189 protein-coding genes, 2 tRNA genes and 1 pseudogene (2 of these 192 running past the window's edge) are annotated in these 230686 nt (G+C 64.1%); 73 read left to right on the top strand and 119 right to left on the bottom strand.

The annotated features are described in order from the left end of the window. From FHW83_RS11880 to FHW83_RS11860, 5 genes are all read left to right on the top strand, one after another. Positions 1 to 312, top strand: partial view of a carbohydrate ABC transporter permease gene (locus tag FHW83_RS11880; protein WP_176646550.1) — the final stretch only. 492 nt of this gene lie to the left of the window's left edge; only the last 312 of its 804 coding nucleotides appear in the window; the start codon falls outside the window, past its left edge; its stop codon occupies positions 310 to 312. After that, complete coding sequence (gene nagZ, locus FHW83_RS11875; protein ID WP_176646549.1) at positions 309 to 1799, top strand: beta-N-acetylhexosaminidase; 1491 nt, start codon at positions 309 to 311, stop codon at positions 1797 to 1799. The genes FHW83_RS11880 and nagZ overlap by 4 nt, the downstream gene beginning before the upstream one ends. A 96-nt stretch (positions 1800 to 1895) precedes the next feature. Further along, positions 1896 to 3200, top strand: a complete 1305-nt coding sequence (locus FHW83_RS11870) for an MFS transporter (protein WP_176646548.1) — start codon at positions 1896 to 1898, stop codon at positions 3198 to 3200. A gap of 2 nt (positions 3201 to 3202) precedes the next feature. Beyond that, positions 3203 to 4300, top strand: a complete 1098-nt coding sequence (locus FHW83_RS11865) for an ABC transporter ATP-binding protein (RefSeq protein ID WP_176646547.1) — start codon at positions 3203 to 3205, stop codon at positions 4298 to 4300. 74 nt (positions 4301 to 4374) lie between these two features. After that, a complete protein-coding gene (locus tag FHW83_RS11860; RefSeq protein WP_176646546.1) occupies positions 4375 to 5682 on the top strand; it encodes a M48 family metallopeptidase in 1308 nt (435 codons plus the stop codon). Between the two features lie 38 nt (positions 5683 to 5720). On the opposite strand, the gene FHW83_RS11855 is transcribed toward FHW83_RS11860, so the two are convergent. The 3 genes from FHW83_RS11855 to FHW83_RS11845 all read right to left on the bottom strand — a co-directional run bounded on the left by FHW83_RS11855 (position 5721) and on the right by FHW83_RS11845 (position 10546). Further along, the gene (locus FHW83_RS11855; RefSeq protein ID WP_176646545.1) at positions 5721 to 6833 is read right to left on the bottom strand and encodes an acyltransferase family protein; all 1113 of its coding nucleotides are present in this window, start codon (positions 6831 to 6833) and stop codon (positions 5721 to 5723) included. Continuing rightward, entirely contained in the window at positions 6830 to 7783 is a 954-nt protein-coding gene (locus FHW83_RS11850) for a glycosyl hydrolase (protein ID WP_176646544.1), read from the bottom strand. The genes FHW83_RS11855 and FHW83_RS11850 overlap by 4 nt, the downstream gene beginning before the upstream one ends. 75 nt (positions 7784 to 7858) lie before the next feature. Further along, on the bottom strand, positions 7859 to 10546 hold the full coding sequence (locus FHW83_RS11845; protein ID WP_176646543.1) for a TonB-dependent receptor: 2688 nt from the start codon (positions 10544 to 10546) through the stop codon (positions 7859 to 7861). A 334-nt stretch (positions 10547 to 10880) separates the two neighbouring features. Between FHW83_RS11845 and FHW83_RS11840 the strand changes: the two genes are divergently transcribed. Next, entirely contained in the window at positions 10881 to 11618 is a 738-nt protein-coding gene (locus tag FHW83_RS11840) for a GntR family transcriptional regulator (protein WP_176646542.1), read from the top strand. On the opposite strand, the gene FHW83_RS11835 is transcribed toward FHW83_RS11840, so the two are convergent. Together FHW83_RS11835 and FHW83_RS11830 are read right to left on the bottom strand one after the other, a co-directional pair. Then, entirely contained in the window at positions 11615 to 12511 is an 897-nt protein-coding gene (locus FHW83_RS11835) for an NAD(P)/FAD-dependent oxidoreductase (protein WP_176646541.1), read from the bottom strand. The two genes, FHW83_RS11840 and FHW83_RS11835, sit on opposite strands and share 4 nt — an antisense overlap. Next, on the bottom strand, positions 12498 to 12941 hold the full coding sequence (locus FHW83_RS11830) for an Rrf2 family transcriptional regulator (protein WP_176646540.1): 444 nt from the start codon (positions 12939 to 12941) through the stop codon (positions 12498 to 12500). Before FHW83_RS11830 ends, FHW83_RS11835 begins: the two co-directional genes overlap by 14 nt. 108 nt (positions 12942 to 13049) lie before the next feature. Here FHW83_RS11830 and FHW83_RS11825 point away from each other — a divergent pair, with 108 nt between their 5' ends. Then, positions 13050 to 13970, top strand: coding sequence for a glycosyl hydrolase (locus FHW83_RS11825; RefSeq protein WP_229224134.1), 921 nt, complete (start codon positions 13050 to 13052; stop codon positions 13968 to 13970). On the opposite strand, the gene FHW83_RS11820 is transcribed toward FHW83_RS11825, so the two are convergent. The 8 genes from FHW83_RS11820 to rpsP all read right to left on the bottom strand — a co-directional run bounded on the left by FHW83_RS11820 (position 13967) and on the right by rpsP (position 21153). Beyond that, positions 13967 to 16735 (bottom strand): pitrilysin family protein, encoded by a 2769-nt coding sequence (locus tag FHW83_RS11820; RefSeq protein ID WP_176646538.1) that lies wholly within the window; start codon positions 16733 to 16735, stop codon positions 13967 to 13969. The two genes, FHW83_RS11825 and FHW83_RS11820, sit on opposite strands and share 4 nt — an antisense overlap. Before the next feature lie 74 nt (positions 16736 to 16809). Beyond that, complete coding sequence (locus tag FHW83_RS11815) at positions 16810 to 17139, bottom strand: DUF3579 domain-containing protein (RefSeq protein ID WP_155463641.1); 330 nt, start codon at positions 17137 to 17139, stop codon at positions 16810 to 16812. A gap of 167 nt (positions 17140 to 17306) precedes the next feature. Further along, positions 17307 to 18272 carry a CobD/CbiB family protein gene (locus FHW83_RS11810; RefSeq protein ID WP_176646537.1) on the bottom strand — a complete coding sequence of 322 codons (966 nt, stop codon included), beginning with the start codon at positions 18270 to 18272 and terminating at the stop codon, positions 17307 to 17309. Between the two features lie 52 nt (positions 18273 to 18324). Beyond that, complete coding sequence (locus FHW83_RS11805) at positions 18325 to 18996, bottom strand: CoA pyrophosphatase (RefSeq protein ID WP_176646536.1); 672 nt, start codon at positions 18994 to 18996, stop codon at positions 18325 to 18327. 84 nt (positions 18997 to 19080) lie between these two features. Continuing rightward, the gene (gene rplS, locus FHW83_RS11800) at positions 19081 to 19464 is read right to left on the bottom strand and encodes a 50S ribosomal protein L19 (protein ID WP_155463638.1); all 384 of its coding nucleotides are present in this window, start codon (positions 19462 to 19464) and stop codon (positions 19081 to 19083) included. Positions 19465 to 19548: 84 nt separating this feature from the next. Beyond that, positions 19549 to 20295, bottom strand: coding sequence for a tRNA (guanosine(37)-N1)-methyltransferase TrmD (gene trmD, locus FHW83_RS11795; protein WP_176646535.1), 747 nt, complete (start codon positions 20293 to 20295; stop codon positions 19549 to 19551). A gap of 27 nt (positions 20296 to 20322) precedes the next feature. Continuing rightward, positions 20323 to 20886 (bottom strand): ribosome maturation factor RimM, encoded by a 564-nt coding sequence (gene rimM, locus FHW83_RS11790; RefSeq protein ID WP_218106250.1) that lies wholly within the window; start codon positions 20884 to 20886, stop codon positions 20323 to 20325. A gap of 18 nt (positions 20887 to 20904) precedes the next feature. Beyond that, positions 20905 to 21153, bottom strand: coding sequence for a 30S ribosomal protein S16 (gene rpsP / locus FHW83_RS11785; protein WP_176646534.1), 249 nt, complete (start codon positions 21151 to 21153; stop codon positions 20905 to 20907). 220 nt (positions 21154 to 21373) lie between these two features. Between rpsP and FHW83_RS11780 the strand changes: the two genes are divergently transcribed. The 3 genes from FHW83_RS11780 to FHW83_RS11770 are packed head-to-tail and all read left to right on the top strand — an operon-like array spanning position 21374 to position 23371. After that, positions 21374 to 21802 (top strand): NINE protein, encoded by a 429-nt coding sequence (locus FHW83_RS11780; protein WP_176646533.1) that lies wholly within the window; start codon positions 21374 to 21376, stop codon positions 21800 to 21802. Between the two features lie 16 nt (positions 21803 to 21818). Further along, positions 21819 to 22409: a glycine zipper 2TM domain-containing protein gene (locus tag FHW83_RS11775; RefSeq protein ID WP_176646532.1), complete on the top strand. Its 591-nt coding sequence runs from the start codon at positions 21819 to 21821 to the stop codon at positions 22407 to 22409. Continuing rightward, entirely contained in the window at positions 22406 to 23371 is a 966-nt protein-coding gene (locus FHW83_RS11770) for a proline dehydrogenase family protein (RefSeq protein WP_176646531.1), read from the top strand. The genes FHW83_RS11775 and FHW83_RS11770 overlap by 4 nt, the downstream gene beginning before the upstream one ends. Here the strand turns inward: FHW83_RS11770 and FHW83_RS11765 are convergent. The 9 genes from FHW83_RS11765 to ugpQ form a co-directional block, all read right to left on the bottom strand. Continuing rightward, positions 23352 to 24095, bottom strand: coding sequence for a metallophosphoesterase (locus tag FHW83_RS11765; protein ID WP_176646530.1), 744 nt, complete (start codon positions 24093 to 24095; stop codon positions 23352 to 23354). The genes FHW83_RS11770 and FHW83_RS11765 overlap by 20 nt on opposite strands. 118 nt (positions 24096 to 24213) lie before the next feature. After that, entirely contained in the window at positions 24214 to 26004 is a 1791-nt protein-coding gene (locus FHW83_RS11760) for an acyl-CoA dehydrogenase (RefSeq protein ID WP_176646529.1), read from the bottom strand. A gap of 149 nt (positions 26005 to 26153) precedes the next feature. After that, positions 26154 to 27086: an electron transfer flavoprotein subunit alpha/FixB family protein gene (locus FHW83_RS11755; RefSeq protein ID WP_176646528.1), complete on the bottom strand. Its 933-nt coding sequence runs from the start codon at positions 27084 to 27086 to the stop codon at positions 26154 to 26156. 12 nt (positions 27087 to 27098) lie between these two features. Then, entirely contained in the window at positions 27099 to 27848 is a 750-nt protein-coding gene (locus tag FHW83_RS11750; RefSeq protein ID WP_176646527.1) for an electron transfer flavoprotein subunit beta/FixA family protein, read from the bottom strand. A 175-nt stretch (positions 27849 to 28023) separates the two neighbouring features. After that, positions 28024 to 28251, bottom strand: coding sequence for a sulfurtransferase TusA family protein (locus tag FHW83_RS11745; protein ID WP_092279519.1), 228 nt, complete (start codon positions 28249 to 28251; stop codon positions 28024 to 28026). A gap of 243 nt (positions 28252 to 28494) precedes the next feature. Beyond that, positions 28495 to 31104 carry an alanine--tRNA ligase gene (gene alaS, locus FHW83_RS11740; RefSeq protein ID WP_176646526.1) on the bottom strand — a complete coding sequence of 870 codons (2610 nt, stop codon included), beginning with the start codon at positions 31102 to 31104 and terminating at the stop codon, positions 28495 to 28497. 69 nt (positions 31105 to 31173) lie between these two features. Next, a complete protein-coding gene (locus FHW83_RS11735; RefSeq protein ID WP_176646525.1) occupies positions 31174 to 31608 on the bottom strand; it encodes a hypothetical protein in 435 nt (144 codons plus the stop codon). An 85-nt stretch (positions 31609 to 31693) separates the two neighbouring features. Continuing rightward, on the bottom strand, positions 31694 to 32335 hold the full coding sequence (locus tag FHW83_RS11730; protein WP_176646524.1) for a helix-turn-helix transcriptional regulator: 642 nt from the start codon (positions 32333 to 32335) through the stop codon (positions 31694 to 31696). 83 nt (positions 32336 to 32418) lie between these two features. Beyond that, the gene (ugpQ, locus tag FHW83_RS11725) at positions 32419 to 33168 is read right to left on the bottom strand and encodes a glycerophosphodiester phosphodiesterase (RefSeq protein ID WP_176646523.1); all 750 of its coding nucleotides are present in this window, start codon (positions 33166 to 33168) and stop codon (positions 32419 to 32421) included. A gap of 20 nt (positions 33169 to 33188) precedes the next feature. Between ugpQ and FHW83_RS11720 the strand changes: the two genes are divergently transcribed. Further along, positions 33189 to 33908, top strand: a complete 720-nt coding sequence (locus FHW83_RS11720; RefSeq protein ID WP_176646522.1) for a M48 family metalloprotease — start codon at positions 33189 to 33191, stop codon at positions 33906 to 33908. Positions 33909 to 33954: 46 nt separating this feature from the next. Then, positions 33955 to 35184: a CaiB/BaiF CoA-transferase family protein gene (locus FHW83_RS11715; RefSeq protein WP_176646521.1), complete on the top strand. Its 1230-nt coding sequence runs from the start codon at positions 33955 to 33957 to the stop codon at positions 35182 to 35184. A gap of 84 nt (positions 35185 to 35268) precedes the next feature. Here FHW83_RS11715 and FHW83_RS11710 read toward each other — a convergent pair whose 3' ends face one another. Both FHW83_RS11710 and FHW83_RS11705 read right to left on the bottom strand, forming a co-directional pair. Then, positions 35269 to 35598, bottom strand: coding sequence for a hypothetical protein (locus FHW83_RS11710; protein ID WP_176646520.1), 330 nt, complete (start codon positions 35596 to 35598; stop codon positions 35269 to 35271). 180 nt (positions 35599 to 35778) lie between these two features. Then, positions 35779 to 36666 carry a LysR family transcriptional regulator gene (locus FHW83_RS11705; RefSeq protein WP_176646519.1) on the bottom strand — a complete coding sequence of 296 codons (888 nt, stop codon included), beginning with the start codon at positions 36664 to 36666 and terminating at the stop codon, positions 35779 to 35781. Positions 36667 to 36766: 100 nt separating this feature from the next. Here FHW83_RS11705 and FHW83_RS11700 point away from each other — a divergent pair, with 100 nt between their 5' ends. Further along, positions 36767 to 37825 carry an NAD(P)-dependent alcohol dehydrogenase gene (locus tag FHW83_RS11700; RefSeq protein ID WP_176646518.1) on the top strand — a complete coding sequence of 353 codons (1059 nt, stop codon included), beginning with the start codon at positions 36767 to 36769 and terminating at the stop codon, positions 37823 to 37825. Positions 37826 to 37933: 108 nt separating this feature from the next. Beyond that, positions 37934 to 40420: an EAL domain-containing protein gene (locus tag FHW83_RS11695; protein WP_229224133.1), complete on the top strand. Its 2487-nt coding sequence runs from the start codon at positions 37934 to 37936 to the stop codon at positions 40418 to 40420. Here the strand turns inward: FHW83_RS11695 and FHW83_RS11690 are convergent. Next, entirely contained in the window at positions 40371 to 41585 is a 1215-nt protein-coding gene (locus tag FHW83_RS11690) for an MFS transporter (protein WP_176646517.1), read from the bottom strand. The genes FHW83_RS11695 and FHW83_RS11690 overlap by 50 nt on opposite strands. Before the next feature lie 97 nt (positions 41586 to 41682). On the opposite strand from FHW83_RS11690, the gene FHW83_RS11685 reads away from it, so the two are divergent. Continuing rightward, positions 41683 to 42603 carry a LysR substrate-binding domain-containing protein gene (locus FHW83_RS11685; RefSeq protein ID WP_176646516.1) on the top strand — a complete coding sequence of 307 codons (921 nt, stop codon included), beginning with the start codon at positions 41683 to 41685 and terminating at the stop codon, positions 42601 to 42603. Between the two features lie 43 nt (positions 42604 to 42646). Here FHW83_RS11685 and FHW83_RS11680 read toward each other — a convergent pair whose 3' ends face one another. Genes FHW83_RS11680 through FHW83_RS11665 form a run of 4 tightly spaced genes read right to left on the bottom strand, consistent with a single transcriptional unit; the run spans position 42647 to position 45141 of the window. Then, on the bottom strand, positions 42647 to 43519 hold the full coding sequence (locus FHW83_RS11680; protein ID WP_176646515.1) for a hypothetical protein: 873 nt from the start codon (positions 43517 to 43519) through the stop codon (positions 42647 to 42649). 14 nt (positions 43520 to 43533) lie between these two features. After that, a complete protein-coding gene (locus FHW83_RS11675; protein ID WP_176646514.1) occupies positions 43534 to 44304 on the bottom strand; it encodes a hypothetical protein in 771 nt (256 codons plus the stop codon). Positions 44305 to 44306: 2 nt separating this feature from the next. Further along, positions 44307 to 44807, bottom strand: a complete 501-nt coding sequence (locus FHW83_RS11670; protein WP_176646513.1) for a hypothetical protein — start codon at positions 44805 to 44807, stop codon at positions 44307 to 44309. Positions 44808 to 44847: 40 nt separating this feature from the next. Continuing rightward, positions 44848 to 45141: a DnaJ domain-containing protein gene (locus FHW83_RS11665; protein ID WP_176646512.1), complete on the bottom strand. Its 294-nt coding sequence runs from the start codon at positions 45139 to 45141 to the stop codon at positions 44848 to 44850. A gap of 126 nt (positions 45142 to 45267) precedes the next feature. On the opposite strand from FHW83_RS11665, the gene FHW83_RS11660 reads away from it, so the two are divergent. From FHW83_RS11660 to FHW83_RS11650, 3 genes are all read left to right on the top strand, one after another. After that, entirely contained in the window at positions 45268 to 47037 is a 1770-nt protein-coding gene (locus FHW83_RS11660; RefSeq protein ID WP_176646511.1) for a glutamine--tRNA ligase/YqeY domain fusion protein, read from the top strand. Between the two features lie 151 nt (positions 47038 to 47188). After that, positions 47189 to 49003, top strand: coding sequence for a CHASE domain-containing protein (locus FHW83_RS11655; protein WP_373997195.1), 1815 nt, complete (start codon positions 47189 to 47191; stop codon positions 49001 to 49003). Positions 49004 to 49113: 110 nt separating this feature from the next. Next, positions 49114 to 49833 (top strand): hypothetical protein, encoded by a 720-nt coding sequence (locus FHW83_RS11650; protein WP_176646510.1) that lies wholly within the window; start codon positions 49114 to 49116, stop codon positions 49831 to 49833. A gap of 55 nt (positions 49834 to 49888) precedes the next feature. Here FHW83_RS11650 and FHW83_RS11645 read toward each other — a convergent pair whose 3' ends face one another. From FHW83_RS11645 to FHW83_RS11635, 3 genes are all read right to left on the bottom strand, one after another. Continuing rightward, the gene (locus FHW83_RS11645; protein WP_092278423.1) at positions 49889 to 50128 is read right to left on the bottom strand and encodes a hypothetical protein; all 240 of its coding nucleotides are present in this window, start codon (positions 50126 to 50128) and stop codon (positions 49889 to 49891) included. A gap of 140 nt (positions 50129 to 50268) precedes the next feature. Further along, the gene (locus FHW83_RS11640) at positions 50269 to 50520 is read right to left on the bottom strand and encodes a hypothetical protein (RefSeq protein WP_176646509.1); all 252 of its coding nucleotides are present in this window, start codon (positions 50518 to 50520) and stop codon (positions 50269 to 50271) included. Positions 50521 to 50669: 149 nt separating this feature from the next. Beyond that, positions 50670 to 51551, bottom strand: coding sequence for an SDR family oxidoreductase (locus FHW83_RS11635; protein ID WP_176646508.1), 882 nt, complete (start codon positions 51549 to 51551; stop codon positions 50670 to 50672). Positions 51552 to 51563: 12 nt separating this feature from the next. Between FHW83_RS11635 and FHW83_RS11630 the strand changes: the two genes are divergently transcribed. The 3 genes from FHW83_RS11630 (at position 51564) to FHW83_RS11620 (ending at position 54544) form a co-directional block, all read left to right on the top strand. Continuing rightward, positions 51564 to 52589: a CDP-6-deoxy-delta-3,4-glucoseen reductase gene (locus FHW83_RS11630; RefSeq protein ID WP_176646507.1), complete on the top strand. Its 1026-nt coding sequence runs from the start codon at positions 51564 to 51566 to the stop codon at positions 52587 to 52589. Positions 52590 to 52652: 63 nt separating this feature from the next. After that, positions 52653 to 53891 carry an MFS transporter gene (locus FHW83_RS11625; RefSeq protein WP_176646506.1) on the top strand — a complete coding sequence of 413 codons (1239 nt, stop codon included), beginning with the start codon at positions 52653 to 52655 and terminating at the stop codon, positions 53889 to 53891. Then, positions 53888 to 54544, top strand: a complete 657-nt coding sequence (locus tag FHW83_RS11620; RefSeq protein WP_176646505.1) for a DUF1345 domain-containing protein — start codon at positions 53888 to 53890, stop codon at positions 54542 to 54544. The genes FHW83_RS11625 and FHW83_RS11620 overlap by 4 nt, the downstream gene beginning before the upstream one ends. A gap of 17 nt (positions 54545 to 54561) precedes the next feature. Here FHW83_RS11620 and FHW83_RS11615 read toward each other — a convergent pair whose 3' ends face one another. Genes FHW83_RS11615 through FHW83_RS11585 form a run of 7 tightly spaced genes read right to left on the bottom strand, consistent with a single transcriptional unit; the run spans position 54562 to position 61981 of the window. After that, the gene (locus FHW83_RS11615; protein ID WP_176646504.1) at positions 54562 to 55596 is read right to left on the bottom strand and encodes a Rieske 2Fe-2S domain-containing protein; all 1035 of its coding nucleotides are present in this window, start codon (positions 55594 to 55596) and stop codon (positions 54562 to 54564) included. Continuing rightward, positions 55593 to 56681 (bottom strand): GNAT family N-acetyltransferase, encoded by a 1089-nt coding sequence (locus tag FHW83_RS11610; protein WP_176646503.1) that lies wholly within the window; start codon positions 56679 to 56681, stop codon positions 55593 to 55595. The genes FHW83_RS11615 and FHW83_RS11610 overlap by 4 nt, the downstream gene beginning before the upstream one ends. Next, positions 56678 to 57817: an ATP-grasp domain-containing protein gene (locus tag FHW83_RS11605; protein ID WP_176646502.1), complete on the bottom strand. Its 1140-nt coding sequence runs from the start codon at positions 57815 to 57817 to the stop codon at positions 56678 to 56680. Before FHW83_RS11605 ends, FHW83_RS11610 begins: the two co-directional genes overlap by 4 nt. Beyond that, positions 57810 to 59138 (bottom strand): F390 synthetase-related protein, encoded by a 1329-nt coding sequence (locus tag FHW83_RS11600; RefSeq protein WP_176646501.1) that lies wholly within the window; start codon positions 59136 to 59138, stop codon positions 57810 to 57812. Before FHW83_RS11600 ends, FHW83_RS11605 begins: the two co-directional genes overlap by 8 nt. Further along, a complete protein-coding gene (locus tag FHW83_RS11595; protein ID WP_176646500.1) occupies positions 59119 to 59961 on the bottom strand; it encodes an MBL fold metallo-hydrolase in 843 nt (280 codons plus the stop codon). The genes FHW83_RS11600 and FHW83_RS11595 overlap by 20 nt, the downstream gene beginning before the upstream one ends. Further along, positions 59958 to 60974, bottom strand: coding sequence for an NAD(P)-dependent oxidoreductase (locus FHW83_RS11590; RefSeq protein WP_176646499.1), 1017 nt, complete (start codon positions 60972 to 60974; stop codon positions 59958 to 59960). The genes FHW83_RS11595 and FHW83_RS11590 overlap by 4 nt, the downstream gene beginning before the upstream one ends. Before the next feature lie 8 nt (positions 60975 to 60982). Continuing rightward, the gene (locus FHW83_RS11585) at positions 60983 to 61981 is read right to left on the bottom strand and encodes a 3-oxoacyl-[acyl-carrier-protein] synthase III C-terminal domain-containing protein (RefSeq protein ID WP_373997194.1); all 999 of its coding nucleotides are present in this window, start codon (positions 61979 to 61981) and stop codon (positions 60983 to 60985) included. A gap of 126 nt (positions 61982 to 62107) precedes the next feature. On the opposite strand from FHW83_RS11585, the gene FHW83_RS11580 reads away from it, so the two are divergent. Then, positions 62108 to 62845, top strand: coding sequence for a helix-turn-helix domain-containing protein (locus FHW83_RS11580; RefSeq protein WP_176646498.1), 738 nt, complete (start codon positions 62108 to 62110; stop codon positions 62843 to 62845). A gap of 68 nt (positions 62846 to 62913) precedes the next feature. Continuing rightward, a complete protein-coding gene (locus FHW83_RS11575; RefSeq protein ID WP_176646497.1) occupies positions 62914 to 63285 on the top strand; it encodes an HPF/RaiA family ribosome-associated protein in 372 nt (123 codons plus the stop codon). Positions 63286 to 63298: 13 nt separating this feature from the next. Here the strand turns inward: FHW83_RS11575 and FHW83_RS11570 are convergent, their stop codons facing one another. After that, entirely contained in the window at positions 63299 to 64078 is a 780-nt protein-coding gene (locus FHW83_RS11570; RefSeq protein ID WP_176646496.1) for a helical backbone metal receptor, read from the bottom strand. 96 nt (positions 64079 to 64174) lie between these two features. Between FHW83_RS11570 and FHW83_RS11565 the strand changes: the two genes are divergently transcribed. Then, positions 64175 to 65143, top strand: coding sequence for a GGDEF domain-containing protein (locus tag FHW83_RS11565; RefSeq protein ID WP_176646495.1), 969 nt, complete (start codon positions 64175 to 64177; stop codon positions 65141 to 65143). On the opposite strand, the gene FHW83_RS11560 is transcribed toward FHW83_RS11565, so the two are convergent. Further along, positions 65128 to 65691 (bottom strand): DUF5610 domain-containing protein, encoded by a 564-nt coding sequence (locus tag FHW83_RS11560; protein ID WP_176646494.1) that lies wholly within the window; start codon positions 65689 to 65691, stop codon positions 65128 to 65130. The two genes, FHW83_RS11565 and FHW83_RS11560, sit on opposite strands and share 16 nt — an antisense overlap. Positions 65692 to 65753: 62 nt before the next feature. On the opposite strand from FHW83_RS11560, the gene sbcB reads away from it, so the two are divergent. After that, on the top strand, positions 65754 to 67196 hold the full coding sequence (gene sbcB / locus FHW83_RS11555; protein ID WP_176646493.1) for an exodeoxyribonuclease I: 1443 nt from the start codon (positions 65754 to 65756) through the stop codon (positions 67194 to 67196). A 156-nt stretch (positions 67197 to 67352) separates the two neighbouring features. Here sbcB and pyrF read toward each other — a convergent pair whose 3' ends face one another. Then, positions 67353 to 68174 (bottom strand): orotidine-5'-phosphate decarboxylase, encoded by an 822-nt coding sequence (pyrF, locus tag FHW83_RS11550; RefSeq protein WP_176646492.1) that lies wholly within the window; start codon positions 68172 to 68174, stop codon positions 67353 to 67355. A gap of 94 nt (positions 68175 to 68268) precedes the next feature. On the opposite strand from pyrF, the gene FHW83_RS11545 reads away from it, so the two are divergent. From FHW83_RS11545 to FHW83_RS11535, 3 genes are all read left to right on the top strand, one after another. Continuing rightward, complete coding sequence (locus FHW83_RS11545; RefSeq protein ID WP_176646491.1) at positions 68269 to 69030, top strand: SDR family NAD(P)-dependent oxidoreductase; 762 nt, start codon at positions 68269 to 68271, stop codon at positions 69028 to 69030. 216 nt (positions 69031 to 69246) lie between these two features. Then, on the top strand, positions 69247 to 69717 hold the full coding sequence (locus tag FHW83_RS11540) for a VanZ family protein (protein WP_308936748.1): 471 nt from the start codon (positions 69247 to 69249) through the stop codon (positions 69715 to 69717). 307 nt (positions 69718 to 70024) lie between these two features. Then, on the top strand, positions 70025 to 70462 hold the full coding sequence (locus FHW83_RS11535; protein WP_176646490.1) for a hypothetical protein: 438 nt from the start codon (positions 70025 to 70027) through the stop codon (positions 70460 to 70462). Here the strand turns inward: FHW83_RS11535 and FHW83_RS11530 are convergent. Continuing rightward, positions 70459 to 71331: a TraB/GumN family protein gene (locus tag FHW83_RS11530; RefSeq protein WP_176646489.1), complete on the bottom strand. Its 873-nt coding sequence runs from the start codon at positions 71329 to 71331 to the stop codon at positions 70459 to 70461. The two genes, FHW83_RS11535 and FHW83_RS11530, sit on opposite strands and share 4 nt — an antisense overlap. A gap of 316 nt (positions 71332 to 71647) precedes the next feature. Here FHW83_RS11530 and FHW83_RS11525 point away from each other — a divergent pair, with 316 nt between their 5' ends. Together FHW83_RS11525 and FHW83_RS11520 are read left to right on the top strand one after the other, a co-directional pair. Then, a complete protein-coding gene (locus FHW83_RS11525) occupies positions 71648 to 72655 on the top strand; it encodes an LLM class flavin-dependent oxidoreductase (RefSeq protein WP_176646488.1) in 1008 nt (335 codons plus the stop codon). Positions 72656 to 72691: 36 nt separating this feature from the next. Then, positions 72692 to 73852, top strand: coding sequence for an MFS transporter (locus FHW83_RS11520; protein ID WP_176646607.1), 1161 nt, complete (start codon positions 72692 to 72694; stop codon positions 73850 to 73852). 36 nt (positions 73853 to 73888) lie between these two features. Here the strand turns inward: FHW83_RS11520 and FHW83_RS11515 are convergent, their stop codons facing one another. The 5 genes from FHW83_RS11515 to FHW83_RS11495 form a co-directional block, all read right to left on the bottom strand. Further along, positions 73889 to 74350 carry a hypothetical protein gene (locus FHW83_RS11515; protein ID WP_229224132.1) on the bottom strand — a complete coding sequence of 154 codons (462 nt, stop codon included), beginning with the start codon at positions 74348 to 74350 and terminating at the stop codon, positions 73889 to 73891. Beyond that, positions 74347 to 75171 carry a hypothetical protein gene (locus FHW83_RS11510; RefSeq protein WP_229224131.1) on the bottom strand — a complete coding sequence of 275 codons (825 nt, stop codon included), beginning with the start codon at positions 75169 to 75171 and terminating at the stop codon, positions 74347 to 74349. The genes FHW83_RS11515 and FHW83_RS11510 overlap by 4 nt, the downstream gene beginning before the upstream one ends. After that, on the bottom strand, positions 75171 to 75962 hold the full coding sequence (locus FHW83_RS11505) for a hypothetical protein (RefSeq protein ID WP_176646487.1): 792 nt from the start codon (positions 75960 to 75962) through the stop codon (positions 75171 to 75173). Before FHW83_RS11505 ends, FHW83_RS11510 begins: the two co-directional genes overlap by 1 nt. 47 nt (positions 75963 to 76009) lie before the next feature. Beyond that, positions 76010 to 76519 (bottom strand): DUF6160 family protein, encoded by a 510-nt coding sequence (locus FHW83_RS11500; protein ID WP_176646486.1) that lies wholly within the window; start codon positions 76517 to 76519, stop codon positions 76010 to 76012. A 130-nt stretch (positions 76520 to 76649) separates the two neighbouring features. Beyond that, a complete protein-coding gene (locus tag FHW83_RS11495; protein WP_176646485.1) occupies positions 76650 to 77159 on the bottom strand; it encodes a DUF6160 family protein in 510 nt (169 codons plus the stop codon). 496 nt (positions 77160 to 77655) lie between these two features. Between FHW83_RS11495 and FHW83_RS11490 the strand changes: the two genes are divergently transcribed. Genes FHW83_RS11490 through FHW83_RS11465 form a run of 6 tightly spaced genes read left to right on the top strand, consistent with a single transcriptional unit; the run spans position 77656 to position 83305 of the window. Beyond that, on the top strand, positions 77656 to 78423 hold the full coding sequence (locus FHW83_RS11490; RefSeq protein WP_176646484.1) for a C39 family peptidase: 768 nt from the start codon (positions 77656 to 77658) through the stop codon (positions 78421 to 78423). A 23-nt stretch (positions 78424 to 78446) separates the two neighbouring features. Next, a complete protein-coding gene (locus FHW83_RS11485) occupies positions 78447 to 79454 on the top strand; it encodes a transporter (protein ID WP_176646483.1) in 1008 nt (335 codons plus the stop codon). Position 79455: 1 nt separating this feature from the next. Then, positions 79456 to 81057 carry an OmpP1/FadL family transporter gene (locus FHW83_RS11480; RefSeq protein ID WP_176646482.1) on the top strand — a complete coding sequence of 534 codons (1602 nt, stop codon included), beginning with the start codon at positions 79456 to 79458 and terminating at the stop codon, positions 81055 to 81057. A 22-nt stretch (positions 81058 to 81079) separates the two neighbouring features. Next, on the top strand, positions 81080 to 81622 hold the full coding sequence (locus FHW83_RS11475) for a DUF2059 domain-containing protein (RefSeq protein ID WP_176646481.1): 543 nt from the start codon (positions 81080 to 81082) through the stop codon (positions 81620 to 81622). Next, entirely contained in the window at positions 81619 to 82614 is a 996-nt protein-coding gene (locus tag FHW83_RS11470; RefSeq protein ID WP_176646480.1) for an AraC family transcriptional regulator, read from the top strand. Before FHW83_RS11475 ends, FHW83_RS11470 begins: the two co-directional genes overlap by 4 nt. Before the next feature lie 10 nt (positions 82615 to 82624). Beyond that, a complete protein-coding gene (locus FHW83_RS11465) occupies positions 82625 to 83305 on the top strand; it encodes a hypothetical protein (protein WP_176646479.1) in 681 nt (226 codons plus the stop codon). Between the two features lie 91 nt (positions 83306 to 83396). Here the strand turns inward: FHW83_RS11465 and FHW83_RS11460 are convergent, their stop codons facing one another. Then, positions 83397 to 85019 carry a M28 family peptidase gene (locus FHW83_RS11460; RefSeq protein WP_176646478.1) on the bottom strand — a complete coding sequence of 541 codons (1623 nt, stop codon included), beginning with the start codon at positions 85017 to 85019 and terminating at the stop codon, positions 83397 to 83399. Between the two features lie 67 nt (positions 85020 to 85086). Between FHW83_RS11460 and gluQRS the strand changes: the two genes are divergently transcribed. Both gluQRS and FHW83_RS11450 read left to right on the top strand, forming a co-directional pair. Then, positions 85087 to 85998, top strand: coding sequence for a tRNA glutamyl-Q(34) synthetase GluQRS (gluQRS, locus tag FHW83_RS11455; RefSeq protein ID WP_176646477.1), 912 nt, complete (start codon positions 85087 to 85089; stop codon positions 85996 to 85998). Between the two features lie 42 nt (positions 85999 to 86040). Next, positions 86041 to 87519, top strand: coding sequence for a CYTH and CHAD domain-containing protein (locus FHW83_RS11450; protein WP_176646476.1), 1479 nt, complete (start codon positions 86041 to 86043; stop codon positions 87517 to 87519). Here the strand turns inward: FHW83_RS11450 and FHW83_RS11445 are convergent, their stop codons facing one another. The 3 genes from FHW83_RS11445 to FHW83_RS11435 form a co-directional block, all read right to left on the bottom strand. After that, positions 87520 to 87903, bottom strand: coding sequence for a hypothetical protein (locus FHW83_RS11445; protein WP_176646475.1), 384 nt, complete (start codon positions 87901 to 87903; stop codon positions 87520 to 87522). A gap of 37 nt (positions 87904 to 87940) precedes the next feature. Then, on the bottom strand, positions 87941 to 88537 hold the full coding sequence (locus FHW83_RS11440; protein ID WP_176646474.1) for a LysE family translocator: 597 nt from the start codon (positions 88535 to 88537) through the stop codon (positions 87941 to 87943). A gap of 101 nt (positions 88538 to 88638) precedes the next feature. After that, entirely contained in the window at positions 88639 to 89574 is a 936-nt protein-coding gene (locus FHW83_RS11435) for a LysR family transcriptional regulator (protein WP_176646473.1), read from the bottom strand. A 96-nt stretch (positions 89575 to 89670) separates the two neighbouring features. Between FHW83_RS11435 and FHW83_RS11430 the strand changes: the two genes are divergently transcribed. The 6 genes from FHW83_RS11430 (at position 89671) to FHW83_RS11405 (ending at position 96203) form a co-directional block, all read left to right on the top strand. Next, positions 89671 to 90381: an HAD family hydrolase gene (locus FHW83_RS11430; protein WP_176646472.1), complete on the top strand. Its 711-nt coding sequence runs from the start codon at positions 89671 to 89673 to the stop codon at positions 90379 to 90381. A 27-nt stretch (positions 90382 to 90408) separates the two neighbouring features. Then, the gene (locus tag FHW83_RS11425; RefSeq protein ID WP_176646471.1) at positions 90409 to 91680 is read left to right on the top strand and encodes an NAD(P)/FAD-dependent oxidoreductase; all 1272 of its coding nucleotides are present in this window, start codon (positions 90409 to 90411) and stop codon (positions 91678 to 91680) included. 128 nt (positions 91681 to 91808) lie between these two features. Continuing rightward, the gene (locus tag FHW83_RS11420) at positions 91809 to 93341 is read left to right on the top strand and encodes a hypothetical protein (RefSeq protein WP_176646470.1); all 1533 of its coding nucleotides are present in this window, start codon (positions 91809 to 91811) and stop codon (positions 93339 to 93341) included. Further along, on the top strand, positions 93334 to 93864 hold the full coding sequence (locus FHW83_RS11415) for a DinB family protein (protein WP_176646469.1): 531 nt from the start codon (positions 93334 to 93336) through the stop codon (positions 93862 to 93864). The genes FHW83_RS11420 and FHW83_RS11415 overlap by 8 nt, the downstream gene beginning before the upstream one ends. After that, a complete protein-coding gene (locus tag FHW83_RS11410) occupies positions 93861 to 94850 on the top strand; it encodes a 2-hydroxyacid dehydrogenase (RefSeq protein WP_176646468.1) in 990 nt (329 codons plus the stop codon). The genes FHW83_RS11415 and FHW83_RS11410 overlap by 4 nt, the downstream gene beginning before the upstream one ends. A 15-nt stretch (positions 94851 to 94865) precedes the next feature. Next, positions 94866 to 96203: a DUF3422 family protein gene (locus FHW83_RS11405; protein WP_176646467.1), complete on the top strand. Its 1338-nt coding sequence runs from the start codon at positions 94866 to 94868 to the stop codon at positions 96201 to 96203. Here FHW83_RS11405 and FHW83_RS11400 read toward each other — a convergent pair. Then, positions 96187 to 97026 (bottom strand): alpha/beta hydrolase, encoded by an 840-nt coding sequence (locus tag FHW83_RS11400; RefSeq protein ID WP_176646466.1) that lies wholly within the window; start codon positions 97024 to 97026, stop codon positions 96187 to 96189. The genes FHW83_RS11405 and FHW83_RS11400 overlap by 17 nt on opposite strands. A 99-nt stretch (positions 97027 to 97125) precedes the next feature. Between FHW83_RS11400 and FHW83_RS11395 the strand changes: the two genes are divergently transcribed. Both FHW83_RS11395 and FHW83_RS11390 read left to right on the top strand, forming a co-directional pair. Further along, entirely contained in the window at positions 97126 to 97899 is a 774-nt protein-coding gene (locus tag FHW83_RS11395; RefSeq protein ID WP_176646465.1) for an alpha/beta fold hydrolase, read from the top strand. Between the two features lie 80 nt (positions 97900 to 97979). After that, complete coding sequence (locus tag FHW83_RS11390; RefSeq protein WP_176646464.1) at positions 97980 to 99119, top strand: M23 family metallopeptidase; 1140 nt, start codon at positions 97980 to 97982, stop codon at positions 99117 to 99119. Positions 99120 to 99122: 3 nt separating this feature from the next. On the opposite strand, the gene FHW83_RS11385 is transcribed toward FHW83_RS11390, so the two are convergent. The 13 genes from FHW83_RS11385 to FHW83_RS30675 form a co-directional block, all read right to left on the bottom strand. Continuing rightward, on the bottom strand, positions 99123 to 101357 hold the full coding sequence (locus FHW83_RS11385) for a carbohydrate-binding protein (RefSeq protein ID WP_176646463.1): 2235 nt from the start codon (positions 101355 to 101357) through the stop codon (positions 99123 to 99125). A 369-nt stretch (positions 101358 to 101726) separates the two neighbouring features. Further along, positions 101727 to 104507 carry a glycoside hydrolase family 2 TIM barrel-domain containing protein gene (locus FHW83_RS11380; RefSeq protein WP_176646462.1) on the bottom strand — a complete coding sequence of 927 codons (2781 nt, stop codon included), beginning with the start codon at positions 104505 to 104507 and terminating at the stop codon, positions 101727 to 101729. Continuing rightward, positions 104507 to 106807: a glycoside hydrolase N-terminal domain-containing protein gene (locus tag FHW83_RS11375; protein WP_176646461.1), complete on the bottom strand. Its 2301-nt coding sequence runs from the start codon at positions 106805 to 106807 to the stop codon at positions 104507 to 104509. Before FHW83_RS11375 ends, FHW83_RS11380 begins: the two co-directional genes overlap by 1 nt. Beyond that, positions 106804 to 108354, bottom strand: a complete 1551-nt coding sequence (locus FHW83_RS11370) for a beta-xylosidase (protein WP_176646460.1) — start codon at positions 108352 to 108354, stop codon at positions 106804 to 106806. The genes FHW83_RS11375 and FHW83_RS11370 overlap by 4 nt, the downstream gene beginning before the upstream one ends. Continuing rightward, on the bottom strand, positions 108351 to 111224 hold the full coding sequence (locus FHW83_RS11365; RefSeq protein WP_176646459.1) for a TIM-barrel domain-containing protein: 2874 nt from the start codon (positions 111222 to 111224) through the stop codon (positions 108351 to 108353). Before FHW83_RS11365 ends, FHW83_RS11370 begins: the two co-directional genes overlap by 4 nt. 12 nt (positions 111225 to 111236) lie before the next feature. Continuing rightward, a complete protein-coding gene (locus tag FHW83_RS11360; RefSeq protein WP_176646458.1) occupies positions 111237 to 112883 on the bottom strand; it encodes a DUF5597 domain-containing protein in 1647 nt (548 codons plus the stop codon). A 22-nt stretch (positions 112884 to 112905) separates the two neighbouring features. Further along, entirely contained in the window at positions 112906 to 115890 is a 2985-nt protein-coding gene (locus FHW83_RS11355; protein WP_176646457.1) for a TonB-dependent receptor, read from the bottom strand. 343 nt (positions 115891 to 116233) lie between these two features. Beyond that, the gene (gene xylF / locus FHW83_RS11350; protein ID WP_373997197.1) at positions 116234 to 117202 is read right to left on the bottom strand and encodes a D-xylose ABC transporter substrate-binding protein; all 969 of its coding nucleotides are present in this window, start codon (positions 117200 to 117202) and stop codon (positions 116234 to 116236) included. A gap of 57 nt (positions 117203 to 117259) precedes the next feature. Continuing rightward, positions 117260 to 119038 carry an IlvD/Edd family dehydratase gene (locus tag FHW83_RS11345; RefSeq protein ID WP_176646455.1) on the bottom strand — a complete coding sequence of 593 codons (1779 nt, stop codon included), beginning with the start codon at positions 119036 to 119038 and terminating at the stop codon, positions 117260 to 117262. Further along, entirely contained in the window at positions 119028 to 120995 is a 1968-nt protein-coding gene (locus FHW83_RS31220) for an SDR family oxidoreductase (RefSeq protein WP_308936747.1), read from the bottom strand. The genes FHW83_RS11345 and FHW83_RS31220 overlap by 11 nt, the downstream gene beginning before the upstream one ends. Positions 120996 to 121088: 93 nt before the next feature. After that, positions 121089 to 122303 (bottom strand): XylR family transcriptional regulator, encoded by a 1215-nt coding sequence (locus FHW83_RS11335; protein WP_176646453.1) that lies wholly within the window; start codon positions 122301 to 122303, stop codon positions 121089 to 121091. 125 nt (positions 122304 to 122428) lie between these two features. Beyond that, positions 122429 to 124309 (bottom strand): exo-alpha-sialidase, encoded by a 1881-nt coding sequence (locus FHW83_RS30680; protein WP_229224127.1) that lies wholly within the window; start codon positions 124307 to 124309, stop codon positions 122429 to 122431. Continuing rightward, positions 124309 to 125745 (bottom strand): GDSL-type esterase/lipase family protein, encoded by a 1437-nt coding sequence (locus FHW83_RS30675; RefSeq protein ID WP_229224126.1) that lies wholly within the window; start codon positions 125743 to 125745, stop codon positions 124309 to 124311. The genes FHW83_RS30680 and FHW83_RS30675 overlap by 1 nt, the downstream gene beginning before the upstream one ends. Positions 125746 to 125880: 135 nt before the next feature. Between FHW83_RS30675 and FHW83_RS11325 the strand changes: the two genes are divergently transcribed. Continuing rightward, positions 125881 to 126276 carry a hypothetical protein gene (locus tag FHW83_RS11325; RefSeq protein WP_176646452.1) on the top strand — a complete coding sequence of 132 codons (396 nt, stop codon included), beginning with the start codon at positions 125881 to 125883 and terminating at the stop codon, positions 126274 to 126276. A 3-nt stretch (positions 126277 to 126279) separates the two neighbouring features. Then, positions 126280 to 126933 (top strand): annotated as a pseudogene (locus FHW83_RS30670) (hypothetical protein); the annotation flags it as partial. Here FHW83_RS30670 and FHW83_RS11315 read toward each other — a convergent pair. Both FHW83_RS11315 and FHW83_RS11310 read right to left on the bottom strand, forming a co-directional pair. Next, the gene (locus tag FHW83_RS11315) at positions 126855 to 128582 is read right to left on the bottom strand and encodes a glycoside hydrolase family 43 protein (protein ID WP_218106249.1); all 1728 of its coding nucleotides are present in this window, start codon (positions 128580 to 128582) and stop codon (positions 126855 to 126857) included. The pseudogene FHW83_RS30670 and the gene FHW83_RS11315 sit on opposite strands and share 79 nt — an antisense overlap. Then, entirely contained in the window at positions 128579 to 129793 is a 1215-nt protein-coding gene (locus tag FHW83_RS11310) for an MFS transporter (RefSeq protein ID WP_229224125.1), read from the bottom strand. Before FHW83_RS11310 ends, FHW83_RS11315 begins: the two co-directional genes overlap by 4 nt. 222 nt (positions 129794 to 130015) lie before the next feature. On the opposite strand from FHW83_RS11310, the gene udk (FHW83_RS11305) reads away from it, so the two are divergent. The 6 genes from udk (FHW83_RS11305) (at position 130016) to FHW83_RS11280 (ending at position 137117) form a co-directional block, all read left to right on the top strand. Continuing rightward, on the top strand, positions 130016 to 130657 hold the full coding sequence (gene udk / locus FHW83_RS11305; RefSeq protein ID WP_176646449.1) for a uridine kinase: 642 nt from the start codon (positions 130016 to 130018) through the stop codon (positions 130655 to 130657). A 38-nt stretch (positions 130658 to 130695) separates the two neighbouring features. Continuing rightward, positions 130696 to 131337 (top strand): uridine kinase, encoded by a 642-nt coding sequence (udk, locus tag FHW83_RS11300; protein WP_176646448.1) that lies wholly within the window; start codon positions 130696 to 130698, stop codon positions 131335 to 131337. Between the two features lie 145 nt (positions 131338 to 131482). Beyond that, positions 131483 to 132631, top strand: coding sequence for an ABC transporter substrate-binding protein (locus tag FHW83_RS11295; RefSeq protein ID WP_218106248.1), 1149 nt, complete (start codon positions 131483 to 131485; stop codon positions 132629 to 132631). A gap of 489 nt (positions 132632 to 133120) precedes the next feature. Continuing rightward, positions 133121 to 133780 carry a DUF4145 domain-containing protein gene (locus FHW83_RS11290; RefSeq protein ID WP_176646447.1) on the top strand — a complete coding sequence of 220 codons (660 nt, stop codon included), beginning with the start codon at positions 133121 to 133123 and terminating at the stop codon, positions 133778 to 133780. A 195-nt stretch (positions 133781 to 133975) separates the two neighbouring features. After that, on the top strand, positions 133976 to 135688 hold the full coding sequence (locus FHW83_RS11285; protein WP_176646446.1) for an ATP-dependent endonuclease: 1713 nt from the start codon (positions 133976 to 133978) through the stop codon (positions 135686 to 135688). Beyond that, positions 135681 to 137117 (top strand): UvrD-helicase domain-containing protein, encoded by a 1437-nt coding sequence (locus tag FHW83_RS11280; protein ID WP_176646445.1) that lies wholly within the window; start codon positions 135681 to 135683, stop codon positions 137115 to 137117. The genes FHW83_RS11285 and FHW83_RS11280 overlap by 8 nt, the downstream gene beginning before the upstream one ends. Before the next feature lie 115 nt (positions 137118 to 137232). Here FHW83_RS11280 and FHW83_RS11275 read toward each other — a convergent pair whose 3' ends face one another. From FHW83_RS11275 to acs, 4 genes are all read right to left on the bottom strand, one after another. Then, complete coding sequence (locus FHW83_RS11275; RefSeq protein WP_176646444.1) at positions 137233 to 138054, bottom strand: IS3 family transposase; 822 nt, start codon at positions 138052 to 138054, stop codon at positions 137233 to 137235. Then, positions 138051 to 138365, bottom strand: a complete 315-nt coding sequence (locus tag FHW83_RS11270) for a transposase (RefSeq protein WP_028103033.1) — start codon at positions 138363 to 138365, stop codon at positions 138051 to 138053. The genes FHW83_RS11275 and FHW83_RS11270 overlap by 4 nt, the downstream gene beginning before the upstream one ends. A gap of 313 nt (positions 138366 to 138678) precedes the next feature. Beyond that, positions 138679 to 138769, bottom strand: a tRNA-Ser gene (locus tag FHW83_RS11265). Positions 138770 to 138888: 119 nt separating this feature from the next. Beyond that, complete coding sequence (gene acs / locus FHW83_RS11260) at positions 138889 to 140874, bottom strand: acetate--CoA ligase (RefSeq protein ID WP_176646443.1); 1986 nt, start codon at positions 140872 to 140874, stop codon at positions 138889 to 138891. 207 nt (positions 140875 to 141081) lie between these two features. Here acs and FHW83_RS11255 point away from each other — a divergent pair, with 207 nt between their 5' ends. The 5 genes from FHW83_RS11255 to FHW83_RS11235 all read left to right on the top strand — a co-directional run bounded on the left by FHW83_RS11255 (position 141082) and on the right by FHW83_RS11235 (position 144728). Further along, positions 141082 to 141675, top strand: a complete 594-nt coding sequence (locus FHW83_RS11255; protein ID WP_176646442.1) for a YqhA family protein — start codon at positions 141082 to 141084, stop codon at positions 141673 to 141675. Positions 141676 to 141691: 16 nt separating this feature from the next. Next, the gene (locus FHW83_RS11250) at positions 141692 to 143221 is read left to right on the top strand and encodes a fumarate hydratase (RefSeq protein WP_155463529.1); all 1530 of its coding nucleotides are present in this window, start codon (positions 141692 to 141694) and stop codon (positions 143219 to 143221) included. Continuing rightward, positions 143221 to 144051, top strand: a complete 831-nt coding sequence (gene murI, locus FHW83_RS11245; protein WP_176646441.1) for a glutamate racemase — start codon at positions 143221 to 143223, stop codon at positions 144049 to 144051. Before FHW83_RS11250 ends, murI begins: the two co-directional genes overlap by 1 nt. 108 nt (positions 144052 to 144159) lie before the next feature. Then, positions 144160 to 144235, top strand: a tRNA-His gene (locus tag FHW83_RS11240). A gap of 127 nt (positions 144236 to 144362) precedes the next feature. Continuing rightward, positions 144363 to 144728 carry a hypothetical protein gene (locus FHW83_RS11235; RefSeq protein ID WP_176646440.1) on the top strand — a complete coding sequence of 122 codons (366 nt, stop codon included), beginning with the start codon at positions 144363 to 144365 and terminating at the stop codon, positions 144726 to 144728. Here the strand turns inward: FHW83_RS11235 and FHW83_RS11230 are convergent. Then, on the bottom strand, positions 144725 to 145132 hold the full coding sequence (locus FHW83_RS11230) for a response regulator (protein ID WP_176646439.1): 408 nt from the start codon (positions 145130 to 145132) through the stop codon (positions 144725 to 144727). The genes FHW83_RS11235 and FHW83_RS11230 overlap by 4 nt on opposite strands. A gap of 180 nt (positions 145133 to 145312) precedes the next feature. Between FHW83_RS11230 and FHW83_RS11225 the strand changes: the two genes are divergently transcribed. Beyond that, positions 145313 to 145759, top strand: coding sequence for a hypothetical protein (locus FHW83_RS11225; RefSeq protein WP_176646438.1), 447 nt, complete (start codon positions 145313 to 145315; stop codon positions 145757 to 145759). 312 nt (positions 145760 to 146071) lie between these two features. Here FHW83_RS11225 and FHW83_RS11220 read toward each other — a convergent pair whose 3' ends face one another. The 6 genes from FHW83_RS11220 to FHW83_RS11195 form a co-directional block, all read right to left on the bottom strand. Beyond that, on the bottom strand, positions 146072 to 146455 hold the full coding sequence (locus FHW83_RS11220) for a hypothetical protein (protein WP_176646437.1): 384 nt from the start codon (positions 146453 to 146455) through the stop codon (positions 146072 to 146074). Between the two features lie 140 nt (positions 146456 to 146595). After that, entirely contained in the window at positions 146596 to 146943 is a 348-nt protein-coding gene (locus FHW83_RS11215) for an energy transducer TonB (protein ID WP_176646436.1), read from the bottom strand. A 69-nt stretch (positions 146944 to 147012) separates the two neighbouring features. Next, complete coding sequence (locus FHW83_RS11210) at positions 147013 to 147342, bottom strand: energy transducer TonB (protein ID WP_176646435.1); 330 nt, start codon at positions 147340 to 147342, stop codon at positions 147013 to 147015. Between the two features lie 108 nt (positions 147343 to 147450). Next, the gene (locus tag FHW83_RS11205) at positions 147451 to 149199 is read right to left on the bottom strand and encodes a methyl-accepting chemotaxis protein (protein WP_218106247.1); all 1749 of its coding nucleotides are present in this window, start codon (positions 149197 to 149199) and stop codon (positions 147451 to 147453) included. Between the two features lie 337 nt (positions 149200 to 149536). Next, positions 149537 to 150562, bottom strand: a complete 1026-nt coding sequence (gene dusA, locus FHW83_RS11200) for a tRNA dihydrouridine(20/20a) synthase DusA (RefSeq protein WP_176646434.1) — start codon at positions 150560 to 150562, stop codon at positions 149537 to 149539. 28 nt (positions 150563 to 150590) lie between these two features. Then, a complete protein-coding gene (locus FHW83_RS11195) occupies positions 150591 to 151157 on the bottom strand; it encodes a helix-turn-helix domain-containing protein (protein WP_176646433.1) in 567 nt (188 codons plus the stop codon). 44 nt (positions 151158 to 151201) lie between these two features. Here FHW83_RS11195 and FHW83_RS11190 point away from each other — a divergent pair, with 44 nt between their 5' ends. Continuing rightward, positions 151202 to 151654, top strand: a complete 453-nt coding sequence (locus FHW83_RS11190) for a GNAT family N-acetyltransferase (RefSeq protein WP_176646432.1) — start codon at positions 151202 to 151204, stop codon at positions 151652 to 151654. On the opposite strand, the gene FHW83_RS11185 is transcribed toward FHW83_RS11190, so the two are convergent. The 14 genes from FHW83_RS11185 to FHW83_RS11120 all read right to left on the bottom strand — a co-directional run bounded on the left by FHW83_RS11185 (position 151651) and on the right by FHW83_RS11120 (position 171499). After that, the gene (locus FHW83_RS11185; RefSeq protein WP_176646431.1) at positions 151651 to 153870 is read right to left on the bottom strand and encodes a DUF3141 domain-containing protein; all 2220 of its coding nucleotides are present in this window, start codon (positions 153868 to 153870) and stop codon (positions 151651 to 151653) included. The genes FHW83_RS11190 and FHW83_RS11185 overlap by 4 nt on opposite strands. Positions 153871 to 153982: 112 nt before the next feature. After that, the gene (gene typA / locus FHW83_RS11180) at positions 153983 to 155818 is read right to left on the bottom strand and encodes a translational GTPase TypA (RefSeq protein ID WP_176646430.1); all 1836 of its coding nucleotides are present in this window, start codon (positions 155816 to 155818) and stop codon (positions 153983 to 153985) included. Positions 155819 to 155908: 90 nt separating this feature from the next. Then, positions 155909 to 156835, bottom strand: coding sequence for a tRNA pseudouridine(55) synthase TruB (gene truB, locus FHW83_RS11175; RefSeq protein ID WP_176646429.1), 927 nt, complete (start codon positions 156833 to 156835; stop codon positions 155909 to 155911). 77 nt (positions 156836 to 156912) lie between these two features. Continuing rightward, the gene (gene rbfA / locus FHW83_RS11170) at positions 156913 to 157302 is read right to left on the bottom strand and encodes a 30S ribosome-binding factor RbfA (RefSeq protein WP_176646428.1); all 390 of its coding nucleotides are present in this window, start codon (positions 157300 to 157302) and stop codon (positions 156913 to 156915) included. Positions 157303 to 157374: 72 nt separating this feature from the next. Further along, positions 157375 to 160245, bottom strand: coding sequence for a translation initiation factor IF-2 (infB, locus tag FHW83_RS11165; protein WP_176646427.1), 2871 nt, complete (start codon positions 160243 to 160245; stop codon positions 157375 to 157377). Between the two features lie 46 nt (positions 160246 to 160291). Continuing rightward, positions 160292 to 161857, bottom strand: coding sequence for a transcription termination factor NusA (gene nusA, locus FHW83_RS11160; RefSeq protein WP_176646426.1), 1566 nt, complete (start codon positions 161855 to 161857; stop codon positions 160292 to 160294). Next, positions 161854 to 162342 carry a ribosome maturation factor RimP gene (gene rimP / locus FHW83_RS11155; RefSeq protein WP_176646425.1) on the bottom strand — a complete coding sequence of 163 codons (489 nt, stop codon included), beginning with the start codon at positions 162340 to 162342 and terminating at the stop codon, positions 161854 to 161856. The genes nusA and rimP overlap by 4 nt, the downstream gene beginning before the upstream one ends. Before the next feature lie 238 nt (positions 162343 to 162580). After that, positions 162581 to 164737 carry a pseudouridine synthase gene (locus FHW83_RS11150; protein ID WP_176646424.1) on the bottom strand — a complete coding sequence of 719 codons (2157 nt, stop codon included), beginning with the start codon at positions 164735 to 164737 and terminating at the stop codon, positions 162581 to 162583. Continuing rightward, positions 164724 to 165437, bottom strand: coding sequence for an SMC-Scp complex subunit ScpB (scpB, locus tag FHW83_RS11145; RefSeq protein WP_176646423.1), 714 nt, complete (start codon positions 165435 to 165437; stop codon positions 164724 to 164726). Before scpB ends, FHW83_RS11150 begins: the two co-directional genes overlap by 14 nt. A 244-nt stretch (positions 165438 to 165681) precedes the next feature. Next, positions 165682 to 166707, bottom strand: a complete 1026-nt coding sequence (locus tag FHW83_RS11140; RefSeq protein ID WP_176646422.1) for a glucokinase — start codon at positions 166705 to 166707, stop codon at positions 165682 to 165684. Positions 166708 to 166922: 215 nt separating this feature from the next. Beyond that, a complete protein-coding gene (locus FHW83_RS11135; RefSeq protein WP_176646421.1) occupies positions 166923 to 167882 on the bottom strand; it encodes a VTT domain-containing protein in 960 nt (319 codons plus the stop codon). Between the two features lie 25 nt (positions 167883 to 167907). After that, positions 167908 to 169581, bottom strand: a complete 1674-nt coding sequence (locus FHW83_RS11130; RefSeq protein WP_176646420.1) for an ABC transporter ATP-binding protein — start codon at positions 169579 to 169581, stop codon at positions 167908 to 167910. Next, the gene (locus tag FHW83_RS11125) at positions 169578 to 170582 is read right to left on the bottom strand and encodes an ABC transporter permease (protein WP_176646419.1); all 1005 of its coding nucleotides are present in this window, start codon (positions 170580 to 170582) and stop codon (positions 169578 to 169580) included. The genes FHW83_RS11130 and FHW83_RS11125 overlap by 4 nt, the downstream gene beginning before the upstream one ends. Continuing rightward, on the bottom strand, positions 170579 to 171499 hold the full coding sequence (locus tag FHW83_RS11120; RefSeq protein WP_176646418.1) for an ABC transporter permease: 921 nt from the start codon (positions 171497 to 171499) through the stop codon (positions 170579 to 170581). The genes FHW83_RS11125 and FHW83_RS11120 overlap by 4 nt, the downstream gene beginning before the upstream one ends. A 454-nt stretch (positions 171500 to 171953) precedes the next feature. On the opposite strand from FHW83_RS11120, the gene FHW83_RS11115 reads away from it, so the two are divergent. Continuing rightward, positions 171954 to 174806 carry a TonB-dependent receptor domain-containing protein gene (locus FHW83_RS11115; RefSeq protein ID WP_229224124.1) on the top strand — a complete coding sequence of 951 codons (2853 nt, stop codon included), beginning with the start codon at positions 171954 to 171956 and terminating at the stop codon, positions 174804 to 174806. A gap of 114 nt (positions 174807 to 174920) precedes the next feature. Here the strand turns inward: FHW83_RS11115 and FHW83_RS11110 are convergent, their stop codons facing one another. Beyond that, positions 174921 to 177809, bottom strand: coding sequence for a TonB-dependent receptor domain-containing protein (locus tag FHW83_RS11110; RefSeq protein ID WP_176646416.1), 2889 nt, complete (start codon positions 177807 to 177809; stop codon positions 174921 to 174923). 267 nt (positions 177810 to 178076) lie between these two features. After that, complete coding sequence (aroG, locus tag FHW83_RS11105) at positions 178077 to 179156, bottom strand: 3-deoxy-7-phosphoheptulonate synthase AroG (protein WP_176646415.1); 1080 nt, start codon at positions 179154 to 179156, stop codon at positions 178077 to 178079. A gap of 486 nt (positions 179157 to 179642) precedes the next feature. Between aroG and FHW83_RS11100 the strand changes: the two genes are divergently transcribed. Then, positions 179643 to 182282 carry a TonB-dependent receptor gene (locus FHW83_RS11100; protein ID WP_176646414.1) on the top strand — a complete coding sequence of 880 codons (2640 nt, stop codon included), beginning with the start codon at positions 179643 to 179645 and terminating at the stop codon, positions 182280 to 182282. 96 nt (positions 182283 to 182378) lie between these two features. Here the strand turns inward: FHW83_RS11100 and tldD are convergent, their stop codons facing one another. From tldD to FHW83_RS11085, 3 genes are read right to left on the bottom strand one after another with little or no spacing between them, the layout of a single operon-like run. Continuing rightward, positions 182379 to 183839, bottom strand: coding sequence for a metalloprotease TldD (tldD, locus tag FHW83_RS11095; protein WP_176646413.1), 1461 nt, complete (start codon positions 183837 to 183839; stop codon positions 182379 to 182381). A gap of 42 nt (positions 183840 to 183881) precedes the next feature. Then, on the bottom strand, positions 183882 to 184682 hold the full coding sequence (locus tag FHW83_RS11090; RefSeq protein ID WP_176646412.1) for a carbon-nitrogen hydrolase family protein: 801 nt from the start codon (positions 184680 to 184682) through the stop codon (positions 183882 to 183884). Further along, positions 184679 to 188857 (bottom strand): YhdP family protein, encoded by a 4179-nt coding sequence (locus tag FHW83_RS11085; RefSeq protein WP_176646411.1) that lies wholly within the window; start codon positions 188855 to 188857, stop codon positions 184679 to 184681. The genes FHW83_RS11090 and FHW83_RS11085 overlap by 4 nt, the downstream gene beginning before the upstream one ends. A 78-nt stretch (positions 188858 to 188935) precedes the next feature. Between FHW83_RS11085 and glnE the strand changes: the two genes are divergently transcribed. From glnE to FHW83_RS11070, 3 genes are all read left to right on the top strand, one after another. Beyond that, positions 188936 to 191665, top strand: coding sequence for a bifunctional [glutamate--ammonia ligase]-adenylyl-L-tyrosine phosphorylase/[glutamate--ammonia-ligase] adenylyltransferase (gene glnE / locus FHW83_RS11080; RefSeq protein WP_176646410.1), 2730 nt, complete (start codon positions 188936 to 188938; stop codon positions 191663 to 191665). Positions 191666 to 191740: 75 nt separating this feature from the next. Further along, positions 191741 to 192202 (top strand): cache domain-containing protein, encoded by a 462-nt coding sequence (locus tag FHW83_RS11075; protein WP_176646409.1) that lies wholly within the window; start codon positions 191741 to 191743, stop codon positions 192200 to 192202. 538 nt (positions 192203 to 192740) lie between these two features. Further along, positions 192741 to 195659 (top strand): TonB-dependent receptor domain-containing protein, encoded by a 2919-nt coding sequence (locus FHW83_RS11070; protein ID WP_229224123.1) that lies wholly within the window; start codon positions 192741 to 192743, stop codon positions 195657 to 195659. Between the two features lie 68 nt (positions 195660 to 195727). On the opposite strand, the gene FHW83_RS11065 is transcribed toward FHW83_RS11070, so the two are convergent. From FHW83_RS11065 to tkt, 4 genes are all read right to left on the bottom strand, one after another. Continuing rightward, positions 195728 to 196111, bottom strand: coding sequence for a type II toxin-antitoxin system VapC family toxin (locus FHW83_RS11065; RefSeq protein ID WP_176646407.1), 384 nt, complete (start codon positions 196109 to 196111; stop codon positions 195728 to 195730). Then, positions 196108 to 196311 (bottom strand): type II toxin-antitoxin system VapB family antitoxin, encoded by a 204-nt coding sequence (locus tag FHW83_RS11060; protein WP_176646602.1) that lies wholly within the window; start codon positions 196309 to 196311, stop codon positions 196108 to 196110. Before FHW83_RS11060 ends, FHW83_RS11065 begins: the two co-directional genes overlap by 4 nt. A gap of 116 nt (positions 196312 to 196427) precedes the next feature. Further along, the gene (gap, locus tag FHW83_RS11055; RefSeq protein WP_176646406.1) at positions 196428 to 197438 is read right to left on the bottom strand and encodes a type I glyceraldehyde-3-phosphate dehydrogenase; all 1011 of its coding nucleotides are present in this window, start codon (positions 197436 to 197438) and stop codon (positions 196428 to 196430) included. A gap of 48 nt (positions 197439 to 197486) precedes the next feature. Further along, a complete protein-coding gene (gene tkt / locus FHW83_RS11050) occupies positions 197487 to 199481 on the bottom strand; it encodes a transketolase (protein WP_176646405.1) in 1995 nt (664 codons plus the stop codon). 121 nt (positions 199482 to 199602) lie between these two features. Between tkt and FHW83_RS11045 the strand changes: the two genes are divergently transcribed. Further along, the gene (locus FHW83_RS11045) at positions 199603 to 200328 is read left to right on the top strand and encodes a 16S rRNA (uracil(1498)-N(3))-methyltransferase (protein WP_176646404.1); all 726 of its coding nucleotides are present in this window, start codon (positions 199603 to 199605) and stop codon (positions 200326 to 200328) included. 48 nt (positions 200329 to 200376) lie between these two features. Here FHW83_RS11045 and FHW83_RS11040 read toward each other — a convergent pair whose 3' ends face one another. Continuing rightward, complete coding sequence (locus FHW83_RS11040) at positions 200377 to 203307, bottom strand: TonB-dependent receptor domain-containing protein (RefSeq protein WP_176646403.1); 2931 nt, start codon at positions 203305 to 203307, stop codon at positions 200377 to 200379. A gap of 851 nt (positions 203308 to 204158) precedes the next feature. On the opposite strand from FHW83_RS11040, the gene FHW83_RS11035 reads away from it, so the two are divergent. Beyond that, positions 204159 to 205802 carry an NAD(P)/FAD-dependent oxidoreductase gene (locus FHW83_RS11035; protein WP_176646402.1) on the top strand — a complete coding sequence of 548 codons (1644 nt, stop codon included), beginning with the start codon at positions 204159 to 204161 and terminating at the stop codon, positions 205800 to 205802. On the opposite strand, the gene FHW83_RS11030 is transcribed toward FHW83_RS11035, so the two are convergent. Then, entirely contained in the window at positions 205799 to 207166 is a 1368-nt protein-coding gene (locus FHW83_RS11030) for a sensor histidine kinase (protein ID WP_176646401.1), read from the bottom strand. The genes FHW83_RS11035 and FHW83_RS11030 overlap by 4 nt on opposite strands. 316 nt (positions 207167 to 207482) lie before the next feature. On the opposite strand from FHW83_RS11030, the gene FHW83_RS11025 reads away from it, so the two are divergent. Continuing rightward, on the top strand, positions 207483 to 210161 hold the full coding sequence (locus FHW83_RS11025) for a TonB-dependent receptor (RefSeq protein ID WP_176646400.1): 2679 nt from the start codon (positions 207483 to 207485) through the stop codon (positions 210159 to 210161). A 52-nt stretch (positions 210162 to 210213) separates the two neighbouring features. Here FHW83_RS11025 and corA read toward each other — a convergent pair whose 3' ends face one another. Further along, positions 210214 to 211182, bottom strand: coding sequence for a magnesium/cobalt transporter CorA (gene corA / locus FHW83_RS11020; protein WP_176646399.1), 969 nt, complete (start codon positions 211180 to 211182; stop codon positions 210214 to 210216). Positions 211183 to 211255: 73 nt separating this feature from the next. Then, the gene (locus tag FHW83_RS11015; RefSeq protein WP_176646398.1) at positions 211256 to 212041 is read right to left on the bottom strand and encodes an SDR family oxidoreductase; all 786 of its coding nucleotides are present in this window, start codon (positions 212039 to 212041) and stop codon (positions 211256 to 211258) included. Positions 212042 to 212131: 90 nt separating this feature from the next. Here FHW83_RS11015 and FHW83_RS11010 point away from each other — a divergent pair, with 90 nt between their 5' ends. Beyond that, a complete protein-coding gene (locus FHW83_RS11010; RefSeq protein ID WP_176646397.1) occupies positions 212132 to 213079 on the top strand; it encodes a GlxA family transcriptional regulator in 948 nt (315 codons plus the stop codon). On the opposite strand, the gene FHW83_RS11005 is transcribed toward FHW83_RS11010, so the two are convergent. Continuing rightward, the gene (locus FHW83_RS11005) at positions 213045 to 213962 is read right to left on the bottom strand and encodes an AraC family transcriptional regulator (RefSeq protein WP_176646396.1); all 918 of its coding nucleotides are present in this window, start codon (positions 213960 to 213962) and stop codon (positions 213045 to 213047) included. The two genes, FHW83_RS11010 and FHW83_RS11005, sit on opposite strands and share 35 nt — an antisense overlap. A 96-nt stretch (positions 213963 to 214058) precedes the next feature. On the opposite strand from FHW83_RS11005, the gene FHW83_RS11000 reads away from it, so the two are divergent. After that, positions 214059 to 214790 (top strand): SDR family oxidoreductase, encoded by a 732-nt coding sequence (locus FHW83_RS11000; protein WP_176646395.1) that lies wholly within the window; start codon positions 214059 to 214061, stop codon positions 214788 to 214790. A 34-nt stretch (positions 214791 to 214824) separates the two neighbouring features. Here the strand turns inward: FHW83_RS11000 and ntrC are convergent, their stop codons facing one another. From ntrC to glnA, 4 genes are all read right to left on the bottom strand, one after another. After that, the gene (gene ntrC / locus FHW83_RS10995; protein WP_176646394.1) at positions 214825 to 216345 is read right to left on the bottom strand and encodes a nitrogen regulation protein NR(I); all 1521 of its coding nucleotides are present in this window, start codon (positions 216343 to 216345) and stop codon (positions 214825 to 214827) included. Positions 216346 to 216360: 15 nt separating this feature from the next. Further along, complete coding sequence (gene glnL / locus FHW83_RS10990; RefSeq protein WP_176646393.1) at positions 216361 to 217473, bottom strand: nitrogen regulation protein NR(II); 1113 nt, start codon at positions 217471 to 217473, stop codon at positions 216361 to 216363. Next, positions 217470 to 217961: a DUF4124 domain-containing protein gene (locus FHW83_RS10985; RefSeq protein WP_176646392.1), complete on the bottom strand. Its 492-nt coding sequence runs from the start codon at positions 217959 to 217961 to the stop codon at positions 217470 to 217472. The genes glnL and FHW83_RS10985 overlap by 4 nt, the downstream gene beginning before the upstream one ends. A 106-nt stretch (positions 217962 to 218067) precedes the next feature. Next, on the bottom strand, positions 218068 to 219483 hold the full coding sequence (gene glnA, locus FHW83_RS10980; protein ID WP_176646391.1) for a type I glutamate--ammonia ligase: 1416 nt from the start codon (positions 219481 to 219483) through the stop codon (positions 218068 to 218070). 317 nt (positions 219484 to 219800) lie between these two features. On the opposite strand from glnA, the gene FHW83_RS10975 reads away from it, so the two are divergent. After that, a complete protein-coding gene (locus FHW83_RS10975) occupies positions 219801 to 220259 on the top strand; it encodes a rhodanese-like domain-containing protein (RefSeq protein WP_176646390.1) in 459 nt (152 codons plus the stop codon). Between the two features lie 156 nt (positions 220260 to 220415). On the opposite strand, the gene FHW83_RS10970 is transcribed toward FHW83_RS10975, so the two are convergent. The 7 genes from FHW83_RS10970 to FHW83_RS10940 form a co-directional block, all read right to left on the bottom strand. Further along, complete coding sequence (locus FHW83_RS10970) at positions 220416 to 221774, bottom strand: TAXI family TRAP transporter solute-binding subunit (RefSeq protein ID WP_176646389.1); 1359 nt, start codon at positions 221772 to 221774, stop codon at positions 220416 to 220418. 138 nt (positions 221775 to 221912) lie between these two features. Then, positions 221913 to 225044, bottom strand: a complete 3132-nt coding sequence (locus FHW83_RS10965; RefSeq protein ID WP_176646601.1) for a transglycosylase domain-containing protein — start codon at positions 225042 to 225044, stop codon at positions 221913 to 221915. A gap of 341 nt (positions 225045 to 225385) precedes the next feature. Further along, positions 225386 to 226171 (bottom strand): molybdopterin-binding protein, encoded by a 786-nt coding sequence (locus FHW83_RS10960; RefSeq protein ID WP_176646388.1) that lies wholly within the window; start codon positions 226169 to 226171, stop codon positions 225386 to 225388. Between the two features lie 2 nt (positions 226172 to 226173). Beyond that, entirely contained in the window at positions 226174 to 226986 is an 813-nt protein-coding gene (locus FHW83_RS10955; protein ID WP_176646387.1) for an EI24 domain-containing protein, read from the bottom strand. Then, positions 226986 to 227966: a sterol desaturase family protein gene (locus FHW83_RS10950; RefSeq protein ID WP_176646386.1), complete on the bottom strand. Its 981-nt coding sequence runs from the start codon at positions 227964 to 227966 to the stop codon at positions 226986 to 226988. The genes FHW83_RS10955 and FHW83_RS10950 overlap by 1 nt, the downstream gene beginning before the upstream one ends. Further along, a complete protein-coding gene (locus FHW83_RS10945) occupies positions 227963 to 228727 on the bottom strand; it encodes a polysaccharide deacetylase family protein (RefSeq protein WP_176646385.1) in 765 nt (254 codons plus the stop codon). Before FHW83_RS10945 ends, FHW83_RS10950 begins: the two co-directional genes overlap by 4 nt. Beyond that, positions 228727 to 229689, bottom strand: coding sequence for a cytochrome D1 domain-containing protein (locus tag FHW83_RS10940; protein WP_176646384.1), 963 nt, complete (start codon positions 229687 to 229689; stop codon positions 228727 to 228729). The genes FHW83_RS10945 and FHW83_RS10940 overlap by 1 nt, the downstream gene beginning before the upstream one ends. Before the next feature lie 96 nt (positions 229690 to 229785). Between FHW83_RS10940 and FHW83_RS10935 the strand changes: the two genes are divergently transcribed. Next, a complete protein-coding gene (locus tag FHW83_RS10935) occupies positions 229786 to 230142 on the top strand; it encodes an FKBP-type peptidyl-prolyl cis-trans isomerase (protein ID WP_176646383.1) in 357 nt (118 codons plus the stop codon). A gap of 101 nt (positions 230143 to 230243) precedes the next feature. Here the strand turns inward: FHW83_RS10935 and FHW83_RS10930 are convergent, their stop codons facing one another. Further along, positions 230244 to 230686: the 3' portion of an anti-sigma factor gene (locus tag FHW83_RS10930; RefSeq protein WP_176646382.1), read on the bottom strand. Its footprint extends 322 nt past the window's final position; the window shows 443 of its 765 coding nt (coding positions 323–765); its start codon lies off the right edge, out of view — the gene reads right to left on this strand; it ends in the stop codon at positions 230244 to 230246.

Here is a 230686-nt window from a genome sequence, read left to right as displayed (position 1 = left end):
GCCCGCGTCGACGGCGCCTCCGAATGGATCATCTTCAGCCGCATCATGCTGCCGCTGATCGCGCCTTGGCTGGCGACGGTCGGCATCCTGACGGCGGTGGAAGCATGGAACGAATACATCTGGCCCTCGATCGTGATGAGCAAGCCGGACGAATTCCCGCTGTCGGTGGGCGTGCTGTATTTGCGCGGCACCTTCGGCAGCAGCACGCGCGTGATCGCCGCCGGGACCGTGCTGACCATTCTGCCCACGCTGGCAGCCTTCTTGTTTACCCAACGATTCTTCATGCGCGGCATGGACGGAGCAGTGAAATGACAACCCAAAACGAACTGAGAAAATTAGCCGGCCAACTGATTATGATCCGCTTCCCCGGCACCGTGCTGGACGCGGCCACCGCCGAATTCCTGCAAGCGAACAGCATCCGCGCCGTCTGCCTGTTCCGCGGGAACATGACCGACTCCGAACAGCTGGCCAGGCTGACCGCCGACCTGCGCGCCGTCATGGGTCCGGAATCGCTGATCGCCATCGACCAGGAAGGCGGCGCCGTGGTGCGTTCGACTTGGGTACCGGCGCCGCCGGCCGCGATGGGCCTGGGCGCCGCCGACGACACCGACCTGGCCTACCGCACCGGCGCCGCCGTGGCGCGCGCGGTGAAGGCGCTGGGCTTCAACTGGAACTTCGCGCCGGTGCTGGACCTGAACAACAATCCGCACAACCCGGTGATCGCCGAGCGTTCCTTCGGCGCCGAGCCGCAGCGCGCCGCCGAACTGGCCATGTCGTGGATGGCAGGCAGCCACGCGGAAGGCGTGGCCTGCTGCGTAAAGCACTTCCCCGGCCACGGCGATACCAACGTCGACTCGCACCGCGACCTGCCGACCGTGAACAAGCCGGTGGAGGAACTGGATCGCCTGGAGCTGGCGCCATTCCGCATCGCCTCGGGCGCGGCGCCGGCCATGATGACCGCGCACATCGTCTACCCGACGCTGGACCCTGAAAATCCGGCCACCATGTCGCGCCGCATCCTCAACGACCTGCTGCGCGAGGAGTGGCAATACAAAGGCATCATCATCACCGACGGCATGGACATGCACGCCATCGCCGGCCGCTACGGCGTCGGCAACGCCGCAGTGCGCGCGCTGACCGCCGGCGCCGACATGGTGATGGCGCTGGGCACCACCGAGACCCAGAACGAAACGCTCGACGCCATCGCCGCCGCCATCGCCTCGGGCGAACTGTCGCAGGCCGCCATCGATACGCGCCTGGCGCGTCTCTCGTCGCTGGCCAAGGCCTACCCATGCAAGCCGCGCTCCTACAAGGAAGACGCAGCGGACCGCGAGATCATGGCCGAGGGCTGGCGCCGCGGCCTGACCGCGTTCGGCCAGCCGCAACGCCCCGCGCCGGGCGCCAAGGTGCGCCTGGTGGCGCGCGCGGACGTGGTGAGCGACGGCGTCTCGGAAGCCGGCGTGCCGGCCGGCGTGGTGGCCGACTCGCTGCGCCAGCTGTACGACGTGGAACTGGTCACCTTCGCCAACGCCGACACCTTCGACTGGAACGCGCTGCCGCAAGACGGCCGCTTCACCATGCTGGCTTCCACCTCGCGCCTGCGCTACGGCCAGCGCGCGCGCGACACCTGGCGTCCGGACCTGCACCTGGCGCTGTGGAATCCGTACCAGGCGCTGGATATCGACGCACCCGCCTTGATGACCTACGGATTCGCCCAGCCGGCGCTGGACGCCATCAACGGCTGGTTGTCAGGCCAGCTGCAAGCCACCGGCAGCGCCCCGGTACCCGGGTTCGCATAACTAAAACGATATCGTCGTTCCCGCGCAGGCGGGAACCCATACTCAGCATGGATTCCCGCCTGCGCGGGAATGACGAGCTGGTGGAGATAACACAGCATGGACAACAACCAAATCCGCAATCCCAAGCTCTGGGTGCCCAGCCTGTACCTCGCGCAAGGCCTGCCCTACTTTGCCGTCGCCATCGTCGCCAGCCAGATGTTGAAAAGCATGGGCGTACCCAACGACGAGTTGAATCACTGGATCGCCTTGATTGGCTTGCCGTGGGCGCTCAAGCCGTTGTGGAGTCCCTTCCTCGAACTGGCGCCAAGCAAAAAGCTGGTGGTCACCTTCTTGCAGGTGTTCGGCGGCTTGTGCCTCGGCGGCGTTGCGCTGGCGCTGCAGGCGCCGTTCTGGTTCGCCGCCAGCCTGGCGATGCTGGCACTGGTCGGCATCGCCTCCGCCACCCACGACATCTCCTGCGACGGCTTGTACATCACCAGCCTCGATGAAAAAGGACAGGCGCAATACGCCGGCTGGACCGGCACATTCTTCAACGCCGCCAAATTCTTCACCACCGGCGGCCTGCTGCTGCTGGCCGGCCACTTCGAAAAAACCCTGGGCGTGGTGCCGGCATGGACCATCTGCTTCTGCATCCTCGGCGCCATGATGATCGCTCTTGGCCTGTACAACCGCTGGGCACTGCCGCTGGCGCAAAATAAAGCCAGCGAGGACACCAACGCTAAAGCCATCGCCCGCACGCTGTGGGAAGTGATTGTGGAATTCTTCAAGAAACCAGGCATCTGGGTCTCGATCGTCTTTATCATCCTGTTCCGTGCCGGCGAGGCGCAAGTGCAGTCCATCGGCCCGCTGTTCCTGCGCGAGGCGCGCCAACTCGGCGGGCTTGGCCTGAGTACCGCCGAGGTGGGCGCCGTGTACGGCACCGTCGGCACCGTGGCCTTCCTGGTCGGCTCCATCGCCGGCGGCTACTTCACCTCGTGGCTGAGCCTCAAGCGCGCCATCCTGTGGCTGATCCTCGCGGTCAACCTGCCGAACGTCGCCTTCTACCTGCTGTCCACCTTCCAGCCGACCGACCTGTCCATCATCGGCGCGGCGCTCAGCGTGGAAATGTTCGGCTATGGCTTCGGCTTCGTCGGCCTGATCCTGTACATGATGCAGGTGGTCGCGCCGGGCAAGTTCCAGACCGCGCACTACGCGTTCGCCACTGGCATCATGCAATTGGGTTCTGTGCTGTTCAAGCTGTTCAGCGGCGATATCCAGATCGCGCTGGGATATCAGCACTTCTTCATCTGGGTGATGCTGTCGGCGATACCGGTGGCGGTGCTGTCGCAGATCATTCCGATGACGGCGCGCCCGCAGCCGCAGGAAGAAACGGCGGCGCCGCAGGCCGCCCACGCGGGATAAGCATGGCCAGCGTCAGTCTCCACAACATCGTCAAGCATTACGACAAGACGCCCGTCATCCACGGCATCGACCTCGATATCGCGGATGGCGAGTTCATGGTGTTCGTCGGCCCCTCAGGCTGCGGCAAGTCCACCCTGCTGCGCATGATCGCCGGCCTGGAAACCATCAGCGGCGGCACCCTGCGCATCGGCGGCGTGCTGGCCAACGACGTCGCGCCGGCACAGCGCAAGCTGGCCATGGTGTTCCAGTCCTATGCGCTCTACCCGCACATGACGGTGTACGAGAACATGGCGTTCGCCCTCAAGCTGGCCGGCCACAAGGCGGCCGAGGTGCGGGCCGCCGTGGAGCGCGCGGCGGACATCCTGCAAATCGCCCCGCTGCTCAGGCGCAAACCGAAGGAGCTGTCCGGCGGCCAACGCCAGCGTGTGGCGATCGGCCGCGCCATCGTGCGCAAGCCGGAGGTGTTTTTGTTCGACGAGCCGCTCTCCAACCTCGACGCCAGCCTGCGCGTGCAGATGCGGGTGGAACTGAGCCGTCTGCACGGCGAACTGAAAACCACCATGATCTACGTGACGCACGACCAGGTGGAGGCGATGACGCTGGGCCAGCGCATCGTGGTCTTCAACGGCGGCCGCATCGAGCAGGTGGGTACGCCGCACCAGCTGTACAACGCGCCGGCCAACCTGTTCGTGGCCGGCTTCCTCGGCACGCCGAAGATGAATTTCATCCCCGCCGAAGTCGTCGCGACGGGCGCGGCGCGGGTGTCGGTGCGGCTGCCCGACGGCGCCATCGTGCACGTCGACGGCGTGACCGGCGCCGCTCCCGGCGAGCAGGTCACGCTGGGCGTCCGCGCCGAGCATCTTTTCGTCGCTGCACCGCAGCATGAGGAGAATGTCATCCAAGTGGCGGTCGGCCACGTTGAGTACCTGGGCGACCAATCCATCGTGTACACCACGCTGGCCGGCCTGCCCGGCATGATCGCCGTGAAGCAAGGCGCCGAGGCGGCGTCGCTGCACACGGGCGGCCAGACGCGCGTCCATCTGCCGCCGTCGCGCTGCCTGCTGTTTAACGCCGAAGGCCATGCACTGCAACACGGTTGAATTCGGAGTTCCAACCGGTTTTGTGTAACAATACGCGGGTTTACATCCCTAATATGTTTGATAGAAGGATAACCATGTCCCATACTCGTCTTGCTCGTATCAGCCTGCTGTTGGCCGCCATTGGCCTGAACGCCGCCCCGGCCATCATGGGCATGGCCCCGGTCCACGCCGCGGAAGAAAAGAAAGCACCGGAAGCGCCGAAAGACACCGTGCGCCCGGAAATCTACAAGCTGATCGACCCGGCACAGACCAAACCTCTGCTGGACGCCAAGAACTACACTGAATTCCAGAGCCGTATCGACCAGGCTGCGGCCATGCCCAACCTGACCCCGTACGAAGACTTCGTGCTGAACCAGATGCGCGTGCAACTGGGCCAGGCCTCGGGCAACAACGAACTGACCATCAAGGGCCTGACCGCGATGATCGAATCGGGCCGTCTGCCGCAGGAAAACAAGCTGCGCTTCATCGACGCCATCGGCACCATCTACTACAGCGGCCTGAAAGACTTCGACAACGCCATCAAGTGGTTCGAGCGTTATGGCGCCGAGTCGGGCGACACCAAGAAGCAGCGCCAGTTCATCATCCGTTCCTATTTCCTGAAGAACGACTTCGCCACCACCAAGACCGAAGTGCTGAAGGACATCGCCGAAGCCAAGCAGGCCGGCACCGTGCCGCCGAAGGATACCCTGAACCTGCTGGGTAACGTCGGCATCAAGACCAAGGACAACGAGCTGTATCTGCAAGCCGTGGAAGAGCTGGCGCGCTACTATCCGACCGAGGACTACTGGAACGACCTGCTGAACCGCACCCGCGGCAAGAAGACCTACAACAACCGTCTGGACCTGGACCTGGTGCGCCTGAAAGCGGTGACCGTGCCGTCGAAGATGGAGCCTGAGGACTACGCCGAACAAGCCGAACTGGCCAACCTGGGCGGCTTCTTCACCGAAGCCAAGATCGCCATGGACAAGGGCTACCCAAGCGGCATCCCGGCCGGCAAGGACAAGGCCGCGCTGGAAAAAATCAAGGCCACCGCCAACAAGGGCGCGGCGGACGACGCCAAGAACATCGACAGCGGCATCCCGGCCGCGCAAAAGTCGAAGGACGGCGTCGGCCTGGTCAACCTGGGCTACAACTATGTGACCCTGGGCCAGTACGACAAAGGGATCGACCTGATGAAGCAAGGTATCGCCAAGGGCGTGTCCAAGAATCCTGAAGACGCCAAGCTGCGCCTGGGCTACGCCCTGGCCATGGCCGGCAAGAAGGATGAATCGCTGGAGGTGCTGAAACCTCTGGCGGCCGGCACCGACCCGCGCGCCGACCTGGCCCGCTACTGGATCATGTACCAGACCGGCCCGAAAATCGGCGCCGCCGAAGCCAAGTAATGCAAAAAGCCAGCTTCCCAGCTGGCTTTTTTTTCACCTCACACCTTCACGTAGATGCCGCGCCGGTCCATGATCCAGCCCACCGTCCAGCACATCAGCATGAACGCCACCGCGAACAGCAGCGAGCTGGCTTGCGGCGGCGCCCATCCCTGGAACAGCGTGGCGTACAGCCAGCTGTAGCCATCCCTGCCGCCTATCGTGAGCCGCTGCAGCACCACCACCGCCACTTCCGACAGCAGGTAGATAAACAGCGTGTTCTTGCCCAGCACCTCAAAGAAATAGGTGCCGCGCCGCGCACCGCGCACTTCGATAAGCCACACCAGCAATGGCAGCAGCCACAAATCCAGCCCAACCGTCAGCAGCACATAGGAACTGGTCCACAGCTTTTTGTTGATCGGGAAGACGCTGTTCCAGCACAGCGCCAGCACCACGCAGGCGCCGCCCGCCAGCGCCAGCCTGGCCAGGGTATCGCGGCCATGGCCGCGCGTGATCAGCAGATGGCCGGCGAAGTACCCGGCAATCACATTGACCGTGGCCGGCAAGGTGCCCAGCACGCCCTCCGGATCGAAGGCGATGCCCTCGCCGTGGTACAGGTGATGTTTGCCCAGCAGCCACAGGTCCAGCTGGCGGCCGGCGTTGCCCGCCAGCGTGTAGTCGCCAAACGCGGCCATCAGCACCCAGTAGGCCGGCAAGGCGGCAAGGCAGAACCACCAGCCGCCACGCTGTCCCCAGAAGTACAGCACCAGCGAGGCGAGGCCGAAGCACAAGCCTATTCTTTGCAGCACGCCGGGAATGCGCGTATGGTCCAGCGGCGACAGCATCCAGCCGCCGGCGCTGTCGCTGGTGAAGAACGGGAACCAGTACAGCAGGAAGCCAAGCAGGAAGATCAGCGCGCTGCGTTTGGCGATGCGCGACAGGACCACGGCGCGCCCCTGTGCGGCGTAGCCGGGCAGCACGAAGGCCAGCGCGTTGCCGACCGCGAACAGGAAGGTGGGAAACACCCAGTCGGTCAGCGTGAAGCCGTGCCATGCCGCGTGCAGCAACGGAGCGTAGGCCTGGCTGCCGTCGCCCGGCGTGTTCACCACGATCATCAGCGCCACCGTCAGGCCGCGCAGCACGTCCAGCGACAGGTAACGACGCCGCCCGGTCATCGCCCCTCTCCGGACAAGGCCCGCAGATAGGCGCCAGCCGGCACCTGCTTCATGCCGTTGCAGCGCGCATCGGCGGTGCCGGTGGCGCCGCTGGCCGCGCTGCAAGGCTGGTCACGGTCCAGCGACCAGAAATGCAAGCCCGCCAGCTTCATGCGGCGCACCGCCGCCGTCACCGTGCGCGCGTCGTCCAGTGTGAAGACGTTTTCCAGCACGTCGTTCACGCCGATCATCACCGTCAGCTCGATCTGCTCCAGCGGCACGCCGTATTTGGCATGCACATTGCGCGCGGCCTGGATCGCCGAGCGTCCCATGTCACAGCGGCCCTTGCGCACCACGCAGTTGGCACGGGTGGCGGGGCCGTAATCCATCACCATCAGGTTGAGCGCATAGTCGCGCAAGCCGCTGCCGCGCGCCGCCTTCAGCACCATCTCGCCGGTGGCGTTGAGGCTCAACTGGCTGCCGTCGGAGGCCGCGTGGGTGGCGATGGTAAAGCTGAAGCGCAGACCCGGATGGCGCTGTTGAGCCGCCGCCGCGCGCTCGGCCAGGGAGTTGATCTGCTGCTCGTTCTGCCCCTCCTCGATGTCGAAGTCGATGCCAATCAGCCGTGGCGACTGGTAGCGGGCGATGAAGCGCTCCATGCCCTCATCGCTGGCGCAGGTGAACACCGCGCCCTGGCCGCCGGTGGAAACCACATAATCGACGCCGGCCTGCACAAACGCGGCGACATGGCTGTCGGCCACCTGCTGCGCGCTTTGTCGGCCCCACACCTCGCTGCCGCATTCGCCGCTGGCAAAGGCCCAGGTCAGCGCCCCGCCCTTCACGTACGGCGCCGGCACGCCGCTGTCGATCGCCAGATGTTTGTAGGGACTGTACAGCACCGACGGCGCGGCCAGCGCGCCGGCGCACAGGCAGGCCAGCAGCGCCGGCAGGAATTTCAGAAAACGGTGCACTGCGATGCTCCTCTCGTTCACATAAAAAAAAGGCCGCCGTTGCCGGCGGCCCGAAGACCAGCTACACAATGAAGATTAGTACTTGAGACGCAGGCCGCCGTAGATGGTCTTGCCGTTCTTGTACACGCCGGCGATCTGCGTGGTGTCGGTCTTGTACACGGTCAGCAGCGGGTCGTTCAGGTTCTGCGCCTCGACCGTCAACGTGATGTTCTTGTTCACGTTGTAGTTCAAGGACAGGTTCAGCGAACCGTTGGCGCTCTGGAAGTAGTCGGCGCCGCCGCGGTTGCCCAGCTTGTAGGTCGAACGGCGGCTGTAGCTGACGCGCGCGCTGAAACGCTCGTCCTCATAGTAGGCGCCGGTGTTGTACGAGTTCTTCGAGGTGCCGTACAGCGTGCAGTCCTCGCCCGCCTTGCCGTTGCAGGTGCCGCTCGCCAGCTTGCTGGTTTGCTTGCCGTCGGCGTAGGTGTAGTTGGCCGACAGACCGAAGCCACCCCAGATGTTCTGCTCATACGCCGCCGCGAGGCCATTCAGGCGGCCGTCGGTGTTGATCGGCGCCGAGATGTCATAGTTGGCGATCACGCCGGCCTTGGAGGCATCGGCGTACGGCAGGATGCTGTGGCCGTAGGCGATGATGCCATCCAGCTTGCTGTGGAAGATGCCCAGCGACAGCAAGGCCTTCGGCGCGAAGTACCATTCCACGCTCAGGTCCAGGTTGTTGCTGCGGATCGGCTTCAGGTAGGGGTTGCTGCCCACGCCGGTGTGCTGCAGGTCCTGCAGGTCGTTGCCGGCCAGCTGGCCGAACTCCGGACGCGACATGCCGCGGTTGACGGCGAAGCGGGCGATCAGGTCCTTGCTGAAGTCGGCGCGCAGGTTCAGGCTGGGCAACACGTCGGTGAAGCTTTGCGAGTAGCTTGGCGCGCCGCCCGGCAGGTAGGCTTCGATATCCATCTTGGTGCGCACCACGCGCACGCCGGCGTTGCCGCTGACCATCTCGCTCGGCTGCAGGTTGGCCATCAGGTAGGCCGCCGTGGCGTCTTCCTTGATGTCGAATTCCTGCTGGTAGGCGTGGGTGTTGAAGTTGGCGTACTTGGCCACCCAGGAAGCGACGTAGTCGTTGCTGATCTTGAATGGACGGAAGCCCGGGGTCGGGTTCACCGGCAAGTTGCCGTACCAGTTGGCGTCGTAGTTGCCGATCGCGCTGTCCGGAATCTGCCCCTCGTCCGCGGCGCCGGCGCCCAGCGTCATCGCCAGCTTGGTCAGCTGGCGTTCGTGCTTGGCGAAGCGCGCGCCGAATTTCAGCGACGGCACCAGGCTCGACTCGAGTTTCAGGTCGGCGTCCACCTGGCCGTAGGTTTCCTTGTCGGTGGACTCGCTGTAGCTGCCCCAGCCGCCGATGCCGCCGCCGGCCTTCACAAACTTGTCGCCGCCCGGCACGTTCAGCACGAAGATGCCGTCCGAGGTCAGCGAGTAGCCCGCCCCCTGGTTCCAGCCGCTCAGCACCTCAAAGCCGACGTCCTTGGTCTTGCCCGAGCCGGTGGTGTGACCCAGCTTGCCGTTCACGGTCAGGTCGGGATTGACCACCCACTTGGCGTCCAGGTTGACGAACTTGGAGTCGGTCTTGGCGTCCGGGCGCGCGGCCACGTCCTCCACCACCGAGAAGGCGCCGGCCGAGCTGGCGCCGAACGCGTTCTTGTCAAAGAAGATCGAGGTGATGGTGTTGCCCGACACGGTGGCCGCGCCGGTCGGCCGCACGGCCACGCCGTTCCAGCCCGGGCCATTGACGGCGTTGATGGTGTCGGCCATGTAGTTGGTGTTGTAGTTCTTGGCGTCGACGGTCGACAGGAAGGCCGACAGGTCCAGCGTGACATTGCTTTGCGGTTTCCACTGCGCTTCCACATAGCCGCCCTGGCGCTTGCGCTCCTGCTCGAACAGCACCGCGCCGCTCAGCAGGCTGATGTTCTTGTTGGCCAGCGCGGGATCCGGATAGGTGGCGCCGGTCTTGTCCCACCACACGCCTTCCGAACCGGCGCGCTGCAGCTTGCGGGTTTGCGAGAACACCTGGGCCAGGATGCCGAAGGTGTTGTCGTCATTCTTCCAGTTGACCAGCGCCGACACCGACGGGTCGGTCGACTTGGCGGCGCTGGAGTAGGCCGCTTCCAGCGAGGCCGAGGTGGTCAGGCGCTCCTTGAATTCGAGCGGACGACGGGTCTGGATATCCACGGTGCCGGCGGCGCCGCCTTCGGTCAGGTCGGCCTGCGACGATTTGTGCACCACGATGCGGCCCACCAGGTCCGAAGGCAGCAAGGTGTACGACACGCTGCGGCCGCCGGCGGCGATGTTCGGACCGTACCAGTCGCCGCTCGACACGGTGTGGCCGTTGAGCGTGGTCAGGGTCAGTTGCGACAGCATGCCGCGCAGCTGCACGTGCTCGTTCTCGCCGAACGAACCCTCGGCCGAGCCGGCGCTGGTGGTGGTCACGCCGGCCACCCGCGACAGCGAGTCGGCCACGTTCTTGTCCGGCATCTTGCCGATGTCTTCGGCGGTGATCACCTCCACCAGCGACTCGGCGTTGCGCTTCTGGTTCAACGACTGCTGCAGGGATGCGCGCATACCCGTCACCGTCACCACGTTCTCTGGACTCGCGGCCTCCTGCGCCTGCGCCGACATGGCCATGCCCATGGCCAGTACCGCGACCGCCGCGGCGATAGGCGTCATGCGGCCAGTCGCGCTGGCGTGGACCGCTACCGTGGAATTCCCCTTCATATGCTCTCCCTTGATTTGCTGGCTTCTCAGCCTTCAGTTTTAACGTGGACCTTCACGCGGGCGTTGCCGCCGCAACCTCCCACAGATCCCTTTTTTTGCAACCACTTCAAAACCACTTACTCAAATATACTCCAGTCCAATACCAGAACACTACCAATTTGAATATTTTTTTCATATGTTGTGAGCCGAACACATACCACTTTGCATTAACGTGGCATAGCAGCCACACTAATCCCATGGGGCAACAAAGGGACCAGCAGAATACCAGTGCAATACCAACGCCATGGCTCTTTTTGGTATTATCAAAGCGACATACACATTTACGGGACGGCGCATGAGCTCGTTGGCACAGATCATGGAAACCCTGGGGCGAGGCAGCAACCTGCCCCTGTATCAGCAGTTGCAGCGGGCGCTGCGTGCAGCGATCGACAAGGGGGTGTACGGAACGGAGGCGGCGCTGCCGGCCGAGCGCCTGCTGGCGGCGGAGCTGGATTTGTCGCGCATCACGGTGCGCAAGGCCATCGACGGCCTGGTGTCGGAGGGCTTGCTGGTGCGCCGGCCCGGCTCGGGGAACTTCATCAATACCCGCATTGAGAAAAACTTCGCCAAGCTGACCTCCTTTTCGGAGGACATGCGGGCGCGCGGGCGCACGCCGCGCAGCGTGTGGCTCAAACGCTCCACCGGCACGGTGACGCCGGAGGAAGCGCTGCGCCTGCGGCTCAGCCCCGGTTCGCCGGTGTACCGCTTCAACCGCATCCGCTACGCCGACGAGATCCCGATGTGCATCGAGTACGCCACCATCGCGGCGGCGTTCCTGCCGTCCATCGACGCGGTGGAGATGTCCATGTATGAAGCGCTGGAGGCGGCCGGCAACCGCCCGGTGCGCGCCCTGCAACGCCTGAGCGCCCTGCTGCTCAACGGCGAACAGGCGGCGCTGCTGCAGGCCGAGGATGGGGCGGCGGGGCTGGCGGTGGAACGCCTGGGCTTCCACCGCGATGGCCGCGCGGTGGAGTTCTGCCGCTCCTACTTCCGCGGCGACATGTACGATTTCGTGGCGGAACTGAACGCCTAGGCCGGCGCGCCGAACATCAGCGACTGGTGCGCGGCCGCGCCAGCCATGGCGCCATCGGCCACCGCCATCGCCACGTTGCCGGTCATGCGCGCGAGGTCCCCGCAGGCATAGACGCCGGCGACGCTGGTCGCCTTCATCATATCGGTGCGCACGTACTTGCCAAGCGCGCCCTCCTCCATGTCGCAGCCCAGCAACTCGGCCAGCGGGCTGGCGCCGCGCAGGCGGCTCACGACAAACAGGCCGTCCATCGCCATTTCCCGGCCGTCCCGCAACGCCACGGTGGCGCGGCCGGCGATGGCCCGCACCGGCGTGCGCTCCAGCGTCACGCCGCGCGCCGCGAGCTTGGCCAGCTGTTCGGCGTCCGGCTCGAACGCGGCGTTGAGGAAGAAGGTCACCTGCCCCCAGTCCGGCAGCATCAGCGCGTGATGCAGCGAATGCGCGCCGGTCGCCAGTACGCCGATGCGGCCCTGCTCCAGCTCATAGCCGTGGCAATACGGGCAATGGAACACGCTGGCGCCCCAGCGCTCGGCCAGCCCCGGAATGGCTGGCAGTTCATCCACCACGCCGGTGGCCAGCACCAGCCGCTGGCCGTGAGCCGCTTCGCCATCGGCCAGCGACACGCGGAAGCCGCCATCCCGCGGCACCGCCAGCGTGGCCGTGCCGTCATGCCACCGCACGGTGCCATACTTCATCAGTTGGGCGCGGGCGTCGGCCACGATGGCGGCGGCCTCGCGTCCGTCCTGGCCGAGGAAGCCATGCGAGTGCCTGGCGTAGCGGTTGCGCCGCCGCCCGGCATCGACGACCAGCACGCGGCGGCGCGCCCGCGCCAATTGCATGGCGGCCGAAATGCCGGCGTAGCTGCCGCCGACCACGATAACGTCATATGTGTCCATGGTGCGCTCCCTTGTGATGCTGGTTGAACCGCTTGGACAGGTCAGCCAGCGTGACGTCCTTGAAACGGGACAGCAGCAGCGCCTCCGCCTCATCGAAGGCGCTGCCCAGCGCTTGGTTGACGGCGCGCTCCACCAGGCATTGCGGATGCTCGTCGCGGTGCCCCATCGCGAATACGGCCGGCGCGCCGACCGCCTCGTAGATGTCGTGCAGCGTCACCGCGCGCAGGTCGCAGGTGATGCGCCAGCCGCCGCCATGTCCCTTGTCAGCCCCCACGTACCCGCGCTCGCGCAACCCGGCCAGCACGCGCCGCACCAGCACCGGGTTGGTGCCGAGGTAGCCGGCCAGCTCTTCGGAAGTCAACGGCCTGTCGCCGTGCGCCATGTGCAGCAGCACGTGCAGGATGGAGGAAAGTTTGCTGTCTCGTCTCATGTAACTAATGATAGTACATAATCGCAAAACGTGCACGCAACGCGCTAAACACGGGGCTGAAACAGCAAAATGATTGTGGGGCGCGCGTTCCGGCGCTACATTGGCGACATGAGATACCTTCCCCTGCTCCTTGCCTTCGCGCTGGCCTCGGCCGGCGCCGCGCCGCGTGACGATAAAACGCAGGCTGTCTACAACTACCTGCTCGGCATCTGGGGCAAGCAAACCCTCGCCGGCCAGGCCGACCTGACCTGGCGCGACAGCGTCGACATGGCCGAACGCGTGTACCACGACACCGGCAAGTATCCGGCGCTGATGGGCTATGACTTCATGAACTACTACGACACCACCGAGGGCGACGGCCACCATCAGACCGAGGAAGCCATCGCCTGGGCCGCGCGCGGCGGCCTGGTGTCCTTCCACTGGCACTGGCGCATGGAGAACGGCAAGTTCTACACCAAGGAGACGCCCTACCGCCTGCCGGTGGCCGACTACCGCAAGATCGACGAGGCCATCGACCGCATCGCCGTTGAGCTCAAGCGCCTGCAGGCCGCCAACGTCCCGGTGTTATGGCGTCCGCTGCACGAGGCGGCCGGCGGCTGGTTCTGGTGGGGCACCTCGCGCGAGGGCCACATCGCGCTGTGGCGCCACATGCACGAGCGCCTGACGCAAACGCACCAGCTGCGTAACCTGATCTGGGTGTGGAATGGACAGGATCCGTCCTGGTATCCGGGCGACGACGTGGTGGATCTCACCGGCTACGACGTCTACGAGAACAATTACGCCGAGGCGTGGCGCAAGACGGCGCAACACGGCAAGCCGGTGGCGCTGTCCGAAACCAGCCATATTCCCGACCTGGTGGACGGCCAGCGCTGGCTGTGGTTCATGGTATGGAACGACGGCGCCGGTCCTGAAGGCGTCACCAGTCCGGATAATTTCTGGACCGGTGAATACCACAACACCAACGCCCACAAGCGCAAGATCTACGGCGATCCAAACGTGATCACGCTGGACCGCCTGCCGAAGTTTTAAGGCTTCTTGGGCGCCGCTGCGGCGGCATCGGCCTTGGCCTGGTCGCCCGCCACCGCCACCGACAGCTTGCCCGGATCGATGTATTTGCGGAAGGCCGCGTTCACCTGCGCCAGCGTGGCCGCTTTCAGCTTGGTCTCGTAATCCTTGCTCCAGCTGTAGGTGCGGCCCAGATACAGGTTGCGCGTCCAGCCCGAAGCGACCACGTTGTCCTTGGCGCGATTCTGCAGACGCTGTTGCAGCAGGCCCGATTTGGCGCCATCCAGCTCCGCCTGCGTGAAGCCTTCCTTCAGCGCGCGCTCCAGTTCCTCGCGGATCGCCGCCTCCAGCTTCTTCAGGTTCTGCGGCGCGGCGATGGCGCCCATGCCGAAGGCGCCGGCGCGGTCCTCGTCACCGGCGTGCACGCCGCTGCCGCCGCCGTAGGACAGGCCGTCCTTCTGGCGGATGCGGTCCATCATGCGCGATTTCAGCGCGCCGCCGCCGAAGATGTAGTTGGCCAGGTCCAGCAGCGGATAGTCAGGATCGTTGACGTTCAGGTCCAGCGCCTGGCGCGCGGTGTAGGAACCATTCTCCTTGTCCGGCGCATTCAGCGACACACGCAACGGCGCCTTGTCCACATTGGTGGTCAGGACGGGCGCATACGAGGCCTTGCTGTTCCAGCCGGTGAAGCTTTCATCGATGGTCTTGCTGATGGCGGCCTTGTCGAAGTCGCCGACGATCGCCAGCTCGCCGTGGTTGGCGCCGTAGAAATCGCGGTGATATGCGATCACGTCCTCCAGCTTCAGGGCCTTCACCGCCTCCAGCTTCTCGGCGGTGGTCAGCGCGCGGCGGATGTCGCCTTGCGGATAGTGGTTGAAGTGCTGCTCGATGGCTTCGTTGGCCAGCACCTGCGGCTCGCTGCGCGAGTATTCCAGGCCGACGATCCACTGCTGGCGCAGCTGCTCGAACTCGGCCTGCGGGAAGCTGGCGTCCTTCAGCACGTGCGCCACCAGGCGCAGCGCCGCGTCCAGATTCGGACCGGTGGTCTCGAAGTTGTACGGCGTGCCGGTGATCTTCAGCTTGGAGAAGGCGTCGGCCAGCTGTTCGCGCGTGTACTTGCTGGTGCCGCGCATCAGCATCTCGTTGGCGATGGCGCCCGTGATCGAGGTGTTGGCCAGGTTCTTCTCGTCGCCCCAATGCAGGGCCAGATTCACGGCCACGGTTTCGCCGCGATTCTTCTTCGGCAGCAGCGCCACTTTCAGGCCGCCGATGGCCTTGATCTCGGTGCGGGCGTTGATGTTGTCCTGGCTCGGATCGAACACCTCCGAGGTCAGCACGCTGTCCTTGCCCTTGAAGTCCTTCATCACCTCGGCCACCGGCGGCGCGGCCGGAATGTCGGCGCGCTGCGGATTGTCTTCCGGGATGAACTCGCCCACCACGCGGTTATCGCGCTTGAGGTAACGCGCCGCCACCTCGGCCACCTGCTGCGAGGTGATCTCCGGCAGCTTGTCGCGGCCGAGGAACAGCAGGCGCCAGTCGCCCAACGCCACCTCTTCCGACAGGGTCACGCCCACGCGCTGCGGATCGTTGAGCGACTTCTCGATGTAGTTGGCGAAGTTGCGGCGGGTGCGCTCCATCTCCTCCGCGGTCGGCGGCGTCTTGGCGAAGCTCTCCACCGCCTCGGTCAGGGCCTGGCGCACCGGCTCCAGCGGCTCGCCCGACTTGACCACGGCGCCGATGATCTGCAGGCCCGGCGCGTAGCCGGTCATGCCGAAGCTGAACACCTGCGCGGCCTTGCCGCTTTCCACCAGCTGCTTGTGCAGGCGGCCGGTCGGCTCGTCGCCGAGGATCTGCGACATGAAGCTGATGGCATCGCTGTCGGGCTGCAGCGCGCTTGGGATCTTGTAGCCCAGCGCGACGATCTGCACGTCGCCCTTGCGGCGCACGGTGAAGCTGCGCTCACCGTCCTGGGTCGGCTCGACGGTCCAGAATGGCGGCAGGGCGCGCTTCGGTTTCGGGATCTTGCCGAACGACTTGGTGATCCACGACAGCGTCTGCGCCGGATCGAATTTGCCGGCCACCAGCAGCACCGCGTTGTCCGGCTGGTAGTAGGTCTTGTAGAACGCCTGCAGGTTCTCGATCTTGACGTTCTCGATGTCGCTGCGGTTGCCGATGGTCGAACGGCCGTAGGAATGCCAGTCGTAGGCGATGCTCTGCATGCGCTTCAGCAGCACGCCGAACGGGCTGTTCTCGCCGGCCTCGTACTCGTTGCGCACCACGGTCATCTCCGAGTCCAGGTCCTTGCGCGCGACGAAGGAGTTGACCATGCGGTCGGCCTCCATCTCCAGCGCCCACTTCAGGTTCTCGGTGCTAGCCTGGAACACCTCGTAGTAATTGGTGCGGTCATTCGAGGTGGTGCCGTTGAACTCCATGCCGCGCTCAGCGAACTCCTTCGGAATCGCCTTGTTCTTGGGCGAGCCCTTGAACAGCATGTGCTCCAGCAGGTGCGCCATGCCGGTCTCGCCATAGTTCTCGTGGCGCGAGCCGACCAGGTAGGTGACGTTGACGGTGACGGTGGGCTTGGAGGCGTCCGGGAACAGCAGCACTTTCAGGCCGTTCGGCAACCGGTATTCGGTGATGCCTTCGACCGACGGCCCTTTCACCACGCCGGCGGGCAGCGCGGGCGCCGCCGGGGCGGCGGCGGCCCAGGCGCTTCCGGTGGCGACAAAGGACATCCCGCACAGCAGGAGGCTGGCGGCGGCGGCGTGTTTCAGACGGCTGTTGTTCATAGTCTCTCGCAAAAAAGATAAGAACAAGCAGCATACGCCCACCGCGCCACGGTGGAAAGATACTTAAGGAAAAATTAATTCTTTTCAGGGACGAGGCAGGCGTCCACCACCTGCAGGTCGTTGTCCTTGGCGAACGACAGCACGAAGTGGTAGGCCATCGGCTCCAGCGCGCGCAGCTTGCCGTTCACCACCACCGACTTGACGCCGTTGACCACGGTCGGCGTCACGTAGGGCGAGAACTGCAGGTGGGAGTCGCGGCCGCCGCCGGAGCCTTCCGGCTTGAAGCAGGCCATCACCCCGCACAGGCGCTCCGCCCAGTCGCTCGGACGGAACTGCCTGCCATTGCTGGTTTGGCCAAGGATGAAGAACGAATCTTGCTGTTCTGCCGGTTTTTGAACTGACATAGGCGCGGCTGCTTCTGCGTAGAGGGGGAAGGAATCTTACGTATTATATCTTATAGAAGACCTAAATAAGTAAGCCCTTGATAAGGAACATCTTTTTCAAGGAATATCCTATTTTGGTGCGGAAAATGCGCGCTCCGCACCAAGGCGATACCGCTATTGTACCCTGCTTAAGGCGATCCCCCGAGCCAAACCGCGCTCGACAGCAGCAACAACAGCATCATCCACAACAACAGCGCGCGCCACACCAGGCCGACCGTGCTTTGCAGCGCGCGGATATTCGGTTCGTCGCCCGGCATCACGTCCGGCTCGACCTCGACGTCGACCGTGGTGGCGTCAACGAACTGCGCCTTGACGGCGTTTTCCGCCGGCGTGCCCAGGCGCACGCCCATGGCGCCGCCGCCGGCCGACAGGATGATGCCGATCGCCTCGTTCGACCAGCGGTGCGCGAAGTTGCGCCAGGCGTAGATCGCATCCTCGAAGTTGCCGACCACGGCGAAGGCCACGGCGGTCAGGCGCACCGGCACCCAGTCGATCCAGTAGAACGCGCGCGCGGCGAACTGGCCGAACGCCTCGTTGCGCATGTGCTCGGGCTCGTTCCAGGCGCGCGCCAAGTGCTCGGCCACGCGGTACATCACGGCGCCGGCCGGGCCGAGCGGCATCAGGAACCAGAAGAACACGCCGAACACATTGCGGTGCGTGGTGATGAGCGATTTCTCGACCGCGATGCGGGTGATCTCGGACGCTTCCATGCCGACCGTATCGAGCCTGGTCCACTCGGCCAGCAAGGCGCGCGCGCCGGCCTCGTCGCCGGCATTCAGGGCCAGCTGGATCGAGGTGAAATAGTGGCTGTAATGGCGGAAGCCCAGCGTCAGGTAGACGATCAGCACATTCCAGGCGAAAGCGGCCAGGAACCAGTTGTAGTGGCGCAGGGTCCAATAGATGGCGGCGGTCGGCACCATCAGGATGGTCATCATCAGGAACCAGCCCAGGCGGCCATGGGTCGAGTGGCCGGCGTTAAACCAGGTCTCCATCCGCAACGCCAGGCTCTTGATCTCGGCGTAAATCGGATTGTCTGCGCGCAGCGGCTTCATCTGCTCGATCAGCAGCGCGCATAAGATGGAAAGAAAAGTCATGTATGTCCTTAGTGTCGTCCTGCCCTTAATGGACGTTACGATAGCCTAGTTCTCACTCTGCGCGCAAGAAATGGAACAGATTGCGCAGCATGCCGGCGGTGGCGCCCCAGATGTAATAACCCTCGTAGGGCATGGCGTAGAAGCTGCGGCGTCCGCCCGGCAGCTCGACCGACAGGCGCTGGTGGTTGGCGCCATCCATCAGGAAGGCCAGCGGCACCTCGAAGATGGCCGCCACCTCGTCCGGATCGGCGGTGACCTCAAACGGCGGCCGCAGCAGCCCCACCACGGGCGTGACGCAATAACCGGTGCCGGTGAGATAGTCCGGCAAGGCGCCCAGCACCTCCACGTGGGCGCGCGCCAGGCCGATCTCCTCCTGCGATTCGCGCAGCGCGGTGTCGACGGCGTCGCGGTCGTAATCCTCGGCGCGGCCGCCGGGAAAGCTGATCTGGCCGGCGTGGTCGGTCAGGTGGGCGGTGCGCTGGGTCAGCAGCACGGTCAGGCCGTTGGGGCGCAGCACCAGCGGGATCAGCACCGAGGCCGGGGTCGGCGCGCGCGCGTCGCGGCCCGGCATCACGCGCTCGCGGTCCTCCGGCGTCCAGGCGGCGGGCGGCGCGGCGAAGCGGGCGCGCAGCCAGTCGGGTGTCAGGCGCTGCGCCGCCACGGCGGGCTCGCCGGCGATGGCTTCGATGGGCAGTTGCTGGGGATCGAACGGTGGCTTGGCCATGCTGGCTCCTTTTTGAAAACAAAAAGGCGCCAGCGGCGCCTTTCGTGGGCGCCTGCGAAGCGCCCTTTCCAAACACAACCGATATTACTCGGCTGCTTTCGCCGCTGGGCGACGGTTTGGCAGTTTTTCCTTGATACGTGCCGATTTGCCGGAACGATCACGCAGGTAGTACAGCTTAGCGCGACGTACGTCACCGCGGCGTTTCACTTCGATCGAAGCGATCAGCGGCGAGTACAGCTGGAAGGTACGCTCGACGCCTTCGCCGGACGAGATCTTGCGAACGATGAAGTTCGAGTTCAGGCCACGGTTGCGACGGGAGATGACCACGCCTTCGTAAGCCTGGGCGCGCTTGCGGGTGCCTTCGACTACGTTCACGTTGACCACCACGGTATCGCCAGGAGCAAACTCAGGGATGTTTTTGCCCAGGCGAGCGATTTCTTCTTGCTCGAGTTGTTGAATCAGGTTCATTTTTAATGACTCCAAAAACCATCGTGCTGGCGCGCTGTGAGTAAAAACTCTGCCCAGTAGAGGATGGGGTTATAACAGACGGGCCTACAGGCCCGCCAAAAATTGCTCGTCGCGCTTGGTGAGCAGTCCTGCCTCACGCGCTTTGATGAGCAAATCCGGTCGCTTGCGCGCGGTCGCCTCCAGCATGCGCTGGCGGCGCCATTTTTCAATCTCGGCGTGGTTGCCGCCCATCAGCACCGGCGGCACGCCCACACCTTCATACGTTTCCGGCCGCGTGTAGTGCGGCGAATCGAGCAGGCCATTGAAGAAGCTGTCCTCGATGGCCGAGGCGTCGGTGTTCAGCACGCCGGGAAGCAGGCGGATCACCGCGTCCATCAAGGCCATCGCCGGCAGCTCGCCGCCGGACAGCACGAAATCGCCAAGGCTGATTTCCTCATCGACCACGCGGTCCAGCAAACGCTGGTCCACCGCCTCGTAACGGCCGCACAGGATCACCACGCCGGGCTCCTGCTTCAGCGCCATCACGCGCTCATGCGTCAACTGCTTGCCCTGGGGCGACATGAACAGCACGCGCGGCGGCGGCAGACCGGCGTCGGTCTGGCGCTGCCTGGCTGCGTTGATGGTCAGCTCCAGCGGCTTGGCCAGCATCACCATGCCGGGGCCGCCGCCATAGGGGCGGTCATCCACGGTGCGGTGATTGTCGGTGGTGAAATCACGCGGATTCCACAGCGACAGGCCACATTTATTCTGTTCAAACGCGCGCCGGGTCACACCCGACTGCGTAATCGCGGCAAACATTTCCGGGAACAGGGTTACGACATCAAATTGCATGGCGAACCGCCCTTCAATGTTGCGTGCTTAGTAATCAAGGCCCCAGTCGACGATGATCTTCTTTGCTTCCTTGTCCACCTTGCTGATGTACGCGTCCACAAACGGGATCAGGCGCTCCTGCGCCTCAACTTCCTCGGGGTCGGCATCAGCGGCCGCGACCGGGTTGACGCGCAAGATCGACTGCGGACCATTGCTCATCATGTCGGTCACCTTGCCGAGGTGCTCGCCTTGCAGATTCTCTACATCCAGACCGATCAGCTCGGCCCAGTAAAACTCATCGTCGGACAAGACCGGGAAGCGGCTTTGCGGAATGTAGACAGCGGCGCCCTTGAGCGCTTCGGCCACGTTCCGGTCAGTCACGCCAACCAGGCGCGCCACGACATCGCCGCCATGCAGTTTGACCTGCTGGACGTCCACGTCGCGCAACGCCGGCTTATCCAACCACCAGGTTTTAACCTTGATGAGCGCATCCGCATCTTCCGAGAAAGGACGTATCCTCACCCAGCCTGCGACGCCGTAAGCACCGAAGACAAAGCCTACCTGTGCCAGATCGTCGGGGATTTTCACCCCGGATGCAGTCTTATCGGTCAAACCGGTTACCAGCTTGGCTTAGGCTGCTTTTTTGTTTTGAGCAACCAGACGAGCCACGGTAGGCGACAGTTGCGCGCCAACCGACTGCCAGTGCGCCAGGCGGTCTTCGGTGATGCGCAGGCCGACTTCGCCACCTGCTGCCATTGGGTTGTAGAAACCAATGCGCTCGATGAAACGGCCATCGCGACGATTACGCGAATCGGTTGCAACGATGTTGAAGAAAGGGCGCTTCTTGGCACCACCACGAGCTAAACGAATAACGACCATAATATTTCCAAAAATTGTGCTAGGACGGAAAAAGCCGCAAATTATAGCGCGCTTTGCCGCGTGGCAGCAAGCGTTAATGAAATAATTGGGCATGTTGGGGCAATCGAAGATTATCCCTTGTTCCGGCGTCCGGGGCAATAGCTTTGCCCGCAAAAAAGGCGTGCCGGGGGCCGTATTATGCCTGATACTGCTGGTTTACCGACTATTTTGCCAAACAACCATGACTGTTTCGCATCACCCGCGCCACAAAAACAAGACCATCGCCGCCCTGCTGGCCTTCCTGCTGGGCGGCATCGGCCTGCACCGGCTGTATCTGGGCGGCTGGCGCGACCGCTGGCTGTGGCTGCACCTGGCCAGCCTGCCGCTGGCGCTGCTGGTGGCGCTGATGGCGCCCGAGGCCAACGGCTTCTACAAGCTGTTGCCGATCACGCTGTCGGGCCTGGCCGGCTTCCTGCAGGCGCTGCTGCTGGGACTGACGCCGGACGAGAAATGGGACGCCCGCCACAACCCCCACTCCGGCCGGCGGTCGGACACGCGCTGGCCGGTGGCGGTGGTGCTGGTGGCCAGCATGATGGTCGGCTGCGGCGCGTTGATCGCCACCATCTCGCGCCTGTTTGACTTGCTGTACACTGGTGGCGCCTACGGCTAACAACAAGGAGAACAACATGTCCAACCGTTCCATCATGGCCGCCGTGCTGCTGGCCAGCCTGGCCTCCGCGGCGCAGGCGCAAAGCCCGAAAGAACAATACAACGCCGAAACCAAGCGCCTGGCCACCCGCTACGCCGAGGATAAAAAGCTGTGCGCCGACGAGCAGGATTCCGGCCAGCGCATGCAATGCCTGCGCGACGCCAAGTCCGAGTACGACAAGTCGCTGGCGCTGGCCAAGGCCCAGTACAAGGCCAGCCCGGCCAAGCCGGGCGAGTGCCGCGACTGCGGCAAGGTCACCTCGGTGGTGCTCGGTGAAAAAGCCGGCGAAGGCAGCGCGCTGGGCGTGATCGCCGGCGGCGTGGCCGGCGCCCTGCTCGGCAACCAGGTCGGCAGCGGCCACGGCCGCCAGCTGGCCACCGTGGCCGGCGCGGCCGGCGGCGCCTACGCCGGCAAGAAGATCGAGGAGAAAGCCAAGTCCACCAAGCAGTGGACCGTGCACGTGCAGTACGACAACGGCCGCCAGGCCAGCTTCCACTTCGATCACGACCCGCAAATGCTGACCGGCGACCGCGTGCAAAACGCCAACGGCAGCATCATCCGCCGATGAACTTCCCCGCCGAATGGCAGCCGCTGGTGGATCAGGCCGCCGGCGCGCTGCGTGCCCTCGCGCTGGACGAGGCGGCCAAGGAAAGGTTCTGCAACGATCCGCTGCTGCGGCCGTATATGCACAAGGTGTCGCAGCGCTACGTGGCCGGGCACACTGTCGATGAGGCCTTGCGGCGCGTCGAGCAAATCATCGCGCGCGGCCATGCGGCGTCGGCCGAATACATGGGCGAAAGCGTGCGCGACGAGGCGTTCGCCATGGCCGAGACGGAAGTCTTCATGGAACTGGTGCGCGCCATCGGCCAGCGCAACCTGAACTGCTCGATCTCGTTCGACCTGTCGCACGTGGGTTCGCTGGTGGACAGCGAGCTGGGCTACCGCAACGCGCGCCGCATCGCGCTGGCCGCCGCCGAGATCAACCGCGAGGTGATGATCTCGATGGAAGGCATCGACCGCGCCGACGACATCTACGCCATCTACACGCGGCTGCATGTCGAGGATGATTTGCGCAACGTCGGCATCACGGTGCCGGCCAAGCGCCACCGCACGGCGCGGGACCTGCCGGCGCTGATGAAACTGCCGGGCCGCATCCGGCTGGTGAAAGGCGCCTTCCTGGAGCCGGAGGGGGTGGCGCACGCGCGCAACAGCCCCGAGCTGGCCACCGCCTACCGCCGTTACGCGCAGGAACTGCTGCTGAGCGGCCACAAATGCTCGATCGCCACGCATGACCGCGGCATCCAGGCCAATATCAGCGACCTGGTCCTGCAGGAGCGCATCGACCCGCGCTGGTTTGAATTCGAATCGCTGATCGGGCTGGGCACCGAGCAAATCGACGCCCTGCAGGCGCGCGGCTTCCCGACCCGCGAGTACGCCGTGTTCGGGCAGGAACACTTCCTCTACGTGCTCAACCGCATAGCCGAGGAGCCGGTGCGCGTGTACCAGGCGATTATTGATGTGATGGCTTAGCGTAGCCGGTGGCGATGGCGTGCGCCCAGTCCGGGCGGCCATTGCGTTCGGCCAGCGCGGCCATGGGGCGCCAATCGTAAGGGACGGCAATCAGCGCGGCCGACCAGCCGTGCGCGCCGCGTTCGACGATGGCGTAGCGCGCATCGGGGGCGCCGTTCTGCATGACGTGATAGTGAAGATGATCGTCATCGTAAGCCTGCAGGCCGACGCTGCCGGGATTGACGATCAGACCGCCCGACGCCGAGCGCAGCGCGCGCGGCACATGGGTATGGCCGCAGGCAATCAAGGCCGCCTCGGCGCCGGCCCTGCGCATTTCGATTTCCGCCGGCGTGGCAAGACGCACGCCGTCCGGCTCCACCGTTTCCAGAAAATACTCGTGATCGCTGCGCGGGGTGCCGTGGCAGAGCAGCACCTCGGGATTCAGCCGCAGGCTGGGCTGCAAGGTCGCCAGCCAGGCCAGTTCGGCCTCGCCCAGTTGCGCATGGGCGTGGACATCGGACGCGGTGCGCTGATGCGGCCGCAAAATCTGCCGCTCATGATTGCCGGCCAAATGGACCCAATCGCGCGCCATCAGAAAGCGCGCGGTCTCCAGCGCCAGCAGCGGCCCGGACAGACTGTCGCCAAGATTGACGACCCTGTCCACGCCGCGCCGCGCGATATCGGCCGCCACCGCCTCCAGCGCCGGCAAATTACCATGAACATCAGAAACGACAGCGATCCGCATAAAAACCCTCCGAGGCCATAAAAAACTCCGGGGTCAGGTCTTCCATTTCGTCACACGGGAACTAAAAAAGGCGGCGAAAGTTCCTGAATGACGAAATGACGGACCTGACCCCGGATTTTTAGAACTGATCGAGGTCGAGCGCCAGCACGCCCGAACTGCCGTCGACGATCGAGGTGCGGATGCCCGACGATTGGCTCAGGAAGTGGTCGGCGAAGAAGCGCGTGGTGCCGATCTTGGCTTTGTAGAAGCTGGCGTCGCCTTCGCCGGCAGCCAGCTTCCGCTGCGCGATCACGGCCGCGCGCGCCATCTGCCAGCCGCCCAGCACGATGCCGGCCAGCTTCAGGTACGGCACGCTGCCTGCGAACACGCCCTTGATGTCGGCCTTGATGTTGGCCACCACGTAATCCACCACCGCCTCCAGGTCGGCCGCGCCCTGCGCCAGGTGCTTGCGGATGGCGGCGAAGTCGGCCCCTTCCAGCTTGGCCAACTCGGCTTCGGTCGCGCGCACTTGCGCGATCAGGCCCTTGGCCACCTTGCCGGCGTCGCGCACGGTCTTGCGGCCGATCAGGTCGTTGGCCTGGATGGCGGTCGTGCCTTCGTAGATGGTCAGGATCTTGGCGTCGCGGTAGTGCTGCGCCGCGCCGGTCTCCTCGATGAAGCCCATGCCGCCGTGGATCTGCACGCCGTCGCGCGTGACGTCCTGCGACAGTTCGGTCGACCAGCCCTTGATGATCGGCACCAGGTATTCGTACACGGCCTGGCTTTGCGCGCGCTCGTCGGCGTCGGCGCTGTGGTGCGCCCGGTCGTACAGCGAGGCGCCGACGTAGGCCAGCGCGCGCGCCGCCTCGGTCTGGGAACGCATGTTCATCAGCAGGCGGCGCACGTCCGGATGGTTGATGATGGCCACACCGGCCGGCGAGCCGTTCAGGTCGCGCGACTGCACGCGGTCCTTGGCGTAGGCCAGCGCGTGCTGGTAGGCGTGCTCCGACAGGCCGATGCCCTGCATGCCGACGCCAAAGCGCGCCGCGTTCATCATGATGAACATGTATTCGAGGCCGCGGTTCTCTTCTCCCACCAGGGTGCCGATGGCGCCGCCATTGTCGCCGAATTGCAGCACGGCGGTCGGCGAGGCCTTGATGCCCAGCTTGTGCTCGATCGACACGCAGTGCGCGTCGTTGCGCGCGCCCAGCGAGCCGTCCTTGTTCACCAGGAACTTCGGCACGATGAACAGCGAGATGCCCTTCACGCCCGGCGGCGCGTCCGGCGTGCGCGCCAGCACCAGGTGGACGATGTTTTCGGTCATGTCGTGGTCACCGTAGGTGATGAAGATCTTGGTGCCGAAAATCTTGTACCTGCCGTCGGCCTGCGGTTCGGCGCGGGTGCGCACGGCGGCCAGGTCGGAGCCGGCCTGCGGCTCGGTCAGGTTCATGGTGCCGGTCCACTTGCCGGTCACCAGCGGCTCCAGGTAGGTGGCTTTCTGCTCGTCGCTGCCGGCCATCAGCAGCGCTTCGATGGCGCCGTCCGACAGCAGCGGGCACAGCGCGAACGACAGGTTGGCGCCGTGCAGCATCTCCACGCACGGGGTGCCGATCAGCTTCGGCAAGCCTTGGCCGCCGAAGTCGGTCGGGTGCTGCAGGCCCTGCCAGCCGGCGTCGGCGAACTGGCGGAACGCTTCCTTGAAACCCTTGGAGGTGATCACCCCGTCCTTGGTCCAGTAGCTGGGCTCCTTGTCGCCCGCGTGGTTCAGCGGGGCGATTTCGCCGGCGACGAATTTCGCGCTTTCCTCCAGCACGGCTTCGGCGGTTTCCGGGGTGGCGTCCTCGCAGCCCGGCAGCTGGCTCACGGCGTGCAGGTCGGCCAGTTCGTTCATCACGAACAGCATGTCTTTGATCGGTGCTTGATATGGCATCTTATGTCTCCTTCGCTGTCGCGCCCGCGCAGGCGGGAGCCCATGCTCAGCATGGATTCCCGCCTGCGCGGGAATGACGCGGTTAAAAATAAGGCCACGGGATCCGGCGTTCCGGATCAGCGTGGCCTGAGTGTGCTTTACGCGGTTTTTTAGCCCAGTTCAGCAACCAGTTGTGGCACGACTTCGAACAGGTCGCCTACGATGCCGTAGTCGGCAACGGAGAAGATCGGCGCTTCCGGATCTTTGTTGATGGCGACGATGGTTTTCGAGTCCTTCATGCCGGCCAGGTGCTGGATCGCGCCGGAGATGCCGACCGCGATGTACAGGTTGGGCGCGACGATCTTGCCGGTCTGGCCAACCTGCCAGTCGTTCGGCACGTAGCCGGCGTCCACGGCGGCGCGCGAGGCGCCCATGGCGGCGTTCAGCTTGTCGGCCAGCGGTTCCAGGATCTTGAACGCTTCGCCCGAGCCCATGCCGCGCCCGCCCGAGACGATGATCTTGGCGGCGGTCAGTTCCGGACGGTCCGACTTGGCCACTTCGCGGCCGACGAAGGCCGACTTGCCGATGTCCGCGACGGCGGCCACGGTTTCCACGGCGGCCGAACCACCGCTGGCGGCGGCGGCGTCGAAGCCGGTCGAACGCACGGTGATGACTTTGACCTTGTCGCCCGATTGCACGGTGGCGATGGCGTTGCCGGCGTAGATGGGACGCTCGAAGGTGTCCGGCGAATCGACCTTGGTGATCTCCGAAATCTGCGCGACGTCCAGCTTGGCGGCCACGCGCGGCAGGATGTTCTTGCCGTAGGCGGTGGCCGGGGCCAGGATGTGGCTGTAGGAGCCAGCCACGGCCAGCGCCTGCTCGGCGACGTTTTCGGCCAGGCCGTCAGCGAAGTGGGCGGCGTCGGCGTGGAGCACTTTCGAGACGCCGGCGATAGCGGCGGCGGCGGCGGCGGCGGCGCCCGCGTTGGAGCCGGCCACCAGCACGTGCACCTCGCCGCCCGCTTGCGCGGCGGCGGTGACGGTGTGCAGGGTGCTGGCCTTCAGGCTGGCGTTGTCGTGTTCTGCGATAACTAATGCGACCATGTTGGATTTCCTTTAGATGACTTTAGCTTCGGTGCGCAGCTTGGCGACCAGGGTGGCGGCGTCCGGCACGATGATGCCGGCCGAGCGCTTGGCAGGCTCGGCGACCTTGACGGTCTTCAGGCGCGGGGTGACGTCCACGCCCAGCTCTTCCGGCTTGGTCACGTCCAGCGGCTTTTTCTTGGCCTTCATGATGTTCGGCAGGGTCACGTAGCGCGGCTCGTTCAGGCGCAGGTCGGTGGTGACGATGGCCGGCAGGGTCAGCGCCAGGGTTTCCAGGCCGCCGTCCACCTCGCGGGTGACGGTGGCCTTGCCGTCTTCCAGCACCACTTTCGAGGCGAAGGTCGCTTGCGGCCAGCCCAGCAGCGCGGCCAGCATCTGGCCGGTCTGGTTGGAGTCGTCGTCGATGGCTTGCTTGCCCAGGATGATCAGTTGCGGCTGTTCCTTGTCGGCCAGCGCCTTCAGCAGCTTGGCCACGGCCAGCGGCTCCAGCTCGGTGGCGGTCTCCACCAGGATGCCGCGGTCGGCGCCGATCGCCATGGCGGTGCGCAGGGTTTCCTGGCACTGGGTCACGCCAGCGGACACGGCTACCACTTCGGTTACTTTGCCAGCTTCTTTCAGGCGGGTGGCTTCCTCCACCGCGATCTCGTCGAACGGGTTCATCGACATTTTGACGTTGGCGATATCGACGCCGGTGCCGTCGGACTTCACACGCACCTTGACGTTGTAGTCGACCACACGTTTGACGGGTACCAAGACTTTCATAGCTGTGCCTTTGTGGGAAAAATAAGAATTCGGGACGAACAATGTGGGCTAGATTATATGAGAAATCAGCCTCACACAAGAAATTTAAGCACGATCGTGCGTTTTTTAGCTAGTGGAAATCGTCTAAAAAATAAATCTTTCAGACGACGTTCTTGAAGGAAAAATACAGCGGCTGTTATTTGCGCTGCATCAAAAAGACAAACTCACGGCCGATCTGGACGTGCGACAACAGGGCGTTGCCGGTTTGTTTGCAGAAAGCCTGGAAATCGCGCACGGAACCCGGGTCGGTCGCCATGATGCGCAGTACTTCGCCGCTTTGCAGCTCGGCCAGCGCTTTCTTGGCCTTAAGGATAGGCAATGGGCAGTTCAGGCCACGTGCATCCAATTCCTTCTGGAATTCGATGGTGTCGTTTTCAAGTATCGTTTCGCTCATCAAGAAACCCGCTCGTTTGTGGGGAGGTGTCGTCATACTACTCCTTTTCCGGGCTGATGACGCGCCGCACCAAAATAGTTCGTTGTACGTTGCAAGTTTGCAACGGGAACTGGAAAGTATACAACAGGACTCGTCATACGACAACGGCCCGCGCACGCCCCGCGGGACGTGCGCAGGCCGCATGGGCACTGCGTTGCGGCGGATCAGGCGGCGTTATGCGCGCTCGCCCACCCACGCCGGAACACCGGCCAGCGCGCCGGCCAGGCCGCTCGGATCGGTGCCGCCGGCTTGCGCCATATCGGGGCGGCCGCCGCCTTTGCCGCCCACTTGTTGTGCGACAAAGTTGACCAGCTCGCCGGCCTTGACCTTGGAGATGGTGTCGGCGGTGACGCCGGCGATCAGGCTGACCTTGCCGTCGTTGACCGAGGCCAGCACGATGGCGGCGGTCTTCAGCTTGTCCTTCAGCTTGTCCATGGTTTCGCGCAGGCCGGCCACGTCGGCGCCGTCCAGCGTGGCCGCCAGCACCTTGACGCCCTTGACGTCGACCGCTTGCGCGGCCAGCTCGTCGCCCTGCCCGGCCGCCAGCTTGGATTTCAGCGCCGCCAGCTCCTTCTCCAGCGACTTGACCTGGTCCTGCACCGCGCCGATCTTGACGGTCAGCTCGTCCGGGTTGGATTTGAGCGCGGCGGCCGCCTCGTTCAGCTTGCGCGCCATGCCCTGCACCAGCGCCAGCGCGCCTTCGCCGGTCACGGCCTCCACGCGGCGGATGCCGGCCGCGACGCCGCCTTCCGAGACGATCTTGAACAGGCCGATGTCGCCGGTGCGGTTGACGTGCACGCCGCCGCACAGCTCTTTCGACGAGCCGATGTCCATCACGCGCACCTCGTCGCCGTACTTCTCGCCGAACAGCGCCATCGCGCCATGCTTCACGGCGTCGTCAAACGACATGTGGTGCGACTGGGTGGCGTGGTTCTCCAGGATTTCCCGGTTGACGATGGTTTCCACCTGGGCGATCTCGGCGGCGGTCATCGGCGCGTTGTGGCTGAAGTCGAAACGGGCCTTGTCCGGGTCGACCAGCGAACCCTTCTGTGCCACGTGCGAGCCCAGCACTTCGCGCAGGGCCTTGTGCATCAGGTGGGTGGCCGAGTGGTTGCGGATGGTGCGCGCGCGCTTGCCCTGGTCGACGGCGGCGTTGACGGTGTCGCCCACTTTCAGCGAACCGGTGGCCAGCACGCCGTGGTGGCCGTACACGTCGGCCTGGATCTTCAGCGTGTCGCTGACGTCGAACTGCGCGCCGGCGGCGGCGATCACGCCCTGGTCGCCCACCTGGCCGCCCGACTCGGCGTAGAACGGCGTGGTGTCCAGCACCACGATGCCCGACTGGCCGGCCTGCAGTTCCTGTACCGGCGTACCGGCCGCGTACAGCGCGATGACCTTGCTGCTGTGCTGCAGGCTGTCGTAGCCGACGAACTTGTTCTTCTCGCCCGAGTACTCGACCTTGGCGTCCTTGACCGACTTGCCGCCCTTGCGCGACAGTTCCTGGCTTTCCTTCAGGGCGGCGTCATAGCCCTCCTGGTCGAACTTGATATTGCGCTCGCGGCAGATGTCGGCGGTCAGGTCCGGCGGAAAGCCGTAGGTTTCGTACAGGGTGAAGGCGGTGGCGCCGTCGATGCCGGTGGCGTCCTTGGCCAGCTGGGCTTCCAGCACCTTCATGCCGGTCTCCAGCGTCTCGCCGAAGCGCTCCTCCTCGGCCTTCAGCATCTTGGCGACGCTGTCCTTGGCCTCCTCCAGCTCGGGATAGGCGGCGCCCATCTCGATCGCCAGGTCGGCCACCAGCTTGTAGAAGAATGGCTTGGTCTGGCCCAGCTTGTGGCCGTGACGCAGCGCGCGGCGGATGATACGGCGCAGCACGTAGGCGCGGCCCTCGCTGCCCGGAATCACGCCGTCGACGATCATGAAGGCGGCCGAGCGGATGTGGTCGGCGATCACGCGCAGCGACTTGTTTTCCAGGTCGGTGGCGCCGGTTTCGCGCGCGGCGGCCTTGATCAGGTTCTGGAACAGGTCGATCTCGTAGTTCGAGTGCACGTGCTGCAGCACGGCGGCCAGGCGTTCCATGCCCATGCCGGTGTCGACCGACTGCTTGGGCAGCTTGTGCAGCACGCCCTGCTCGTCGCGGTTGAACTGCATGAACACCAGGTTCCAGATCTCGATGAAGCGGTCGCCGTCCTCCTCGGGCGAGCCCGGCGGGCCGCCCCAGATGTCCGGGCCGTGGTCGTAGAAGATCTCGGTGCAGGGGCCGCACGGGCCGGTGTCGGCCATCTGCCAGAAGTTGTCCGAGGCGTAGCGCGCGCCCTTGTTGTCGCCGATGCGGATGATGCGCTCTTTCGGCACGCCCACTTCGTTGGCCCAGATATCGTAGGCCTCGTCATCCTCCTGGTACACGGTGACGGTCAGCTTCTCGGCCGGCAGCAGGTAGACCTTGGTCAGCAGTTCCCAGGCGAAGTTGATGGCGTCGCGCTTGAAATAGTCGCCGAAGCTGAAGTTGCCCAGCATTTCGAAGAAGGTGTGGTGACGCGCGGTGTAGCCGACGTTTTCCAGGTCGTTGTGCTTGCCGCCGGCGCGCACGCAGCGCTGCACCGAGGTGGCGCGGCTGTACGGGCGGCTGTCGGTGCCGGTGAATACGTCCTTGAACTGCACCATGCCGCTATTGGTCAGCAGCAGGGTCGGGTCGTTGCCAGGTACCAGCGAGCTGGAACGAACAATCGTGTGACCCTTCGATTCGAAAAATTTGAGGAACTTCTCGCGGATTTCAGATGATTTCATGTCGTATGGGGGTAAAAGCTGGCCGGTGCAAAAGATGGATTATGCCACAGCCAGCGCCCGGTTTCCCCACTAACGCGCCGCCAACCTCACCACATGCTCGCCGATTTCCCCGGTTTCGGCGCTCCGCACCGGCACCGCCATCAGCACTTCGCCGCCCGGCTCGCCATATTGCTCGCGGTCGATGCGCACCTGCAGCTTGCGGTCCAGCGCGACGAAGGTGTTGCGGCTGGCGGCGACCATGCGGTGTTCGCCCTGGTCGTCGATCTCGCCATACAGCACGGTGCCGATGCCGCGCAGCCGCAGGATCTGTCCATTGGACAGCTGGTACGCGCCGCGGAACTCGTTGAGATCCGCCACCGTCATATGGTATTGCTTTGCCGGCAACTCGATTTTCAGGCGCGGCGCCGGAATGGTCACGCTGTCGTCGCCCTGCTGCGCCTGCGCTCCCAGCGCGGCGGCGCACAGGGCCGCGCCCGCCAGCCACTTGCTGTACTTGTCGTTCATGATGAATGCTCCTGGTCTTGTTGTGATGTGGCGCCATGCGACAGTGGCGCTTCCACAAGTCTAGGCAAGCGCCGGCGGCATGGCATCACTCGAACGACTGAGCCTGCACACAGGCGGCCGGCATGCCGTGCAGGATCGAGACCAGCTCGCCCTGGCGCCGCGTGCCGGTTTTGCGGAACAGCTTTTGCAGATGGGTCTTCACGGTGTGCATGCTGATGTCCAGCGCCGCCGCGATGTCCTCCAGCGCCTCGCCATGCGCCAGCGCCTGCGCCACGCCGGCCTCGGCCGGGGTCAGGTCGAACAGCTCCATCAGCAGCTGGCGCGGCAGGCGGTGGGTCTCGGGATCGCTGGCCATCACGATCGCGCATGGCGGCAGCGATGGCAGTCCCGGCGTCGGCACATAGGGTACATAAGGCACCACGGTCAGCAGCAAGGGCTGGCGCTGCTGGCGCGGCAGGCTGAGCGCGTGCGGAACATCGATGTCGGATGGCGCATTCAGCACCGTGGCCACCAGCTGGGCCAGCGTACGTTCGCCACCCAGCGCGTCCTGCAACAGTTTGTCGCCATGGCGCCGCAAAGCCGTATCACGTTCCAGCAGGGCCGCCGCTGCGGCGTTGGCGTGCAGCAGGCGCAGCTCGGCATCGACCAGGAACACCGCGATATCCATGCGATTCAAGGCGGCGTCCAGATAGGTGGCGACCGCGTACGACGTCAGCGCCGGCTGCATGCTCTCCCCTTTCTTCTTTTTTCCAGAATATATACCCGGAACGGCGCGCGGGGAGCGAAAAGATTTTTATGAAAAGCGCCGCCTCAGAAGGCAGGGCCGATCAGGTCGATGCGGTCGGTGCAAAAACCATCCACACCCCAGGCCAGGATCTCGCGTCCACGCGCCGGCTCGTTGACGGTGTAGCAGAACAGGCCGTAGCCGGCGGCCTTGACGCGCGCCGCCAGTTCCGGCGTCAGGTGCTTGTGGTTGGTGTGGATGGCCACCGCGCCCAGCGTCTCGGCCTGCGCTTGCCAGTCGGCCGTGATCTGGTCGAGCAGGTAGCCGCGCGGCAGCTCGGGGGCGGCGTCGCGGGCCGCCGCCAGCGCCGCGAAGCTGAACGAGGACAGCAAGGGATAGCCGGCCGGATCGCCGGCGGCCAGTTCGGCGGCGTAGCGTTCGCGTGTCGTTTTCGCCACCCAGGCGCCGGTTTGCGCCTCGAAACCGTCGGCCGGCTTGATCTCCACGTTCATCCAGATGCGCTGCGCCTTGCAATAATCGATGAACTGGGTGTAGAACGGAACTGGCTCGCCGCGAAATTCGGCGCCGAACCAGGCGCCGGCGTCCATTCCGGCCAGCACGGCGGCATCGGTGCCGGCCACGCTGCCCCGCCCGGCCACGGTGCGGCCGAATTCGGGGTCGTGCACCACCATGCCGATGCCGTCGCGCGACAGCATGACGTCGAACTCGACGGCGCGGAAGCCGTAGGCCAGGCCGGCGCGCAGGCCGGCCACCGTGTTTTCCGGCGCCAGCGTGCCGCCGCCGCGGTGTGCAACGATTTTAGGATAAGGCCACATGTCGAGAGTCGGAGGTTGTAATGGCAATGCGAGCAACGTTATCACGAATCGCGGCCCTGCTGCTAGCCGTGCCCTGGGCCCACGCCGCCGCGCCCACGCAGGACGAGGTGATGGCGCGCGCCGCCATCCTGTACGCCGGCCGGCTTTCCGAACACGTGCTCGATCACAACGCCCAGTTCACCGCGCGCGTGCGCGCCATCGCCGGCGTGCTGATCGCGCAGGCGCGGCGCGACTATCCGGAGACGGCCGGGTGGGCGTGGGAAGTCCACACCACCGACGACGCCGACCAGAGCGCGGACTGCATGGCCGGCGGCAAAATCCTGGTCAGCAAGCCATATGTCGACCGCCTCGGCCTGAACGACGCCGAGCTGGCGATGCTGCTGGCGCACGAAATCGAGCACGCGGCGCTGCACCACAACCTGAAGGAATACGAGGCGGCGCTGCGGCTGGAGCCGGCCTGGGCGGGGCGTCCCTTCATCGAGCTGGAGCACGCGGTCGATCACGACCGCGACCTCATCGCCAAGCTGGCCGCCACCAACTACGCCCAGGAAGAGGAGGCCGACCGCGAAGGCCTGCGGCTGGCGTGGCGCGCCGGCTGGCCGGCCGAGCGCCTGGCCGGCTACTTCCGCAAGATGATGCGCGCCAGCGACTGGCCGCGCCTGAGCAAGGCCGACTATCCCTCGCCGTCGCTGCGCTGGCGGGCCGCACAGGCGGTGGCGGCCGACTTGCAAAAAAAATGACGCGCCGCCACACTAGCGGCCTGATTGCTCAAAAGGTAAAACATCGATGACAGCTCAAAAAGCGTTGGGTCATATCCGCGTGCTCGACCTGAGCCGCGTACTGGCGGGACCGTGGTGCTCGCAGAACCTGGCCGATCTCGGCGCGGACGTGATCAAGATCGAACGTCCCGGCAGCGGCGACGACACGCGCGCCTGGGGCCCGCCGTACGCGCGCGACGCCGACGGCAACGACACCACCGAGGCGGCCTACTACCTGTCCGCCAACCGCGGCAAGCGCTCGGTCACGGTCGACATCGCCAGCGCCGAAGGCCAGCAGCTGCTGCGCGAGCTGGTGAAGCACAGCGACGTCGTGCTGGAGAACTACAAGGTCGGCCAGCTCAAGCGCTACGGCCTGGACTATGCATCGTTGAAGGCCATCAAGCCGGAACTGGTCTACTGCTCGGTCACCGGCTTCGGGCAGGATGGGCCGTACGCGCACCGCGCCGGCTACGACTTCCTGATCCAGGGCATGGGCGGGCTGATGTCGGTCACCGGCGAGCGCGACGACCTGCCCGGCGGCGGTCCGCAAAAAGCCGGCGTGGCGCTGACCGACCTGATGACCGGCATGTACGCCACCATCGCCATCCTGGCGGCGCTGACGCACCGCGACCGCAGCGGCGAGGGCCAGTACATCGACATGGCGCTGCTGGACGTGCAGGTGGCCATGCTGGCCAACGCCGGCAGCAACTACCTGAACAGCGGCAAGCCGCCCAAGCGCTGGGGCAACGCGCATCCCAACATCGTGCCGTACCAGACCTTCCAGTGTTCGGACGGCTACATCATCGTCGCCACCGGCAACGACGGGCAATACCAGAAGTTCGTCGAGGCCGGCGGCCGTCCCGACCTCGCGTGCCACGAGCGCTACGCCACCAACCCGCTGCGCGTCAAGCACCGCGACGAGCTGGTGCCGATCCTGGCCGAGATGGTGCTGCGCCAGCCGCGCGATTTCTGGATCGGCAAGCTGGAGGAAGTGGGCGTGCCGTGCGGGCCGATCAACAACCTCGACGAGGTGTATGCCAATCCGCAGGTGCGGGCGCGCGGCGTCGTGATGGAAGTGCCGCATCCGACCGCCGGCACCACCAGGCTGGTGCGCAGCCCGATGCGCATGTCCGCCACGCCGACCGACAACGCGGTCGCGCCGCCGCTGCTGGGCCAGCACACCGACAGCGTGCTGCGCGAACTGCTGGGCCGCAGCGACGACGACATCGCCGCCCTGCGCGCGAAGGGAGCTATCTAGTGATCACAACGTTGGCGAATACGGCATATGCCGCTTCATGGTCGACCACCCGCAACAAGGCGAAGGCACAGGCCCCGTGCACGTTCAGACGCTCATGTCGCGCTTTAGTTCCTGCATCTGGCCGTGCATATGGCTGACGGCGCCCTTGATTTGGCCGGACAGCGTGGGGATGTAGTCGCAGATGCGCTTGGCGCGTTCGGCCTGGGTCTCCATGTCGCGTACAAGCTTGCGGAGGCGCGGCTCGTCGCTTGACAGCAGGATGTCGCGCGCGTCGTCGGCAAGCTTATCGAGGCGCTCCAGGCAGCCGCGCAGCTCGCGCGGCAGGCCTGGTTCGGCCGAAGCCGCCTGCGCCGCCAGCCGCACCGCCCGTTCGACAAAATAAAACCGATGCTGGATATCGTTGGTATGCAACATGATGGTCTCCTCCGTGAATCACGATTCGACCGCCCCAAAGCTCAACAGTTGCAAGCATCCGCGACCACACTGACGCAGATCAAATAAAATCCGGGGTCAGGTCCTCCATTTCTACACGGCCTCCGCCGTAGCGAACGCTACGGCGGAGGCCGTGTAGAAATGGAGGACCTGACCCCGGATTTAGGGCATGCGGGCCATGTCGATGAAGGCGCGCAGCGCCGACGACATGCGCCGCTGGCGCGGGTAGTACATCATCAGGCCGGTGGTCGGCGGACACCAGTCCTCCAGCACGCACACCAGCTGCCCCGACGCCAGGTAGGGCCGCAGCCGGAACTCGGGCAGGAGGGTGATCGCCACGCCATCCAGCGCGGCGCGCAGCGCCAGCTCCGAATCGCCCACCGACAGCCGCCCCGGCACGTCCACCTCCAGCTGGATGTCGCCCTTGCCCAGCTCCCATTTGTAGAAATTCCCGCGCGGGAAGCGGTAGCGCACGCAGTTGTGCCGCATCAGGTCGTCCGGATGCCGCGGCACCCCGTGCCGCGCGAAGTACTCCGGCGAGCCCACCACCACGAAACGCTGCGCCGGCCACACCGGCACCGCGATCATGTCCTCCGGCACACGCTCCGCGTAGCGGATGCCGACGTCGAAGCCGCGATCGACGATGTCGATCATGCCGTCGTCGCTGACGATGTCGAGCGAGATGTCCGGGTAGGCGTCCAGGTAGCGCCGGATCAGCGGCCCGATCACCATCACCGCAGCGTCGCGCGAGCTGTTGATGCGCAGCGTGCCGGCCGGCGACGCCCGGAACATGTTCATCTCCTCCAGCGCCACGCTGACGCCGCCCAGCGCCGGCCGCAGGCGCTCGAGCAGGTGCTTGCCGGCCTCGGTCAGCGCCACGCTGCGCGTGGTGCGGTTGAACAGGCCGACGCCCAGCCGGTCCTCCAGCGTGCGCACCGCGTAGCTCACTGCCGACGCCGACAAGGCCAGCTCGGACGCCGCCTTGCGAAAGCTGCCGTGCCGCGCGACGGCGGCGAACACGCCCAGATGGGATAGGTTATCGAGCTGCATTGTGCAATTTTCCTGTTTAAACCATGCGGAGAAACGCGCTTGTTCCCGGCAGACCGCGCAATTATAGTGCAACAACCAATCACAATCGCAGGAGTTCCCCATGTTCCAGGTTCACGGCTATGCCGCCCACGACAAGCATTCCCACCTCGTCCCGTTCAGCTTCGAGCGCCGCGCGCCGAAGGCCAACGACGTGGTGATTGAAATCCTCTACTCCGGCGTCTGCCACTCCGATCTGCACCAGGCGCGCGACGACTGGGGCGGCTCGATCTATCCCATGGTGCCGGGCCACGAAATCATCGGCCGCGTGACGCAGGTCGGCGCCGGCGTGCACAAGTTCAAGGTTGGCGACCTGGCCGGCGTCGGCTGCCTGGTCGACTCCTGCCGCCATTGCCCGGCCTGCGCCGAGGACCTCGAGCAGTATTGCGAGAACGGTGCGACCGTCACCTACAACGGCCGCGAACGCGACACCGGCGCCCCCACCTACGGCGGCTATTCGGACCTGATCGTGGTCGACGAGCACTTCGTGGTCAAGGTGTCCGAGAAGCTCGACCTGAAGGCGGTGGCGCCGCTGCTGTGCGCCGGCATCACCACCTACTCGCCGCTGCGTCACTGGCAGGTCGGCCCGGGCCAGAAGGTGGGCGTGATCGGCCTCGGCGGTCTCGGCCACATGGGCGTGAAGTTCGCCAAGGCCATGGGCGCCACCGTGGTGATGATCACCACCTCGCCGGACAAGGGCAAGGACGCGCAGCGCCTCGGCGCCGACGAGGTGCTGCTGTCGACCGATCCGGCGGCGATGAAGGCGTACGCCAACCGTTTCGATTTCCTGCTCAACACCATCCCGGTGTCGCACGATATCAATCCCTACCTCGCGCTGCTGCGCCGCGACCGCACCATGGCGATGGTGGGCGTGCTGACCGAGCTCGATCCGCCACCGGCCGGCGTCAGCCTGATCCTGGGCCGCAAGTCGGTGGCGGGCTCGGCCATCGGCGGCCTCAGGGAGACCCAGGAGATGATGGATTTCTGCGCCGAGCACAACATCGTCAGCGAGGTCGAGCTGATCGCCATCCAGGACATCAACCAGGCCTACGAGCGCCTCGTGAAGAACGATGTGAAGTACCGCTTCGTGATCGATATGGCCACGCTCAGGGAACCGTCCTGAGCCAGCGCGCGTCCGGCCCGGGGGACGCGCGCTCGAACTAGCCGTGCGACAAGTTTCGCCGACCTTCTGCTAGTATCAGGCGACATCATCCTTGCCCGGGCACCCGACATGGACAGACTCCCGCAGCCAGCATACAGCCGCGCCCCAGAGCGCCCGCGCAGCCAGCGCGCCAAAGGCAGGCGACAGGGGACGGCGTTCGACGAGATGTTTGGCACCAGCCCTTACTTCGCGTTTGCTATCGACGAGCGCGGCTGCCTGCTGGCGTACAACCAGCACGCGGCGTCGGTGCTGGGTCCGCTTACGCCGCGCACGCCGGCCAGCGCCCTGTACGCCACCTGGGTGTTGCCGATGCTGCAGAACGAGGCGCTGCCGGCCGCCCGCGTGCGCGGCTACTGGCGCGGCGAGCTGGAGCTGGTGGGCCAGGATGGCGCCAGCCACCCGGTCACGCAAACCATCGAGTGGCGCGCCCACGCCGAGCCGCCCGCCTTCCTGTGCACCGCCTACCCGCTGGACGATTACGACGTCTACGAATCGCGCCTACGCTTCAAATACCTGTTCGAGGCCCACCCGCATCCGATGTGGGTGTACGACCTGGAAACCCTGCGCTTCCTGGTGGTGAACGCGGCCGCCGTGGCCCAGTACGGCCATACCGAGGCGGAATTCCTGCAGATGACCATCCGCGACATCCGTCCGCCGGACCAGCTGCAGCGGCTGGCCGACAACCTGGCGGCCGCGCCGGCCAAGGGCGCGGAGCAATCGGGCGTCTGGACCCACCAGCGGCGCGACGGCAGCCGCATGCGGGTGGACGTGTCCTCGCACTCGGTGACCCTGTCGGGCCGCCCGGCGCGGCTGGTGTTCGCCCACGACATCACCGAGCGCGAACAATTGAAGCTGGCGCTGCAGCTGCGCAGCCGCGCGCTGGAGGCCAGCATCAACGCCATCGCCATCACCCGCCACGCGGCCGAGGGCGAACTGATCGAGTACGCCAACCCGGCCTTCGTGCGCCTGTTCGACCACAGCCCGGCCTCGGTGCTGGGACGGCGGCTGGAGACGCTGCTGGACCTGCAGCCGCACGACGAGCAGTACCAGGCGCTGCAGGCGGCCATGCAGTCGCGCAACGAACAGACGCTGCTGCTGCGGCCGCGCCATCGCGACGGCACGCTGTTGTGGACCCAGCTGCACGTGGCGCCGGTGCAGAACACCGAGCGCGCCATCGGCCACCACGTCTGCGTGCTGACCGACATGACCGCCATCATGGAGTACCAGGAGCAGCTGGAGCACCAGGCCCACCACGACGCGCTGACCGGCCTGCCCAACCGCGTGCTGCTCAACGACCGCCTGGCGCAGGCGGTCACCTTCTCGCAGCGCTTCAGACACAGCCTGTGGCTGGTGTACATCGACCTCGATAACTTCAAGTTCATCAACGACCATCTCGGCCACCAGCTGGGCGACCAGCTGCTGTGCGCCATCGCCCAGCGCCTGCGGGCCTGCGCCAGCGACGGCGACACGGTGGCGCGGCTGGGCGGCGACGAGTTCGTGCTGCTGCTGCCGATCGCCAATCAGCGGCCGGTGACCAGCATCCTGCAGCTGGTGCAGGAGGCCGTGGCGGCGCCGGTCACGCTGGAGCGGCAGGCGCTGGCCGTCACCTGCAGCATCGGCGTCAGCGTGTTCCCGGCCGACGGCGCCGACGCCGAGCAATTGCTCAAGCACGCCGACATCGCCATGTACCGCGCCAAGGAGGCGGGCCGCAACCAGGTGCAATTCTACGAGGCGGCCATGCACACGCGGGTGGCCGAGCGCGCGCAGATCGAGGCCGAGCTGCGCAACGCGCTGCCGCGCGAGCAGCTGAGCCTGGTGTACCAGCCCAAGGTCGACCTGCGCAGCGGCGCCGTGACCGGCATGGAGGCGCTGGTGCGCTGGCAGCATCCGGCGCTGGGCGCGGTGTCGCCGGTGCGCTTCATCGGCGTGGCCGAGGAGACCGGCCTGATCGTGGCCATCGGCCGCTGGGTGCTGCGCACCGCCTGCGCCCAGGCCGCCGCCTGGCAACGGGCCGGGCTGCCGCCGCTGCGGGTGGCGGTCAACCTGTCGGCGCGCCAGTTCCGCGACCACGCCTTGCTGGACGAGGTGCGCGCGGCGCTGGCGGACAGCGGCCTGCAGCCGCGCTACCTCGAGCTGGAGCTGACCGAGAGCCTGATGATGCACAACGTCGAGGAGGCGGTGGCGATGGTGGAAAACCTCAAGCGGCTGGGCGTGGCGCTGTCGATCGACGATTTCGGCACCGGCTATTCCAGCCTGGCCTACCTCAAGCAATTCCCGGTGGACTATCTCAAGATCGACCAATCGTTCACGCGCGAGATGCTGACCGAGCCCAAGGTGGCGGCCATCGTGCGCTCGGTGATGGCGCTGGGCCACAGCCTCGGCTTCAAGGTGATCGCGGAAGGCGTGGAAACCGAGGCGCAGCTCGCCTATCTGCGCCAGCACGCGTGCGACGAGATGCAGGGCTACTACTTCAGCCGTCCATTGACGCCGGAGGCGTTCGCCGCCTTCATCGCTCAGCCTGCGCCAGCGGCGCCAGCGTCCGCAGGCGCAAAGTGACCAGCAGCGCCAGCGCCAGCGCGCACGCCAGCACCAGCACCACGCCGGGCCACGCCGCGCGGCCCCACATCACGCCGGTGGCCGAGCCGATCACGCTCGAGCCGAGGTAGTAGAAGAACAGGTACAAGGCCGAGGCCAGCGCCTTGTTGCTCAACGCGCGCCGCCCCACCCAGCTGCTGGCCACCGAGTGGGTGGCGAAGAAGCCGTAGGTGAACACGGCCACGCCGGCCAGGATCAGCGGCAGCCAGTTCGACAAGGTCAGCAGCAGGCCGCCCAGCATGATCAGCGCCATCAGCCACAGCACGTTGCGGCGGCCGTAGCGGTCGGCCAGCCTGCCGGCCCACACCGAGCTGTAGATGCCCAGCAGGTAGAAGAAGGACACCGCGCCCACCACGCTCTGGCTCAGGCCGAACGGCCCGCCCAGCAGGCGGTAGGCGATGTAGTTGTACAGGCTGACGAACGCGCCCATCAGCAAGAACGCCAGCACGAACAGCCACGGCAGGCCGGCGTCCGACAGGTGCAGCCGGAAGCCTTCCGGCAGCGCGCGCCAGCCGCCACGGGCCGGGGCGAAGTGGCGCGAGGGCGGCAGGCTGCGCCAGAACTCGATGGCGGCCGCGATGCCGGCCACGCCCACCATGGCCAGCGCCAGCCGCCACGAGAAATGGTCGCTCAGCACCGAGGTGATCACGCGCCCCGCCATGCCGCCAAAGGCGCTGCCGCTGATGTACAAGCCCATCGACAGGCCCAGCGATTGCGGTTCGATTTCCTCGCCCAGGTAGGCCATGGCGATCGCCGGCATGCCGCCCAGCGCCACGCCCAGCAGGGCGCGCATCAGCAGCAGTTGCGGGTAGTTGTGGGCGAACGCGCACAGCAGGGTCATGACGGCGGCGATCGCCATCGCCGCCACCATCAGCGGCTTGCGGCCCAGCCGTTCGGAGACGGCGCTGGAAGCCAGCAGCGACAGCGCCAGCGCGCCGGTGGAGACCGACAGCACCATGCTGCTTTGCGCCGCGCTCAGCGCGAACTCGTGCGACAGCAAGGGCATCAGCGGCTGCACGCAGTACAGCAGCGCGAAGGCGGAGAAGCCGCCAAAGAACATGGCGCGGTTGCTGCGCTTGAATTCCGGACTGCCGAGGGCGATGCGGGGTGCGGCGGCGATTAACATGGTGGCGCTTCCTGCGAGGTACGATGGCTCATCTTAGGATTGCCACAATAAGCTGTCCAATATATATTTAAACCGTCAGTCATACTTTTTAAAGATAATGGAATTACGCCATCTGCGTTACTTCGTGGCCGTTGCCGAGGAATTAAGCTTTACCCGCGCGGCCGAGCGGCTGCACATCGGCCAGCCGCCGCTGAGCCATCAGATCCAGCAGCTGGAGGCGGAGGTGGGGGCGCGGCTGCTGGAGCGCAGCAAGCGCTGGGTGCGCTTGACGGAGGCCGGCAAGCTGTTCCTCGAGGATGCGCGGCGGGTGCTGGCCCTGTCCGAGCAAGCGATGCACACGGCGCGCCGGGCCGAGCGCGGCGAGGCCGGCGAACTGCGCGTGGGCTTCACCTTTTCGACGCCGCTGACGCCGCTGTTCGCGGCGGTGATCAACCGCTATCGCCAGCGTTATCCGGGCGTGCAGCTGACCTTGCAGGAGATGTCGACCGTGGGCCAGATCGAGGCGCTGGCCGCGCGCGAGCTGGACCTGGGCCTGGTGCGGCCGCCGGAGGCGGCCTTGCCGGAGTCGGTGGAGTTGACGGTGCTGCGGCGCGATCCGCTGGTGATGGTGTTGCCGGTGGCGCATCCACTGGCGCGCAAGAAAAGCATCGCGGTGCAGGATTTGAAGGGCGAGCCGCTGGTGATGTATCCGGAAAGCGCGGGCACCGGCATTCATCCGCAGATCAACCGGCTGTGCCGGGAAGCCGGTTTCAAGCCGACCATTGCGATGGAGGCCGGGGAAGCGTCCACCATCATCGGGCTGGTGGCGGCCGGCTGCGGCGTGTCGGTGCTGCCGAGTTCCTTCGACATCATCCGCATGAGCGAGGTGTGCTACCGGCCGATGGCCGATGCTTCGGCCACCACGGCGCTGTATCTGGCGAAGCGCAAGGATGCCGTATCGCCTTTGGTGGCGGCCTTCGTCGAAGTGGCCGCCGAAGCCGCCGCACGTCATTCCGGCGAAAGCCGGAATCCATGCTGAGCAAGCGTTCTATAGGCTCCGGCCTTCGCCGGAGCGACGCTGGTCAGGAGTAATCCGCGTCCAGCTCGGAACCGGCGTAGTTCTCCAGCTCCGCGAACAAGGTCTTCATGGCCGTGCGGCCCTTGATGTTCTGCAGCACGGTGCAAGTCTGGCGATAGCTGTCGATGCGATCCAGCAGCACCGGATGATGCTGCGCCGGCACCTTGGCCACCAGCTCCGCCCAGCCAGCCTCGTAATCCGGCTTGTTCTTGCGCACCGCTTTCACAAAGCGCTCGAACTCCTTCTGGCCGGTACGCGCCACGATCATGCCGCCGCCCTCCACCGCAAAGATGATGGCCAGCGCGATCACCCCTTCCGCATTCAGATCCGCATCGCTGACCGGGCCTTCGCTGTTGTGGCGGCGCAGCCAGTTGGCCAGCCGCACCACCGCCTGCACTTCCTTGCGCTGCTTGAACTGCAGCGCATAGCGCGCCGTGCCATCCCAGTTCTGGTTCGGATCGGTCTGGCAGATGTCGACGAACTTGTCGCGCAGGCGGCGTTGCGCATACACCGGGTCGTTGTCGAACTCGCCGACCAGCGCGTCCTCCGGCATGCCCGACAATTCCTTGATCATGCGGAAGCCAATCTGGAACGCGTGCTCCGCGCCCTCGTCGATCAGCAGATTCAGCGCGGCCAGGTCGTCCTCGTCCGGCAGCGCATGGTCCAGTCCCAGCGACACGCAACCCACCGTCAGCTGCAGCGCCTTCTGGATGCCTTCGGCGGTGCGGTCGTTGGTGAACTTCTCGGCCACCATGGCGGTGATGCCGGTCAGTTCATCGGCCAGCGTGTAGGCGGCGTCATCGTCCGGGTGCTTCGCGAACTGCTGGATCGCGCGGGTCAGGCGCGGCAGGGTTTCTACTACGATTGCTGGCAGCATCGATCCGGCACCCATCACGAGAAGATCTTGGTGCCGACCGAGCGGCGCGAGGTCTTCGCGGCGCGCGTGGACGGCACTTGCTTGCGCAGACGGTACAGCAGTTCCTTGGTCGAGCGCTGCAGGATGCTTGGCTCGGCGTCCGGATCATCGTCGTACTCGGCGTCGGCCAGGTCGGCGCTGTGACGGAATTCCGGGAACAGCTCGAACAGCGCGCGGTCCCAGCCGTCTTCCGACGCCTGCGCCAGGGCGATCGCCACCGGCACGATGTCGCTGTCGGACGAGGTCTGACCGGTCAGGTACGGGCCCTTGGAAATCACCTCGCCGGCCACTTCCAGAATCTCCTTCGGCGCCAGCGAGAACAGGATGGCAAACACGGTGGCGCCATGGTCGGTGGCCGAGGCGGCCGCCAGCAGCTCGTTGCGGCGTTCCTCGTCGTCGGTGGCGAACACCACGCCGTGCACGTGCGCGAACAGCGATTCGGCGATGCGCTCCGGATCGTCCTCGATCTGGTCGTCCGGCCAGGTGGCGGCGATGAAGGCCAGGCTGTCGGCCCATGCTTTGGGCGGCACCAGCAAGGTGGTCAGCGACATCTTGCCGCCGTCAAAACCGGCCATGTGCAGCGCCGTCACTTGCGGTGGAATATTGTTCAGCACTTCCACCACCGCCAGGTCGCCGAACTGGTCGGCCGCCTCGGCAAAGGCTTCCTCGGCATGGCTCAGCGAGCCGGCCAGCACCAGTTCCGTCACCTGTTTGCTCAGTGCCGGCAGATTAGATTTCTCGGACATGCTTAATCTCCATCCTGGTCGAACATTTGCGCGAAGTCGTCGCTGGCCACGTCTTCATCGTCGATATCGTCGCCATCGTCGTTGGCCGACAGCTGCTCCAGCGACTGGTCGTCGTCATCCCACTTGCGCGGATTCTTGTGCAGGAAGGCGGTGATGATGGCCTGGCGCGCCAGGTCCGGCATGCTGTCGGCGATGGCCGCATACATTTTGGCCGCTTCTTCGCCCTTGCACTCGGCCATGGCTAACACGCGCGCGGCGTCGCCGAACTCGTAGTCCTCGGCTTCCGCCAGCAGGCCTTTCGGGTTGTTGAACTCGATGTGGTCGACCAGCGCGAACGCCAGCATGTTGACGTCTTCAATGCCGCCGCCATCGGCATATTCGCCCACCAGCGCCTGCACCATGCGCTGGTAGTTCTTGTGGTCCGGCGGGTCGCCGAGGATGCCCTCGATCTGACCTTCCAGTTCGCGCGCCTGATAGGCGAACTCCGGGTGTACTTTTCTCATTGCGAATCTCTTCTTAATCTTTTCTTCAAAACGGGATGGTTCACGCCGCCGGCAAGGTCGTGCCGTGCAGGGCGAACACCGAACGCCACAACTGATACGCTTCCGCCTCCGCGTCGATGATGATGCGGTGGTTGAGGCTCTGGTTGTATTCCTCGCGCTTGACCGGGTCCGACAGGATCTCGTAGGCCTTGGTCACTGCCTTGAAGCGCGCGTCGGCGCCGGGTTCGGGATTGCGGTCCGGGTGGAACCGCATGGCCAGCGAGCGGTAGACCTTCTTGATCTCGTCTTCGCTGGCGTTCGGCGCGATACCCAGTGTATTGTAGTAATTTTCCATTTTGGAAACTCCGGGCCGTGGTGCCATGACAATCAAATTAATCGAGCATTATACCGTGCCGCCATATCCCCACTGGCAATACGGTAAAATGCAGCAATATAGAACTTTTGCACAGCCAACCTTCAGATGAGCAACGATAAAAACAGCCCAGCGCCAGCACTACCATCCAATTTCCTGCGCGCCATCGTCGAACACGATCTCGCGGCCGGCACCCACGTCCGCGACGGCATGCCCAGCGTCATCACCCGCTTCCCGCCCGAGCCGAACGGCTATCTGCACATCGGCCACGCCAAGTCCATCTGCCTGAATTTTGGGCTGGCGCGCGATTATCAAGGCCGCTGCAACCTGCGTTTCGACGACACCAACCCGGCCAAGGAAGAGCAGGAATACGTCGACACCATCATCGACAGCGTGAAATGGCTGGGCTTTGACTACGACTATCCGCGCGCCGACGGCACCGTCGAGCACCACTTGCACTACGCCTCGGACTACTTCGAGCAGCTGTACCAGATGGCGGAATGGCTGATCGAGCAAGGCTATGCCTACGTCGACAGCCAGTCGGCCGAGGACATGGCGGCCAACCGCGGCAACTTCAGCACGCCGGGCACCAACTCGCCGTTCCGCAACCGCCCCGCGGCCGAATCGCTGCAACTGTTCCGCGACATGCGCGCCGGCAAATACGCCGACGGCGAGCACATCCTGCGCGCCAAGATCAGCGAAGACGCCATGTCCTCGCCGAACATGAACATGCGCGACCCGGCCATCTACCGCATCCGCCACGCGCACCACGTGCGCACCGGCGACGCCTGGTGCATCTACCCGATGTACGACTACACGCACCCGATCTCGGACGCGCTGGAAAACATCACCCATTCGATCTGCACGCTGGAATTCCAGGACCACCGCCCGTTCTACGACTGGCTGCTGGAAACCCTGTCGAAGGGCGGCTTCTTCACGCTGCCGGTGCCGCGCCAGTACGAGTTCTCGCGCCTCAACCTGACCTATGTGGTGACCTCCAAGCGCAAGCTGCGCCAGCTGGTCGAAGAGAAGATCGTCGACGGCTGGGACGACCCGCGCATGCCCACCATCGTCGGCCTGCGCCGCCGCGGCTACACGCCGGAAGCCATCCACCTGTTCTGCGAACGCATCGGCGTGACCAAGGCCGACGGCTGGATCGACATGAGCACGCTGGAGGGCTGCGTGCGCGAGGACCTCGATCCGAAGGCGCCGCGCGCCACCGCCGTGCTGCGCCCGCTCAAGCTGATCATCGACAATTATCCGGAAGGCCAGACCGAGGAGTGCACCTCGCCGGTCCACCCGCACCATCCGGAAATGGGCGTGCGCACCTTCCCGATCTCGCGCGAGCTGTGGATCGAGGAGGAAGACTTCATGGAAACGCCGACCAAGGGTTATTTCCGCTACTACCCGCCGATCGGCGACAACCCGGGCAGCCGCGTGCGCCTGCGTCACGGCTACGTCACCGAATGCGTGGGCTACGACAAGGATGAAAACGGCAAGGTCGTCGCCGTGCACGTGAAGTACTTCGAGGATTCCAAGTCAGGCACGCCGGGTTCGGACAACTACAAGGTCAAGGGCAACATCCACTGGGTGTCGGCGGCCGCCGCGCTGGAGGCCGAAGTGCGCCTGTACGACCGCCTGTTCACCGACGCCCAGCCCGACGCCGGCGGCAAGGACTTCCTCTCGCTGCTGAACCCGAACGCCAAGGAAGTGGTGAAGGCCTACCTGGAGCCAGGCATGGCCGCCGCCCAGGCCGACCAGCGCTACCAGTTCGAGCGCCACGGCTACTTCGTGGCCGACCGCGTCGACTCGCAACCGGGCAAGCCGGTGTTCAACCGCATCGTCACCCTGAAGGACAGCTGGGGCCCGGCGAAATAAGCCGCCCCACTCCCCTTGAAGACGGCACCCCTTGGGTGCCGTTTTTTATTGACACTCCGTATAGGACAAATGCATTTTTTATAAAATTGCTTGACGCCATCAACCGACATTTCCTATATTCAACAGACTATCGGTTGCAAAGAGGCGCGCGGTGCCTGTCATTCCCGGACTCAAACAGCTGTTCCCCTCGTCGCGTCCCGCCTGGTGGACGGGCCTGCTGCTGTCGTCCGCCATCGGCGGCCTGTTCTACCTGGCGGCGGCCAGGACCATCGAATACGACGCCGGCGAGCGTTTCATGCACCAGGCGCAGAACGCCCAGTACAACATCAACTCGCGCATCAACGCCTACACGGACGTGCTGCGCAGCACCGCCAGTTTCTTCCACGCCGCCGAGCAGGTCGACCGCGCCAGCTTTCACCGCTATGTCAACGGCCTGAACATCGAGCGCCAGTTCCCGGCGCTCGACAACATCAACTACGCCCAATACGTGCGCCACGCGCAGCGCCCCGAGTTTGAACGCGGCCTGCGCCACAGCGCCGGCGACGCCGCGCTCGGCTACCCCGACGTGACCTCGGTGTGGCCGCCCGAGCCGCGCGAGGAGTATTGGGTGCTGACCATGATCGAGCCGCTGGCCGAGTTCCGGGAAAAGATAGGCCGCGACATCGGCTACCGCGCGGCGGTGGCGCGCGCGCTGGCGCAGGGCCGCGACAGCGGCGCCATGAGCGCCTCCGGCACCCCGATCGACAGCGCGCACCAGCCGCTGGGCGCCGGGCTGGCGCTGCGGCTGCCGGTGTACCGCAAGGACATGCCGCTGAAGACCGTCGCGCAGCGCCGCGCCGCCTGCGTCGGCTCGGTGGGCATCGGCTTCAGCGTGCCGCGCCTGGTGCAGGCCGCGCTGGAACAGATGCAGGTGCGCGACGCCCGCCTGGTGTTGTACGACAGCGGCGACCGCCTCGCGCCGCGCCCGCCGGCGCGACTGTTCGACAGCAAACCCGGCGGCACCGAGCCGGACGCCGCCGACCAGTTCAACGTGGTGCTGCCGATCGACTTCCACAACCGCCACTGGCACGCCCACTTCAGCGCGCCCAAGGCCAGCTGGTACAGCCGCTTCGACAGCTGGCTGCCGTGGATGGCCATGCTGTCCGGCTTCACCGGCTCGCTGCTGTTCTTCCTGCTGTTCCACACGCTGTCGTCGTCGCGCATGCGGGCGGTCAAGATGGCCAAGGAGATGACCCGCGAGCTGCGCAACAGCCAGGCCCGGCTGCAGCAATCGCACCACAAGCTGCGCCGCCTGGCCGCGCACTCGGACCAGATCAAGGAACAGGAGCGCAAGCGCATCGCGCGCGAGATCCACGACGACCTCGGCCAGAACCTGCTGGTGTTGCGCATCGACGTCGACCTGCTGACCTCGCGCACGCGCCACCGCCATCCGCGCCTGCACGCGCGCGCCCAGCACATGCTGGGCCAGATCGACAGCAGCATCAAGAGCGTGCGCCACATCATCAACGACCTGCGCCCCACGGTGCTGGACCTGGGCCTGAACGCGGCGGTGGAGTGGCAGATCGCCCAGTTCCAGGCGCGCTCGGGCATGGTGTGCGAGCTGATCGACCACGACACCGAGATCCGCGTCGACGACCACTGCGCCACCGCGTTCTTCCGCGTGCTGCAGGAATCGCTGAGCAATATCCTGCAGCACGCCCACGCCAGCCTGGTGCGGGTGGAGCTGCGGCAGGCCGACGGCATGCTGAGCATGACCATCAACGACAACGGCATCGGCGTGCATGACGCCAGCCGCAACAAGGCCGGCTCGTTCGGGCTGGTCGGCATCGAGGAGCGCGTCAGCCTGCTGGGCGGCACGTGCTCCATCACGGGCAGCCCCAATGGCGGCACCACGGTGGCCGTGTCGGTGCCGGTCGGCGCCCGCGCGGCCCGCCACAGCGCCGGCGCGGTCGACCTCACGCTATAAATTTCCTTGCAAACATTGATTAACCTCAAGGAACATTCGTCTCCCATGGGCAAAATCAAGGACCTCTGCTGCTTTTTTCAACCCGCATCAATACCGCAAAGGAAATCCTGATGAATGCCCAAGACCTGCACGCCATCAACTCCCTGGACCTGGAACCGATCAAAGTCAAGCTGATGCACGAGGAATCCGGCGAAGGCTGGACGCTGGCGCGCGCCAACGCGGTGGAGTTCGAATACCGCCGCTTCCTGTTCCTGATGAAGAAATTCCCGCACGAGCAGACCGCGCCGCTGGTGGACGTGGACACCTTCTGGCACTACCACATCCTCGACACCATGAAGTACGCCGCCGACTGCGACGCCGTGTTCGGCTACTTCCTGCACCACTTCCCCTACATCGGCCTGCGCGGCGAGGACGACGAGGCGGCCCATGTGCGGGTCGGCATGCGCATGAAGGAGCTGTACGAGGATACCTTCGGCGAGGACTACGTGCGCGAGGCCGCGCCCGCCAAGGCCGCCCATTCGGGCGTGGCGGCGGTGTCGTTCGCGCATTCCGGCGTGGTGGGCGCGACGTTCGCCCACTCGGGCGTGGTCGGCGCCAAGGTCGCGCATTCGGGCGTGGTGGGCGCCAAGGTGGTCCATTCCGGCGTGGTCGGGGCGAAAATCGCCCACTCCGGCGTGGCCGGGGTCAAGGCGGCGCATTCCGGCGTGGCGGCCAGCTATGCCCACTCGGGCGTGATCGGCGCCAGCGCGCTGCAGGCCGAGGCGGCGATCGCGGCGGCACAGCAGTCGAGCTTTTACAGCGAGCGCCCGCGCCTGAGCCGCGGGGCGTGAAAAAAAACGGCGCGGACTGAAGAGTGCGCGCCGTTTTCCTATCGGTGTCCCCGTATCAGGACGCCATCATTTCGCGCAGTTCGCGAATGCTGAAATCGCTGATCTCGTGCATGCGGATCAGGATGGTCGCGCCGATCGGCAGCGTGTTGTGACGGATCTTGGAGATGACCGGCGGGGCCACTTCCAGCGCACGCGACAGGGCGGCATCGTTTTTCAGTTGCAGTTTTTCAATGATGGCGTCCAGGACGCGATTCGGATTGTAGGTAGGCGACGCGGTGATTTCTTTCAGGGACATGATATTTAGCTGGTTCCTTCGCCGCTTTTGGACAAAAAACGACACAAAACCAATAAGAGTGAGAATTGGATAGATTCTAACCCTATTTTTTATGCTATGGCGAACTTTGTTGTAAAAAAAAGTATCAAACCATGTAAAGATCAGCTGGGCTGACGAACGCCGGCCGCCAGGAAGCACCATTCGACCGCCATCAGGGCGGCCAATTGCGCGATCGTGCCGGGGAGGAACAACGTGGAGGAGGAAAAGTGATCGGAAGTGTCAGCGCCGTAATGCCAGCCCAGCTGGCGGCGTATCTCTTCCGGCATCGGCGGCGGGCGATGGCAAAACTCACGCTGACGTTGAGACATATAGGCGCGGACTTGCTCCTTGGTCGGCTGCGAACTGGCTGCCATACGCGCACTCCTTATGGGAAGATGGCTAACAATATCTTATCACGCGACGACTTGTTTGATCCTCGTCAAACGCGCAACTTATAAGTCTGTCACATAAAACTGACGCTGAAATTACAAAAAAGTAATTTTTGTTGCTTCTTAACGTAACTTTACAACTCCGCCAACAACGCGCCGACGGTGGGATAGCGCAGGCGCACACCCAGCTCACGCTTGATGCGGCCATTCCGCAGGCGGCGCGACTCCGACATGAACGACAGCAAGGCCGGCGTGACCACCCGCTGCAATTCCGCCCTCGGCAGACGCGGCGGGCGCGGCAGCTGGAAAGCGTCCGCCACGGCGTCGAAATAGTGCGCCATCTTCATGTCGCTGTCATCCACCGCATGGTAGATACGGTTAGGCAACGCACAAAACAGCGCGCGGGCGATGATGGCGGCCAGATCGTCGGCGTGGATGTGGTTGGTGTAGACGTCGTCGGTCTCCACCAGCGCCGGCGTTCCCTCCTGCAAACGCTTGAGCGGCAGGCGGTCGGCCGCGTAAATCCCCGGCACGCGCAGGATGGACAAGGCCGCCCCGCTCCGGCGCGCCCAGCGCCGCAAGGTGCGCTCGGCGTCGACCCGGCGCAGCGCGCGCGGGTTGCGCGGCGCGGTCGGCCGGCTCTCGTCAAACAGCGCGCCGCCGCAATCGCCATAGACTCCGGTGGTGCTGACATAAACCAAGCGTCCTTGCTCGGGTAAAATGGCGGTCAAATTGCGTGTGCGGGTGTCCAGCGCGCCCTCGGCGGGCGGCGGCGCCAGGTGGATCACCCACGGCGCCAGCCCGGCCAGGCGCCGCAAACTGGCAGGCTGATCGAGGTTGACCACCAGCGGCACGGCGCCGGCGGCCCGCAGTTCGGCGCACCGTTCGGCCTGGCTGGTGGTGGCGAACACGCGGAAATGGCCGGTCAGCAACGGCAACAGGCGCATGCCGACATCGCCGCAGCCGACGATCAGCACGCGCGGCCGGTGGAATTTGTGATTTTTGAAGTTTTTCATCTGAAAGATTGTATGACGTTTCAAATAACTGTACAGCCTAGCGGCCATCAATTCAGCTGCGAGGAAGACGAAACCATCCTCGCGGCCGCCATGCGCGCCGGCATCGGCCTGCCTTACGGCTGCAAAAACGGCGCCTGCAGCTCCTGCAAGGGCAAGGTCGTGTCCGGCGCGGTCAAGCACAAGGCGCACCAGGAGCGCGCCCTGACCAGGGACGAGGAAGCGGCCGGCTATTCGCTGTTCTGCTGCGCCACCACCGAGGCCGACCTGGTGATCGAGGTGCGCGAGGTGGCCGGCAGCGACGACTACCCGATCCGCAAGATGCCGTCGCGCGTCAGCACGCTGGAGAAGGTGGCCTCGGACGTGATCATCATGACGCTGCAACTGCCGGCCAACGAGACGCTGAAATTCCGCGCCGGCCAGTACATCGAATTCATGCTGCGCGACGGCAAGCGCCGCAGCTACAGCATCGCCAGCGCGCCCGAGCAGGGCCAGCCGCTGTCGCTGCACATCCGCCACATGCCGGGCGGCCTGTTCACCGACCAGGTGTTCAGCACCATGAAGGAACGCGACATCCTGCGCTTTGAGGGGCCGATGGGCACCTTCTTCGTGCGCGAGGATTCCGACAAGCCGATGGTGCTGCTGGCGTCGGGCACCGGCTTCGCGCCGATCAAGGCCATCGTCGAGCACCTGCGCGCGCAAGGCTCGACCCGCCAGATGACGCTGTACTGGGGCGGTCGCCGCCCGCAGGACCTGTACATGGACGCGCTGTGCCGCGAGTGGGCCAGCCAGCTGCCGAACTTCAAGTACGTGCCGGTGCTGTCCAACCTGCTGCCGGAGGATCACTGGGCCGGCCGCACCGGCTTCGTGCACCAGGCGGTGATGGCGGACCTGCCGGACCTGTCCGGCCACCAGGTGTACGCCTGCGGCGCGCCGATCATGGTGGAATCGGCCAAGAAAGACTTCGTCGCCCAGTGCGGCCTGCCGGAGGATGAATTCTACGCCGACGCCTTCACCACCGAAGCCGACCTCAACGCCTAAGCATCCAACCCCGGGGCCTTTCGGGATGCGGCGTCCCAGGCGGCCCCGCTCCCGAAAGCCACAATGTCAGACAGTTCCTTCCACAACGGCTTCAGCGTCCTGCGCCACCGCAACTTCACGCTCTACCTCTCCGCCCGCACCCTGGCCACGCTGGCCGTGCAAATGCAAAACGTCGCCATCGGCTGGCAAGTGTATTCGATGACGCACAACCTGTTCGACCTCGGCCTGATCGGCCTGGCGCAGTTCCTGCCGTTCCTGCTGCTGATCCTGATCGCCGGCCACGCGGCCGACCGCTACGACCGCCGCAACCTGATCGCGCTGGCCATGGGCGCCCAGCTGCTGTGCGGCCTGATGCTGCTGGGCTTCACCTACACCGGGCTGGGCGCCGTGTGGCCGGTGTTCGCCGTGCTGGCCGTGTACGGCAGCGCGCGCGCCTTCATGGGGCCGGCCACGCAAGCCATCCTGGTCAACCTGGTGCCGCAGGAAAGCTTCAGCAAGGCGGTGGCGCTCAGCTCGTCCAGCTTCCACGTGGCCGTCATCCTCGGCCCCACGCTGGGCGGCCTGTTCTACCTGGCCGGGCCGAAAACGGTGTACATGATTTCCTCCGGCCTGCTGCTGGCGGCGGTGGTGATGATGTCGCTGGTGAAGTCGGTCAAGCAGGCCAGCGCCAGCGGGCCGGCCTCGTGGCACACGGTGCTGGAAGGGTTGCGCTTCGTGTGGTCGAAGAAAGTGGTGCTGGGCGCGATCTCGCTCGACCTGTTCGCCGTGCTGTTCGGCGGCGCCACCGCCCTGCTGCCGGCGCTGGCGCACGACGTGCTGCACGTCGGCCCGAGCGGCCTGGGCGCGCTGCGCACCGCGCCCGGCATCGGCGCCGCGCTGTGCTCCATCGTGCTGGCCTTCTTCCCCATCACGCGCCGCGTCGGCGCCTGGATGCTGGGCGGCGTGGCGGTGTTTGGCGTGTGCACCATCGTGCTGGGCGCCACCACCAGCTTCATCGTCGCGCTGGTCGCGCTGTTCCTGATGGGCGCCGGCGACATGATCAGCGTCTACGTGCGCCACCTGCTGGTACAGTACGAAACGCCGGACGAGATTCGCGGCCGCGTCAGCGCGGTCAACTCGGTGTTCATTGGCGCCTCGAATGAGCTGGGCGAATTTGAATCCGGCATCACGGCCGGCTGGCTGGGCCTGACGCGCGCGGTGCTGTTCGGCGGCGCCGCCACGCTGGCCGTGGTGGGCGCGTGGACCGTGCTGTTCCCGGTGCTGTCGCGCATGGACCGTTTTCCGCACGAGGATAAGAAATGACACTGCGCCTGCCGCTGCCGTCCATCATCCACAGCCGCCCTCACCTGAGCACGGCCATCGTGCTGGCCGTGGCGACCAGCCTGTTCCTGCCCGAGGGCTGGGCATGGCTGACGCAGTTGCTGACCTGCTGGAACGTGCTGGTATGGAGCTACCTCGCCATGATGACGTGGATGATGGCGCAGGCCGACCAGCACGACATCAAGCGCGCCGCCCGGCGGCAGGATGAAAAGGGGCCGGTGATCCTGGCCGTGCTGTCGCTGGCGGTGATGGTCAGCCTGGCCGCCATCATCTCGCAGATGGCGGCGCGGGCGCCCGGCGCGCCGGTGGAGCACTACGCGCTCAGCGTGCTGACGCTGGTCGGCTCGTGGTTCATGGTCGGCGTGATGTTTTGCTCGCACTACGCCCACCTGTACTACAGCGTCGAGGGCGACGACCCGCCGCTCGGCTTCCCGGACCGCGAGCTGGTGCCCAATTACTGGGACTTCCTGTACTTCTCGTTCACCATCTCGGTGGCGGTGCAAACCTCGGACGTCACGGTGCGCAGCCGCAGCCTGCGCAAGGTGGTGTTGGCCCAGTCCGTGCTGTGCTTCCTCTACAACCTGGCCATCCTCGGCCTCTCCATCAACATCGCCGCTTCGCTCATCAACGGCTAGGGATCCGCACCCGGCCGTCACAGATACAGTACGACATCCCGTTCGAACGCCTCGCGCGCGAACGGCTTGCCCTGCCACAGCGCGGCAACGTAGGGCCGGACCAGGTCCAGCGAGGTGGAGACGCCGGCGTCGCTGTCGCCAAAGCGCGCCTTGTTGGCGGCCTGGAGCTCGACCATGTACTGGTCCTGCCGCCCGACTTTGCTGAGGAAAGGCAGAACGAAAAGATACAGCGCCCAACGTGGCGCCCAGCGCCCCGCCACCGCCATGCTCGCGAACACATGCGTCTCGCCGCCGTGTGCCGGCGTAAAATGCAGCGTCACGTCGATGGCGCTGCCGTTCTGGTAGCGATATTCGATCCGCGCCGATCCGACGCCGGAAAACACCGCGCACTCGGAAACCCTTGGCGACTCGAACAAACGGTACAACAAGCCGCTCTGCTCCGTCTGGCCGCGATAATCCACGCGGAAGCCCTCCTCGGTCAAGCGCACCGACGCCTGCACCGGCCGCCGCGTCCCATCGCGCCGCACCAGCCCCGGATGCAGCGTGTGCGTGTGCAGCGGGTCGAGGAAATTTTCAATCGCATCGACGATGCCGGTTTTCCAGTACGCCTGCCACGGCTGCGAGGTGCTGCCCGGCAGGCCGCGAATCATCGATGCCGGCGGCGTATCCGGCGCATCGCCCTCCTCCTCCCCGGCCTCGGCCAGCCGCACCCAGACCAGCCCATTGTGCTCCTGGCAGCGTATGGCGCGCGCGCTGACAGCCGGCATCGGCGTATCCGGCCCCAGCCCTGGCATGGCGACCACCTTGCCGTCGCCACCGAAGGTCCAGCCGTGGTAGGGGCATTGCAAGCCACGCTCCGTCATGCGGCCACAGGACAAAGGCACTTGCCGGTGCGGGCAGCGGTCCTCGAACACCAGGACCTTGCCATCCGCCGCCCGCGCCAGCACCAGCGGCACATCCAGCACCGTCACCGCCAACGGCCGCTTGCCCACCTTGCCCGCATGCGCGGCGACCAGCCACTGCGAACGTATCGATAAAGGCCACTGCGTCATAATTCCAACCTCTGCATCATGGGTACGCCTATGGTTTGCGTCAGGCCGCGCAGGGTGCGCAGGGCCGCGCGACGCGCCAGCGGCAGGTGGCCGCTCAGCACCGCGCTGTACTCCAGCGCCGCGCGGCCGCCCCGCAGGCGCTTGAAGTGGGCGGCGCCTGCGCTCAGGTTCAAGCGCAGGCCCTCGCGCCGGACCACATCGAACACACGCGCCATCAGCAGGCGATACAGCCCAAGCTCCTTTGGCAGCGCCGTGTTGTACCCGACGATGGGCGCGCTGATGATGTCGCCCTGACGAAAGGTGCCGATCACCGCCTGCAAGGTCCCCGCGTCGTCGCGCAGGCCCCAGAAATCCAATAGACCGTTATCGTGCCAGGCGCGCATGAAGCTGGCGCTATAGTGCGGATTAAGGCGCGAATATTTATCCAGATAGAGAAGACCGTACAGGGTCTCGATGCGCTCGAAGTCGGCGGCGTTGAACTCGCGCGCGACATTGAGCGTGGTGTGCTTCAACAGTTTGAGGTCGCGCAGCAAATTGGCCTGCCTGCCCGTCGCCAGGTCATCGAACAGATATACCTGCCGGCTGGGCAGCAGCTCAAACCCAGCGGCAAGCAGGGCTTCCAGCCAGGGCTGATTATGCCGGGCGTTCAACGACCGGAACCAGATCGCATGCTCAGGCCAGCGCTCGCGAACCTGGGCGATGATGCCGGCCAGCGCGCGCGGCCGCAGCGCCGGATACAGGTTGGTGCTCAGCATCCAGTTGTTGACCGCGACCGTTTTGTCGATCGCGGCGGCCGCCAGCACACCGCGATAACCGTGGCATAGCGCCTGCAGGGGATAGCGCCACGGCTTGCCTATCGTACGGCCAATTTCTTCGATGACGTAGCTGCCATAGGTCGCCAGCGGCGAACATACCCACGCGTTATCCGGTTCACCGTGGTTGATCGTGCATGGCAGCGTCAGGCCGCCATCGCGCAACAACGCCACTTCAGCGTGAAGATTGCCGATGTAAGGCCGGGTCGCCCGGCCCACGTGGATGGCGCCGAAATGCCCGGCGCGCGCGCAGAACTCGTCGGACGGGTTCACGCCAACTCCTCGCCGTCCCATTCGATGTCGCTGGTGGCCGCTTCACGCAAGGTGCAGCGGCGTGCCAAGGCGGTCCTGGCGAACCACGCCATGTCGAGCACGGCGCCGGCGAGCGGAAGGTTGTCGGACGGCGCCGAGAGCACGTCCGCGGCGCGCCGCGCGTCACGGCGCCAGCCGCCCAGCGTGCCGGCAGCCAGCGCCTGCGCCAGGCCGGCGGTGTACATGACAGGTCCCAGCATGCGCGCGCCGCCTCGCGGGCTGACGCAGGGCTGGACGGCGCCGTTCAGCGCCGCCGGCACGGCATCCTGCGCACCGAATAAATGCAGGCCGCTGGTGGCACGTGGATTGCATTCGAGTACACGCGGCGTGCCGTCGCCCATGTCGATCCAGTCGAACGAAATCTGGCCAGTAAACCGCAGGCGCGCCACCAGGTCGGCGACGAAACGTTGTATCGGCTCACTCGCGTGCGGCTCGAAATAGTAGCTTGAACTACGGTGCAAGCGATGCACCGGACGATACAAGGCGTGTGCGGTCAGGACGCCCTGGTCAGCCACGCTATATGAACAAAGCTCGGTGCCTGCGCAGTATTCCTGCGCCACCCACGCCCCCATCGCGGGCAGGGGCGCGGCGTCGGCCGGCATTCCCTGAGGGTAGATCCGCACGTGCACGCCGAAACGCGAGAACTCCGGCTTCAGCACCAGCGGCCGTCCACCCGCCCATTCGCGCGCCTGCTCCAGATTCCGCACCACGGCGCTGTCCGGCGCGCAGCCTGCCGCCTGTTTTGTAAACTCCCACTTGCTGTGCAACAGCCGCAGTTTGTCGAAATCATCGACCGCCACGCGACACGCGGCCGGCAAGGCGGAACGATAGCGCGACAGGAAGAACACCTCCTCGCAAGTGGGCACCACGAGGTCGATGCGTTCGCGGGCGATCACCGCGTTCAGATCACGGACAAACTGCGCCGGCGCGTGGCGCGGCGGCGCAAGCCTGGCCGTCGCCGCCACCGCGCGCGACCAGCCGGACAGGCCGCACGATACGCTATCGGCGATCACCACGCGCCAGCCTTGCGCGGCGAAACGGCGGGCATGGTCAAGCGCCACCGGGGCGCGGCCGCCAAGAACAAGCACGTTAGGCATGAACAGTCTCCGGTTTCGTCACGCACACGATGCGGCGGCGCTTGATGTGTTCCTGGGTGTCGGTGAATGGCACGTGATGGCACGCGGGCGTGATCAAGCCTTGCCGCTGCGCCGCCTGCCGCACGGCCTGCGCCACGCCGTCGAACGAGGCGTTGTCCGCCACCGCGATGTGCAGCGTGTCGCCATGCTGGGCGATGCGGTAGTCCGGCAAGGCCTGGGTCGCGATCGATATCGCATGGCGTATCATGTCCGGATACAGCGCGGCCAGCTCGCCATCGTCGGCGCGCGGCAGCCACAGGATGTCGTCGCAGCGCCCTTCGACCGCGTCCAGCGCCAGCGCGGCGCTGCCGCAGGGACAAGCTTCGGCGCGCACGCGCAGGCTATCGTTCAGGCGATAACGGATGAAGTGCTGCGTACTGCGCGTGAAGTCGGTAACGATGGGGACAAAGCGCGTGCGCGCGGCGTCCAGCCATTCCGGCTCGATGTGGACGAACTCCTCGTTGAGATGGAGGACGCCATGCTCGCAGGTGTAGCCGAGGAAGCCTTCCGTACACTGGTATAGCTGGTGTACCGGCCCGCCGAAGGCTTGCTCGATACGGAGCCGGTCATCTGGCTCCAGCACCTCGGCCACGGCGATCACCTTGCGCGGCGCCAGTTGCAGCTTGCCTTCCAGCGCCAGCGCGGCGATGCGGCCAAGGATGCGCGCCGGCGCGACCAGGATATCCGGCGACTGCCCCTGCAATGACCGCAGATGCTGGTCCAGCCCTCCCAGCAGGTCGTAAAAGCGGAATGCGATGCGACGGCTGGCCAGCGTGCCGTACAGATTGCTGTTGGCGCGCATGAAGAACGCGACTTTGAGCGGGCGTCCGAACAGCAGCCTTCTGAGCAACGCCCCATCCAGCACCCGCGCCAGCATGATGCCGGCCCAGCGTAATTGCTCGCGGCGCGCCACCATGAATACACCACGCGGTCCTTGCGTGCCGCTCGACAGGCCGACCGTCACGCCACCTATGTGCGGACGGAAGTCACGCGTGTGCTCGGCGGCGAGCGCGGTGGCGGTGGCCTCCTCCAGGCTGATGCCGACATTATTCAGCAGGTCAAAGTTGGCCAGCATGATGGATTTATCGATGATAGGCAACCGCGCCAGCGGCGCGCCGACGTGGGCGCGATAGAAAGGCAATTGCGGCAGGCGCTGGCGCAGGAAGAGGTCAATGCGCTTTTGCTGCCACGCCAGCAGCGCCGCGCGCGAGCGGAAGCGCAAGCCGCGTGCGCGCAGGAAGTGCCACGCCACCACGCCGATTTCAAAGAGTCGATTGCTCATATGCTTTCCAGGTCTGTTCGCAGTGCGAGGGGATCATCAGCGGCGCGCCGCCACCGGCCTGCATCCGCCGCAGGCGTTGGAAGGTTTGCCGGTACTGCCCATCGTGATCGAAGATGCGGCGGGCGATCCACAGCGGTCCCCGGTCCTCCCGCAATGCGCCCATGCTCCAGCAGGCGTCCGCGCTCATGAAAGTCAGGCGATCGCTCTCCTGGCGGAAGACGATGCCGATCTGGCCCCGGCTATGTCCTGGCAGATGCACAGCCAGCAAACTGCCATCGCCGAACAGGTCGAAACCTTGTTCGAACGGCCGCAATTCACGCGGCAGCGCGATGTGCGCCGCATCCTCGGCGTAGCGAACGCGCTGGCGGAAATCATCCGGCAGCAAAGCCGGCAGCGTGCCGTGCATTAGATTGCCGAAACGCGAACGCTGGTCCATGGCCTGCACCTCGCCGCGCATGGTGATGAAGCCGGCGCGTGGAAAGTCGCGCAGTCCGGCAATGTGGTCGCCATGCAGGTGGGAGATCACCACATGGGCGATATCGTCCGGCGCGATGCCGAGGCGAGCCAGTTGCGCGGTCAGCGTTTGTTCCGGCGGCAGGGTAAATGGTGTGGTCCAGCGGTACAGGCGTTCGGGGAACGGCTGCGTCGCCGTGGTGAAGTGCTGGCTGTAGCCGGTGTCGAACAATATCCAGCCGCGTGTGGGGTGGCGCAGCAAGCCGCACAGGGCCGGGAACAACGTGGCGGCCCAGCGCCCGCCGCGTTGGGTGACGCATTCCGGATGGCTGCAGTGGCCGACTTTGAGCAGGCGGAAGGGAAGCCTCATGCCGCTTGCTCCTTCCACCAGGCGGCGGTGCGGGCGATGCCCTCCTCCAGCGAGACCGACGGCGCGTAGCCCAGGGTGTCGCGGGCGTTCTGCAAATCCAGCGTTTGCGAATAGGCGATCGCGCCCAACGAATATCGCGTGACCGGCGGCTCCCAGCCGGGCGCCAGCCGCGCGCCCAACTCCAGCACGCGCGCGACGGCGTCGGCCAGCGCGTAGGGGCGGTTTGTGGCGCGGACCGGCAAGCCAAAGCCGGCGGCGATGCGGGCAAACAGGTCGGCGGCGGCGATCGGTTCGCCGTTGCTGATGTTGTAGATGCCGGACGGCGCGCCCAGCGACAGCAGAATGGCGTCGACCACGTTATCGACGTAAGTGAGGTCCAGCAGCGCGCGGCCGCCGCGCAGCAGCGGCACGCGGCCGTATCGCATCAGCCGCAGCAGGCGGGGCAACAGTGCCTGATCCCACGGACCGAAGATGGCGCGCGGACGCAGGATGACGGCGCGCGGCAGCCCGGCCGCCAACACCATCAACTCGGCTTCACGCTTGCTGCGGGCGTACTCGGTGGCTGGCGGCGGCAGCGGCGCGTCCTCCCGTATGCCAAGGCGGTCTTCGAAGGCAAAGTAAACGCTGGGCGTGGAAATGTGGATCAGGCGTTCAATCCGATGCGCGGCGCAAGCGTCCAGCACCTCGGCTGTCGATCGGATGTTCGCGCGAGCGAAGGCCTGCCTGCTCCCCCACGGCGCGGCCAGTGCGGCGCAATGCACGATCGCGTCCGCTCCTTCCGCGCAATCCAGCAGCCGGCGTCCGGCATCGGCAACGCCGTGGTCGATCTCGACGTAGCGTGGAGCGCGCCCCGGCGCGGACGCGGCGGAATGCTGCGCGCTTGCGCCAGCCAGCACCAGTTGCGCCGAGGCGCGATTCCGTCCGGTGAAGACAACTTGCGCGCCCTGCCCCGCCAGGCGCCAGACCAGATGGCGGCCGAGGAAGCCGGTGCCGCCCGTGACGAGTATTTTCATGGCCGCGCTCAATACGTCAACACCATGCCGCCCATGGTCAGGCCCGCGCCGGTACCGATCAGCATGACCTGGTCGCCACGGCGCACCCGCCCTTCGCTCAGCGCCAGGTGCAACGCCGTCGGCAACGAGGCCGACACCTGATTGCCATACTGAGAGAAGATATCCACCAGCCGTTCACGCGGTATCGCCAGGCGCTTGGATAAGTGATCCAGCGCCAACTGGCTGGCCTGATGCGGCACCACCGCCGCAATGCGCCGCATGCTGGTGTGCGCCTGGTCCAGCAGCATGGCGGCAAACTGCGGCAACTCCCCGGCCACCAACCGGAACACCGACTTGCCGTCCATCTGGAACAGCGACAGCGGCTCGATCGGGCCCTCGATCCGGCGCGGATGATAGCGCGAGCCGCCCGCCGGAATACGGCAATGCTGCACACCGGCGGACAAGGTCACCATGCCCGCGCTGTGCAGCGCGCCGCGCTCATCGGCCTGCGATTTGCGGATCACCACCGCCGCCGATCCGTCGCCGAAAATACCGCACTCCTTCAGGCGGCTCCAGTCCAGCCCAAACGTGGCGATGTCGGTCGACACCAGCATCACGTTGCGATAGCGCCCCGCCTCCACCATGTAGCTCATCACATCCAGCCCGGTGAGGAAGGACAGGCAACTGGCGCCGATGTCGAAGGTCGCGGTGCGTTGGGCGGCCAGTCCGAGCTCGGCGTGGATCAGCGCCGCGTTGTAGGGCAAGGCCTGGTCCATCGTCGCCGAGGTCGCGACCAGGCAGTCGATATCCTGCCAGCGCAAACCGGCGTCGCGCAGCGCGGCCTCGCAGGCCTGCGCGGCCAGCTGCGCCGCCGTCTCGTGGGTCGACAGAAAACGCCGGGCGACTCCGGTCTGGCGAAAAGTGCTGCCCTCGGGCAGTCCTAGTTGACGGTCCAGCTCGGCGCTGCCCACCTCCCGCGCCGGCAACGCCATGCCACTGCCGATAATACTGATCTTTCTCGATTCCACGCCTATGCCCCAACGGTTAACACTGGACTACATGATAAGCAAGGCGGCCAAAGAACAATACTTCTTTTTACTTTTATTGCTCATGATAATATGCAAAGGATCAAAATATGATCCTTTCCGGATGCCATGAGAGAAATTCAACATCTGATGTCCACCATCAAGCGCCAATTCAAGCTGCGCGGCTGGACCTACAAACAGCTGGCCGCGGCGCTGCACGTGTCGGAACCGACAGTCAAGCGCATGCTCACCGGCACCACCCTGACGCTGGAGCGCCTGGCGCAGCTGGCGGAATTGCTGGAGATGTCAATGGCCGACCTGATGCTGGAATCGGACAACAGCCAGCCACGCCTGGAACAGCTGACGCAGGCGCAGGAACAGCAACTGGTTTCCGACGTGCGGCTGCTGCTGGTCACCATCTGTGTGCTGAACCACTGGACCATGCCTGACATCGTACGGAAATACGCGCTGACCGAGGCGCAGTGCCTCGGCCATCTGCTCACGCTGGATAAGCTGAACGTGCTGGAACTGTTGCCGGGCAACCGCATCCGCCTGCTGGTGGCGCGCAATTTCGCCTGGCTGGAGAACGGCCCCATCCGCAACTTCTTCCTGCGGCAATCGCTGGGCGATTTCATTGACAGCCCCTTCAACAGCCAGACGGAGCTGCTGAATTTTTCGCATGGCATGCTGACCGTCGACGCCACCGCGCAGCTGCGCAAGAAGCTGCAGCGTCTGCAACGCGAGTTCGCCGAGCTGCACGAGCAAAGCCTGCATGCGGCGTTCGAGCAGCGCCATGGCACCGGCCTGCTGCTGGCCTTGCGCGAATGGGAGCCACAGGGCTTCGAGCAACTGCGGCGCGACAGTTAAGCAATTAACGTGCACTTAAGGCTGGAAGGAGTAAGATGGTTACGCAGTTCAACAACAGGAGCAAGCGTATGCAAATCCAAATCAATACCGACAAAACCATCGAACGTCACTCCGGTCTCGACGAACACGTACAAACTGTGGTGAGCAATGCCCTCCAACGCTTCGGCGAGCAAATCACCCGCATCGAAGTCCATCTCAGCGACAACCTGGGCCAGAAGTCGGCCGACGGCGATAACCGCTGCCTGATGGAAGCACGTCTTACTGGTCTTCAACCCATCGCCGTGAGCGACCATGCGGCCACGCTGCACCAGGCCATCAGCGGCGCCACCGACAAGCTGAAACGCGCGGTCGACAGCGCGGTCGGCAAACTGCATGACAACAAGCGCCACGCCGCCGGCGTCGGCGCGGTATCGGCCGCCGTCGTCGCCGACGAGGAGTAACAGGACACGGGAGCTAGCGCCGCGCCAGCTCCCGCAGGTATTTCAGGCCCTGCAGCGAACGGCTGCCGTACCACGACATCATTTCCCCATCCACCAGCAGCACCGGCTTGCCGATCTGCCGCTCCAGCACGTCCGCGTGCGCCTCGGTAAAGCGGTACGGCTCGCTCGATAGCAGCACGCCGTCAATCCCGGCAATCAGCTCGGACGACCAGCGGAATTCCGGATAGCGCGAGGCGCCCAGGTCCGGCACGCTCCAGCCGATTTCCGCCAGCATGCGGGCGATGTAGGTGTCGCGCGAGATGGTCATCCACGGGTCCTGCCAGATGCAGTACAACATGTTCTGCGGCCGCCCCTTGGGCGTGGCCTGCAACAACGCGTATTCGGCCTCGAACGCGGCGCACCAGTCTTCCGCCTGGCGCTCGCGGCAGAACACGCCGCCCATCAGCCGGGCCAGCGCCACGTTGTCGTACGGCTTCAACGGGTGGGTGACCACCAGGTTGGGCACGAACCCGGCCAGCGCGTCGGCGGTCGGCTTTTCGTTTTCGTCAATATTGAGCACCACGTGGGTCGGCGCCAGCTGGCGGATCTTGTCCAGATTCACATCCTTGGTGCCGCCCACCTTGGGAATCGCCTGCACCACGTCCCACGGGTGGATGCAGAAGCCGGTGCGGCCCACCACCTGCGCCGCCAGCCCGAGATCGCACAGCAGCTCGGTGATCGATGGCACCAGCGAGACGATGCGCGCGTGCGGGTCGGGTTGATGCTCTGTGCCCAGCGCGTCGATGTAAGCCATGTTGTATCCCGTCAGGTTGCGATCCGATATTGAAGCACTCCTTGCCGCATTCGTGCAACAATATGACTACTATTGAACCATCGATTGCTTCTTTGCATGAAACAAATCAGCACCTTCGGCTCATCGAGCTATCAGATCAGCGACCTGCAGCTGCTGCGCAATTCCAACGATGACGCCGCCGTCGCCAGGCTGCTGGCGCGCTGCCCCATCATGCGACTGGAAGCCGACGAAGCCGTGAGCGAGTCCGGCCGCGCGCGCCTGTACATCGTGCTGCGCGGCGCGCTGTCGGTGGCCAGCGATACCCGCACCGGCATGGCCGACGGCACCGTCAGCAAGATCCTGCCGGGCGAAAGCGTGGGCGAGCAATCGGTGCTGGACGAGGAAACCAATCTGTCGAGCATCACCGCGCTCGAGCAAAGCGAGGTGCTGGTGATCGAGGCCGACCTGGTGTGGCAGCTGATCGATGAATCGAATGTGCTGGCGCGTAACCTGCTGCGTCTGCTGTCGTTCCGCATCCGCGCCGCCAACGCGCAGCTGCGCCGGCGCCAGAAGCTGGGCGAGTTCTACCGTCAGCTGTCGATGATCGACGGCCTGACCGGCCTGTACAACCGCGCCTGGCTGAACGACCTGCTGCCGACCATGGTGGCCACCGCGCACGGCTCGCACGCGCCGCTGGCGCTGATCATGATCGACCTCGACCACTTCAAGAAATTCAACGACAGCCACGGCCACCTGGCCGGCGACGAGGCGCTGCGCTCGGCCGCGCAGGTGCTGAGCGGCGCGCTGCGCCCGACCGATTTCGCGGTGCGCTACGGCGGCGAGGAAATGATGGTGCTGCTGCCTGACACCAGCGACAAGGTGGCGGCCTCGGTGGCCGAGCGCCTGTGCGAGCGCATGCGCTCGGCCAAGGTGTTCGCCGATATGCGCCAGCCGCTGCCGCACATCACGGCCTCGTTAGGCGTGGCGGTGCTGCAGCCGGGGCAGAACGAGCACGACCTGATCGCCACGGCCGACGCGGCGCTGTACCGCGCCAAGGAGCGCGGCCGCAATCAGGTCGCGGCCTGAGCCGCTTCGGCGTCGCGCGGCTTGGGCTGGTGGGCGGTGATGAAATCGGCGAAGCCCTGCTGCACCAGGTCGTAGGTCTTGTCGATATTGCTGGCGACATCGCCGTTCAGCACCTTCAGGCCCTGCAGCACGTCGCGCGCCTCCTTGAAGCCCTGGTCCACGCCCTTTTTCAGCGTGTTGATGAAATTGTTCAGCGTTTCGGTCTCGTCCTCGCCCGCGTGCTGCTGTTTATAGGCTTCGTAAAATGCGGTGGACAACGATACAATGCGGCTCGCGGTGCCTTGCGGCGTATTGTCCTGCGACACGGCGTTCTGGATGGCGTTATCGCCGAAATCGTCCTTGAGCGCCTCGTTGATGCCGGTCAGCGCGGTTTTCAGCACCACCGACAAGGGTTCATTGGAGGAATTTAACGATACCGTCAAGGAAGCTTGTACGATAGACACGTTTAAATCCGCCTTGGCGCGGGCGGCCGGCGACAAGGGCTTGTCATCTTTGGACTGGACCGGCGCCGAGGCATTGCCCGAAGTGGCAGAGAGTGGAGTAGCCATAATATTGCTCCTCGTTGAACACGCTGGAATTATCGGCAGATTTTAAAATTACTGTAGCACCTATGACCAATCAGACCTTCCTCTGGCACGACTACGAAACCTTTGGCGCGGTGCCGCGTCGCGACCGTCCGGCCCAGTTTGCCGCGATCCGCACCGACGCCGAGCTGAACGAGATCGGCGATCCGATCATGCTGTACTGCAAGCCAGCCAACGATTTCCTGCCCGATCCGCAATCGTGCCTGATCACCGGCATCACGCCGCAGCAGTGCCTGGAATGGGGCGTGCCGGAGCACCAGTTCGCGGCCACCATCGAGCAGGCGTTCGCGCAGCCGGGCACCATTGGCGTGGGCTACAACACCATCCGCTTCGACGACGAGATCACCCGCTTCATGTTCTGGCGCAACCTGATCGATCCGTACGCGCGCGAGTGGCAAAACGGCTGCGGCCGCTGGGACCTGCTGGACGTGGTGCGCATGACCTACGCCCTGCGCCCGGACGGCATCCAATGGCCGACCAAGGAGGACGGCAAGCCGAGCTTCCGCCTGGAAGACCTGGCCAAGGCCAACGGCCTGCTGCACGAGGCGGCGCACGACGCGCTGTCCGACGTGCGCGCCACCATCGCGCTGGCGCGCCTGATCCGGCAACATCAGCCCAAGCTGTTCGACTTCTGCTTCGCGCTGCACAAGAAGGACCGCGTGGCCGACGAGATCGGCATGCACCTGGCGGCCAACCTGCGCCAGCCCTTCCTGCACGTGAGCGGCATGTTCCCGGCCGAGCGCGGCTGCATGGCGCTGGTCTACCCGCTGGGCACGCATCCAACCAACAAGAACGAGGTGATCGTCTGGGATTGCAGCTACGATCCGAGCGAGCTGTACACGCTGGACGCGGACACCATCCGCACCCGCATCTTCACGCGCTCGGACGCGCTGCCGGAAGGCATGACGCGGCTGCCGGTGAAAAGCATCCACCTGAACAAGTCGCCGATGCTGGTATCCAACCTGAAGACCTTGTCGCCGGCCATGGCGGCCAAATGGGGCATCGACGTCGAGCAGGGCAAGGCGCACGCGGCGATCGCGGCGGCGGGGCGCGACCTGACGCAGGTGTGGGAGGAAGTGTTCCACCGTCCGGCCGCGGCCGCGCTGGACGTGGACGAGGACCTGTACAACGGTTTCATCAGCAAGGAGGACCGGCGCCTGCTGGACACCTTGCGCCGCGAATCGCCGGCGCGGCTGGCGGTGGCCTCGCCATCGTTCAGCGATGGGCGGCTGGCGGAGCTGCTGTTCCGCTACCGCGCGCGCAACTTCCCGGAGACCTTGTCGGAGACCGAGATGGAGCACTGGGAGCAGCACCGCGCGGCGCGCTTTTACGAGGGCGCGGGCGGCGCGCGCACCATCGACGACTACTTCGCCAAAATCGATGAGCTGCAGCAGCACGCCGACGAGCGTGCCGAGCAAATCCTGGGCGACCTCTATGAGTATGCGGAGCTAGTCGCGCCGTCACACTAAAACTGGCGCTAATGCCGCCAAGTTAAGCCTTTTTGACCGCAAACTGATGAGCCGTCATTCCCGCGCAGGCGGGAATCCATGCTGAATTTATGACCACGCGTCCTATGGATTCCCGCCTGCGCGGGAATGACGGCTCTTAACTTAGCGGCATTAGGGTCAGGCGCGGTATTGGTTGATGGCGTCGCGGGTTTCCTGGGCGACGCGGCGCGCGGCCGTGGCGAAGTCTTCGCCGGCTTGCGGCGCCGCGTACAGGATGGCGCGCGAGGAATTGATCATCATGCCGGTGCCGTTCGCGGTGCGGCCCGCTTTGACGGTCGCCGCGACATCGCCGCCCTGCGCGCCGATGCCAGGCACCAGCAGCGGCATGTCGCCCACAATCGCCCGTACCTGCGCCAGCTCCTCCGGGAAGGTCGCGCCCACCACCAGCGCGCACTGGCCATTCTTGTTCCATTTCCGCGCCACCAACTGCGCCACGTGCTGGTACAGCGGCTTGCCGCCCACGTCCAGGAACTGCAGGTCGGAACCACCCGCGTTCGAGGTGCGGCACAGGATGATCACGCCGCGCTCGCTCCACTCCATGTACGGCTCGACCGAATCGAAGCCCATGTAGGGATTGACGGTCACCGCGTCGGCGCCATAGCGGTCGTACGCCTCGCGCGCGTACTGGCGCGCGGTGGCGCCGATGTCGCCGCGCTTGGCGTCCATGATCAGCGGGATGTGCGGATAGTTCTCGCGCACGTAGTCGCAGATCCGCTGCAACTGGTCTTCCGCGCTCAGCGCGGCGAAGTAGGCGATCTGCGGCTTGAACGAGCACGCCAGGTCGGCGGTCGCGTCGATGATCTCGCGGCAGAAGTGGTAGATGCCTTGCGGGTCGTTCTGGAACTGGGCCGGCAGCTTGGCCATGTCCGGATCGAGACCGACGCACAGCAGGGAGTCGTTGGCCGTCCACGCGGCGGATAATTTGTTAATAAAAGTCACGACGGCCCCCTAATGAAAATTGCAAACCCTCTATTGTAACCCGCCCACCCTTGGCTGTTAAAATTTGCCATCTCCACCCAAGAAAGACACCCCCATGAAATTATCGAACAAAGTCGCTGTCGTGACCGGCGCCACGCAGGGCATCGGCCTGGCCTGCGCCCAGCGCATGATCGCCGAAGGCGCCAAGGTCATGTTGGTGGACATCAAGCCGGAGGGCGCGGAAGCCGCCGCCGCCCTCGGCGAACACGCCCGCTTCTTCGCCGCCGACGTCAGCCAGAAGGCCGACGTCGACGCCATGGTGGCCGCCACCGTCGCCGCCTTCGGCCGCATCGACATCCTGATCAACAACGCCGGCGTCACCCATGCCGCCAATTTCCTCGACCTGTGCGAGGAAGATTTCGACCGCGTCATGCGCATCAACCTGAAGTCGATGTTCCTGTGCGGCCAGGCGGTGGCGCGCGTGATGGTCAAGCAGCAGAGCGGCTCGATCATCAATATGTCCAGCGTGAACGCGGAACTGGCGATCCCGAACCAGGTGCCATACGTGGTGTCCAAGGGCGCGATCAACCAGCTGACCAAGGTCATGTCACTCAACCTGGTCACCCACGGCATCCGCGTCAACGGCATCGGCCCCGGCACCATCCTGACCGAGCTGGCCAAGCAAGCCGTGATGTCCAGCCCGGAATCGCGCAACACCATCCTGTCGCGCACGCCCATGGGCCGCTGCGGCGAGCCGGAGGAAGTGGCCTCGATCGCCGCCTTCCTCGCCAGCGACGACGCCAGCTATATGACCGGCCAGACGCTGTACGTGGACGGCGGCCGCCTGGCGCTGAACTACACCGTCCCCGTCAAATGACAGAGATATGCTCTAGCCTGATGACTGGTATCTGAAAGAACAATTAGACACATATCTGGCGACGCAGCATAATTACACCTGTCTCCACTATTCTCCTCCAAGAAAATAGTTTTAAGCCCGCTCCCAGACAGCGGGCTTTTTTTTTGCGTGGTGTCATGATGGCGTCACAAAGGCTGCCTATACTGGCTACATCTTAAGTACATGCAACCGATACGCATGACTGAAGAAAAGGCGCGCCGGGCCTGCCCGGTGCGCCACTCCCGTTTTTTTGCAGCGCATGGTATCTTCTGCCCCATGCTTAAACAAATCCTCCTTACCACTTCCCACGCCCGCCTGCGCTACTGGACCGCCATTGTGCTGTACCTGCTGATCCTGATCCTGGGTTCGATCCCCGGCGCGCGCCAGGACATCGGCCAGGTGGCGACCGGCGTGATCCTGCATTCCATCGCCTACGCCGGCCTGGCTTTCCTGATCTACACCGGTAGCCACGGCAGTCTGGCCCAACGCGCGGTCAAGGCCGTGCTCACCATCGCGCTAATGGGCGCACTGGACGAGTTCGTGCAAAGCTTCTTCCCTTACCGCCACGGCGCGGTGTCGGATTGGCTGGTGGATTGCAATGCGGCGGTGCTGGCGTCGGCTTTCATGTGGGCTCTTTGGAGTCGCTATCGCATCCTTCCGGCAAACTGACAGCACCGGTTGCGAGTTCCACGTCGAGACGCATTTCCTGGAGTTGTTCGGCCTTGGCCACGCGAACCAAGCCGTGCAGTGCATGAAGAAAAAAATGCCGGGTGCGAACGTCATTGCAAGTGGCATCAATTAGCTCTTCGATAATAGTGTCTGTCACGCGTGTCAACATATCGATGTCCTTTAAAGTGATACCGGACAATTATTGCGTGTAGGTAGCATGTTTCAATTGATGTACATCAATTCGGGACTGAAGTCAGGGAACGATACGCCGCCGCGCCTCTCTCACGCTATTTAAGGGGAGGTGAAGATGAACAAGATGACATTGTGCGCCATGGCGCTGTGCGCGTTTTCCGTGGCGGCCTGCGCCGACAGGATGAACAACGGCTCCCGTGGGACCGGCAGCACCGACAGTACCAGCAGCGCCAGCAGCACAACGGGCAGCGGCAGCGGCTCCGGCGGCGGCTACGCTCCCAGCAGCATGACCGGCCCGTCAACCACAACGACTTCGCAAACCACCTATGGCGTGGTGCAGGCCATCGATCAGATGCAGCGGCAGGATGTGGGTGTCGGCCTGGTCGGTGCGGCGGCCGCGGGCGGCAGCACCGGCACGCCCACCGACAAGGTTTACCGCGTCACCGTGCGCATGGACGATGGCAGCAGCCAGATGGTGGTGCTGGATTCCGCGCCCAGCTACAAGATTGGCGACCGCGTCCGCTACAACAACGGCGCGGTGCAAGCCTATTAATACAGCTGCTCGACCTGGTAGCCGCGCCGCTTGAGCAATTGCGGCAGGCCGTCATCGCCCACCAGATGCAGCAGGCCGACGCCAACGAAGGCCACCTGGTCCTGCTGCATGATGCGCTCGATGTTGGCGGCCATCTCGGGATTGCGCTTGCCGAGCAGCACGCGCTGCATGAAGCCGGCCGAAACGCTGTCGCCGCTGATGGCCGATTGCCAAGCGGCGTTGATGCCGGCATTGTCGGCGGCGCTCCAGGCCTCGAGCAGCGCCTGCGATTTTTTCAGCGAATCGCCGTCAGCCAGATCGGCCAGATTCTCCAGCAGGTATTGCTCCTGCTGGCGTTCGTCCAGGCTGTCGAACAGGCCCAGTTGGTAATCGGCGCTCTCCAGCTCTCGCACCGTCTTGTCCTGCTTTTGCGCGGCCGCCAGCAGCGCGTATTCCACCGCCTGGCTGCGCTGGTAGCCGTGCCGGTCCAGCTCCGCGCCGACCAGCAGATTGGCGATCAGCCACGGTTTATATTGCTGTACCGATTGCAGCGAAATGCCGGCCCGCGACAGCGCCTTCACCAGCAATTCCAGGGTGGCCGGGGTCAGGTGACGCTGCACCGAATCGCCTTCCGGATACCGCGCATGGCGCGCCAGCGCCAATTGAAAGGCTTTATCTTCGCGAATATCAAGTTCAATCACCAGCGCCTTGGAATCCAGCAGCGCGCGCGAGGCCACCGCGTCGAGCGGATAAGTGCCATCGCGCCCGACATGGACGGTGCCATACAGATAACTGGTTTTACCTTCGTGGGTGACCCGGTACAGCTGACCGGCGGCAAAAACGGACTGGCAGCAAGCCAGCAGCAAGGCGAGGAAAATAGCGCGGGCCATCACAGTAATCAGGACATTGGAGAGTTTCCAATGGTAAATCAGGATTATCTGCTGGCAGAAACTATTTTTAAAAACCGTCGGCAAAATAAAACATTATATCGAGCCATTTTTATAATTAATGATTATTCTGCTCACATTTTCCTCTTTAATCATCTGATTTATTGTCTTATTCACCTTATTAATATTTTATCCCTTCCCGAATCAGGGCGCCGTCAGCAGGATTAACCCAACCTGTGTATGCTTGTCCGTCCATGTAGAAAGATTATCCACACTCTTTCCATGGGATTGTCAGATTACTTTCAGATTAGGTAGCGCCATGATTCCATTTTCCATCCTCGACCTGTCCCCGATTGCCGAGGGCAGCAATCCATCCGCCTCGTTCCGCAACACGCTGGACCTGGCCCAGCACGGCGAGCGCTGGGGCTACCAGCGCTACTGGCTGGCGGAACACCACGGCATGCCGGGCATCGCCAGCGCCGCCACCGCCGTCGTGATGGCGCACGTGGCCGGCGGCACCAGCACCATCCGCGTGGGCGCCGGCGGCATCATGCTGCCCAACCACTCGCCGCTGGTGATCGCCGAACAATTCGGCACGCTGGAAGCGCTGTTCCCCGGCCGTATCGACCTCGGCCTGGGCCGCGCGCCCGGCTCCGACCAGACCACTGCGCGCGCCCTGCGCCGCAACCTGGAAAGCGACGCCGACGCCTTCCCGCAGGACGTGCTGGAACTGCAAGATTACATGTCCGACACGCCGCTCGGCCGCGTGCTGGCGGTCCCCGGCAAAGGCGCCAAGGTGCCGCTGTGGATACTCGGCTCCAGCACCTTCGGCGCGCAACTGGCGGCCCATCTCGGCCTCCCGTTCGCGTTCGCCTCGCACTTCGCTCCGCAAATGATGATGCAGGCGCTGTCGCTGTACCGCGCCAACTTCCAGCCATCCGCGCAACTCAGCAAGCCTTACGTCATGCTGGGCTTTAACGTGTTTGCCGCCGACACCAACGAGGAAGCGCACTTCCGCGCCACCTCCATGCAGCAAGCCTTCGTCAACCTGCGCACCGGCCGCCCTTCGCAACTGCCGCCACCGAAAGCCGGCTACCTCGAATCGCTGGGCCTGCCGGAGCGGGCCATGCTGGACTCGGTGCTGTCTTGCACCGCGATCGGCGCGCCTGATACTGTCAGCAAACAGCTGCAGGACTTCATCGCCCGCACCGGCGCCGACGAGCTGATGATCACCTCGCAAATCTACGAGCACGCGCAACGCCTGCGCTCCTACGAAATCACCGCTGAAGTGCGTCAGGCGCTGTCGCGCGCGGAAGCGGGGCTGTAATCGATGACAGATGCAAAACACGACCTTTCCCCCGGCATGGTCTGGCTGTTCGCCATCGCGACCGGCCTGATCGTCGCCAATCTCTATTACGCGCAAACCCTGATCGGCCCGATCAGCAAGGCCACCGGCCTCGATCCCGGCGCGGCCGGCCTGATCGTCACGTTGACGCAGATCGGCTACGTGATCGGCCTGCTGTTCATCGTGCCGCTGGGCGATTTGGTGGAGAACCGCCGATTGATCTTCATCGCCCTGCTGACCACGGCGGTGGCGTTGCTGGCCGCCTCCGTGACCAGCAGCGCCAACCTGTTCCTGTTTGCCGCGCTGTGCATCGGCATCGGATCGGTGGCGGCGCAGGTGGTGGTGCCGTTCGCCGCCCATCTGTCGCGGCCTGAAACGCGCGGCAAGACCGTCGGCAAGGTGATGAGCGGGCTGCTGATGGGCATCATGCTGGCGCGCCCTGTGGCCAGCCTGGTGACGGATGCGCTGGGATGGCACGCCATCTTTGTGCTGTCGGCCGTCACCACAGCCGGCCTGGCCTTCCTGCTGCGCGCCAGGCTGCCGGAACGCCGGCCGGAAGGCGGCATGCACTACTTCGCGCTGCTGGGTTCGATGTGGCATCTGTTGAAGACCACGCCTGTCCTGCGCCGCCGCGCGGCCTATCAGGCCTGCATGTTCGGGGCGTTCAGCGTGTTCTGGACCTGTGTGTCGCTGGAATTGACCGGGCCGTATTTCGGCATTAGCCAGAGCGGGGTGGCGATCTTTGCGCTGGTGGGTGTGACCGGTGCGCTGGTGTCGCCCATTGCCGGCCATCGGGCTGATCAGGGTAAGAGCCGCTCGACCACGTTTGCGGCGCTGACGCTCGGTGCGCTGGCGTTCGCGCTGCCGCTGCTGGTGCACAGCAGCCGGCTAGTGGATCTGGGCGTGCTGGTGTTGGCCTCGATCATTCTGGATATGGGCGTCTCGGCCAACCTGGTGACGGGCCAGCGCGCTATCTTCGCGCTGCCGGCCGAGGTGCGCGGCCGTTTGAATGGTTTGTATATGGCTTTGTTCTTTATGGGCGGCGCGATCGGTTCTTCGCTGGGTGGCTGGATGTTTGCCGCGCATGGGTGGACTGGCGTGCTGTGGACTGGGTTGGCTTTTCCGTTGATCGCGTTGGGTATTTTTGCCACCGAAACCCGCACCCCGCATGGGGTCTGACCCCGCCGGGGTCAGACCCCGGTTGGCCGTGCGGGTTCAATGTCCCCAGAACCGCACCTGCCCTTGCAGCGACACCGTGCCGTTAATGTACAGGCTGCCGAGGCTGTTGGTCACCGGCGCGGTTGGGTCGTTCTGTACGCTCAGCGATTCGAAGCCGAGATTGGTGTAGTGCACGTAACCCGGCAGCCCGATGGCGATGTAGTCGCCACCGCCATCACTTCGCGTCTGCACGCCGAGGCTGACGGCAAACATGTCCACCGTGCCGCGCACGTTCTTGAAGACGATGTAGCGGTTCTGCCCGCCACCGCTGAAGCCCAGCGACAGCCGGCTGTCGCTGACCGCGCCCACCAGCGTCGGATCGTTCAGCACGACATGCGCCGCGAAGCTGATGCCGTCGCCGCCGCTCACCTGTGACAGTTCCTGATCATCCAGCGCGCGCAGCTCGCCAGCCTGCACCGCGCCGGCCAACATCAGCAGGAACAGGGCGCGCTTCATCATTGCTTGAACTTGATGTCGAGGTACTGGATTTGCACCGAGCCGATCCGCGACGAGCCCAGATCCACCGTCGGCTGCCCCGGACTCACGAACGAAATATTGTCCACCACGATGCTGCCGGCCGACGCCTGGCCGTTGCCATACCGCGCGTCCGGCCAGTCGATGCCGATGTGCAGGCGCGGGCCGGTCTCGTCGTTCAGCGCGTTGATCACCGCCGGCTGCGCCGCCACATGCGCGAGCACCCAGGGATTGCCATCGGCGCCGCCGATGTGCACGCCGCTGAACACCATGGCCTCACTCGCATCGTCGCGCCCGCGCGGCTGGAATGACAGCTGGCCGATGTCCAGCTTCAATGCCGCGCCAAAGGCGATGCCGTCGTTGACTTGCGGCGTGGTGAACTGCAGGCCGCCGCTATAGAACACCATGTCCTTGACCACCACACTGCCCTGCTCGCGCACCACGCCGTTGGCGCCCACGCCCCAGTCATACGCCAGTTGCCAGCGCTGATCGCCATAGTCATTGGTGGGGAAAGCGATGTTGATGTAGTCCGCCAGCCCCGGCGCTGACGGCAGGATATCGAGCCGGTAGGGATCGGCAAACGGCAGCGGATTATCGCTGCGCGAGGCGTGGAATTTTTCCACGTACAAGCTGGTACCGACCGGCGTGGTATAGCTGACGCGCGCGTCGCCGGTCATGGCGAAGCCATTCAGATCGAAGCTGACGCCATCGCGTCCGCGCACCGCCGACAGCGCGTTGTCGCTCAGCGGCTCCATCGCGCACGCCTGCGTGCACAGCATCAGGCCCACCGCCAGCGCGCCGCGCATCACCGCCCCTTCGGCAGGTTGGGCGGCGTGACGCCGTTGGTAGACAGAGCCTGCAGTTTGTCGCGCCAGTTCAACCACATGCCGGCTTGCGCAGTGTCGGCGGCCGGCGCGCCGTTGGTGGTCGGGAATTGCACCGCCGTCTTCAGCATCGAAATCCAGAAATCGCGGCTGCCGCCGCTGGCGTCGCCGGCCGTCACGCCGCCCAGTTGGGACAGGGTCAGGCACGGCGCGGTGCAGGAACCATCCCAGCGCTTGCCGCCCAGCGCATCGGTGCGCGAGTCGAGCGTGATGGTGCTGCCATCGGCGGCGGTGCCGGTCACCTGCATCGAGCCGGACAAGGTGGTGATCTGCAAACCGATGTCGCCCTTGATCGATTCAAAACCAAAGCGCATGCCGATCGCCTCGCGCGAGGTGTTGTCGGCGGCATTGCGGTACACGAATTCAAAATACGGATTACTGATCTGCACCAGGCGCTGGGCGTCGCTGCCATCGCTGCGGCCGAATTGCAGCAGCGGGATGTCGAGGTCGGCACCGCTGCCGTTGCGGGCGGCGTAGCTGTACTCGCCCAGCCGCATATTGCGCAGGTTGGCGCTCAGCGTGATATCGGCATCCAGCGCGATCTTGCTGAAGTCGAAGCCGTTCAAGCTGGTGTTGGTCATGCTGACCAGACCCTGGCCGTTGACGGCCGACAGCTCGTCTTCGCTCAAGGGCTGCATCTGTGCCGACGCCGCGTGCATGCCGCACAGCAGCGCCGCGCCCGGCAGCAGCCGGCGCAATAGTGTAGAGGTCATGATAGGGAGCGGCGGCCCCGCTCCCGGAGCCGCCGCCGCTCAGCCGATTAGTGAGCGAAGATCCACACGGTGGTGCCGCGCATGTCGATCTGGTTCATCGCGACCGAGCCGAACGAGGCGGCATTGTTGCCCATCTTGATCGAGTCGACCGACACGTTCAGGTAGTGGCCGTCCGCCACTACGGTCGACGGGATGGCGATCTGCACCACGTCGCCGCCGGTGGCCGGGTTGTAGAAGGTGCCTGGATTGGTCACGCCAGCGGCGCCGGCCGCGGCCAGGAAGGAGTTCTTCGACAGGATGTCGATGTTGGCGGCGATCAGGCCGTTGACCTTGATGCCGTTGAACGACACCGAGCCGCCGCCCAGACCGTTGGCGTCGAGCGCGTCGGTGTCGGTGTAGGTGAAGGAGTTGATCTTGATGTTCAGGTTGGCGGCGATCGACACGCCGTCCTGGCCGCTGACCGTGCTCAGCTCCGCGTCTTGAATTGGGGTCATGGCCGATGCCGAGAAAGCCACGGTTGCCAGGGCTGCCGCGATTGCGGTTTTGAAGAATTGCATGTGATCGTCTCCGTTAATGGTTTTTTATCGCTGTGTGTTTTTTTGATACTGCGGGACCAGTGTATGGTCCCGCAGTCGGTACCGTCCATGACTCCTCAGGCCAAGCTACAGGCCTGGGAAGCCGCGCCGATTAGTGCGCGAAGATCCAGACGGTGGTGCCGCGCATGTCGATCTGGTTCATCGCGACCGAACCGAACGAGGCAGCGTTGTTGCCCATCTTGATCGAGTCGACCGACACGTTCAGGTAGTGGCCGTCCGCCACCACGGTCGATGGGATGGCGATCTGCACCACGTCGCCGCCGGTGGCTGGGTTGTAAAAGGTGCCTGGGTTGGTCACGCCAGCGGCGCCGGCCGCGGCCAGGAAGGAGTTCTTCGACAGGATGTCGATGTTGGCGGCGATCAGGCCGTTGACCTTGATGCCATTGAACGACACCGAGCCGCCGCCCAGGCCGTTGGCATCGAGCGCGTCGGTGTCGGTGTAGACGAAGGAATCGATCTTGATGTTCAGGTTGGCGGCGATCGACACGCCGTCCTGGCCGCTGACGGTGCTCAGTTCCGCGTCCTGGATCGGGGTCATGGCCGATGCCGAGAAGGCCAGGGTTGCCAGGGCTGCTGCGACTGCGGATTTGATGATTTGCATTTGGTATCTCCGGTTGTATGAGTAAGTTTTTTATCTGGGCTCACGGCCGTGCGGCACGCCCAACGCTCCGGGTAGGAGCACCGGCGCGCCGCGCTCCGGTCCGTGAAAATCTTAATATTTGAATATTAATTAAATTAATCATATGAGTCGGCCACGCCACGGGTCCAGCATGTCGCGCTGACCGCGAAAGCCAACGACTTGGCCCTGCGAGCCATCCAGAGTGAGCGCTGTGTTGTGCGCCTGTTGCGTGCCGTAGCATAAGTTTCAAGCCAAAACCTAGAGTCACATTTCTAAAAAAGGAGATGCGGCGGCGCGAAAAACCATGCGTTAATGACTTACAAAAATGAAAAGACGAGTTGTCGCTTAAATAAAGCACGACCGTTCTAATCGAGAACATTGGAGACACAGCATGAAACCAGCACTGGGGCGCCGGACGCCTCTGGGCGGAGCCTACGCCCGAACTTTTTCCCGCCTGCGCGCGCACGTGGTCTGAACCATGCTGGCACTACTGCTGGGCGTACTCGCCGCCATCATTGGCGGCGCCGGTGTCATGTCCCGACACGAACCACAAGACCGTCCCAAGGACCAGTACGAGATGCCGCAGACTCTGCTGGGCGGGGGCGCCTACGTGCAATCGGTGCGGCTGGAGCCGTTTTCCGAGCTCAAGTACAAGCACATCGTGCGGCAAGCGTTTGACTACAGCTGCGGCTCAGCCGCGCTGGTGACCATCCTCAACTACCACCTCGGCGTGATGGTCAACGAGCAGCAGGCCATGGAAGGCATGCTGGAGAAAGGCGAAAAGGACAAGATCATCGAGCGGCGCGGCTTCTCGCTGCTGGACATGAAGCGCTACGTCGGTTCCATGGGCCTGTCCGGCGCCGGCTTCAAGGCCGAGATCAAGGATTTGAAAACGCTGGACGAACCGGCCATCGTGCCGATCGACTACGCCGGCTCCAAGCACTTCGTGGTGTTGCGCGGCATCCGCGATGGCGTGGTGTACATCGCCGATCCGTCGGCCGGCAACATCGTGTTCTCGGTGGAGGAATTCGCCCGCTGGTGGGACAAGAACACCCTGTTCATCATCTCGCCGGCCCAGGGCCAGCAACCGCTGCGCCAGCTCGCCCTGAGCGACCAGGAACTGGGCGTGGTCGACATGGACCGCGTGACCGGCAAGGGCCGGCAAGACCCTCTCAGCAATTCGGCGCAACTGCTGATGCGCGCCGTGAACTCGGGCGCCGCCGGCACCTGGATGCACCGCAACTAATCCCCCTCTCACAAGGAAGTCCCATGATGTTACGCACCATATCCCTTGCCGTATTCATCGCGTTTGCCGCCGCGCCCGTGCTGGCCCAGCAGGCAAGCAGCGCGCCCGCCACCGCCGACGCCGCGCGCGACGCGCTGGCAAAAAAAGAAGGCGAAGGCGACCAGAGCGCCCTGCTCAAGCAGACGCTGACGGCGGTCGACAAGCAATACACGCTGATCCGCCGCAACCAGCTGGCGCTGACCTATGACGTCAGCTACAGCTACGTGGGCGAGGAGCGCATCGTCACCGACATCGCCAACGGCAGCGCCAGCCTGTTCAACATCGAGAACAACAACTCGCACACCGTGACCAACACCTTCTCGGCCGACTACGGCGTGCGCGACAACCTGACCGCCAACGTCACCCTGCCGCTGATCTCGCGCTACGCCGACACCGCCGCGCGCAGCGGCCTGTCCAACTCGATCGGTGACATCGGCGTGGGCGCGCGCTGGCAGCCGTTCGAGGCACGGCGCGACCAGCCGGGCCTGACGCTGACCAGCAACGTGCGCCTGCCGACCGGCCGCAGCCCGTTCAAGATCATCGCCGGCAGCGGCGAAGCCACCGGCAGCGGCGTCGGCGCCGCCACCGTGGGCGTCAACGTCAACAAGATCGTCGATCCGGTCGCCCTGTTCGGCTCGCTCAACTTCACCGCCAGCCTGCCGGCCAAGAACCTGTGGCAGGTGAACGGCTCGCGCATCCTGACGCGCGTGGCGCCGGGACCGAGCGTGGGCTTCGGCCTCGGTTTCGCGTATGCGCTGTCGTACGGCATCTCCACCACGATCTCCTTCCAGGAGGCGATCTCGGCCGGTTCCAAGCTGCGCTTTGCCGACGGCCTGGAAGCCAAGACCCATATGCAAACCTCGGGCATCCTGAACCTGGGCCTGGGCTACCGCATCTCGCCCAAGACCACGGTCAACTTCTCGGTCGGCATCGGCCTGACGCCGGACTCGCCCAACCTGATCGTTGGCATGAACCTGCCGCTGAGCTTCTGACATGCGCCGCCCCGCCATCGCTACCGCCGTGGCCGGCACGCTCAGCGTGTTCTTGCCGGCGCATGCCGCGCTGACCGAAAACCTCACCACCAGCGTGGTGGCGATGGCCATGGGCAACGCCGTGACAGCCGACCCGCCCGGCATCGCCTCGATCCACTTCAACCCGGCCGGTCTGGCGCGGCTGGAGGGCGACAGCGAAAGCATCCATAACTTCGTGGCCTCGATCCGCACCAGCGCCAGCTTCAAGCCGGGTCCCAACTTCGACGTCGGCGGCTGGCGCGACGATCCGCTATCCAACACCTCCACCGGTCCGGTGCGGCAAGTGATGTACGTGCCCGGCTACGGCATGCCGGGCTGGCGCCTGCCGGCGGTGGCCGTGCCCGGCATCGGCATGGCGTGGAACAAGCCCGGTTCGCCGTGGACCTTCGCCACCGACAGCTATATGGCGCAGGCCATGAGCCTGGACCGCACCACCGATCCCAACGATCCCGGCCAGTACCAGGGACGGCAGTTGCAGATCCAGCGGCTGGTGTACGCCTCGCCCTCGGTCGGCTACAAATATTCCGACACGCTGCGCTTCGGCGTGTCGGTGCCGATCGCGCACGCGGCCTTCGTGGTCGACACCAATATGCGCTTCCCCAATGAACTGCTGGGCGTGTTCGGCCAACTGCAAAAAGGCTGGTGCCCGGAGGACGGCGGCAACATCATCGACGTGTTCGGCTTTGGCGTGTGCGGCGGCGGCAAGGATGGCATGGTCAGCCCGTTCAAGAAGGCCGCCAACATGCGGCTGGAGCTGACGGTGCCGTTCGACCCCACCATCAACCTCGGCGTACTGTGGGAGCCGTCGCCCAAGTTCGCGCTGGGCGCGGTGTTCCAGAGCGGATCGAAAACCCACTACACCGGCAGCTACGTCTTCACCACCGAGCCGATGCTGCGCAACTTCGTGCGCGGCATGAACGCCAGCCTGCTGGGACCGATCGCGGGCGCGGTGCTGGGCTTTCCCAGCTCCATCCCGGCGGTACAGAAGGGCAATATGAGCGCCACCATCCCCTTCCCGGCGCACCTGCAGGTGGGGGTGAAGCTCAAGCCGGTCAAATACATCCAGCTCAACGTCGACGCCAGCTACGCGCGCTGGAGCGACTGGGACGCGCTGCGCTTCCAGTTCGACCAGAGCGTCAAGCTGCTGGAGGTGGCGCGGCTGTACGGCATCCCCGACTCGGGCAAGCTGATCATCCCGCGCGGCTACAAGAGCGTGGTCAACCTGGCGTATGGCTTGCAATTGAACCCACTCGACCGCTTGTCGATCCGGCTCGGCTACGAGCCGCGCAAGACCTCGGTCCCGGCCAACAAGATCGACCTGCTGGCGCCGCTGCCCGACACCAAGCTGCGCAGCTTCGGCGTGGGCTACCGGATCAGCAAGAACCTCGACATCAACGTCACCGGTTCCTACATGACCGGCAAGTTCAACACGCCGGCCAACACCAGCTGCAATATGAACTGCAACACCTTCCTCAACGTGATTTACAACCCGTACGCGGGACAGGACGTACGCGGCGACATCCACGTCCGCTACTTCGGCTTCGAATTGAACAAGCGTTTTTGATTTACCCTTGGAGGAGCATAAAATGAAAAAAGCCAAACACGGTCTGATGCTGCTGGCCTTGAGCGCGGCCTGCCTCGGCGCGCACGCCGCGCCGGTGCCGCCGGCCAAGCAGGCGCTGGTGGATCAAGTCCTCAAGCTGTGGAACATCGACACCATCGGCCAATCCATGCTGCAGGTGCCGGTGGCCGACGCGGTGCAGCAGGCGCGCGCCATGCTGCAGGGCCGCGCGGCGCCTGAGAAGCGCGACGCCGCCATGAACGACATCGTCGGCGAGGCCAAGCAATTCATGGCCGAGGCCACGCCGATCACGCGCGCCAGCGCCGACAAGCTGATCCCCACCACCATCGCCCCGCTGCTGGCCGAGCGCTACACCGAGGAGGAGCTCAAGCAACTGATCGCCATCCTGGAATCGCCGGTCAAGAAAAAATTTGAAGCCATGCTGCCTGAAATGCAGAAAACCCTGGGCGAAGGCGTGGCCGCCGACACCCGGCCGGTGATCGATCCCAAGCTGCAGGGCCTGAAAGAAAAAATCGGCCTGCGTCTGCGCGCCGCGGTCACGCCATGACGTACTCCTCCGCCCTGCATCTGGTGCGCGGCGTGAAATCGCGCCTGGCGCAATCCGGCGTGCAAGCAGAAGCGCTGTTTGCACAGGCCGGCCTGGACGAAGGCGATGGCATCGCGTGCGACGCCCTCACCCTGTCGGACAAACTGAGCCACCTGTGGGAGCTGCTGGTGGCGCAATCGGGCGACCCGCTGATCGGGCTGAAAATCTCCACCCCGCACCGGCTGGGCTGGCTGGGGGTGATGGGCCACATCATGCTGGTCTCGCCCACCGTGCAAAGCTCGATCGAGCGCTGCCACGGCCACACGCGCGTGGGGCTGGTGCTGCCCGGGGCGCGGCGCGCGGTGCCGCGGCAGCGCTACGACTTCGTCTGGTGCGTGCTGTTGCGTTCGCTGCGCTGCGCGGCCGGGCGCGACGACATCGCGCCGGTGGTGGTCGAATACAACTTCCCGTCCCCGGCCAACGCCCACGCGTACGAGGAAACCTTCGGCTGCCCGGTGCGTTTCGACATGCCGCACAACGTCATGGAATTTTCCGACACCGACCTGGTGTCGGCGCTGCCGGCCAATCCGCCGCTGGTCGACGGCGGCGGCGAGCGCGTGCTGGCCACGCTGGCGGCGGCGCAACCGCCGACCTTCAGCGCCAAGGTGCAATCGCTGCTGGCCAGCCTGTTGCCGAAAGGCCCGCCGCACCGCGACGACGTGGCGGCGCAAATGATGATGAGCGAGCGCACCCTGCAGCGGCGGCTGGCGGAGGAAGGCACCAGCTTCACCAACCTGGTCGACGACACCCGGCGCGAGCTGGCGCGGCAATCGCTGTGCGCCGGCGAGCTGTCGCTGAAGATGTTGAGCTTCCAGCTGGGCTTTTCCGAGCCGAGCGCGTTCTACCGCGCGTGCAAGCGCTGGTTCGGCATGGCGCCGTCCGACATCCAGCACCAGGCCCATCAGCCGGGGCCGGGGCCGGACGTGCTGCAGGCGCCGCGCAAATCCGATTAAGGAGAACCCTATGGGATGGCTATCGAGCAACCAGAACAAATCGATGCTGGGTCAGCTGCTGGTCAAACAGCGGCTGATTACCGAGGAACAGCTGGCCAGCGCGATCGCACTGCAGCGCCAGACTGGCCAGCGGCTGGGCGACATCTTCGCCGAGCTCAACCTGATCACCCAGGAGCACATCGACAACGCCCTGCGCAAGCAGCGGCGGCTGCGGATGGCGGCGGCGATCGCCACCTCGCTGCTGGCGCCGCTGGAAACCTACGCCGCGTCGGCGCTACCGGCGGCGGCGCTGACGGCCAGCGCGCCGGTCAGCAACCGCGCGCTACGCGCCTTGAGCGAAGAAGAGCTGGGCGACACCTCGGCGCAGGGCCTCAGTGACGACCTGGTCAACGCCGTCAAGCACGCGCGCGGCAACAGCCTGGAAGTGGTGGGCGAGATGAGCAAGCTGCTCAACCCGGTGCTGGGCTTCCTGGAAGCCGACACCGTCATGAAAAACGTGGTCTACGACCCGAGCAAGGCGGCGGCGACGATCAACCAGGACGGCAGCCTGACGCTGAGCCTGCCGTCCTCGATTGGCGAAATCGCCTTCAACAACATCCGGGTAAAAGGCACCGAGGGCAGCAGCTTCGGCAGCATCTCCATCAAAGGCATCGACCTGAGCGGCACCACCATCACCCTCGGTTTCCGCTGAACTCCGGGGTCAGGTCCTCCATTTCTACACGGCCTCAGCCGTAGCGTCCCGCTACGGCTGAGGCCGTGTAGAAATGGAGGACCCCGGATTGTTAGTTGCGGGGGACGGCGAAGGCGTCGCCGGCTTTCCATTCGGGCAGCTTGGCGCCGTCGGCGATCAGGCGGCCCAGGTTCAGGGTGTATTGCGCGGTCTGCACCATCCCGGACAGGTCCCAGCCCGGGTCGTATTCGTCGCTGACCTGGTGGTAGCGCTTGCCGTAGGCTTCGGCCTTGGCTTTGGCGCCCGCCGGGTCCTTGATGTAGTCGCGGCCCGAGGTGATCGAGAACGCCGGTACGCCATTTTTGGCGAAGTTGAAGTGGTCGCTGCGGAAGTAGCCGCCCGCCAGGTCGGGCTTGGCCGCCGCTATCTGCAGGCCCATGCCCTTGGCCGCCGTTTCAGCCAGCTTGCCCAGCTCGGTACGCTCGCTGCCTTGCGCGCCGATGTCGCGCGTGGCGCCGACGAAGTTCAGGCTGTCGAGGTTGAGGTTGGCCGCCGTTTTCGCCATCGGCCACAGCGGCGACGAGGCGTACGCGGCGCTACCCAGCAGCCCCTGCTCTTCCGCCGCCACCCACAGGAACATCTGGCTGCGCTTGGCCGGCGCCTTGCGCGCCTGCTCCGCCATCGCCAGCAGCGCCGCCGAGCCGGAGGCGTTGTCCACCGCGCCGTTGAAGATGGTATCGCCCGTATCGCCCTGCTTGCCGAGGTGGTCCCAGTGCGCGCTGTAGATCACCACTTCATCCTTGAGCTTGGGATCCGTGCCCGGCACCACCGCCGCCACGTTGAATTGCTCGACCTTGCGCACCGCCGCCTTCATCTCGCCATTCAGCCTGGCCGCCAGGGGCACCGGCTTGAAGTCTTTTTTCTCGGCGGCGGCGCGCAGCGCGTCCAGATCCTGCCCGGCCGCCGTGAACAGGGCGCGCGCGGTGTCGTCGGTGATCCAGCCCTGCAGCGGCGTGCCCAGCGTGCCCGCCGCCAGCTGGAAACGCTCCACGCCCGACCAGCTGTTCTGGATCACGCTCCAACCGTACGACGCGGTCGGCGTGGTGTGGATCAGCAGCACGCCCGCCGCGCCCTGGCGCTGCGCTTCCTCGAATTTGTAGGTCCAGCGGCCGTAGTAGGTCAGCCCTTTGCCGTTGAAGCGGTTCGGCTGCTCGGCGGTCGGCTGCGGGTCGTTGACCATCATGACCAGCACTTTGCCTTTCAGGTCCACGCCCTTGAAATCGTTCCACTGCTCGTCCGGCGCGGTGATGCCGTAACCGACGAACACCAGCTCGGCGTTGAAGTCGTGCGCGGCGGTCGCGTCGCCCGGCGCGAACACCCAGTCCTTGCCGAAGGCGATGTCGAGCGGCTTGCCGCCCGCTTCCAGCCTCAGCGTGCTCTCGGCCGGCAGCGTCTTCACGCCGGCGATCCGCACCGACTGGCGGAAGCTGTCGCCATTGCCCGGCTTGAGGCCCAGCGCCATGGCCTGCGCCTCCAGATACGCCACGGTCAGGTCGCCGCCGCGCTGGCCGGTGCCGCGGCCTTCCAGCAGGTCGCTGGCCAGGAACGACAGGTGGGCGCGCAACGGCGCCTCCTGCACCAGCGCGGCCTTGCCCGCGTCGGCGTGAGCCGGGATTGCCAGCGCCAGGCTCATGGCCAGTGCGGAGGCAGCTAAGGATGTCTTCATTTTTTGCATGATGTCCTGAGTGCGTAAATGGTCGGTGCGGGATTTCCGCGCGCACATTGTATGCGAAAATATCGGCATGACCGCTCGACCTCCCTACATCGGCCGCTTCGCGCCCTCGCCCACCGGCCCCCTGCACATCGGCTCGCTGGTGGCCGCCATCGCCAGCTATCTCGACGCCAAGGTCCACCACGGCCAGTGGCTGGTGCGCATCGAGGACGTGGACGGCGCCCGCAACGTGGAGGGCGCCGACCAGCACATCCTGCAGTCGCTGCGACGCTGCGGCATGCTGTGGGATGGCGAGGTGACCTGGCAAACCCAACGTTATCCGCTCTACCAGCGGGCGCTGGAGCAATTGGGCGACCTGGTCTACCCCTGCGGCTGCTCGCGCCGCGAGATCGCCGATTCGCAGGTGAACCAGTCGCTCAGCCCCCACCACGCGCCGATCTACCCCGGCACCTGCCGCCACGGCTTGGCGCCCGGCAAGGTGGGCCGTGCGCTGCGCGTGAAAGTGCCGCAGTCGCCGCACTGCGTGCTGTCGTTCGAGGACCGCTGGTTCGGCCACTACCGCCAGGACCTGACCGCCGAGGTGGGCGATTTCATCATCGTCCGCGCCGACCGCTATTGGGCTTATCAGTTGGCGGTGGTGGTGGACGACGGCGCGCAAGGCATCACCGACATCGTGCGCGGTGTCGATTTGATCGATTCCACGCCGCGCCAGCTTTACCTGCAACAGGTGCTGGGACTGCCGCGGCCCAGCTATCTGCACGTGCCGGTGGTGCTGAACGAGAACGGCGACAAGATGTCCAAGCAGACCGGGGCGATCGCCTTCGACGATGGCAGCGATCCGCAACAATTGTTGCGCAACGCCATGCTGCCGGCCGCGCGCTTCCTCGGGCTCGATATACAGGCGGAAACGATCGATGCCTTCTGGCGCGCCGCCGTGCCTGCCTGGGCGCAACTATTGCAAACCCTGCCGCGTCAGCCTTAAAAACGTGCGCCGCCGCCCGCCGGTTTTGCCTACACTGCGCTGATGGAAGTCGAACTCAAACTCCTGCTCTCTCCGGAGGACAACGACAAGCTGCCGCACCACCCGCTGCTGGACATGCCCGCGCGCGTGCGTCAACTGAACGCGCGCTATTTCGACACGCCCGATCTGCATCTGCTGCGTCACGGCGCCGGCCTGCGCGTGCGCAAGGAGGACGGCGAATGGGTACAGACCATGAAGGCCGGCGGCAGCGTGCAAAGCGGCCTGCATAGCCGCAACGAATGGGAGGGCGTGGTCGATCGCTGCTGGCCGCGCCTCGGCAAGCTGCGCAAGCTGGTTGGCGATGACGAGCACTGGTTGTCCGTGCTGGATGCTCCCGATCTCAAGCACCGCCTGGAATCGCTGTTCACGGTGAACGTGCGGCGTCATACCTGGGAAGTGGAAAGCGCCGGCAACCGCATCGAGGTCGCGCTGGACGTTGGCCACATCGAGCGCAAGGCACACAAGGTGCCGGTCAACGAGATCGAACTGGAATTGAAGGAAGGCGATCCCGCCGGCCTGTACGCGTTCGCCCTGCAACTTCTGGAAGACATCCCGCTACGCATCAGCAATATCAACAAGGCGCAGCGCGGCTACATGCTGGTGCGCGAAGCCGGCCACGCGCCGTTCCGCGCGCAGGCGCTGGAGCTGGACGCCGGCGCCAGCTTGTCCGAGGCCCTGCTGGCGGTGCTCGGCAACTGCCTGGAACACATCCAGCGCAACGAGATCGCGGTGGTGGAAGGTCACGATCCCGAAACTCTGCATCAGATGCGTGTCGGCGTGCGCCGCCTGCGCTCCGCGCTCAAGCTGTTCTCCGCCGTGGCGCCCTGCCCGCCGGCGCTGCTGGAGGATGTCGGCTGGCTCGGCACACAGCTCGGCGCCGCGCGCGATTGGGACGTGCTGCTGTCATCGACGTTGTCGCGCATCGACGCGCCGCAAATGGAACTGCAAGCGCTGGCACTGGAAACCGCCCACGCCAAACGCCACGAAGCCGTGCAAGCGATACGCGCGCCGCGCTACACGCATCTGATGCTGACGCTGGGATCATGGATGCTGCAGGCCGCGCCGCTGCTGGATGGGGCGGCGGCCAGGTTCTCGCGCCAGAGCATGCAGCACCTGCACAAGTCGCTGCTCAAGCGCGCCAATCGCATGAACGCGGATGATCCGGCCAGCGCCCACCGCACCCGCATCGCCGCCAAGCGCGCCCGCTACGCGCTGGAGTTCTTCCATTCGCTGTATCGCGCCAAGGGAACGCACACTTATCTGAAAACCCTCGCCGCCGTGCAGGAGGAACTGGGACAGCACAACGACGTGGTGGTGGCCGAACGGCTGCTGCAGGAATTGGCGCAGCGGCATCCGCAATCGGCCGGCGCGATCCAGTTCGCGCGCGGCTATCTGGTGGCGCAGCAGGCCGCGCGGCCGGCCGACCTGAATCAGATCCGCGACCGCCTGCACGCGCTGCGGCTACCGCACGCCAGGCACTGATCAGCGGCGCCCCTGCTTGACGCTGACGTTCCAGCTCAGGGTGCCGGGACATTGGGCCTGCCGCACGGCGGCCAGCGTGTCATCGGCCTCGGTGCTGGCCTGCGCATATTCCTTGCGGCCGGAAACCTTGAAGTGCAGCGCCGGCACGGCCGTGCTGGCGGTTTTGGACAGCGTCGGCGTGAAACCGCGCTCGGTCAGGATCTTGCGGCAGGCGTCCATGCCGGTCAGCTTGTCCGATTCGATCTCGATGCTGAACACCCAGCTTTCCACATAACCGCGCGCGGCGCGTTCCGGCACCGGCAGCATCAGGTCCGACGGCAAGGTGGCGGCGTGGGCGGCGCCGGCCAGCAAGGTAGCGATCAACAGCGCGGTGCGACGAAACATGGGCAATCCTTCAAAATCCGGTAAAGCCGCTATGGTATCAGGCCAGCATCGGATACAGGGTCGCCACCAGCAGCAGTGCCATCACGATATTGAAGATGCGGACCGAACGCGGGTCCTGCAGCACGCGGCGCATCGCCACGCCAAACAGCGCCCAGGCGCCCACGCAGAAGATGCCGATCACGCCGAACACTCCCGCCAACAGCGCCACGTCGCCCACCTTGAAGCCCTGCGGCAGATAGGTGGTCAAGGCGCTCAAGGCCATCACCCATGCCTTCGGATTGATCCACTGGAAGGCGGCCGCGCCGAAGAAGCCCATCGGTTTGGACAAGGCGGCCTGCTCGCCGCTCATCGGCGCCGCGTGCGCCAGCTTCCACGCCAGCCAAAGCAGGTAGATGGCGCCGCCGTATTTGAGCACGACCTGCAGCATCGGCACCTGCTCAAACACCGCGTGCAGCCCCATGCCGGTGGCGAAAATCATGAACGCGAAGCCGCAGGTAATGCCGAACAGATGCGGCAGCGATCGCACAAAGCCATAGTTCAGACCCGAGGCCAGGATCATGGCGTTGTTCGGGCCGGGCGTGATGGAACTGACGGCGGCAAAGGTGCACAGGGGCAGCAGCAATTCGAGCGACATGACAATATCCGTGTGTAGAGTGTACTTGCATTGTACGACCAAGTGTACTGGCGCTGACCAGTACACTTATGCAAACAGTTTCCACCACTGTATAGGTGGCTTTACCGATACGATTTGCGCCTGGTGAAGCCTTCCAGCTCGCGCGCCACCAGGTCCTGGCCGTTTTCGATCACAAAATCCTGGAACGAGGCCGCCACTTTCGGAATCGGCTGGTCGCTCAAGTGCATGATGTGCCAGTCCGCCTCCACCAGCTTGATCGGCAGCGTGGCCAGCAGGCCGGCCTTGAATTCCAGTCCGCAGGCGTGCACCGATAAAAAGCCCACGCCCAGCCCCGCCGCCACCATGCGCTTGATCGCCTCGTTGCTCGATACTTCGGAGCCGAATTCCGCCGCGTGGCCTTCTTCGCGCAGCAGCTTCTCCACCGCCGTGCGCGTGCCGGAGCCGCGCTCCCGCACCAGCAGGTTGGCCGCCATGACGTCGTTGAGGGTGACTTTTCTCTTCCTCATCAGCGGGTGCGAGGGACTGGCGACAAAGGCCATCGGATGGCGCGCGAACTTGGCGGCGTTGGTGCGCAGCTCGCGCGGCGGCGTGCCCATGATGGCCAGCTCGATCTCGTGCCGCGCCAGCATGTTGATGATCTCGGTGCGGTTCCCGACCTGCAGCTTGAGGCGCACGTCCGGCCGCTCCAGCGTGAACGGCACCAGCATCGGCGGCAGCAAGTGCTCCGCCGTGGTTACCGCGCCGATGCGCAGCGTACCGGAAGTCACGCCCTGCAGCGCCGCCAGTTCGTCGGTGGCCTGCTCCCACAGCCGCAGGATGCGCTCGGAGAATTCCGCCATCACCTCGCCGGCCGCCGTCAGCTGGATGTTGCGCCCCACCTTGCGCGTGAGCGGAATGCCGGCGATCTCCTCCAGTGTGCGGATTTGCAACGATACGGCGGGCTGCGTGAGGTGCATGGCGTCGGCCGCGCGCGACACGCTCGCGTGGCGTCCCACCAGTACCAGCGACTGTAGCTGGCGAAAACTCGCATGATACATAAGGATTCCTTATCGTTTATCGAATATCTTTAATTTTTCTTTTGTTCATTCTACCCCTATATTGATAATCATCTGACATCGTTGAGCGAGAATACTATGAGCATAGACGTGATCTTCCTGGGACTGGACGGCGTTCTGTTCGATACCGAGGCGCTGCATCTGGCGGCCTGCAACGCGGCGTTCGCCAACGCCGGCCTGTCGGTACGCTGGACCTTGCCGGCGCTGCGCGCGGCGGCCGCCACCCATGGTTACGCCCGCGCCATCGCTGCCGTTGTCGGTGTGCCGCCACTGTCGCGCGAGAAGCAGCGCGTGGCGGAACTGTATGAGGACAAGCACCGCCAGTTCCACCAGGCGATCCTGTCGCGTCCACCGCAGGCGCAAGCGGCCGCGCTGGCGCTGATCGAGGACGCCGCGGACGCCGGCTGCAAGATCTGCATCCTGACCGACCTGCCGGCGCCCGCCACCTCCGCCCTGCTGGACCGCTACTTCGGCGCCGACGTCACCAGCCTGTTTAGCGTGGTCGCGGGCGGTGTCGGCTTCGACAGCGCCACCGGCGCCGGCCCTTACGTCCACGCGCTGAGCGCGGTCGGCGCGGCGCCGCACAACGCCATCGCCATCGACACGGCCGTGCCGGCGCTGCGCGCGGCGGCCGACGCCGGCCTGTGGACCGTCTCCGTCGCGCCATACGGCACCGACGTGGTGCGCCCACGCCAGTTCATCACCTTCGATGCCCTGCATGAGCTGCAGGCCAGCCCCTACACGCCGGATCAGCAACGCCCCGCGGCGGGGCTGCACCGGGCCGCATAGTTTTTTCATCTGTACTGGAGGCGCAATATGGAAACCATCGTCATCGTCGGCGGCGGTGCGGGCGGGCTCGAACTCGCCACCCGTCTTGGAGACACGCTCGGCACCACCAAGCGCGCGCGTATCGTGCTGGTGGACCGCTGGCCCGGCCACTTCTGGAAGCCTTTGCTGCACACGGTCGCTTCCGGAAAATGCGATCCGCAAGTGAGCGAGCTGCCGTTCAGCGCGCAGGCGCTGGATCATGACTTCGAATTCGTGCAGGGCGATATGCTGTGCATGGACCGCGCGCACCAGACCATCACCCTGTCGCCGCGCGACGGCGGCGAAGGCGCCTGCCGCGTGCTGGCCTACGACAAGCTGGTGTTGGCGCTGGGCTCCGTCACCAATTTCTTCGGCGTGCCCGGCGCGCAGGAGCATGCGCTCACGCTGGACAGCGTGGCCGATGCGGAACACTTCCGCCGCCGCTTCTTCGACGCCTGCATCCACGCCGGCGAACATAAGAAGCCGGTGAATGTGGTGATCGTCGGCGGCGGCGCCACCGGCGTAGAGCTGGCGGCGGAATTGAGCAACACCGCGCGCACGCTGGCCGCGTACCGCGTGCACGAACTGGATCCGGAACAGGATATCCGCATCACGCTGATCGAACGCGGGCAGCATTTGCTGCCGCAGCTCGATCCGCTGCAGGCGCAGCGGGCCGCACGCCATCTGCGCTCGCTGGGTATCGATGTGCTGACTTCCACCGCCGTAGCCAGCGTCAGCGCCGGCGCCGTCACCGACGCGGAAGGCAAGGCCCATCCGGCCGATCTGACCTTGTGGGCCGCCGGCGTGGAAGCGCCACCGTTGTGCGCCACGCTGGGACTGAGTGTCAATCACCTGAAGAAAATCATGGTCGATAGCAGTCTGCGATCGACCAACGATAGCCGCATCTATGCGCTGGGCGACTGCGCCAACTACGTCTGCCCGGTCAAAGGCCCGACGCCGCCGCGCGCGCAGGTCGCGCACCAGCAAGCCATGTTCCTGGCCGACCTGCTGGCGCGCAAGGACGACACCCCGCGCCCGGACTTCCGCTATCACGACTATGGCTCGCTGATCTCGCTGGGCCAGCAGGCGGCGGTGGGCGCGCTCACCGGCCCTGTCACCGGCAGGAGTTACCGCGTGGGCGGGTCGATGGCGAGCGTGCTGTATCGGCTGTTGTATCAAAAGCACCTGTTGCAGCTGCATGGCACCGTGCCGATGCTGACCCACACGCTGGCCGACTGGCTGCGCGCAAAAGTGCTGCCGCCGGTAAGACTACACCGCTAAAACCACCTCGTCGTTCCGGCGCAGGCCGGAACCCATGGAACGCGTGCGCTGACACGGCGCCCGCGCTCTATGGATTCCGGCTTTCGCCGGAATGACGACTTGCACGCCATCCGGCCTATAATTAGGTCATGACGACGATAACCTCTCTGAATCGGACCACCCCGCCCGTTGCCAACCCGGCGACGGCTGGCACGTACACGTCCACCAACGGCGCGACCGGCACCACCGGCGCCTCCTCCTCCACCGTGGTATCGCTGGGCGGCGCGGCGGACGGCACGCCGGCCAAGACGCTGGTGTGGGAAAACCGCACCCGTAGCACCGCCGCCAACCTGATGGCGCGCAATTTCAGCGAACAGCCGGCGTCCGGCCGGCTCAAGGGCCTGGGCGGCGAACTGCTGAAGCAGGTGGCTTACGATGGCGAGGACTTTTCGCAAACGGTCCAGCAGGCGCCTGGCGGCGTGCAAGCCGCTACCTACGACATGCTGGTCTCCCCGTCGCAGGTATCGCAGCACGGCATGGGCGACAACCAGATCGCGCTGACCGTCACCACGCGCAGCGGCGTCAAGGTGGATCTGAAGCTGGACGCCGGCGACAACAGCATCGCCATTGAAGCGCACAGCGACGGCAAGCTCAATGAGGCCGAACGCAAGGCGCTGGGCAAGCTGGCCGACGCCTTCCAGGCCTCGATCGACGGGCTGACCGAAGACCCGCCGCGCATCGACCTCGCCGGCCTGACCCAGTTCGATCATGGCGCCCTGTCGTCGGTGGACCTGAAAGCCCAGATCAAGATCACCCCCAAGGAAACGCAGCAACTGGAATTCCATGCCGACGCCACCCGGCGCACGGTCAGTTTCGGCGGCCCGCTGGGCAGCGCCAGCATCGCCGTGGACCTGAGCCAACCCGCCAGCTGGGGCAGCAAGGAGCAGCAGGCCAAGGCGCTCAACAAATACCTGCAACAGGTCGACCAGGCCGGCACGCGCGGACAAGGCAACGGCGCCATGATCTCCATGTTCAAGGACGCCTTCACCGACATGAACAGCGACTACGGCACGCCAGCCATCGCGCCGCGCGCCATCACGCTGACCGACCAGGACCGCGCCATGACCACCGGCCTGGCCGACTTCAACGCGTCGTTCGCGCAGGCCGAGGTGGCGTCCAACCCCGCGCGCATCACCGAGAAGGACAGCTTTGCCTACGAGTTGTCGCAAAAGACCTCCATCACCGGCAGCTCGCAGCTGGACCGCGGTATCTCGCAACAGCAGCAGTCGCACCTGAAAGCGCGCTATCACGCGCCGGTGAAGGCGGATGCGCATCTCGCGCTGGATCTGTCGCCCAACTCACAGAACTACAAGTACGTCACCATCGACGACTCGGCCAGCAGCACCACCAACATCGCCTACGACCAGGGCGTGCTGGCCAAGGCCACGCTGGAGCTGCAGGCGCACCAGTCGGCCCGGGTGCTGACCTACACGCTGGGCAAACTGAAGGACGACCACACCACGCCATCCGGCAAGTCCATGACACGCGACCTGCTCTCGACACTGGAGCCGGAACGCGATGGCCTGCCCGCGCTGAACGATGATGAACGCGCCCAGGTGCTGGCGCGCATCAACGACCAGATGTTCCTGCAATCCAATCCATACGCGATACCGAATGATTGAACACATCGCCCTGCTGGCCCGCTACAACGCGGACATGAACCAGAAGCTGTACGACGCGGCGGCCCAGCTGCCGCCGGACGAATTCACGGCCGACCGCAAGGCCTTCTTCGGCTCCCTGTGCGGCACCCTCGGCCACCTGCTGGCGGCCGACACCATCTGGCTCAAGCGATTCAGCACGCATCCGGCCGGCTTCCCGGCGCTGCAAGCCGCGCACACGCTGCCCCAACCAACCGGCCTGACGCACTCCTTCAGCGCCGATCTGTCCGCGCTGCGCGCCTACCGCGAACAACTGGACGCCATCATCCTCGCATGGGCGCCGCAAGTCACGGAAGCCGACCTGGCGCACACCTTCGAATACCGCAGCATGCGCGGCGACGCCTACCGCCGCCACTTCGGCGGCGTGGTGCTGCACTTCTTTAACCACCAGACCCACCATCGCGGCCAGGCCAGCACGCTGCTGTCGCAAGCCGGCATCGATATCGGCGTGACCGACCTGCTGGTGTGGACGCCGGAACTGCCGTGAAAATCGCCGTCTACAGCGCCCAGCCCTATGACCGCCGCTTCCTCGACGAAGCGCGCGCGCCCGGCATCGAAGCAGCCTACTTCTCCGACCGGCTGGAGCTGGACACCGTGCCGCTGGCGCAAGGCTGCGCCGCCGTGTGCGTATTCGTCAACGACCTGCTGGACGCGCCCGTGCTGCAAGCCCTGCACGCGCTGGGCGTGCGCGCGGTGCTGCTGCGCTGCGCCGGCTTTAACAACGTCGACGTGAAGGAAGGCGCGCGGCTAGGCCTGTTCATGGCGCGCGTGCCGGCCTACGCGCCGGAAGCGGTGGCCGAACACGCATTGGCGCTGGTCATGACCCTGAACCGCCGCACTCACCGCGCCTACGCGCGCGTCCGCGAGGGTAACTTCGCGCTGGACGGCCTGCTGGGCATGACGCTGCACGGCAAGACCGTCGGCATCGTCGGCGCCGGCCAGATCGGCGCGGCCGCCGCACGCATCTTCCACGGCATGGGCTGCAAGGTGCTGGTCAGCGATCCTGCGCCGACGCCGCGACTGGACGGCGTGGCCGAACGCGCCAGCCTCGATGCGGCGCTGTCGCGGTCGGACATCGTCTCGCTGCATTGCCCGCTGCTGGACGCCACCCGCCACATGATTAACACCGCCAGCCTGACGCGCATGAAGCGCGGCGCCATGCTGGTGAACACCTCGCGCGGCGGCTTGATCGACACAGCCGCCGTGATCGAGGCTTTGAAGTCCGGCCAGCTCGGCGCGCTGGCCATCGACGTCTATGAACAGGAGAGCACCCTCTTCTTCCAGGATCACTCCAGCGACATCATTACCGATGATGTCTTCCAACGCCTGATGACCTTCCCCAACGTCCTGGTCACCGGCCACCAAGGCTTCTTTACCGTCGAAGCCATGCGCGAAATCGCCGCCGTCACCTTTTCCAATCTGGCCTGCCATATGCAGGGATCCCCTTGCGCCAACGCGCTACCCACCACCTAGTTCTGAAGGACGTTCATGTCGCTCGCTTATCGCGCCAACGCCGATTTCGCCAAGCTGAATCACCCGATGCGTGTTCCGCTCTCCGCGGAAATCCATTCCCGCCCGTTCCTGCAACTGCAGGCGCCCGAGAGCATCACCCACTTCGCGCTGTACCTGCAACAGGACCAGCCCTCGCGCCAGAATCACCGCAGCAGCCAGCACCAGATACTGGAGCAGCTTTGCCTGCACTACGGCGTGGCCGGTCCACACGAGCAGGCGCGCTACTTCTTCCATGACTTCGGCCGCTTCCGACTGAAATGGGAATGCCACACCGAATTCGCCACCTATACCTTCGTCGAGCGCGGCGAGGCGGGCATGGACTTCCGCGCCGCCTTCGAGCACATGCCGGCGCGGCACGTTCCGCAGGAATGGCTGGCTGGCCTGCACGGCAAGATCATCGTCGCCGCCCACGTCCTGCTGTGCAAGGACGCTTCGGACGACGGCAGTTTCGAGGCCAGCATCCGCGAGCTGTATCAAGGCCGGTCGCTGGTGGGCAGCAGCGGCGGCGGCAACGCCGAGGTGTGGACCGACTTCCTGATCCATCCGGATGGCTTCAGCCGCTTCGTGGTGCGCGACCAGCACCTGCGCGAGTTCCAGCCCGGCCGCCTGGTCGGCCGCCTGCTGGAGATCGAAACCTATCGCACCATGACGCTGCTTGGGCTGCCGCAGGCCGAGGCCACGCAGCCGGCGCTGAACGGCATCGAGAGCGAGCTGGCCGAGCTGACCGCCACGCTGGTGAAGAACCAGTCCAACGGCGACCAGGACATGCTGCACCGGATCACCAGCCTGGCCGCGCAGCTGGAGAAAATCTCGGTCAACAACAGCTACCGCTTCGCCGCCTCGCAGGCCTATTTCAACTTGGTGCAGTCGCGCATCCAGGAGCTGCGCGAAGTGCGCATCCCCGGCACGCCGACGCTGGCGGAGTTCATGGGCCGCCGGCTGGCGCCGGCGATGAACACCTGCACCTCGGTGGCGCAGCGGCAGGAAGGTCTGGCCAAACGTATCGCCCGCACCAACGACCTGCTGCGCACGCGCGTCGGCATCGAGCAGGAACAGCAGAACCGCAAGATCCTGCAATCGCTGGATGCGCGCGCGGCCCAGCAACTGCGCCTGCAGCAGGCGGTGGAAGGCCTGTCGGTGGCGGCCATCTCGTACTACACGCTGGGATTGGTGGGCTACGTCGGCAAGGCCCTGAAGGCGAGCGGCACGCCGGTCAATCCGGACCTGATGACCGGCATCGCCGTGCCGCTGGTGATTGGCGCCGTGTGGCTAGGCCTGCGCCGCCTGCATCACCAGCTCACTGGGAAGCATTGAAACGGCTCGCCAGGAAACTGGCGATGCGCGTCTGCGTGGATTCCAGATAGGGGATGTTGATGTGGTCGGAGTCGGGCACGATTTCGTCCGCATGCAGCGCCCCCAGTTTCTCCACCAGCAGGTCGGTATGCGAATGCGGCACGATGTCATCCACCGCCGCGCGCAGCACGTAGGTCGGGGCCTTGATCTGATGCGCATACTTGATCGACTCGAATTTATGCTGCAGCACGTACTCCACCGGAATCGCCTTGAACTTGCGCTTGGCGATGGCGAGGATGGAATCGTAAGGCGTAATCAGCACGATGGAATTGGCGTCACGCTCCATCGCCACCTGCACCGCAACGCCGGAGCCGAGGCTGCGCCCGACCACCGCGATGCGTTTCGGATCGACGTGATGGCGTTCGCTCAGCCAATCGTACAGCATGCGGCCGTCGTCGACGAAGTGCTCCTCCGCCGGATCGCCATGCGAATCGCCGTAGCCGCGATAATTCACCGCCAGCACGGCCATGCCGGGGAACAGCTTGCCGGCGTCGCGCGCCACCCAGGACACTTCCTCGGAGCGGCCGCCGAAATACACCACGCCCGGATGCGGACCGGCGATGGGAGGCGTCATCAGCCAGCCGGACAAGCGTGTGCCATCCTTCGCCCGTACCACGATGGGACGGGTGCGATGCCCAGTGCTGTAAGGCTTGAGTACCTCACGCTTGCTGCCAAGAGGGTTGAACAACAGCCGCTTCTGATTAGCAGCCACCGCCGCGGTTAAACCCATCCACAGCACGCTGGCGAGACCTGCCAGGCCTGCGAATTTTTTAGAATTATTCATAGCTCCTACTGTACTCCTGTCCCGCGCAAAAAGTGCACCGAGTGGTATAGACAATACACAGGTATAATCCCCGCTTCGCTTTTTCATACCAAGCTGACAATGAAACCTGCTGTCGTCCTGCTGCATAGCTCCATGAGTTCCAAGTCCCAGTGGTCGTCGCTGAAAGCGCAACTGGGTGACGCTTACCGCTGCATCGCGGTCGATCTTCTTGGCTATGGCGCATCGCCCTTTCCGGCCGATGCCGCCGAAGATTATACCCACACGCTGGCGCACGAGGTGGACGCCATCATCGCCGCCACCGCCTCCGAGCTGGAACCGGGCGAAGCGTTTCATTTGATTGGACATTCCTTCGGCGGCGCCTGCGCCCTGCACCTGGCGCGCCGCATGCCTGAGCGCGTGCTGTCGCTCACGCTGTTCGAGCCGGTGGCCTTCCACCTGCTGCCGGCGCAGCACCCGGCCAAGAAGGAAATCGTCGATGTGGTGGAACGCATAAAGGCCAGCGCCTCGGATGGCGACGCCACCCGCATCTTCATCGACTACTGGAACCGCCCCGGCGCCTTCGACGACGCCCCGCGCGGCGCGCAGGAAAAGATGGTGGCGCAGATCACCAAGGTGCGGCTGGATTTCCAAGCCTTGTTGGGCGAACCGGCAACGTTGAATGATTTGTCCATGTTGACCATGCCGGCGCTGGTGATGTCCGGCGAACGCAGCCCGGCCTCCACACGCCTGCTGGTGGAGCAGCTGGGCGCCGCCCTGCCCAACGCGGCGGCCGTGCAAACGCGTGGAGGCCACATGGGCCCCATCACGCATGGCGATGCGGTGAATCCGGTCATCATCACCTTCATGAGCACCACCGAAGTCACGCTGTCCTGACGCCACCACCGACTGAAAGAGCCCACCATGCGCCTGCCTGTCCTGCTGTCCCACGGAGTCCATCCATGATGCGCGGCGCGGTGCTGGCTGCCCTGCTGCTTGGCGCCACAGTCTCCGCCGCCCCACTGCAGGCCCCCGTCACGGCGCATGTGCCGCTGGCGCCGCGCGCGGTGGCCGTCACCGACGGGACGCGCCACCTGTACTACGAACTGGATGTCGGCAATTTCTACGCCGACACCGGCACACTCAAATTGAACGCTGTCAGCGTCTACGCCGACAGCGGCGCGGCGCCGTTGGCCGCCTTCACCGGGGAATCGCTGGCCGCCCTGCTCTTGCCGGGGAAAACGCTGGAGGCCGACGGCAGCCTGGCCATCAAGGGCGGGGCGCACGCCCTGCTGCTCATCGATGTACCGCTCCCCGCCAGTGAAAAGCCGCCGCGCAGCCTGCGTCACAAGCTGGTCTTCTCGACCGCCAAGGGAGAGTCGCAGACGGCGGACGACATCCCGGTCGCCATTGATCCAACCACCCCGGTGGTACTTGGCCCGCCGTTGCGCGGCGGCCCATGGCTGGTGGACGAAGGCCCCGGTTATGCCCAATCTCACCATTGGGGCAGCGTGATCGCCCAAAACGGCCGCCTCACGATACCGCAGCGCCATGCCGTGGATTTCTTCGGCCTCGATGCGCATGGCCATGCGGTGCGCGTGCCGATAGAAAAGCTGGCCGAAAGCGGTGTTGAGGACTGGGCGGGCTGGAACGCGGAAGTGCTGGCGGTCGCCGATGGCGTGGTGCGCGATATGCGGGATGGTATGGCGGACCGCAAGCCGCTGTCGCCACAGGAGCAGCCGGAGGAACTGACGGCCCGCACCCTGTACGGGAATTTCATCGTGCTCGAGGTGGCGCCCGGAGTCTTCGTGCACTATGCGCATCTGCGGCAAGGCAGCGTGCGGGTCAAGCCGGGGGAGCGCGTCCGGCGCGGCGCGCCACTGGCGCGCCTTGGACTGACCGGTGGCGCCGGCGCGCCCCACCTGCATTTCCACGTCGCCGATAAAGCCAGCTTCGCGGACGCGCAGGGACTGCCGTTCGTGTTCGACGCCTACACCCCGGTCGGCCATACGACCGAAAGCGAAACGCTCAACAACGGCTCGACCATCACGATGTCGCCACAGGCAATGCGTCAGCGTCGACACATGCCTGTGAATGGCGACATCATCGGCTTCTGAACCTTAGTTCGGCGAGGTGCCGTAGATGATGCCTCGTCCGCTGTTAGGGGCGATGTACACCGTGCCAAAGGTCTTGGGGTCGCCCACCACCAGGCTGTAGCCGCCCCACTGGTGTGCGTTGTCGTTGATGCGCACCCAGGTGCCGCCACTGTCGGTGGACCGGAAGATCCCCTGCACGCCGCTGACCGTCCCGGCCAGATACATGGCCGGGTAGGACGCGCCGCTGGCCGCCTTGCCGAAGCCCACCGAGTTGGCCGCCGTCACCACGCCGGAATACATCAGGCTCCAGCTGGAGCCTGAGCTGGTGCTGTGATACAGGCCGGACGACGCGGCCAGCCAGATATCGCCTTGAATGCCCGTCACGGCGGTCACCTTGCCGCCGGTCGCCAGGCCCGACGCCGCCGTGTACCAGCTCACGCCCTTGTTGGCGCTGGCGTAGAAGATGCCGGTGGCCGCGTTGTAGGCGTAGAACAGGTTGCCGTTCAGGCCATCGGACAGGATCTGCCACGAGGTGCTGACCGGCAGCCCGGTCGAGGTCCAGCTGGCGCCATTGTTGGTCGAGTACGCGGGCGCGACGTCCTTCGGTGCCCAGACGATGGTGCCGCCGTCGGCCGAAATCGCCACCGTGCCGTCGCCCTGGGCGGAACCGGCCTGGTTGGCGAACGGTGTCCAGCTGGTGCCGCCGTTGGTGGACACCGCGCCGAACACCGAACCGCCCGTGCCCACCCGGACGATCTTGGATGGCAGCGACTTGGCGTAATCCAGTCCGGTGCCATTGCCGCAGATCGGGTTGCTGTGCATGCCGGCCGGTGGCGACACCGTCAGGCTGGTGTGCACGAAGCCGCAGATGTCACCCAGTCCGCTGATCAATGGCGCGCCGGAGGTGGGCGAGATCAGCGCCAGCGTGGCGGTTTCCTCGATGCCGCTGGCGCCGACCGTCCAGCTGGTGGCCTGGCCGCTGTCGGCCGCCGTCAGGTTATTGGTGGTCCACACCGTCTGGCCGGTGCCGTAGAACGCGCGCGCCGAGTTCAATGGATCGATGACCACCTGTCCCCAGTTGCCAAAGGCAGCCGTGGACGCGCCGAACTTCACCCATGGCGACACGCTGGCATCGCGGCTGGAAGCGGCACCCACGTCGACCCAGCTGGTGCCGCCATTGGTGCTGCGGAACATGGTATCGCCGGGCCACCAGCGGTCCATGGTCATCACCACTAGTGCGCCCGATTTTTGCGGATCGATCGACAGGCCGCCATAACCGAAGGTGTAGTTGTTTGGATTGGGCGGCGTGATGTTCTGCCAGGTGTTCCCGCCGACGCTGTACTTCCATACCTGCCCGCTGGTCATGCCGTTCGGGCCGATGGCATTGCCGTAGGTGATGTACAGATTGCCGTCCGGGCCAATCTGGCCGTGGTTCGGATACTGGCCGGTGGGGCCGCCGGAGACCGCCGACCAGTGGCTGCCGCCATCGGTGCTCTTGTACAGCGTGACGCCGGCCGAGGCGGCGCTGGCGGTCGACACGCCGGCAAACACGGTCGGCGTCGCGCTGCCGTTGCTGGCGGACGACTTGTAGTACGTGACGAAGGCCACGCCGGCGCCGCTGCCGTCATTGGTCAGCGCGGTGAAGCCGTTAAGGCGGGTCCAGGTCTGGCCGCTGTTGGTGCTCTTCCAGATGCCATTGGTGGCACCCTGCGCGGCGTCGTTGAAGGTGCCGTACATCAGGACCGAGCCGAGGTTCGGATCGACCTGCAGTCTTTCACCGGCGTTGCGACCGTCGTTGTTGCCGCCGGTGCGGAAGCTGAGCGGATAGGAGCTGAAGCTGGCGCCCTTGTTGTTCGAGACCAGCACCACCGCGTTGCCATCCCAGTTCTGGGTGTACATGCCCGCCACCATGTACAGCATATTGACGTTGCGCGGATCGATAGCGATCGACTCAATGCCCATGTGATGCCAGTTGGATGGCGCGGTCCAGTCATTAAGCGGCACCCAGGTGCCATTGTCGTAGCGGTAGGCGCCGCCGATGTCGGTGCGGGCGTAGAACAGGCCGGACTGCCCGGGGTGGCCGATGATGCCGTCGACGTAGCCGCCGGCCACGATCCGCACATTGTTCCAGGTGTAGCTGGCCGCCTGCGCCGGCGATACCGCGGCTCCGGCCAGTGCCAGTGCGGAGATGGCCAGGATGCGGCGCCAGCGCCCGCCTCCTGCGCCAACCGCGATCGGAGCGGAAAGATGTTTCGTCATGAATTGTCTCCTCTTCATTACTTGGTGGATACCACAAGGTGCGCGCCCCACGCATGGAAGGGCGAACGCGTCATCCGTCCGTGAGAACGGAATCCCGGGATCCAGCGACCAGGCGCTGGCGGTATTCGAGGCAGATCAGGTTGAGAAGGCTGGGGCGGGGCGGAAAGTTATCGCGGCGCGGTGTTCGCCGGGCGATGCAACGGGCTTTGACGCGGCAAGGCGTCCGGCACAAGTCTTCATTGCGGCTGTCTCCACATTGTTATCTCCGCGCGATTCCGGTCGCGCGGGTTTGTAAACATTGTGCGCAGCACCGCAACAGTGCGCAATTATGAAAATCGTCAACTGGCAAACAAAATTACACACACCGCCTTATGGCGCCGGCCGGTCTCCAGTCACGATATCGATGGTGTTTTCCAGCCAGATGCCGAGGTTGGGCGTGCGCGCCTGCTGCGCCGCCGGCCCCAGCTCGCCCGGTGGATTGAACTTGGTGCCGATCGGTAGGATCGCGTTGAGGAAGGAGATGTCGCCCGGAGGGAAATCCACATGCGTCCCCTTCGGTTCGAAGCCCTCGCCGCTGGCCTCCTTCGGCGTGAACACGCGCAGGGCGATGTCCTCCGCGTGGTTGATGAAGGTGATCGGCAGGTTCTTCGTCGTCAGCGTCGCCCAGTAGACCTTGTCGTGGAAGCCCTTGAATTCCGGGTAGTTCCACGACAGGCCGGTGACCGCGTCGTTGTAGTCCTTTTGCCAGACGTCGAACTCCACGCCTTGCGTGCGGTTCTTCCACACGCGATACGGGCCGCGTCCCAGCCAGCGCATGGATTTCACTTCGCTCTCGGGGTAGTCGAAAGTCACCCCCAGGGCGTCGACATAGCGGCTGGCCTCCATCTGGTAACCGTAGTTCACGCTCAGTTGGCCGGCGGCCGTCAGGTGCCAGTTCACCTTGCGCAGGTTGCCGCTGTATTCGGCGGCCACCAGCACGTCGTTGCCTTGGCGCGTGGCCTGTATGCGCTTCAGTTCAGCCTTGCCGCTGACCAGGCGGGGGCCGTTGCTCAGCGGCGCGATGACATCGCCTTTTTTCAGTTCGCGCAGATAGCCGGTAGCCTTGTCGATGATGACGCTGAGCGCTCCCGCCTGCAGGCGATAGCCGTCCACCAGTTCGGTCAGCGTGGCTTGCGCCGCGGCCGCCGGCTGCAAGGCCATGCGCTGCGCCACCTCTTGCGGGCTGGCGATCATCCACGACCAGGTGTAAATCTCGCGGCCATCGGGGCCGGTGGCGGTGAGGTACAAGGCATCCTGCTTGCGCCAATCGGATGGCAAGGCGATGCTGGTGACGCCGCGCATGCCCGCCGCCACGTCGGGCGCCTTCACGCCGCCGCGCGCAACCACCGCATGGCCCTGGGCCTGGCCAAAGCGCACCAGCTGCCAGCTGAACTTCAGCTGTTTGAGGTTAGTGAAGTCGTAGCGGTTTTCCAGCGTGATGACGCCATCGAACGTCGGCGGCAGCGATGCCATTTCCGACAGCGGCAAATAGACCGGCGTCCAGATCTTCTTGATCGCGAAGTAGCCGCCCTCCTTCTCGCGATACGGCCCCACGATGCCGTCCGGCGCCAGGTTGCCGGCGACGTCGATGGCGCCGCCACGGTCTTCGCGCACGATGCCCTCGTCGGCAAACGACCAGATAAAGCCCCCCGCGCTGAGCGGATTGGCCAGCATCGCGTTCCACCAGTCATTCAGGCTGGCGCCGGCGCCGCCGTCGTACAGGCCGTGCAGGAACTCGGTCGGCATGAACACGTCGCGGCCATTGAACAGCGACGTGGCGCAGCAGTTAAAGGTGGGATAGTGCGCGGTGTCGATGCCGCCGAAGTTCTCCCATGGGTGAATCACCGGCCGCTTCTGCACGTCCCAGTTGGCGTACAGCTTGTCGAGGTCGCGATTGAAACCGCCCTCGTTACCGTTGGCCCAGAAGATGATGGACGGGTGATGCTGGTCGCGCTGCACCAGTTCCTTCACCAGCGGCGTGGCGACGTCGGTATCGTAGGCCTTCTGCCAGCCGGTCAGCTCGTCGATCACGTACAGGCCCACCTCGTCGGCAACGTCCAGGAAGTGCGCATCGGGCGGATAGTGCGACATGCGCACCGCGTTCATGTTCATGTCCTTCATCAGCTTCGCGTCCTCGTAGCTGAGCGCTTTGCTGGTCGTGCGGCCGCTGGTCGGCCAGATCGAATGGCGGTTCGATCCTTTCAGGCGCACCTTGCGGCCGTTGACGTAGACGCCGTCGCGCGGGCGCAGCTCGATGGTACGGAAGCCTATGGTCTTGCTGACTTCATGCACGGCCTTGCCGCCGCCCAGCAACTGGAAGCGCACCTGGTAGCGCTGCGGATTCTCTGCCGACCAGGGAACGATGCGATCCACATGGCCGCGCAAATGGGCTTTGCCATCCACCACCTCCGCGCGCATCTCCTTGCCCAGCGGCGCGCCAGCGAGGGTGGTGATGCGCGCGCTGACCTGGCCGCCGCTGGCGCCGGCCAGGAACACGTCCGCCGCGAAGTCGCCGGTGTGGCGCGCATCGAGGCTGATGCGCTCGATGTTGGCGGTGGGCTTGGCCTCCAGCCACACTGGCCGGTAAATGCCGCTGAACAGCCAGAAGTCGGCGCTGCGCTCGGCGCGGTTCACCGACCGGTTGGCGGAGTAGCGGTTGACCGTTACCTCAAGCTGGTTGTTCTCGCCCGGCTTGAGCAGGCGCGTGACGTCGTAACGGAACTCATAAAAGCCGCCCTGATGCACTGGTCCCGCAGGCTGGCCGTTGATCTTGACCAGCGTGTCGGTCATCGCCGCGCCGAACACGATCTCGATCTGCTTGCCGCGCCAATCAGCGGGCACATTGAATTGATGGCGGTAGATGCCGGTGCTGTCCGGCGCCGGGTCCTGTTCCCAGTCGCTGTAGTAGCGGTAGGTGCCGAAACCCTCCATCTCCCAGTTGGAGGGCACCGGGATCTTCTTCCACACGCCGCTGTTGCGGCCACCGTTCACGTGGAAGTCCCACTCGACGCGGTGATCCTTGTCGGTGCCGCTCAGGTACTGGATCTGGGTGGGAACCGCAACACACTGGCTGCTCAGGGCCAGTAACAAAGCACTCAGCAGCCAACGCATTACAAGCTCCTTCCGAATTGTTTGCTCTCGCCGATCTTGAGATTGAACGGCACCACCTTGTCGCCATAACGCACCGCACCAGCGCCTTCGCCGGCGGTGCGGCGGATGGTTGCGGAGGTCAGCTTGCCGTCGGCCCAGCTCAAGTCCACCTCGTAGCCGCCGCGTGCGCGCAGGCCTTTCACCGAGCCGCTGGCCCATGCGGATGGCAGCGCGGGCAGCAGGTGAAGTTCGCCGGTCTGCGATTGCAGCAGCATTTCGCAGATGGCCGCGGTGGCGCCGAAGTTGCCGTCGATCTGGAATGGCGGATGGGCGTCGAACATGTTCGGGTAGGTGCCGCCGGCGTTATTGCTCTCGGTGCCGGGTCCATTCTGCTGCGCGGCGCGCGCTCCCGGCTTGGCCAGTTGACCGCGCAGCATTTTGTAGGCGTGATCGCCGTCCAGCAGGCGCGCCCAGTAGGCGGTCTTCCATGCCATCGACCAGCCGGTGCCGGCGTCGCCGCGTGCCTCCAGCGATTTGCGCGCGGCGGCGGCGAGGGCCGGCGTTTTGGTTGGCGAGATCTGGCGCCCCGGGAACAGGCCAAACAAGTGCGACACGTGGCGGTGCGTATCGCGGGGCGTATCCAGCACTTTGTCTTTTTTCTCTTCCATCCACTCCAGCAACTGCCCCCAGCTGCCGATGCCCGGCGTGGCCAGCCTGTCGCGCAATGCCGCGACGTGGTTGCGGTAAGACGTGTCGCCCAACGCTTCCGCCGCTTCCACGGTGTTGTTGAACAGATCCCAGATGATTTCCTGGTCATAGCTGACGCCATCTTCAATCGGGCCGTGTTCGGGCGACCAGCCAAGCGGCGCGACCAGGCGGCCGTCCGGCAGTTCTTTCAGGTAGTCCTCCCAGAAAGCGACCGCCTCCCGCATCAGCGGGTAGGCCGTGGTGCGCAGGAAGGTCTTATCCTGGGTATAGGCGTAGTGTTCCCAGAAGTGCTGCATGTACCAGGCGTTGCCGGTCTTGTTCCAGACATAGCCCATGCCGCCGAAAGGATTGGATTCGGTACGCACGGTCCAGCCGCGCACTGGCTTGCCGGACTTGCCGACGAAGGTCTCTTCGCGCTGCACGGCTTCACCGCTCAGGTCCGGCGGCGCCATCGGCACCGACGCGGGATCGGCGATCGCTTTGGCCGCCGTATCGGCCACCAGCTTGCGGTAGACCGGGGCCACGCTTTGCACGAAATCGAAGAAGGGTTTGTGGTGTTCGGACAGATTGGCCGGTTCCGCCGGCCAGTAGTTCATCTGCACATTGATGTTGGTGTGGTAGTCCGACTTCCACGGCGGCGTGGGGTTGTTGTTCCACAGGCCTTGAAGATTGGCCGGCAGAGAGCCGCGCGAGCTGGAAATCAGCAGGTAGCGGCCGAACTGGAAAAACTGTGCTTCCAGCTCGGGATCGTTGCCCTCGGCGGTATAGGCTTCGATGCGCTGATCGGTGGGCAGCTTGCGGCGCGTGGCCGATGCGGCGCCGAAGTCCACGGCCATGCGTCCGAACAACGCGGCGTAATCCCGCTGGTGCGCCGCCAGCAGCGCCGTCCAGCGCGGCGCGGCGGCGACTTGCGCGGCCACACGCGGCAGCGGCGCCTCGCCCTGGAAGCGGCGAGCGGCGTCGCTGCTGTAGCTGGTGCCGGCGCCGAGGATCAGCGTGATCGCGTCGCTGCCGGTGAAGGTGATCTTGCTGCCATCCACCGCCAGCTTGCCGCCCTCGTTCAGCACCTGCACCTGGCTGGCATATTGCATCGCATTCGGCAGCACGCCCGTGGCCACGATGCGGCCATCCTGCGCGCTGATCTGCGCGCCATGCATGTCGGTCAGTTCGATGGAGCCCGTGTACTGGCCTCGCTTGCTGGCGGTCAGCCGCACCGCGATCACCTGCGCCGGATAACTGGCCAGCGCCTCGCGCTTGAACTGCACGCCATTGTGCGTATAACTCACCGTATGCAGGCTGCGGCCGATATCCAGCCGGCGCGCATACGATGTCGTGCCCTGCTCGTGCCCTGGCAAATTGATGTAGACATCGCCAAACGGCTGAAACGCCCCCATCTCCTTTTCATCGCCGGTCCACAGCGTGATGTCATTGAACTGCAGGCGTTCACGCGCCAGCTGCCCGAAAATCATCGCGCCAATGCGGCCATTGCCGATCGGGAGCGCTTCTTTCTCCCAACCTGCCGCCGTGTCCGGGGCGGGCTGGGAATAGCGCAACGTCATATCCGGTGCGGCGGCCGCGCTGGCGGCCACCAATGCCAGGGCAAGCAGCTTCATTGAGGCGTGATCTTGATCAGCACCACGTCATTCACACGCATCTTCACCTTCACCGAAGCGGAACCGGAAGCCGGCACCCGCACGGTGCTGTTCTGCGGGCGATCCATGGTCAGCGCATGCAGACGTTCCACCTCTTTCGGCGTCAGGTTCTTTGGCGAGCCCATTTTCAGGTACGCGGTATGCGCATCGTTGGCCTCGAAACCGGTGCGATGGATACTCACCGAATACGTGCCGGGCTTGAAGCCTTTCAGGTCCACACTGACCGGCGCGCCATCGCGGGTCGGCTGCACCGTGGTGTAGAAACCGCGATTGCTGCGGCCCTGTTTAGGCGTCTGGAAGTCCCAGGCCAGCACCTGCACGCCACGGCCATCCTTGGCCGCGTAACTCTGCGCGTCGGCGGTCTTGATCGCCTCATTGCCCAGCTGATTCAGGTACTTGTAGGCGAACCACGACGGCTTGCGGATGCCCTGTGGATTCATCAAGCCAAAACCACCTTCGAACGGCGCGGTCGGCGGGCCTGGTTCCTCGAACAGATCGCTGTAGGTCCAGTAGCTCATGCCCTGCACGATGCCTTCGGTCGCCTTCAGCTTGCTCAGGATGTAGGGTGCGCTGATATAGGAATCGTGCACCGGATCGCGCGGCGTGTAGCTGGTGCTCCATTCGGTGAAGTACAGCGGCATGTCCGGATGACCGGCCGCCTTCATCTCGTTGCGCACCTTGCGCACGTCGCCCACGATGGCGTCCGGCGACGGCGACAGCTTGGTGTCGTCCTTGCCATTCTCGTCGAGGAAACCGCCATCCACGCCATAGGTGTGCGTGGTGATGAAGTCCACAACCGAGCCGCTTGCCTTGGTGTGGGCCAGGAATTCCGGCACCCACGCCGCGCCGGCGGTCGACGGGCCGCCCACGCGCAGCGCGGGATCGATGGCCTTGATGGTGCGCGCGGTGTTGTCGTACAAATCGAAATATGCCTTCTGGTCCGCCTTCTCCCAGAAGCCGTCCAGGTTAGGCTCGTTCCACACCTCGAAGAACCAGGTGCGCACCTCTTCCTTGCCGTAGCGTTCCTGCACATGGTGGATAAACGCATCGACCAGGCCCGCCCACTTCTTCGGATCCGGATGCGAGGTATTGCCCTTCCAGTAGAAGATGCTCAGGTCCGAGCTGCGCATGGCCAGCGGCGTGAAGCCCAGTTCCACGAACGGCTTGACGCCCATCTTCAACAGGCGGTCGTACAGGTAATCGAGCTTGGTCCAGTCGTACACCGGCTTGCCGTCCACTTCCTTGTACGTGCCCAGCACGTCGTGGAAGATGGCGTGGAAGCGGATGTAGCGGAAGCCCAGTTCGTCCTTGGCGGTCTTCAATTGCGCCAGGCTGTCGTCGCGGATCAGCGTGCCCGGATAGTCCGAGCCCACCGACAAGTCGGCGAAGCGGTCGCGCGGCGTGGTGGGCGCGGCGGCGTCCACCACGATGTGGCGCGCATCGGCCGCGACGGCGGCGCCCGTGGCGCCAGCCAGCATCATTAACAACAATGCGGTTGGAGTCTTCATTTTTTCACCGTGATTGCTTTACCTTCGTAGCTGACCACCTTGTCAGCCGCGTCGAAATTGTCTGTACTCGAAACGCCCGGCTTGATGAAGCGCACCTTGAACTGGCGTTTCGCCACCATGCCCTTGTACTGGCCCGTGCGGTCGCCTATCGTGACCACGCCGGTCTTGTCGTTGTAGCTGAGCGGAATGCGGCTGGCTTCACCACGCAGGTAGGCGTTGCTGACGCCATCGTCTTCATACAGCGAGAACTTGCCGTCCGCGCCGGTGTACACGTTCAGCGTGATCGGCGCATCCGGCTTCTCATCCACGTACTGCGTCACTGGCCCCATCGGCAGGATGGCGCCGGCCTTCACCAGCACCGGCATGCGAGTTTCCGGCGCCTTGATGGTGGCCGTGCTGCCGCCCTTGTGCAGTTCACCGGTGTAGAAGTCGTACCAGTTGGCGCCCTTGGGCATGTAGACGCTGCGCTCGCGCGCGCCGTACACATATACCGGCGCCACCAGCATGCTGCGGCCGAACAGGTATTGGTCCTTGATGTCCTTGACCGCCTCGTCGTTCGGGAAGTCCATCACCAGGCCGCGCATGATGGCGCCGGACTGGTAGTGGATGTCGGCGGCGGCCGAGTAAATGTACGGCATCAGGCGATAGCGCAGCTGGTCGTACCAGACCATGGACTCGCGCATCGGCGAGCCTTCCGGCGAAATCTCGTGGATCTCACGCTTCACCACCTCGCCGTGGGAACGGAACAGGGGCGAGAACGCGCCGAACTGGAACCAGCGCAGATTCAGCTCGCGCCATTCCTTGATGTCCTCCGGATTGCCCTGCTGGACACCGGTGCTCCGGTTCTCCTGCGCCGAGCCGACGTCGCCCACCTGGAAGCGCGTTTCCTGCGCATAGCCGCCGATGTCGTGCGTCCAGTTGGCGATGCCCGACATGGAGATGCTCACGCCGGCCGAGATCTGATCGTACAGATTGTTCCAGCGGCTGGCGGTATCGCCGCTCCACACGGCCGTGCCGTTGCGCTGGATGCCGGCGAAACCGGAACGCGACAGGATGAACTGGCGCTTCTCCGGCTGGTCCTTCTTCAGGTGCTCGTAGAAGCCTTCCGTATGCACCAGGCTATATGGATTGAAGGTGATCTCGCCGCCACCGTAAATGGTGGGGCCGATCAGCTTCTTGAAGTCGGCGGGACGGGTGTTGGACAGCACGTCCGGCTCGGTGTTATCCATCCACCATGCGTCGAAGCCCAGGTCCACCAGCTTCGGTTTCATCTGGCGATAGTAGATGTCGCGCGCTTCCTGCGCGTACGGCGAATAGTGGCTGTTCTTGTAGCCCGGGCCTACCCAGTCCAGCGCGCCGTCTTCGACGTTCTTGGTCCACATATGACCCTTGGCCGCCAGTTCCTTGTAGTTGTCGGTGTTGGAGTAGAACTTGCCCCAGATCGAGATCATGATGCGCGCGTTGGCCTTGTGGACCTCGTCCACCATGGCTTTCGCATCGGGGAAGCGCGCCTTGTCGAAATCGTGCGAACCCCAGCCGTTTTCCGGCCAGTAGAACCAGTCCTGCACCATGTTATCGACCGGCCAGCCGCGCTTGCGGTACTCGCGCAGCACGCCCAGCAACTGCTCCTGCGTCTCGTAGCGCTGGCGCGACTGCCAGAAGCCGTAGGCCCACTTCGGCATCATCGGCGCCTGGCCGGTCAGGTGGTGATAACCGGCGATGACGTTGTCGATGTTCTCGCCATTGATGACGTAATAGTTGATGCTCTGAGCGACTTCCGACGAGAAGGTCAGCGAGTGGCGCTCGTCTTCCGGCAGCGGGTCGTTGTGCGTCATCGCCACCATGCCGCCGCTCGGCTTCCATTCCAGATGCAGCTTGACCGGCTTGTTGGCCTCGAACTTCACTTCAAAGTTGTGATACCACGGGTTCCAGCCCTGGCGCCACACATCCATGATCTCCTTGCCGTCGATGCTCAGCTTCGCGTAATCCGACGAGTAGAGCTGCATCTTGTGCACGCCGGCCTTGGACGACGCCATCGTGCCTTCCCACACCACCTTCAGGTTGGCCGCTTTCGGATCGCCGGCTTCCTTCGGCCAGTTCTCGGCCACGTCCTTCAGGTACTGGTAGGCGATGTCCTTTTCCTGGCGCGTGAACACCAGCTTGTCGCCCACGTAGTAGCGCGCCGTCAGGCCGCCTGCCTTGCCATCGGCGTCGGTCAGCTGCAGGTCGCGGCTCAGCCACGCATACGGCTTGCTGTCGCCAAAGCGCGAGATCGAGTTGTTGTCCCACAGGACGCCGTAGTTCTTGTCGGAGACCACGAACGGCACGGCGATCGCCATATTGTGCTGCATTAGCAGCACGTCTTCGCCGTTCAGGTTCATCTGGTGATTCTGGTGCTGGCCCAAGCCATAAAAGGCGTCCTTGGTGCCGTAGTTGAAGCCCTGCTTCACCGCCAGGAACGGCTTGCCGTCGACATCCACCGGCGACATGCTTTCCGCCTGCTGCGTCAGGAAAGCCTTGCCGGCGGCGTTGAAGAACTGCACCTGGCCGGTGGCCAGCGACACCGCCACCGAAATCTTCTTCGCCTTCAGCGTGACCTTGTCCTTGCCGGATGCGGCGACGCTGAAGTTACCGCTAACAGGTGCGGCTACGGTCATCAGCGATGGCGTCAGCGATTTGCCCGCCTGGTCCAGCTTCACCACGTGGATGATGTTGTCGGCCATGACCTCAAGGCGCACCTCCTTGGCGGCGCCGCTGTCAGGCTTGACCACCACGCCGGTGGCGGTCTTCTCAAAAGTGCCGGCCAGGGTGTGGCCGGACGCCATCACAGCCACGCAGGCGGCTGCGTGGGCGATCGTCTTGATACGCATAATGTCTCCGTTTTAGTAAGTACCGAGTTTGACCTTCAACACCACCGGATTGCCGGTCAGGTTGAGACCATAGTCGGTTTGGTCGCCGTTCCAGTTGCGTTCCATGATCCACTTGCCGGCGGCGTCGTAATGACCTTCCTCCACGCGCGCCCACATCGACGGTTTGCCCGCCGCGTGATCGATCTTCACACGCGCGCGCTGGCCGACGATGATGAATTCATTATCGCCGATCTGCGCGATGGCGACGCCACCGTTCGGCTTCTCGGTGCCGGCCGGCAGATCCTTCACGTCCTTGAAGTAGTCACGCTCGCCGAACTGCCACTCGCGGAACGAAATGGTCGCCTTCCAGCCTTTCATGTCCACGGTTTGCGGCTGGCGGTCGTCGCCTTCGGCCACGCCGTAGGTGCGGCCCTCGAAGGCCCACTTGGCCCACTGGCGTTCCATCGGGCGGAACACGGCGTAGATTTTGCCGAACGGTTCCACCATGGTCTTGTCGGTGGCCTTGTGGCCGAGCGGGAAATTGCTGTAGTCCGCGTAGTCGATGCCGAACGGCGAGAAGCCGATGGCGCCGCGGCCCAGCACCTGCCAGGTGTAGCGCACGTATTCCGGCGCGTTGCTCATCTCCGGCACCATCAGCGGATTGTCCGGGCGCTGGAAGTGATTGAGCGTTGCGGTGAACTTCTTGGAGTCCGGGCCATAGATGTCCGGACCGGCGAAATCGATGTGCGGCGCGGCGGCGCGGTAGATGTCGATCACGTCATAGGTCGGGCCGCCGCTGGCGAAGTTTTCCTTCCACGGCTTGACCGGGTTCTCCAGCGGATCGCGCAGCGCGTTATTCACGTACATCGGCAGGTTGTAGACGGCGCGGCCGGCCTTGGCGATTTCCTCGATATAGCTGGCGATCGAGTAAGCGTGGAAGTATTCATCGGCGTAGTCGCCGTAGACCTGCTTCCAGGTGCCGGTCTTGGCCAGCGCCACCGGCGACTTTTTATGATCGAGCACCACCTGCGGCACCGGCTGATTGAACAGCGCCTCGGCCTTCGGCGCGTAGTCGCGCGCGAAGCCATAGGTGCCCACCTCGTTCTCGACCTGCATCATGATGACGGTGCGCTGCGCCTCGTCGATCTTCTTGATGTGCTTCATCAGCTCAACGAAGGCCCTCTTGTCGGCCTTCAGCGTCTCCTCGCCCTGCGGCGACAGGCAGTAAGTGATCTTGCCGTCCTTGGACACCATGCGCGGGAAGCGCGCGTTGTTGAACTTGACCCACTCCGGCGCGTAATTGGCGCCGGTGTTCTTCCAGGTGCCGAACCACAGCAGCACCAGTTTCACTTTATTCTTGCGAGCTTCGGCGACCAGCGTGTCGACGTAGCTGAAATCGAATTTGCCCTCCACCTGCTCGATCTGCTCCCAGGCGACCGGGATTTCGAGGGTGTTGGCGTTCATGTCCTTGATCGCCGCGAAGACCTTGTTCAAGGCCAGCGGGTAATTACTGGAATTCTGCGCCTGACCACCGAGAATGACGAAGGGCGCGCCGTCCACCATCAAGGCGAAACGGCCGTCCTTCTTCACAATCTGCGGGATGTCGGCGGCGGCCGCCGCGCCAGCTGCGGCCATCAAAAAACTGAGGGAGGTGACAAGCTGGCGGGCGGATTGCTTCATCTAGATTAATGCCTTTCTTAGGTTAGAAGTCGTAGCTCAGTTTCGCGACCACGCGACGGCCGGTCTTGAACCATGCGCGGCCCATCATACCGATATTTTGCTGCATCAGCTGTTTGTAGGTCGAGTCGGTCAGGTTCTGCGCTTCCAGGCCCAGTTGCACCTTGTCGCTGAACTTGTAGAACACCGACGCGTCCAGCTGGCCGTATGCGTCCGCCCAGGTAGGCAGCGCCCACGCCACGTTGGTCTGGCCGAAGGTCGGGCTGGCCGGATTGGAGTCCGTGGCGTCGCCGCCCTTGGTGCCGTTGACGTTCACGCCTTGCAGCGATTTCGAACGCCAGTTGTAGGCCAGGCGCGAGGACCATGGACCTTTGTCGTACAGCAGTGCGATGTTGTACGACTGACGCGACAGGTTTTCCAGCGGCAGATTGCCGAAGGTGGTGCCGTTGGTGTCGCAGCCATTCAGGTTCAGGTTGACGTTGGCGGCGCTGTCGCCACCGGTGCAGTACTTCGAGTACACCGGATTGTACAGATCACGCTTGCTGTCGACGAAGGTGAAGTTGGCTTGCAGGCCCAGGCCGGACAGCGCGCCAGGCAGCTTGTCGAAGTACTGCTGGTATGCCAGCTCGACGCCGCGCGCATGGCCCCTGGCGCCGTTGATCGGGCCGGTGACCGTGAAGTTCTGCAGTTTGCCGGTGCTGTCAGCCAACTGGTAGTTGTACACCTGGTTGACGATGATGTCCTTCAGGCGCTTGTTGAACACCGCCACGGTGAACGAACCGCTCGGGGCGAAGTACCATTCCGCCGTCAGGTCGACCTGCTTGGAGGTGGTCGGACGCAGCATCGGGTTACCCGAACCGGTGCCGTTCTGCGTCACGCTGTTGACGTTGGTGACGCCGCCGATGGTGGTGGTATCGGCCGTTTGCGACAGCACGGTGTAGCCTTGCAGCTGCGTGAAGTCTGGACGCGACAGGGCCGAGGCGGCGGCGAAGCGGAATTGCAGCGTGTCGGTCGCCTTGAGGCGCAGGTTCAGGCTAGGCAGGACGTTGTGATAGCTGTTGTCGAAGTCCTGGGCCTTGGAGAACGGCGCGATCGACGGGATCGGCACGCCGGTCAGGTTGCTGCCGGTCGGCGCGGTCGAGCTGAACACGGTGTAGCCGTGCGCGGTCGAATCGGTCTTCACGTAGCGCAGGCCGACGTTACCATCGACTGGATATTTCAGGTTATCCCAGCCGAAGCGCAGCTGGCCGTACAGCGCCTTGGTTTTCTCCGACTGCTCGTTGGTGCCGGCCGGATCGGTGCCGAAGGTGGCAGGCGTCCATGGCGAGCAGGTGTTGCCCTTCTCCGCGCACAGGATGTCGTGGTAGGTGTGCAGCTGCGCGTAGGTGCCTGGATAGCCCTGGGCCAGCGAGACGTTCGGGAACACCACCGACGGCACCGACACGCCGCCGTTGAAGAAGTTATCGAAGCTGTGCAGGCTGGTGTTGCCGGCGAAGCGCGGATCGCCCAGGTAAGCCAGGTGCGAGATCTCGCCCTGCCATGGCTGGGTGATGGCGGCCCAGTTGTAGCTTGGGTTGGAGTTGGTGGTGGTGGCCGAACGGTCGGTCAGGCGCACACCGAAGCGCACGTCGCGCAGCACCGGATGATCGAAGTCGTATTTGACGTCGGTCTTCCACGCGGTTTCGTCGGCCTTGCTACGGTCCAGGTGTTCCATCGTGAACGCCCAGTAGTAGTTGTTCGGATTCGCCAGGTAGGCGCGGTCCGCGTCGTCGAAGATCAGCTTCGGCACGTTGCCGGTCAGGTCCAGTTTTTCCTTCGGCATTTGAACGCCGGTGGCCACGGTGGAGTCGAAGCTGTTGGTCTTGGCCTTGATGTGCTGCAGGTCGGTGGTGACGGTCCAGCTGTCATGGCGCCAACGCAGATTCCACGACAGGTCGGTGGTGTCTGACTTGCGGTTGGCGGCACGGGTGTCGTCGCCGAAGTTGATGCCGGCGCCGGTGGAGTCGGTCAGGGTGCCGGTCAGCAGCGCGCCCTTCGAATTGAAGGTGGAATCAGGCGAGAGGCGGATGTTGTAAGGGCTGGACTGGGCGAAGATCGCCTGCTCGTCCCATTTCATCTCATACTTCGATTTGAAGTAGGTCAGGCTGCTGGACCAGTCGTCCTTCTTCCATTGCAGCGCGCCGTAGGCACCTTCGCGCTTGCGGTTGAACTCCAGGGTACGCCATTGCGCGCCCTTCGGTGCGAACACGCTGTTGCCGTTGGCGTCCTTCAGTGGATAGTAAGGCTCGACCTGGAAGGCGTCGGTGCGGGTGCCGCTTTCCGAGTACGCCAGGTCCAGCAAGGCGCCCACTTCACCGATCGGGGTTTTCCAGCGGTTGGAAACCAGACCCGAATACGATGGCGAGGTCTTGCCCTTCTTCAGTTCCGACCAGGTGCGGTCGGCCGAAATGGCGGCCTTGAAGCCCTTGTAATCGAACGGCATGGCGGTGCGCAGGTTCACCAGGCCGCCGACGGCGCCCTCGATCTGCTCCGCCGATGGGTTCTTGTAGATGTCGACGCCCGCCACCAGTTCCGGCGGCACGTCCTCGAAGTTCAGCGAGCGGCCGCCGTTGGCCGAGAACGAGTCGCGGCCATTCAACTCGGAACGCACGTAGCTCAGGCCACGAATCGAAACGCCCGAGCCTTCGACCGAGAAGTGCTCCGGGTCGCCCTTGGCCATGGTGCGGTCGATGGTGACGCCGACCACGCGTTGCAGCACCTCGGTCACCGAACGGTCGGGCAGCTTGCCCATGTCTTCGGCGACGATGGAATCAACGATTTCGTCGGAGTTCTGTTTGATCTTCTGTGCCGATTGCAGCGCTGCGCGCTGGCCGGTCACGATCACCGCCACCGGTTCAGCTGCGGTTTCGGTTTTAGGGGCATCAGTCGTCTGGGCCACGGCTGCGCCGCTCAGCATCATCGTCATCTGGGCCAGGCCCATTGCGATTGCCGTTTTTTTGAGATGTTTCATTCTTCGCTCTCCAAAGTTATACGAATTTGGGTATAGCTCTTTGGCTATTAGTTTTTGTATTTCTCGTCGTCTGCGGGGTAAATCTGGAATGCGGGAGGTCGAGTTGTCCCGCCGGCGCTGGATCAGCGCGGAATTCTGGTGTCTATTGAATGTCGTCTCACTCGCTGTGTATTTTTATCGCTGCGTTCAGCTGGCCGGGTGCCAGTGCGCGCGAATTTGAATCATTGTGCAAGTTAGACTATGAAGCGGCAATTGCGAAATTCACCAAGCGGGCGAATGATAATAAGCAATCGTAGCGTCGATCACACAGAAGCACGGGACCGGACGGCCCCGTGTTGCAAACTTATTTATTTCCGAGCTGGGCCTGCGTGTAGAAGCCGTCCTTGACCACCAGGTCCACGTTGGCCTTGGTCAGCGCGATGGGCTTCAGGAACACCGAGTCCACGTCCTTGAAACCGTTGTTGTACTTGGCGTTGAAGGCCGGCTTCTCGCCGCGCACCAGCTGCACCGACAGCTTGGCCGCCTCCGATGCGATCAGCTTCAACGGCTTGTACACGGTCAGCGTCTGGGTGCCGGCGATTACACGTTTAACCGCCGCCAGATCGGAGTCCTGGCCGGACACGGCGACCTTGCCATCGAGCTTCTGCGCGGCCAGCGCCTGGATCGCGCCGCCGGCGGTGGCGTCGTTGGAGGCCACCACCGCGTCGATCTTGTTGGCGTTGGCCGTCAGCGCATTTTCCACGATGGACATCGCCTCGGACGGGCTCCAGTCCTTGACCCACTGCTTGCCCACCACCTTGACGTCGCCCTTGTCGATCAGGGGCTGCAGCACCTTCAGCTGGCCTTCGCGCAGCATCTTGGCGTTGCTGTCGGTCGGCGCGCCGCCCAGCAGGTAGAAGTTACCTTTCGGCTTGGCCGCCAGCACGCCTTGCGCCTGCAACTGGCCCACCATGTTGTTATCGAAGGAGATGTAGGCGTCGATATCGGCGTTGAGGATCAGGCGATCGTACGAGATCACCTTGATCTTGGCCTTCTTCGCCTCGCGCACGGCGTTGGTCAGCACGGTGGCGTTGTAGGGAACGATGACCAGCACGTCCACACCGCGCGAAATCAGATTCTCGATCTGCGCGATCTGGCGCTGCTCGCTGGCGTCGGCCGACTGCACGAAGACCTTGGCGCCCTGCTGCTCGGCGGCGGCGACAAAGTAGTCGCGGTCGCGCGCCCAGCGCTCAAGGCGCAGGTCATCGATGGAAAAGCCGATCTTGGGATTCTTGGCGTCCGCCATGGCGTTGCCGCCGGCGAAAGCCATCATGACGGCGATGGCCGCCGTGCTGAGAATTTTCTTCATCGTTCCTGTCTCCGGTTGTACCTAGTGATTGTGGCGTGCCATGTCATTTGCCACGCCACGATATGGTACAGCGAGTTCCATGCAAGCGCCCGACTCCATCTGGCCTACCGTGCTGCGGTAGATTTCCTGCCACGGCGTCTGGCTTGCGGGGACCGGCGGGATGCCGTCCTGCTTGCGGCGCTCCCACTCGGCCGGATCGACCAGCGCGTCGCAGCGGCCCGCGTTCAGGTCGACGCGGATACGGTCGCCGGTGCGCAGCCACGCCAGCCCGCCGCCCACCGCGCTCTCCGGCGAGGCGTTGAGGATCGACGGACTGTCCGAGGTGCCGGACTGGCGGCCGTCGCCCAGCGTCGGCAGCCAGTTGATGCCGCGTTTGACCAGCGCGTCGGGCGGCTGCATGTTGACCACCTCCGCCGAGCCGGGCCAGCCCACCGGGCCGGCGCCGCGTATCACCAGGATGCAGTCCTCGTCGATGTTCAGCGAAGGGTCGTTGATGCGCGCGTGGTAGTCGCCCGAACCATCGAACACGATGGCGCGCGATTCGAAGATATTCTCCCGCCCCGGTGTGCTCAGGTAGCGCGCGCGGAAGGCCGGCGAGATCACGCTGGTCTTCATGATGGCGAAGTCGAACAGGTTGCCGCTCAGGACGAAGAAGCCCGCGTCTTCCTTCAACGGCGCGTTGAACGGGAAGATCACTTCGCGGTCCAAGGTTTCGCGGCCCACCAGGTTTTCCTTCATGCTGCGGCCTGTGACGGTGGCGCGCTCGGAACGCAGCATGCCCTGCTGCTCCAGCTCCCACATCACGGCCGGCACGCCGCCGGCGCGGTGGAAGCGCTCCCCGAGGAATTTGCCGGCCGGCTGCATGTTCAGCAGCAGCGGCACCTTGTGGCCGTACTCCATCCAGTCGCTGGAGCGCAGCTCGACGCCGGCATGGCGCGCCATGGCGACGATGTGCTGCTGGGCGTTGGTGGAACCGCCGATGGCGGCGTTGACCACGATGGCGTCGAGGAAGGCTTCGCGCGTCAGGATGCTGGACGGCTTGATGTCCTGCTTCGCCATCTCCACGATGCGGCGGCCGGTCTCGTAAGCCATCTGGCCGCGTTCGCGGTACGGCGCGGGAATCGCCGAGCAGCCGGTCAGCGACATGCCCAGCGCTTCCGCGATGGCGTTCATGGTCGACGCCGTGCCCATGGTGTTGCAGTGCCCCGCCGACGGCGCCGAGGCGGCGGCGATCTGCAGGAACTTGTCGTTGTCGATCTGCCCCGCCGCCAGCTGGCGGCGGCCCTTCCAGATGGCGGCGCCGGAGCCGGCCAGCTCACCTTCGAACCAGCCGTCCAGCATCGGCCCTCCGGACAGCACGATGGCGGGAATATCCACCGTGGCGGCGGCCATCAGCTGCGACGGCGTGGTCTTGTCGCAGCCGGTGGTCAGCACCACCGCGTCGATCGGATAGCCGTGCAGGATCTCGACCAATCCCATGTAGGCGAGATTGCGGTCGATGGCGGCGGTCGGACGGCGGCAGTTTTCAAAGATCGGATGCAGCGGGAACTCCATCGCGATGCCGCCCGCGTCGCGGATGCCGTCGCGCACGCGCTTGGCCAGCTCCAGGTGGATGCGGTTGCACGGGCTGATGTCGCTGCCCGATTGCGCGATGCCGATGATGGGGCGGCCGGAGCGCAGCTCTTCCGGCGTGATCCCGTAGTTCATGAAGCGCTCCAGATACAGCGCGGTCATGTCGATGTGGTCCGGGTTGTCGAACCAGTCCTGCGAGCGGTAGCGGCGCGTCATGTCATGCACCATACCAGCCGGCGTCCACGAAGTACTCGCGGCCGGAGCAGCGCGCCGCGCTGTCGGAAGCGAGGAACAGCGTCAGCGCCGCCACGTCGGCGATCTCCACACGCTGCGGCAGACATTGGCCGGCCAGGATGCGCGCTTCTTCTTCCGGCGTATGCCACAGCGCTTCCTGGCGCGGCGTGCGCACGCCGCCAGGAATGACGGCGTTGACACGGATGTTGTCGCGGCCCAGATCGCGCGCCATGCCGCGCGTCATGCCCTCGATGGCCGCCTTGGCGGTCATGTACAAAGTCAGGTCCGGCAAGGCCAAGTGCCACGAGATGGAACCGAAATTCAGAATCACGCCGCCGCCCGCCTCTTGCATGCCCGGCACCACGGCCTGCGCGCAGAAGTACAGGTGGCGCAGGTTGACCGCCATGCGGTTTTCCCAGTACGCCGGCGTTACGTCCTTGATGGCGTGGCGGTCATCATTGGCGGCGTTGTTGATCAATACATCAACCGGGCCGATATCGCTGAACACCTTGCCCAGACGATCGAGATCGGTCAGATCGCAGTGCACGAACCTGGGCGGCGCCGACAAGGCCGAAAGACGCGCCTGCAGTTCCAGCGAATCCTTTTCCGCGATATCGAGGAACGTCACCTGCGCGCCCTGGCGCGCGAAGGCTTCCACGATGCCGGCGCCGATGCCGCTGCCGCCGCCGGTGATCACCACCCGCTTGCCGTTCAGGCTAGGATAGATCGCCTGCTCCGGCGTGGTCTGCGGCTTGGCCTTGGCGCTGGCCGAACGCGCGCCGATGCCGCTGCGCGCGCGTTCCAGCAAGGCGCGCACGCCGTAGGTCCACGGCGCGATGGCGTCGCTGCGCTGCACGTGGTTGACCAGCGCACCCAGCGACGGGGTGGAGATGGTCACGCGGTCGCCCAAGTGGTGGGTGAAACCGCCGCCCGCCGCGTCGCGGTCTTTGATCGGCGAAAACATGGTGCCGAGGAACAGCATGAAACCGTCCGGGTACTGGTGATGGCGGCCGCACACCTGGCTCACCAGGTCCAGCGGATCGCGGCTGATCTCGCGCATGCGGCTGGTGCCTGCCAATTGGAAGTCATCATCCTTCCCTTCGATCAGCATGCTCAGTTCCGCGTCGCGCACGGTGTCGATGGTGAAGTGTTCGTCGAACAGGCGGATGAACGGGCCGATGGCGCACGAGCCGTTGTTGTCCTTGGCCTTGCCCAGCAGGAGCGCGCTGCGGCCTTCGATGTCGCGCAGGTTGACGTCGTTGCCCAGCGTGGCGCCCAGCACCTGCGCCTTGCTGTTGACGGCCAAGACGACTTCCGGCTCCGGGTTGTTCCATTTCGAATCCGGGTGCAGACCCACGTCCGCGCCCACGCCCACGGCCGACATGGGCTGCGACTTGGAGAACACTTCCGCATCCGGACCAATGCCCACTTCCATGTACGGCGACCACAGGCCGCGCGCGATCAGGTCTTCCTTCAGCTTTTGCGCGGCCGGCGAACCGGGTTTGATGGCGGACAGGTCGGAGCCGATGATGTTCTGGATTTCCGCGCGCAGCGCATGGGCGCGCGACGGATCGCCGGCCGCCTGCTCTTCGATCACGCGTTCCAGCAGGCTCACCGCGAAGGTCACGCCGCAAGCCTTGATCGCCTGCAGGTCGCACGGCGCCAGCAGGCGCGGCGCGCTGGCGTCATTGACGTCGTTGCGCAGCGCGGCGGCCAGCAGGTCCTGCACCGGCCCCAGCGAAACGCCGGGCGCGGAACGGGCGACGTCCAGCGCGTCCGGGCGTTCCAGCAGGTCGGACATGGTGGGCGCGTGCGTGGAGATGTCGAACACCTCGCCGGCGCGTACCGCGACCACGCAAGGTCCGTTGATTTCACCGTGGCGCCATACGCGGCCCACCAGTACTGCGCGCGCCGCGTCCACCGGCAGCAGCGAATTGATTTGTGTTTCCAAGGTCGAATCTCCAGGCATCTAGCGAATAGCTGAGGATTTTGACCCGCTCAAACATTAGCCGCAATTACGAAAATCACCAAGCGCGGTCATAATTTACGCCGCCAGTTCAGGCGGAGGCAGCGCCGAGCCGTCGTCGACGATGCCCATCATGGCGCGATCCTGGTAGGTGCGCGGCGTGCATCCCAGCTCGCGCTTGAACACCGCGTGCATGTACTGCACCGACGTGAAGCCGCAACACAGGGCCACCTCGGCGATGCTGCGCTCACCGCGCGTCAGCATCGAGGTGGCGGCATCGAGCTTGAAGCGCAGGATCACATCATGCACGCTGCAATTGAGCTCCTGCCGGAAGTAGGACTCCAGCGACGAGCGCGAAATGCCCACGTATTCCGCCACCTGGTGCGTCTTGATGCCCTGGCAGGCGTACTGGCGGATGAAGTGGCGCGCGCGCATCACGTGCGGATGCTTGGGCGCCTCGTGCTGGGTCGAGGCCAGCACGTTGATGCCGACAGGCGGCACCAGCACGCGCGTGCCGCTCATGCGCACCCCATGCAGCATCTGGTCAAGCAAGTGGGCGGCGGTGCGGCCCATCTCCTGCGCGCCCTGGATCACGGAGCTCAACGGGATGCGGGTCAGCATGCGCGCCAGCGGATCGTTGTCGATGCCGATCAGCGCCACCTGCTCCGGCACCGCGATGCCGGCCATGATACAAGCCTGCATCAACTGGCGCGCGCGCGCGTCCGTCACGGCGATGATGCCGACCGGCTTGGGCAGGCTATGCAGCCACTTGATCTGCTGATCCACCGCCTCGTCCCACGACGGCGCGCTGGTGCCCAGGCCGCGGTAGATGTGCGGCTCCATCTTGTCCTGCTTCATGAGCGCGCGGAAGGCGTGCTCGCGCTCCTGCGCCCAGCGGTTCTCCTGCGCCTCCGGCAGCGAGAACATGGCGAAGTGGCGCAGGCCGGCCTCGATCAGGTGATCGCGCGCCATCTTGATCAGCTTGAAGTTATCGGTGGCCACGTACGGCACGTCCTCGGGATAGGCCGACTGGTTCTCGTACGAGCCGCCCACCGCCACCACCGGGATGCGGCTGCGCGTCAACGCCTCGGCCACGGCCGGGTCGTCGAAGTCGGCGATGATGCCGTCGCCCTGCCAGCGCTCGATGCCGGGCAGACGCAGTCGAAAATCCTCTTCCAGGAACAAGTCCCAGGATGCGCGCGTGGAGCTCAGGTACGCGGCGATGCCCGCGATCACTTCGCGATCGAATATCTTATTTGCATTAAACAGCAGCGCAATCCGGTGTGACTTCATCTGCATATCAACTACCCCGTTCCAAGACGTGTATGGCCGTCCCGATGGTACATGGCGTCCGGATGGTGCAGATATGAAAAATTTCGCTTGATCCATAACGAAATTGACTAAATTCTTTAAAGAAATTACGTTTTCGGCTTGCCGAACACGATGCCGCGACCGGCCGTGCTCATGTAAACCACGCCAAAGGTGTTCATGTCGCCGATCACGAACTGGGCGTCGCCGGGACCGCCGTACTGGTGCTGGTCATCGTTGATGCGCAACCAGGAGGCGCCGCGATCGGTGGAGCGGAACACGCCGCGCACGCCGCCGACGTCGCCCCAGATGTAGACCGTGGGGTAGTCCGCGCCCGGCGCGGCCTTGCCGAAGCCGACCGCCGCTGCATAGCTGACAACATTCAGTCGACTGAAGTTGGCGCCGGAGTCGGTGCTGCGGACCAGGCCGCCGTCGTACAGCGCCACCCAGACATCGCCCTCGCGCCCCGGCACCGCGCGCACGGCTTTCGAGCCCTTGGCCGTGGCCAGCACCGCGGCCGACGGCGCGAAGCTGGCGCCGCCGTCGGTGCTCACCAGCAGACGGTCGCCGGCCAGCGCGTAGAACTTGCGCGGGTTGACCGGGTCGGCGACGGCGCGGCCGCGTTCGGTATGCAGGCCGCGCACCTCGCTCCAGGTCGCGCCCTCGTCCGTGCTGCGGTGGCAGGTGGTGGATTGCTCCGGGCAGTGCACGATGACCTTGCCATCGGCGCTCAAGGCCACCTGGCCCTTGATGCCGCGCATGGTGGCGGTCTTCTTCCAGCTCAGCGCCATGTCGTGCGAGATATACATCGACGTGCCGGCGCGCACCACCACGTTCGGCTGTTGCGCCGCGTAGTCCAGGCCCCAGGTGGTGCCCATGGTCGGCGTGTGGATCGGCGCGTACTGCGTCACGTCGGTGTGGCGGAAGCCGTCGTAGTCGCCAATGGCGGAAATCACCGGCCCGCCGGGGATGCTGACCAGGTTCAGCGGCACCGATTCCTCCAGCCCCATGTCCTCGAACTTCCACACCGGCTTGTCGGCATGGATGTCGGTGGAGACGAACACGCCGTTGCCGGACACCGTCATCAGGCGCTTGCTGTCGAACGGATCGAACTCGATGCTGGCGGTCCAGTGGATGAAGCTGCCGGCAATCCAGCTGACGCCGTTCGCGTCGATCTGCACGCCGTTGGCGACGATGCTTTTCCAGCTCTTGCCGCCGTCCAGCGTTTCATAGAACTGGTCGCCGATGCCGCCGCGCATCTGGTAATAGGAAATGGTGGACACCACCATGCGCTGCGGATTGTCGGGCGCGACGGTGATACCGGCGTAGGCGCGGTTGAGCGGCGGCGAGATGTCGGCCCAGCGGCCGCTGGCGATATCGTATTGCCACACGCCGCCCTCCTCCAGCGCCTCGCCCTTGGCCTTGTCCGCGTGCGGACCGGCCCCCTGCGCGAAGGTCACCACCAGCTTGCCGTTGGCCACCACCGCGCGATGCGGCATCAGCCTGGCGGGGCCGCCCCGCATCAGCGTGAAGGTGTTGCCGCCGTCGGCGGACATATACATATTGTCGCCATAGCGCGAAACGCCGGCGTAGATCTTGCCGCCGTCCAGCAGCACGAAGCTGATGCCGTTGTGGTTGTTGGTGGTGGTGACGTCCAGGCCGTCGAGACGCCGCCAGGTCAGGCCCTCGTCGGTGCTCTTGAACAAGCCGTTGGCGCGCGTGCCGATGTAGAGGATCTTGCCGTTGGCGGGATCGACCTGCAGCTTCTCGCCGTTGCCGCGTCCCATGCCGTTGCCGTGCACCTTGAACTGGCTGGTGACGTCGATGCGCTGGAAGGTCTGGCCGTAGTCGTCCGACTTGAGGATGGCGCTGGCGCCGCCGTTGAGGTAGGCGATGCCGGCGGACATGTAGAGCTTGTTGGGCGATGAAGGATCGATCGCCAGCGATTCAATGCCGAGCAGGCCGGTGTCCTTATCGGACACCCAATCCATCAGCGGAATCCAGCGTTTTTTTTTACGTCCCAGCGATAGGCGCCGCCGACGTCGGTGCGGGCGTAGATCAATCCCGGCTCGGTCTTGCTGGTGACCAGTCCCGAGACAAAGCCGCTGCCGCCGATCGACACGTTATCCCACGCGTACTGCGCGGCCGCCGGCAGCAGCTTGGCCAGTTCCGGCGCCATGGCCTTGGCCCAGATCTCGTAGCCCTTCTCGTTCGGGTGCAGCAGGTCCGGCATGATGTCGCGCGACAGCGAGCCATCCGGTTGCAGGAAAGCCTGGTTGATGTTGGCGAAGAACACCTTCTGGTTGTCGGCGTAACCGGCGATGATGGCGTTGACCTTGTCGTTAATCTGGCGCAGGTTGTCGTCCGGCTTTTCGCCGCGCGGGAAAATCGCCAGCAGCAGGATCTTGGTGTTCGGCAGGCGCTTGCGCAGTTCCTCGATATTGCGCTTGATGCCGGCCGCGGTGGTCTTCGGATCTTCCTGGCGGTGGCCCGTGTTATTGGTGCCGAACATGAGCACCGCGACTTTCGGGTCGAGGCTGTCCACCTCGCCGTGTAGCAGGCGCCACAGCACGTTCTCGGTGCGGTCGCCGCCAAAGCCGAGCGCGATGCCGTTGAGTGGTTTGTAATAGCGGTCCCAGATCGGCGCGCCGCTCTTTTCCCAGCCCTCGGTGATGGAATCGCCGATGAACACCACCTGCGCGCTCTTGCCGAGTTGCTTGGCCTCGGCCAGCTTCTTCTCGTGGCGCGGCGTCCACCAGCTGATCGACCACGACTCGTTCAGCTTGTCCGGCGTGACGGATACGGTTTTGTAATCCGGGCAGCTGACGTTGGGCTTGCCGGTCATTTGATACTTGATGTTGGCGATGGCGACCTTGCCCTTGCCGGTGCCGTTCAGTTCGAACGGCTGGGTGATCTTGCTGAAATCGTCGCCCTCGCGATAGAAGCAGCTGGCTGACATCACCAGGTGCTGCCAGCCCTTGCCGGCCGCCGCGCGCGCGGGGATCACGTAAGGCACGCTGCGCTCGCAATTCTCGCCGCAGCTGAGGCGGAAGCTCAGGCCGCCCTCGGACAGCTCATCCACATTGAGGTCCAGCGCCAGCACGCCCTTGGCCAGGTAGGGCCGCAGATCGACCGGCTTGCCGCCCTGCACCCGCAGGCTGGCATACCAGGCCTTGTTCCAGTTCAACGTGAGCGCATCGCCCTTCTTCGCCTTGGCCGACTTGCTGACCGCGATCACCTTCTCCGGCTCCTTGGGCAGGTTGGCGATCTCGACCTTGTCGCCCTCCAGGGTCTTGCTGGAGTCGGCGTCGGAAATGCTGATGCGGCCGGACGCGAGCGGATGGCCGGCATAGACGTTCAGATCGCTGGGCGCCGCGAACGCGGACGAGGACAAGACAGCCAGGGCGGCGGCAAGGCGGATATGCATGGGAAATGTCTCAGGGATTTTTATGCGCACCATTGTGCTGGCACCAGCCACGCGCTGCAATTACGAAATTCACCAACCGACGCAATAATATTGACAGCGGACCGAACTTGTCGGGCATGGGAGGTCTAACCATTCATGACTCTGTCAACCAACATCGAAGCCACAATGGGCTGTCGGATAACGTCAGTAGAAACGACGTTCGCCAATTTCGTCAAATTAATTGACGAGCGGCAAAGAATTGCGGACGCGCACCATCAAGCATCCGAGGCCCGCATGGACCGGATCGAAGCCATGCTGGCGGAAATCCGGGCGGAAATCCGCAGCTTACGCAGCACCATCATCGTCACCGCCATCAGCAGTGTGCTGGCGGCCGTGCTGGGCATCTCGGCCACCAATGCCGCGCTCTACGCCAACATGCGGGCCACGTTCGAAACTGGCAAGGAAACCGCTGTCTTCCAGGCTCAAGTCGTCAAGCTGGCAGAAGAGACCATTGCGCTGGCGAAGAAAATGGAGGCGGAAAAGAAAAAATAAATCATGGCGCCGGTGTTAGCAAACGCACATTGTGCCGGACTGAGCAGCAATAGACTTAACTCTCCTGCAAGAAAAATTTCCAACATTCACGAGGAGAAGTCCATGCGTCTGCTTACCTGTTCGTGCCTGCTCGCCGGCAGCCTCGTGCTCAGCGCGCTGCCGGCCGCCGCACAAAACACCATCGACCAAAACCAGCCGGAAAAAGCCACCAAGATGGCGGGCCTGTACCAACCCGGCCTGGCGCAATCGTTCCAGACCGAGGCCGCGACCATCAGCGGCGCCGGCGTGCAGCTGTGGCAGACCGAGGAAAGCGGCCCGGTCACCATCGCACTATGGGACGGCTTGCCCACGCAGGGCGGCACCAAGCTGGCCGAAGGCGAGGCACGCGGCATGGGCACCTTGTGGGTGGACACCTTCTGGACGCCGGTCAAAGCCGAGGCGGGCAAAACCTACTACCTCACCTTCAGCGGCGACATCCCCTACTTCATCCTCGGCGGCTCGCTGAACGACTACCAGCACGGCATGGCCTACGCCAACGACTACACCCCATTCGCCCAGTTCGACTACACCTTCCGCACCTACGCCGGCCCGGCGCCCGCTCCTGCGGCGCCTGTGCCCGAACCAGCCACGGCCGCGATGCTGCTGGCGGGCTTGTGCGCTGTTTCAGCCTCGTCGCTAACACGTCGCGGGTCGAGGCAAAACGGCCGCTCGCGATAGTCGAAGTAATCGAAGTCCGCGTGCAGGCCCGTTCCCGCCATATCCTGGCAAGCCATGCCGACAAAGGCGCCCGTGAAGTTGGGCTGCCCCGGCGCATTGGCTTCGTCGGACAGAATGCTCGCATCGAACTGCTGCGGCAGCCATTGCCAGTCGCCGCCATCCAGGCGATAGCCGAAGTACAGGCGCTCTTCATCGACCTCCACACGCAACTCCACCGGCACGCCTGACGGCAGCGCGATCGGCGTGGTGAAGGCGTCGGTCTGCACATGATTGGGCAGGCTGCTCATCACGCGCAAATGCTTGCCCACCTCGTCATCATGCGTGATGTAGAGATAATGGAACTTGGCCGCGCCGTAGTAGCACACCAGTCCAGCCTGCTGCTGATAATGCTCGGGCTCGAACTCCACCAGCGTACCCGCGCTGTAGCAATGCGACTGCTGACGGCGCGCCACCAGCGCCTGGCGGAACTGGCTACCCAGCGTCTCGCGGCCGAACAGGCGCAGGTGTCCGGGCCGCGCGCTCAGGCTGAACAACTCTTCCGGCCACGGCGAACGCAGCCACTGGAAAGCCAGCGGCAGTCGTGGCGCGTCGAAATCCTCGCGCGCCGGCGCTTGCGCGAAGCGATGCTCCGGCAACGCCGGCGCCAAGGCCTGCGGCTCGGGCGTGCCGGCGCCGTCGGCCGTGCGCAGCCAGCCATCCTCGCCCCACACCATCGGCTGGATCGCCGTCTCGCGGCCCAGCGTGCAGGTGCCGCGATTGCGCAGCGGCCGGCCGCACAGGTAGACCATATAGGTTTGCCCGTCCGGCGTCTCCACCAGATCGCCGTGCCCCGCCCGCTGCAGCGCCACATCCGGCCGATGGCGCGCGCTGAGAATGGTCACGTCGGGATGCAGCTCATACGGCCCCAGTAGATTGCGCGAACGCGCCATGGTGACACCGTGATTCCAGCCAGTGCCGCCCTCCGCCGTCAGCAGATAGTAATAGCCGTCGCGCTTGTACAGGTGCGGCCCTTCGGTCAGCCCGTGGGGTGTGCCCTTGAAAATATTCTCGCGCTTGCCGATCAGCTTGCCGTCCGCATACTCCTGCAGCACGATGCCGGCGAAGCGGTTGCTGCCGGGACGGTGATCCCACAGCTGGTTGAGCACATACTTGCGGCCATCGTCGTCATGGAACAGCGAGGGATCGAAACCGCTGCTGTTGAGGTACACCGGATCGGACCACGGCCCCTCGATGCTGGGGCTGGTCACCAGATAGTTGTGGAAATCGCGCAGGGACGCGCCGCCGGCGGCGCCCCCGGTCGAGGTGCGGCCGTAACGCTTGACGTCGGTGTAGATCAGCCAGAACAAGCCATCCGCATAGGTGAGGCACGGCGCCCACACGCCGCACGAATCCGGCGCGCCCAGCATATTGAGCTGGCTGGCGCGCGTGAGCGGGCGCGTCAGCAGGCGCCAGTTGACCAGATCGCGCGAATGATGAATCTGCACGCCCGGATACCACTCGAAGGTGGAAGTCGCGATGTAATAATCGTCGCCCACGCGCACGATGGAGGGATCGGGATTGAAGCCGGTGAGGATGGGATTCTGAATCATGCGGTTTTTTCTCGTACCAAAGTCCAAAGCAACAGCGCCGCCACCAGATCCAGCACGGCCAGGCTGATGAAGAAAGGCGTATAACCCACGGTGGCCATCAGGCCGCCGATCAGCAGCGAAAACAGCAGCAGGCCGAAATTGCCGAAGGTGCCGCACATGCCGGCCACCGTCGCCACCTCGTTGCGGCGGAACAGGTCGGACGACATGGTAATCACCGTGACCGACAGCGTCTGGTGCGCGAAGCCGGCCAGGCTCAGCAAGGCGATCGCCGCGTAAGGGCTATCGACGTAGCCGACGAAGGCCACGCCCATCATCATCGTCGCCCCCAGCGTGAAAGCGCCGCGCCGCGCGTTAATCAGGCGCACGCCGCGCTTCTGCAAGGCCAGCACCACGACCGGCCCGAACAGGCAACCCAGATCGGCGGCGAGGAAAGGCAGCCAGGCGAACATCGCGATCTGCGCCAGATCGAAATGGCGCACCGTGGTCAGGTACAGCGGCACCCAGAACGACAGCGTGCCCCAGGCCGGATCGGCCAGGAAACGCGGCAGCGCGATACCCCAGAAATTGCGCATCTTGAGAATACTGAGGATGGAAGGACGCTTGCCGTCGCCTTCCAGATGCTGCTCCTGGCCGGCGGCGATATGTTGCGCCTCCTCGGCCGACAGGCGGCGATGGCGCGCCGGCGCATCGTACAGCAGCAGCCACAGCGCCACCCAGATCAAGCCGAGCGCGCCGGTGATCACGAAAGCCGACTGCCAGTTATAGTGCAGAATCGCCCACACCACCAGCGGCGGCGCCAGCATCGAACCGAACGAAGCGCCGATATTGAAAATACCGCCGGCCATGCCGCGCTCCTTGGCCGGGAACCAGATCGACACCGCCTTCATGCCGGCCGGATTGGCCGAGCCCTCGGCCAGGCCGAGCAAGCCGCGCAGGACCGCCAGCGTCTGCCAATTGGTGGCCATGCCGTGAAACATGCAGATGACCGACCAGGCCGCGGCGAACATGGCGAAGCCGAGTTTCAGGCCGATCACATCGAGCACATAGCCGCACAGCGGCTGCAGCATGATCATGCCCTGGAAGGCGGCTGTGATGTACGAATACTCCTTGGTGGAGATATGGAGTTCAGTGAGCAGCGTCGGCGCCGCGACCGCCAGCGTGCTGCGCGTCAGATAATTAATGACCGCGCCCAGCATGATCAAGCCGATCATCCACCAGCGTAGTCCCCGGACCTTGGCACCAAACATGTTTGCGCAATCATTTAATGATGGGAGTGCAAAGATAGCACACAATTCCGCAAAATGATTGCGCAATCGCCAATCCGGGGTCAGGTCCTCCATTCCGTCATCCGCGCCGCACTTTTGATTTGGCTCAAGGCGTGTTTTGGCGCTCATGGCCTTGGCCCTCGGGTCGCGGTTCCGGTATCATTCGGCATGAACAAGATTTCTTTCCAACCGTTTGTGATTGGCGTCGCCGGCGGCAGCGGCAGCGGCAAGTCGACGGTGTCCCAACAAGTGCTGGCGTCGTTCGGCGCCGATATGGTCTCGGTCGTGATGCAGGACGACTACTATTGCGCCCAGACCCACCTCACCCCGGAAGTCCGCCGCCAGCAGAACTACGACCATCCCCAGGCTTTCGACTGGCCCTTGCTGGTACAGCACGTCCAGGCCTTGCGCAATGGCCAAGCGATCGAGATGCCGGAGTACGACTTCACCATCGACAACCGCTCCAACCGCACCATTCCCGTCAAGCCAGCCCCGGTCATCGTGATCGAAGGCCTGTTCGCGCTGTACGACGCGGACTTGCGCGACATGATGTCGCTGAAGATTTTCGTCGACACCGCGTCCGACATCCGCTTCATCCGCCGCATGCAGCGCGACATCACCGAGCGCGGCCGCTCGGTGCAGAGCGTGGTCGGCCAGTACCTGGACACCGTCCGTCCGATGCACAAGCAATTCATCGAGCCGACCAAGCGCTACGCCGATCTGATTATTCCGCACGGCGCCAACGGGCCGGCCGTCGATATGATCACCACCAAGGTGGCCAGCGTGATCGGCCAGTTGCAGCGGCCCTGATTTTGCCGGCACGGCCACGGCATACGGTATCATTCGGCATGAACAAGATTTCTTTCCAACCGTTTATTATTGGCGTCGCAGGCGGTAGCGGCAGTGGCAAGTCCACTGTGTCCCAGAAAGTATTGGCCGCGTTTGGCGCGGATATGGTCTCGGTGGTGATGCAGGATGACTACTACTGCGACCAGACCCACCTCCCCCCCGAGGTCCGCAACCAGAAGAATTACGACCATCCGGAAGCGTTCGAATGGCCGCTGCTGGTGCAGCACGTCCAGGCCTTGCGCAATGGCGAGGCGATCGACATGCCGGAGTACGACTTCACGATCCACAACCGCTCCAACCGCACCATTCCGGTCAAGCCGGCCCCGGTCATCGTGATCGAAGGCCTGTTCGCCCTGTACGACCCGGATTTGCGCGACATGATGTCGCTGAAGATTTTCGTCGACACCGCCTCCGACATCCGCTTCATCCGCCGCATGCAGCGCGATATCACCGAGCGCGGCCGCTCGGTCGAAAGCGTCATCGGCCAGTATCTGGAAACGGTACGCCCGATGCACAAGCAATTCATCGAGCCGACCAAGCGCCACGCCGACATCATCATCCCGCACGGCGCCAATGGCCCGGCGGTCGACATGATCACCACCAAGGTGGCCAGCGTGATCGGTCAGTTGCAGCAGCCCTGAGTCCCGCCCGGATCCTCCCGCGCCGGGCGTTGCGTGCGCACCATTGCAAGGTCCTGCTCAACAGAGTACCTTAGGGCGGAGTTTCCATTCTGCATTTCCCGGATTTTAACCAGCCGGGTCGTCCGGCGCGCACGAAAGGGCACACATGAAACGCACTTCTCGTCTTTCCCTGTTGGGACTTCTCTTTGCCGCGATGCTGTCCTCCGCCGCCCTGGCGGAAACAGGCGTCACCGCCACCGAAATCAAAATAGGCATGGCCAATGCCCAATCCGGCCCCACCGCCGGTTTGGGACAGGGGATCAAGGCGGGCAGCGAGGCGTATTTCAAGAAAGTCAACGCGGCCGGGGGCGTTAATGGACGCAAGATCGTCCTGGTCAGCGAGGACGATGGCTATGACCCGCAGCGCACCGCCACCGCCACCGAAAAGCTGATCAAGAAGGATGGCGTGTTCGCGCTGTTCGGCTACGTGGGCACGCCCACCAGCAAGGCCGCGCTGTCGCTGGTGAACGACAATAACATTCCCTTCTTCGCGCCATTCACCGGGGCGGAATTCCTGCGCGCGCCGCTGAATAAGAACGTGTTCAATATACGCTCCTCGTATTTCAACGAGATCGAACTGCAGGTCGAACGGCTGGTGACCGACGCCGGCATCACCAAGATCGGCCTGTTCTATCAGGAGGATACGTATGGCAAGGTCGGCAAGGAAGGCCTGCAACTGTCGCTGCAAAAGCGCAAGTTGAACATCACTGGCGAGGGCCACTATCTGCGCAATACCGAGGACGTTGATGCCGGGCTGGCCGCGCTGCTGCAGGCCAAGCCGGACGCGGTGCTGATGGTCGGCACCTACAAGGCCTGCGCCGCGCTGGTGCAGAAGGCCCATGCCGCCGGCTTCAAGCCGAAGTTCTTTAATCTGTCGTTTGTCGGCACCGCCAACTTCATCAAGGCGGCCGGTGAGAACGCCGAGGGCACCTACATTACCCAGGTGGTGCCGTCGCCGTTCGACGACAGCCTGCCGATCGTCAAGCAGTATCAGGCCGACATGAAGGCGGCCGGCGCCGGCGAATTCGACTACACCTCGTTTGAGGGGTATATCGACGCGGTCGTGCTGGTGGAGGGCTTGAAGAAGGCCGGCTCCGATCTGACGCGCGCGAGTTTCCTCGCCGCGCTGGAGAAGATGAACAGCAACCTGGGCGGACTCGATATCGCCTTCGGCCCGCAAGACCATCAAGGCTTGAATAAGGTGTTTCTGACCAAGGTGCAGAAGGGGAAACCGGTGGGGGTTAGCAAGCTGTGATCCTTTCGGGGAATGATGCTTAGGGGAATTTTTTCTGGCGCTTCGCGCAGCGCCTCCGGCGCGCCACCGCGTAGCGGTGGCAGTCGGACGATTCGGAGAGGGCTTTCCCGGTAGGGAAAGCCCTTCGAATCCCCCGCGCAAGCCCCGCAGGGGGCTTGCTTCTCTCCGCCAGAAATGCAAAAAGCCGCCCGAAGGCGGCTTTTTGCATTTCGAGAGGGGGATTCCCATCATCGAAAGTAGGTCTTTCGTCACTTGGTATTCATACTGGTATGCTCGACCATGCCCCGAAAGATGCCCCTTCCCGAGCCGAAGGCAAGGTGGCAAATCAACTTTAATGCGCAGTCCACCGTTAGCGGACTAGCCTGTCACGAGCACCAGGCGTCACTTGAAGGAAGGTGTTCCTTTGGTTACAAAGTGAGAGTTTTTCATTCCAGCAAGCTGGTATCCTGAGCTTTCCAGTGCTAGATAGATAACGACTTCCGCGGCTTGATGAATCAACAACTTAAAAAACGATTCAACGACTTGGAGCAGCAGGCGAAAGCTATTGCTGCCACTCAGACTACCAAACATTCTTCGTATGAGTCAGCATACATTCATATTGACGAAGACCTGATTCTTGGATGGTGCGTAAAGGCCCGGCACCTGATTTCCACAATATGCGGAAAAACTTCTGAGCACTTTAAGTCATTTGTGGAAGCCGAAGAATCCCAATCTTACGAGGACTCCCCCACGCGCTTCAAGCGCGTCGTTAGCGTCTTTCTAGCTGCCAAAGAAGACTTCGAAGGTGGTTACCTAGTGAGCTATCGTAACTTGGTCCAGTCAGAAGTATTCGCGAATGAAATTGAACAAGCCGATGAGCTGGCGCGTGGCGGCTACTACCTTCCTGCGGCAGTAGTTGCAGGCGTGGTCCTGGAGACCGCGTTGAGAGACCTTTGCATACAGAATGGCATAGCGATAGGCAAACTTAGCAAAATGAACGATGACCTTGCTAAGGTGGGCCAATACAATAGCCTTGTACATAAGCAAATTACAGCCTTGGCCGGTGTCCGCAATAGCGCTGCGCATGGGAAAACTGATGAGTTTCAACTAGAAGATGTGAAAGCAATGATACGAGATGTCGAGCGGCTTCTGGGAGTATGGTTGAATTGAACAGAGTGATTCTAGCGCCTAGAGCAAGAGGCTTGCAAACAGACTCCCAAAAGAGGCTTATCTAGCCCGTTGAGGCCGAAGGCCGACCTCGGCCACAAATGTCCCACACCAGTTACGACTCATTCGAGCATCCACTTCAGAGTTCAGTATTCGTCACTGTCAGGTAAAAAAATAAATCTAGTTTGAGAGGGATCGATGAAAATCAGAAAAATATCGGTCAAGAATTTTCGTGGAATAAAAGAGCTTGAGTGGTGTCTTCCAACTGAAGACATTTTCTGCTTGATCGGAAAGGGTGATTCGACCAAGTCCTCAATTTTGGAGGCGATTAGATACGTCTTCTATCCGCAATGGAATCTGCACTTCAGTGATTCGGACTTCTACATGTGCAATGTGGAAGAATCCATCGTCATTGAAGTCTCTATCGGTGAGTTGGTAGAGGAATTCTGTTCGTTGACGAAGTATGGACACTGTCTGCGCGGTTGGGACGCCAAGAAACTTGTGCTCCACGCAGAACCAGATGACCATTTGGAACGGATTCTAACTGTGAGGCTGACGGTAAGTAAGGATCTGGAACCGAAGTGGCAGGTGGTGAGTGATAGTAAGCCTGAAGGTATAGATTTCAAAACGGTGGACCGAAACAAGGTTAGCGTTGGCCTCATCGGCGCCTACAGTGAAAAGCAGCTTTCCTGGGCTAATGGAACCGCGCTCGCTAAGCTGACAGAAGCACAGAGCTTGAATGAACTTCTTGCGAAGACTTCACGAACGGCCCGCTCCTCACTTGATGCAGACAGGGCCTTCACCTTGAAAAATTTTGATGCAGCTGCCGTGAAGTCGCAAGAGGTTGCGAAGGAGCTTGGGGTCCCTGTTCATGATGCCTATAAGGCTCACCTCGACATTAATTCAATCAACCTGAAGGTTGGGGGACTCGCTCTCCACGATGGAGAAATCCCACTGCGGCAGTTGGGTTTGGGGTCACGCAGAATGCTCTTATGTGGCATTCAAAAGATGGGACTGGAAGACGGTCACGTCACGCTGTTTGATGAAGTGGAATTTGGGCTTGAGCCCTACCGAATCACGCGACTAATTAAGCATGTTAGGGACGACAGGCGCGGACAGTATTTTCTGACCACGCATTCGCCAATCGTTCTACGAGAATTTACTGTCAGAGAGCTTTATATAGTTCACAACAAAGCCGGGATGGTGCAGATCATTTCTGCTGCTGATGAAAGCCTCAAAGAGCACGAAGTTCAAGGCAAGATCAGATTGAATGCGGAAGCTTTCTTGGCGAAGAAAATAGTTGTCTGCGAAGGCGCCACGGAAGTTGGTTTCCTGAGGGGTTTCGACGATCATCAAATTGAACTAGGCAAAGATTCGTTTGCCTATTATGGTGTTGAACTTCTCGACGCCAAGGGAGGGGCGAAGGTCAAGGCGCTAGCGAAAGCATTGAAGTCTCTTTGCTATGACGTGTCTGTGCTCGCAGATGCTGATGCCCCAGACCAGTTCTCTCCAGCAGACGAGGCCGAGCTGATAGAGCTTGAAATCCCAGTAGTGGTATGGAGTGAAAAGCAGTCGCTGGAAGAACGGGCTATTCAGGATTTACCTTGGAGTGCGATTCAAGCGAGCTTGAAACTTGCGCAAACTGAATTCGCCTTCCCAGTGCGTGATCACGTTTTGGCACGGCTGACAGTGAAGATGGAGCTGGACAAAAGTACGGACAACTGGGTTGATAGCGCGAATCTGAGAAAGGCCATCGGCATCGCGGCCAAGAAGTCTGAATGGTTCAAGAGCATGTCCAAAGGTGATCTTTGGTTCAAGGCGATTGCCCCAGCATGGAAGACTGCCGAATTTGCCAAGAAGGATTTAGCCATCAAACTAAACAAGTTCTGGGCATGGGTAGAACATGTCTGATGAACTCGCGATCACGCTGAGTAGGTGCACTACGAAGGGCTATGTCATTGCCCCTGCTGGCTTCGGTAAGACTCATTTGATTGCATTGGCGGTCAAGGCTGCCGGCCATCGTCAACTAGTTTTGACGCATACATTTGCAGGCGTGGCTTCTATCAAGACCAAGATGAATGTCCTTGGTGTTCCTGCCTCAAAATACCATGTCGACACCATTGCCAGTTGGTCGCTGCGACTTTGCCTCGCATACCCCCAAACGTCAGGGTGGAACATCGAACATCCATCAAGTAAGGAATGGGAAAAGCTTTATGTGTGCTGCTCGAAATTGCCAGGGAAAGAGTTCATCCGCCATATTGTCAGGTCTACGTACTCGGGTGTGTATGTGGATGAGTATCAGGATTGCTCTGACCTCCAGCACAGTTTGGTTTTTGAACTAGCGCAGTTTATGCCATGCCGCATCTTGGGCGACCCGTTGCAAGCCATCTTTGATTTTGGTGGTGGTGGAAAGCCTGTAGATTGGGATCTCAAAATCTTTCCTCACTTTGATTGCTTAGGTAAATTAGAGATACCGCACCGGTGGAATAATGCGGGTGCTTCTGACCTCGGAGCCTGGCTCAAAACTGTGCGAAAGAAATTGGAACTTGGTCAGCAAATTGACCTTCGAAATGGCGTGCCTAGTTGTGTGAGGAAGATCTACACCAAACCAGAATTCTTAGGCACTAAGCAGTATTCAACATTGTCTAGTTTCTTGGGGCATGACACGTCGGTGATTGCTATTCATGGCGGGGACCAAGAGTCGAAGAACAAGACGCATCTCTTGGCTAGGACGATGGCTGGTCGCTTTTCTTCAATTGAAGAAGTTGAGGGGAAGGCACTTTTCTCGTTCATCAATAAATTTGAGAAAGCGAAAACGGTCAAGGATGGCTTCCTATGTGCCTTAGACTTCGCCAAGAAGTGTTTTACTGGCGTGGATAAATCTTTGGCTGCTAGTACGAAGAATGGGGAGATCGCAAAACAAATCAAAACCACCAAGTACCCCTCGATATTAATCGCCGCGAATGCCTATCTCACATCGCCATCGGCCTTCCACCTAAGGGCATTCTTTCTTGCGTTGAGAGCTTGCCCCGAGACGTCGCCATACCGACGAGACTTACTGTATCGTTTCCTGAATGTATTGAAACTCCTGATTGACGGTGAGGCGAATACTTTGATAGAGGCGGCGAATCTATACCAGCGTGATCTCAGACACACAGGAAGACCTATTCTCCACAAAAAATTAATCGCCACTACACTACTGGTAAAAGGGCTTGAGTACGACCATGCGGTAGTGCTTGATGCCGATTCACTTGGCACCAAAGATTTGTATGTCGCAATGACTCGTGGATCGAAATCGCTCACGCTTATTTGCAGCGGCATGGGGCTTCCAGGCAAATAGTCGCCCAACAGGTTACAGTCTAGGTGCTTGCAGAGCAAGTCAGTCCACTCGTTGCTGAGGAGCACGGGGTCAGATCTCACATTCGGATGTAATGACCCAGCGGTTCCTGCTCAACTTAAGCCGCTAACGCAAATGCCTCAGCGGGCGTTTTCATCCCCAGCGCTTGATGTGGGCGCTGGTTGTTGTAGAACCCGATCCAGCCAGCGATGACCCGGCTGGCGTGCTGCAAACTCTCGAAGCGATGACAGTGAACGCATTGCTCCTTCAGCGTTCGAATGACCCGTTCCACCATGCCGTTCTGCTCCGGGCAATGCGGCGTGATGAATTCCTGCCGTAAGCCATAGCTGCGTACCAACCTGGTATAGCTGCGGCTGGTGAAAACCAAGCCATTATCTGAGCGCAGCAAGAATGGCGCCGTGACCCGGCCCAAGGTGCCATAGCGGGCAATGAGGGCCTGCTCCAAGGCCGCCTCCGCCGTTTTAGCTTTGCCCGAGCGGGACAAATGCCAGCCCAGCAATTCGCGGGTATGGCAATCGATCACCAGGGCTAGCACCGCCCAACCATCACGACCGGCCCAAACTCGACACATATCGGTCGCCCAGCGCTCGTTCGGAGCTTTCGCCACCGAAGGCAAGGCTTGGACACGCGGTCGAAAGCCAACAGGCCGCTTCTTCACCTGCCAGCCACGCAGCTGAAAAATCCGCTGTACCGTGTTCTTGTTGAAGCCAAGCAGGGCCGCGACAGTTCGATAGCCGAACGATGGCTCCTCATTGATCATGGCCTTGATTGGTTCGGCAAACCGTGGCTGTACCTTAGGCGCAGCCTTGACGGCCTTGTAGTACACAGTCCGGCGCGGCATCTCAAACCACTGGCACAGCTTACTGATCGAAACTTTGAAACCGTCTTCTGCTAGTCCCTGGCGGATCGCTTCGATCACTTCTCTTCCTCGCCCAGCAGGGACGCCAGCTTTTTTCGAGCACGCAGTTCAAGCATGGCCTCGCCGTATGCTTCCTGGAGTTCCTTGATCTGCCGCTCATACTGCTCGCGGACATCCAACGGCTTGGCCCGCAGGGCGTTCTCCATGCCGCGCTTGGCTTCATCGACCCATTCTTCGATCTCCGAAGGCGGCATATCAAAGGCCCGGCTAGCCTCGGCGACTGTCGTCTTGCCTTGAATGATTTCAGTGACCAGCGCTGCCTTGCGCTTCGCAGTCCAACGTTTTACTTCTTCTTCCATGACCATGCTCACGTGATGTCCTTTCAGTATTATCACCTGAGCAGGAATTCACTGGGTCATTACACGGACACGCTTGATATACTTTTGATTTGGCTCAATGCACGGTGTATGTTTGTATGCTCAGGAATAGTGCTTGTGGGAATTTTTGCGGGCGCTGCGCGCGGCGCCTCCGGCGCGCCACCGCGTAGCGGTGGCAGTCGGACGATTCGGAGAGGGCTTCCCCGGTAGGGGAAGCCCTTCGAATCCCCCGCGCAAGCCCCGCAGGGGGCTTGCTTCTCTCCGCCAGAAATGCAAAAAGCCGCCCGAAGGCGGCTTTTTTCAATTCTGGCGGAGAGAGGGGGATTCGAACCCCCGATAGGCTATTAACCTATACACGCTTTCCAGGCGTGCGACTTCAACCACTCATCCACCTCTCCAGGTCTTCCCTAACCTCGGGAAGCGCCGAATTATAGCAAAGATTCCGGGGAGTACCAACATTATTTGCCACGACGTCATCCTCCCCGCATTGGGTTCCCGCCTGCGCGGGAACGACGCGCTACGACGCCTCTTTCAGCTGCTCCAGAATCGCCGGATTCTCCAACGTCGACACGTCCTGCGTAATCACCTCGCCCTTGGCCAGCACGCGCAACAGGCGGCGCATGATCTTGCCCGAACGCGTCTTCGGCAGGTTATCCCCAAAACGAATCTCCTTCGGCTTGGCGATCGGACCAATCTCCTTGGCCACCCAGTTGCGCAACTCCAGCGCGATCTTCTTGGCATCGTCGCCAGTCGGACGCGCCTGCTTCAGCACCACAAACGCGCAAATCGATTCGCCGGTGGTGTCGTCCGGCTTGCCCACCACCGCCGCCTCGGCCACCAGCGGATTGGCCACCAGCGCCGATTCGATCTCCATCGTGCCCATGCGGTGACCCGACACGTTCAGCACGTCGTCGATACGGCCGGTGATGGTGAAGTAACCGGTGTCCTTGTTGCGGATCGCGCCATCGCCAGCCAGGTACATCTTGCCGCCCAGCTCCTCGGGGAAGTACGAGGTCTTGAAGCGATCCGGATTGTTCCAGATGGTGCGGATCATTGACGGCCACGGACGCTTGACCACCAGGATGCCGCCCTGCCCGTTCGGCACGTCATGCCCCGACTCGTCGACGATGGCGGCCATGATGCCCGGCAGCGGCAAGGTGCACGAGCCCGGCACCATCGGGGTCGCGCCCGGCAGCGGGGTGATCATGTGGCCGCCGGTCTCGGTCTGCCAGAAGGTGTCGACGATCGGGCACTTTTCGCCACCCACTTGGGTGTAGTACCACATCCACGCTTCCGGATTGATCGGCTCGCCCACGGTGCCCAGCAAACGCAGCGACGACAGGTCGTAGTTCTTCGGATGCACTTTCGGGTCCACATCCGAGGCCTTGATCAGCGAACGAATCGCGGTCGGCGCGGTGTAGAAGATGTTGACTTTGTGCTTGGCCACGGTCTCCCAGAAGCGGCCAGCGTTCGGATAGGTCGGGATGCCTTCGAACACCACCTGGGTCGCGCCCACCGCCGTCGGGCCGTAGGCGATGTAGCTGTGACCCGTCACCCAGCCGATGTCGGCGGTGCACCAGTACACGTCGGACGGCTTGATGTCGAACGACCATTTCATGGTCAGCGCCGCCCACAGCAAATAGCCGCCACTGGAATGCTGCACGCCCTTCGGCGTGCCGGTCGAGCCGGAGGTGTAGAGGATGAACAGCGGGTGCTCCGCTTCCACCCACTCCGGCTCGCACTCGGCCGACTGGCCGTCGACCAGCTCGTGCAGCCACAGGTCGCGCCCTTCCTTGAAGGTGATGGCGCCGCCGGTGCGTTTGTAGACGATGACGTCCTTGATGGTGTCGCAGCCGCCCAGTGCCAGCGCCTCGTCGACGATGGCTTTCAGCGGCAGGTGTTTGCCGCCGCGCAGTTGTTCGTCGGCGGTGATCACGGCCACCGCGCCGGCGTCGATGATGCGCTCCTGCAGCGACTTGGCCGAGAAGCCGCCAAACACCACCGAGTGCGTCGCGCCGATGCGCGCGCAGGCCTGCATCGCGGCCACGCCTTCCACCGACATCGACATGTAGATGATGACGCGGTCGCCTTTCTTGATGCCGCGCGCTTTCAGGCCGTTGGCGAATTTGCAGACTTTTTCGTGCAGTTGTTTGTAGGTGACGTGCGTGGCCTTGCCGTCGTCCGCTTCAAAGATGATGGCGGTCTTGTCGCCGTTGCCGTTCTGCAGATTGCGGTCCAGGCAGTTGTACGAGACGTTCAGCTTGCCGTCTTCGAACCATTTGTAGAACGGGGCGTTGTCTTCGTTCAGGGTGCGCGTGAATGGCTGCTTCCATTCGATGTGCTCTTTCGCCAGCCGCGCCCAGAAGCCTTCGTAGTCGGCCGCCGCCTCCGCGCACAGCGCGTTGTATGCATCCATCCCCGATACCGCCGCCTGGGCTGCGAACGCCGCCGGTGGCGCGAAGATACGGGATTCTTGTGGTCCTTGGGTAGTAGTGCCGCTCATGGTGTCTCCAATGTAGTAATCGTTTGCTATCAACACTAAACGTTATCGCTTACTGCGCCCTTACAGCCATGCCCGTCCCCGGCGGAGGATGGCAAGCCGACAATTTTACCAATTTTTCATCAGCAGCTACCGATGCGGTCGCCCGACAGCGCGTGTAGAATATCGGCAGTCTTCATAGTCTGCCTCATTTTCAGGAGTTTTGCCGTAATGACTGAGCCCAATCCGAAGCTGCGCCCCCTGCCCGCTTTTATCTTCATGACCCGCTGGCTGCAGTTGCCGTTGTACCTCGGCCTGATCCTGGCGCAGTGCGTCTATGTGTTTCATTTCTGGGTCGAGCTCAAGGACCTGATCGGCGCCGCCATGGGCAACGAGGCTTCGCTGCAGCACATCTTCCAGGCCGTCGCCGTGCCCGGCGCGCCAGTGCCGGAAAAGCTCAATGAAACCACCATCATGCTGGTGGTGCTCGGCCTGATCGATGTGGTGATGATTTCGAATCTGCTGGTGATGGTGATCATCGGCGGCTACGAGACCTTTATCTCGCGCATGAATCTGGAGTCGCATCCGGACCAGCCCGAGTGGCTGTCGCACGTGAATGCCTCCGTACTCAAGACCAAGCTGGCCATGGCCATCGTCGGCATTTCGTCGATCCATCTGCTGAAAACTTTTATTAACGCTGCTTCGTACAAGTCCGAAGTGATCGCGGCGCAAACCGTGATCCACGTGGTGTTCCTGCTGTCGGCCATGGCCATCGCCTACACCGACCGCCTCACCACGCTCACCCACAACGATTCCAAACACTAACCTCCGCGAGAACACCATGACCATCATAAAGCAAGAAGACCTGATTGAATCCGTTGCCGCCGCGCTGCAGTACATCAGCTACTACCATCCGGCTGATTACATCGAGCACCTGGCCCGCGCCTACGAGCACGAGCAAAGCCCGGCCGCCAAGGACGCCATCGCGCAGATCCTGACCAACTCGCGCATGTGCGCCGAGGGCAAGCGTCCGATCTGCCAGGACACCGGCATCGTCAACGTCTTCCTGAAGATCGGCATGGGTGTGCGCTTTGAAGGCTTCACCGGCACCGTCACCGACGCCGTCAACGAAGGCGTGCGCCGCGCCTACAACTACGACGACAACAAGCTGCGCGCCTCGATCGTGGCCGACCCGCACTTCGACCGCAAGAACACCAAGGACAACACGCCGGCCGTGGTGCACATGGAGCTGGTGGAAGGCAATACCGTCGACGTCAAGGTCGCGGCCAAAGGCGGCGGTTCGGAAAACAAGTCGAAGATGATCATGATGAATCCTTCCGATTCGCTGATCGACTGGGTACTGAAAACCGTGCCGACCATGGGCGCCGGCTGGTGCCCGCCGGGCATGCTGGGCATCGGCATCGGCGGCACCGCCGAGAAGGCCATGCTGATGGCGAAAGAAGTGCTGATGGAAGACATCGACATGTTCGAACTGAAGCAGCGCGGCCCACAGAACAAGCTGGAAGAACTGCGTATCGAACTGTGCGACAAGATCAACGCGCTGGGCATCGGCGCGCAAGGCCTGGGCGGCCTGACCACGGTGCTGGACGTGAAGATCATGATGCACCCGACTCACGCGGCCTCCAAGCCGGTCGCCATGATCCCGAACTGCGCCGCCACCCGCCACGGCCACTTCGTGCTGGATGGTTCCGGTCCCGCCTACATGACCCCGCCACCACTGTCGACCTGGCCTGATGTGTCGTGGGCGCCGGACACCGAGAAATCCAAGCGCGTCAATCTGGACACGCTGACCAAGGAAGAAGTCGCCTCGTGGAAGCCGGGCCAGACCCTGCTCCTGAACGGCAAGATGCTGACCGGCCGCGATGCAGCGCACAAGCGCATCCAGGACATGCTGGCCAAGGGCGAGGAACTGCCGGTGGACTTCAAGAACCGCGTGATCTACTACGTTGGCCCGGTCGATCCGGTGCGCGACGAAGTGGTGGGCCCGGCCGGCCCGACCACCGCCACCCGCATGGACAAGTTCACCGACATGATGTTGGAGAAAACCGGCCTGATCGCGATGATCGGCAAGGCCGAGCGTGGCCCAGCCGCGATCGAGTCGATCAAGAAGCACCAGTCGGCGTACCTGATGGCGGTGGGCGGCTCGGCTTACCTGGTATCGAAAGCGATCAAGCAATCGAAAGTGCTGGGCTTTGCCGACATGGGCATGGAAGCGATCTACGAGTTTGAAGTGGTCGACATGCCGGTCACCGTGGCCGTCGATTCGCAGGGCACCTCGGTGCACAACACCGGTCCAGCGGAATGGAAGGCGCGCATCGAGCAGCTGAACGTGCCTGTCGTGACCGCCTGATGCACATCGCCCGCTCTCCCGGCGCCCCCATCGGCGTCTTCGATTCCGGCGTGGGCGGGCTGTCGGTGCTGCGCCACATTCGCGCGCAGTATCCGGCCGAGGACCTGATGTACTTCGCCGACTCCGGCCACGCGCCGTATGGCGACAAGACCGAGGAGTATGTGGTCGAGCGCGCGCTGGCGGTGACGGAGTTCCTGTTGTCGCAAGGCGCCAAGGCGCTGGTGGTGGCGTGCAACACCGCCACCGTGGCCGCCATCAAGGCGGTGCGTGCGCGTCATCCCGAGCTGCCGGTGGTGGGCGTGGAGCCTGGCCTCAAGCCGGCCGCCGCCGCCTCGCGCAATGGCAAGGTCGGCGTGCTGGCGACCGCGCGCACGCTCAAGGGCGAGAAATTCCTGCAGCTGCGCGAGCAGATCAGCGCGGCCACGCGCGCCGAGTTCCTGCTGCAGCCGGCGGTGGGCCTGGTCGATGAGATTGAAAAAGGCGATCTCGATGCGCCGCAAATCGGCGCCATGCTGGAACGCTATGTGGCGCCGCTGCTGGAGCAAGGCGCCGATACGCTGGTGCTGGGCTGCACCCACTATCCCTTCGTCCGCGGCGGCATCGAGCGCGTGCTGCACGCGCATCAGCGCGACGACGTCACCCTGATCGATACCGGCGACGCGGTGGCGCGCCAGCTGGGCCGTCTGCTGGAGGCCGGCAACCTGCTGCGCCAGGCCGGCGATGGCCAGGCCACGCTGCGCGGCTACACCACCGGCGACGCCGGCGCGCTGGCGCAGGCGTTTGCCGATTTGCTGGGATTGCGGCAGCCGGTGGAAAAGGTTGATGTTTAGGCCACGGGCAGGTTTCGAAAAAAATGCTGTAATTAAATTTGCAGGAATCGAAACTGGCTTGTATAATTCTGGCTCGTTGTTCAGCACTAGTTGAATAACAAAACAGCGGTGGCTGTAGCTCAGTTGGTAGAGTCCAGGATTGTGATTCCTGTTGTCGTGGGTTCGAGCCCCATCAGCCACCCCAAGAATTAAGTGAAAAGCCCAGTCTACGACTGGGCTTTTTGCGTTTTCAAGCCCACACATTTGACGCAGCTCCAGTGCCGAACAACTCAGCGGGCTACGCTGGTTCCCAACTCTTAGAGGAGGCCGCCATGCGCCCCATGAGCTTGGTTGACAATCAATCGTATCAGCCGGAGGATCAGATTATGGCTACGAACACCGAATCCACCGACACGGCAGTCAATGACCTCACGCTCACCGTGAAAGTCATCGAATCCAATTACGCCACCAAGGAAGATTTAGCGATCCTGAGCGGCGAGAACAAGGAAGCGCTGGCGGTCACGAACGGCAAGATTGATCTGGTCGCCAACAATCTACAGGCGTTCCAAGCCCAGGCTTTACAGACCTTCGCCACCAAAGCCGACCTCGCCAACATGCTGTACCAGATGACATGGCGCATGGCAGGCTTCACGCTCGTGCTGATCGGCACCATGATTACGGCCACGCGCTATCTTTAAGCGCGCCCCGCCGCGCGCCGGGCTTTGATTTGCGCGCCGATCTTGTCCAGCGTGTCCATCACCGTGCCCGGGTTGAAGGGTTTGACGATGTAGCCCTTGGCGCCATTGCGCAGCGATTGCTCCACCGTGACGCGGTCGGTGCTGGCGGTCACCATCAGCACTTCGGCCTCCGGCTGTTTGACACGTATCCAGTTCAGCAAGCTCAGGCCATCGCCGTCGGGCATCACCACGTCCAGACAGATGATGTCGGCGCGAACCGAGCGCAGTCGCAGGCGCGCCGACTCCGCCGTACCCGCATCGCCCACCACATCGTAGCTGTCGCCCTGGATGATCGCGCGCAGCAGGTCGCGCGTCATTTCGTTGTCGTCGATGATGAAAACGCGTAATCCCTGGTGCGCTGGCATCTGTCCCTCCCCGGCTGTCACGCAGTCCACTATAGCCGAATGAGCGCCCCCACCGTTACAACTTTTTGATGCCGGTTATTGCCCGTTGGAACTAGATTAACGCTACAATGGAACGGTCGTTTGCATCCCAATGCAAGCCAGCCACACCTCTCCGTTTATCCCCTGAATTCGAGCAAGTATATGTCACAAGATAAACCCATTACTGAAGTCAGCACCTATGGCAAAGACACCCCTGTAGGCCGTCCTGATACCGATGGCCGCGCCGCCGTGTTCGTTCCCACCGACTCCTTTGATGCCGCCAACAACGCCAACATCCGCCTGGGCGCCGGCATTGTCGGCTTCGGCAATCCGGACGGCACCCTGACCGTGTATTTCGAAAGCAACCGCTTCGACGAGACCAGCCTGCACAAGTGGGAGAACAAGGCGCGCAAGGCCTACGACCGCATGGTGATGGGCGCGCCGACCGTGTCCAAGGCCAAGCTCAACGCCAATATGCTGGAGCAGATCGGCGTCATCGACGGCATGGGCATCCACCTCAAGCAACCCGAGCGCCTGGAGCAATGGCTGCAGCGCGCCAACGCCATGGATACCGCCCCGGCCGGCCCGGTCACGCTGTGGAAGAAGTAAGTTGTTAAAAAGATAGAAGACGGGCATTAGTCCTACACCGCGTCGGACGTTTGGCTGATGCCGGAAACACGGGCCCTGGACTATTCTGGAGACATCCCACTCCCCTCTCTCCAGGAGCCCGTCATGGCACGCTATCTACATATCGCATTTGGCGCCTTGCTGATCACGCTGGCCGGCGCTTCCGCTTACGAATTATGCTCCGAGAACGTGCTGAGCAAGGCTTCCATCTACGTGCTGCGCTAACCGGCCCGCCCATGAAAAAATCCCGCCGCGCTGGCGCGCTGGCGGGATTTTTCGTATGCGCCGACCGGATCAGCGGTGACGGTAGTAACCGCGCCCGCCCCAACGGCTGCCGCAGCACCAGCGGCCGAACGAGAAGTCGAGGCCGATCGATACTGGCGGGTAATAATAAGCCGGGGCCGGCGCATAGTAGACCGGCGCCGGCGCGTAATACACCGGCTGGCTGACGTAGGTGGTCGTGGTGGTATAGCTCGGCTCGGTGCTGTAGCTGACGCGCGACGGCGGCAGTTTCTCGGTCCAGGTGCCGGACTGCGTTTGCGCGCCGGCCGGCAGCACCTCGACGGTATGCCACTCATACGGATTCTGTACCCGCGCCTGCGTGTAGTAGGCGGGACGCTGCGTCGCGCAGCCAGTCAGCGCCGCCAGCGCGGCAACTGCAACAACGATGGTTTTCATGGCGGTTCTCCTCATTCCAGATCGTACTATATAAGGAAGCGCGACGCGGTACGCGAGCCATTACAGTTTATTACACTCGCAAAAACAAGCGAAAAAAAAGGAACCGCGCGCGGTTCCTTTTTTCTGCTGCCGGTGCCGGATCAGTCCAGTTTCCAGGCGTAGTCGACCTTGGTCCAGGTCTCGGCCGGCGCGCCGTCCTTGGTGCCCGGCTTGAACTTGCAGGCGCTCAGCGCCTTGATGGCGGCCTTGTCCAGATTCTTGAAGCCGCTGCTTTTATCGACTTTGGAATCCGCCACGCTGCCATCCGGCTTGACCAGGAAGGACATCGATACCGTGCCCTGCTCTTCATTCATCAGGGATGCCTTCGGGTACTCGGCCTTGCAGTTTTTCGCATCGAAACTGGCTGGAACTTCGGCGGCAAACGCCACCGGGGCGCTCGATACGAGCACTGCTGCGATCACACTCAACCAACGCTTAGTAGTAGACATCTGATTTCCCCAAAGTGTAAGGATCTATCCGGCAGGCAGGCCACGCGCGCGCGGCCTGTTGAAGACTAATTACAGCTTCCAGCTATAGTCGACCTTCGTCCAGGTCTGGGCCACGGCGCCATCCTTGGTGCCCGGCTTGAATTTGCAAGCGCTCAGCGCTTTCAGGGCCGCCTTGTCGAGGTTTTTGAAGCCGCTCGATTTCTCCACTTTGGATTCCACCACGTTGCCGTCGGCGCCGACCAGGAAGGCCATGGTCACATCGCCCTGCTCTTCGTTCATCAGCGAGGCTTTCGGATATTCGGCTTTGCAGTTTTTGTCGCTCAGCGAGGCTGGCACTTCACCGGCGAAGGCGCCCGAAGCGATGGACAGGATGACGGCGGCGAATACAGACTTGTTCATAATGCGATTTCCCAATTAAATTGTTATTAACAACTGGTTAAACGAACTCCACAGCGGGCCATGGGTCCACAAGGGCGGACGGCAGACTGCGGCAAATTATCGTACTGCTTAAAACTCTTCCCACTCATCGCTGCCGGCCGAGCTGGCCGCCGCGACTTTCTTCGGTTTGGCGGCCGGTGCGGGCGCTGGCTTGGCGGCCAGTTTCTTCACAGGAGCGCGGGCGGCGGTGATCGGCTTGACCACGGCTGCCTTGGCGGCGAAGGCCGGCGCGGCGATCGCGGCGCGTTCCTCACCTTCCACCAGCTTGAAGATGCTGACCACGCGAGCGAGCTCGCCGGCCTGATCCTGCAAGCTTTGTGCTGCGGCGGCGGCTTCTTCCACCAGCGCGGCATTCTGTTGGGTCATGCTGTCCATCTCGATGATGGACTGGTTGACCTGGGCAATACCAGCGCTCTGTTCCTGGCTGGCGTTGGCGATTTCACTCATGATGTCGGTCACGCGGCGCACCGAGGACACCACCTCGTCCATCGTCACGCCGGCCTGGCCGACCAGCTTGGTGCCGGCGCCGACCTTCTCGACCGAGTCGTCGATCAGCGCTTTGATCTCTTTCGCGGCGGCGGCGCTGCGTTGCGCCAGGTTGCGCACTTCCGAGGCCACCACGGCGAAGCCGCGGCCTTGTTCGCCGGCGCGGGCCGCTTCCACGGCGGCGTTCAGCGCCAGGATGTTGGTCTGGAAGGCGATGCCATCGATCACGCCGATGATGTCCACGATCTTCTTGGCCGAGGCGTCGATCGAGCTCATGGTGTCGACCACTTCCGACACCACCTGGCCGCCCTTGACCGCCACATCCGAGGCGGCCGAGGCCAGCTGGTTGGCTTCACGGGCGTTGTCGGCGTTCTGCTTCACGGTCGAGGTCAGCTGATCCATGGCCGACGCGGTTTTCTCCAGCGACGAGGCCTGCATCTCGGTACGCGACGACAGGTCGACGTTGCCGGCGGCGATTTCACGCGAGGCGGTGCCGATGGTCTCGGTGCCGGTGCGCACCTGGCTGACGATGTCGCGCAGGCTGTCGCGCATTTCGCGCATTTCCGACACCAGGCTGTCCTTGGCGGCGCCGGAGGTGTCGATCGAGATCGACAGGTCGCCGTTGGCGATGCTGCCTGCGATCGAGGCGGTGTAGTCAGGCTCGCCGCCCAGCTGTTTCAGCAGGCCGCGGGTGATGACCAGCGCGGCGGCCACCGAGATCGCCACGGCCAGCAGGCCCATCACGATCATGAAGGTGCGGGCGCTGGAGAAGCCATTGGCCGCTTCCACCTGCATCTGCGCGTTCATCTTGTCTTCCAGCGCGCCCAGGCGCTCCAGACCCTCGGTCCATTTTTTCTGCGCCGGGCGGATTTCCTTCACCAGCACGCGGGTCGCCTCTTCAGGCTTGCCCGCCAGCCACAGCTCGGACGCCTTGGCGATGGCCGGCATGGCTTGCGCTTCCGCCTCCTTGATGCTGCCCAGCAGCGCCTTCTCTTCCGGCGTGGCTTCCACCGCGAATTGCGCGCTCAGCTTGGTCTGGAAGCCGGCGTAGGCGGCGGCCAGCTCCTTGTTGCGGTTCATGTCCTTTTCCATGTCGGCCGGGTCGGCGATCAGGGTCAGCACGCGCAGCGAGTTGACGCGCTCGGCGACGTTGTTGCGCATGTCCACCACCAGGCGCGAGACGACGTTGTTCACGCTGATCACGTGATCCAGACGATCCTGGATTTGTGCCATGCGTGCGATACCCACGGCGGTCACAGCCACCAGGAACAGCAGCACCAGGGCGAATCCGAGGCCCAGGCGAGTACCGACTTTCATTTTTGCTAAATTCATTTCGTCTTCTTCTTTAGTGACACTGTTGATGAAGTTGCCGTGGATGACGCGTCTTGTGGAAATGCCATCCAAACAAAACCCTTGCTGCTAAGTAATAAGCCATGACAGTAGCAAACAATGACTGCGAATGCAAAATTTGCAGCTCCACCAGCAGCCAGCATGTAGTTTTTTGGTCCGCGATACACCACGAAAGACGGTGGATATGTGTGTATATTCAGGAATTATAGATGCAAATTTTGCCTCAAAGCAAGCAATTACTGCCTCAAAAATACGCAAACGAACTTTCTGTAGGGAAATCCCGACAGTCCCGTGGATTGTTTGCAAAAAAGAGGAAGTTCTACGCAGTAATACGTAGACGCGCCGCGGCCTCGAGCAACAGATGGGCGTCGCCGGTGGCGAGCTTTTTGGAATCCGACAGGGTCTGGCGGAAGGCGCGGGCGCCGGGCAGGCCGGTCATGATGCCCAGCATGTGGCGGGTGATGGAATTGAGCTTCAGGCCCAGCGCACCGTACTGGGCCAGCTGCGCCTGAATGTAGGGAATCATGGCTTCCAGCACCTGTTCGCGCGTCTTGGGCACGCCGCTGTCGCCGTAGTAGCGCTGGTCGAAGTTGGCCATCATGAACGGGTTGTGATAAGCCTCGCGGCCCAGCATCACGCCGTCCAGGTGTTTCAGGTGCTCATCGATCTCGGCTTCGGTCTTGATGCCGCCGTTGATGATGATTTCGAAGTCAGGGAAGTCGCGCTTGAGTTGGTAGGCGTACTCGTACTTGAGCGGCGGGATCTCGCGGTTCTCCTTGGGCGACAGGCCCTTCAGGATGGCGTTGCGCGCATGCACGATGAAGGTCGTGCAGCCGGCCTCGGCCACCTTGCCGACGAAGTCGCGCACGAAGTCATAGCTTTGCACATCGTCGATGCCGATGCGGTGCTTGACGGTGACGTCGATCGAGACGGCGTCGCGCATGGCTTTCACGCAGTCGGCCACCAGTTGCGGCTCGGCCATCAGGCAGGCGCCGAACGCGCCCTTCTGCACGCGCTCGGACGGGCAACCACAGTTGAGGTTGATCTCGTCATAGCCCCACTTCTCGCCCAGCCTGGCGCCGGTGGCCAGGTCGGCCGGATCGCTGCCGCCCAGCTGCAGCGCCACCGGGTGCTCTTCCTCGTTGAAGCGCAGGTGGCGCTCCACGTCGCCATACACCAGCGCGCCGGTGGTCACCATCTCCGTGTACAGCCAGGTGTGCTTGCTGATATGACGATGGAACACGCGGCAGTGGCGGTCGGTCCAGTCCATCATCGGCGCGACGGACAGGCGGCGGCTTGGCACTACAGCGGCTTGGTCGGCGGTCGGCGGCGTGATGGTGGTCATGGTGACTATGTGTAGAAAGGGGTCGACATTATAACGCAAAAGGCAGGGTCACCAGCCCGACCAGGTAGCGCGCCGGCGTGGCGCCGGGGTTTTCATAGGCGATGTGCTGGCCCTCGCGGAAGGCCACGCAGTCGCCGGCTTGCAGCTGCCATTGCTGTTCGCCGGCCGTGACGTGGATGGCCCCCTCCAGCAGCCACACCTGCTGGTAGATGTCGGCGCTGTGCGGCGATTGCTCGTACGACACCCGCCGCCCCGGCGGAAACACCACCTCCACCAGTTGCAGCGGCGAACGCACGCCCGGCGACAGCTGGCGCCGCGTGTAGCCGGAGGCCGGATCGGTCCACACCGGCTGCTGCGCGCGCGTGCTGAGCGGCGACGGCGCCGCCTCTTCGGCGGCGAACAGCGTGGCCAGCGTCACGCCCAGCGCGCCGGCCAGCTTGTCCAGCACGGTGGCGGTGGCGCTGCTCTCGCCGCGCTCGATCAGGGAAATATTGGAACGGCTGACGCCGCTGCGCTCGGCCAGCGCCGCCAGCGACAAGCCGCGCGCGTTGCGCAGGGCCAGCACGCGGCTGGCAATGAGTTGATTGATGTCCATGAAATCCATTATACTGGATTTACCATCCAACAAAATGACATATCATGCCCATCGCCTTTGAAACGCCGGACCAACCCGAGGTCCACGCCCTGATCGCCGAACTGGACACCTATCTGCTGGATCTTTACCCGGCGGAATCCGTCTACGCGCTGGACGTGAAGACGCTGTTGCAACCGAATATCCGCTTCGCGGTGGCGCGCGACGCCCGGGGCGCGGCCATCGGCTGCGGCGCCGTGGTGCTGACCGGAGAATATGGCGAGATCAAGCGCATGTACGTGCGCCCGGCCGCGCGCGGCGCCGGCACGGCGCGCCAATTGATGGATTTGCTGGAACATACGGCGCGCGGCGCCGGCTGCCCGGAACTGGTGCTGGAGACCGGCCCGGCCAATCCGGAAGCACTGGCCCTGTACGCACGCCACGGTTTCGAACGCTGCGGACCGTACGGCGACTACCCGGACGATCCGCACAGCGTCTTCATGCGCAAGCCGCTGAATTAAGCGGCGGTATCGCCCTTCTTCTTGCGCACCACCGCCAGCTTGGGCGAGGCCGGGCCGAAGATGGTGGCGATGCGTTCCAGGCGCGCGGCGGCGTCGCCGGCCAGCGTGCCGGTGGCGCCGGCCACCTGGCGCACGATGCCCAGCGCTTCCTGACGCGCCTCCGGCGCTTCCGGCAGCAGCAGCGGCAAGTCGTTCAGCGCCGCCTCCTCGTTCACCTGCAGCATCAGGTACTGCTCGCGCAATATCTTCTTCAGCAAGGTCACGTTCATCACCTTGTCGTCCGAGGTGCGCAAATGCAGTTGGCGGATGGCGGCGAAGGCGCGCTCGTCGGCCGCGCTCATTTCCGGACTGCGGAAGATGTACAGCAGGGCGCGGATGATGCCCTCGGTCACGCCGCCCTCCTTGGTGCGCAGCGCCAGCGCCGCGCGTTGCGCGTTGGTGGCCGCCTCGCGCGCGATGTCGCGGCCGATACGGCGCGGCTTGCCGCCATCCGTGCTCAGGCCCACCAGCGCCTGCAGCAGCGGCGAGCCGTACACGCCGAGGAAGAGGTTCTCGGTGGCCTGGTCGCGCGCGTCGCGGTAGCGGTCCAGCGCCTCGACGATCTGCTTGGACCACGCCTCCTGCATCTGCCAGAACACATTGTCCCGGCCCACCGGACGGCGCTCGGCGCGCACCTTCTCGGCCAGCGCCGGGATCTGGTTCAGCAGCGGATTCTTGCTGGAGAACGCCGTGTAGCGCATGCGCAGCGGATGCGCCTCGCGCAGGCGCTCGGCGCTGGCCTCGGTCACCATGGTTTTCACGATCGGGCTGACGAAGGTCTGGTACAGGCCCTTGTTGATTTCCGACACCCGCGCCACGGTGGCGAAGCGGCGTTCATCCTCGACGTCGTTGCCGCCCAGCGCGCGCAGCGCGTCCAGGTTGCGGCGCTCGAAGCGCATCACGTAATCGCCGGCCGCCAGGTCGCCGGCGGCGATCTCGGCCTGCAGCATCTCCTCATCCTTGTCGAGGAACACCGCCTCGTACAGGCCGGGCGGCATGATGTCGATCATGTCCATCGCCGCCGTGAATTCCTCGTGCTCCTTGTTGGCCACCGAGGCCGAGACGAAAATGCCCAGGTGGCCTATGCTCTGGTGCATGGAATAAATGATGGTCTGGCCGCCGGCCACCAGCGCCGCGTCGTCCTCGTACAGATCGAGCACCCAGCCCAGCGCCTGCTGCGGCGGCGTGATGTCGTCGCCCCACGAGCAGAACACCACGATCGGCGACTTGATGTTGCGCAGGTCGATGCGGTGGCCGGCGCTGTCCAGCAGCGCGGCGTCGCTCAGGCGGTTGCCGACGAACAGCGAGTCGGCGATGTACTGCATCTCGCCGGCGTTCAGCAGCACCGGATTGCCCCACCATTTTTCGAACTCCAGGAAGCGCTGCGCCTCGGTATCGATTTTGGAGTAGACGTTGTAGTTCTTGCTCCAGAAGGTGTTGGACGGGTTCATCTTCTCGAAGTTGGCGACCAGCTGCGCGCCATCGAAGATGCCATTGCCGAGGTCGCCCGCCAGCGCCGTCATCCAGGTGCCGCCGAGGATGCCGCCCAGGTAGCGCAGGGGGTTCTTGCCACGCACGCCGGCCCAGTACGACAGCGGCGCGCCGGCCAGCACCAGCGGCCCGACCAGGTCGGGATTCAGCGCGCTGGTCATCATGATTTGCCAGCCGGCCTGGCAGTTGCCGATCAGCGCCGGCTTGCCGTCCGCCTCCGGATGCAGCGCCGCCACCTTGGCGATGAACTGCGCCTCGGCGCGGCACACGTCCTCGATGGTCTGGCCCGGCACGGGGTGCGGCAGGAAGCCGACGAAGTAGCACGGATGCCCGGCCTTGAGCACCACGCCGATCTCGCTGTCATGCTTCATGCCGCCGATGCCGGGACCATGGCCGGCGCGCGGATCGAACACGATGAAGGGACGCTTGGTGGGATCGGGGGTGATGCCGTCCGGCTGCAGGATGTGCAGCAGGCCGTAGTTGACGGGACGTTCGAGGTGACGGCCATCCATCACCACTTCGAACTGGAAAGTCAGGACGTGGGGCGCGGTCTGTTCGGCGCGGTGGTTGCGCTCGTTGCCGCGTTCGCGCAGCACGTCCATGAACAGGATGGAGCGCTGGGTGGCGTCGATCCAGTAGTCGGTTGCCTGCTGGGCAAGGTTGAAGGGATTAACGAGCCAATTCACGTGAGCCTCCGATGCGTTGATGCTGCCACGCACAAAAGTACCCCAGCGACAAGGAAAAGGCAAATGAAAAAAGCCGCCTTGCGGCGGCTTTTTCTGCACTGGCGGGCGGGGCTTACGCGCCTTCGCGCGAGGCCTTCTTGCGCTCGTGCTCTTTCAGGTAGCGCTTGCGCAGACGGATCGATTTCGGGGTGATTTCCACCAGCTCGTCGTCCTCGATGAACTCCACCGCGTATTCCAGCGACATCTGGATCGGCGGCACCAGGCGCACCGCTTCGTCGGTGCCCGAGGCGCGCACGTTGGTCAGCTGCTTGCCCTTGATCGGGTTCACGACCAGGTCGTTGTCGCGCGAGTGGATACCGATGATCATGCCCTCGTACACCGGGGTGTTGTGCTCGACGAACATGCGGCCGCGATCCTGCAGCTTCCACAGCGCGTACGCAACCGCCGCGCCGTCGTCTTGCGAGATCAGCACGCCGTTGCGGCGGCCGGCCAGTTCGCCCTTGGTGGTGTCGACCGGCGCGTAGGCGTCAAACACGTGCGACATCAGGCCGGTGCCACGGGTCAGGGTCATGAACTCGCCCTGGAAGCCGATCAGGCCACGCGCAGGGATGCGGTATTCCAGACGCACACGGCCCTTGCCGTCCGATTCCATGTTCTGCAGGTCGCCGCGACGACGGCCCAGTTCTTCCATGACGCCGCCCTGGTTGGCTTCTTCCACGTCCACCGACAGCATCTCGTACGGCTCGTGACGCACGCCGTCCACCATCTTGAACACCACGCGCGGACGCGACACGGCCAGCTCGAAGCCTTCACGACGCATGTTTTCCAGCAGGATGGTCAGGTGCAGCTCGCCGCGGCCCGATACTTCGAACACGGTGTCGTCGTCGGTCGGCAGCACGCGCAGCGCCACGTTCGATTTCAGTTCTTTTTCCAGACGGTCGCGCAGCTGGCGCGAGGTCACGAACTTGCCTTCGCGGCCGGCCAGCGGCGAGGTGTTGACCATGAAGTTCATGGTCAGGGTCGGTTCGTCGACGGTCAGCATCGGCAGCGCTTCCGGCACGTCCGGTGCGCACACGGTCGAACCGATGCCGATTTCCTCGATACCGTTGATCAGGATGATGTCGCCGGCGACGGCTTCGTCCACCAGCACGCGCTCCAGGCCCTTGAAGTTCAGCACCTGGTTGATGCGGCCCTTGGTCGGGGTGTCGTCGGGGCCGTTCAGGAACACCACGTCCATGCCTGGCTTGACGCGGCCACGGTTCACGCGGCCGATACCGATCTTGCCCACGTAGGACGAGTAGTCCAGCGAGGTGATCTGCATCTGCAGCGGGCCGTCCGGATTGTCGTCACGCACCGGCACGTACTTCAGGATGGCGTCGAACAGTGGCTTCATGTCGCCGCCGCGGACGGACTCGTCCATGCCGGCGTAGCCGTTCAGGCCCGATGCGTACACGATAGGGAAGTCCAGCTGCTCGTCGGTCGCGCCCAGCTTGTCGAACAGTTCGAAGGTCTGGTTGATCGCCCAGTCGGCGCGCGCGCCCGGACGGTCGATCTTGTTGACCACCACGATAGGCTTCAGGCCCAGGGCCAGCGCCTTGCGGGTCACGAAACGGGTCTGTGGCATAGGACCTTCCTGCGCGTCCACCAACAGCAGAACCGAGTCCACCATCGACAGCACACGCTCCACTTCGCCGCCGAAGTCGGCGTGGCCCGGGGTGTCGACGATGTTGATGTGGGTGCCTTCGTACTCAACCGCGCAATTCTTCGACAGAATGGTAATGCCGCGCTCTTTTTCGAGGTCGTTCGAGTCCATCACGCGGGTATCGACCGCCTGGTTTTCGCGGAAGGTGCCGGACTGGCGCAGCAGTTGGTCAACCAGGGTGGTTTTACCGTGGTCAACGTGGGCGATGATTGCAATATTGCGAATTGCGCGTTTAGTATTAGACATGGTTGTATATTTGCGGAAAAACTGCGAGTGGGTACCTTCGAGGTACACGAAGCCCTCTAGTATAGCATGTTGCGATGCAACTCTAGCGCTTTATTGCGGCGTAAATGCGATTAATCGTTCGGGCGCCAGAATGCTGTATTCGCCCAGGATGGCGGTGCCCAGCAACTTGTCGTCCAGGTAGACGCTCACCCTGCCCTGCTCCGCCGGCACGGCAATCGACGGTTCCTTGCCCAGCGGCAGGCGCTGGCCGTTGAGGAAGCGCTTGGCCAGCTCGGCATTCAGCTGGACCGCCGGGAAGCTGGACAGCAGCGCGTCGACCGGCGACAGCAGCGACAGCGGCGCCGCGTGCGCGGCCAGTTCGTCCAGCGTGATCATGCGGTCGGTGGTCAGCTCGCCCACCTGCGTGCGGCGCAGCGCGTTCAGGTGGGCGCCGCAACCGAGCGCCTTGCCGATGTCCTCGCCCAGCACGCGGATGTAGGTGCCCTTGCTGCAGGTGACCGACAATTTCAGGAACGGCGCCTCGTAGGCGGTCAGCTCCAGCTTGTGGATGATCACATCGCGCGCCTCGCGCTCCAGCGTGATGCCTTCGCGCGCGTATTCGTACAGCGGCTTGCCGTCGCGCTTGAGCGCGGAATACATCGGCGGCACTTGCTTGATCGGGCCGCGGAACCGCGCCAGCACGGCGTGGATCTGTTCCAGCGTGACGTTGACCTCGCGCGTTTCCAGCACCTGGCCTTCGGTGTCGCCGGTGTCGGTGGTCTGGCCGAGGTGGACGGTGGTGTCGTAGGTCTTGTCGGCTTCCAGCAAGTCCTGCGAGAACTTGGTGGCCTCGCCAAAGCACAGCGGCAGCAGACCGGTGGCGAACGGGTCCAGCGTGCCGGTGTGGCCGGCCTTCTTGGCGTTCAGCACGCGCTTGGCCTTGATCAGGGCGTCATTGCTGGACAGGCCGACCGGTTTGTCGAGCAGCAGCACGCCGTCCACCAGGTCGCGGACTTTTTTTGGATGAGTTTGCTTCATATTCACTTCAGCATGGGTCCCGGCGTGCGCCGGGACGACGTCGCCCCGGCGCACACCGGGGCCCATAGAACGCGTGCTTACTCCGCGCCGTCGTCCAGCGAGCGGGTGCTGTTGGCCTGATCGATCAGCGCCGACATCGCCATGCCGCGCGCGGCCGAGGTGTCGTGCACGAAATGCAGCTGCGGCAGCGTGTGGATGTGCAGGCGCTTGCCCAGCTGGTTGCGCAGGTAGCCGGACGCGGCGTTCAGGCCGGCCAACGTGTTCTTCACGGTCTCCGCATCGTCCTTCAGCATGGTGAAGTAGATTTTCGCGTGCGCGTAGTCCGGCGTCAGCTGCACTTCCGCCAGCGTGATCATGCCGACGCGCGGGTCTTTCAATTCAAAGGCGATCAGCTCGGACAAGTCCTTCTGGATCTGATCGGCCACGCGCTGACCGCGCTGTGGGATGTTTTTGCTATGTTTTGCCATGATGATTCCATAAACGGCAAGTGGACGGGAGGGCCCGTCCACTTTACCAGATACTGCTGTGCTAACCCGAAATTACAGGGTACGCGCGATTTCCTGCACCTCGAACACTTCCAGCGAGTCACCCACCTGGATGTCGTTGTAGTTCTTCAGCGACAGGCCGCACTCCAGACCGGCGCGCACTTCCTTCGCGTCGTCCTTGAAGCGTTTGAGCGAGTCGATCTCGCCCGTCCAGACCACGATGTTGTTGCGCAGCAGGCGGACCGACGAGGTACGCTTGACCACGCCATCGGTGACCAGGCAGCCGGCGATCGCGCCGACCTTGGACACCAGGATGACCTGGCGCACTTCCAGCTGGCCGGTGACGGTCTCGCGCTTCTCCGGCGCCAGCATGCCGGACAGCGCAGCCTTCACCTCTTCGATCGCGTCGTAGATGATGTTGTAGTAACGAATATCCACGCCGTTCGACTCGGCCAGCTTGCGCGCCTGGGCGTCGGCACGGGCGTTGAAGCCAATGATGACGGCCTTCGAGGCGACTGCCAGGTTGACGTCCGACTCGGTGATGCCGCCGACCGCCGCGTGCACGACCTGCACCCGCACTTCCGAGGTCGACAGCTTCTGCAGCGAACCGACCAGCGCCTCCTGCGAACCCTGCACGTCGGTCTTGATGATCAGCGGCAGGTTCTTCACCTCGCCCTCGGCCATCTGGTCGAACATGTTTTCCAGCTTCGCGGCTTGCTGCTTGGCCAGTTTCACGTCGCGGAACTTACCTTGACGGAACAGGCCAATCTCGCGCGCCTTGCGCTCGTCGGCCATGACCATGACTTCCTCGCCGGCTTGCGGCACCTCGGTCAGGCCCTGGATCTCGACCGGGATCGATGGACCGGCTTCGTTGATCGGCTTGCCGTTCTCGTCCAGCATGGCGCGCACGCGGCCATACGAGGAACCGGCCAGGATCACATCGCCGCGCTTCAGCGTGCCGGACTGCACCAGCACGGTCGCGACCGGGCCCTTGCCCTTGTCCAGGCGACCCTCGACCACCAGGCCGCGCGCCGGCGAATCCACCGGCGCCTTCAGCTCCAGCACCTCGGCCTGCAACAGCACTTGCTCCAGCAGGTTGTCGATGCCCTCGCCGGTCTTGGCCGACACCGGCACGAACGGCGATTCGCCACCGTATTCTTCCGGCACCACGCTCTCGGCCACCAGTTCCTGCGTCACGCGGTCGACGTTGCCGCCCGGTTTGTCGATCTTGTTGATCGCCACCACCAGCGGCACGCCGGCCGCTTTCGCGTGGGCGATCGCTTCCTTGGTCTGCGGCATCACGCCGTCGTCGGCCGCCACCACCAGGATCACGATGTCGGTGGCTTTCGCACCGCGGGCACGCATCGCCGTGAAGGCCTCGTGACCCGGCGTGTCCAGGAAGGTGATGATGCCGCGCGGGGTTTCCACGTGGTAGGCGCCGATGTGCTGGGTAATGCCGCCGGCTTCGCCCGAGGCCACCTTGGCGCGGCGGATGTAGTCCAGCAGCGAGGTCTTGCCGTGGTCGACGTGGCCCATGACGGTGACCACCGGGGCGCGCGGCAGCGACTCGAAGTGCGCGTGCTCGCCCTGGTCGGCCAGGATCGCTTCCGGATCGTCCACCTCGGCGGCGTGCGCCTTGTGGCCCATTTCCTCCACCACGATCATGGCGGTTTCCTGGTCCAGCACCTGGTTGATGGTGCACATCTGGCCCAGCTTCATCAGCTGCTTGATGACCTCGGATGCCTTGACCGACATCTTGTGCGCCAGTTCGGCCACGGTGATGGTTTCAGGAACGTGCACGTCCTTGACGATGGCTTCGGTCGGCGCCTGGAAGTTGGTCTCGCGTTCTTCCGACTGATGATGGCGGCGGCCACCCTTGCCACCGCGCCAGCTGTCGCGGCCCGTGCTGGCGCCGGCGCCGGCGTTGCCGCCACGGCCCTTGCTGCCGCCCGGCGCGCCGCGCTTCTTGGCGTCGTCCTGCCAGGTCGACGAGACATTGGCCGATTTGATCGACTTCTTGTCGGCGCCGCCCGCGGCTGGCTTCTTGTCCTCTTTCTTGTCGCCCGGCTTGGCCGCGTTGGCGGCGGTGGCAGGCTTGTGCAGCGTGCCTTCGGCCACCTTCGGCTTGGCTGGCGCCGGCGCCGGCTCGGGCGCCTTGATGGCGCGGCGTGGCGCGTTCATCATGGCCTTGATCTGCGCCACTTCGTCGGCCACGGCCTGGCGTGCGCGCTCGGTGGCGGCGGCTTGTTCAGCGGCTTCCTTGGCGGCGGCGGCGGCCTTCTTCTTGGCTTCCTCGGCGGCGGCTTTTTTCTTCGCCTCTTCCGCGGCGTTGTCCACGGCTGGCGCGGCGGCCGGCGCGGCGGCGGCGGCGGCCTTGGCGGCGGCGGCTTTCTTCGCCTCTTCCTCGGCTTCGCGCTGGGCGGCGGCTTCGGCTTCGGCGGTGGCCTTGGCCTGGGCGGCCTTGTCCGCCTCCAGCTTGGCCAGACGCTCCTGCTTCTCGCGCAGTTCCGCTTCCTGACGTGCGATCAGCTCGGCCTGCTTGCGTGCCTCTTCTTCGCGGCGAGCGACTTCGGCCGCGTCGATCACCGGCGCGGCCGGGGCGGCCGCAGTGGTGGTCAGCGGCTCGTCGCGCTGCACGAAGGTGCGGGTTTTCTTGACAGCGACCTGGATGGTGCGGGCCTTGCCGTTGGCGTCGGCCTGCTTGATCTCGGTGGTTTCCTTGCGCGTCAGCGTAATTTTCTTCTTCTCCTCGGCACCGGCGCCGTGGGTGCGGCGCAGGTGATCGAGCAGCTTATCCTTATCCTCTTTCGACAATGGATCTGACGCCGACACTTTCTCGACGCCGGCAGAACGCAGCTGCGTCAGCAGCAAGTCTGCAGGCATCTTCAGTTCGGTGGCAAATTGGGCTACGTTGTTACTCGCCATTCAGTCCTCTTTTCTATGTGTCGCGGAGATGATAAAGATACTCAAATTAAGCCTTTGCGGATTCAGTCAGACTCCAGGCCTTGGCTTGCAGCGCCTTGGCACGGTCGTCGTACTTCGCGTCAACCAACTTCATCTCATCGTCGGTCACATCTTCAAATTCACTCGTAATCAGTGCGCGTGCGCGGTCCGACGACAACGCCAGGATGGCGCCGAATTCGTCGTAAGCCAGGCCGGCAAACGCTTCTACCGTTTTGATACCAGCCAGGCCCAGCTTGCCGGCGGTGATGCGGTCCATGCCTTCCAGACCGACCAGCGCCTCGTCCATGCCTTCCAGGCCTTCCTCCGAAGCGATGGCTTCGGTGACCAGGGCGTCACGGGCGCGGGTGCGCAGTTCGTTGACGGTATCTTCGTCGAACGAGTCGATCTCCAGCATTTCCGAGATCGGCACGTAGGCGATTTCCTCGAGGCTGGCAAAGCCCTCCTCCACCAGGATGTCGGCCACTTCCTGGTCGACGTCCAGTTTTTCCATGAACAGCGCGCGGATCGCGGCGGTTTCCTGGGCGGCCTTGTCGGCCGATTCCTCGGCCGTCATGATGTTGATCTTCCAGCCGGTCAGGTCGGAAGCCAGGCGCACGTTCTGGCCCGAGCGGCCGATGGCGATCGCCAGGTTTTCCTCGTCCACCACCACGTCCATGGCGTGCTTCTCCTCGTCCACCACGATCGACGACACGTTGGCCGGCGCCAGCGCGCCGATCACGAACTGGGCCGGATCCTCCGACCACAGCACGATGTCCACGCGCTCGCCGCCCAGCTCGCCGGTCACGGCCTGCACGCGCGAACCGCGCATGCCGACGCAGGTGCCGATCGGGTCGATGCGCTTGTCGGCGGTGTACACCGCGATCTTGGCGCGCACGCCGGCGTCGCGGGCGGCCGATTTAATCTCCAGCATGCCCTGCTCGATTTCCGGCACTTCCAGCTCGAACAGCTTCATGATGAATTCCGGCGCGGTGCGCGACAGGATCACCTGCGGGCCGCGCATATTGCGGTCCACGCGCAGGATGTAGGCGCGCACGCGGTCGCCGATGCGCAGATTCTCCTTCGGGATCATCTGGTCGCGCGGCAGGCGCGCCTCGATCTTGCCGGACTCGACGATAGCATCGCCGCGCTCCATGCGCTTGATGGTGCCGGTGACCAGCGAGTCGCCGCGCTCCAGGAAGTCTGCCAGGATCTGTTCGCGCTCGGCGTCGCGCACGCGCTGCAGCACCACCTGCTTGGTGTCCTGCGCGAAGCGGCGGCCGAATTCCACCGATTCGATCGGCTCTTCGATGTAGTCGTCCACTTCGATGTCGGCGATCTGTTCCTTCGCCTCGAAGTGCAGGATTTCCTGGTCCGGCAGCTGCAGGCCCGCCTCGTCCGGCACCACGTGCCAGCGGCGGAAGGATTCGAACTCACCCGACTCGCGGTCGATCGAAACGCGGATGTCTACCTCACCCTCATAGCGTTTCTTCGTGGCCTGCGCCAACGCGAATTCCAGTGCGCCGAAAACCACATCCTTATCGACGTTCTTTTCACGCGCCAGCGCGTCTACCAATAACAAAACTTCGCGACTCATGCTTTGCGTCCCTTAAAATCCACCTGCGGCACCAAGCGTGCCTTATCCACATCGGCGAGCGTAAATTCCAACTGCGCCGGACCTTCATTGCTTTCAAATTCCAACGACAATTTCTCGCCCTCCGGTTCCAGCAGGACCCCGGTGAACGATTTCCGGTTGTTCGTACCCGGCATGGCCGCGCGCAGCTTGATGACTGCCTCGCAACCGGCAAAACGGACATAATCCGACAGCTTGCGCAACGGCCGGTCCAGGCCCGGCGACGAGATCTCGAGGCGCTCGTAAGGAACGTTCTCGACCGTCAGCACGTGCGACAGCTGGTGGCTGACCGTGGCGCAATCCTCCACGGTGATGGGACCTTTTTCCTCAGCATCTTCGGCGCTGAAATCGATAAACACGCGCAGCAGTCCGCGCTCGGCCCGTTCGACATCAACCAGCTCATAGCCCAGACCGGCGACGGTCTTTTCAATTAATTCCGGCAGCTGCAAGAAATTCTCCAGTTTAAGACCTGTTTATATTGGGCATAAACAAGCCTGTTAAAACGGTTCAACAAAAAAAAAATGGGCATCTGCCCATCTTCTTAAAACACCTAGCCAGATGAAGAGTTCAAACCGTTTTGTCACGACTTGAGCTTTTACTAGGCTAGATATTATAACCTTATATGGTCTGCGCTGCAATGCCGCACAGGCGGCATGACAGGCAAACAACAAGGCGAGGGTGCGCTGCTTAACCCTTGCGGCGGCGCGGCATGCCATGGTCGATGGCTCCGCCGCGCGGCGGCTGGCCGCGACGCGGCGCACCACTGGCCGCGCCGAAACCAAACGTGGTTTGCAGCGGATCCGGCTGGCGCGGGCCGCGGTTCGGCCCCTTGGACTGCTGGCCCTGGCCGCGGCCGCCCTGCCCCTGGCCGCGACCGCCCTGGCCTTGCGCGCGCGGAGCGGGCGCCTCGCCCAGCGGACGACCGCCGGCATAGGCGCCGATACCCTGCGGACGGCCGCCCGGACGGCCGGAAGCCTGCCCCTGGCCACCGCCCTGGCGGCCCTTGCCGCCGCGGTTGCCGTTGCCGCCACCGTTGCCATTGCCGCCGAAACCGCCCTGGCCACGGCCGCCGCCGTTGCGGGCCGGCTTGGCGAACGGCAGCGCGTTGGCGTTGCTCAGGTCGGCGCGGTTGAAGTTCGGCTCATCCTCATCGTCCTCGTCGTCATCGTAGAAGTCGCGCTCGTCGCGGCGCTCGGCGCGCTCGGCATGCTGGTCGCGGTTGCCGTTGCGGCCGCGCTTCTCCGGGCCCTTGTTCTGCGCCGGCTTGGCTTGCTGCTTGCCTGCGGCGGGCGGCTGCGCGCCGCCTTTTTTCTCGACGCTGTACGCCGTCATCAGCGCGCGCACCGCGTTTTCCTCCATCTCCTCCCAGCGCCCGCGCTTCAGGCTGCTTGGCAGGGTCATGGCGCCGTAGCGGGTACGGATCAGGCGCGACACGGTCAGGCCGATCGCCTCGAACATGCGGCGCACCTCGCGGTTGCGGCCCTCGCCGATCACCACGCGGTACCACTTGTTGATGCCCTCGCCGCCGCCGTCGGCGATCTTGGAGAACTGCGCCACGCCGTCTTCCAGCTCGACGCCGGCCAGCAGCTTCTGGCGCATGCCCTCTTCCAGCTCGCCCAGCGTGCGCACCGCGTATTCGCGGTCGATGCCGTAGCGCGGGTGCATCAGGCGGTTGGCCAGGTCGCCGGAGGTGGTGAACAGCAACAGGCCCTCGGTGTTGAAGTCGAGGCGGCCCACGGCCAGCCATTTGCCGGCCTTCATGGTCGGCAGGCGGTCGAACACCGATGGACGGCCGTCCGGATCGTCCATCGAGACGATCTCGCCGGCCGGCTTGTGATAGATCAGCACGCGCGGCGGCTTCTTGCTCACGCGACGCTGGATCAGCTTGCCGTTGATGCGCACCGCGTCGGTCGGCAGGATGCGCTGGCCGATGTGGGCCGGCTCGCCGTTGACCGACACGCGGCCGGACACGATCAGCTCCTCCATGTCGCGGCGCGAACCCAGGCCGGCCTCGGCCAGCACCTTGTGCAGTTTCGGCGCGTCGTCGTCCGAGGTCAGGTCGCGGCGCACCGGCTTGGCTGGCGGACGGCCCTTGCCCTCGTCGGCATCGAAGGCATCCGAGGTCACATACGAGAACGCCGCGTCGGCGTCATTACCCTTGGCGCCGCCGGCGTTCTGGCCGCCACGCTGCTTGCCATTCTTTTTCTTGCCGTTGCGCTGGTTTTGCTGGCCATTGTTGCGCTGCTCGTGGCGCGGCTTGGCGTCGCGCACAGCCGCTGCGGCGCCCTCCTCGGCTGGCGCGGCCTCGCCCTCGGCGGCGGCCACCGGCTCGGGACGCGGCATGCTGGCCTGGCGCAGCGCGCGTTGCTCGCGCATCTGGCGCGGACCGCGTGGACGCTGCTGGCTGCGCTCGGCGCGCTCCCCTTCGGCCTGCACTGCGCCAGCCAGCTCGGCGGCGGCAGGCGCCGGCGCGGCCACCGGCGCTTCGGCGGCGGCACCAGCCTCCACCGCGACAGCCTTCTTCGCGCGCGGCTTGACCGGCTTGGCGGCCGGCACCTCGCCCTCGGCGGCCACCACGGCGGCGTCGGCCTTCCTGGCGCGCGGCTTTTTCAGGGAGGCGGCCGACAGGCTGACGGGCGCATCGGCGGCGGCCGGCGCGGCCACCTCGGCGGCGACGACGGCCTTGGGCTTGCGCGCCGCCCGGGGCTTGGCGGCCGGGGCTTCGCCGGCGGCGATGGCCGCGTTATCGGCTTCGATCTGCGCCTTGGTGCGGCGCTTGGGCTTGGCGACAACCTCGGCAGTGGCTGCGTTGTTGACGGTGTCAGGGGTATCAGGTTTGTTCATTATTCGTTTCTTGGTTGTGCTCAGCGTCAACCGTTAAATCTGGCGCAGGGCCTTGTTCTTGCTCAGCTTCTTGCTCGGCGTCGCCATCCAGCCGCGCCGCTTTCTCAAAGTTCTCTTGCAGAGCCGCCTCCAGGGTTTCCATGGCGTTCTGCCCATCGCTGATTTGCTGCAACGGCGGCAGCTGGGACAGCGAATTCAAGCCCAAATCATCCAAAAACTGCCTGGTGGTGCCCAGCAAGGCCGGACGCCCCACCACGTCGCGGTGACCGATGACATCCACCCAGCCACGGTCCTCCAGCATCTTGATCGTCTGCGAATTGACGGCGACGCCGCGTATCTCCTCGATATCGCCGCGCGTCACCGGCTGCCGGTAGGCGATGATGGCCAGCGTTTCCAGCGTCGCCCGCGAATACCTGGGCGGTTTTTCCGGGTTCAGCCGGTCGAGATACAACTTCATCTCGGGGCGGCTCTGGAAGCGCCAGCCCGACGACAGGCTGATCACTTCAACACCCCTGCCGGCCCAGTCGAGCCGCAATTCTTCCAGCAGTTCCTTGATCGTGTCGGCGCCCACGCCGGGGCCAAGCGGCCGGTCCTGGTCATCCAGCTCGACAAACAGCTTTTTCAGACTGTGGATCGATAAAGGCTCACGAGCGCATAGCAAGGCGGTTTCGAGGACTTTTTTAGCCTCAACATTATCCATAAGCAAAATCGAAAGAAATCAATCACATTCAGTGAGGCTGGCGGGAGTTACTCGCTGAAGCTGCTTTTCCGACGCCAAGGCCTATGCGCACCTGGCGGGAGAGAGGGACATGCCGGCAACGGCCGAGACCGTTGCTTTCTACGTGAAACGTGGGCAGGAAGCCAGACGTCTCATCCAACAACGCGAATTGTACCTGATAAAACCACAAAACGCGCATTTCGACGTCATCGAAATGTCGTTGCGCTTACGCCGAGGCCAGCCGATCGGACAAGATTGCCGAAACACCAACGAAGGCCGGGTATTCCGCGGTGATCACCCAGGTCGGCACTTCCGACAGGTATTTATGGAAACGGCCCTTGGCCTCGAAGCGGGCGCGGAAGCCGGAGCGGTCGAAGCGCGCGCCCAGCTTGGGCACGATGCCGCCGCCTATGTAGATGCCGCCCTGCGCGCCCAGGGTCACGGCGATGTTGCCGGCGATGGTGCCCAGCATGCAGCAGAACGCCTCGATGGCGTCGTCGCACAGCGAGCATTCGCCGGCCAGCGCGCGGCGCGAGATCTCGGCGGCGCTCAGCTTTTCCGCCGGCAGGTCGCCGTGGTCGGCCAGCGCGCGGTAGATCAGCTCGATGCCGGCGCCGGACATCAGGCGCTCGGCCGAGACGTGCTCGAATTCCTTCCAGGCGAATTGCAGGATCGCCACCTCGGTGGCGTTGGCCGGCGAGAAGGTCACGTGGCCGCCCTCGCTCAGCAGCGCGGTCCAGCCATCCTTGCCCGGGATCAGGCCCGAGACCCCGAGGCCGGTGCCGGCGCCGATCAGGCCGAGCGGGGTGCCCGGCACGCTGGCGCCGCCGCCGACCTGGTGTTTTTGCGTGGCCGACAGTTGCGGCAAGGAGCTGGCCAGCGCGGTGAAGTCGTTCACCACCACCAGGGTGTCGAAGTTGACTTCGCGGCGCAGCGCCTCGATCGAGAAGGCCCAGTGGTGATTGGTCATGCTCACCATGTCGCCGGTGACCGGGTTGGCGATGGCGATCGCCCCGTTCCGGATCCCGGTGACGCCGGCCTGGGCGACGGTCGGCGAGGCCAGGTACGCGACCAGGGCGGCGGCCAGGGTCGGGTAAGCGGCGCACGCCAGCACTTCGATCGCCTCAATCTTGCCCGGGGCGGTTTCCAGCGCAAACCGCGCGTTGGTGCCGCCGATGTCCGCCAGCAGACGCGGGCCACCAGGGAATACAGTGGTCAGGGAGGGAGGCGTTTGTACGGACTGAGCTGTCATGATGGGTCGAAATGAGTTGAGGCCTAAGCTTAAGGTATTTTACCTAACTCAGGCAAGCGAAGTTTGTAGTTTTAGTACAGTTTGCCACACAAGTTTGCAATCCGGGATTTTTGGTCCGTAGTATGACTACCAGTCACAAAATTGGAATCGATTCCAGTTCGCACCTGAAAATAGCCCCGTCATTCCGGCGCAGGCCGGAATGACGGGGCTGGCGTTCAGGCCGGGGCGCGAGTCTCCGCTTCGGCCAGCGGTTCGCCCGGCGCGCGGAAGGCGGCGTTCCACGCCTCCAGACCGCCATGCAGCGGACGGGCGCGGTGGTAGCCTTGACTGATCAGCGTCTTGGCCACATGGGCGGCGGTGACGTCGTTGGGGCAGCTGCAATACACGATGATGTGGCTGCCCTTGTCCAGCCCGGTGATTTCCGTGGTGGGATCGCCGCCGTTGAACAGCAACGCCCCCGGCACGGCCGGATCGAGCATTTGCGCGGTCGCGCTGCGGGCATCGATCAGCACCGGCTGCTTGCCCTGCTCCAGCATTTTCTTGAAATCGTCGATGGTGATGCGCTCGATTTCCACCGACTGGCGGAAGCGCTTGCGCTCCACATACTTGAACGCCACGAACAAGGCCAGCAGCACGCCCAGCACGATCAGCGCGGTGGTGCCCATGGTGCTCAGGATGTCCAGCACCTGGTCCACGCTGGTGTGGAAGAAGGCGCCGATGGCGATGCCGGCGCCGCTCCAAACCAGGCCGCCCAGCACGCTGAAGCCGAGGAACACGCCGGTGCGCGTGCCCATGGCGCCGGCCAGCGGCGGCGCGATGGTGTTGAAGCCCGGGATGAACTTGGCGACGATCAGCGCCTTCGGCCCCCAGCGGTTGAAATTGTCCTCGGTCTGGCTGACGCAGTAGTCGGGCGAGAGCGAAATCTTGCACAGCAGCTTGAGGATGCGCTTGCCGTAGTAGCGCCCGGCGCGGAACCAGAAATAGTCGCTGATCAGGCACGCCGCCATGGCCACGCCGAGCACGGCCGGCCAGTGGGTGTCGCCGTCCACCGACATGGCGCCCGCCACGATCAAGATGGGAAACGCGGGAATGGGCAAGCCGATCTGTTCGACCAGCACGATGCCGAACACGATCAGGACGCCATATTCTTGCAGCAGGAGGATTAAATTCGCCATGCGGATATCTTAACTTAAAAATCGCTTAACCGTTGCCGGGGATCGCAGCCAACAAGCCCTTGGTATAGGGATGTTGCGGGTCGCGGTACAGCGCCTCCGCGTCGGCCAGCTCGACCACGGCGCCCTGCCGCATCACCATCACCTGGTCGGCCATGTAGCGGACCACCGCCAGGTCGTGCGAGATGAAGATGTATGACAGGCCCAGCTCGTCCTGTAAATCCTTCAAAAGATTGAGCACCTGCGCCTGCACCGAGACGTCCAGCGCGGAGACCGACTCGTCGCACACCAGGATCTCGGGCTGCAAGGTCAGGCAGCGGGCGATGGCGATGCGCTGCCGCTGGCCGCCGGAGAATTCGTGCGGATAGCGTGCGTAGGCGCTGGCCGGCAGGCCGACCTTGTCCAGCAGGCCGAGGACGATCGCGCGGCGCGCGCGCTCATCGGCGCCGATGCGGTGGATGCGCAGCGGCTCCAGCACGATCTCGCCCACGGTGAAGCGCGGATTGAGCGAGGCGTACGGGTTCTGGAAGATGATCTGGATGCGGCGCTTGTAGGCCTGGAATTCGCGCGCGGGCATGCTGAGCAGGTCGCGGCCGTCGAACAGCACGCTGCCGCCGCTGGCCTGGTGCAGGCGCATCAGGGTCAGGCCGAGCGTGCTCTTGCCGGAGCCCGACTCGCCCACCACGCCCAGGGTCCGGCCGCGCGCGAGGGTGAAGGACACGTCCCGCACGGCGTGCAAGGCGCGCTTGCCGAACCAGCCCTCGCGTTGCGTGAAATGCTTGCTCAACCCGCGCACCTCCAGCAACGGCACACCGTCATCCCGGCGCAGGCCGGGATCCATGCCGAGCGTCCCGTGCGGCGGCGTGTGAATCCCAGCCCGCGCCGCGATCGCGGGCTCCATGAAGTCGGCAATAACCGGCAAGCGCCGTGGCCGCTCGCCCAGCGTCGGCCGGCACGCCAGCAGCGCTCGGGTGTAGGCATCCGCCGGCGCCGTCAGCACCTGCTGTGCCGGGCCGGCCTCCCTCACCTCGCCCCCGCGCATGACCACGACATGGTCGGCAATCTGCGCCACCAGCCCAAGATCGTGGGTAATAAACAGCACCGACATCGCGCGCCGCTGCCGCAGGCGCGCGATCAACTGCAGGATTTGCTGCTGGATGGTGACGTCCAGCGCCGTGGTCGGCTCATCGGCGATCAGCAGCCTGGGCTCGCACGCGACGGCCATGGCGATCATCACACGCTGCTGCTGGCCGCCGGAGAGCTGGCTCGGGTAGGCGTCGATCCTGTCGGCCGGGATGCCGACCTCCTCCAGCAACCGCAGCGTGCGCTCGCGCGCCTGCGCCCGGCTCATCTTCAGATGCAGCCGCAGCACCTCGCCGATCTGCGCCCCCACCGTGAACACCGGATTAAGCGACGACATCGGCTCCTGGAAAATCATGGCGATGTCCTTGCCGCACATCGCGCGGCGCCGCCCGCGGTCGAGCGCCAGCAAGTCGCGGCCGTCAAACCGAATGCCGCCGCCGATGCTGGCCGAAGCCGGATCAAGCAAACCCATCACCGCCAGCGCGCTGGCCGACTTGCCGCTGCCCGACTCACCCACCAGCGCCACCGTCGCGTTGCGCGGCACGCTGAACGAGACGCCCCGCACCGCCACCGCCGTGCCGAAGGCGACGCGCAGATCGCGCACCTCGAGCAGGCTCATGTTTTCACCTTGGGATCGAGGGCGTCGCGCAGCGCGTCGGTGAACAGGGAGAAGGCCGTCACCAGCGACGCCATGGCGGTGGCGGCGGCCGCCAGCTGCCACCAGCGGCCGAGGATGAGCTCCCCTTGAGCCTCGTTCAGCATGCTGCCCCACGAGACCGCGCCGACCGGCACGCCAAAGCCCAGGAAGCTGAGGATGACCTCGGCCTTGATGAAGCCCACCACCAGGATCGACAGCTGCACCAGCGCCACGTGGCTCACATTGGGGAAGATGTGACCGAACATGCGGCGCCAGTGCGAGGCGCCGATGGCGTCGGCGGCCAGCACGTATTCGCGCGCCCTGTGCCTGAGGTATTCGGCGCGGATCAGGCGGTACGGCCCGGTCCAGCCGGTCAGTCCCAGGATCAGCACGATGGTCGTCACGCCCTTCTGTTGCAGCACGGCCGCCACCGCCAGAATCATCAGCACCGAAGGGATGGCGGTGAACACGCTGTAGAACCAGTTGAAACCATCGTCCACCACGCCGCCGCAATAGCCCGACAAGGCGCCGAACAAGGTGCCTATGCCGACCGCCAGCAGGGCCGCCGCCAGTCCGACCATGATCGAGGTCTCGCCGCCCTTGACGGTTTTCCTGATGACGTCATGGCCCCACTTGTCGCCGCCGAACGGCAGGGTCGGCAACCGCTCCGCCGCCGTCGCGCGTTGCGCCGCCAGTTGCGCGCGCAACGCGCGCAGGTCGTCGGCCAGCGGATCGAAGGGATTGTCCGGCAAGCCGGCTGCCGCGGCGCCCGGGGCCTCCGGTCGCGCCCACGCGCCCGCCCCGACGAAACCGGGCGGCGCATACGGCACGCCGACCTCGGCCTCCCAGTCGGCCGCGATCAGGCCGCCGGCCGACAAGGCCGTCATCGACAGGAAGGCCAGCACCACGGCCAGCGCGGCCATGCCAACCCGGTCCGCGCGCAGGCGGCGCCAGGCCAGGGTCCACAAGCCGTGCGCGCTCATGACAATTTCACCCGTGGATCGACCGCCTGATACAGGAGGTCGGTCAGCAGGTTGAACACCATGGTGGCGGCCGCCACGTAGACGGTGATGGCCTTGATCACGGGAAAATCGCTGCGCTCCACCGCCAGGATCACCTCGCGGCCGATGCCGGGGATGCCAAAGAAACGCTCCAGCAGGAACGCCCCGATCAACAGGGCCGGCAGGTTGGACATGACATAGGTGAGGATGGGAATCGCCGCGTTGCGCAGCACATGCACCCACATCACCCGGCGCTCGCCCACGCCCTTGGCGCGCGCGGTGCGCACATAGTCCTGTCCCACCTCATCCAGCACGAAGCTGCGGAACAGGCGCAACGTCGGTGCCAGCGACACCGCCAGTCCGATCAGGATCGGCAGCGCCAGGTGCCGCGGCCCGCCCCAGCCCTGCACCGGAAACCAGCCCAGCTTGTAGGCCAGCCCGTACTGGAACACGATGATGTAGACCAGGATGCTGACCGACATCGCCACCGTGCACGCCACCATCACCACGCGGTCGGTCAGCGAGCCGCGCACGAAGGCGACCGCCAGCGCCAGCGCGATGCCGGTCACGGTTTCCAGCACGGTCAGCGGCGCCAGCACCGCCAGCGACGGCCCCAGCCGTGTGGCGATGATGTGCGAGACGGGCTCGCCAGTCGCCCAGCTCAGGCCGAAGTCAAAATGCACGATCTCCACAATAAAAATCCATAACTGCACGTAAAATGGCTCATCCACGCCAAGTTGGCGCCGGATGGCGGCAATTTCGGCGGCGTCCGCCATCTTGCCGGCCAGGAGATACGCGGGATCGCCGCCCACCCAGTTGAACAACACAAACACCAGCACCACCACGCCCAGCATGGTGGGCACCATCTGCCCCAAGCGGCGCACTATGAAAGCCAGCATCTTGATCCTTTGGTCGTTATCCATCTGCTTATTAGCATAAACCGCCACCCTCCCCCGCCCGTGCGGCGTTTTGTCTCATAAATGTAACGCCGTGTTTCTTCATGAACGCAGATTCACATAGTTGCCTTGCACCAAAATGTTGCAAGTTTCCGAAAGCCAAACAATATTTTCGCTTTTTTTTTGATAGCAAAACAATGTTTCCTATCCCCACAATGCTTAATGCACCAAATTAGAGCGTTTACCGGGCGACTTTAGCGCGGCGAGCAAGCGTCCTTTTTACGCGGCTTAACCGAAGTTTGCACATTGACAGCAAATGTCGGCAAATGATTTGATGGGCAAATGGAGGAAACACCAACGTTTCCTTCACCGGCTTGGCCGGTATAAAAAATACATCAACACACCCGCGTGTTTAGCGATTTAAATTGGGAGCTACATAATGATGGTTGAAACAGTAATGGCCCGTTCCGTGCGCATCATCTGCGCTGGCGGTCTGGCGCTCGGCATGACCGCCGCCATGGCGCAACAGGCGTCCGACGATGTCGTGGCCCGCGTCGAGATCACCGGTTCGTCGATCAAACGTATCGCCAAGGAAGGTTCGCTGCCAGTGCAGACCCTGTCCCGCGCCGACATCGAACAAAGCGGCGTGCAGAACGTGGCCGACCTGGTGGCCCAGCTGCCGTCGATGCAAGGCTTCATCACCTCGTCGGCATCGGTCAACGGCGGCGGCGGCGGCGTGCAAACCGCCTCGATCCACGCCATCGGCACCCAATACACCCTGGTGCTGCTGAACGGCCGCCGCATGGCGCCGTACGGCACCGGCAGCGCGGTCAACCTGGCCAGCATCCCGCTGTCGGCCGTGGAACGCGTCGAGATCCTGACCGACGGCGCCTCGACCCTGTACGGTTCGGACGCGATCGCCGGCGTGATCAACTTCATCCTGAAGAAAAACCAGACCGACCTGGTGGTTGAGGGCACCTACAACTCGCCGCAGGAAAAAGGTGGCAAGAGCAGCAATTTCTCGATCAGCAAGGGCTGGGGCAACCTGGATAGCGACGGCTTCAACGTGCAAGTGTCGTACGCCCACGACGAGCAGAAAGAGCTGAACGCCAGCGACCGCGACTTCGCCAAGTCGGGCGTGCACAAATTCAGCCACAAAGGCAAGCAATACGCCACCTGGCAGACCTCGATCAACTCGACCCCGGCCAACGTCGAAGTCGTGACCGCCGATGACGACGTCGTGCTGAACCACGACCTGCTGACCAAGAACGGTTGCACCCAGGCGAATACCTTCTCGCGCAGCGGCGCCTGCCGTTTCGACTACGCCGCCACCGTGCAGCTGCTGCCGGAACTGAAGCGCGACAGCGTGTTCGCCAACGGCACCCTGAAACTGGGCAAAGACACCACCGCCTACAGCGAACTGGTGCTGTCCAAGTTCACCAACACCGCGCGCTACGCGCCGGCCGCACAACCGCTGACCGTGTTCAGCACCGATCCGGTAAGCGGCGTGAAAACCGTCAACAACGCCTACATGGGCGCCTACAACAGCTCGATCGTGCCGCTGCTGGCCAGCCAGGGCGTGAACGCCGCTGACGTCACCGACGCCCTGCTGTACTATCGCGGCGCCGACGCCGGTGGCCGTACCGACGAATACCGCACCGACGCCGTCCACTTCGTGGTGGGCGTGGACAGCAACATCAGCGGCTGGGATGTGGGCGCATCGTACACCCACTCGCAGAACAAGCAGACCGACAAGGCCCTGGCCGGCTACATGAGCGCCAACAAGTTCGAAGAACTGATCCGCACCGGCAAGTACAACCCGTTCGTCTCGACCACGGGCGCCGCCGCCCTGCTGGCCGACGCCGTGCTGCACCAGGACCTGGACGTGACGAAGTCGAAGATCGACGTGATCAGCGCCAAGGCTTCGCGTGAAGTGTTCGACCTGCCGGGCGGCGCCGCCGCCCTGGGTCTGGGCGCCGACTTCACCAAGCAAACCTACACCGACACGCCGGCCGCCATCGCCATGGGCCCCAACCCTGGCAACCCGGGCTGGACCGACGTTGAGATCGGCGGCGGCACCGGTTCGCAAGCGCTGGACGCCAGCCGCAAGAACTGGGGCGCGTTTGCCGAGTTGCTGATGCCTGTGGCCAAGACCCTGGAAACCACGGCCGCCGTCCGCTACGACAGCTACGACGCGGTTGAGAAAAACAACGTCAGCTACGACCCATCCGGCAAGGCCGCGCCATCGGGCAAGCTGGGCGAAGACGTCGCCAAAGCCACCTACAAGCTGTCGGCGCGCTGGACCCCGGTCCAGTCGCTGCTGGTACGCGGCTCGTACGGCACCGGCTTCAAGGCGCCGACCCTGAACAACATCGCCGACCCGCTGAAGAACGCCGGTTCGTCGAACGCCTTCCCTTGCCCGGTCAAGTCGCCGGACCCACGCGCCGTGTACTGCCGCCCTGGCTCGTCGGAATACGGCCTGCTGGACACCGGCAACCCGAACACCGGCGACAAGGCGCTGAAAGCTGAAACCTCGAAACAGGCAACGCTGGGCTTCCGCGTCGAGCCAACCACCTCGCTGTCGGTGGGCCTGGACTGGTGGGATGTCAAGCTGAAGAATCAGATCCGCACCTACTCGCAAGACCAGCTGTACGGTGTGCCGGCACTGGCCAACCAGTACATCGCCGTCTACGCCGACCCTATCCAGAAGAGCAACGTGCTGGTGGCGATCCGCCAGCCGCTGAACCTGGCCTCGTCGCACTTCCAGGGCCTGGACTGGGATACCACCTTCCGCACCGCCACCCCGATCGGCAAGGCCAGCGTGAACTGGACCGGTACCTACATGCTGAAGGCCGAGCAGGAAACCCCGGGCGTGGGCACCGAGAAATCGATCGGCCGCTTCGACTCCTATGACGACGTGGTGTTCCGCGTGGTCAGCCGTCTGATCTTCACCCTGAAGACCTCGGACAAGCTGTCGAACTCGCTGACCGTGAACTACCGCTCCGGCTACCACGACAAGCCGCTGACCGCCGACGACGCCGCTGTACGCGTGGTCAACGCCGACGGCACCATCGGCGGCGTGGTCGCGATGGAAGATCACGACGTCAGCTCGTACACCACGCTCGACTGGCAGACCAAGCTGAACTACGTGAAGAACCTGACCATCACCGCCGGCATCCGCAACCTGCTGGACCGCGATCCACCGTTCTCGATCCGCAACTCGGGTGGTGGCAATCAGGTGGGCTACGACGGCCGTTACGCCGATCCGCTGGGCCGCACCTTCTACATCACCGCTCAGTACCGCTTCTAATCGTTGCTTGATTAGCGAAAAGGCTCCCTCGGGAGCCTTTTTTTATGCAGCGACCGCTTCCAGAAGTAAAAACGCCCGGCAAATTTGCCGGGCGTTTTTTTGGGGGCGACTTAATTAAAACTTGTAGTTGCCAGTGATGTAGAAGGAGCGTCCGGCCGGATCGGCATAACGGCCGTCGTAACCGATCTGGTTGCCGCCGCCGGCGTTCTGCAGCGTGAACGGCGGATCGCGGTCGAACAGGTTCTTGATGCCTGCGGTCAGCGTGAACTTGCCGAAGTCATACTTGCCCTGCCAGTCGAACGTGGTGTACGACGGCGTCCACAGGCCTGGGAAGGCCACCGAGTCGCCCACGCTGCCATCCGGATTCACCGCGAACACCGCCGTGTCGGCCGGATAGGCTTGATCGTGGTAGCCCGACTTGTAGTGCGCGGTCAGGGTGTTGGTCAGCTTGCCGTTGGTCAGGCTCAGGCTGACGTTGCTCTGCACGCGGAACACCACGCCGTTGTCCGGACCGAAGCGTCCCAGGTTGGACTGCACTTCGCCGCCCGCCGTGGTGGTGTAGTTTTGCTTGAGCATGTAGGTGCCGTTCCATGCCGCGCGCACGTCGCCAATGCCGGTCTTGCGACGGTAGCTGAAGTCCCAGTCGATGCCGCGATAGTTCGCCACACCGCCGTTGATCGGCGCCAGCAGATACGCAATCGTGGTGTAGCCGGCCGGGTCAGGATACGGATTCACGAACAGGTTTTTATACTGCTGCGGATTGGCGAAGCCCACTTGCTCCGGCACGCCGGCCGACAGCACCTGGTTGCGGATCTGCACATTCCACAGATCCAGGCCCAGCGACAGGCCGGCCAGCGGCTCGACGCGGCCACCGAGGGTCCACTGCTTGGACTTCTCAGGCTGCAGGCCGGCCGAACCACTCTGACCATTCGGGCCGGTCAGCAAATCGTACTGCGCCAGGCCGACCTGGCAGCCCGGCGAACCGGGGAACGGGCAGGCGTAGCTGCCGGCGGTGCTGCCGTTGAAGGTGTTGGCGCCGGCGATGTCGCTCAGGTTGGGCGCCTTGAAGCCGGTGCCGTAGGCGGCGCGCAGCAGCACGCTGTCGACCGGCGTCCACTTGACGCTGACCTTGTAGGTGCCGGCGCTGGAGGTGTTGCCGAGGTCGCCGCTAGGCAGTTGCGGGATCAGGCCGCTGGCGTCCGGCACGCTGGCGAAGATGTAATCGCTGTGCACCTTGTCGTAGCTGTCGTAGCGGCCGGACACGGTGGCTTCCAGCGTTTTGCTGACTGGCAGCAGCACCTCGGTGAACACACCCCAGTTGTCGCGCTTGGCGCCGAACGGCACCTGGCCGTAGTTGCCGCCGACCGGATAGTTGGCCGACACCGGCTGGGTCGAGAAGCCCGAGCTGGACAGGATCAGCGGGTTGTAATCGATCTCGTACTTGGTCTTGGAATAATCGCCGCCAATCGAGATGATGGAGGTGCCGCCCGGCAGCGAGAACAGATCGTGCTGCGCGCCCGCGTGCACCGTGTTCAGGGTCGACTTGGTGCGCGAGAACACGGTGCCGTTCAGCAGCGCGCCTTTCAGCTGGTCGGCGCCCTGGCCGGTGACCGGATCGTACTTGCCGGCCGCCACCAGCGAGTCCAGCATGCTGAAGTCGGAATAGCCGCCGGCCGCCGTGTCCTTCAGCTTGGTCTGCGACAGGATCAGCGAGGCGTTGTAGGTCCAGCCGAAGGCCGAGCCGTCGATGCCGGTGGCGAAGTGGCGCGCGGTGGTCTGGTACTCGTCGGCGCGGCCGCCGATCAGCACCGAGCGATAGCCCAGCGTGGCGTTGCCGGTCGGGTTCTCCAGGCCGTTGGCGTCCAGGTAGGACTGCACGTATTTCGCGTACAGCGCCGGGAAGCGCGTGGTGGCGTTGACGCCCATCGGCTGCGCCGACGGCGCGTACTGCGCGGTCATCGCGTATTGCGACAGCACCAGCTCGGCCCACGCGGTGGTGTCCTCGTTGATCTTGAAGGTGCCCTTCAGCAGGCCGCTGTCGCGCCGGCTGCCCGGCACGTCTTCCACGGTCGACGCGTAGTTGAAGCGGCACTGCGTGCCCAGCGGGCCGGCCAGCGCGCTGCCGCAGTTGCCGTTGGCCGCCAGGTAAGGATTGATCGCGTAGCCGACCGGATCGGCGGTGCTGCCCTTCGGCCGCGCGTTGAAGGTGATGTTGGCCGGCTCGGTGTTGCCGGTGCGCTGGTCGAAGTAATACTGCTTGCCGTTGGCGTTGAACTTGAAGAACGCGCCCTTGGCCGAGAAGTCGCGCTGCAGCGCGGTGATGCGCTCCAGCTCCTCGTGGCTGTACGAGGCCAGCACGTTCCAGCCGTTGGACTCCAGGTCGCCCCAGCCCTTGGTGATGCCGGCGCTGCTCCACGAGCCGCCGTTCTTTTTCGGCTGGCCGTAGGTGGCGTACACCTCGCCCTTGGTCTGATTTTTTTTCAGGATGAAGTTGACCACGCCGGCGATCGCGTCCGAGCCGTACAGCGCCGAGGCACCGTCCGTCAGGATCTCGACGCGCTCCACCGCCTCCAGCGGAATGCTGGACAGGTTGACCGCGTAGCCGCCGCCCTGTCCGCTGCCGATGGCGCTTGGCGCCACCCGCTGGCCGTCGAGCAGCACCAGCGTGTACTTGGACGGCAGCGAGTGCAGCGAGGCCGTGGTGACGCCGGCGCCGCCGCCGTTCACCGAGCTGGACGAAGGCACGAAGCCCTGCATCGACGGCAGCATCTGGATCAGGTCGGTGGCGGAAGTGGCCCCGGTCTGCTTGATCTCGGCCGCGGTCAGCACCTGCACCGGCAGCGAGCCTTCTTTCTGGATGCGCTTGATCGACGAGCCGGTGATCTCCACACGCTGGATCGGCTGATCGGTGGGCACATCCTGCGCAAAGGCGGGCAGCGCCAGCAGGACGCTGCCTGAGAACATCAAGCGCAAGGAACGGGACAGCACTCTTTCTTGAATCATGACTAACCTCCGGTTAATTTTTTTGGGATGCAACAATCCAACGCCTGTGGTCGGAAAGACCGCAGGCGGCGCAAGGAACGTCACTTGTTGGAATTACGCTAGGAGGGTGATCATCGACACCAGCCATGTTTTATATAACAACATGGTCAAGAATGCAGTGTCAATTGTGTGATAGCCGAGTTTTGCGTTCTTACCACAAACTTGATAGCCAGATTCAAGAAAATCCGCCCTAACTCGACATTAGGGCGGGTTTTGCCTACTTTTTCATCACTTGGCGGCGGCTTCGCGCGCCTGCGTGGCCAGGCGGCGCTGGCGCACGGCGGCGGCCAGGCCTTGCAGCACTTGCACGCTGCTATCCCAGTCGATGCAGCCGTCGGTCACCGACTGGCCGTAGGTCAACTCCTTGCCCGGCACCAGGTCCTGACGGCCGGCCACCAGGTGCGATTCCACCATCACGCCAACGATGCGCTGCTCGCCGCCCGCCACCTGGCCGGCGATGTCGGCGCACACCGGCACCTGGTTCTCCGGCTTCTTCGAGCTGTTGGCGTGCGAGGCGTCGATCATCAGGCGCGGCGCCAGACCCTGGGCCGCGATGGCCTTGCAGGCCTCCTCCACGCTGGCCGCGTCGTAGTTCGGGGTTTTGCCGCCGCGCAGGATGATGTGGCAGTCCTCGTTGCCGTTGGTCGAGACGATGGCCGAGTGGCCGCCCTTGGTCACCGACAGGAAATGGTGCGGCTGCGAGGCCGCCTTGATCGCGTCCACCGCGATGCGCACGTTGCCATCGGTGCCGTTCTTGAAGCCTACCGGGCACGACAGGCCGGACGCCAGCTCGCGGTGCACCTGCGACTCGGTGGTGCGGGCGCCGATCGCGCCCCACGAGATCAGGTCGGCGATGTACTGCGGCGAGATCACGTCGAGGAACTCGGTGCCGGCCGGCAGGCCCAGCTCGTTGATGTCGCGCAGCAGCTCGCGCGCCATGCGCAGGCCATCGTTGATGCGGAAGCTGTTGTCCATGTACGGATCGTTGATCAGGCCCTTCCAGCCCACCGTGGTGCGCGGCTTCTCGAAGTACACGCGCATGACGATCTCCAGGTCGCCGGCCAGTTCCTTGCGCAGTTCCACCAGGCGGCGCGCGTACTCCATCGCCGCCTTCGGGTCGTGGATGGAGCACGGGCCGATCACCACCATCAGGCGATCATCCTGGCCGTGCAGGATGCGGTGCAGCGCCACGCGGGCGTTGGCGGCGGTCTGCTCAGCCGCATCGGTGCACGCAAACTCGCGGATCAAGTGGGACGGTGGCGTCAGTTCCTTCATCTCGCGGATGCGCAAATCATCGGTACGGGGCATTGCTGTTCTCCAAGATCAAAAAAGTAAGGGTAAAAAAAAAACCGCCTCGTGCGAGGCGGTTTTTTGGGATTCTGCTGGGACTCGTTTTGCTTCTACGTGCACCGGCCGCTAACTCCACCGCCTTGGGTTGGATAGCTAAAGTAAAACCAGCCGGTAAAGAAGAATTTGGTCATGGATTGACTATAACGCCAGAGTTCCGGGCTTGGCAAGCGATTTTTTTTCGGCAAGAAAGCCTCCCTACAAAACTTTACATCCTCAAAGTCGTCTTTACATCTTATCCATTGTGAGCAAATGTAATGTCAGCCGGCCGGCGAAATGCGGGCTGGCGCGGTGGCTGCCGGCATATGCAAAAAAGCGCCTTAACATGTGCGTTTGTTTGCTACTGTTGGATATTCGCATAATTATCTTTCGATCATTGTTGCGATCACTACTGAATGTTTTGATGGGCCTCCACAACCCCAAAACAAAATCAGGAGTGACACACCCATGATGATAGAAAGAGCTCTTACCCGATCTCTGCGCGTGATGTTTGCCGGCGGACTTGTCGTCGGCATGCACGCGGCCGTTGCGCAAACCGACGACGGCCCCATCCAGCGCGTGGAAGTGACCGGTTCCAGCATCAAGCGCCTGGCCACCGAGACGGCGCTGCCGATCACCAGCATCAAGGCGTCCGACTTCGAGAAGCAAGGCCTGACCACCGCCGCCGAAGTCATGAACACGCTGTCGATGAACCAGAGCTCGACCGGCAGCAGCCAGTCGGTCGGCTCCGGCACCGGCGGCATCGCCACCGCCGACCTGCGCGGCCTGGGCAGCAACAAGACGCTGGTCCTGCTCAACGGCCGCCGCCTGGCCAGCCATCCGTTCAACGGTTCCTCGGTGGACCTGAACATCATTCCGGTGTCGGCGCTGGACCGGGTGGAAGTGCTGCGCGACGGCGCCTCGGCCATCTATGGCACCGACGCCATCGGCGGCGTGATCAACTTCATCACCAAGCGTTCGGTGCAGGGCGCCACGGTCAGCGTCGAGCGCCACCAGCCGCAAGCGGGTGGCGCCGGCGGCGAATCGCGCCTCAACCTGTCGGGCGGCTATGGCGACCTCAACAAGGACGGCTGGAATGTCTTCGGCGTGATCGACCTGCACAAGCAGACCGCGCTGGATGCGGTGGACCGTGACTTCTCCAGCACCAGCGTGCGTCCGGACAAGGGCATCAACAACAGCAGCGGCACCTCGCAACCGGGCAACTTCTACTCGGCCAACGGCATCACCGGCAACCCGTACTACAGCAGCGGCTGCGTCGGCAAAGGCCTGATTCAGAAAAGCAGCAACGGCACCTGCCGCACCGATACCATCGCCTACATCCAGGACATTCCGAAGACGCAGCAGGAATCCTTCCTCGGCAAGGCCAGCTTCAAGCTGAGCGAGGACAATGTCGCCACGGTCGAGTACCTGCACAGCCGCTCGACCAACCAGAGCGCCATCGCGCCATCGCCGCTGACCGGCATCACCATGACCTCGGCCAGCCCTTACTATCCGGGCGGCAGCGCCGGCGTGCCTGCCGTGGCCGGCCTCACCGGCGAAGACCTGACCATCAACTGGCGCACCGTCGCGGCCGGCAAGCGCATGGGCTACGACACCTCGATCTCCGACCGCCTGGTGCTGGCCTCGGAAGGCCTGGTGGCGGGCTGGGACTACAACGTCGGCCTGACCTACGGCGTCAACAAGGCGGCCAGCGCCTTCATCGGCGGCTACACCAACGACTCGCTGATGAAAGCGGGCGTGTTGAGTGGCATCCTGAATCCATTTGGCGAGCAATCGGCCGAGGGCCTGGCCTACATCGACGCGGCCCAGCTGCGCGGTGAATACCTGGCCGCGAAAATGACCAGCATCGGCGTGGACGGCAAGATCAGCCGCGAGATTTACCAGTTGCCGGCCGGCGGCGTCGGCTTCGCCATCGGCACCGAATTCCGTCACGATAAAGCCACCTACGATGTGAACACCGCCCTCGCCTCGCAGGCATCGAGCTCCGGCTACGCCGACGCGCAGGACCAGGCCGGCCAGCGCAACATCGCCGCCCTGTATTCCGAGCTGAGCGTGCCGCTGGCGAAGAATCTGGAACTGTCGGCCGCCGCCCGCTACGACCATTACAACGACGTCGGCGGCAGCTTCAATCCCAAGATCGGCCTGCGCTGGGAGGCCAGCAAGCAGCTGATGTTCCGCACCTCGTACAACACCGGCTTCCGCGCGCCGACGCTGTACGATCTGCACGGTCCGGCCACCTCGACCTTCACCAGCAATGCGTATGACGATCCGGTGCTGTGCCCGGGCGGCGTGGCGGCGGCCGGCGCCAATCCGAATATCGCCTGCAATCAGCAGCAATACATCCGCAGCGGCGGCAATGCCAACCTGAAGCCGGAGAAATCCAGGACCTTCGCGCTGGGCGCGGTGTTCGAGCCGACCAATGCGGTGAGCGTGTCGCTGGACTACTTCAACATCAAGATCCGCGATTCAATCGGCACGGTGGCGGAGTCGGCCATCTTCGACAACTACGAGAAGTACAAGAGCTACTTCGTGTACTCGGCCGACGGCAAGACGCTGCAGTACGTGAACGCGGTGCTGGACAATCTGGGTGAAGTGAAGACGTCAGGCATCGACGCCAGCCTGCGCTGGAAACTGCCGCGTTCGGCGGCCGGCGACTTCGGCTTCCAGTTCGATGGCACCTGGGTGCACAGCTACAAGTACCAGAACGAAGCGGGCGGCGAGTTTGTGGAGAATGTCGGCGTGTATGGCGACAACGCGCCGGTGTTCCGCTGGAAGCACAACGCCACCATCAGCTGGAAGAAAGGCGTGTGGAGCGCGGCGTTTTCGAACAAGTACCTGAGCGGGTATGTGGATGAGAATGATGTGGCGGATGCCTACTACCACAAGGTGCGCGCGTATTCGACCTACTCGTTGTCGGGCAGCTACACGGGCTTGAAAAACACCGACCTGACGGTGGGTATCAAGAACCTGTTCGACAGCGCGCCGCCGTACACCAACCAGGGCACCACGTTCCAGAGCGGCTACGACCCACGCTATACCGATCCGCTGGGCCGTACCTTCTACGTGAAAGCAACCTACAAGTTCTAAACCAATTCGGGGTCAGCTCTGACAATCGGACACGGCCTCTGCCGTAGCAAAGCTACGGCAGAGGCCGTGTCCGATTGTCAGAGCTGACCCCGAATTTTAAGCGGTGCCGCCGACGGTCACGCCGTCGAGGCGCAGTGTCGGTTGGCCCACGCCCACCGGCACGCTCTGCCCTTCCTTGCCGCACACGCCCACGCCCGGATCGAGCTTCATGTCGTTGCCAATCATCGATACGCGGTTCAGCACTTCCGGACCGTTGCCGATCAAGGTCGCGCCTTTCACCGGATAGGTGATCTTGCCGTTCTCGATCATGTAAGCCTCGCTCGCCGAGAACACGAACTTGCCGTTGGTGATGTCAACCTGGCCGCCACCGAAGTTCACCGCGTACAGGCCATTCTTCACCGACGCCAGGATCTCGCCAGGGTCCTTGTCCCCGCCCAGCATGTAGGTGTTGGTCATGCGCGGCATCGGCAGGTGCGCGAACGATTCGCGGCGCGCGTTGCCCGTCACCGGCATCTTCATCAGACGCGCGTTCATGGTGTCCTGGATGTAGCCTTTCAGGATGCCGTCCTCGATCAGCGTGGTGCACTGGGTCGGATTGCCTTCGTCGTCGATATTCAGCGAACCGCGACGATCGGCCAGCGTGCCGTCGTCAACCACGGTGACGCCCTTGGCCGCCACGCGCTCGCCGATACGGCCGGAGAAGGTCGACGAACCCTTGCGGTTGAAGTCGCCCTCCAGGCCGTGGCCGATCGCTTCGTGCAGCAGGATGCCCGGCCAGCCAGGCCCCAGCACCACGGTCATCGGACCGGCCGGCGCCGGACGCGAATCCAGATTTACAATAGCCGACTTGACCGCGTCTTCCGCATACTGCTCCAGCAGCGCGTCGCTGAAATAGCCATAGTCATAGCGGCCCCCGCCGCCCGACGAGCCGACTTCACGGCGGCCGTTCTGTTCCACGATCACGGTCAGCGACACCCGCACCAGCGGACGAATGTCGGCCGCCAGCACGCCATCGCTGCGCACCACCAGCACCACGTCGTACTCGCCCGCCAGGCTGGCCATGACTTGCACCACGCGCGGGTCCTTGGCGCGCGCCAGCTTCTCGATGCGCTCCAGCAGCTTGACCTTGGCGGTGGCGTCCAGCGACACCAGCGGATCGTGCGGCAGGTACAGGGAGCGGCCGCCCACATGGTTCATGGCGCCCGCCACTTTCACCTTGCCGGCGCCGGCGCGCGCGATGGTGCGGGTGGCGGCGGCGGCATCCAGCAGCGCCGCCTCGGAAATTTCATCCGAATACGAAAACGCCGTCTTGTCGCCGGACACGGCACGCACGCCCACGCCCTGGTCGATCGAAAAACTGCCGGTCTTGACGATGCCTTCTTCCAGGCTCCAGCCCTCGTTCTTGGTGAACTGGAAATACAAGTCCGCGTAGTCAACCTTGTGGGTAAACATGGTGCCCAGGGTCTTGAGCAGCTTGGCTTCGTCCAGCCCGAACGGCGTCAGCAGGATATCGCGCGCTACGGCCAGGGTGGACAGATTGGGTTCAAATGGCTTCATGGTGATGCTTTCTGTTAGGTGTTACCGGCATTGTAGTGGATATCACATGGTGCGGTGTTTCAGCGCAGGCAGGCTCTCGCGCACGCCCTGCATGTAGCCGAGGTCGATCTCGCCGGCCACCACGCCCTCGCCCTCGGCCAGCACCGACTTGACCGCGCCCCACGGGTCGATCAGCATGCTGTGGCCCCAGGTGCGGCGGCCGTTCGGATGGGTGCCGCCCTGCGCCGCCGCCAGCACGTAGCACTGGTTTTCAATCGCCCGCGCGCGCAGCAGGATTTCCCAGTGCGCCATGCCGGTGGTGTAGGTGAAGGCGGCCGGCACCACGATCAGGGACACCGGCCCCATCGCGCGGAACAGCTCGGGGAAGCGCAGGTCATAGCACACCGACATGCCAACCTTGCCGAACGGCGCCTCGAACGTGCCCACATGCTGTCCCGGCACAATGGTCTTCGATTCGTTGTACGACTCCGTGCCCTTGGTGAAGCCGAACAGGTGGATCTTGTCGTAGCGGCCCACGTGCTCGCCCTGCGGGTTGTACACCAACGTGGTGTTGATGACTTTTTCCGGATCGTCCGAGGCCAGCGGCAAGGTGCCGCCGATCAGCCAGATGCCCAGCTCGCGCGCCAGCCCGGCCATGAAGTCCTGGATCGGGCCGCCGCCGAGCGGCTCGGCCACTTTCACCTTGTCACTGTCGTTCAGGCCCATGATGGCCCAGTATTCCGGCAGCAGCACCAGTTGGGCGCCATCCTTTGCGGCCTGGCCGACGAGGCGGCGCGCGGTGGCGATGTTCTCCTCTACCGATGGCGAGGAAATCATTTGTACGGCGGCAACGGTATGGTTCATGGCGATCCTTTTGCGGGTTCCAGTTTCGGGGCGTCGAGCTTGGTGACCACCGGCGCTTTCCACGGCCCGGTCACCTGCATATGATAGGTCAAGGCTTTCATCACCGGTGCACTGAGGAACAATTGGGCGAGGAAGCTGCCCAGGCCGATCACCGGGTTGACGGCCAGCGCATACACCAGCGGCGCCGTGCCGAGGTTGACCTCCGGTATCACCACCACGTGCAGGTTGGCCGTTTCGTTGGCGATGTCGGCGCTGCCATCCATCAATACAGTGGCGGCGACGCCATGCATTTTCAAGTTGTCGGTCTTGGCGATGCCACGGCTGATGTTGGCGTTGGCGGTGATGCCGTCGAACGCCAGGCCTTCCGAGAACACGTCATGGAAGTCCAGCTTGAGCAGGCGCGGCAAGGCTTGCAGGCTGAGCACGCCCAGCAGCTTGGCCGCGCCCGGGTCCTGCTTGAGGAACTGGCCCTTTTCCACACTCATGCTGATCTGGCCGGACAGGCTCGGCAGGTCCAGCGAGTATGGCACGCCCTTCCAGGCGATGTCGCCTTTCAGCGTGCCCTTGCCGCCCTTGAGCGTGTCGGCGAAGCCGAAGCGGTCCAGCAGCTTGCCGGCGTCGATGATGTCGAGGTTGAAGTTGAGGCTGGTGTTGTGGACGCCGTCCTTGCTGACCCACTTGCCGGTGCCGTTCAGCGCGCCGTCGGCGTTGGCCAGCGCCAGCTTGCTGACGCGCCACTCGCGCGCGTTGGGCAGCTGCGCATTGTTGGCCTGAAGCTCCAGCTGGCCCAGCGGCTTGTTGAACAATTCAAAACGCTCGACCACCACGTCCAGCGCCGGAATGGTGGCGGCCGCGCTCTTGCCGTCCAGCAGTTCCTGCACTTCGCTCGACGCCGACTCCGGAATCACCAGCGAGGACAGGCGCGCGGTCACCTTGCCGAGGCCGGCGCCGGTGGAAGGTTCGGCCCAGGTCAGGTAGCCATTGGCCTGGGTGGAATCGATGCTGGCCTGCCAGGTGCCTTTCTGGTGAGTGACGCCAACCACGACGTTCTCCAGCTTGCGGTCGCCGATCACCAGTTCGCTGGCGCGCGCGGCGACCGCGTCCGGCAGCACGTACTGGGTGAAGTCGCTGGCGTCGGGCGACGCGGCCGCGGCCGCTGGCTGGGTCTTGCCGGCCACGACGTCGCCAAAGTCCAGCCAGTTGTCGACGTTGAGCTGGCGCAGGTTGATGTTGAAGGTCAGGCCGCTGTCGGGCTCAGGCGCCGGCGTGTTGACGCCGATGCCGCCGCGCACCAGCTTCCAGTGCTGCTTGCCCTGCTTCTGGCGCTGGTAACGGGCGGCGACGCCGCTGCCCAGCGCGATGCGGATATCGTCATGCAGCAGGCCGGCCGCGTCCGGCGTCAGGCCGCTGGTCAGCACGAAGCGCAGCGGCATGGCGTCGGTCGCGGCCTTCTTCACCGGCGCCGGCAGGTCCAGCCCCAGCCCGGTCAGGCTGGAGTCGACCGCCACCACCACCTGATGGTCGCGCACGGTGACGGTGCCGCTGTAGCGGGTGCCGCCGGAGAAATGATCGGCCAGGCGCTGCATGGCCGGCGCGGTGTAATTCTGGCGGAAGCCGTCGGCGGTCAGCAGCCCGCCCAGCTTGACGACGATGGAATGGTCCTTCTGGCTGCCGCCGGTGATCGACACCGGCCCGCCAAGGAACAGGCCGGACAATTGATTCAGATTGACGCCCTGCTCGTTGAATTCGATCTTGCCTTGCGAGGACTGCACCACCGGCAAATCGCTCATCAGCACGATGTCGTTGTTCTGCAGTTGCAAGGTGCCGTTGACCTTGGTGTCGATGGCGTGCGCCAGCGGAATGCGCAGGCTCAGGCCCAGGCGGGCGTTGCCGGTGGCCTGGGTCTCGTCGGTGAAGTGCGAGATCCATTCCAGCACCGGGCTGTTGCTGACGTACTTGAGGAATTCCTGCATCGGCCCGGCCGCGCTGCCGTCGATTTCCAGCATCGAGTCGTGGATCGCCAGGTCCGGAATCACCGCCTTCACATTGCTGAGCGCGACGCCGCCGGTGGTGGCGGTATCGCCGCGGATTTCCATGCGCGCGCGCTCGAACACGAAGCTGCCCTTGATGTGCTCGGCCTGCGGCCACAGCGGCAGCGGTTTGCCATCCTTGCCCAGCTCCTTGCCGTCGCGCAGGTAATGGCCGGGTTCGTAGTTGAGCTTGCCCTCGGTCAGCTTGCCGGCCACGCGGAACTCGCCGCGCGCCTTGCTTTCGCCGTGGAAAGGGAAATGCGCGAGGTCGCCGCGCAGGCGCACGCTGACGTCGCTGGCCACGCCCCCCTCCAGCGCGCCGGTCAGCCAATGGGTCAGGTCGGCCGGCGTTTGCATCGGCAGATAGCGGCCGATGCGGTTGAGCTGGAAGCCGGTCAGGGTGCCGCTCAGGTCGGCCTTGCCGGGCCCCTTGCCGGCCAGCGGGATGGTGTGCGTGCCCTGCAGCGTGCCGCTCATGCCTTCCTGCTCGAAGTCCATGCTGTCGATCTGGAACAGCAGCTGGTTGTCGGCCTCGAACGACCAGCGCGCCTTCAGGTTGAGGTGATCGAACGGCATCGACGCTTCGGCGAAATAATCCGGCATCTGTAGCACCAGTTGCTGCGAATTGAGGTTGAAGCTGCCGCCCTTCTCGGTGGCGTCGATCGAGCCGCTCAGGTTGTCGAAACCGGGAATGGCCGGCAGGCCGGCGATCGCCGGCGTCTTGCCGGTTTTCGGCTGCGCCGGGCGCGGCGGCTGCGGCTTCAGGCCCAGCCCCACCAGGTCACCCTTGACGCGGTAGGTCTGCAAGGCCGGGAACGCGCCCTGCCACTCGGCGGAAAAGTTTTGCAGCAGGCCGCGCGGCGCGAAGCCGGCCAGCATCTGGTGCTGGTGCTCGCTCAGCGGCAGGCGCTCGGCCAGCCCGGCCAGCGTTTGCAGGTCCAGCTGGCGCGCGCGCAACTCGACTTTCTCCGGCCGCGCGCCGGCCGCCGCCACATAGGTTTCGGACAGCGAGGTCGGCGCCATCACCAGGCCGTCGCGCGTGGTCAGCGTCAGGTTCTCCAATTCGATGCTGTGGGCCAAGGCGCCAAAGCCGGGCGTCAGCGCGCCCTTGCGCGCCAGCGGCGGGCGCACGTCTTCGCGGGCGGCGATACGGCCGCTCATTTGCTGCAGGTCCAGCAGCGGCAATTCCTTGCCCAGCACGGCGGTGAGATTGGTGAAGCCAACATCGGCCGTGAAGCCGGTCAGGCGCGACTGGTCCACGCCCACCCACGCGCGCAGCGAACCGCTGCCGCTGCTCAACTCAATCGGGTAGGGAATCCAGGTTTTCCACGCCAGCAAATCGATGTCGCGGATGTCGGCGTACAGCTCGCCCTTCCACATGGAAAAGTTGGAAATGCGAGCGCCAAAGGCGGGATGGCTGAAGTCGGCCCGCACATCCACCGGCGCCGCCAGCGCCGCCGGCGGCGTGGCGCGCACGGCCAGCTGGTGGCGCAGCCACTGGTTGCGCAGCACCACCGTCACATTCTCCAGCGCCAGCGGCGGCGCGGCGCGCAGGCGGTCGGTCCACTGCAGGCGGCCTTCGCGGATCACGATGTCGCGCTGGGTCAGCAGCCACTCCAGTCCCTTGCCGTCGCTGGGCTTGTCGAGATCGACGTGAATGCCGGCCACGAACAGGCGGCCGTCGGCCTCGCGCAGGATGGCCAGGTCGGGCCGGTTGAGTTCCAGCGCATGGAAGCGCAGCTTGGCGCTGACCACGGTCCACCAGGACAGCGTGGCCGAGACGCTGGGCAGGGTTAGCGCGGGCCGGCCCTGGCGGTCGTGCAGCACCACGTCGCCCAGGAACAGATTGGGACGGAAGCCGTTCCACGAGGCGTACACACGCGAGATCGTGACCGGGTTGCCAAGCGCGCCGCTGGCGGCGCGCTCGATGTCGCCCTTGTAGTGGTCGATATTCGGCAGCACCGCGTAGCGCAGGACCAGGAACAGGATGGTGAAGGCGAAATACAGCAGCAGCGCCAGCTTCAGGGTGAAACCCAGCACATGGTGGGTGGCGAGGTTGCAGATCCGGTAGGCGGCACGAAGCCGGTGCCAGCGCGCGGCCAAGGGGCCTTCGCCTGTCACAGTCTCCTCCTCTGGTTTTTGCATTAATACGCTAATAAATCAGGCCACACGTCGAATAAATCGCTAAACTCGGTCTCCGGAGCAATTCTACCCTATCAACTTATGAGTTCACCGTCCGTCTCCCGTTTCTACCAGCGCTGGCTGTCGGCCGCGCCCGACCGCGCCGCCAAGGCTGATGAACTTGCGCAATTATCGCTTGCCCAGATCGATCTGGTGCATTTTTTACACAAAGAAGCAGAAAACGGCCTGCCGCTGGTGCGCTCCATGCGCCGCCTGCGCAACCTGCTGGTCTGCACCCTGATCCGCCGCGACCTCGAAGGCAAGGCCAACCTGGCCGAGGTGGTGGAAACCATGACCCGCTTCGCCGACTTTGCCATTCAGCAACACATGGCCGAGTTGCACGCCGAGATGGTGGCCGCGCACGGCCAGCCGATCGGCCGCGATTCGGGCGCGCCGCAGGAAATGATCGTGCTGGCCATGGGCAAGCAGGGCGGCGGCGAACTCAACGTCTCTTCCGACATCGACCTGATCTTCGTCTACCCCGAGGACGGCGAGACCGCCGCCGGCCCGGGCCAGCGCGGCCTGTCCAACCACGAATTCTTCGTGCGCCTCGGCAAGAAGCTGATCGCGGCGCTGTCCGAGATCACCGAGGATGGCTACACCTTCCGCGTCGACATGGCGCTGCGTCCGAACGGCAACTCCGGACCGCTGGCGGCCAGCATGGGCATGGTGGAAAATTATTTGATCGTACAAGGGCGCGAGTGGGAGCGCTACGCCTGGGTAAAGGCGCGCGCTGTCACCGGGCGCGCCGAGGATATCGCCGCGCTGGATGGCATTGTCCGGCCGTTCTGCTTCCGGCGCTACCTGGACTTTGGCGTGATTGACGCCATCCGCAATATGCATGCGCAAATCCGCGCCGAGGTGAACCGCCAGGAGCGGCTGCACCCGGACCGCAGCAACAACGTCAAGCTGGGACGGGGCGGCATCCGCGAGATCGAGTTTCTGGCGCAGGTGTTCCAGCTGATCCGCGGCGGCCGCGACGCCGCCCTGCGCGACCGCTCGACCCGCACCACGCTGCGCATCATCGCCGAGAAAGGCCTGCTAAGTCACGCCATCGTCTATCAACTGCTGGCTTCCTACACCTTCCTGCGCAATCTGGAGCACCGCCTGCAATACCTGGACGACGCCCAGACCCACACCCTGCCGGCCAACGACGCCGACCGCCAGACCGTGGCCGAGATGATGGGCCTGCCGGACGTGGCCACCCTGCTGGCCCAGCTGGACGCGCACCGCCAGTTCGTGGCCGGCCAGTTCGACGAGATGTTCTCGGACAAGACGGAGACCAGCGAGAACGATATCGAGCTGCAATCAAGCAACGAATGCGCCGATCCCGACAACCGCGAGGCCATGGTCGCCCGCTTCAGCGCGCTGGGCTTTGACGATCCGGAAGGCGCCACCAAGCGCCTGATCGCCACTTGGCAGGCGCCACGCCTGCAATCACTGCCCGAGGCCAGCCGCAACCGCCTGCAGGGCCTGATCAATACCGCGCTGCCGCTGATCGTCCAGGCGGCCGCCGAATCGAGCGGCGGCAACCAGCTGGCCACCTTGGGCCGGCTGCTCGATTTTCTGGAAGCCATCGCGCGCCGCTCGGCCTACCTGTCGCTGCTGACCGAGTATCCACATACGCTGGCGCGCGTGATCCGAATGGTGCACGCCAGCGGCTGGGCCGCGCTGTTCCTCAGCCAGCACCCCATCCTGCTGGACGAGCTGCTGGACGACCGCGTTCGCAAAGCCGTGTTCGATCCGGTGGCGCTGGCGGCCGATATCGACAAGCAGCTGGCCGCCTGCCCCGGCGACACCGAGCGCCAGATGGACATCCTGCGCGAAATCCACCATGCCCAGCTGTTCCACCTGCTGGCGCAGGATCTGGCCGGCGATTTGACGGTGGAAAAGCTGGCCGACTACCTGTCCGCCCTGGCCGACACCATCGTCGCCGCCACCATCAAGGCGGTATGGCAGACGGTGGCCACCCGCCACCGCGAGGTGCCGCTGTTCACCGTGATCGCCTACGGCAAGCTGGGCGGCAAGGAGCTGGGCTATGTGTCCGACCTGGACGTGATCTTTCTGTATGACGATCCCGACCAGGACGCGCCGGCGCAATACGCCAAGCTGGCCCAGCGCTTCATCACCTGGATGACCTCGCACACCTCGGCCGGCATCCTGTTCGACATCGACACCGCGCTGCGCCCGGACGGCGCCAGCGGCATGCTGGTGTCCAGCGTCAGTTCCTTTGAGAAATATCAGAGCAACTCGGCCTGGGTGTGGGAACACCAGGCCCTGACCCGGGCCCGCTACTGCGCCGGCGACCTGGCTATCGGCCAGCGCTTCGAGCAGATCCGCGAAGCGGTGCTGCGCAAGGAACGCCCGGCCGACGGTCCGCTCAAGCAGGAGGTGCTGGCCATGCGCAAGCGCATGCTCGACGCCAAGCCCAATACCAGCGCCCTGTTCGACCTGAAGCAAGATCGCGGCGGCATGATCGACATCGAGTTCATCGTGCAGTTCCTTGTCCTCCAGCACGCCGCCGCCTATCCTCAATTGACGGCCAATTTCGGCAACATCGCCCTGCTGCACATGTGCGCCGACCTGGGCCTGATCGATACCGGCCTGGCCGCCAGCGTGGCCGACGCCTACCGCAAGTACCGCAAGCTGCAACACCAGCTGCGGCTGCAGGGACAGGATCTGGCGCGCATCGACCCGGCGCTGGTGGAGTCGCACGCCGCCCAGGTCATGGCGTTGTGGCAAGCCATCTTCGGGACCGATGTTGCCACGTAACAACGTCATTGATTCCAGGTGGTGCGAAAGGTGCAATACTCTTGAGGCAGTTTCCACCATATAGAGGAGAACGATATGAGAGCACTATTCAGCGCGGCGGCCTTGAGCCTGAGCTTGCTCGCGGCGTCCGGCGCGGCAGTGGCGGCCGACAAGGGCACCGCGGACGAGGCGGTGGCCATGGTCAAGCGCGCCGTGGCCCTGATCAAATCGGACGGCAAGGAGAAGGCGTTCGCCGCCATCGCCGATCCGGCCAACACCGCGTTTCATGACCGCGACTTGTATATTTATGTATATGACCTGAATGGCGTTGCTTTAGCGCACGGTAATAACCCGAAAATGGTGGGAAAGCCTTTAATAGGTTTAAAGGATAATGAAGGCAAGGCCATGATTAAAGAAATGGTCGATACCGCCAAGAATAAAGGCAAGGGCTGGGTCGATTTTAAATGGCCGAATCCGGTGACCAAGGCGGTCGAATCCAAGTCCGGTTATGTCGAGCGCGTCGACGATATGCTGGTTGGCTCCGGCATTTATAAGTAAGCTTCCTCGCCCGGCCGTTCTGGCCGGGCCTCTCCCTCTGCCAAGCATTGCACCAGCCCGGTGCACTGACGCGTAAAATATGCCAATTATTGGCATATACCCGCCAAAAATTAGCGTTATTTGCCGATCCACCGGAGTTATCCGCGCGATTTTCTGTGCGCCACCCCTACGTAATTTACGTAGCTAAATTTTGGCGCGTCGCCCGGGTTTTATCACTCGCCTGACGATTAAATAAGTCCGGGGGGATATTAATTTCCTCGCAGGGATTTTTATTTAACTCCCATATTGCAAGGATGGTATTCAACATAAGATCCGCATGAAACTGGTTTTATTTCCGCTCATCAACCAGACACATTTCGTTACATTTGTGGCCCTGTTGCTTTTTTGCGAATGTTGGATTTTTTACGGCCTTTTACGTTTACAACCTGACTATGAAGTCGTTAAAGTTGGTCAGTTAAACCAAGAAATTTAACAAAAAAATAAGCGTAGAGTTGTTTAAATACACCTAAGGAGTTCCGCAATGATGAAGGAAACAGTTTTGTCCCGTTCCGTGCGCATGATCTGCGTAGCCGGCATGGCGATGAGCGCCCAAGTAGCATTCGCACAGGACGCCGCGCCAGCGGACGCCGTGCAGAAAGTTCAGATCACCGGCTCGCGCCTGCTCTCGCCTAGCGCCGAATCGCCAACCCCGCTGCAGATCCTGACCTCGGCCGACATCGCGGCGTCGGGCGCGGTCAACCTGCAGGACCTGCTGCAGAAGAACCCAACCCTCGGTACGCCATCGCTGAGCCGTACCAACTCGAACTTCCTGACCTCGGGCGGCGGCGTGTCGACCGTCAACCTGCGTAACCTGGGTGACTCGCGTACCCTGGTGCTGGTTAACGGCCGCCGCTTCGTGTCCGGCGTCCCAGGCGACACCGCGGTCGACCTGAACACCATCCCGACCGACTTCATCGAACGCGTGGAACTGCTGACCGGCGGCGCGTCGGCGACCTACGGTTCCGACGCTGTGGCCGGTGTGGTCAACATCATCCTGAAGAAAAACTTTGAAGGCGTGACCGTCGATGCCTCGACCGGCAAGAGCGACAAGAGCGACGACTTCAAGAAAAAACTGGCCATCACCTTCGGCACCACCTCGGCCGACGGCGCCAGCAACATCATGGGTCACTTCGGCTACTCGAAACAGGGCGCCGTGATGTCGAAAGACCGTCCGGGCCTGGGCGCCAACATCGACCAGTACTCGCTGGCCGAAGCGGTGACCGGCGACGTGCGCGACATCTTCAAGACCATTTCGCCGTACTACTCCAGCTTCGCCCCGCAAGGCCGCTTCTTCTACGGCACCAGCGGCGCCAGCTACACCTACGACAAGAACGGCAACCCGATCGGCTGGTCGACCAACGGCAGCGCCACCCTGCCCGCCTCCGGCTTCAACCGTTCGCAGTACCGCACCATTGCCGTGCCGACCGAGCGCTACCTGTTCGCCACCAACGGCAACCTCAAGCTGAACGACAACCACAACGCGTTCTTCGAAGGCACCTACGCCTCGACCAAGGTCGACACCAACATCGAGCCGTTCGCGCTGGACTCGTCCAACATCTTCCGTCCGTCGGGCGTGGTGCAGGGCGAAACCATGGTCAACGGCGTGGCCGTGCGCAATCCGCTGATCCCGCAATACCTGTGGGACCGCATGACCGACACCGACGGCGACGGCCTGAAGGACTACCGCTTCACCCGCCGCCTGGCCGAGTTCGGCCCGCGCCACAGCACCGTCAATCGCGGCACCCTGCGCCTGGCGACCGGCTTGAAAGGCACCCTGCCGTTCACCACCGACTGGAACTACGAGGCCTTCGTCAGCTACGGCCGCACCACCGAATCGCAGGCCTCGACCGGCCAGATCAACATCGTCAACATGCGCAGCGCCCTGGCTGGCGTGCCTAACCCTGACCCGGGCGGCGGCGTGATGTGCGCGGACGCCCAGGCCCGTCGCGACGGTTGCGTGCCGATCAATGTGTTCGGCCTCGGCACCATCTCGCCGGAAGCGCTGAAGTACGTGACCGCACCAGGCTCGCTGGAAACGGCGATCACGCAGAAAATTGCCGGCGGCACCATCACCGGCGAACTGCCATGGGGTCTGCCAGCAGGCAACATCGGCCTGGCGGCAGGCTACGAATGGCGTAGCGAAGATTCCAGCAGCGTGCCGGATCCACTGACCCAGGCTGGCTTGAACGCCGGCAACGCCACCCCGCCAACCTACGGCAGCTTCATCGTGCGTGAAGAATTCGTGGAAACCCGCGTGCCGCTGCTGAAGGACAAGCCGTTCGCCAAGAACCTGGACTTCCGCGGCTCCTTCCGCCACGGCGACTACACCACCGTTGGCAGCACCAACAGCTGGAACGCCGGCCTGGAGTGGGCGCCGGTGTCGGACATCAAGTTCCGTGGTACCCGCGCCGTGTCGACCCGCGCGCCGAACATCAGCGAGCTGTACCAGGCGCCTAGCCAGGACTTCCCATCGGTCAGCGATCCATGCGAAGGCGTGACCGCGACCGCGACCGATCCGGTCAGCGTGGCTTGCCGCGCGGCGCCGGGTGTCGCCGCCAACATCGCTGCCAACGGCGGCGTGTTCACGCTGAACCAGGCGGACAAACAGGGCGTGAGCGGCTACAACCGCGGCAACCCGAACCTGAAAGCGGAAAAAGGCCGTTCCAGCACCATCGGTGTGGTCATCACCCCGACCTCGATCCCTATGCTGAGCAAGTTCACCTTCACGGCGGACTACTTCAACATCAAGATCTCGGACGCCATCGTGGGCACGCCACGCCAGTTCGCGCTGCAACAATGCTACGGCGGCAACACCTTCTACTGCCAGTACATTACCCGCCGCGCCACTGCCGAAGGCTCGAACAGCCCGGGTTCGATCAAGTATAGCGACACCTCGCAGGAAAACAGCGGCGGCCTGGGCACCAAGGGTATCGACTTGACCGCCTCGTGGGCGGACAAAGTGGGTCCTGGCCGTCTGAATGCGAAGATCGCCTACACCTACCTGAAGACGCTGTGGAACGTGCCGACCCAAGGCGCGGACAAAGACGAATCGGCGGGTGAGCTGGAATCGCCACGCAACAAGGCCGTGCTGAACCTGGCCTACAAGTGGGGCAATTTCGGTCTGAGCACCACCACCACCTACACCGGCCGCGTCAAACTGGACGACCAGTTCCTGAACACTTACGAGAATCCGGAACTGGCACCGAAAATCGGTTCGTACACCACCACCGACTTCCAGCTGACCTACGACGTGAAGAAGAACTACCAGCTGTACTTCGGCATGGATAACGCCTTCGACAAGAAGGCGCCGCCAGTCGTGACCGGTCTGCCAGGCAACACCACCGGTACCGAGACCGATGCATCGGCCTACGATCCGATCGGCCGCCGCTACTACCTGGGTCTGCGCGTGTCGCTGTAATCTGGAATGGGCGGCGCTGCCGCCCTGCCCTCGGAAAGCCCTCCCGGTTCCCGCCGGGAGGGCTTTTTTCATGGCTGCACGTGGTGCGCCACACCAAATCGTTCAGCCAGGCCCGCAAGCCGCCGATCCAGCGTCCACAGTGCCGCCGCCGGCGTCATGAGGGTTGAGGCGAGCAGCATCATGTCCACCACTCCGCAGCCCAAGCCATACAAGGCTTCCCGCTCAATGAACGCCATGGTCTCGCCGACGCTGGCATGCTGCGCCATGGCGAGCGTGCCCAGGTCTCCCAGGGTCCGCGCCCTCGGGTTTGGCGGCGTGCCGCAGGCTATCTCGCCGATAATCATCAAATGAGTCAACACAGCGTCCTGATGCAGGAGCTGCTCCAACGCCGGGTTGCGATGGCGGAAGTGGTCCACCCACACGGAGGTATCCACCAGCACGCCGTGTTTCATCGCGCCGCCTCATTCCTCTCGCGCGGAATGTCGTTCATGCCTGATGCCGCACCGCCGAGCGCGGCGAGACGCTGGGCGGCGCGTACCCGGACGAAGGTCTTCACCGCCTCGCGAAACAAGTCCGCCTTGTCCATCGACGGGTCCGCTACCTCAAGGGCCTTCTGATACAACTCATCATCAATCGTTACGGTGGTGCGCATCATCGCCTCCAACATCAATATTGATTCGATATTGCACCGAATTTCACATCGTCGCAAGCATAAAAAAGCCCTCCGCGGCTTGCGCCGGGAGGGCTTTTGATACGGACGCTATCGGATTACTTGGCGCTCATCAGTGCCACGGTGGTGTCCAGCATACGGTTGGAGAAGCCCCACTCGTTGTCGTACCACGACGAGACTTTCACCAGGCGGCCCGACACTTTGGTCAGGGTGGCGTCGAAGTTCGACGAGGCCGGGTTGTGGTTGAAGTCGACCGACACCAGTGGTTCGGTGTTGTAGGTCAGCACGCCTTTCAGCGGGCCTTCGGCAGCGGCCTTCATCAGGGCGTTGATTTCATCCACGGTGGTGTCACGCTTGGCGATGAACGACAGGTCAACGATCGAGACGTTGATGGTCGGCACGCGGATGGCGTAACCGTCCAGCTTGCCGTTCAGCTCCGGCAGCACCAGGCCGACCGCGGCGGCGGCGCCGGTCTTGGTCGGGATCATCGACTGGGTGGCCGAACGGGCGCGGCGCAGGTCTTCGTGCATGACGTCGGTCAGCACCTGGTCGTTGGTGTAGGCGTGCACGGTGGTCATCAGGCCGTTTTCCAGGCCGATGGCGTCGTTCAGCGGCTTGACCAGCGGGGCCAGGCAGTTGGTGGTGCACGAGGCGTTCGAGATCACGGTGTCCGAGGCTTTCAGCACGCCGTGGTTGACGCCGTACACGATGGTCGCGTCCACGTCCTTGCCGCCCGGGGCCGAGATGATCACCTTCTTGGCGCCGCCCTTCAGATGGGCCGAGGCTTTTTCCTTGGTGGTGAAGAAGCCGGTGCACTCCAGCACCACGTCCACGCCCAGGTCGCCCCATGGGATTTCAGCCGGATTGCGCTGCGCGAACACGCGGATCACGTCGCCGTTCACGATCATGTTGTCGCCGTCCACTTCCACGGTGCCAGGGAACTTGCCGTGGGCGGTGTCGTAGCGGGTCAGGTGGGCGTTGGCCTTGGCGTCGCCCAGATCGTTGATGGCCACGATCTGGATGTCTTGTTTCTTGCCGCCTTCGTAGAAAGCGCGCAGCACATTACGGCCGATACGGCCATAGCCGTTGATTGCAACTTTGATCGTCATACTTTGCTCCTGATTAAAAATATTGTTAATGCAACCAGCAATTATAGATTAAGCAATGACAGCTTTGACTTTCGCCACGACGTTTTCGACGGTGAAGCCGAAGTGCTTGAACAGCACGCCTGCGGGAGCCGACTCACCGAAGGTATCGATGCCGACAACAGCGCCTTCCAGACCGACGTATTTGTACCAGAAATCGGTCACGCCGGCTTCGATTGCCACACGGGGCACGCCCTTGGTCAGCACGCTGGCCTTGTAGGCGGCGTCCTGACGGTCAAATACATCGGTCGACGGCATCGACACCACGCGCGCCACGATGCCCTCGGCGGCCAGCGCCGAGGCGGCGGCCTGCGCCAGCTCGATCTCGGAACCGGTGGCGATCAGGGTGACCTTGGCGTCGGCCGCCTCGCGCAGCACATAGCCGCCGCGCTTGATGTCGGCGATCTGCGCCTCGCTGCGTTCCTGGAACGGCAGGTTCTGGCGCGAGAAGATCAGGGTCGACGGGCCATCCTTGCGCTGGACCGCCGCGCCCCACGCCACCATCGACTCGGTGGTGTCGCACGGACGCCAGTTGTCCAGGTTGGGGATCAGGCGCAGCGACGACACGTGCTCGACCGACTGGTGGGTCGGGCCGTCCTCGCCCAGGCCGATCGAGTCGTGGGTGAACACGAAGATCGAACGCTGCTTCATCAGCGCGGCCATGCGCAGCGCGTTGCGGCTGTAGTCGGCGAAGGTCAGGAAGGTGGCGCCGAACGGGATGTAGCCGCCGTGCAGGGCGACGCCGTTCATGATCGCCGACATGCCGAACTCGCGCACGCCGTAGTTGATGTGGTTGCCCGGCTGGCCCGAGCGCACCGGCACGATTTCCTTCCAGTTGGTCAGGTTGGAGCCGGTCAGGTCGGCCGAGCCGCCCAGGAATTCCGGCAGCACCGGCGCCAGCGCCTGGATGGCGTTCTGGCTGGCCTTGCGGGTGGCGATGTTTTCCTTCTTCTCGACGGTCGAGGCGATGCCGGCGGCCAGCGCCGCTTCAAACGCGCCCGGCAGCTCGCCGGCCATGCGGCGGGTCAGCTCCGCGGCTTCGGCCGGGTATTTGGCCGTGTATTCGGCGAACTTGGCGGCCCACTCGGCTTCCTGCTTGGCACCGGCGGCCTTGGCATCCCAGGCGGCGTAGATGTCGGCCGGGATCTCGAACGGGGCGGCGCTCCAGCCGATGTACTCGCGCACGGCGGCCACTTCCTTCTCGCCCAGCGCGGCGCCGTGCACCTTGTCGCCGCCTTGCAGGTTCGGCGAGCCCTTGCCGATGATGGTCTTGCAGCAGATCAGGGTCGGCTTGTCCGCCTTCTTGGCGGCGGCGATGGCGGCCGAGACGGCGGCCACGTCGTGGCCGTCCACCGCGCGGATCACGTTCCAGCCGTAGGCCTCAAAGCGGGCCGGGGTGTCGTCGGTGAACCAGCCCTCGACCTTGCCGTCGATCGAGATGCCGTTGTCGTCGTACAGGGCGATCAGTTTTTTCAGGCCCAGGGTGCCGGCCAGCGCGCACGCCTCGTGCGAGATGCCTTCCATCAGGCAGCCGTCGCCGACGAAGGCGTAGGTGTAGTGGTCGACCACGTCCAGGCCCGGCTTGTTGAATTCGCTCGCCAGCAGCCATTCGGCCAGCGCCATGCCGACCGCGTTGGCGATGCCCTGGCCCAGCGGGCCGGTGGTGGTTTCCACGCCCGGGGTGTAGCCGACTTCCGGGTGGCCCGGGGTCTTCGAGTGCATCTGGCGGAAGGCCTTGATGTCGTCCATGCTCACCGCATAGCCGGCCAGGTGCAGCAGCGCGTAGTGCAGCATCGAGCCGTGGCCGTTCGACAGCAGGAAGCGGTCGCGGTTCACCCATTTCGGATTGGCCGGGTTGTGGCTGTAATGGCCGGACCACAGCGCCACGGCGATTTCGGCCATGCCCATCGGCATGCCTGGGTGGCCGGAGTTGGCCTTCTGGACGGCGTCCATTGCCAGCGCGCGGATCGCGTTAGCCATTTGGGTGGTGGGGAGCGTAGAAGTCATCGTTGATATCACGGAAGTATGGAAACTGGGCGCAAGGGCGGAGCTTGCAGAGCCCATTATTTTACCAGACGATGGCAGCCACCATTTAAAATTGCAGCTCTACTTATCCGGACACCACGTTATGCCCCGCTTCTTTTGCCCCCAGCCGCTGGCCATCGGCGCCATTGTCGCCCTGCCCGACGCGGTCGCCCACCATGTGCAGGTGCTGCGCCTGGCGCCGGGCGAGCTGATCACCCTGTTCAACGGCGAGGGCGGCGAATACACCGCCAGCCTGAGCGAGATCGGCCGCCGCAGCGCCAGCGCCGAGGTCAAGGCGCACACGCCGCGCGAGGTCGAGCTGCCGTTCGCCGTGACGCTGGCGCAGGCCCTGCCCGAGGGCACCAAGATGGACTGGATCATCGAAAAGGCCATCGAACTGGGCGTGTCGGGCTTCCAGCCGCTGGCGACGCAGCGCTGCGTGGTGAAGTTATCCGCCGAGCGGGCCGAAAAAAAGCTGGAGCACTGGCGCGGCATCATCGTCTCGGCGTCCGAGCAGAGCGGGCGCAACCGGCTGGCCCAGCTGGCGCCGCCGCAAGACTATAAAAATTGGATCACCCAGCAAGACCTGCACCGCCGCGTCATCCTGACGCCGCGCGCCGGGCAGTCGCTGGCCGAATGGGCGCGCCACCAGCCGCCGCAGGCGGTGACGCTGGTGGTCGGCCCCGAGGGCGGCCTCAGCGATCAGGAAGAAGAGCTGGCGATCCGCCACGGCGCCCTGCCGCTGGCCATGGGTCCGCGCATCCTGCGCACCGAAACCGCCGCCCTGGCCGCCGTGGCCATGCTGAGCGCGGCCTGGAACGGCATGTAAAAAAAATGGCGGACCGTAGTCCGCCATTGTGATATCAGCCTAAGCCGATCAGAACTTCAGGCTGGCGCCGAAGGTGATGTAACGACCGACCGCGTCGTAGGATTGCGGGAAGGTGTTGCCGCTGTCCATAGCAGTGGTGGCGATGGTGCCGCCCACGATCGGAGGTTTCTTGTTAGCCAGGTTGTTCACGCTGACGTTGAAGCGCAGGTTCTTCGAGTAGTTATACACACCCGACAGATCCACGTAGTTGTACGCTGCAATGTGCGAGAACTGCGGCAGGAAGGCGGTGTTCTTCAGTGCCAGCGGTTCGATATCCACCGCGCTCACGTAACGCCAGTTGTAGCCGACCGAGAAATCACCGACGTTCCAGGTGGTGCGCTGGCTGAACTTGCGCTTATATACCGGCGAGTTGGCGACGTCACCGCAAGCCACCGAGTAGTAACCCAGGCAATTACGGTTGATCGAGATCGGCGAAGGCTGGAACTCGAAGCTCTGCACCTGGTTGAAGGCGAAGCCCAGGTCGAAGTTACCGTACTTCGGATCCAGGTTGATCTGCTTGGCCTGCAGCTTGTAGTTCACGTTCAGGTCGAAACCGCTGGTTTCCTGGTGGCCCGAGTTGGTGAGTGGGGTGAATACACCCTTCGAATCCACACCGTTGAAGGTACCGTTGGCAGGGTTACGGCCGATCTGCGCGCACGAGGCGTTGAAGGCGTAGGTCGGATTGTTGTTGTAGCAGTCATCCGTAATATCGGTCGTGCTTGGACGCGAGATCGCATTGGCGATGGTGATCTTGTAGTAGTCCAGCGAGATCGCCAGCTTCGGCAGCGGCTCCCAGACGAAGCCCAGGGTCTTGGTCTTGGCGGTTTCAGGCCCCAGGTCCGGATTGCCGCCCGACAGACGGTTGATCTGGCCCGACGATGGTTGTGCCAGCGAACCGATTTCGCCAGCCGGCACACCGGTCAGACGGCACAGGTTAGCCAGGGTGCCCGGCGTATTGGCTTGCGAAGGCACCGCGCTGCCGCCCTTCTGGCAAGGATCCACCGCCTGGTTCGACAGGCCGGTCACCAGCGGTGCGAACAGTTCGTTCACGTTCGGCGCGCGGGTAGCCTTTTGCACCATGCCGCGGAAGCGGATGGTCTTGACCGGTTCCCACTCGGCGCCGATTTTCCAGCTGCTGTAATTGATCGAAGCGGCGTCGCCCGACTTGAACTCGGTCTCGCGGTAGCCCAGGTCAGCATTCAGGGCGCGCACGAACGGCTTGTCCTTGATCAGCGGAACCTGCGATTCGATCGCCAGCTCGCGCAGGCGGAAGTGGCCCGAGCGGTCCGGGGTCGGCGCGCCGGTGCCCAACACTTCGCCCTGGATCTGCGAGGCGGCGTCCGACTGGGTGCCGGCGACAACCTTGCGTTCCTCGGCGGTGATCGCCATGGTGATCGGCTGGCCGGCCCATGGGGAAACGAACTTGTTGCCCAGATCGCCAGCGAAGGAGACCGAACCCACGTCCTGCTGTACGTTTTGCAGCAGGATCGCGCCTTCGTTGATGAAGCCGATCATGGCCGGCGTGATGCTGCCGGCGGCGCCGAACACATTCAGCGGCACGCAGCCGTTGGTGTCGGATACGCACTTGGTGCCGCCCACATAGTTCAGCGCCTGGCCCACTTTCGACAGCGAACCCCAGTTGCCGCGCACCTGGGTCTGGTCGGCCTTGCCGCGGGTCCAGTTCACGTCGTAGGTCCAGTCGAACGCCAGATCGCCGCGCGCGCCCAGCGTGTACTGCAGGGTGCTGTTGCTGAAGTCGTTCAGACGCGGGCCCATTTCCACAAAGCGGCGATTGATGGTCATCGGCACCAGGGTGGTATTGCCGGCAACGCAGTTGGCGGCGGTGATGCCGGCGCGCGCGCAGATCTGCTGACGGGCCGGATCCGGAATAAACGGGTTACCGATAGGCACTTGGAACACATTGCCGAAGGTGCCCGATTCAGCCAGGGTCGACGAGACTTTGCTGTTGGTGTAGAACACCTCGGCATACGCTTCAACTTTGTCGTTGATCTTGTAGCTTGCCAGCGAGGTCGCCTGGGTACGATCCAGACCGGTCTGGTAGTAGTTCAGCGGGTTGGTGTTGTAAGGCACCAGCGGCGACACCAGCTTGCCACTGGCCGGGTCCATCTGCCAGTTGCCCGACAGAGTGTCGGTACCGCCCGCGCCTTTGGTCACAGCGATGCCGGTCGGGATGGTGGTGTTCGAGCCGCTTGGCTTGCCGGTGGTCGAGCTCAGCGAGGTGACGCCGTACGGGCGGGCGCCCTGGCGCAGCGGGTCGACATTGGTCTTGCCAATGCTCAGCACCACGTTGCCGCGGCCGTCGTCCAGGTTGGCGCCCATGGTGATGTCGGTGCGCTTTTTCTTGGCGTCGTGATCGTTGGTGGTGCCGCCGTAGGAAGTGGTGGCGTCGAAACCGCTGAAGTTTTTCTTCAGGTTGAAGTTGACCACACCGGCCACCGCGTCGGCACCGTAGGCCACGGATGCGCCACCGGTCAGCAGGTCAACGCGGCTCAGCAGAGCGATTGGAATGGTGTTGGTGTCGACCGTGCCGTCCAGGTTGAACGGTACCATGCGGCGGCCGTTGATCAGCACCAGGGTACGGTTCGGGCCCAGGCCGCGCAGGTCGATGGTGGCGGCGCCGGAGGTGCCGTTGTTGGTGCCGGAACCGATGCTCGGCATGGCCACTGGCAGGGTCTTGATGAATTCTTCCACAGCGGCAGGCTGCGAGGCTTTGATTTCCTCGGCGCTGACCGACGAAATCGGGCTGGTCGAGGTGGTGCCCGGGGTGGTGATGCGGGTACCGGTGATCTGCACCGACTCGATCTTTTGCGGCGCGGCGTCTTGTGCCATCGCGTTGTGCATCATGGCGGTCATACCGACCAGCATGGAGCCCGCGAATACCGAACGCAGGGTCTGCGAAAGGATTTTCTCTTGAATCATTGTAAAACTCCCATTATTGAACTCCCGTGGCGGGGAGAAACCCAACCAACCATAAGCCCGGTTTTTATTTAAAAAACCGGGCTTATTAAATGTGGTTAGCCTGAAGGATTCTTTTAACCTGAGATTGATATTGCCTTGGGGCCGGGTGGCCTCTGGGATTATCAGGGTGCTGAATCTCGCTTATTAACACCTGGCAAAATCGTGATTTGCAGGCGCACTGCATGAAACCATTGGCCTGCCGAAACTGTCAACCAAAGTGAAGCAATGTTTCACGAAAACAACGAAGACCATCCTCCGCAACAATGCAAGCAGTTTATGAACCAATTTATGCTGCCATGCAGCAAATTTCATCACCCATCAATTAATTCAAGATGTAACAATACTTTTATCTGAGTTAAATCGTTTTAAAGCAAATAAAATATCGGCAAAACGCGCAAATTCCTGTATTTATATTTCCAGTAAAAAATTGACTGAAGCTCAATATTTGTGCGGCGCATCATTACGAGTGTGTCATTTTGAGCATAAAAGCACACTTGCCGCACCTGTCGAGCCCGAAAACGGGAACGCGTGAAAAGTTGCCCGCAAGCACCAACGTTGTATTTCTGCAACGCACAAATTTAGTGCATCACTGAACTATTTGGTGCATATGCCTGGGTGGTTTTCATTTTATAAATTATTTTATATTTTTATTGAATGACTATTTGAATGTGAATTAATCGGCGCATGGTCATTCTTAATACCCCTGGCCGGTTAGACTGGAGACCCGCAGTGGAGGTAAAATAACGCCTGCGGCTGCTCGCCGCATCGCTCTCCGCTAGCTACGGAGCCCTGTCACCTGCTGGAAATCCACCATGTTGAGACTGAATGAACTCAAGCTTCCGCTGAACCACACGGAAGACGAACTGCCGGCCGCCATCATCGCGCGCCTCGGCATCCCGGCCGCCGACCTGCTCGGCTTTACCGTTTATAAACGCAGCTACGACGCCCGCAAGAAAAGCGCTATCGTCCTGATCTATTCGCTCGATATCGCGCTCAATAACGAAGCGGCCGTGCTGCAAAAACACCACCACGACGTGCACATCATGCCGTCGCCGGACACCACGTATAAATTCGTGGCCGACGGCCAGGCCCTGGCCGCCCATCCGGACTTCCAGCGTCCGGTGGTGATCGGCATCGGCCCGTGCGGCCTGCTGGCCGCGCTGATCCTGGCGCAGATGGGCCTGCGCCCCATCATCGTCGAACGCGGCAAGATCGTGCGCGAACGCACGGTCGACACCTTCGGCTTCTGGCGCCAGCGCAAGCTCAATCCGGAATCGAACGTGCAGTTCGGCGAGGGCGGCGCCGGCACCTTCTCGGACGGCAAGCTGTACAGCCAGATCAAGGATCCCAAACACTACGGCCGCAAGGTGCTGACCGAGTTCGTCAAGGCCGGCGCGCCGGAGGAAATCATCTACGTCAGCAAGCCGCACATCGGCACCTTCCGCCTGGTGAAGATGGTGGAGTCGATGCGCGAAACCATCGAGGCGCTGGGCGGCGAGTACCGCTTCGAGAGCAAGGTGACCGACATCGATATCGAGGAATCCGCCGACGGCCGCCAGGTGCGCGGCATCATGCTGGAAAGCGGCGAGAAAATCGTCACCAACCACGTGATCCTGGCCATCGGCCACAGCGCGCGCGACACCTTCGAGATGCTGTACGAGCGCGGCGTCTACATCGAGGCCAAGCCGTTCTCGATCGGCTTCCGCGTCGAGCACCCGCAATCGCTGATCGACGCCTGCCGCTTCGGCCCCAACGCCGGCCACCCGCTCCTGGGCGCGGCCGACTACAAGCTGGTGCACCACGCCTCCAACGGCCGCGCGGTGTACAGCTTCTGCATGTGCCCGGGCGGCACGGTGGTGGCTGCCGCGTCCGAGCCGGGTCGCGTGGTCACCAACGGCATGAGCCAGTACTCGCGCAACGAGCGCAACGCCAACAGCGCTATCGTGGTCAGCATCTCGCCGGAAGTCGACTACCCCGGGCATCCGCTGGCCGGGGTGGCGTTCCAGCGCGACCTCGAAGAGAAGGCCTTCAAGCTCGGCGGCGGCACCTACAACGCCCCGGGCCAGCTGATGGGCGACTTCGTGGCCGGCAAGGCCTCGACCGAGTTTGGCGCGGTGATCCCGTCCTACAAGCCGGGCATCACCCTGACCGACCTGGCGCGGATCCTGCCGGAGTTCGCCGTGACCGCGCTGCGCGAAGCCTTCCCCGCCTTCGACAAGCAGATCAAGGGCTACTTCAAGCACGACGCCGTGCTGACCGGGCTGGAGACGCGCACCTCGTCGCCGATCCGCATCAAGCGCCGCGACGATACGCTGCAAAGCCTCAACACCAAGGGCCTGTTCCCGGCCGGCGAAGGGGCCGGCTACGCGGGCGGCATCCTGTCGGCCGGCGTGGACGGCATCAAGGTGGCGGAGGCGGTGGCGCTGTCGCTGGCCGAGCAACAACAGCGGGCTTAAGCCTTGCCATCCCGCACCGGCAGCCGCAGCTTGATGCGGCAGCCGGCGCCGGGCGCGGTGGCCGCCACCGCGACCTGCCCACCCATCTGGTGCACGATCGTGTAGACGATGTGCATGCCCAGTCCCGAACCGCCCTGCCCGCGCTTGGTGGTGAAGAACGGTTCAAACACGCGCTCGCGCGCCTCCGCCGTCAAGCCCACGCCGTCGTCGGCGAACTCCAGCAACAGCCAGCGCGCGCCGTTCTCCAGCGCCATGCGCGCGGCCAACGTGATGCGCCCCGGGCCGCCGTTCGGATAGCCGTGCTTGGCCGCGTTCATCAGCAGGTTGGACAGCACCTGCGACCAGCGCCCGGCGTCGAGCCGGGTGCGCAGCTCGGGCGCGATCTCGACGTCGACGCTCAGGCCCACCTTGCGCAACTCCGGGCCGTGCGCGCTCACCACGCCCAGCGCGTGCTCGCGCAGGCTGATCTCGGTGACGTGCTCGCTGCCCTGGTCCACCGCCAGCTGCTTGAAGTTGCCGATCAGGTCGGCCGCGCGCGCGAGGTTGCGCTCGATCAGCAGCGCGCCCTCGCTCAGGCGCTGCCCCAGCGCCTGCAGCTCGGAGCGGCTGACGCGCTCGCCGTTGACGCATTTGAGCAAGTCCTCGGCATAGCTGACCATGGTGGAGGCGGCCGTCACCGCCACCCCGATCGGCGTGTTGACCTCGTGCGCCACGCCCGCCACCAGCGCGCCCAGCGCCACCATCTTCTCCTGCTCCACCAGCGTCGCCTGCGCCGTCAGCAGCGCCTCGGTGCGACGCTGGATCTTGGCCTCCAGCTGCTGCTCGCGCTCCTGGTGCTGCAGCTCGGCCGCGCAGCGCGCGGCGAAGATCGACAGCAGCGACAGCGCCAGCAGGCGCTTGTCCTCCGCCATCGGCTTGGTGTCGATGGCCGACAGGATGCCCAGCGTCTGCCCCTCGGTGTCGGTCATCGGCATGCCGACGTAGCTCTCGGCCCGCATCTCGACCAGCAGCGTGTCCTGAGGGTAGTCGGCCTGGATGCCGCTGGGGTGGAAGCACATGCACTGCTCGGCCACGTTCTGGCAGGGCGTGTGGCGCAGGCTGTATTCCATGTTGGGCAGGTAATCCTGGCCGGCCCACACCGCCAGTGTGCGGATGCCCTCGTCGCCGTCGACCATGGTGATGACGCGGCCGATGATCACGTAGGTCACGTCCAGCGCCTGCGCCAGGTCGCGCACCAGGATGCGCAGGAAGTCCGCGCCGCGCGCGCGCGAGGTCGAGGCCGTAATCGAACGCAGCGCGGCCTCGGCCAACGTTCGTCCATCGGCCGCATCGAACAGCGGCGCCGCCTGTTTCTGCTCGCTCATACCTGGCTCCAGGGTCGCTAAGACTTGCCCATTGTATCGTTATTTTTCGGTGTGAACATGGTTGAATGTTCGCATATGACCTAGCATGTTTTAGCCATAAAAAGTCTAAATATTTGTATTTTTGTGTAAGAAACGCCGTTTTTTCGGCAAAAACCGCAGGAAGTGTTGTTTATTTCAATGTTGTTACAGACCGGGAATTGACCTCGCGCGGCCCCAAGTGGTCTGATGACTCGCCCTGAATAATTTCACTTATAGATTATTCATAGTGTAAGTTTCGATAATAAAGTAACAAGTGACACCCCCAAGGAGTTGATCAATGATGATGGAAACTGTTTTGTCGCGTTCGCTGCGCGTGATGTTCGCGGGCAGCGCCGCAATGATGCTGGCACAACCGGCATTCGCCCAAGACGCGCCGATCCAGCGCGTGGAAATTACCGGTTCGGCAATCAAGCGTATCGACGCTGAAACCGCCGTGCCGGTCACCGTGGTCAAGGTCGAAGACCTGAAGAAGGAAGGCATCACCACCATCGAGCAAGTGATGGCCAGCCTGAGCGTGTCGCAATCGCAGCAGGGCACCAGCCAGACCGTCGGTTCCGGCACCGGCGGCTCGTCGTTCGCCGACCTGCGCGGCATCGGCCAGAACAAGACCCTGGTGCTGCTGAACGGCCGCCGCCTGGCCAACAACGCCATCGACAGCTCGGCCCCCGACCTGAACATGATTCCTTTCGCCGCGCTGGAGCGCGTGGAAGTGCTGCGTGACGGCGCCTCCTCGCTGTACGGCTCGGACGCCGTCGGCGGCGTGATCAACTTCATCACCAAGAAGGACTTCCAGGGCGGCACCGTCACCCTCGGCGCCGACAGCCCGGAGAAGGAAGGCGGCGCGGCCAGCAACTTCAACGCCGGCTACGGCTGGGGCGACCTGGACAAGAACGGCTTCAACATCTTCGCCATGGTCGACCACCAGGAACAGGGCCGCGTCGGCGGCACCCAGCGCGACTACAACACCCGCTACGCCGGCGGCCTGTCGTCGTCGACCTATCCGGCCAACTGGGCGCAGGGCAACCTGTCGGGCAACCCGGCCGGTCCGGACTGCACCAACGGCGTGTTCCTGGTCAAGGGCAAGAACGGCCTGTGCCAGATGACCACCTCGTCCTTCGTGGACTACGTGCCGAAGAGCGAGCGCACCACCGGCCTGGTCAAGGGCACCTTCAAGATCAATGAAAACCACGAGCTGGGCATCGAACTGCTGTCGACCGAGAGCAAGGTCGAAACCCAGATCGCGCCGGTGCCATACGGCGGCCTGTACATCAACCGCCTGCGTCCGGACGGCACGCCGAACCCGTACTACCCGAGCGCCGCCGGCCTCGACCCGACCTACATGGACCTGGCCGGTTCGATCACCCCTGGCGTGCAGCCCGGCTTCGTGACCGCCCGCTGGCGCGACATGCCGAACGGCGCGCGCGCCGACGAGAACATCAACAAGCAGCAACGCCTGGTGGTGTCGCTCAAGGGCGTGGTGGCAGGCTGGGATTACGAGACCGCCGTCTCGTACAACGAAAACAAAGTCACCCAGAACCTGTACGGCTACAGCGATGGCAACATCATCACCAAGGGCGTGCTGGAAGGCGTGATCAACACCTTCGGCGAGCAGAGCGCCGCCGGCACCGCGCTGCTGAACAGCGCCGCCCTGAGCGGCAACGAGCGCAACTCGAAAGGCACCAACAAGTCGGCCGACCTGAAGCTGAGCCGTGAAGTCGGCGACTGGCTGAACACCGGCCACCAGGCCGCGCTGGCCGTCGGCGCGCAGTACGAGCACCAGGAATTCCACGACGCCGCCAACGCCGAGTTCGCCCAGAAAGTGGTGGCCTCGACCGGTATCGATCCCGGCCTGCTGCAGGAAGGCAGCCGCAACGTGTCGGCCTTCTATTCGGAGCTGAACGTGCCGGTGCTGAAGAACCTGGACATCACCGCCGCCTTCCGCTACGACAAGTACAGCGACTTCGGCCACACCACCAATCCGAAGTTCGCCTTCACCTTCCGTCCGGTGAAAGAGCTGCTGTTCCGCGGTTCGTACTCGAAGGGCTTCCGCGCGCCGTCGCTGTACGAGCTGCACTCGGCCAACTCGTACACCAACTCGGCCAACACCCTGGACGACCCGATCAACTGCCCGGGCGGCAACCCGATCCCCGGCAAGTCGGCCTCGGCCAACTGCTCGCAGCAGTTCCAGGTGCTGAACGGCGGCAACACCGCGCTGGCGCCTGAACGTTCGAAGAACGGCACCGTGGGCGTGATGTGGGAACCGGTCAACAACCTGTCGCTGAGCGCCGACTACTGGTCGATCCGCCTGACGCAGCAGATCGGCAGCCTGCAGGACTACGACGTGCTGGCCGATCCGGTGACCTTCGCCTCGTACTACCACCGCAACCCGTCGGGCGACCTGGCGATCGATGGTTCGCAATGCCCTAACCCGATCACCTGCGGCTACGTCGACCTGCGCACCCAGAACCTGGGCGATGTGAACACCAACGGTGTCGACCTGTCGGCGGCCTACAAGCTGCGCACCAAGAACTACGGCGCGTTCACCTTCAACTACAGTGGCACCTGGGTGCACAAGTACGAGTACCAGAACTTCGTCGGCGACACGATGCACCAGAAGGTCGGCGTGTACTCGGGCGACGGTCCTATCTTCCGCTGGCAGAACAACGTCAACGTGAACTGGACCCAGGGCAAGGTCGGCGCGGGCCTGGTGGCGCACTACAAGTCGGGTTATATCGACCAGGATCCAACCAACCGCGTGCCGTCGTACACCACCTGGGACGGCTACGGTTCGTGGAAGGCTTCGGAAGGCCTGACCCTGACCGCCGGCGTGCGTAACATCTTCGACCGCCAGCCACCGCTGTCGTACCAGACCGGCAACTTCCAGGCTGGCTACGATCCACGCTACACCGACCCGGTCGGCCGTACCCTGTACGTGCGTGGCACCTACAACTTCTAAGCAATCCAGAAGTTGATATGAAAATCCCGGCTTCGGCCGGGATTTTTTTTCGCTACAACCAACCGGCCTTCTTGAAGCGCCGGTGCAGATAGAGGCACACGCCCACCATCACGGCGATCGCCATCGGATAACCGTACTTCCAATCGAGCTCCGGCATGTATTTGAAATTCATGCCCCACAAGCCGGCGAACGCGGTCACGATGGCGAAGATCGCCGCCCACGCCGCCAACCGCTTATTCACCTCGCTCTCCTCGATCGCCACCATCGACAGGTTGACCTGGATCGCGGTCGCGATGGTGTCGCGGATGCCGTCGAGCGAACTGCTGATGCGGTGCAGGTGATCGTGCACGTCGCGGAAGTATTCCTGGGTTTCCTGGCACATCGACGGCACGCGGCCGCCATGCAGCCGGCCCACCGCCTCCATCAGCGGCCCCACCACGTGGCGCACCACCGTCACCTTGCCCTTGAGCTCATACAGGCGCTGGATGTTGTCGCGCTGCCGGCCCTGGGTGAAGATCAGCTCCTCGATCCGCTCCAGCTCGGACTCCAGCATGTCGAGCACCGGGAAGTAGCGGTCCACCACGGCGTCCATCAGCGCGTACAGCACGAACGCCGGGCCGAGCCGCAGCATGTGCGGCTCCTTCTCGGCACGCGCGCGCACGCCGAGGAAGCCCTGCTGGCTGCCGCCGTCGCGCGAGGACAGCACATAATTCTGGCCGACGAAAATATCGACCTCCCCCACCGCCACCTCGCCGTCGCGGCACTCGATGGTCTTCACCACCACGAACAGCGAATCGCCATATTCCTCGATCTTGGGACGCTGGTGGCCGCGGCTGGCGTCCTCCACCGCCAGTTCGTGCAGGCCGAATTCATGCTGCATCTCGACCAGTTCCTGCGGCTGGGCGTCGCGCAGCGCCACCCATACAAAAGTCTCCGGCTTCTCGACATACTCGCTGATGTCTTCGACCGGAATGTCGGCCAGTTTCTTGCCATCCTGATAGGCCACACAATTAATCAGCATACGGTTTCCATAAAAAAGCAAAGCCCTTGGCTTCGTCAGCCAAGAGCTTACCTCAAACCGATGTTGCGCCGGATTACGCCGCCGTCACATAGCGCGCGGCCGGCTTGTTGCGCGACAGGTTGCCGGCCATGGCGTGGCGCGCCTGTTCCATGCGATTGTAGTCATCGAGGTCCGGCAGCGACGGCACGGTCACCAACTCGCCCTGGTCGAAGCCGGCCAGCGCCGCGTCGACCAGGTCTTCCGGCGTCATCACCCACTCCGCCGGCAGGTTGTCGACCGCGTGGCCGGCGCGGTCCCAGAACGGCGTCGCGATCGCACCGGGCAGCACCGCCTGCACCTGCACGCCCTTGTCGCCCAGCTCGTGGTGCAGCGACTGGCTCAGCGCCAGCACATAGGCCTTGCTGCCGCCATACACGCCGTTCAGCAACTCCGGCTTGAGTGCGACGATGGACGAGATATTGATGATGGCGCCGGCGCCGCGCGCCACCATGCCCGGCGCGGCGGCGCGGGTCAGACGGGTCAGCGCGGTGACGTTCACATTGATCAGCGTGTCGAGTTCCTCCGGCGTCGAGTCGACCAGCGACTTGACGGCGCCCAGGCCGGCGTTATTCACCAGCATGGCGATGCCGCTGTCGCTGGCCAGGCGCTGCTCGACGCGGCGCAGGTCGGCCTGCACGCCGAGGTCGGCCGCGATGGTGTCGACCTTGCGGCCGCTCGAGGCCTCCAATCGGGCCGCCAGCGCGGACAGTTTGGCGGCGTCGCGCGCCACCAGGATCAGGTCGTAGCCGCGGCGGGCCAGCCGCTCGGCGTAAATAGCGCCAATGCCCGAGGATGCGCCGGTGATCAATGCGGTTTTCATGCTGTTTGCTCCTTGAAGTAAGTTGACAGGGGCCAGTGTAGCGGCGCAAACTAAGGCCCATGTGACGTAGATACCTCATTTCAGGCCATCATGAAAAAAACCATCGGTTTAATGCTCTTCCCCGGCTTCCAGATCGTCGACCTGGCGGCGGTGACCGTGTTCGAGGTCGCCAACGCCATCCCGGGCGGCCCGTACTACGAGATGACCATGCTGTCCGAGCACGGCGGCCCGGTGGCCAGCTCCGCCGGCGTGGCGGTGATGACGCAACCGTTCGGCGCGCCGGCGTTCGACACCATCATGGTGGCCGGCGCCATGGACGTGCTGCCGTCCACGCCGGCGTTCGTGGACTTCCTGCGCGACGCCAGCGGCGCGTCGCGCCGTACCGCCAGCATCTGCACCGGCGCCTTCCAGCTGGCCGAGGCCGGCTTGCTCGATGGCCGCCGCGTGACCACCCACTGGGCGCTGGCGCGCGAGCTGCAACGCCGCCACCCCAAGGCGCGGGTGGAGGAGGACCGCATTTTCATCGAGGATGGCCGTGTCTGGAGTTCAGCCGGCATGACCGCCTGCATCGACCTGGCGCTGGCCCTGGTGGAGGCCGACCATGGCATGGAGCTGGCGCGCGCGGTGGCGCGCAAGATGGTGGTGTATCACCGCCGCACGGGCGGCCAGTCGCAGTTCTCGGCCTTGCTGGAACTGGAGCCGAAATCGGACCGCATCCAGAACGCCCTCACCTACGCCAAGCGCAACCTGCGCAAGGCGCTGTCGGTGGACGAGTTGGCGGACGCCGCCAACCTGAGCCGGCGCCAGTTCACGCGTTCATTCCGGCTCGAGACCGGGCAATCGCCGGCGAAAGCGGTGGAAACCCTGCGCGTGGAAGCGGCTCGGGTGATGATCGAGGATGGCAACCACGCCATCGACGTGGTGGCCCGCGAAGTGGGCTTTGATGATCCGGAGCGCATGCGCCGCGCGTTCATTCGTGCTTACGGCGTGCCGCCGCAAGCGGTCAAGCGGGCGGCGCGCTCGGCGGCGGCGGCGTGAGCGCATAGCGCGCGGGCGGCAAGCCGACGTGCCGCGTGAACGCCACGCTGAAAGCGCTGGCCGAGCCGTAACCGACCCGCTCAGCCACTTCCGCGACGCTGTTTTGAAGACGCAGCAGACGCTTGGCCTGCGCCATGCGCCAGCACAGCAAATACTCCATCGGCGCCACCCCCACCGCGCGCCTGAAACGTTCAAAGAATGCCGAGCGCGACAGCGCCGCCTCTTTCGCCAGTTGCGCCACGGTCCATGGCGCGGCGACCGCTTCATGCATGCGGCGCAGCGCCTGTGCCAACCGTTCGTCGGCCAGCCCGCGCAACAGGCCCGGCGAAGCCGCCGTGACGGCGCTGGAGCGCAGCGCCTCGATCAGCAGCACTTCCAGCAGATGCGCGAGCACCACATCACGACCTGGCCGTTGCGCGCGCGATTCGCCGCCCACCAGTTGCACAATGGTGGACAGGCGTTGCTCGCCGCGTATGTGGATCAGTCGCGGCAGCAGCGACACCAGCAGCGCGGCATCGGGCGAATCAAACGCGCAATGGCCGACCAGCAGCATGGTCTGCGCCGGGCCTTCGGTATCGCCAAGGCGGAATTCGCCATGCGGCAAGCGCACGGGATCGGCGTCCAGCGCGTGCGGCGGCGGTGGCCGCACGCTGGTCATCGAAAAGTCGTGCGACTCGGGAATCAGCACGAAGTCACCTTGCCGCAGAGGCAGCGGCGCCTGGCCGTCGAGCGTCAGGATGCACTCGCCCTCCAGCAGCACGCAGTAAAACGGCTGGCCGGCATGCGAGCGGCGCACCCGCCACATGCCGGCCGCGCTGACGACTTTGGAGAACTGCGCACGCGGCTGCAACAGCGTGACGACTTCTGCGAGCGGATCAATCATGCCTGGACTCTTGCTAACGAAACGTGGACTTCTGATTATATTCAGTCTTGCGTCGGGCAGCTACAGTGGTGACACTTTCACTTTACTGGAGTTCGCATGAAAACCATTCTGATCACTGGCTGCTCGTCTGGCTTTGGCCTGGAAACCGCGCGTTATTTTCTGGAACGGGACTGGAACGTCATCGCCACCATGCGCACGCCGCGCGAGGACGCGCTGCCGCGCTCCGAACGATTGCGCGTGCTGCCGCTGGATGTGAACGACGCTGACAGCATCCGCCGCCTGATCGAGGCGGCCGGGCCGATCGATGTGTTGGTCAACAACGCCGGCATCGGCATGCTGGGTGCGCTGGAAGACGCCAGCATGACGACCGTGCGCGAAGTGTTTGAAACCAATACGCTGGGCACCATCGCGATGACGCAGGCGGTGCTGCCGCAATTCCGCGAGCGCCGCGCGGGCGTGGTGATCAACGTGACATCCAGCGTGACCTTGAAGCCGCTGCCGCTGCTGTCGGTGTACACCGCCAGCAAGGCGGCGGTGAACGCGTTCACGGAGTCGCTGGCGCTGGAACTGAAGCATTTCAACATCCGCGCGCATCTGGTGCTGCCAGGCCGCGCGCCGGCCACCAGCTTTGGCGCCAACGCGCAGCAGCGCATGCATTTGTCGGAGGCTTACCGCGCGTTGACCGAAAGCGTGTTCGCGGGATGGGCGCGGTCGACGGCGGAAGTGACGACGGCGCTGGACGTGGCGCAAGCGGTGTGGCAAGCGGCGACGGACAGCAACGCGCCACAGCGCATCGCCGCCGGCGCCGACGCCGTGGCGCTGGCCTGACGTCGTTCCGGCGCGGGCGGGAACGACGCCTGGCCTAGTCGTCCTTGGCGCCGTCGATGCCGAGTTCGGCGATCTTGCGGGTGATGGTGTTGCGGCCGATGCCGAGGCGCACCGCCGCGTCGTTCTTGCGGCCATGCGTGTGCTTGAGCGCGGTGCGGATCAGGGCCGATTCGAACTGCCGCCCCAGCACCGCCATCACTTCCTGCTGACCACCGCTGAGCATGCTGGCGGCCTGGGTTTCCAGCAACGCCAGCCACGCGTCCGGCCCGCCTGAGCCATGCATGCCGGGCTCAGGCACGGCCACCGCGGTGACCGTGCCGTGATGCTGCACGCTGTAGCTCTCCGCCGGCGCGATCGACGCCGCCGGCGCCGACGACGAACCAGCGGCCGCGCCGGCGCCCTGCTCCTGCGACAGTTCCAGCGGCAGATCCTTGATCTCCACCGTCTGGCCCGGCGCCATCACGGTGATCCAGTTGCACAGGTTTTCCAGCTGGCGCACATTGCCGGGCAACTCCAGGCCGCACAGGAATTGCAGCGCGGCGTCGCTCATGCGCTTGGCCTCCACGCCCAGCTGCTTGGCGCTTTGCACCAGGAAGTGGCGCACCAAAATAGGGATGTCCTCGCGCCGCTCCCTCAAACTGGGCAAACGCAGGCGTATCACGTTCAGGCGGTGGAACAAGTCCTCGCGGAACAGGCCGTCGCGCACGCGCTGCTCCAGATTTTGGTGCGTGGCCGTGATCACGCGCACGTTGGCCTTCAGCGGCTGATGGCCGCCGACGCGGTAGAAGTGGCCGTCCGACAGCACGCGCAGCAGGCGCGTCTGCAAATCGAAGGGCATGTCGCCGATCTCGTCGAGGAACAGCGTGCCGTTCTCGGCCTGCTCGAAGCGGCCGCGGCGCGTGGTCTGGGCGCCGGTGAAGGCGCCGCGCTCGTGGCCGAACAGTTCGGATTCCAGCAAGTCTTTCGGGATGGCCGCCGTGTTCAGCGCGATGAAGGGCTGCGCCGCGCGCGGCGAGTGCTTGTGCAGCGCGCGCGCCACCAGTTCCTTGCCCGAACCGGACTCGCCGGTGATCAGCACCGTCACGTTCGATTGCGACAGGCGGCCGATGGCGCGGAACACCTCCTGCATGGCCGGCGCCTGGCCGAGGATTTCCGGCGTCTCGGTCGGCCCCGATTCGACGCTGGTCTCGCGCAGGCTTTCATCGAGCGCGCGCCGGATCAGCTCGACGGCCTTGTCGATGTCGAACGGCTTGGCCAGGTATTCAAAGGCGCCGCCCTGGAACGCCGCCACGGCCGAATCGAGGTCGGAGAAGGCGGTGATGATGATGACCGGCAGGCCGGGCAGGCGCGACTTCACCAGCTGCAGCAGGTCGAGGCCGGAGTCGCCCGGCATGCGGATGTCGGACACCAGCACCTGCGGCGTCTCGTACTCCAGCGCGGCGATGGCGTCGCGCGCGTTGGCAAAACTCTTGGTCGCCAGGTTTTCCCTGGCCAATGCTTTTTCCAGTACCCAGCGGATCGATTCGTCGTCGTCTACTATCCAGATTGGCTTCATTATTTATGTGCATTCCTATGGCAACGGCAACAGGATACGGAAATCCGTAAATCCAGGCCGGCTCTCGCACTCGATCACACCCATATGCTGTTGCACGAAGGTCTGCGCCAGGGTCAAGCCCAGGCCACTGCCCCCCTCCCTGCCCGATACCAGCGGGTAGAAGATGCGGTCGCGGATCTGCGGTGCGATACCCGGTCCATTGTCAATGATATGCAAGTCTAATGCCAGCCCGTAGCGGACCTTGGCCAGCGTGACCTGGCGCGCCACCCGCGTCTTGAAAACAATCTGCGCGGCGCCGGCCTCGATCTGCGCCGACAGCGCCTGCGCGGCGTTGTGCGCGATGTTGAGCACGGTCTGAATCAATTGCTCCTTGTCGCCGCGGAACTCCGGTATCGAGGCGTCGTAGTCGCGCAGGATGGTCAGGCCGGACGGGAACTCGGCCAGCATCAGGCTGCGCACGCGCTCCAGCACCTCGTGGATGTTGACGTCGCCGACGATGTGCGGCCGGCGGTGCGGCGCCAGCAGCCGGTCCACCAGCGTTTGCAGGCGGTCCGCCTCCTTGATGATGACCTGGGTGTATTCGCGCAGCTGCACCGCGTGCGCGCCCGGCAGCTCCATCTCCAGCAACTGCGCGGCGCCGCGGATGCCGCCCAGCGGGTTCTTGATCTCGTGCGCGAGGTTGCGGATCAGTTCCTTGTTGACCTGGCTCTGGTCGAGGATGCGCTCCTCGCGGTCCAGCTTGAGGTGCTGCTGGTTCTCGCGCAGCTCGATCAGCACCCCGCCGGCGGGCTCCTCCACCGCCGACACGATGCTGTGCACGTGCAGCGGCTCGCGGCCGGCGCGTTCCAGCGTCAGGTCCTGGCGCAGGTCGGAAAACTTGTGCTCGCGCGCCTGCGCGCAGATGTTCTCCAGTTCGTCGGAATAGAGGAATTGCGCGCTCAGGGTCTGGCGCGACAGCGCCTTGAGCGAGCTTTCCAGCAGGTTCTCGGCGGCGGCGTTGGCGTAGGCGATGCGGCCCTCGCCGTCCAGCAGCACCACGGCGGAGGCCAGCAGCTCCAGCCCGGCCAGCGCGGGCGGGCGGTGGATGGCGGCCGCCGCGCGGGCGGCGATGTTACTGACTATGCTCATCGGATATTCGCGATCTCACGTTTCAAGGCGTCGACATTTTTCTCCGAGCGGCTGATGCTGTCGCGCATGGCGGCCACCCGTTCCTGATACTTGGCGTAGTTGCGTTCGTCGCCGCGCCGTTCCGGCTCGCCGTTGTTGAACTCGCGGCGCAAGGTGGCCAGCTTCTGCAACTCGTTCTTCAGTTCCTCTTCGAGGATGCCGCGGCGGTCATCGTCGCGCGCGCGCTGCTCGGCGCTGTCGACGCGCGGGAAACCGCCCGGCGTCGCCACCGGCGCCGGCTGCGCGTTGCGCGGCGATGGCGCCACGCGGCGCGGCGGCGCCGGCACCGTCATCCCCGGCAGGTCCATCGGCTTGCAATAGCTGCCGCGGTTGATGTCGGTGAACTCCACGCTGCCGCCGGGCGGCTGGCACTTGTAAATCTGCCCGTGCGCGGCGCCGGCCGAGGCCAGCAGCGCCAGCAACATGCTCAGTTTGCAACTCGTTGTCATTCGTAATCCGTGGGTGGAAAGCATCCATCCCGAATATACCATCCAAATAAAAACGCGGGGAAAGCACAGCCTGCCCCGCGTTTCTTGCTACATCACCGGAAGGTGATTACAGCGAGTAGTACATGTCGAACTCAGCAGGGTGAGTGGTCATGCGCATACGTTGTACGTCTTGCATCTTCAGTTCGATGTAGGCATCGATCATGGAGTCGGTGAACACACCGCCACGGGTCAGGAACTCGCGGTCCTTGTTCAGGTTGTCCAGAGCCTCTTCCAGCGAAGCGCACACGGTCGGGATCAGTGCATCTTCTTCCGGCGGCAGGTGGTACAGGTCTTTCGACGCCGCTTCGCCCGGGTGGATCTTGTTCTGGATACCGTCCAGGCCGGCCATCAGCAGCGCGGCGAAGCACAGGTACACGTTGGCCAGTGGGTCTGGGAAGCGGGTTTCGATACGGCGGCCTTTTGGATTGGCCACGTGTGGAATACGGATCGAAGCCGAACGGTTTTTCGCCGAGTACGCCAGTTTCACTGGGGCCTCGAAGCCTGGCACCAGACGTTTGTACGAGTTGGTGCCCGGGTTGGTGATCGCGTTCAGCGCCTTGGCGTGCTTGATGATACCGCCGATGTAGTACAGCGCGGTTTCCGACAGGCCGGCATAGCCGTCGCCGGCGAACAGGTTCTGGCCATCTTTCCAGATCGACTGGTGCACGTGCATGCCCGAACCGTTGTCGCCAACGATAGGTTTCGGCATGAAGGTGGCGGTCTTGCCGTAGCTATGGGCCACGTTGTGCACCACGTATTTCAGGTTCTGGGTCCAGTCGGCGCGCTCGACCAGGGTCGAGAACTTGGTGCCGATTTCGTTCTGGCCGGCGCCAGCCACTTCGTGGTGGTGCACTTCAACCGGGATGCCCAGCGATTCGAGGATCAGGCACATTTCCGAACGCATGTCCTGGAAGCTGTCCACTGGAGGCACTGGGAAGTAGCCGCCCTTGACGGTTGGACGGTGGCCGCTGTTGCCGCCTTCGATTTCCTTGTCGGTCGACCACGAGGCTTCGTCGGAGTCCACTTTGACGAAGCAGCCGGACATGTCGATCTTCCAGCGCACGCTGTCGAAGATGAAGAATTCTGGTTCCGGGCCGAAGTAGGCGGTGTCGCCGATGCCCGACGATTTCAGGTAGGCTTCAGCGCGCTTGGCGATGGAGCGTGGGTCGCGGTCGTAGCCTTTGCCGTCAGCAGGCTCGATCACGTCGCACTGCATGAACAGGGTGGTCTCTTCCATGAACGGGTCGATGCGCGCGGTGTTTGGATCCGGCAGCAGAATCATGTCCGATGCTTCAATACCTTTCCAGCCGGCGATCGAGGAACCGTCAAAAGCGTGACCCGATTCGAACTTGTCGATGTCGAAGGCCGACACAGGCACGGTCACGTGCTGTTCTTTGCCACGGGTGTCAGCGAAACGGAAATCAACGAATTTGACTTCGTTTTCCTGGACCATTTTCAAAACTTCTGCGGCCGTAATTGCCATGCGTATCTCCTAAAGGGAATATGTGGAACTCGTGATGCCTATCTAAGCAGTATCCGTGCCAGCCCGAAAACTCATATCAATATGTGGGTAGCGTCTTTGAATCCGCAGGTAAATTGTTTTTAAAATTCACCAGTGTGTATCAAGTGCCCAAATTTACAGCAGATCAATGTCGCACCCGTTTGGTGCATATCCCGCATTTTGCACCTTATGAGTGCATTCTAGGATTTTTTCTGAAAAGCGCATGGTTTTGGTGCATCGGTGTCGCGGACTCGCGCGGACGCCATATAATAAACTCAAACTTATTCCGGGAACACCTTATGAGCAAAATAGATGAAATTCTGGCGCGCGCCCGCAGCCGCAGCAAGGACTGGGCGTACCAGGGCGCGGTGACGCCGGCCGAGGCGTACGAGTTGCTGAGCCTGGAAAACGCGGTCAAGCTGGTCGACGTGCGCACCAATGCCGAGCGTGACTGGGTGGGCCGGGTGGCCATTCCGGAGGCCCAACATGGTGCGGTGCAATGGAACGTGTATCCCGGCGGCGTCGCTAACCACGAATTTATCGAGCAATTGAACTCGGTGGCGCGCAAGGACCAGGTGATTTTGTTCCTGTGCCGCTCCGGCGTGCGCTCGCGTGGTGCGGCCACGCTGGCCAGCGAGCATGGTTATCAGCACTGCTATGACATCCTGGAAGGTTTCGAGGGCGACAAGGACGAGCACGGGCACCGCAAGAACGTCAACGGCTGGTGCCATGCCGGCCTGCCGTGGATCGGCGCTTGAGACTTCGGGGTCAGTGCCGCTGAGTTAAGCCTTTTTGACCGCAAACCGATGCGCCGTCATTCCCGCGCAGGCGGGAATCCATAGGGCGCGTGGTCATCAGTTCAGCATGGATTCCCGCCTACGCGGGAATGACGGATCTTATAGTGACCCAGAAGTTTAGATGGGCGCGGCTTCGGTCGTTGTCGCCTCGCCCATCAGAAACTGGATGCGCTTGCGCACGAACTGGATGTGGCTGCGCAAGCCGTACAGGCCATCCGCGAACGATAGCGGGATCGACACCTGGTTCACCAGCTCCTCGATCTCGTTGAGGCGCTTGAGCTGCTCCTCGTACACCTGCATGCGCGTCGCTTCCGGCGCCTCCTCCACCTTTTGCTCCACCGCCCGCAGCTGGCCATACCAGCGGTACACGCGCGAGCGGATGCGCCACACGTACAGCGGCGGGATCACCTTGGACAGCGGCAGGATCAGCGCTCCCAGCGCCACCACCACCACCCACATGCGGTCGAAGAAATTGGCCAGCCAGAAGGTCATGTAGCGCTGCAGGAACGGCGGGCCGCTCTTGTAGAACTTGGCCGCCTCCGGATCCACCGGAATCTCGGTGTACTTGGCGGACGGGAACTGGCCCTGCTGTTGGAACCAGCCGGCGCCGCTGTGGATGCCGGCCGCCGCCTGCACGAACAAGTCCACCAGCGCCGGATGCAAATCCTCGCGCCCCACCAGGGTGGCGGTCGGCGCGATCAGGTTGTAATCCTCGGCCGGCAGGTTGCGGCCCAGGTCGACGATCCCCTGCGGCAGCACCACGTGGGTCAGGAACGGCAGCTTGCGCGAATACGCTTCAGCCTGATTGAAGTCGAACAGCTTGATGCCCGGCGTTTGCAGCAGCATCTGGATCAGCGGCGCTTCCGGCGCCGAGGTGAACACCAGACCGTCGATGCGGCCTTCCAGCAACTCCACCGTGGCGGGCGTATTGGCCAGCGAAAAGCGCTCAACTTCGCCCTTCTCCACGCCGTTCAATTCCAGGATCTGGCGGAACAGGCGCGGCGAGCCGGCGCCCTTGGGGCCGTAGTTGATCTTCTTGCCGCGCAGTTGTGTCAATTGCGTGATCGGCGGCTTGCCCTTCTCTTCGCGCAGAAACAGCCACAGCGGCTCGACGAACAGGCTGCCCAGCGAGGACAGGCCTTCGCGCTCGGCCGCCTCCTCGTTGGTGGAACCGCTCTGCACGAAGGCGATATCGACCTTGCCCTCCTTCAGGTTGCGCAGGTTTTCGCTGGAGCCGGCCGACGGCACCATGGTCACCTTGACGCCGTGCTTGGCCAGCGCGGCCGCGTACTTCTTGCCGAAATCTTCGTAGGCCGAGTTTTCCTGGCCGGTGCCGAGACGCACCGTGCGCGGCGGCGCCGGGTCCACCAGCCAGTAGGCCAGCAGGCAGACGCCGACGATGGTCAGCAAAGTGGGCGCGGAGGCAACGATCAGGTCACGAATCGAGAATTGCGTGAACTTGAGTATCTTGGACATGTGGTGGCGCATAGGTTTCATGGGCTCACACATTGCCAACAAAACAGCAACTATGCAAGAGGAACCGTCACTCCCGCGCAGGCGGGAGTCCACGCGTTGCCCGCGTCCCATGGGCACCCGCCTGCGCGGGTGCGACGATTATCCGCCGCAGGCCCTCAGCGGCGGCTTCGCCACCTCCGGGACGGCGCCACCGGTGCGCATCACCACTGGCGGCGTGGCGCCCGGCTTGGGCGCCGCGTGCGGCTCGATCAGCGGCATCAGGCTAGGCGCCAGCACCACCAGCAGCTGCACCGGCAGCGCGCTGGTGAAGTCGTAGTGCTTGGATTCCGGCCCGTGCACATAGGCCGTCATCGAGCCAAAGAAGCGCTCGCCGATGTTGAATACGAACGTGGCCGAGCGGTTCACATAGCGCGACTCGATCAGCCGGCCGCCACCGCCATACACATCGAAGCGCTGGTCGCCGGTGCCGGTCTTGCCGCCCACCGGGATGATGGAGCCGTCGGCCGCCACGAACGCCGCCTTGACCCGCTTGGCCGTGCCGTCCGACACCACGCCGCGGATCGCGTCGGCCACCACGCGCGCCACTTCCGGCGACAGCACCTGCTCGTTGGTGGTCGGCGGCGCCTTGGTCACCAGCGTTTCATACGGCGTGCCCTTGGCGAAGTGCAGCGAGGTCACGCGCTGCGAACCCTTGCGCACGCCGCCGTTGACGATGATGCCCATCATCTCCGCCAGCGCCGCCGGCCGGTCGGCCGAGGCGCCCAGCGTGGTCGCGTACGACGGCACCAGCGAGTCGAACGGATAGCCCATCTTCTTCCACTGCTTGTGGATCTCCATGAAGCCTTCCATCTCCAGCAGGCCGGCGATGCGCTTGTCCTGCGCGTGCTTGCGGTGGGTCTTGAACAGCCACTGATACACCTCCTGGCGCTCCTTCTCGCTGGCGCTGATCATTTCCGACAGCGTCGCGCCCGGATGCACGCGCTGGTAGGCCGCCATCCACAGCTCCAGCGGGTGCACGCTGGCCAGGTAGCCGCGGTCGGCCAGCGACCAGTTCTCCATCGCGTACTGCTCGTACAGCTTGGCCGCGCGCTCGTCCGACACCTCGTTCTGCGACGGCAGATTGTCCTTCAGGAAGGCCGAGAACTGCTCCAGCGTGGCCTTCGGATACAGCGTGCGGTGGATCACCGCCAGCCGCACCGGCGTGCTGCGGATGTTCGCCAGCAGGATCTTGTCGAACTCCTCCTTCGGCTTACCCTTGTACTTGGCATAGAAGCGCACCATGAACTCCTTGCCTTCCTTGTCGGCAAAGCGCGCCAGGTAGCCGGCGCGGCGCGGATCGTCGGCGTCGGCCAGCAGCGAGGCGGACGAGCCCGGCGATTGGAACATGTAGAACTTGGCCACGTCGCGCATCAGGCGCACGAACACCAGGTTGGTGGAGCGGCGCAGCGCTTCGGTCACGGTCAGGATCTTGCCGTTGTCTTCCTTGGAGAAGTTGCCGAAGTAATGCAGGCCGCCGCCGGTGAAGAAGCCCTCGCCCGGATTGCCGGAATACTTGCGCTCCATGGCGGCGTTCAGCATCGGCGTCAGCGCCCGCTTGTCCGGATCGACCGGCAGCGCCTTGAAATACTCGATCGCCCACTGCGACAGCCGGTCCTGCGGATCGACCTTGACCTGCGCCAGCGCCGCCGCGTCCATGCCGCTGTATTTCTTGTGCAGCTGGTCGATGATGTCGAGATAGGTGATCAGCGTGCGCAGCTTGGCGGTCGAGCCGAGGTCGAGCTTGGCGCCCTCGTTGATGTCGAGCGGCTGGTCGTAGTTGTCGGTCTGCAGGCGCAGCAGGTTGTTCTGCTCGCCCTTCTCCAGCAAGGTGAAGCTGTACACCACCTTGGACGGATCGCCATTGCCCAGCATGCCCTTGCCGGTCAGGCCCGCCGCGGCGGCCTTTTCCGGATCGTGCAGGTCTTGCAGCACCTGCGTGACGGCGAACTGCGCCTGCGCATCCAGCGTGCTGACCACGCTCAGGTCCAGGCGGTCCAGGTTGTACATGCGGTTGTCGCCCAGCAGGTTGGCCAGGTGGTTGCGGATGGCGTTGGTGGCCTTGCGGCTGACGAAGGTCTGCGGCGGCGCCGACTGCAGGCCGTTGCCGGTGGCCGGATGCAGCACCTGCTTCAGGGCCATGTCGCGCATGGCCGGCGTGATGGCGCCGTCGTTGGCCAGGATGCGCAGATGGCTGTTGGCCAGCACTTCCAGATCGGCCGCGCCGTCGCCCAGGTAGTAGCTGGGACGGCGCTGCGCGATCATCAGGCTCAGCGCTTCCTTGAAGATCAGCGCGGTCTCGGCATCCGGGTTGTCCAGCTTGCCAGTGAGGCGCTTGTTGACGTCATCGAACTGGCGGCCGTACCACACCCACATGCCGTCGCCGATGCCGTTCACCTCGCCGTAGCCGGGCTTGGCCGACAGCGGCACCGTGTTCAGGTATTCCAGCACGATGCGGCGGCGCGCCTTGGTGGTGTCCGGGCCATCCTGATAGGAACGCAGGCTGGCCGACACCATTTGCTGCAGCTTGTCGGTCATCGAGCCGGTGCGGCCTTCCGGCGAATGGCGATACTTCTCGATCTGCGTGGCCAGCGTGCTGCCGCCGGCCGCGCGGTGGCCGCCGGCCACGGCGCTCACGCTTTTCTCCAGCACCGCCTTGCCCAGCCGGTCCCACTCCACGGCCGGATTGCGCTTCGGATAGGTGTTATCGAGCAGCTCGCGGTTCTCGATGAACAGCAGGCTGTTGACCAGCGCCATCGGCGCCTGCTCGAACCTGGCGTAGACGCGCTCCGGGTAGCTGGCGGCGAACAATTCCTGCGCGCGGCAATCGAGGATCGTCAGGCCGGTCTTGGTCTTCTCGCGGTAGGTGGCGAACACCCCCATGTCGGCCAGCTCGGCCATCTTGGGCGAGATGCGCGCCTGCGCCGCCACCTGATAATCGCGCGCGCGCAGCTTGCCCAGATAATCCGGCAGGCTGGCGTAGCCGAGCCGCTCGTCATACGGGCTGTCATGCGGGAAGCGGATCGACTTGCTCGGCCCCGGCTCCACCTTGTAGGTCATCTTGCTGGCCAGGTCGCTGAACACGCGCGCCTGCATGGACGAGGTCAGCGTTTCACGATAGCCCCAGTAGGCGGCGAACGACACGCCGATCAGCAGCACCAGCAGGAAGGCGTTGCGCGAGCGCTTGCTTTTTCTCGGCGTGCCGCCGTCGTCCGGCGGCAACGGCGGGTCCATCTGCGCCTGCGCCAGATGGGCTTCGTTTTGTTCGGGGGTAGGAGGCGGCACCACGCTGAGATGGCGCTTGCGGCGGGAACCAAATGCCGCCGCGCCTGCACGCAATTTGCGCACTGCGCGGACAACGAGACGGGGCCGGCGGAAACGACGATTGCTTAACATATGATTCAGACCGGTCGATGTTTCAGTAGAACTTACTAGCTTCCATTGCACCACATCACAGCGCCGCCAACCGGAGCGAACGCACAATAATTTTATCGCGCCGTTCTTTTTTCGCAAAAAAACAACGGCGTTCTACCGTAAGGTGGAACGCCGCCGGACTTGGGGGATTACCGCGCGCACTATATGTTGCTGAACTCTACATTTAGCTTGCGCAGCTCGTCGCACAATTGGATGAAGGCGGTGGCGGTCTGCACCGGCTCGCCCTTCACGCCCAGCTCGATGTGGCGGCGCGTGTTGGCATCACCCACGCTGGGCAGGCTGAACACTTTGACGCGCGGGTACTGCTGTTCGATCGCCACCATCAGCGGCGTCAGCGCCGACTCGGCGGCCTCGTACACCAGCACCGACTGCTCCATGCGCGGCTCGCGGTTGAACAGGTCGGCGTAGTGATGGTCCAGCACCCATTCCAGCATCGGCCACGCCATCACCGGGAAGCCGGGCACGAAGTAGTGCTTGTGCAGCGCGAAGCCGGCGATGTTGTTGTACGGGTTGGGGATCAGCGCCGCGCCCTCCGCGAACTCGGCCATCTTCAGGCGGTGCAGGTTCTCGGCCGAATTCAGGTCGGCGGTCTGGCCCGCCTCCTGCGCCATTTGCACGATGCGCTGCTGGATGTTGCGCTTGCCCTGCTCGTGCAGCACCAGCGGCAGGCCCAGCGCGTCGGCCGCGGCCTGGCGCGTGTGGTCGTCCGGCGTGGCGCCGATGCCGCCGCAGCAGAACACGATGTCGTCGCTGGCGAAAGTGCGCCTGAGGGTGGCGGTGATGCGCTGCGGGTCGTCCGGCAGGATCTCGGCCCAGCCCAGCTGCAGGCCGCGCGCGGCCAGCATTTGCACCACCTTGGGGAAGTGCTGGTCGACGCGGCGGCCGGAGAGGATTTCGTCGCCAATAATGATGAGTCCGATTGCCATGCCTACTCCTTGGAAATGACTTCTTGCGCGCGCAACTGCGCCAGCGCCTCCATGCAATAGTACGCGAACCACAGGCCGGTGAAGATAAATACCAGCACGTACAGCCAGATCGACACCGCCGCCAGGAACGGGAACAGCACCACCGCCGTCACCCCGCCCAGCCAGATCGCGCCCGGCAGCGCGCCGGCAGCGCCCGAGACCACGCCGATGATCAGCAGGCGCCAGCGGTGCTCGCGCAGGATCTGGCGCCGCTCCTCGCCGCTGGCGTAGTCGGCCAGCGTGTCGTACACCATCACGCGCGTGGTCAGCCAGCCCCACAGCAGCGCCTGCACCAGCACCGCCAGCGGCGGGAAGACGTACAGCGGCAGCGTCAGGATCCACAGGCCCATGAAGATCAGCATGCCGCCCAGCGCCACGCCGACGCTGCCGAGGATGGAGCCGCCCTTGCGCTGCTCCAGTTGCGGAAAATGACGCAGGCCGACGTGGCGGCCGATCACCGGCATCGCCACCACGCCGATGAAGATCAGCGCGGTCAGTATCATCAGCGGCAGCAGGCCCAGCATGGCGATCAGCGGCACCACCACCGCCGTCAGCGTGCCGAGGCCGACGCTGCGCAGCCAGCTGGTGCTGGTGGCGAACAGATTGTGTTCGGAGAACAGCGCGTGCAGCCCGTCGACCAGCGGCTGCAGGTAGAAATACAGCAGCACCGCCCAGACGCCCAGCGCCAGCAGGAACGGCGCGATACTCATCAACAGCATCTTGCCGTGCCATTGCGACAGGAAAGCGCGACTCCACGCGCGCAATACACCCACCATCAGACCACCTCCTTGCGTGCATATTCCACCAAGCGTTTCAAGCCCAGCCATTGCTGCGCCCAGAAGCCGCGCCCGTACTGGCGGCCGGGCGCGCCGTCCGCGCCCGGCAACTGGTCGCGGATACCCGTGGCGGCGAATTCCGGCGTGAAGTTCGCCGTGCGGAACAGGATATCCCACACCGGCAGCAGCACGGCGAAATTGCAGCCGCCCAGCTTGCCATCGCGGTTTTCGTGGCCAGCGCCGATGGCGTGGTGCATGCGATGGTAGCGCGGCGACACCAGCAGGCGCTCGCCCAGCCAGCCGAAGTGCACCCGCACGTTGGCGTGCTGCAGGCTTTGCAGGATGCGCGACACCGACACCAGCAGCACGTACTGCGCCGGCTCGACGCCGATGCCCAGCGCGATCACGCCCATGTAGATGTCGCGCAGCAGGTCATCCAGCAGGTGGTTGCGGTTGTCGCTCCACAGGTTCATGTTCTGCTGGCTGTGGTGCAGGCCGTGCAGCGCCCACCACCAGTTGAACTGGTGCGAGGCGCGGTGATACCAGTAATCGAAGAAATCCAGCACCACGAAGTAGACGAAGAACGCCGCCAGCGGGCCGATGCCTGGCCACAGCGATTCGAGATTGAACGGATGGAAGCCGTCAAAGCGCAATGCGGCGGCCACGCTGTCCAGCAGCGGATCGAGGGTGAAGAAGATCAGCACCGGGAAAATGCCCACGCGGTGCAGCACGGTGTACAGGAAGTCGTTCCAGCGCGCGCGCGGGTCGGTGATGCGCTGCGCAGGGATCAGGGCCTCCAGCGGACGCAGCACCAGGAACAGCAGCGCCAGCTCCAGCACGCCGATCAGCAGCCATTCCGTGCCTTCAAACGCATCTTCCACGAATTCGCCAAAGCCGAGCTGGAACACCAGCGGCTGGACCACGGTTTCAAACAGCCAGCCCTGGGCCAGGCCCAGCCAGTCGGAAAGGGTGTCGATCATTTTTTGTAGTCCGGGTGCTCGCGCAAGGTGGCGAAGCACATGTTTTTCTGTTCAAGCCCGCTGATCAGCGGCTCCAGGTTGGCCGGCGCCCACGCGTCCTTGCGCGACCAGATGCCCATGTGGATCAGCACGATGTCGCCGCCGCGCAGGTCGCGCAGCATCTTCTTCAGCAGCACCTCGTTGGGATAGGCGGCGCTGGACAGCTCGTCGCCGGAGAAGCCGGCCGGCGACCAGCCCGCGTGCGCGTAGCCGCAGGCCTTGCCCATCTCCAGCAGGCGCGGCGAGGTGCGCCCGGCCGGCGCGCGCCACAGCGGGTCGAGGTGCTTGCCGGTCAGTTCGACGAAGCGCTGGTCGACCCGCCGGATTTGTTCGCAGTATTGTTTCGATGTCAGGCTGATCTGCCTGCCGGCGTGGTCGCCAAAACCGGGCTTGACCACCACCGTGCCGTCGGCGCCATCCCTGGCGTACACCACGTGGTCGAAGGTGTGCGCGCCGATGGCGTGGCCCTCCGCCACGCGCACCTTCCAGTAGGCCGCCCACGAGGGGTCGAGCGAGTAGTCGCCGCGCACGGTCTTCTCGTTGGCCAGGAAGAAGGTGGCCTTGATCTGGTGGCGCTTCAGCGTATCGGCGATGAGCTCGGCCTGCGACTGGCTGCCGGTGTCGAAGGTCAGGTAGATGGTGCCCTTGCACGACGACGGCCCGGCGGCGGACACGGCGCCGGCCGCCAGCGCCAACAAGGTCAGGGCGGCGGCGGCTTTCATCAGCGCTGGGCGGAGTTAAAGAGGAACACGCCGTGCGGCGAGCGTCCCACCGGGATGGTCTTGACCACCTTGCGCGCCTTGAGGTCGATCACCGCCACCTTCTTGATCCAGCGCAGCGTGACCCACATGGTCTTGCCATCGTCCGTCACCTCCATGCAGTCGGGGCCGCCTGGCACGTTGATCTGGCCGACGTTTTCCAATGTTTTCTGGTCGATGATGTTAATCGAATTGGAAACCCGGTTGGACACATAGGTGTAGCGCCCGTCGCCGGCCGAGCGGAAGTTGTGCGCGCCCATGCCGGTCTTGATGCGCTTGACGGTCTTCTGCGCCTTCCAGTCGATCACCTCGACGTAATCGCTGCCCATGATGCCGACCAACAGATACTTGTCGTCCGGCGTCATGGCGATCCCCGCCGGCAGCTTGCCGACCGGGATGGTCCACTTCAGGGTTTGCGTGTTCAGGTCGATGGCGCTGACCTCGTCGCTGCCCTGCTGGGTGATGAACACCATGTTGCTGGCGGCGTTGAAGGCCATGTGGCTGGGCAGCTTGGGCAGCGGGATGCGCTTGGCCAGCGTCATGTTGGCGCCGTCGTATTTGTACAGATCGACGCGGTCGAGCCGCAGCGAGTTCGAGACAAACCACTTCTGGTCCGGCGAAAAGCCGATCTGGTAAGGGTCGAGGATGTTCTTGACGGTGCGCTGCGGCTGGCCGGTTTTCGGGTCGAGGAAGATCAGCTCATTGCCCACCGAGCTGGCGACGATCAGCGACTTGTTGTCCGGCGTGGCCATCAGGTGGTGCGGCTCCTTGCCGACCGGGAGGGTGGACAAGTCCTTGTACGTCGCCTGGTCCAGCAGCTGCACGGTGGCGTCGCGCGAATTCAGGACCACCACCACATTCGCCTGCGCGACCGGCACAGCCAGCACAACGCAGGAAAGGACGATACGACGGAAACTACGGAGCATGAAGAACATCGCTTAAGGGGTAAAACCTTATTCTACGTGCAAACCTGTGCCCCTGCTACAATTCGGGCCTGTGTTTAACGAATAGAAGGAATCATCATGTCCACCATCACCACCCCATCGGGCCTGCAGTATATCGAACTGGCCGTGGGCGAAGGCGCCGAAGCCAAGGCCGGCCAGAACGTCACCGTGCACTACACCGGCTGGCTGCAAAACGACGACGGCAGCAAGGGCCCGAAATTCGATTCGAGCAAGGACCGCAACGATCCGTTTGAATTCGCGCTGGGCGCCGGCATGGTGATCCGTGGCTGGGACGAAGGCGTGCAAGGCATGAAAGTGGGCGGCACCCGCCAGCTGATCATCCCGTCCGACCTGGGCTACGGCTCGCGCGGCGCCGGCGGCGTGATTCCGCCCAACGCCACCCTGATCTTCGACGTCGAACTGCTGGCGGTCTAACCATCATTCCGGCGAAAGCCGGAATCCATAGAACGCCGGCGGCGCAGCGCGCTCAGAATGGGCCGCGGCGGCGAACCATCCGCCGGCGCCGGCGCAGCAGGCTAGCGCTGCCAGTTCCTGCGCAGCGCCTCCAATTCCGCTCGCGTGTCGAGCATGCCGCCGACGATGCGCTGGTCGATCGCCTCCAGCAGCGCCGTCGGCATCTCGGTCCCCGCCATCCGGTAATTGCCCATCGCGGGCAACGGCCGCGCGTTCTGCACCAGCACCGGTATGCGCCACTCCTCGTTGGCGCGGCAGGCGATCCCCAACAGATCCTGCGTCCCGCCCACCAGCGTGAAGCTGCGGCAGTACGTGCCCTCGTTGGATAAAAAGCTCAGGCCGACCCGCACGTCGCCCTCGGACGGCGCGGCGCCGCCCAGCTGCTGGCTGAGCGCCGCCGCCAGCCGTCCCTGCGCCAGCAGCAGGCCATTGCGGTTGGCCACCTCGGTCGGCGCCGACGCCGGCTCGCCCAGCCAGTTGGGCTGCCAGCGCGCCAGCCCGAACT

It is taken from the genome of Duganella sp. SG902, from assembly GCF_013376005.1.
GTDB lineage: Bacteria > Pseudomonadota > Gammaproteobacteria > Burkholderiales > Burkholderiaceae_D > Rugamonas.
Note: the sequence above shows the minus strand (reverse complement) of the source record. Positions and strands in the feature narration are given on the sequence as shown.

What these genes read in the sequence shown, in the direction of transcription:
- nagZ (WP_176646549.1), top strand. Translation starts at nt 309, where the DNA reads ATGACAACCCAAAACGAACTGAGAAAATTAGCCGGCCAACTGATTATG.
- FHW83_RS11870 (WP_176646548.1), top strand. Translation starts at nt 1,896, where the DNA reads ATGGACAACAACCAAATCCGCAATCCCAAGCTCTGGGTGCCCAGCCTG.
- FHW83_RS11865 (WP_176646547.1), top strand. Translation starts at nt 3,203, where the DNA reads ATGGCCAGCGTCAGTCTCCACAACATCGTCAAGCATTACGACAAGACG.
- FHW83_RS11860 (WP_176646546.1), top strand. Translation starts at nt 4,375, where the DNA reads ATGTCCCATACTCGTCTTGCTCGTATCAGCCTGCTGTTGGCCGCCATT.
- FHW83_RS11855 (WP_176646545.1), bottom strand. Translation starts at nt 6,833, where the DNA reads ATGACCGGGCGGCGTCGTTACCTGTCGCTGGACGTGCTGCGCGGCCTG.
- FHW83_RS11845 (WP_176646543.1), bottom strand. Translation starts at nt 10,546, where the DNA reads ATGAAGGGGAATTCCACGGTAGCGGTCCACGCCAGCGCGACTGGCCGC.
- FHW83_RS11840 (WP_176646542.1), top strand. Translation starts at nt 10,881, where the DNA reads ATGAGCTCGTTGGCACAGATCATGGAAACCCTGGGGCGAGGCAGCAAC.
- FHW83_RS11835 (WP_176646541.1), bottom strand. Translation starts at nt 12,511, where the DNA reads ATGGACACATATGACGTTATCGTGGTCGGCGGCAGCTACGCCGGCATT.
- FHW83_RS11830 (WP_176646540.1), bottom strand. Translation starts at nt 12,941, where the DNA reads ATGAGACGAGACAGCAAACTTTCCTCCATCCTGCACGTGCTGCTGCAC.
- FHW83_RS11825 (WP_229224134.1), top strand. Translation starts at nt 13,050, where the DNA reads ATGAGATACCTTCCCCTGCTCCTTGCCTTCGCGCTGGCCTCGGCCGGC.
- FHW83_RS11820 (WP_176646538.1), bottom strand. Translation starts at nt 16,735, where the DNA reads ATGAACAACAGCCGTCTGAAACACGCCGCCGCCGCCAGCCTCCTGCTG.
- FHW83_RS11815 (WP_155463641.1), bottom strand. Translation starts at nt 17,139, where the DNA reads ATGTCAGTTCAAAAACCGGCAGAACAGCAAGATTCGTTCTTCATCCTT.
- FHW83_RS11810 (WP_176646537.1), bottom strand. Translation starts at nt 18,272, where the DNA reads ATGACTTTTCTTTCCATCTTATGCGCGCTGCTGATCGAGCAGATGAAG.
- FHW83_RS11805 (WP_176646536.1), bottom strand. Translation starts at nt 18,996, where the DNA reads ATGGCCAAGCCACCGTTCGATCCCCAGCAACTGCCCATCGAAGCCATC.
- rplS (WP_155463638.1), bottom strand. Translation starts at nt 19,464, where the DNA reads ATGAACCTGATTCAACAACTCGAGCAAGAAGAAATCGCTCGCCTGGGC.
- trmD (WP_176646535.1), bottom strand. Translation starts at nt 20,295, where the DNA reads ATGCAATTTGATGTCGTAACCCTGTTCCCGGAAATGTTTGCCGCGATT.
- rpsP (WP_176646534.1), bottom strand. Translation starts at nt 21,153, where the DNA reads ATGGTCGTTATTCGTTTAGCTCGTGGTGGTGCCAAGAAGCGCCCTTTC.
- FHW83_RS11780 (WP_176646533.1), top strand. Translation starts at nt 21,374, where the DNA reads ATGACTGTTTCGCATCACCCGCGCCACAAAAACAAGACCATCGCCGCC.
- FHW83_RS11775 (WP_176646532.1), top strand. Translation starts at nt 21,819, where the DNA reads ATGTCCAACCGTTCCATCATGGCCGCCGTGCTGCTGGCCAGCCTGGCC.
- FHW83_RS11770 (WP_176646531.1), top strand. Translation starts at nt 22,406, where the DNA reads ATGAACTTCCCCGCCGAATGGCAGCCGCTGGTGGATCAGGCCGCCGGC.
- FHW83_RS11765 (WP_176646530.1), bottom strand. Translation starts at nt 24,095, where the DNA reads ATGCGGATCGCTGTCGTTTCTGATGTTCATGGTAATTTGCCGGCGCTG.
- FHW83_RS11760 (WP_176646529.1), bottom strand. Translation starts at nt 26,004, where the DNA reads ATGCCATATCAAGCACCGATCAAAGACATGCTGTTCGTGATGAACGAA.
- FHW83_RS11755 (WP_176646528.1), bottom strand. Translation starts at nt 27,086, where the DNA reads ATGGTCGCATTAGTTATCGCAGAACACGACAACGCCAGCCTGAAGGCC.
- FHW83_RS11750 (WP_176646527.1), bottom strand. Translation starts at nt 27,848, where the DNA reads ATGAAAGTCTTGGTACCCGTCAAACGTGTGGTCGACTACAACGTCAAG.
- alaS (WP_176646526.1), bottom strand. Translation starts at nt 31,104, where the DNA reads ATGAAATCATCTGAAATCCGCGAGAAGTTCCTCAAATTTTTCGAATCG.
- FHW83_RS11735 (WP_176646525.1), bottom strand. Translation starts at nt 31,608, where the DNA reads ATGAACGACAAGTACAGCAAGTGGCTGGCGGGCGCGGCCCTGTGCGCC.
- FHW83_RS11730 (WP_176646524.1), bottom strand. Translation starts at nt 32,335, where the DNA reads ATGCAGCCGGCGCTGACGTCGTACGCGGTCGCCACCTATCTGGACGCC.
- ugpQ (WP_176646523.1), bottom strand. Translation starts at nt 33,168, where the DNA reads ATGTGGCCTTATCCTAAAATCGTTGCACACCGCGGCGGCGGCACGCTG.
- FHW83_RS11720 (WP_176646522.1), top strand. Translation starts at nt 33,189, where the DNA reads ATGGCAATGCGAGCAACGTTATCACGAATCGCGGCCCTGCTGCTAGCC.
- FHW83_RS11715 (WP_176646521.1), top strand. Translation starts at nt 33,955, where the DNA reads ATGACAGCTCAAAAAGCGTTGGGTCATATCCGCGTGCTCGACCTGAGC.
- FHW83_RS11710 (WP_176646520.1), bottom strand. Translation starts at nt 35,598, where the DNA reads ATGTTGCATACCAACGATATCCAGCATCGGTTTTATTTTGTCGAACGG.
- FHW83_RS11705 (WP_176646519.1), bottom strand. Translation starts at nt 36,666, where the DNA reads ATGCAGCTCGATAACCTATCCCATCTGGGCGTGTTCGCCGCCGTCGCG.
- FHW83_RS11700 (WP_176646518.1), top strand. Translation starts at nt 36,767, where the DNA reads ATGTTCCAGGTTCACGGCTATGCCGCCCACGACAAGCATTCCCACCTC.
- FHW83_RS11695 (WP_229224133.1), top strand. Translation starts at nt 37,934, where the DNA reads ATGGACAGACTCCCGCAGCCAGCATACAGCCGCGCCCCAGAGCGCCCG.
- FHW83_RS11690 (WP_176646517.1), bottom strand. Translation starts at nt 41,585, where the DNA reads ATGTTAATCGCCGCCGCACCCCGCATCGCCCTCGGCAGTCCGGAATTC.
- FHW83_RS11685 (WP_176646516.1), top strand. Translation starts at nt 41,683, where the DNA reads ATGGAATTACGCCATCTGCGTTACTTCGTGGCCGTTGCCGAGGAATTA.
- FHW83_RS11680 (WP_176646515.1), bottom strand. Translation starts at nt 43,519, where the DNA reads ATGCTGCCAGCAATCGTAGTAGAAACCCTGCCGCGCCTGACCCGCGCG.
- FHW83_RS11675 (WP_176646514.1), bottom strand. Translation starts at nt 44,304, where the DNA reads ATGTCCGAGAAATCTAATCTGCCGGCACTGAGCAAACAGGTGACGGAA.
- FHW83_RS11670 (WP_176646513.1), bottom strand. Translation starts at nt 44,807, where the DNA reads ATGAGAAAAGTACACCCGGAGTTCGCCTATCAGGCGCGCGAACTGGAA.
- FHW83_RS11665 (WP_176646512.1), bottom strand. Translation starts at nt 45,141, where the DNA reads ATGGAAAATTACTACAATACACTGGGTATCGCGCCGAACGCCAGCGAA.
- FHW83_RS11660 (WP_176646511.1), top strand. Translation starts at nt 45,268, where the DNA reads ATGAGCAACGATAAAAACAGCCCAGCGCCAGCACTACCATCCAATTTC.
- FHW83_RS11650 (WP_176646510.1), top strand. Translation starts at nt 49,114, where the DNA reads ATGAATGCCCAAGACCTGCACGCCATCAACTCCCTGGACCTGGAACCG.
- FHW83_RS11645 (WP_092278423.1), bottom strand. Translation starts at nt 50,128, where the DNA reads ATGTCCCTGAAAGAAATCACCGCGTCGCCTACCTACAATCCGAATCGC.
- FHW83_RS11640 (WP_176646509.1), bottom strand. Translation starts at nt 50,520, where the DNA reads ATGGCAGCCAGTTCGCAGCCGACCAAGGAGCAAGTCCGCGCCTATATG.
- FHW83_RS11635 (WP_176646508.1), bottom strand. Translation starts at nt 51,551, where the DNA reads ATGAAAAACTTCAAAAATCACAAATTCCACCGGCCGCGCGTGCTGATC.
- FHW83_RS11630 (WP_176646507.1), top strand. Translation starts at nt 51,564, where the DNA reads ATGACGTTTCAAATAACTGTACAGCCTAGCGGCCATCAATTCAGCTGC.
- FHW83_RS11625 (WP_176646506.1), top strand. Translation starts at nt 52,653, where the DNA reads ATGTCAGACAGTTCCTTCCACAACGGCTTCAGCGTCCTGCGCCACCGC.
- FHW83_RS11620 (WP_176646505.1), top strand. Translation starts at nt 53,888, where the DNA reads ATGACACTGCGCCTGCCGCTGCCGTCCATCATCCACAGCCGCCCTCAC.
- FHW83_RS11615 (WP_176646504.1), bottom strand. Translation starts at nt 55,596, where the DNA reads ATGACGCAGTGGCCTTTATCGATACGTTCGCAGTGGCTGGTCGCCGCG.
- FHW83_RS11605 (WP_176646502.1), bottom strand. Translation starts at nt 57,817, where the DNA reads ATGCCTAACGTGCTTGTTCTTGGCGGCCGCGCCCCGGTGGCGCTTGAC.
- FHW83_RS11600 (WP_176646501.1), bottom strand. Translation starts at nt 59,138, where the DNA reads ATGAGCAATCGACTCTTTGAAATCGGCGTGGTGGCGTGGCACTTCCTG.
- FHW83_RS11595 (WP_176646500.1), bottom strand. Translation starts at nt 59,961, where the DNA reads ATGAGGCTTCCCTTCCGCCTGCTCAAAGTCGGCCACTGCAGCCATCCG.
- FHW83_RS11590 (WP_176646499.1), bottom strand. Translation starts at nt 60,974, where the DNA reads ATGAAAATACTCGTCACGGGCGGCACCGGCTTCCTCGGCCGCCATCTG.
- FHW83_RS11580 (WP_176646498.1), top strand. Translation starts at nt 62,108, where the DNA reads ATGAGAGAAATTCAACATCTGATGTCCACCATCAAGCGCCAATTCAAG.
- FHW83_RS11575 (WP_176646497.1), top strand. Translation starts at nt 62,914, where the DNA reads ATGCAAATCCAAATCAATACCGACAAAACCATCGAACGTCACTCCGGT.
- FHW83_RS11570 (WP_176646496.1), bottom strand. Translation starts at nt 64,078, where the DNA reads ATGGCTTACATCGACGCGCTGGGCACAGAGCATCAACCCGACCCGCAC.
- FHW83_RS11565 (WP_176646495.1), top strand. Translation starts at nt 64,175, where the DNA reads ATGAAACAAATCAGCACCTTCGGCTCATCGAGCTATCAGATCAGCGAC.
- FHW83_RS11560 (WP_176646494.1), bottom strand. Translation starts at nt 65,691, where the DNA reads ATGGCTACTCCACTCTCTGCCACTTCGGGCAATGCCTCGGCGCCGGTC.
- sbcB (WP_176646493.1), top strand. Translation starts at nt 65,754, where the DNA reads ATGACCAATCAGACCTTCCTCTGGCACGACTACGAAACCTTTGGCGCG.
- FHW83_RS11545 (WP_176646491.1), top strand. Translation starts at nt 68,269, where the DNA reads ATGAAATTATCGAACAAAGTCGCTGTCGTGACCGGCGCCACGCAGGGC.
- FHW83_RS11540 (WP_308936748.1), top strand. Translation starts at nt 69,247, where the DNA reads ATGACTGAAGAAAAGGCGCGCCGGGCCTGCCCGGTGCGCCACTCCCGT.
- FHW83_RS11535 (WP_176646490.1), top strand. Translation starts at nt 70,025, where the DNA reads ATGAACAAGATGACATTGTGCGCCATGGCGCTGTGCGCGTTTTCCGTG.
- FHW83_RS11530 (WP_176646489.1), bottom strand. Translation starts at nt 71,331, where the DNA reads ATGGCCCGCGCTATTTTCCTCGCCTTGCTGCTGGCTTGCTGCCAGTCC.
- FHW83_RS11525 (WP_176646488.1), top strand. Translation starts at nt 71,648, where the DNA reads ATGATTCCATTTTCCATCCTCGACCTGTCCCCGATTGCCGAGGGCAGC.
- FHW83_RS11520 (WP_176646607.1), top strand. Translation starts at nt 72,692, where the DNA reads ATGGTCTGGCTGTTCGCCATCGCGACCGGCCTGATCGTCGCCAATCTC.
- FHW83_RS11515 (WP_229224132.1), bottom strand. Translation starts at nt 74,350, where the DNA reads ATGATGAAGCGCGCCCTGTTCCTGCTGATGTTGGCCGGCGCGGTGCAG.
- FHW83_RS11510 (WP_229224131.1), bottom strand. Translation starts at nt 75,171, where the DNA reads ATGCGCGGCGCGCTGGCGGTGGGCCTGATGCTGTGCACGCAGGCGTGC.
- FHW83_RS11505 (WP_176646487.1), bottom strand. Translation starts at nt 75,962, where the DNA reads ATGACCTCTACACTATTGCGCCGGCTGCTGCCGGGCGCGGCGCTGCTG.
- FHW83_RS11500 (WP_176646486.1), bottom strand. Translation starts at nt 76,519, where the DNA reads ATGCAATTCTTCAAAACCGCAATCGCGGCAGCCCTGGCAACCGTGGCT.
- FHW83_RS11495 (WP_176646485.1), bottom strand. Translation starts at nt 77,159, where the DNA reads ATGCAAATCATCAAATCCGCAGTCGCAGCAGCCCTGGCAACCCTGGCC.
- FHW83_RS11490 (WP_176646484.1), top strand. Translation starts at nt 77,656, where the DNA reads ATGCTGGCACTACTGCTGGGCGTACTCGCCGCCATCATTGGCGGCGCC.
- FHW83_RS11485 (WP_176646483.1), top strand. Translation starts at nt 78,447, where the DNA reads ATGATGTTACGCACCATATCCCTTGCCGTATTCATCGCGTTTGCCGCC.
- FHW83_RS11480 (WP_176646482.1), top strand. Translation starts at nt 79,456, where the DNA reads ATGCGCCGCCCCGCCATCGCTACCGCCGTGGCCGGCACGCTCAGCGTG.
- FHW83_RS11475 (WP_176646481.1), top strand. Translation starts at nt 81,080, where the DNA reads ATGAAAAAAGCCAAACACGGTCTGATGCTGCTGGCCTTGAGCGCGGCC.
- FHW83_RS11470 (WP_176646480.1), top strand. Translation starts at nt 81,619, where the DNA reads ATGACGTACTCCTCCGCCCTGCATCTGGTGCGCGGCGTGAAATCGCGC.
- FHW83_RS11465 (WP_176646479.1), top strand. Translation starts at nt 82,625, where the DNA reads ATGGGATGGCTATCGAGCAACCAGAACAAATCGATGCTGGGTCAGCTG.
- FHW83_RS11460 (WP_176646478.1), bottom strand. Translation starts at nt 85,019, where the DNA reads ATGCAAAAAATGAAGACATCCTTAGCTGCCTCCGCACTGGCCATGAGC.
- gluQRS (WP_176646477.1), top strand. Translation starts at nt 85,087, where the DNA reads ATGACCGCTCGACCTCCCTACATCGGCCGCTTCGCGCCCTCGCCCACC.
- FHW83_RS11450 (WP_176646476.1), top strand. Translation starts at nt 86,041, where the DNA reads ATGGAAGTCGAACTCAAACTCCTGCTCTCTCCGGAGGACAACGACAAG.
- FHW83_RS11445 (WP_176646475.1), bottom strand. Translation starts at nt 87,903, where the DNA reads ATGTTTCGTCGCACCGCGCTGTTGATCGCTACCTTGCTGGCCGGCGCC.
- FHW83_RS11440 (WP_176646474.1), bottom strand. Translation starts at nt 88,537, where the DNA reads ATGTCGCTCGAATTGCTGCTGCCCCTGTGCACCTTTGCCGCCGTCAGT.
- FHW83_RS11435 (WP_176646473.1), bottom strand. Translation starts at nt 89,574, where the DNA reads ATGTATCATGCGAGTTTTCGCCAGCTACAGTCGCTGGTACTGGTGGGA.
- FHW83_RS11430 (WP_176646472.1), top strand. Translation starts at nt 89,671, where the DNA reads ATGAGCATAGACGTGATCTTCCTGGGACTGGACGGCGTTCTGTTCGAT.
- FHW83_RS11425 (WP_176646471.1), top strand. Translation starts at nt 90,409, where the DNA reads ATGGAAACCATCGTCATCGTCGGCGGCGGTGCGGGCGGGCTCGAACTC.
- FHW83_RS11420 (WP_176646470.1), top strand. Translation starts at nt 91,809, where the DNA reads ATGACGACGATAACCTCTCTGAATCGGACCACCCCGCCCGTTGCCAAC.
- FHW83_RS11415 (WP_176646469.1), top strand. Translation starts at nt 93,334, where the DNA reads ATGATTGAACACATCGCCCTGCTGGCCCGCTACAACGCGGACATGAAC.
- FHW83_RS11405 (WP_176646467.1), top strand. Translation starts at nt 94,866, where the DNA reads ATGTCGCTCGCTTATCGCGCCAACGCCGATTTCGCCAAGCTGAATCAC.
- FHW83_RS11400 (WP_176646466.1), bottom strand. Translation starts at nt 97,026, where the DNA reads ATGAATAATTCTAAAAAATTCGCAGGCCTGGCAGGTCTCGCCAGCGTG.
- FHW83_RS11395 (WP_176646465.1), top strand. Translation starts at nt 97,126, where the DNA reads ATGAAACCTGCTGTCGTCCTGCTGCATAGCTCCATGAGTTCCAAGTCC.
- FHW83_RS11385 (WP_176646463.1), bottom strand. Translation starts at nt 101,357, where the DNA reads ATGACGAAACATCTTTCCGCTCCGATCGCGGTTGGCGCAGGAGGCGGG.
- FHW83_RS11380 (WP_176646462.1), bottom strand. Translation starts at nt 104,507, where the DNA reads ATGCGTTGGCTGCTGAGTGCTTTGTTACTGGCCCTGAGCAGCCAGTGT.
- FHW83_RS11375 (WP_176646461.1), bottom strand. Translation starts at nt 106,807, where the DNA reads ATGAAGCTGCTTGCCCTGGCATTGGTGGCCGCCAGCGCGGCCGCCGCA.
- FHW83_RS11370 (WP_176646460.1), bottom strand. Translation starts at nt 108,354, where the DNA reads ATGAAGACTCCAACCGCATTGTTGTTAATGATGCTGGCTGGCGCCACG.
- FHW83_RS11365 (WP_176646459.1), bottom strand. Translation starts at nt 111,224, where the DNA reads ATGCGTATCAAGACGATCGCCCACGCAGCCGCCTGCGTGGCTGTGATG.
- FHW83_RS11360 (WP_176646458.1), bottom strand. Translation starts at nt 112,883, where the DNA reads ATGAAGCAATCCGCCCGCCAGCTTGTCACCTCCCTCAGTTTTTTGATG.
- FHW83_RS11355 (WP_176646457.1), bottom strand. Translation starts at nt 115,890, where the DNA reads ATGAAACATCTCAAAAAAACGGCAATCGCAATGGGCCTGGCCCAGATG.
- xylF (WP_373997197.1), bottom strand. Translation starts at nt 117,202, where the DNA reads ATGATGGCTTTCGCCGGCGGCAACGCCATGGCGGACGCCAAGAATCCC.
- FHW83_RS11345 (WP_176646455.1), bottom strand. Translation starts at nt 119,038, where the DNA reads ATGGTGCATGACATGACGCGCCGCTACCGCTCGCAGGACTGGTTCGAC.
- FHW83_RS11335 (WP_176646453.1), bottom strand. Translation starts at nt 122,303, where the DNA reads ATGAAGTCACACCGGATTGCGCTGCTGTTTAATGCAAATAAGATATTC.
- FHW83_RS30680 (WP_229224127.1), bottom strand. Translation starts at nt 124,309, where the DNA reads ATGGATTGGGTGTCCGATAAGGACACCGGCCTGCTCGGCATTGAATCG.
- FHW83_RS30675 (WP_229224126.1), bottom strand. Translation starts at nt 125,745, where the DNA reads ATGCATATCCGCCTTGCCGCCGCCCTGGCTGTCTTGTCCTCGTCCGCG.
- FHW83_RS11325 (WP_176646452.1), top strand. Translation starts at nt 125,881, where the DNA reads ATGACTCTGTCAACCAACATCGAAGCCACAATGGGCTGTCGGATAACG.
- FHW83_RS11315 (WP_218106249.1), bottom strand. Translation starts at nt 128,582, where the DNA reads ATGATTCAGAATCCCATCCTCACCGGCTTCAATCCCGATCCCTCCATC.
- FHW83_RS11310 (WP_229224125.1), bottom strand. Translation starts at nt 129,793, where the DNA reads ATGATCGGCTTGATCATGCTGGGCGCGGTCATTAATTATCTGACGCGC.
- udk (WP_176646449.1), top strand. Translation starts at nt 130,016, where the DNA reads ATGAACAAGATTTCTTTCCAACCGTTTGTGATTGGCGTCGCCGGCGGC.
- udk (WP_176646448.1), top strand. Translation starts at nt 130,696, where the DNA reads ATGAACAAGATTTCTTTCCAACCGTTTATTATTGGCGTCGCAGGCGGT.
- FHW83_RS11295 (WP_218106248.1), top strand. Translation starts at nt 131,483, where the DNA reads ATGAAACGCACTTCTCGTCTTTCCCTGTTGGGACTTCTCTTTGCCGCG.
- FHW83_RS11290 (WP_176646447.1), top strand. Translation starts at nt 133,121, where the DNA reads ATGAATCAACAACTTAAAAAACGATTCAACGACTTGGAGCAGCAGGCG.
- FHW83_RS11285 (WP_176646446.1), top strand. Translation starts at nt 133,976, where the DNA reads ATGAAAATCAGAAAAATATCGGTCAAGAATTTTCGTGGAATAAAAGAG.
- FHW83_RS11280 (WP_176646445.1), top strand. Translation starts at nt 135,681, where the DNA reads ATGTCTGATGAACTCGCGATCACGCTGAGTAGGTGCACTACGAAGGGC.
- acs (WP_176646443.1), bottom strand. Translation starts at nt 140,874, where the DNA reads ATGAGCGGCACTACTACCCAAGGACCACAAGAATCCCGTATCTTCGCG.
- FHW83_RS11255 (WP_176646442.1), top strand. Translation starts at nt 141,082, where the DNA reads ATGACTGAGCCCAATCCGAAGCTGCGCCCCCTGCCCGCTTTTATCTTC.
- FHW83_RS11250 (WP_155463529.1), top strand. Translation starts at nt 141,692, where the DNA reads ATGACCATCATAAAGCAAGAAGACCTGATTGAATCCGTTGCCGCCGCG.
- murI (WP_176646441.1), top strand. Translation starts at nt 143,221, where the DNA reads ATGCACATCGCCCGCTCTCCCGGCGCCCCCATCGGCGTCTTCGATTCC.
- FHW83_RS11235 (WP_176646440.1), top strand. Translation starts at nt 144,363, where the DNA reads ATGCGCCCCATGAGCTTGGTTGACAATCAATCGTATCAGCCGGAGGAT.
- FHW83_RS11230 (WP_176646439.1), bottom strand. Translation starts at nt 145,132, where the DNA reads ATGCCAGCGCACCAGGGATTACGCGTTTTCATCATCGACGACAACGAA.
- FHW83_RS11225 (WP_176646438.1), top strand. Translation starts at nt 145,313, where the DNA reads ATGTCACAAGATAAACCCATTACTGAAGTCAGCACCTATGGCAAAGAC.
- FHW83_RS11220 (WP_176646437.1), bottom strand. Translation starts at nt 146,455, where the DNA reads ATGAAAACCATCGTTGTTGCAGTTGCCGCGCTGGCGGCGCTGACTGGC.
- FHW83_RS11215 (WP_176646436.1), bottom strand. Translation starts at nt 146,943, where the DNA reads ATGTCTACTACTAAGCGTTGGTTGAGTGTGATCGCAGCAGTGCTCGTA.
- FHW83_RS11210 (WP_176646435.1), bottom strand. Translation starts at nt 147,342, where the DNA reads ATGAACAAGTCTGTATTCGCCGCCGTCATCCTGTCCATCGCTTCGGGC.
- FHW83_RS11205 (WP_218106247.1), bottom strand. Translation starts at nt 149,199, where the DNA reads ATGAATTTAGCAAAAATGAAAGTCGGTACTCGCCTGGGCCTCGGATTC.
- dusA (WP_176646434.1), bottom strand. Translation starts at nt 150,562, where the DNA reads ATGACCACCATCACGCCGCCGACCGCCGACCAAGCCGCTGTAGTGCCA.
- FHW83_RS11195 (WP_176646433.1), bottom strand. Translation starts at nt 151,157, where the DNA reads ATGGACATCAATCAACTCATTGCCAGCCGCGTGCTGGCCCTGCGCAAC.
- FHW83_RS11190 (WP_176646432.1), top strand. Translation starts at nt 151,202, where the DNA reads ATGCCCATCGCCTTTGAAACGCCGGACCAACCCGAGGTCCACGCCCTG.
- typA (WP_176646430.1), bottom strand. Translation starts at nt 155,818, where the DNA reads ATGTCTAATACTAAACGCGCAATTCGCAATATTGCAATCATCGCCCAC.
- truB (WP_176646429.1), bottom strand. Translation starts at nt 156,835, where the DNA reads ATGAAGCAAACTCATCCAAAAAAAGTCCGCGACCTGGTGGACGGCGTG.
- rbfA (WP_176646428.1), bottom strand. Translation starts at nt 157,302, where the DNA reads ATGGCAAAACATAGCAAAAACATCCCACAGCGCGGTCAGCGCGTGGCC.
- infB (WP_176646427.1), bottom strand. Translation starts at nt 160,245, where the DNA reads ATGGCGAGTAACAACGTAGCCCAATTTGCCACCGAACTGAAGATGCCT.
- nusA (WP_176646426.1), bottom strand. Translation starts at nt 161,857, where the DNA reads ATGAGTCGCGAAGTTTTGTTATTGGTAGACGCGCTGGCGCGTGAAAAG.
- FHW83_RS11150 (WP_176646424.1), bottom strand. Translation starts at nt 164,737, where the DNA reads ATGAACAAACCTGATACCCCTGACACCGTCAACAACGCAGCCACTGCC.
- scpB (WP_176646423.1), bottom strand. Translation starts at nt 165,437, where the DNA reads ATGGATAATGTTGAGGCTAAAAAAGTCCTCGAAACCGCCTTGCTATGC.
- FHW83_RS11140 (WP_176646422.1), bottom strand. Translation starts at nt 166,707, where the DNA reads ATGACAGCTCAGTCCGTACAAACGCCTCCCTCCCTGACCACTGTATTC.
- FHW83_RS11135 (WP_176646421.1), bottom strand. Translation starts at nt 167,882, where the DNA reads ATGGCGAATTTAATCCTCCTGCTGCAAGAATATGGCGTCCTGATCGTG.
- FHW83_RS11130 (WP_176646420.1), bottom strand. Translation starts at nt 169,581, where the DNA reads ATGAGCCTGCTCGAGGTGCGCGATCTGCGCGTCGCCTTCGGCACGGCG.
- FHW83_RS11125 (WP_176646419.1), bottom strand. Translation starts at nt 170,582, where the DNA reads ATGAGCGCGCACGGCTTGTGGACCCTGGCCTGGCGCCGCCTGCGCGCG.
- FHW83_RS11120 (WP_176646418.1), bottom strand. Translation starts at nt 171,499, where the DNA reads ATGCTGGCTTTCATAGTGCGCCGCTTGGGGCAGATGGTGCCCACCATG.
- FHW83_RS11115 (WP_229224124.1), top strand. Translation starts at nt 171,954, where the DNA reads ATGGCCCGTTCCGTGCGCATCATCTGCGCTGGCGGTCTGGCGCTCGGC.
- FHW83_RS11110 (WP_176646416.1), bottom strand. Translation starts at nt 177,809, where the DNA reads ATGATTCAAGAAAGAGTGCTGTCCCGTTCCTTGCGCTTGATGTTCTCA.
- aroG (WP_176646415.1), bottom strand. Translation starts at nt 179,156, where the DNA reads ATGCCCCGTACCGATGATTTGCGCATCCGCGAGATGAAGGAACTGACG.
- FHW83_RS11100 (WP_176646414.1), top strand. Translation starts at nt 179,643, where the DNA reads ATGATGATAGAAAGAGCTCTTACCCGATCTCTGCGCGTGATGTTTGCC.
- tldD (WP_176646413.1), bottom strand. Translation starts at nt 183,839, where the DNA reads ATGAAGCCATTTGAACCCAATCTGTCCACCCTGGCCGTAGCGCGCGAT.
- FHW83_RS11090 (WP_176646412.1), bottom strand. Translation starts at nt 184,682, where the DNA reads ATGAACCATACCGTTGCCGCCGTACAAATGATTTCCTCGCCATCGGTA.
- FHW83_RS11085 (WP_176646411.1), bottom strand. Translation starts at nt 188,857, where the DNA reads ATGCAAAAACCAGAGGAGGAGACTGTGACAGGCGAAGGCCCCTTGGCC.
- glnE (WP_176646410.1), top strand. Translation starts at nt 188,936, where the DNA reads ATGAGTTCACCGTCCGTCTCCCGTTTCTACCAGCGCTGGCTGTCGGCC.
- FHW83_RS11075 (WP_176646409.1), top strand. Translation starts at nt 191,741, where the DNA reads ATGAGAGCACTATTCAGCGCGGCGGCCTTGAGCCTGAGCTTGCTCGCG.
- FHW83_RS11065 (WP_176646407.1), bottom strand. Translation starts at nt 196,111, where the DNA reads ATGAAACACGGCGTGCTGGTGGATACCTCCGTGTGGGTGGACCACTTC.
- FHW83_RS11060 (WP_176646602.1), bottom strand. Translation starts at nt 196,311, where the DNA reads ATGCGCACCACCGTAACGATTGATGATGAGTTGTATCAGAAGGCCCTT.
- gap (WP_176646406.1), bottom strand. Translation starts at nt 197,438, where the DNA reads ATGACGATCAAAGTTGCAATCAACGGCTATGGCCGTATCGGCCGTAAT.
- tkt (WP_176646405.1), bottom strand. Translation starts at nt 199,481, where the DNA reads ATGACTTCTACGCTCCCCACCACCCAAATGGCTAACGCGATCCGCGCG.
- FHW83_RS11045 (WP_176646404.1), top strand. Translation starts at nt 199,603, where the DNA reads ATGCCCCGCTTCTTTTGCCCCCAGCCGCTGGCCATCGGCGCCATTGTC.
- FHW83_RS11040 (WP_176646403.1), bottom strand. Translation starts at nt 203,307, where the DNA reads ATGATTCAAGAGAAAATCCTTTCGCAGACCCTGCGTTCGGTATTCGCG.
- FHW83_RS11035 (WP_176646402.1), top strand. Translation starts at nt 204,159, where the DNA reads ATGTTGAGACTGAATGAACTCAAGCTTCCGCTGAACCACACGGAAGAC.
- FHW83_RS11030 (WP_176646401.1), bottom strand. Translation starts at nt 207,166, where the DNA reads ATGAGCGAGCAGAAACAGGCGGCGCCGCTGTTCGATGCGGCCGATGGA.
- FHW83_RS11025 (WP_176646400.1), top strand. Translation starts at nt 207,483, where the DNA reads ATGATGATGGAAACTGTTTTGTCGCGTTCGCTGCGCGTGATGTTCGCG.
- corA (WP_176646399.1), bottom strand. Translation starts at nt 211,182, where the DNA reads ATGCTGATTAATTGTGTGGCCTATCAGGATGGCAAGAAACTGGCCGAC.
- FHW83_RS11015 (WP_176646398.1), bottom strand. Translation starts at nt 212,041, where the DNA reads ATGAAAACCGCATTGATCACCGGCGCATCCTCGGGCATTGGCGCTATT.
- FHW83_RS11010 (WP_176646397.1), top strand. Translation starts at nt 212,132, where the DNA reads ATGAAAAAAACCATCGGTTTAATGCTCTTCCCCGGCTTCCAGATCGTC.
- FHW83_RS11005 (WP_176646396.1), bottom strand. Translation starts at nt 213,962, where the DNA reads ATGATTGATCCGCTCGCAGAAGTCGTCACGCTGTTGCAGCCGCGTGCG.
- FHW83_RS11000 (WP_176646395.1), top strand. Translation starts at nt 214,059, where the DNA reads ATGAAAACCATTCTGATCACTGGCTGCTCGTCTGGCTTTGGCCTGGAA.
- ntrC (WP_176646394.1), bottom strand. Translation starts at nt 216,345, where the DNA reads ATGAAGCCAATCTGGATAGTAGACGACGACGAATCGATCCGCTGGGTA.
- glnL (WP_176646393.1), bottom strand. Translation starts at nt 217,473, where the DNA reads ATGAGCATAGTCAGTAACATCGCCGCCCGCGCGGCGGCCGCCATCCAC.
- FHW83_RS10985 (WP_176646392.1), bottom strand. Translation starts at nt 217,961, where the DNA reads ATGACAACGAGTTGCAAACTGAGCATGTTGCTGGCGCTGCTGGCCTCG.
- glnA (WP_176646391.1), bottom strand. Translation starts at nt 219,483, where the DNA reads ATGGCAATTACGGCCGCAGAAGTTTTGAAAATGGTCCAGGAAAACGAA.
- FHW83_RS10975 (WP_176646390.1), top strand. Translation starts at nt 219,801, where the DNA reads ATGAGCAAAATAGATGAAATTCTGGCGCGCGCCCGCAGCCGCAGCAAG.
- FHW83_RS10970 (WP_176646389.1), bottom strand. Translation starts at nt 221,774, where the DNA reads ATGTCCAAGATACTCAAGTTCACGCAATTCTCGATTCGTGACCTGATC.
- FHW83_RS10965 (WP_176646601.1), bottom strand. Translation starts at nt 225,044, where the DNA reads ATGGACCCGCCGTTGCCGCCGGACGACGGCGGCACGCCGAGAAAAAGC.
- FHW83_RS10960 (WP_176646388.1), bottom strand. Translation starts at nt 226,171, where the DNA reads ATGGCAATCGGACTCATCATTATTGGCGACGAAATCCTCTCCGGCCGC.
- FHW83_RS10955 (WP_176646387.1), bottom strand. Translation starts at nt 226,986, where the DNA reads ATGGTGGGTGTATTGCGCGCGTGGAGTCGCGCTTTCCTGTCGCAATGG.
- FHW83_RS10950 (WP_176646386.1), bottom strand. Translation starts at nt 227,966, where the DNA reads ATGATCGACACCCTTTCCGACTGGCTGGGCCTGGCCCAGGGCTGGCTG.
- FHW83_RS10945 (WP_176646385.1), bottom strand. Translation starts at nt 228,727, where the DNA reads ATGAAAGCCGCCGCCGCCCTGACCTTGTTGGCGCTGGCGGCCGGCGCC.
- FHW83_RS10940 (WP_176646384.1), bottom strand. Translation starts at nt 229,689, where the DNA reads ATGCTCCGTAGTTTCCGTCGTATCGTCCTTTCCTGCGTTGTGCTGGCT.
- FHW83_RS10935 (WP_176646383.1), top strand. Translation starts at nt 229,786, where the DNA reads ATGTCCACCATCACCACCCCATCGGGCCTGCAGTATATCGAACTGGCC.